The 178,027-nt window shown below is 70.7% G+C and carries 167 protein-coding genes and 2 pseudogenes (1 of these 169 cut by a window edge); 78 read left to right on the forward strand and 91 right to left on the reverse strand.

Going from position 1 to position 178,027, the window contains the following annotated elements:
- From ACIBEJ_RS15915 to ACIBEJ_RS15950, 8 genes are all read left to right on the forward strand, one after another.
- On the forward strand, positions 1–487 hold the 3' end of the coding sequence (locus ACIBEJ_RS15915) for an LCP family protein (protein ID WP_397183456.1). The gene continues 968 nt to the left of window position 1, outside the view; the window shows 487 of its 1,455 coding nt (coding positions 969–1,455); its start codon lies off the left edge, out of view; its stop codon occupies positions 485–487.
- A gap of 28 nt (positions 488–515) precedes the next feature.
- A complete protein-coding gene (locus tag ACIBEJ_RS15920; protein ID WP_397183457.1) occupies positions 516–863 on the forward strand; it encodes an STAS domain-containing protein in 348 nt (115 codons plus the stop codon).
- A gap of 38 nt (positions 864–901) precedes the next feature.
- Positions 902–1,732, forward strand: coding sequence for a GNAT family N-acetyltransferase (locus tag ACIBEJ_RS15925; protein ID WP_397183458.1), 831 nt, complete (start codon positions 902–904; stop codon positions 1,730–1,732).
- Positions 1,729–2,568 (forward strand): LLM class flavin-dependent oxidoreductase, encoded by an 840-nt coding sequence (locus tag ACIBEJ_RS15930; RefSeq protein ID WP_397183459.1) that lies wholly within the window; start codon positions 1,729–1,731, stop codon positions 2,566–2,568. Before ACIBEJ_RS15925 ends, ACIBEJ_RS15930 begins: the two co-directional genes overlap by 4 nt.
- A gap of 76 nt (positions 2,569–2,644) precedes the next feature.
- On the forward strand, positions 2,645–3,364 hold the full coding sequence (locus ACIBEJ_RS15935) for a hypothetical protein (RefSeq protein ID WP_397183460.1): 720 nt from the start codon (positions 2,645–2,647) through the stop codon (positions 3,362–3,364).
- 27 nt (positions 3,365–3,391) lie between these two features.
- Positions 3,392–3,949 (forward strand): TetR/AcrR family transcriptional regulator, encoded by a 558-nt coding sequence (locus ACIBEJ_RS15940; protein ID WP_397183461.1) that lies wholly within the window; start codon positions 3,392–3,394, stop codon positions 3,947–3,949.
- Positions 3,946–4,464: a hypothetical protein gene (locus ACIBEJ_RS15945; protein WP_397183462.1), complete on the forward strand. Its 519-nt coding sequence runs from the start codon at positions 3,946–3,948 to the stop codon at positions 4,462–4,464. Before ACIBEJ_RS15940 ends, ACIBEJ_RS15945 begins: the two co-directional genes overlap by 4 nt.
- 35 nt (positions 4,465–4,499) lie before the next feature.
- Positions 4,500–4,937 carry a nitroreductase/quinone reductase family protein gene (locus ACIBEJ_RS15950; protein WP_397183463.1) on the forward strand — a complete coding sequence of 146 codons (438 nt, stop codon included), beginning with the start codon at positions 4,500–4,502 and terminating at the stop codon, positions 4,935–4,937.
- 4 nt (positions 4,938–4,941) lie between these two features.
- On the opposite strand, the gene thiL is transcribed toward ACIBEJ_RS15950, so the two are convergent.
- Together thiL and ACIBEJ_RS15960 are read right to left on the reverse strand one after the other, a co-directional pair.
- A complete protein-coding gene (gene thiL, locus ACIBEJ_RS15955; protein WP_397183464.1) occupies positions 4,942–6,000 on the reverse strand; it encodes a thiamine-phosphate kinase in 1,059 nt (352 codons plus the stop codon).
- Positions 6,001–6,024: 24 nt separating this feature from the next.
- Positions 6,025–6,699, reverse strand: coding sequence for a hypothetical protein (locus tag ACIBEJ_RS15960; protein WP_397183465.1), 675 nt, complete (start codon positions 6,697–6,699; stop codon positions 6,025–6,027).
- Positions 6,700–6,859: 160 nt separating this feature from the next.
- Here ACIBEJ_RS15960 and ACIBEJ_RS15965 point away from each other — a divergent pair, with 160 nt between their 5' ends.
- The gene (locus ACIBEJ_RS15965; protein ID WP_397183466.1) at positions 6,860–7,627 is read left to right on the forward strand and encodes a hypothetical protein; all 768 of its coding nucleotides are present in this window, start codon (positions 6,860–6,862) and stop codon (positions 7,625–7,627) included.
- The gene (locus ACIBEJ_RS15970; protein ID WP_397183467.1) at positions 7,620–8,240 is read left to right on the forward strand and encodes a class I SAM-dependent methyltransferase; all 621 of its coding nucleotides are present in this window, start codon (positions 7,620–7,622) and stop codon (positions 8,238–8,240) included. The genes ACIBEJ_RS15965 and ACIBEJ_RS15970 overlap by 8 nt, the downstream gene beginning before the upstream one ends.
- A 3-nt stretch (positions 8,241–8,243) precedes the next feature.
- Here the strand turns inward: ACIBEJ_RS15970 and ACIBEJ_RS15975 are convergent, their stop codons facing one another.
- Together ACIBEJ_RS15975 and ACIBEJ_RS15980 are read right to left on the reverse strand one after the other, a co-directional pair.
- Entirely contained in the window at positions 8,244–8,666 is a 423-nt protein-coding gene (locus tag ACIBEJ_RS15975) for an HIT family protein (protein WP_397183468.1), read from the reverse strand.
- A 160-nt stretch (positions 8,667–8,826) separates the two neighbouring features.
- Entirely contained in the window at positions 8,827–9,990 is a 1,164-nt protein-coding gene (locus ACIBEJ_RS15980; RefSeq protein WP_397183469.1) for an acyl-CoA dehydrogenase family protein, read from the reverse strand.
- A 124-nt stretch (positions 9,991–10,114) separates the two neighbouring features.
- On the opposite strand from ACIBEJ_RS15980, the gene ACIBEJ_RS15985 reads away from it, so the two are divergent.
- A complete protein-coding gene (locus tag ACIBEJ_RS15985; protein ID WP_397183470.1) occupies positions 10,115–11,428 on the forward strand; it encodes a UDP-glucose dehydrogenase family protein in 1,314 nt (437 codons plus the stop codon).
- 224 nt (positions 11,429–11,652) lie between these two features.
- On the opposite strand, the gene ACIBEJ_RS15990 is transcribed toward ACIBEJ_RS15985, so the two are convergent.
- Positions 11,653–12,117 carry a ribosomal protein L7/L12 gene (locus ACIBEJ_RS15990; RefSeq protein ID WP_397183471.1) on the reverse strand — a complete coding sequence of 155 codons (465 nt, stop codon included), beginning with the start codon at positions 12,115–12,117 and terminating at the stop codon, positions 11,653–11,655.
- Positions 12,118–12,199: 82 nt separating this feature from the next.
- Here ACIBEJ_RS15990 and ACIBEJ_RS15995 point away from each other — a divergent pair, with 82 nt between their 5' ends.
- Entirely contained in the window at positions 12,200–12,709 is a 510-nt protein-coding gene (locus tag ACIBEJ_RS15995; protein ID WP_397183472.1) for a SecDF P1 head subdomain-containing protein, read from the forward strand.
- A 17-nt stretch (positions 12,710–12,726) separates the two neighbouring features.
- Here ACIBEJ_RS15995 and purE read toward each other — a convergent pair whose 3' ends face one another.
- The 3 genes from purE to ACIBEJ_RS16010 all read right to left on the reverse strand — a co-directional run bounded on the left by purE (position 12,727) and on the right by ACIBEJ_RS16010 (position 15,615).
- A complete protein-coding gene (gene purE, locus ACIBEJ_RS16000; protein WP_397183473.1) occupies positions 12,727–13,221 on the reverse strand; it encodes a 5-(carboxyamino)imidazole ribonucleotide mutase in 495 nt (164 codons plus the stop codon).
- The gene (locus tag ACIBEJ_RS16005; RefSeq protein WP_397183474.1) at positions 13,218–14,372 is read right to left on the reverse strand and encodes a 5-(carboxyamino)imidazole ribonucleotide synthase; all 1,155 of its coding nucleotides are present in this window, start codon (positions 14,370–14,372) and stop codon (positions 13,218–13,220) included. The genes purE and ACIBEJ_RS16005 overlap by 4 nt, the downstream gene beginning before the upstream one ends.
- 226 nt (positions 14,373–14,598) lie before the next feature.
- Complete coding sequence (locus ACIBEJ_RS16010) at positions 14,599–15,615, reverse strand: hypothetical protein (RefSeq protein WP_397183475.1); 1,017 nt, start codon at positions 15,613–15,615, stop codon at positions 14,599–14,601.
- A gap of 231 nt (positions 15,616–15,846) precedes the next feature.
- Between ACIBEJ_RS16010 and ACIBEJ_RS16015 the strand changes: the two genes are divergently transcribed.
- Positions 15,847–16,320, forward strand: coding sequence for a GtrA family protein (locus ACIBEJ_RS16015; RefSeq protein WP_397183476.1), 474 nt, complete (start codon positions 15,847–15,849; stop codon positions 16,318–16,320).
- Between the two features lie 3 nt (positions 16,321–16,323).
- On the opposite strand, the gene ACIBEJ_RS16020 is transcribed toward ACIBEJ_RS16015, so the two are convergent.
- The 9 genes from ACIBEJ_RS16020 to ACIBEJ_RS16060 all read right to left on the reverse strand — a co-directional run bounded on the left by ACIBEJ_RS16020 (position 16,324) and on the right by ACIBEJ_RS16060 (position 23,379).
- Positions 16,324–17,601, reverse strand: coding sequence for an ATP-binding protein (locus ACIBEJ_RS16020; RefSeq protein WP_397183477.1), 1,278 nt, complete (start codon positions 17,599–17,601; stop codon positions 16,324–16,326).
- Between the two features lie 3 nt (positions 17,602–17,604).
- The gene (locus ACIBEJ_RS16025) at positions 17,605–18,273 is read right to left on the reverse strand and encodes a response regulator transcription factor (protein ID WP_012888073.1); all 669 of its coding nucleotides are present in this window, start codon (positions 18,271–18,273) and stop codon (positions 17,605–17,607) included.
- 248 nt (positions 18,274–18,521) lie between these two features.
- Positions 18,522–19,004: a bacterioferritin gene (gene bfr / locus ACIBEJ_RS16030; RefSeq protein WP_397183478.1), complete on the reverse strand. Its 483-nt coding sequence runs from the start codon at positions 19,002–19,004 to the stop codon at positions 18,522–18,524.
- 16 nt (positions 19,005–19,020) lie between these two features.
- The gene (locus ACIBEJ_RS16035; protein ID WP_397183479.1) at positions 19,021–19,197 is read right to left on the reverse strand and encodes a bacterioferritin-associated ferredoxin; all 177 of its coding nucleotides are present in this window, start codon (positions 19,195–19,197) and stop codon (positions 19,021–19,023) included.
- 130 nt (positions 19,198–19,327) lie between these two features.
- Complete coding sequence (locus ACIBEJ_RS16040; RefSeq protein WP_397183480.1) at positions 19,328–19,936, reverse strand: MBL fold metallo-hydrolase; 609 nt, start codon at positions 19,934–19,936, stop codon at positions 19,328–19,330.
- Positions 19,933–21,018: an S-(hydroxymethyl)mycothiol dehydrogenase gene (locus ACIBEJ_RS16045; protein WP_397183481.1), complete on the reverse strand. Its 1,086-nt coding sequence runs from the start codon at positions 21,016–21,018 to the stop codon at positions 19,933–19,935. The genes ACIBEJ_RS16040 and ACIBEJ_RS16045 overlap by 4 nt, the downstream gene beginning before the upstream one ends.
- Positions 21,019–21,034: 16 nt before the next feature.
- A complete protein-coding gene (locus ACIBEJ_RS16050; RefSeq protein WP_397183482.1) occupies positions 21,035–22,009 on the reverse strand; it encodes an adenylate/guanylate cyclase domain-containing protein in 975 nt (324 codons plus the stop codon).
- Positions 22,010–22,018: 9 nt separating this feature from the next.
- Positions 22,019–22,531 (reverse strand): PH domain-containing protein, encoded by a 513-nt coding sequence (locus ACIBEJ_RS16055; RefSeq protein WP_397183483.1) that lies wholly within the window; start codon positions 22,529–22,531, stop codon positions 22,019–22,021.
- A 17-nt stretch (positions 22,532–22,548) separates the two neighbouring features.
- Positions 22,549–23,379, reverse strand: a complete 831-nt coding sequence (locus ACIBEJ_RS16060; protein ID WP_397183484.1) for a biotin--[acetyl-CoA-carboxylase] ligase — start codon at positions 23,377–23,379, stop codon at positions 22,549–22,551.
- 48 nt (positions 23,380–23,427) lie between these two features.
- Between ACIBEJ_RS16060 and ACIBEJ_RS16065 the strand changes: the two genes are divergently transcribed.
- The 5 genes from ACIBEJ_RS16065 (at position 23,428) to ACIBEJ_RS16085 (ending at position 30,506) form a co-directional block, all read left to right on the forward strand.
- Positions 23,428–25,650: an FdhF/YdeP family oxidoreductase gene (locus ACIBEJ_RS16065; protein ID WP_397183485.1), complete on the forward strand. Its 2,223-nt coding sequence runs from the start codon at positions 23,428–23,430 to the stop codon at positions 25,648–25,650.
- A complete protein-coding gene (gene fdhD, locus ACIBEJ_RS16070; protein WP_397183486.1) occupies positions 25,647–26,486 on the forward strand; it encodes a formate dehydrogenase accessory sulfurtransferase FdhD in 840 nt (279 codons plus the stop codon). Before ACIBEJ_RS16065 ends, fdhD begins: the two co-directional genes overlap by 4 nt.
- 76 nt (positions 26,487–26,562) lie before the next feature.
- The gene (locus tag ACIBEJ_RS16075) at positions 26,563–27,651 is read left to right on the forward strand and encodes an epoxide hydrolase family protein (protein WP_397183487.1); all 1,089 of its coding nucleotides are present in this window, start codon (positions 26,563–26,565) and stop codon (positions 27,649–27,651) included.
- A 150-nt stretch (positions 27,652–27,801) separates the two neighbouring features.
- Complete coding sequence (locus tag ACIBEJ_RS16080; RefSeq protein WP_397183488.1) at positions 27,802–29,229, forward strand: MFS transporter; 1,428 nt, start codon at positions 27,802–27,804, stop codon at positions 29,227–29,229.
- 116 nt (positions 29,230–29,345) lie between these two features.
- Positions 29,346–30,506 carry a DUF418 domain-containing protein gene (locus ACIBEJ_RS16085; protein ID WP_397183489.1) on the forward strand — a complete coding sequence of 387 codons (1,161 nt, stop codon included), beginning with the start codon at positions 29,346–29,348 and terminating at the stop codon, positions 30,504–30,506.
- Here the strand turns inward: ACIBEJ_RS16085 and ACIBEJ_RS16090 are convergent.
- From ACIBEJ_RS16090 to ACIBEJ_RS16100, 3 genes and pseudogenes are all read right to left on the reverse strand, one after another.
- On the reverse strand, positions 30,469–33,090 hold the full coding sequence (locus tag ACIBEJ_RS16090) for a phosphoenolpyruvate carboxylase (RefSeq protein WP_397183490.1): 2,622 nt from the start codon (positions 33,088–33,090) through the stop codon (positions 30,469–30,471). The two genes, ACIBEJ_RS16085 and ACIBEJ_RS16090, sit on opposite strands and share 38 nt — an antisense overlap.
- A gap of 68 nt (positions 33,091–33,158) precedes the next feature.
- Positions 33,159–34,724 (reverse strand): hypothetical protein, encoded by a 1,566-nt coding sequence (locus ACIBEJ_RS16095; RefSeq protein WP_397183491.1) that lies wholly within the window; start codon positions 34,722–34,724, stop codon positions 33,159–33,161.
- A 200-nt stretch (positions 34,725–34,924) separates the two neighbouring features.
- A pseudogene (locus ACIBEJ_RS16100) lies at positions 34,925–35,686 on the reverse strand (ABC transporter ATP-binding protein); the annotation flags it as partial.
- 35 nt (positions 35,687–35,721) lie between these two features.
- Here ACIBEJ_RS16100 and ACIBEJ_RS16105 point away from each other — a divergent pair.
- The 3 genes from ACIBEJ_RS16105 (at position 35,722) to ACIBEJ_RS16115 (ending at position 38,660) form a co-directional block, all read left to right on the forward strand.
- A complete protein-coding gene (locus tag ACIBEJ_RS16105; protein ID WP_397183492.1) occupies positions 35,722–37,308 on the forward strand; it encodes an acyl-CoA carboxylase subunit beta in 1,587 nt (528 codons plus the stop codon).
- 100 nt (positions 37,309–37,408) lie between these two features.
- The gene (locus ACIBEJ_RS16110; protein WP_397184315.1) at positions 37,409–37,609 is read left to right on the forward strand and encodes an acyl-CoA carboxylase subunit epsilon; all 201 of its coding nucleotides are present in this window, start codon (positions 37,409–37,411) and stop codon (positions 37,607–37,609) included.
- Between the two features lie 106 nt (positions 37,610–37,715).
- On the forward strand, positions 37,716–38,660 hold the full coding sequence (locus ACIBEJ_RS16115) for an NYN domain-containing protein (protein WP_184957816.1): 945 nt from the start codon (positions 37,716–37,718) through the stop codon (positions 38,658–38,660).
- Here ACIBEJ_RS16115 and ACIBEJ_RS16120 read toward each other — a convergent pair.
- The gene (locus ACIBEJ_RS16120) at positions 38,634–39,611 is read right to left on the reverse strand and encodes a DUF5937 family protein (RefSeq protein ID WP_397183493.1); all 978 of its coding nucleotides are present in this window, start codon (positions 39,609–39,611) and stop codon (positions 38,634–38,636) included. The two genes, ACIBEJ_RS16115 and ACIBEJ_RS16120, sit on opposite strands and share 27 nt — an antisense overlap.
- Positions 39,612–39,672: 61 nt before the next feature.
- On the opposite strand from ACIBEJ_RS16120, the gene ACIBEJ_RS16125 reads away from it, so the two are divergent.
- Positions 39,673–40,887, forward strand: coding sequence for an MFS transporter (locus ACIBEJ_RS16125; protein ID WP_397183494.1), 1,215 nt, complete (start codon positions 39,673–39,675; stop codon positions 40,885–40,887).
- Position 40,888: 1 nt separating this feature from the next.
- Here the strand turns inward: ACIBEJ_RS16125 and ACIBEJ_RS16130 are convergent, their stop codons facing one another.
- Together ACIBEJ_RS16130 and ACIBEJ_RS16135 are read right to left on the reverse strand one after the other, a co-directional pair.
- Positions 40,889–41,785, reverse strand: a complete 897-nt coding sequence (locus ACIBEJ_RS16130) for a cation diffusion facilitator family transporter (RefSeq protein ID WP_397183495.1) — start codon at positions 41,783–41,785, stop codon at positions 40,889–40,891.
- Positions 41,785–42,189 (reverse strand): ArsR/SmtB family transcription factor, encoded by a 405-nt coding sequence (locus ACIBEJ_RS16135; protein ID WP_397183496.1) that lies wholly within the window; start codon positions 42,187–42,189, stop codon positions 41,785–41,787. The genes ACIBEJ_RS16130 and ACIBEJ_RS16135 overlap by 1 nt, the downstream gene beginning before the upstream one ends.
- Before the next feature lie 94 nt (positions 42,190–42,283).
- Between ACIBEJ_RS16135 and ACIBEJ_RS16140 the strand changes: the two genes are divergently transcribed.
- From ACIBEJ_RS16140 to ACIBEJ_RS16150, 3 genes are all read left to right on the forward strand, one after another.
- Positions 42,284–43,666, forward strand: coding sequence for a DNA-3-methyladenine glycosylase 2 family protein (locus ACIBEJ_RS16140; protein WP_397183497.1), 1,383 nt, complete (start codon positions 42,284–42,286; stop codon positions 43,664–43,666).
- The gene (locus tag ACIBEJ_RS16145; RefSeq protein ID WP_397183498.1) at positions 43,663–44,163 is read left to right on the forward strand and encodes a methylated-DNA--[protein]-cysteine S-methyltransferase; all 501 of its coding nucleotides are present in this window, start codon (positions 43,663–43,665) and stop codon (positions 44,161–44,163) included. Before ACIBEJ_RS16140 ends, ACIBEJ_RS16145 begins: the two co-directional genes overlap by 4 nt.
- Positions 44,164–44,233: 70 nt before the next feature.
- Complete coding sequence (locus ACIBEJ_RS16150; protein ID WP_397183499.1) at positions 44,234–45,076, forward strand: hypothetical protein; 843 nt, start codon at positions 44,234–44,236, stop codon at positions 45,074–45,076.
- A 52-nt stretch (positions 45,077–45,128) separates the two neighbouring features.
- Here the strand turns inward: ACIBEJ_RS16150 and ACIBEJ_RS16155 are convergent, their stop codons facing one another.
- Entirely contained in the window at positions 45,129–46,286 is a 1,158-nt protein-coding gene (locus ACIBEJ_RS16155) for an MFS transporter (RefSeq protein WP_397183500.1), read from the reverse strand.
- Positions 46,287–46,374: 88 nt separating this feature from the next.
- Here ACIBEJ_RS16155 and ACIBEJ_RS16160 point away from each other — a divergent pair, with 88 nt between their 5' ends.
- Positions 46,375–46,812, forward strand: coding sequence for a MarR family winged helix-turn-helix transcriptional regulator (locus ACIBEJ_RS16160; RefSeq protein ID WP_397183501.1), 438 nt, complete (start codon positions 46,375–46,377; stop codon positions 46,810–46,812).
- Here ACIBEJ_RS16160 and ACIBEJ_RS16165 read toward each other — a convergent pair.
- The 12 genes from ACIBEJ_RS16165 to ACIBEJ_RS16220 all read right to left on the reverse strand — a co-directional run bounded on the left by ACIBEJ_RS16165 (position 46,809) and on the right by ACIBEJ_RS16220 (position 56,978).
- On the reverse strand, positions 46,809–47,729 hold the full coding sequence (locus ACIBEJ_RS16165) for a hypothetical protein (RefSeq protein ID WP_397183502.1): 921 nt from the start codon (positions 47,727–47,729) through the stop codon (positions 46,809–46,811). The genes ACIBEJ_RS16160 and ACIBEJ_RS16165 overlap by 4 nt on opposite strands.
- Entirely contained in the window at positions 47,726–48,304 is a 579-nt protein-coding gene (locus tag ACIBEJ_RS16170) for a hypothetical protein (protein ID WP_397183503.1), read from the reverse strand. The genes ACIBEJ_RS16165 and ACIBEJ_RS16170 overlap by 4 nt, the downstream gene beginning before the upstream one ends.
- Positions 48,301–51,054: a BTAD domain-containing putative transcriptional regulator gene (locus tag ACIBEJ_RS16175; RefSeq protein ID WP_397183504.1), complete on the reverse strand. Its 2,754-nt coding sequence runs from the start codon at positions 51,052–51,054 to the stop codon at positions 48,301–48,303. Before ACIBEJ_RS16175 ends, ACIBEJ_RS16170 begins: the two co-directional genes overlap by 4 nt.
- Positions 51,055–51,128: 74 nt before the next feature.
- Positions 51,129–51,539, reverse strand: coding sequence for a flp pilus-assembly TadE/G-like family protein (locus ACIBEJ_RS16180; RefSeq protein WP_397183505.1), 411 nt, complete (start codon positions 51,537–51,539; stop codon positions 51,129–51,131).
- Positions 51,536–51,904 (reverse strand): TadE family protein, encoded by a 369-nt coding sequence (locus tag ACIBEJ_RS16185; protein ID WP_397183506.1) that lies wholly within the window; start codon positions 51,902–51,904, stop codon positions 51,536–51,538. Before ACIBEJ_RS16185 ends, ACIBEJ_RS16180 begins: the two co-directional genes overlap by 4 nt.
- A gap of 10 nt (positions 51,905–51,914) precedes the next feature.
- Positions 51,915–52,340, reverse strand: coding sequence for a TadE/TadG family type IV pilus assembly protein (locus ACIBEJ_RS16190; protein WP_397183507.1), 426 nt, complete (start codon positions 52,338–52,340; stop codon positions 51,915–51,917).
- A complete protein-coding gene (locus ACIBEJ_RS16195) occupies positions 52,324–52,557 on the reverse strand; it encodes a hypothetical protein (RefSeq protein WP_397183508.1) in 234 nt (77 codons plus the stop codon). The genes ACIBEJ_RS16190 and ACIBEJ_RS16195 overlap by 17 nt, the downstream gene beginning before the upstream one ends.
- Positions 52,557–53,477 carry a type II secretion system protein gene (locus ACIBEJ_RS16200; protein ID WP_397183509.1) on the reverse strand — a complete coding sequence of 307 codons (921 nt, stop codon included), beginning with the start codon at positions 53,475–53,477 and terminating at the stop codon, positions 52,557–52,559. Before ACIBEJ_RS16200 ends, ACIBEJ_RS16195 begins: the two co-directional genes overlap by 1 nt.
- Complete coding sequence (locus ACIBEJ_RS16205; RefSeq protein ID WP_397183510.1) at positions 53,470–54,342, reverse strand: type II secretion system F family protein; 873 nt, start codon at positions 54,340–54,342, stop codon at positions 53,470–53,472. The genes ACIBEJ_RS16200 and ACIBEJ_RS16205 overlap by 8 nt, the downstream gene beginning before the upstream one ends.
- Positions 54,342–55,610, reverse strand: coding sequence for a CpaF family protein (locus ACIBEJ_RS16210; RefSeq protein ID WP_397183511.1), 1,269 nt, complete (start codon positions 55,608–55,610; stop codon positions 54,342–54,344). Before ACIBEJ_RS16210 ends, ACIBEJ_RS16205 begins: the two co-directional genes overlap by 1 nt.
- Complete coding sequence (locus ACIBEJ_RS16215; RefSeq protein ID WP_397183512.1) at positions 55,607–56,323, reverse strand: hypothetical protein; 717 nt, start codon at positions 56,321–56,323, stop codon at positions 55,607–55,609. Before ACIBEJ_RS16215 ends, ACIBEJ_RS16210 begins: the two co-directional genes overlap by 4 nt.
- A 1-nt stretch (position 56,324) precedes the next feature.
- Positions 56,325–56,978: a hypothetical protein gene (locus tag ACIBEJ_RS16220; protein WP_397183513.1), complete on the reverse strand. Its 654-nt coding sequence runs from the start codon at positions 56,976–56,978 to the stop codon at positions 56,325–56,327.
- Between the two features lie 1,229 nt (positions 56,979–58,207).
- Here ACIBEJ_RS16220 and ACIBEJ_RS16225 point away from each other — a divergent pair.
- The 5 genes from ACIBEJ_RS16225 to eccB all read left to right on the forward strand — a co-directional run bounded on the left by ACIBEJ_RS16225 (position 58,208) and on the right by eccB (position 67,146).
- Complete coding sequence (locus ACIBEJ_RS16225) at positions 58,208–63,367, forward strand: FtsK/SpoIIIE domain-containing protein (RefSeq protein WP_397183514.1); 5,160 nt, start codon at positions 58,208–58,210, stop codon at positions 63,365–63,367.
- 265 nt (positions 63,368–63,632) lie between these two features.
- Positions 63,633–63,911 carry a hypothetical protein gene (locus ACIBEJ_RS16230; RefSeq protein ID WP_397183515.1) on the forward strand — a complete coding sequence of 93 codons (279 nt, stop codon included), beginning with the start codon at positions 63,633–63,635 and terminating at the stop codon, positions 63,909–63,911.
- Positions 63,904–64,890 carry a hypothetical protein gene (locus ACIBEJ_RS16235; protein WP_397183516.1) on the forward strand — a complete coding sequence of 329 codons (987 nt, stop codon included), beginning with the start codon at positions 63,904–63,906 and terminating at the stop codon, positions 64,888–64,890. The genes ACIBEJ_RS16230 and ACIBEJ_RS16235 overlap by 8 nt, the downstream gene beginning before the upstream one ends.
- Positions 64,874–65,290, forward strand: a complete 417-nt coding sequence (locus ACIBEJ_RS16240) for a YbaB/EbfC family nucleoid-associated protein (protein ID WP_397183517.1) — start codon at positions 64,874–64,876, stop codon at positions 65,288–65,290. The genes ACIBEJ_RS16235 and ACIBEJ_RS16240 overlap by 17 nt, the downstream gene beginning before the upstream one ends.
- Positions 65,291–65,727: 437 nt before the next feature.
- A complete protein-coding gene (gene eccB, locus ACIBEJ_RS16245) occupies positions 65,728–67,146 on the forward strand; it encodes a type VII secretion protein EccB (RefSeq protein ID WP_397183518.1) in 1,419 nt (472 codons plus the stop codon).
- A 191-nt stretch (positions 67,147–67,337) separates the two neighbouring features.
- Here the strand turns inward: eccB and ACIBEJ_RS16250 are convergent, their stop codons facing one another.
- Together ACIBEJ_RS16250 and ACIBEJ_RS16255 are read right to left on the reverse strand one after the other, a co-directional pair.
- Positions 67,338–68,156 carry a hypothetical protein gene (locus ACIBEJ_RS16250; protein ID WP_397183519.1) on the reverse strand — a complete coding sequence of 273 codons (819 nt, stop codon included), beginning with the start codon at positions 68,154–68,156 and terminating at the stop codon, positions 67,338–67,340.
- 9 nt (positions 68,157–68,165) lie between these two features.
- Positions 68,166–69,251, reverse strand: a complete 1,086-nt coding sequence (locus ACIBEJ_RS16255) for a hypothetical protein (protein ID WP_397183520.1) — start codon at positions 69,249–69,251, stop codon at positions 68,166–68,168.
- 338 nt (positions 69,252–69,589) lie between these two features.
- Between ACIBEJ_RS16255 and ACIBEJ_RS16260 the strand changes: the two genes are divergently transcribed.
- Genes ACIBEJ_RS16260 through ACIBEJ_RS16285 form a run of 6 tightly spaced genes read left to right on the forward strand, consistent with a single transcriptional unit; the run spans position 69,590 to position 73,890 of the window.
- Positions 69,590–69,925 carry a WXG100 family type VII secretion target gene (locus ACIBEJ_RS16260; RefSeq protein WP_397183521.1) on the forward strand — a complete coding sequence of 112 codons (336 nt, stop codon included), beginning with the start codon at positions 69,590–69,592 and terminating at the stop codon, positions 69,923–69,925.
- Positions 69,926–69,958: 33 nt separating this feature from the next.
- Positions 69,959–70,267, forward strand: coding sequence for a WXG100 family type VII secretion target (locus ACIBEJ_RS16265; RefSeq protein WP_397183522.1), 309 nt, complete (start codon positions 69,959–69,961; stop codon positions 70,265–70,267).
- A gap of 18 nt (positions 70,268–70,285) precedes the next feature.
- Complete coding sequence (locus ACIBEJ_RS16270; RefSeq protein ID WP_397183523.1) at positions 70,286–70,651, forward strand: hypothetical protein; 366 nt, start codon at positions 70,286–70,288, stop codon at positions 70,649–70,651.
- 19 nt (positions 70,652–70,670) lie between these two features.
- The gene (locus tag ACIBEJ_RS16275) at positions 70,671–72,116 is read left to right on the forward strand and encodes a WXG100 family type VII secretion target (RefSeq protein WP_397183524.1); all 1,446 of its coding nucleotides are present in this window, start codon (positions 70,671–70,673) and stop codon (positions 72,114–72,116) included.
- On the forward strand, positions 72,113–72,517 hold the full coding sequence (locus ACIBEJ_RS16280; protein WP_397183525.1) for a hypothetical protein: 405 nt from the start codon (positions 72,113–72,115) through the stop codon (positions 72,515–72,517). Before ACIBEJ_RS16275 ends, ACIBEJ_RS16280 begins: the two co-directional genes overlap by 4 nt.
- Before the next feature lie 8 nt (positions 72,518–72,525).
- Positions 72,526–73,890 (forward strand): hypothetical protein, encoded by a 1,365-nt coding sequence (locus tag ACIBEJ_RS16285; protein ID WP_397183526.1) that lies wholly within the window; start codon positions 72,526–72,528, stop codon positions 73,888–73,890.
- A 3-nt stretch (positions 73,891–73,893) separates the two neighbouring features.
- Here ACIBEJ_RS16285 and ACIBEJ_RS16290 read toward each other — a convergent pair whose 3' ends face one another.
- Genes ACIBEJ_RS16290 through ACIBEJ_RS16300 form a run of 3 tightly spaced genes read right to left on the reverse strand, consistent with a single transcriptional unit; the run spans position 73,894 to position 75,723 of the window.
- Positions 73,894–74,331, reverse strand: a complete 438-nt coding sequence (locus ACIBEJ_RS16290; RefSeq protein WP_397183527.1) for a YbaB/EbfC family nucleoid-associated protein — start codon at positions 74,329–74,331, stop codon at positions 73,894–73,896.
- Positions 74,332–74,380: 49 nt separating this feature from the next.
- Positions 74,381–75,409, reverse strand: a complete 1,029-nt coding sequence (locus ACIBEJ_RS16295; protein WP_397183528.1) for a hypothetical protein — start codon at positions 75,407–75,409, stop codon at positions 74,381–74,383.
- Positions 75,409–75,723, reverse strand: a complete 315-nt coding sequence (locus ACIBEJ_RS16300; protein ID WP_397183529.1) for a hypothetical protein — start codon at positions 75,721–75,723, stop codon at positions 75,409–75,411. The genes ACIBEJ_RS16295 and ACIBEJ_RS16300 overlap by 1 nt, the downstream gene beginning before the upstream one ends.
- Positions 75,724–75,865: 142 nt before the next feature.
- On the opposite strand from ACIBEJ_RS16300, the gene ACIBEJ_RS16305 reads away from it, so the two are divergent.
- The gene (locus tag ACIBEJ_RS16305) at positions 75,866–76,294 is read left to right on the forward strand and encodes a YbaB/EbfC family nucleoid-associated protein (protein WP_397183530.1); all 429 of its coding nucleotides are present in this window, start codon (positions 75,866–75,868) and stop codon (positions 76,292–76,294) included.
- 3 nt (positions 76,295–76,297) lie between these two features.
- On the opposite strand, the gene eccD is transcribed toward ACIBEJ_RS16305, so the two are convergent.
- Entirely contained in the window at positions 76,298–77,740 is a 1,443-nt protein-coding gene (gene eccD / locus ACIBEJ_RS16310; protein WP_397183531.1) for a type VII secretion integral membrane protein EccD, read from the reverse strand.
- 88 nt (positions 77,741–77,828) lie between these two features.
- Between eccD and eccCa the strand changes: the two genes are divergently transcribed.
- Genes eccCa through ACIBEJ_RS16325 form a run of 3 tightly spaced genes read left to right on the forward strand, consistent with a single transcriptional unit; the run spans position 77,829 to position 83,260 of the window.
- Positions 77,829–81,839 (forward strand): type VII secretion protein EccCa, encoded by a 4,011-nt coding sequence (gene eccCa, locus ACIBEJ_RS16315; RefSeq protein WP_397183532.1) that lies wholly within the window; start codon positions 77,829–77,831, stop codon positions 81,837–81,839.
- A 3-nt stretch (positions 81,840–81,842) separates the two neighbouring features.
- Positions 81,843–82,181, forward strand: a complete 339-nt coding sequence (locus ACIBEJ_RS16320) for a hypothetical protein (RefSeq protein WP_397183533.1) — start codon at positions 81,843–81,845, stop codon at positions 82,179–82,181.
- Positions 82,178–83,260: a transglycosylase SLT domain-containing protein gene (locus tag ACIBEJ_RS16325; RefSeq protein WP_397183534.1), complete on the forward strand. Its 1,083-nt coding sequence runs from the start codon at positions 82,178–82,180 to the stop codon at positions 83,258–83,260. Before ACIBEJ_RS16320 ends, ACIBEJ_RS16325 begins: the two co-directional genes overlap by 4 nt.
- A gap of 46 nt (positions 83,261–83,306) precedes the next feature.
- Here the strand turns inward: ACIBEJ_RS16325 and ACIBEJ_RS16330 are convergent, their stop codons facing one another.
- The 3 genes from ACIBEJ_RS16330 to ACIBEJ_RS16340 all read right to left on the reverse strand — a co-directional run bounded on the left by ACIBEJ_RS16330 (position 83,307) and on the right by ACIBEJ_RS16340 (position 87,007).
- Positions 83,307–85,361: a serine/threonine protein kinase gene (locus tag ACIBEJ_RS16330; protein ID WP_397183535.1), complete on the reverse strand. Its 2,055-nt coding sequence runs from the start codon at positions 85,359–85,361 to the stop codon at positions 83,307–83,309.
- A gap of 117 nt (positions 85,362–85,478) precedes the next feature.
- Positions 85,479–86,615: a S8 family serine peptidase gene (locus tag ACIBEJ_RS16335; RefSeq protein WP_397183536.1), complete on the reverse strand. Its 1,137-nt coding sequence runs from the start codon at positions 86,613–86,615 to the stop codon at positions 85,479–85,481.
- A gap of 119 nt (positions 86,616–86,734) precedes the next feature.
- Positions 86,735–87,007 carry a WXG100 family type VII secretion target gene (locus ACIBEJ_RS16340; protein WP_184957858.1) on the reverse strand — a complete coding sequence of 91 codons (273 nt, stop codon included), beginning with the start codon at positions 87,005–87,007 and terminating at the stop codon, positions 86,735–86,737.
- Between the two features lie 130 nt (positions 87,008–87,137).
- Between ACIBEJ_RS16340 and ACIBEJ_RS16345 the strand changes: the two genes are divergently transcribed.
- From ACIBEJ_RS16345 to ACIBEJ_RS16355, 3 genes are all read left to right on the forward strand, one after another.
- Positions 87,138–87,857 (forward strand): SDR family NAD(P)-dependent oxidoreductase, encoded by a 720-nt coding sequence (locus ACIBEJ_RS16345; protein WP_397183537.1) that lies wholly within the window; start codon positions 87,138–87,140, stop codon positions 87,855–87,857.
- Between the two features lie 36 nt (positions 87,858–87,893).
- Complete coding sequence (locus ACIBEJ_RS16350; RefSeq protein WP_397183538.1) at positions 87,894–89,642, forward strand: acetyl/propionyl/methylcrotonyl-CoA carboxylase subunit alpha; 1,749 nt, start codon at positions 87,894–87,896, stop codon at positions 89,640–89,642.
- 94 nt (positions 89,643–89,736) lie between these two features.
- On the forward strand, positions 89,737–91,098 hold the full coding sequence (locus ACIBEJ_RS16355; RefSeq protein WP_397183539.1) for a hypothetical protein: 1,362 nt from the start codon (positions 89,737–89,739) through the stop codon (positions 91,096–91,098).
- 442 nt (positions 91,099–91,540) lie between these two features.
- Here the strand turns inward: ACIBEJ_RS16355 and ACIBEJ_RS16360 are convergent, their stop codons facing one another.
- Positions 91,541–92,935 (reverse strand): NAD(P)H-quinone dehydrogenase, encoded by a 1,395-nt coding sequence (locus ACIBEJ_RS16360; protein WP_397183540.1) that lies wholly within the window; start codon positions 92,933–92,935, stop codon positions 91,541–91,543.
- 72 nt (positions 92,936–93,007) lie between these two features.
- Here ACIBEJ_RS16360 and ACIBEJ_RS16365 point away from each other — a divergent pair, with 72 nt between their 5' ends.
- Positions 93,008–93,439, forward strand: a complete 432-nt coding sequence (locus ACIBEJ_RS16365) for a gamma-glutamylcyclotransferase (protein WP_397183541.1) — start codon at positions 93,008–93,010, stop codon at positions 93,437–93,439.
- A 236-nt stretch (positions 93,440–93,675) separates the two neighbouring features.
- On the opposite strand, the gene ACIBEJ_RS16370 is transcribed toward ACIBEJ_RS16365, so the two are convergent.
- Positions 93,676–94,980, reverse strand: a complete 1,305-nt coding sequence (locus tag ACIBEJ_RS16370; RefSeq protein WP_397183542.1) for an MFS transporter — start codon at positions 94,978–94,980, stop codon at positions 93,676–93,678.
- Positions 94,981–95,091: 111 nt separating this feature from the next.
- Here ACIBEJ_RS16370 and ACIBEJ_RS16375 point away from each other — a divergent pair, with 111 nt between their 5' ends.
- Genes ACIBEJ_RS16375 through ACIBEJ_RS16390 form a run of 4 tightly spaced genes read left to right on the forward strand, consistent with a single transcriptional unit; the run spans position 95,092 to position 99,836 of the window.
- On the forward strand, positions 95,092–96,069 hold the full coding sequence (locus tag ACIBEJ_RS16375; protein ID WP_397183543.1) for an Lrp/AsnC family transcriptional regulator: 978 nt from the start codon (positions 95,092–95,094) through the stop codon (positions 96,067–96,069).
- Positions 96,066–97,370 (forward strand): M20/M25/M40 family metallo-hydrolase, encoded by a 1,305-nt coding sequence (locus ACIBEJ_RS16380; protein WP_397183544.1) that lies wholly within the window; start codon positions 96,066–96,068, stop codon positions 97,368–97,370. The genes ACIBEJ_RS16375 and ACIBEJ_RS16380 overlap by 4 nt, the downstream gene beginning before the upstream one ends.
- Position 97,371: 1 nt before the next feature.
- Entirely contained in the window at positions 97,372–98,175 is an 804-nt protein-coding gene (locus tag ACIBEJ_RS16385) for a purine-nucleoside phosphorylase (protein ID WP_397183545.1), read from the forward strand.
- Positions 98,172–99,836, forward strand: coding sequence for a phospho-sugar mutase (locus ACIBEJ_RS16390; protein ID WP_397183546.1), 1,665 nt, complete (start codon positions 98,172–98,174; stop codon positions 99,834–99,836). The genes ACIBEJ_RS16385 and ACIBEJ_RS16390 overlap by 4 nt, the downstream gene beginning before the upstream one ends.
- Here the strand turns inward: ACIBEJ_RS16390 and ACIBEJ_RS16395 are convergent.
- The 3 genes from ACIBEJ_RS16395 to ACIBEJ_RS16405 are packed head-to-tail and all read right to left on the reverse strand — an operon-like array spanning position 99,820 to position 102,008.
- On the reverse strand, positions 99,820–100,299 hold the full coding sequence (locus ACIBEJ_RS16395; RefSeq protein WP_397183547.1) for a GyrI-like domain-containing protein: 480 nt from the start codon (positions 100,297–100,299) through the stop codon (positions 99,820–99,822). The genes ACIBEJ_RS16390 and ACIBEJ_RS16395 overlap by 17 nt on opposite strands.
- 4 nt (positions 100,300–100,303) lie before the next feature.
- The gene (locus ACIBEJ_RS16400; RefSeq protein ID WP_397183548.1) at positions 100,304–101,197 is read right to left on the reverse strand and encodes an RNA polymerase subunit sigma-70; all 894 of its coding nucleotides are present in this window, start codon (positions 101,195–101,197) and stop codon (positions 100,304–100,306) included.
- A gap of 1 nt (position 101,198) precedes the next feature.
- Positions 101,199–102,008 carry a MerR family transcriptional regulator gene (locus ACIBEJ_RS16405; protein WP_397183549.1) on the reverse strand — a complete coding sequence of 270 codons (810 nt, stop codon included), beginning with the start codon at positions 102,006–102,008 and terminating at the stop codon, positions 101,199–101,201.
- A 453-nt stretch (positions 102,009–102,461) separates the two neighbouring features.
- Here ACIBEJ_RS16405 and ACIBEJ_RS16410 point away from each other — a divergent pair, with 453 nt between their 5' ends.
- From ACIBEJ_RS16410 to ACIBEJ_RS16420, 3 genes are read left to right on the forward strand one after another with little or no spacing between them, the layout of a single operon-like run.
- On the forward strand, positions 102,462–103,133 hold the full coding sequence (locus tag ACIBEJ_RS16410; RefSeq protein ID WP_397183550.1) for a TetR/AcrR family transcriptional regulator: 672 nt from the start codon (positions 102,462–102,464) through the stop codon (positions 103,131–103,133).
- Complete coding sequence (locus tag ACIBEJ_RS16415) at positions 103,090–104,565, forward strand: class I adenylate-forming enzyme family protein (protein WP_397183551.1); 1,476 nt, start codon at positions 103,090–103,092, stop codon at positions 104,563–104,565. Before ACIBEJ_RS16410 ends, ACIBEJ_RS16415 begins: the two co-directional genes overlap by 44 nt.
- A complete protein-coding gene (locus ACIBEJ_RS16420) occupies positions 104,562–105,287 on the forward strand; it encodes an enoyl-CoA hydratase/isomerase family protein (protein WP_397183552.1) in 726 nt (241 codons plus the stop codon). The genes ACIBEJ_RS16415 and ACIBEJ_RS16420 overlap by 4 nt, the downstream gene beginning before the upstream one ends.
- A gap of 4 nt (positions 105,288–105,291) precedes the next feature.
- Here ACIBEJ_RS16420 and ACIBEJ_RS16425 read toward each other — a convergent pair whose 3' ends face one another.
- Together ACIBEJ_RS16425 and ACIBEJ_RS16430 are read right to left on the reverse strand one after the other, a co-directional pair.
- Positions 105,292–105,909 (reverse strand): PH domain-containing protein, encoded by a 618-nt coding sequence (locus ACIBEJ_RS16425; RefSeq protein WP_397183553.1) that lies wholly within the window; start codon positions 105,907–105,909, stop codon positions 105,292–105,294.
- The gene (locus tag ACIBEJ_RS16430) at positions 105,906–106,985 is read right to left on the reverse strand and encodes an adenosine deaminase (protein ID WP_397183554.1); all 1,080 of its coding nucleotides are present in this window, start codon (positions 106,983–106,985) and stop codon (positions 105,906–105,908) included. Before ACIBEJ_RS16430 ends, ACIBEJ_RS16425 begins: the two co-directional genes overlap by 4 nt.
- 22 nt (positions 106,986–107,007) lie before the next feature.
- Here ACIBEJ_RS16430 and ACIBEJ_RS16435 point away from each other — a divergent pair, with 22 nt between their 5' ends.
- Positions 107,008–109,926, forward strand: a complete 2,919-nt coding sequence (locus ACIBEJ_RS16435; RefSeq protein WP_397183555.1) for an ATP-binding protein — start codon at positions 107,008–107,010, stop codon at positions 109,924–109,926.
- A gap of 225 nt (positions 109,927–110,151) precedes the next feature.
- On the opposite strand, the gene ACIBEJ_RS16440 is transcribed toward ACIBEJ_RS16435, so the two are convergent.
- The 4 genes from ACIBEJ_RS16440 to ACIBEJ_RS16455 all read right to left on the reverse strand — a co-directional run bounded on the left by ACIBEJ_RS16440 (position 110,152) and on the right by ACIBEJ_RS16455 (position 113,471).
- On the reverse strand, positions 110,152–110,970 hold the full coding sequence (locus ACIBEJ_RS16440; RefSeq protein ID WP_397183556.1) for an NAD(P)H-binding protein: 819 nt from the start codon (positions 110,968–110,970) through the stop codon (positions 110,152–110,154).
- Between the two features lie 70 nt (positions 110,971–111,040).
- Complete coding sequence (locus ACIBEJ_RS16445) at positions 111,041–111,391, reverse strand: cupin domain-containing protein (RefSeq protein WP_397183557.1); 351 nt, start codon at positions 111,389–111,391, stop codon at positions 111,041–111,043.
- A 5-nt stretch (positions 111,392–111,396) separates the two neighbouring features.
- Positions 111,397–112,005 carry a hypothetical protein gene (locus ACIBEJ_RS16450; RefSeq protein WP_397183558.1) on the reverse strand — a complete coding sequence of 203 codons (609 nt, stop codon included), beginning with the start codon at positions 112,003–112,005 and terminating at the stop codon, positions 111,397–111,399.
- Positions 112,006–112,064: 59 nt separating this feature from the next.
- The gene (locus ACIBEJ_RS16455) at positions 112,065–113,471 is read right to left on the reverse strand and encodes an MFS transporter (protein ID WP_397183559.1); all 1,407 of its coding nucleotides are present in this window, start codon (positions 113,469–113,471) and stop codon (positions 112,065–112,067) included.
- An 87-nt stretch (positions 113,472–113,558) separates the two neighbouring features.
- Here ACIBEJ_RS16455 and ACIBEJ_RS16460 point away from each other — a divergent pair, with 87 nt between their 5' ends.
- A complete protein-coding gene (locus ACIBEJ_RS16460) occupies positions 113,559–113,960 on the forward strand; it encodes a MarR family winged helix-turn-helix transcriptional regulator (RefSeq protein ID WP_397183560.1) in 402 nt (133 codons plus the stop codon).
- Here the strand turns inward: ACIBEJ_RS16460 and ACIBEJ_RS16465 are convergent.
- The 8 genes from ACIBEJ_RS16465 to ACIBEJ_RS16500 form a co-directional block, all read right to left on the reverse strand.
- Entirely contained in the window at positions 113,947–114,105 is a 159-nt protein-coding gene (locus ACIBEJ_RS16465; protein WP_397183561.1) for a hypothetical protein, read from the reverse strand. The genes ACIBEJ_RS16460 and ACIBEJ_RS16465 overlap by 14 nt on opposite strands.
- 65 nt (positions 114,106–114,170) lie before the next feature.
- Positions 114,171–114,449, reverse strand: a complete 279-nt coding sequence (locus ACIBEJ_RS16470) for a hypothetical protein (RefSeq protein WP_397183562.1) — start codon at positions 114,447–114,449, stop codon at positions 114,171–114,173.
- A 99-nt stretch (positions 114,450–114,548) separates the two neighbouring features.
- A complete protein-coding gene (locus ACIBEJ_RS16475) occupies positions 114,549–115,820 on the reverse strand; it encodes a thymidine phosphorylase (RefSeq protein WP_397184316.1) in 1,272 nt (423 codons plus the stop codon).
- Complete coding sequence (locus ACIBEJ_RS16480) at positions 115,820–116,215, reverse strand: cytidine deaminase (RefSeq protein ID WP_397183563.1); 396 nt, start codon at positions 116,213–116,215, stop codon at positions 115,820–115,822. The genes ACIBEJ_RS16475 and ACIBEJ_RS16480 overlap by 1 nt, the downstream gene beginning before the upstream one ends.
- A complete protein-coding gene (locus tag ACIBEJ_RS16485; protein ID WP_397183564.1) occupies positions 116,215–117,495 on the reverse strand; it encodes an ABC transporter permease in 1,281 nt (426 codons plus the stop codon). The genes ACIBEJ_RS16480 and ACIBEJ_RS16485 overlap by 1 nt, the downstream gene beginning before the upstream one ends.
- The gene (locus ACIBEJ_RS16490) at positions 117,492–118,631 is read right to left on the reverse strand and encodes an ABC transporter permease (protein WP_397183565.1); all 1,140 of its coding nucleotides are present in this window, start codon (positions 118,629–118,631) and stop codon (positions 117,492–117,494) included. Before ACIBEJ_RS16490 ends, ACIBEJ_RS16485 begins: the two co-directional genes overlap by 4 nt.
- The gene (locus ACIBEJ_RS16495) at positions 118,631–120,220 is read right to left on the reverse strand and encodes an ABC transporter ATP-binding protein (RefSeq protein ID WP_397183566.1); all 1,590 of its coding nucleotides are present in this window, start codon (positions 120,218–120,220) and stop codon (positions 118,631–118,633) included. The genes ACIBEJ_RS16490 and ACIBEJ_RS16495 overlap by 1 nt, the downstream gene beginning before the upstream one ends.
- 95 nt (positions 120,221–120,315) lie before the next feature.
- On the reverse strand, positions 120,316–121,377 hold the full coding sequence (locus tag ACIBEJ_RS16500) for a BMP family protein (protein ID WP_397183567.1): 1,062 nt from the start codon (positions 121,375–121,377) through the stop codon (positions 120,316–120,318).
- A gap of 269 nt (positions 121,378–121,646) precedes the next feature.
- Between ACIBEJ_RS16500 and ACIBEJ_RS16505 the strand changes: the two genes are divergently transcribed.
- Entirely contained in the window at positions 121,647–123,524 is a 1,878-nt protein-coding gene (locus tag ACIBEJ_RS16505; RefSeq protein WP_397183568.1) for a Xaa-Pro dipeptidyl-peptidase, read from the forward strand.
- 236 nt (positions 123,525–123,760) lie between these two features.
- Here ACIBEJ_RS16505 and ACIBEJ_RS16510 read toward each other — a convergent pair whose 3' ends face one another.
- Positions 123,761–124,984 (reverse strand): M20 family metallopeptidase, encoded by a 1,224-nt coding sequence (locus ACIBEJ_RS16510; protein ID WP_397183569.1) that lies wholly within the window; start codon positions 124,982–124,984, stop codon positions 123,761–123,763.
- A 480-nt stretch (positions 124,985–125,464) separates the two neighbouring features.
- On the opposite strand from ACIBEJ_RS16510, the gene ACIBEJ_RS16515 reads away from it, so the two are divergent.
- Positions 125,465–126,817 carry a peptide ligase PGM1-related protein gene (locus ACIBEJ_RS16515; RefSeq protein WP_397183570.1) on the forward strand — a complete coding sequence of 451 codons (1,353 nt, stop codon included), beginning with the start codon at positions 125,465–125,467 and terminating at the stop codon, positions 126,815–126,817.
- On the opposite strand, the gene ACIBEJ_RS16520 is transcribed toward ACIBEJ_RS16515, so the two are convergent.
- Positions 126,814–127,011: an SCO4848 family membrane protein gene (locus ACIBEJ_RS16520; RefSeq protein WP_397183571.1), complete on the reverse strand. Its 198-nt coding sequence runs from the start codon at positions 127,009–127,011 to the stop codon at positions 126,814–126,816. The genes ACIBEJ_RS16515 and ACIBEJ_RS16520 overlap by 4 nt on opposite strands.
- A gap of 83 nt (positions 127,012–127,094) precedes the next feature.
- On the opposite strand from ACIBEJ_RS16520, the gene ACIBEJ_RS16525 reads away from it, so the two are divergent.
- Positions 127,095–128,216, forward strand: a complete 1,122-nt coding sequence (locus ACIBEJ_RS16525; protein WP_397183572.1) for a D-alanyl-D-alanine carboxypeptidase family protein — start codon at positions 127,095–127,097, stop codon at positions 128,214–128,216.
- On the opposite strand, the gene ACIBEJ_RS16530 is transcribed toward ACIBEJ_RS16525, so the two are convergent.
- From ACIBEJ_RS16530 to ACIBEJ_RS16540, 3 genes are all read right to left on the reverse strand, one after another.
- Positions 128,213–128,818, reverse strand: coding sequence for a TetR/AcrR family transcriptional regulator (locus tag ACIBEJ_RS16530; protein ID WP_397183573.1), 606 nt, complete (start codon positions 128,816–128,818; stop codon positions 128,213–128,215). The two genes, ACIBEJ_RS16525 and ACIBEJ_RS16530, sit on opposite strands and share 4 nt — an antisense overlap.
- 35 nt (positions 128,819–128,853) lie before the next feature.
- The gene (locus tag ACIBEJ_RS16535) at positions 128,854–129,798 is read right to left on the reverse strand and encodes a YihY/virulence factor BrkB family protein (RefSeq protein ID WP_397183574.1); all 945 of its coding nucleotides are present in this window, start codon (positions 129,796–129,798) and stop codon (positions 128,854–128,856) included.
- A gap of 150 nt (positions 129,799–129,948) precedes the next feature.
- Positions 129,949–131,163 carry an amidohydrolase family protein gene (locus ACIBEJ_RS16540; protein WP_397183575.1) on the reverse strand — a complete coding sequence of 405 codons (1,215 nt, stop codon included), beginning with the start codon at positions 131,161–131,163 and terminating at the stop codon, positions 129,949–129,951.
- Positions 131,164–131,225: 62 nt separating this feature from the next.
- Here ACIBEJ_RS16540 and ACIBEJ_RS16545 point away from each other — a divergent pair, with 62 nt between their 5' ends.
- The gene (locus ACIBEJ_RS16545) at positions 131,226–131,732 is read left to right on the forward strand and encodes a MarR family winged helix-turn-helix transcriptional regulator (RefSeq protein ID WP_397183576.1); all 507 of its coding nucleotides are present in this window, start codon (positions 131,226–131,228) and stop codon (positions 131,730–131,732) included.
- Between the two features lie 215 nt (positions 131,733–131,947).
- Here the strand turns inward: ACIBEJ_RS16545 and ACIBEJ_RS16550 are convergent.
- The 3 genes and pseudogenes from ACIBEJ_RS16550 to ACIBEJ_RS16560 form a co-directional block, all read right to left on the reverse strand.
- Positions 131,948–133,012: pseudogene (locus ACIBEJ_RS16550) on the reverse strand (ATP-binding protein); the annotation flags it as partial.
- A 412-nt stretch (positions 133,013–133,424) separates the two neighbouring features.
- Positions 133,425–134,429 carry a tryptophan--tRNA ligase gene (gene trpS / locus ACIBEJ_RS16555; protein WP_397183577.1) on the reverse strand — a complete coding sequence of 335 codons (1,005 nt, stop codon included), beginning with the start codon at positions 134,427–134,429 and terminating at the stop codon, positions 133,425–133,427.
- A gap of 14 nt (positions 134,430–134,443) precedes the next feature.
- On the reverse strand, positions 134,444–135,760 hold the full coding sequence (locus ACIBEJ_RS16560; RefSeq protein ID WP_397183578.1) for a hemolysin family protein: 1,317 nt from the start codon (positions 135,758–135,760) through the stop codon (positions 134,444–134,446).
- Between the two features lie 86 nt (positions 135,761–135,846).
- Here ACIBEJ_RS16560 and galE point away from each other — a divergent pair, with 86 nt between their 5' ends.
- On the forward strand, positions 135,847–136,794 hold the full coding sequence (gene galE, locus ACIBEJ_RS16565) for a UDP-glucose 4-epimerase GalE (RefSeq protein WP_397183579.1): 948 nt from the start codon (positions 135,847–135,849) through the stop codon (positions 136,792–136,794).
- A gap of 436 nt (positions 136,795–137,230) precedes the next feature.
- Here the strand turns inward: galE and ACIBEJ_RS16570 are convergent, their stop codons facing one another.
- The 3 genes from ACIBEJ_RS16570 to ACIBEJ_RS16580 form a co-directional block, all read right to left on the reverse strand.
- Entirely contained in the window at positions 137,231–138,022 is a 792-nt protein-coding gene (locus ACIBEJ_RS16570; RefSeq protein WP_397183580.1) for a hypothetical protein, read from the reverse strand.
- Between the two features lie 124 nt (positions 138,023–138,146).
- Positions 138,147–139,121: a malate dehydrogenase gene (locus tag ACIBEJ_RS16575; protein WP_397183581.1), complete on the reverse strand. Its 975-nt coding sequence runs from the start codon at positions 139,119–139,121 to the stop codon at positions 138,147–138,149.
- 54 nt (positions 139,122–139,175) lie between these two features.
- A complete protein-coding gene (locus tag ACIBEJ_RS16580; protein WP_397183582.1) occupies positions 139,176–141,134 on the reverse strand; it encodes a serine/threonine-protein kinase in 1,959 nt (652 codons plus the stop codon).
- A 123-nt stretch (positions 141,135–141,257) separates the two neighbouring features.
- Between ACIBEJ_RS16580 and ACIBEJ_RS16585 the strand changes: the two genes are divergently transcribed.
- Positions 141,258–142,373, forward strand: a complete 1,116-nt coding sequence (locus tag ACIBEJ_RS16585; protein WP_397183583.1) for a saccharopine dehydrogenase family protein — start codon at positions 141,258–141,260, stop codon at positions 142,371–142,373.
- Here the strand turns inward: ACIBEJ_RS16585 and ACIBEJ_RS16590 are convergent.
- A complete protein-coding gene (locus ACIBEJ_RS16590; protein ID WP_397183584.1) occupies positions 142,370–142,861 on the reverse strand; it encodes a hypothetical protein in 492 nt (163 codons plus the stop codon). The two genes, ACIBEJ_RS16585 and ACIBEJ_RS16590, sit on opposite strands and share 4 nt — an antisense overlap.
- A 44-nt stretch (positions 142,862–142,905) precedes the next feature.
- On the opposite strand from ACIBEJ_RS16590, the gene ACIBEJ_RS16595 reads away from it, so the two are divergent.
- Together ACIBEJ_RS16595 and ACIBEJ_RS16600 are read left to right on the forward strand one after the other, a co-directional pair.
- A complete protein-coding gene (locus ACIBEJ_RS16595; RefSeq protein WP_397183585.1) occupies positions 142,906–144,324 on the forward strand; it encodes a TolB family protein in 1,419 nt (472 codons plus the stop codon).
- Positions 144,321–145,256: a hypothetical protein gene (locus ACIBEJ_RS16600; protein ID WP_397183586.1), complete on the forward strand. Its 936-nt coding sequence runs from the start codon at positions 144,321–144,323 to the stop codon at positions 145,254–145,256. Before ACIBEJ_RS16595 ends, ACIBEJ_RS16600 begins: the two co-directional genes overlap by 4 nt.
- On the opposite strand, the gene ACIBEJ_RS16605 is transcribed toward ACIBEJ_RS16600, so the two are convergent.
- On the reverse strand, positions 145,253–146,278 hold the full coding sequence (locus tag ACIBEJ_RS16605; protein WP_397183587.1) for a polysaccharide deacetylase family protein: 1,026 nt from the start codon (positions 146,276–146,278) through the stop codon (positions 145,253–145,255). The genes ACIBEJ_RS16600 and ACIBEJ_RS16605 overlap by 4 nt on opposite strands.
- A 190-nt stretch (positions 146,279–146,468) precedes the next feature.
- Between ACIBEJ_RS16605 and ACIBEJ_RS16610 the strand changes: the two genes are divergently transcribed.
- The gene (locus ACIBEJ_RS16610; RefSeq protein WP_397183588.1) at positions 146,469–148,676 is read left to right on the forward strand and encodes an NADP-dependent isocitrate dehydrogenase; all 2,208 of its coding nucleotides are present in this window, start codon (positions 146,469–146,471) and stop codon (positions 148,674–148,676) included.
- A 36-nt stretch (positions 148,677–148,712) separates the two neighbouring features.
- Here ACIBEJ_RS16610 and ACIBEJ_RS16615 read toward each other — a convergent pair whose 3' ends face one another.
- Positions 148,713–149,009 (reverse strand): DUF3017 domain-containing protein, encoded by a 297-nt coding sequence (locus ACIBEJ_RS16615; RefSeq protein ID WP_397183589.1) that lies wholly within the window; start codon positions 149,007–149,009, stop codon positions 148,713–148,715.
- On the reverse strand, positions 148,996–150,108 hold the full coding sequence (locus ACIBEJ_RS16620) for a citrate/2-methylcitrate synthase (RefSeq protein WP_397183590.1): 1,113 nt from the start codon (positions 150,106–150,108) through the stop codon (positions 148,996–148,998). Before ACIBEJ_RS16620 ends, ACIBEJ_RS16615 begins: the two co-directional genes overlap by 14 nt.
- Positions 150,109–150,399: 291 nt before the next feature.
- On the opposite strand from ACIBEJ_RS16620, the gene ACIBEJ_RS16625 reads away from it, so the two are divergent.
- A complete protein-coding gene (locus ACIBEJ_RS16625; RefSeq protein WP_397183591.1) occupies positions 150,400–151,044 on the forward strand; it encodes an FHA domain-containing protein in 645 nt (214 codons plus the stop codon).
- On the opposite strand, the gene ACIBEJ_RS16630 is transcribed toward ACIBEJ_RS16625, so the two are convergent.
- Positions 151,039–152,154, reverse strand: coding sequence for an anhydro-N-acetylmuramic acid kinase (locus tag ACIBEJ_RS16630; protein ID WP_397183592.1), 1,116 nt, complete (start codon positions 152,152–152,154; stop codon positions 151,039–151,041). The two genes, ACIBEJ_RS16625 and ACIBEJ_RS16630, sit on opposite strands and share 6 nt — an antisense overlap.
- Positions 152,155–152,162: 8 nt before the next feature.
- Positions 152,163–153,689, reverse strand: coding sequence for a glycoside hydrolase family 10 protein (locus ACIBEJ_RS16635; protein ID WP_397183593.1), 1,527 nt, complete (start codon positions 153,687–153,689; stop codon positions 152,163–152,165).
- A gap of 91 nt (positions 153,690–153,780) precedes the next feature.
- Between ACIBEJ_RS16635 and ACIBEJ_RS16640 the strand changes: the two genes are divergently transcribed.
- On the forward strand, positions 153,781–155,196 hold the full coding sequence (locus ACIBEJ_RS16640) for a glycoside hydrolase family 3 protein (RefSeq protein WP_397183594.1): 1,416 nt from the start codon (positions 153,781–153,783) through the stop codon (positions 155,194–155,196).
- Positions 155,181–156,065: a MurR/RpiR family transcriptional regulator gene (locus tag ACIBEJ_RS16645; protein ID WP_397183596.1), complete on the forward strand. Its 885-nt coding sequence runs from the start codon at positions 155,181–155,183 to the stop codon at positions 156,063–156,065. Before ACIBEJ_RS16640 ends, ACIBEJ_RS16645 begins: the two co-directional genes overlap by 16 nt.
- Here the strand turns inward: ACIBEJ_RS16645 and ACIBEJ_RS16650 are convergent.
- Complete coding sequence (locus tag ACIBEJ_RS16650; protein WP_397183598.1) at positions 156,062–156,511, reverse strand: Lrp/AsnC family transcriptional regulator; 450 nt, start codon at positions 156,509–156,511, stop codon at positions 156,062–156,064. The two genes, ACIBEJ_RS16645 and ACIBEJ_RS16650, sit on opposite strands and share 4 nt — an antisense overlap.
- A gap of 93 nt (positions 156,512–156,604) precedes the next feature.
- Here ACIBEJ_RS16650 and ACIBEJ_RS16655 point away from each other — a divergent pair, with 93 nt between their 5' ends.
- From ACIBEJ_RS16655 to ACIBEJ_RS16675, 5 genes are all read left to right on the forward strand, one after another.
- On the forward strand, positions 156,605–157,447 hold the full coding sequence (locus ACIBEJ_RS16655) for an LLM class flavin-dependent oxidoreductase (protein ID WP_397183599.1): 843 nt from the start codon (positions 156,605–156,607) through the stop codon (positions 157,445–157,447).
- Positions 157,444–157,866, forward strand: a complete 423-nt coding sequence (locus ACIBEJ_RS16660) for a nucleoside deaminase (RefSeq protein WP_397183601.1) — start codon at positions 157,444–157,446, stop codon at positions 157,864–157,866. Before ACIBEJ_RS16655 ends, ACIBEJ_RS16660 begins: the two co-directional genes overlap by 4 nt.
- A 64-nt stretch (positions 157,867–157,930) precedes the next feature.
- Complete coding sequence (locus tag ACIBEJ_RS16665) at positions 157,931–158,305, forward strand: helix-turn-helix transcriptional regulator (protein ID WP_397183602.1); 375 nt, start codon at positions 157,931–157,933, stop codon at positions 158,303–158,305.
- Positions 158,302–159,216: an ATP-binding cassette domain-containing protein gene (locus ACIBEJ_RS16670; RefSeq protein ID WP_397183603.1), complete on the forward strand. Its 915-nt coding sequence runs from the start codon at positions 158,302–158,304 to the stop codon at positions 159,214–159,216. Before ACIBEJ_RS16665 ends, ACIBEJ_RS16670 begins: the two co-directional genes overlap by 4 nt.
- Positions 159,213–159,998 carry an ABC transporter permease gene (locus ACIBEJ_RS16675; protein WP_397183604.1) on the forward strand — a complete coding sequence of 262 codons (786 nt, stop codon included), beginning with the start codon at positions 159,213–159,215 and terminating at the stop codon, positions 159,996–159,998. Before ACIBEJ_RS16670 ends, ACIBEJ_RS16675 begins: the two co-directional genes overlap by 4 nt.
- Here ACIBEJ_RS16675 and ACIBEJ_RS16680 read toward each other — a convergent pair.
- On the reverse strand, positions 159,972–160,826 hold the full coding sequence (locus ACIBEJ_RS16680; protein WP_397183605.1) for a bifunctional methylenetetrahydrofolate dehydrogenase/methenyltetrahydrofolate cyclohydrolase: 855 nt from the start codon (positions 160,824–160,826) through the stop codon (positions 159,972–159,974). The genes ACIBEJ_RS16675 and ACIBEJ_RS16680 overlap by 27 nt on opposite strands.
- 31 nt (positions 160,827–160,857) lie before the next feature.
- Positions 160,858–161,928, reverse strand: a complete 1,071-nt coding sequence (locus tag ACIBEJ_RS16685) for a LacI family DNA-binding transcriptional regulator (protein ID WP_397183606.1) — start codon at positions 161,926–161,928, stop codon at positions 160,858–160,860.
- Positions 161,929–162,021: 93 nt separating this feature from the next.
- Here ACIBEJ_RS16685 and ACIBEJ_RS16690 point away from each other — a divergent pair, with 93 nt between their 5' ends.
- The 3 genes from ACIBEJ_RS16690 to ACIBEJ_RS16700 all read left to right on the forward strand — a co-directional run bounded on the left by ACIBEJ_RS16690 (position 162,022) and on the right by ACIBEJ_RS16700 (position 168,028).
- Complete coding sequence (locus ACIBEJ_RS16690; RefSeq protein ID WP_397183607.1) at positions 162,022–166,206, forward strand: glycoside hydrolase family 38 C-terminal domain-containing protein; 4,185 nt, start codon at positions 162,022–162,024, stop codon at positions 166,204–166,206.
- Between the two features lie 143 nt (positions 166,207–166,349).
- On the forward strand, positions 166,350–167,111 hold the full coding sequence (locus ACIBEJ_RS16695; protein WP_397183608.1) for a hypothetical protein: 762 nt from the start codon (positions 166,350–166,352) through the stop codon (positions 167,109–167,111).
- Positions 167,111–168,028, forward strand: coding sequence for an ROK family protein (locus ACIBEJ_RS16700; RefSeq protein WP_397183609.1), 918 nt, complete (start codon positions 167,111–167,113; stop codon positions 168,026–168,028). Before ACIBEJ_RS16695 ends, ACIBEJ_RS16700 begins: the two co-directional genes overlap by 1 nt.
- Here ACIBEJ_RS16700 and ACIBEJ_RS16705 read toward each other — a convergent pair.
- The 3 genes from ACIBEJ_RS16705 to purN all read right to left on the reverse strand — a co-directional run bounded on the left by ACIBEJ_RS16705 (position 167,988) and on the right by purN (position 170,421).
- The gene (locus tag ACIBEJ_RS16705; protein ID WP_397183610.1) at positions 167,988–168,164 is read right to left on the reverse strand and encodes a hypothetical protein; all 177 of its coding nucleotides are present in this window, start codon (positions 168,162–168,164) and stop codon (positions 167,988–167,990) included. The genes ACIBEJ_RS16700 and ACIBEJ_RS16705 overlap by 41 nt on opposite strands.
- 113 nt (positions 168,165–168,277) lie before the next feature.
- A complete protein-coding gene (gene purH, locus ACIBEJ_RS16710) occupies positions 168,278–169,810 on the reverse strand; it encodes a bifunctional phosphoribosylaminoimidazolecarboxamide formyltransferase/IMP cyclohydrolase (protein WP_397183611.1) in 1,533 nt (510 codons plus the stop codon).
- Complete coding sequence (gene purN / locus ACIBEJ_RS16715) at positions 169,807–170,421, reverse strand: phosphoribosylglycinamide formyltransferase (protein ID WP_397183612.1); 615 nt, start codon at positions 170,419–170,421, stop codon at positions 169,807–169,809. Before purN ends, purH begins: the two co-directional genes overlap by 4 nt.
- A 76-nt stretch (positions 170,422–170,497) precedes the next feature.
- On the opposite strand from purN, the gene ACIBEJ_RS16720 reads away from it, so the two are divergent.
- Positions 170,498–170,917, forward strand: a complete 420-nt coding sequence (locus ACIBEJ_RS16720) for a hypothetical protein (protein ID WP_397183613.1) — start codon at positions 170,498–170,500, stop codon at positions 170,915–170,917.
- On the opposite strand, the gene ACIBEJ_RS16725 is transcribed toward ACIBEJ_RS16720, so the two are convergent.
- Positions 170,914–171,348 carry a MarR family winged helix-turn-helix transcriptional regulator gene (locus ACIBEJ_RS16725; protein WP_397183614.1) on the reverse strand — a complete coding sequence of 145 codons (435 nt, stop codon included), beginning with the start codon at positions 171,346–171,348 and terminating at the stop codon, positions 170,914–170,916. The two genes, ACIBEJ_RS16720 and ACIBEJ_RS16725, sit on opposite strands and share 4 nt — an antisense overlap.
- A gap of 78 nt (positions 171,349–171,426) precedes the next feature.
- On the opposite strand from ACIBEJ_RS16725, the gene ACIBEJ_RS16730 reads away from it, so the two are divergent.
- Positions 171,427–172,053, forward strand: a complete 627-nt coding sequence (locus tag ACIBEJ_RS16730; RefSeq protein ID WP_397183615.1) for a TMEM175 family protein — start codon at positions 171,427–171,429, stop codon at positions 172,051–172,053.
- On the opposite strand, the gene ACIBEJ_RS16735 is transcribed toward ACIBEJ_RS16730, so the two are convergent.
- The 3 genes from ACIBEJ_RS16735 to sucC form a co-directional block, all read right to left on the reverse strand.
- Complete coding sequence (locus ACIBEJ_RS16735) at positions 172,050–173,675, reverse strand: DUF6350 family protein (protein ID WP_397183616.1); 1,626 nt, start codon at positions 173,673–173,675, stop codon at positions 172,050–172,052. The two genes, ACIBEJ_RS16730 and ACIBEJ_RS16735, sit on opposite strands and share 4 nt — an antisense overlap.
- A gap of 153 nt (positions 173,676–173,828) precedes the next feature.
- Complete coding sequence (gene sucD / locus ACIBEJ_RS16740; RefSeq protein ID WP_397183617.1) at positions 173,829–174,704, reverse strand: succinate--CoA ligase subunit alpha; 876 nt, start codon at positions 174,702–174,704, stop codon at positions 173,829–173,831.
- On the reverse strand, positions 174,704–175,885 hold the full coding sequence (gene sucC / locus ACIBEJ_RS16745; protein WP_397183618.1) for an ADP-forming succinate--CoA ligase subunit beta: 1,182 nt from the start codon (positions 175,883–175,885) through the stop codon (positions 174,704–174,706). The genes sucD and sucC overlap by 1 nt, the downstream gene beginning before the upstream one ends.
- 192 nt (positions 175,886–176,077) lie before the next feature.
- Here sucC and ACIBEJ_RS16750 point away from each other — a divergent pair, with 192 nt between their 5' ends.
- Positions 176,078–176,968, forward strand: coding sequence for a hypothetical protein (locus ACIBEJ_RS16750; RefSeq protein ID WP_397183619.1), 891 nt, complete (start codon positions 176,078–176,080; stop codon positions 176,966–176,968).
- Between the two features lie 105 nt (positions 176,969–177,073).
- Positions 177,074–177,940: a hypothetical protein gene (locus tag ACIBEJ_RS16755; RefSeq protein ID WP_397183620.1), complete on the forward strand. Its 867-nt coding sequence runs from the start codon at positions 177,074–177,076 to the stop codon at positions 177,938–177,940.
- Positions 177,941–178,027 lie beyond the last annotated feature (87 nt).

Consider the following 178,027-nt stretch of genomic DNA (forward strand, 5'->3'; position numbering starts at 1 on the left):
GGAGAAGGACGCGGCCAAGGAGCTGTTCCGCCGCATCGCCGCCGACGAGGACCTCGGCAAGCCCACGCCCAAGCCGACGCCGAGCGCGACGCCGTCCGCCTCGAACACGGTCCCGCCGGACCGGATCACGGTCAAGGTGCTCAACGGCACGCTGATCACGGGCCTGGGCGCGCGGACCAAGACCGCGCTGAAGGAGTCGGGCTTCCTGGTGCCGGGCGAGCCGGGCAACACCACGAAGAAGGACCACAAGAAGACGATCATCCGGTACGGGCCCGATCGGGCCGACTCCGCGCGTACGGTGGCCTCGGCCATTCCCGGCGCCGAACTGCGCGAAGCCGACATCCCGGGCATCGAGGTGATCGTCGGCGCGGACCAGCCGAAGATCAAGAAGCTCAAGCCGTCCGGCGAGCCGGCCCCCAAGCCGAGCTCCACCGCGACCCCTACAACGAAGACCGCATCCCAGAACATCTGCCGGAAACAAGCATAAGAGCCGCCAATCCGGGCAGGTGGTGGCCATGGAGGTCAGGTCCTGGCACGAGGAAGGCTGTACGGTCGTTCACGCCCGCGGAGATCTCGACGTCTCCGGGGCGCCCCGGCTCAGCGAGGCTCTCGACACGGTGTGGAGCGACGGAGATCCTCCGAATCTCGTGATCGACCTGACCGAGGTGCCGTTCTGCGACTCCGTCGGGCTCGGCGTGCTCGTGGGCGCGCTCAACCACGTGCGGGAGATGTCGGGACGGCTCGTCCTGGTCCTGGAACCCGGCATGATCACGCACCTGCTCACCATCACCAACCTCGACCGGCACTTCGCCACCAGCCCCACTCTGACGGCGGCGCGCACCACACTGAGCACGGCGGCCTAAGCTCCCACTGACGTTCTTTGTCCGTGGAGGCTTCAGCATTGTTCGATCAGTTCCCCGAGCCCGCGCGCTCCCAGCTCATCGCCGCCTGCGACGAGGGCAGGACCAAGCCCGAGTGGTGCTTCACCGACGGCGACGCGCGCGTGTGCTTCTGGGCCCCCTACCGGGGCGCAGAACCGGTCATCACGTGGCACTTCTCCCCCGGCCCCGATCCGGCCACCGGCGCCGCGCTGCTGCGGCGCGGCCTGGCGGAGACGGGCATCACCAAGATCTTCCATGACATCGCGCTCTCGCCGGGGCTCGTCCCCACCGTGGACCGCCCGGTCGAGCACGACGCGCTGATGGGCGCCGGCTTCACGCTGGAGGTGGAGCGCCTCCGGCTGGAATGGCGCTCGGGCAGCGACCTGCCCGCCGACTCCGGCCGGCTCACCTACCGGCCCGCCCGCAGGCACACCGAGCGCGAGGTGCTCGACCTCCTGGTACGGGTCTCCGAGGGCTCGCTGGACCACGACACCCAGGTCGAGCTGGCCACCGCCGGGCCCGAGCACGAGGCCAGATCCATGTACGACGACCTGGTCAACCGCAAGGGCAAGCCCGACTGGTTCGTCATCGGCTACGCCGACGAACAGCCCGTCGGCCTGGTCGCCCCCGACGACCACTCCATCGCCTACATCGGCGTCGTGCCCGAGCAGCGCGGCAAGGGCTACGTCGCCGACCTGCTCGCCCACGGCACCCGCACGCTCGCCGAAGCCGGGGTGGAGCGCATCGTGGCCGCCACCGACGTGTCCAACACCCCGATGTCCAGCGCGTTCCTGCGGGCCGGATACTCCGAGGTCGGCAGGCTGTTCCGCTACTACTGGAGGGCCCCTTGAGACTCGGCGTGATGTTCGACCGCGACCTGCCGCCCGAGCGGCTCGTCCCCTTCGCCCGCGAGCTCGACGCGACCCGGGTGGACGACCTCTGGGTCGTGGAGGACCTCGGCTGGACCGGCGGCGTCTCCTCCGCCGCGACCGCGCTGGCCGCCACCTCGCGGCTGCGCGTCGGCCTGGGGATCGCGCCCGCGCCGCTGCGCAACCCGGCGCTGCTGGCCATGGAGTTCGGCAACCTGGCGAGGCTGTACCCCGGGCGCCTGGCGGCGGGGGTGGGGCACGGTGTCCAGGCGTGGATGCGGCAGGTGGGCGCGGCCGTACCGTCTCCGCTGGCCTTGCTGGAGGAGACGATCACGAGCGTGCGGGCGCTGCTGCGCGGCGAGAGCGTGGTCCTGGACGGGAAGGCCGTCCACCTCGACGGCGTCGCGCTCGTCCACCCGCCCGCCGAGCCGCCGCCCGTGCTGGCCGGGGTGCTGAGCCCGAAGTCGCTCGCGTTGTCGGGCCGCGTGGCCGACGGGACGATCATCCCCGAGGGCTTCGGGGCGGCGCGGGTGCCGTGGGTGCGCGAGCGGCTCGCCGCGCGGAGCCCGCACGAACTGGTCGCCTTCACCCACCTGTACGTCGGCGACGACGCCGAGCAGGTGGCGCGGCCGATCGTGGCCGAGTACGCCGAGTTCCTGAAGGTGGCGCCGGACGAAGTCGCCATGGCCGTCGGCGACGTCGGGCAGGCCGTGGACCACGTCCGCGCGCTGTGGTCGGCCGGGGTCGACACCGTCGTCCTGCGCCCGGTCGGCTCCTCTCCGCTGCGGCACGTGCACGAGGTGCTCAAGGCCCTGTGAATCTGGCCGTTCGGCCGATGGCGGGTCGGCCGCGCGGCCGATGGCGGCGGGCCGCGGCCGCGCGACGATCGCTGCCATGAGACGAATCGCGGTGATGGCCGCGGGGATCGTGCTCCTCGCGGGCTGCGGCGTGGAACTCGACGCGCCCGAGCAGCACTCGGCACAGACGTTCACCCACACCGGCGGCCCCCTCACGATCAGGTCCTCGCTCGGCGGGCTCAGGATCGAGCAGGGCGCGCCGGGCGTGGTCAAGGTCGATCGGTGGCTCAAGGGCAAGGCGGCGGAGTCCGGCAACTCCTCCTGGTCGCTGAACGGCGGCACGCTGCGGCTCAGCGCCAACTGCAACATGGTCCTCGGCGACTGCGGCGGGCGCTACCGGATCTCGGTCCCGCCCGGCGTCAAGCTGATCGTCCAGGGCAGCGACGGGGTGATCGCCACGGGCCTGACGCAGGACGTCGACGTCTCCGCCATGGACACGATCCGCGTGAGCGACATGTCCGGCGCCCTGCGGCTGCGCACCGAGGGCACGGTCACCGGCGAGCGGCTGCGTTCGGGCCGGGTCCGCGTGCGCACCGACTCGGGCGCGATCAACCTCCGGTTCGCGGTACGGCCGGCCAACGTCGACGTCCTGTCCAGGGAGGGCGGGGTGGTCACCTCGGTGCCCAAGGGCGTGTACAAGGTGTCGGCCAAGAGCCAGGAGGGCTCGGTCACCTCCCAGGTCAAGAACGGCGACAGCCAGGACACGATCACCGCCAGAAGCGGCAGCGGCAACATCCGGATCGCCTACTATGACTGACCAGTCAGTCATGTTAAGGTGGTGGCCATGTCACCCAAACGAGTGGACAAGGCCGCCCGCCGCCAGGAGATCCTGGACGCCGCCGTCCGCGTCTTCGCGCGCAAGGGCTTCGCCGCCTCGCGTATCGACGACGTGGCCGAGGAGGCCGGCATCGGCAAGGGCAGCGTCTACCTCTACTTCGACAGCCGCGACTCGCTGCTCGAAGCCGCCTTCTCCCAGTACACCGCCGACGCCGACGCCGTACTCCGCGAGGCCCTGGAGGGCACGGGCCCGCCCCTGGAGCGCCTGAGCACGCTCGTCCGCGGCATCCTCGACGTGATCGCCGCCGCCCCCGACCTGGCCAGGACCCTGCTCGACCTGTGGGCCACCGACCACATGCGCCCCGCCTACCGGGCCTACCGCGCGGCCATAGCCGAGCTGATCGGCCAGATCCGCCCCGGACTCGGCCTGCCGCACGCCACCGTCATCGTCGGCGCCATCGAGGGCGTGGTGCTGCAGTGGCTGGTCGATCCGGAGGTGCCGATCGCCGACCTGGCCGACCCCGTCCTGGAGGTCCTGGTCGAGGGCCTGAGGGAGCGCGCATGAGCACGCTCGAAGACCGCCTCATCGCCCCCGGCGCCACCCCGCGCGAGCGCACCGTCGTCTACACCAGCGCCGTGGCCGGAACCATCCTGTCCACCGCACTGGCCTACGCCGCGGGCCTGACCGTCCTGCCGCTCGTGCTCGTCGCGATCGTGGCCTTCGACCTGTACGGCGGCGCCGCCGTCAACGCCACCGCCGCCGCCAAGCGGCACTTCCACCGGCCGGGCCGTACGTGGCGGCACCACCTCGGCTTCGTCGCCATCCACGTGCAGCCGTTCCTGCTGGCCCTGGTGGTCCCCGGCTTCACCTGGACCGCCGCCGCCGTCGTCTACGCCCTGGCCCTGACCGGCGCCGTCATCACCGTCACCGTCCCCGCCGACGTACGCCTCCCGGTCGCCTTCTGCTGCACCGCCCTCGCGATCGGGCTGACGCTGCCGCTGGCGATCCCGGCGGCGCTCGGCTGGTTCGCGCCCGTGCTGTTCGTCAAGCTGCTGCTCGCCCACCTCCAACCACTCTGAAGAAAACCCGAAGCCCTTGGACACACCATGACCCCATGACCGAGACGACCGACAGCAGAGACCGATCCGTCGCCGAGCACGTCCGCCGCTACCTGGCCACCGACGGCCGGGACGGCTACATGGAGGGCGGCGTGACGAACCTCGTCCTGACGACGGTGGGCAGGAAGAGCGGGGTGCGGCGCCGTACCGGGTTGTTCTACGGCCAGGAAGGCGACACCTACGTCCTGGTCGCGTCGGGCAGCAGATACGGCGCACCCCTCCCCGACTGGTACCTGAACACGCTGGCCAACCCAGAGGTGGACGTCCAGATCCGCGGAGACCACTTCCGCGCCCACGCCAGAACCACCACCGGCGCCGAACGCGCCAGACTGTGGTCCAAAATGCTCGCCACAGCCCCCCAGTACGGCACCTACGCCGCAAAAGCCCGCCAGGAAATCCCGGTCGTCATCCTGGAACGCCTCCCCCAGCCCTGACCGATCAGGTCGCGTGCCTCCAGCCAACCCCCGGAAGCTCCTCGACCCTGCCATCGGCCCGCCGCAACCGCACCTCCCGCTCCTTCGTCGCGTAGCCGATCTCGAAGAGCTGGAACCCCTCGTCCGCGAACACCTTGGCGAGCTGCGAGACGTCGCCCTCACCGACGGTGAAGACCAGTTGGAAGTCCACGGAGTCGCCCAGCACGGTCGAGGTGACCTCGCCGCCGGTGAGCGCCGCGACCTCGGCGACGACGTCGGCGACCGGCAGTTCCGCCTCCTCGACCACGAACCCCACCTCGCTGGCCTCCGCCAGCGACTGGACACCCGCCTTGAGCCCGTCGGAGGTGTCCTGGCAGCTCGTCACCACACCGCTCCGGCTGAGACAGCGCCCCTGCCCCACCAGCGCCCGCGGCCGCCGCCAGGCGGAGATCAGCAGTTCCTCCTGCTCGGGACGTAGCCCGGCCCGCCTGTCACCACCGAAGTAACGTTGCGCGGATGCCGCGATCCCCGTCGGCCCGGTGACGCAGAGGCGATCGCCGGGCCGGGCGCCGCCCCGCAGGAGGGACCCGCCCTGCTCCACGATCCCCACGGCCGAGGCGGACAGGATGATCCTCTCGGCACTGCCGATGTCGCCGCCCACGTTCAGCGTGCCGACCTCACGGCAGGCGTCCCGGATGCCTTCCATGACCATGGCGAAATCCGCGTCCGACAGCGACCTGGGATATCTGATGACCGAAAGGAGCGCGATCGGAGCGGCGCCCATGGCCGCGACGTCACTGAGATTGGCCATCGCCAGGTAATAGCCGATGTCGTAATTGGACAGATGACCCAGCTCGTAAAGCTGGAATTTCGGCCCGCGCACGTAGTCCGAGCCGAGCACGATTTCCAGCGGGCCGTCGACCCGGAAGACCGCGCAGTCGTCCTGCGCGTCCGCGCCCGCGACGAGCTCCACCCGGGCGCCGCCGGGCAGTTCCTGGGTCCAGCCGGACTGACCGAGGAACATGGGCCCGATGATGTTGGCCAGCCGGGTCGGCTCGTCCGAGGTGGCGCCGGCGTCCTGCATGAGATCACACCCTCGGTAGGCGTTTCACGGCAATGGGACGAACCAGCAGGCCGTCTCTTCCATTGTCGCGCTGAGAAGATGCTTTCTGACGACGACTGCGTAATCCCATTCAGGGTCATCGATGCCGAGTAATCGCCCCGCCACCGAACGGAGATACTGTCGCGGCGTTGCCTGTGCGACACCGTACACCCGATGCGAGTCGGCGTCCCCGCAATAGAAGTACGGCAGGCCCGCCACCCCGAGTCGCCGCAGACCGGTGATCCCGTCAATCCGGGCCGAGGTGAGTCCGTCCCGTTTCATCACCGCGTGGACCTGCGCCAATCGCAGCGGCAGCAGGTGAAGATGGGCATGAGTGATACAGGCGGAGCCGTTCATCCATTTTGTCGAGCCATGCTCCATGATGACGGGTTCACCAAAGCTGGACTTGTACTGCGGGAGAATCTCGCCGAGGGCATCGGTGACCGCGTCCGCGCATTCCGCCACCACCTCCCCGAAACTGACGTAGTGCCTGTTGGAGACGAGCAGCAGGTGCCCATAGGTCAGCGGTGACATGTCGGCCAGCAGGCTGACCGTGGCGCCGTGGCTGACGATCCTTTCCGCGGGCCACCCGCCATAGACGCGGCGAAAGGTCGTGTCCGCGGCCCCGGCAAGCTCCTGACAGAAGTCGGAGCCGACACAGAACCTTTCTGGCACCGGCACTGACCACCCCATCTTCAATCCAGTCGGCACAATTAAGCGACTGTCGGGCGACCGAAAAGCAGATCAAGTGCAACTGACCGTTAGAGAATTGTCCGGTTCATGTATAGTCTTCGCGATACTGTTCGGCAAGTACGCGTCGGCGAGACAGGGTGATTTCCCGATGAAGCTGTCGGCGGCCCGCGCCCTGGACCGGGGAGTTATCCTCGCCGCCACGGTCACGCTCGCCTGCAAACAGTATGGATTTCCGTCCGCCGGCATCTGGAAGAGCCTGGAAAGCGAGTATTCCCACGTCCTGATCGGGCTGATTCTCGTGGCCGGATTCTTCGGCGTGGCGACGCCGTTCGAGTCTTTGTCGCAGCGCCTGCGGATCGAGCGCCGCGTGGTCATGCGCCGGCACGTACTCACCGCGTTCGGGCAGCTTCTGGAGATCTGCAAGGCCATCAACCCGCCCAACTCCGTGAGCGACCTCGGCCTGCACATCTGGCAGAAGAAACGCACGTTGCAGCATCCGCTCAGGGGAGAACTCACCCGCGTCGCCACCTATCGGCTCGGCTCGGCGCCGGCCACCAGGAAGATCCGCCCAACGCCCGGGGTCGGCGTGGTCGGCCTGTGCTGGAAGCACGACCAGGAGACCAGCTTCAACGTCGAGGAACTGGCGCGGAGACTGCCCGACAAAACCGCGTTCGAAGCCTACAGAAGAACGGCGGGAGCCGACGCGGTGATGGGCTTCACCTGGGAGGAGTTCCAGCGCTACAGCCATCGCGGCGCGGTCTTCTCCAGCCCGGTCAGAAACGCGCACGCGAAGTTCACGGGATGCGTGAGCATCGATGTCTCCCACGGATACGATGACGTGGACCTGCAGCGCGTGTGGCACGTGCTGAATTCGCTGGGCTTCGTTCTCGGGCAGGACGGATTCGAAAATGCCTGATCTCCTGCGGAACATCACCCGCGCGACCTGCTCCGCCTATGACGCGAATGCCGAAGCTTATGGGGAGATCTCCGAGGACTACGACCAGTTTCCCGGACTCCGCCAGGAGGTCGTCGACTTCGCGAAGCGGGCGCCCCACGGCCTGCCCGTCCTGGATCTGGGCTGCGGCGGCGGGCGGGACACGCGGTTGCTGGCGGAGCTGGGTCGGCGGGTGGTCGCGGGTGACCACTCCCACGGGATGCTCACCTGGGCACGCAGTCGTTCCGGGACGGCGGGCTTCCTCCGGCTGGACGCGCTCGCGCTCCCGCTGCGCGAGCGCTGCCTCGCGGGCGTGTGGGCCTCGGGGTGTCTCCTGCACCTGCCGCTGGCCCTGATGGGCGCGGCTCTGGCGGAGGTGCACCGGGTGCTCGTCCCGGGCGGGATCGCGGTGATCAGCATGCGCGACGGCGAGGGCGAGGGCTGGCGGAGCGGCGGCTCGCTGGACGGCGAGCGCTGGTTCACGTTCGTCGGGCCGGAGACCTTCGCCGGACGCATGGAGGACGCCGGATTCTCCGAGATCCGCATTCGGTTCTCGGGCCGTTCCGGCTGGTACGTGGCGTCGGGCGGGCGATAGCCGCTATTTCCAGGCGTCCGGGTCGCAGTTGGGGGCCGCCTTGCGGATGCCTCCCCTGGGGTCGTCGACGTCGCCCTGGTGCCGGGGGATCAGGTGGATGTGCAGGTGGTCGATGGTACGGCCGGCGGCCTTCCCGTCGTTGATCCCGATGGTGTACGCCTCGGGGAAGTACTTGTCGTCGAGCAGGTTCTTGGCTTCCCTCATCAGCGCGTACGCGCTGAGCATCTCCCCCTCGTCAAGGTCGAAGAAGGACTCCACATGCCGTTTGGGCACGACCTCGACATGACCCGGATTGGCGGGGTAATTGTCAAAGCGCACATAGAACGAGTCGTTCTCACACAATGTCGTGTTAACCGAAGGATCGTCAGGCTTACAGAAAATACAGTCGATATTCCGGCCATCGCCTGAACTGTCCGCAATGAGCATTCCATCCCCTGTCACCGGAACATGCAGCGCGACAATACATCGTCATTCACGTCATCGGTATTACGAACCGCTCCCTACCGTACTGCGGACGCATACTGCGGGACGTCGATTCGGGGACTTTCGGCGCCCGGCCCCGGAAAGGGCCGGGCGCGTTCCGCCGCTACTTGAGGAGCTGGCGGGCCATGACCATGCGCTGGATCTGGTTGGTGCCCTCGTAGATTTGGGTGATCTTGGCGTCGCGCATCATGCGTTCCACCGGGAACTCGCGCGTGTAGCCGTATCCGCCCAGCAGCTGGACGGCGTCCGTGGTGATCTCCATGGCGGCGTCCGAGGCGGCGCACTTGGCGGCGCTGGACAGGAAGGTGAGGTCCTTCTGCGGGGTGCCGTGCATGGCCAGTTCGGATTTCGCGGCGGCGTGGTAGGTGAGCTGCCTTGCGGCCTCCAGCTTCATCGCCATGTCGGCGAGCATGAACTGGACGCCCTGGAAGTCGGCGATCGGCTTGCCGAACTGCTTGCGGTCCTTCACGTAGCCGACGGCGAAGTCCAGGGCGCCCTGGGCGATGCCCAGGGCCTGGGCGGCGATCGTGACTCGGGTGTGGTCCAGGGTGGCCAACGCGGTTTTGAAGCCGGTGCCGGGTTCGCCGATCATGCGGGAGGCCGGGATGCGGACGTTGTCCAGGATGACCTGGCGGGTCGGTGAGGCCTTGATGCCGAGCTTCTTCTCCTTGGGGCCGAAGGAGACGCCTTCGTCGGACTTCTCCACGACGAAGGCGGAGATGCCGCGGGCGCCTTCGCCGGGTGCGGTGACGGCCATCACCGTGTAGTACTCCGAGACGCCGGCGTTGGTGATCCACATCTTGGCGCCGTTGAGGACGTAGTGGTCGCCGTCCAGGACGGCCTTGGTCTTCATCGCCGCCGCGTCGGAGCCGGCCTCCGCCTCCGACAGGGCGTAGGAGAACATCGCCTCGCCGGACGCCACCGGGGTCAGGTAACGCGACTTGAGGTCCTCCGACGCGGACAGGAGCAGGGGTACGGTCCCCAGCTTGTTCACCGCGGGGATCAGCGACGAGGACGCGCAGGCCCTGGCCACCTCCTCGATGACGATGACCGCGGCCAGGGCGTCGGCGCCGGCGCCGCCGTACTCCTCAGGGACGTGCACGGCGTGCAGGTCGGCGGCGACGAGCGCCTTGTAGACGTCCCAGGGAAACTCCTCGTTCTCGTCGGCCTCCGCCGCACGCGGGGCGATCTTCTCATCGGCCAGGGCGCGGACGGTCTCGCGGAGCATGTCGTGCTCCTCGGCCGGCGCGTAGAGAGGGAAGCTCATGGCACAAATACTAGGACGTCCGAGCAACTTGTTACCAGCGGGTACGGTTCGCTGGTTTGGGCAGGTGGCACAGACGAGGTAGTGAGGGCCGGTAGCATGCCTGGCGATCGAAAGGAGCTCACTCGTGCCATATCGCCTCACGGTGATCGGGACCGGATACCTGGGTGTCACGCATGCCGCGTGCATGGCGGACCTCGGATTCGACGTCCTGGGCCTAGACATCGACGCGGACAAGATCCGCCGCCTGCAGAACGGTGAGCTCCCCATCCACGAGCCCGGCCTGGAACCCGTCCTGCGCCGCGGGCTCGACTCCGGCCGGCTGCGCTTCACGACCTCCTACGAGGAGGCCGGGGAGTTCGGCGACGTGCACTTCCTCGCCCTCGGGACGCCGCAGAAGCAGGGCGAGTACGCGGCCGACACCTCCTACCTCGACGCGGCCGTCGAGTCGCTGGCCCCGTACCTCACGCGGGAGTGCCTGATCGTCGGCAAGTCGACCGTGCCCGTGGGCACCGCCGCCCGGCTGGCCGACAAGCTGGCCAGGCTCGCACCGGCCGGCACCGAGGCCGAGCTGGCCTGGAACCCCGAGTTTCTGCGGGAGGGCCACGCCGTACAGGACACGCTGAACCCCGACCGCATCGTCGTCGGCGTGCGCTCCGAGCGGGCCGAGAAGATCCTGCGCGAGGTCTACGAACCGCTGGGCGAGGTGCCCGTGGTCGTCACCGACTTCGCCACGGCCGAACTGGTCAAGGCCGCCGCGAACTCCTTCCTGGCCACCAAGATCTCCTTCATCAACGCGATGGCCGAGGTCTGCGAGGCGGCCCACGCCGACGTGCAGCAACTGGCGACCGCGCTCTCCTATGACGACCGGATCGGCGGCAAGTTCCTGAACGCCGGGCTCGGGTTCGGCGGCGGCTGCCTGCCCAAGGACATCCGCGCGTTCATGGCCCGCGCGGGCGAGCTGGGGGCCGACCAGGCGCTGACGTTCCTGCGGGAGGTCGACGCGATCAACATGCGCCGCCGGGCGCGGATGGTGGACCTGGCGCGCGAGCTGGCCGGCGGCTCGTTCCGCGGCTGCACGGTCGGCGTGCTGGGCGCCGCGTTCAAGCCGAACTCCGACGACATCCGCGACTCCCCCGCGCTCGACGTGGCGGTCACGATCAGCCAGCAGGGCGGCGACGTCACCGTCTACGACCCGATCGCCCTCGACAACGCCCGCAAGGCCCACCCCGAGCTCAACTACGGCACCTCGGCCGTGGACGCCGTCCGTGGGGCGCATGTCGTCCTGTTGCTGACGGAATGGCAGGAGTTCGTGAACCTCGACCCCGAAGCCCTGGGCACGGTGGTCGCGGAGCGCAAGATCGTCGACGGGCGCAACGCCCTCAACCCCACCGCCTGGCGCGCCGCCTCCTGGCACTACCGCGCCCTCGGCCGCCCCTGACTCTCATCCTCTCCATCAACCCCTTTTTCCATTACGGCCCCGCCCCCGCCCAAGCCACCCGCCGACGTGAGCTGACGCAGGTCGGGGGGATCGCTTCTCACGTCGGACGTGGTCCCCACCGCAACGGCCACCCTTGACCCCCTGGACCGGAAAACCCAAACCCTGGACCAGAACCCGGAACCCTCGGCCGAAGCCCGGAACCCGGCTGCCTCAGTGGTGTGTCGTCAGCTCCTGGACAAGCTGTCCACGAACAGTTCGGCCTCTTCCTGGGCCATTCCGGTCTCGCCGCGTACCAGGTAGACGGCCTGTTCACGGTGGCCTTCTGCGACCAGGTTCCTGACCCGGCCCGCGAGGTCGCCCGTTGCCCGGCCGGGCAGGGAGGGGCGCATGCCGGCGAAAGCCGGGTGGTCGGTGAGGCGGCGACGTCCCGCGGCCACCTCCTCCACCAGGTCCTTGGCCTCCTTCAGGCCGAGACGGGTGCGTTCGCGGACGATCTTGATGGCGTGGATGGTCTTGCCCTGCCGCAGGTAGTGGAGGACCTCCTGCTCGACGTCGGCCGCCGAGCGGGGCGAGGGCGGCGGCAGGCTCCGCTCACCCCTCCGGCGTCCGGCCAGCGCCACCAGGCTCACGACCACGATGGCCGCGACCACGCCGAAGATGAGCAGAATCTCCATCAGCCCGAGTCCCATGCCCGCATGATAGACATCCCTGCCCGCCGGCGATTCGTGATCTCATGGCAAGGGACCCGCTGCCAAGGCGAAGGGCGATGCCGTGAAACCCGGTCCGATTCTCGCGATCGTCGCAGGAGCGCTCGTCAACGCCGGGGTGGTGTTCGTCGTCGGCTACGCGCTGGTGATCGGCAGCATGTCCGCCCGGTTGCCGTGGAAACCGGTCAGCGAGCCCTTCGACCTGAGGCCCGTTCTCGAGGTGCGCTCCGCGCCCTGCGCCGCGGGGTGGGTCGTCGGCCAGGACGGCGACGCCTGCTACCAGCTCGACCAGGCCACCCAGGTCACCGCCCAGGAGGCGACCGCCACGAGCGGGTCCACCGGACAGTGGGTCATCCGGGTCACGCTCGACGAGGCGAGCGGGACGACGTTCACACGGCTGACCGAGAAGGTCCACCAGTTGCCGGAGCCGCGCAACCAGCTCGCGATCGTGGTGGACGGCAAGGTGATCAGCGCGCCCACCGTCCTGGAGCCGATCCCGGGACGGGCGCTGGAGATCACCGGCGGGTTCGACAAGAAGAGCGCCGAGGACCTGGCCAGACGCCTGGGCGGCTGACCGCTCCAAGGAACGACTCAGGACAGCTCCGCTGCCTCCGCGCGGAGCTTCGCGCCCTTCGCGTGGGCCTGCTCCTTCAGTTCCTCCTGGAAGCGCACCATGCGCTGCCGGAGACCCGCGTCAGAGGCCGCGAGGATGCGTACGGCCAGCAGCCCCGCGTTGCGGGCGCCGCCGATCGCCACCGTGGCCACCGGAACCCCGGCCGGCATCTGGACGATCGACAGCAGCGAGTCCATCCCGTCCAGATACTTCAGCGGCACCGGCACCCCGATCACCGGCAGCGGGGTCACCGAGGCCAGCATCCCGGGCAGGTGGGCGGCGCCGCCGGCGCCGGCGATGATGACGCGGACGCCGCGGGCGTCGGCCTGCCTGCCGTACTCGATCATCTCGGTGGGCATGCGGTGCGCGGAGACCACGTCGGCCTCGAACGGGACGCCGAACTCCGCGACCGCCTCGGCGGCCGCCCGCATCACGGGCCAGTCGGAGTCGCTGCCCATGACGATGCCGATCATGTGTACTCCCCGGAGGTGAGGTGGACGGCGGCGTGGCGGGCGCGGGCCCGTACCTCGTCGAGGTCCTTGCCGAGCGCGGTCACGTGCCCGATCTTGCGGCCGGGGCGCACGTCCTTGCCGTAGAAGTGGACCTTGATGGCGGGGTCGTGGGCCATCACGTGTTCGTAGCGTTTGAAGAGGTCGGGGTCGTCGCCGCCGAGCAGGTTGACCATGACCACGTACGGCGCGGTCATGGTCGGGGAGCCGAGCGGCAGGTCGAGCACGGCGCGCAGGTGCTGCTCGAACTGGGAGGTGAGCGCGCCCTCGATGGTCCAGTGGCCGCTGTTGTGGGGGCGCATGGCCAGTTCGTTGACGACCAGGCCGTCGGCGGTCTCGAACATCTCGACGGCCAGCAGGCCGGTCACGCCCAGCTCGTCGGCGATCTTCAGGGCGATGCGCTGGGCCTGGGCGGCGTCCTCGGAGTCGAGCATCGGGGCGGGCGCGATGACCTCGACGCAGATGCCGTCCTCTTGGACCGTCTCCACGACCGGGTAGCTCACCCCCTGCCCGTGCGGCGAACGGGCCACCAGCACGGCCAGCTCCCGCTCGAACGGCACGTAAGCCTCGGCCATGAGCGGAATCCCGCTCTCGAACGCCTCCCTGGCCTGGGCGGCGTCCCGGCACACCCAGACACCGCGCCCGTCGTAGCCGCCCCTGACCGCCTTCAGCACGACCGGCCAGCCGTGCTCGGCGGCGAACCGCTCGACGTCGCCCACCTCGGCCACCCGCGCCCACGCCGGGCACGGCGCGCCGATCTCGGTGAGCCGCTCGCGCATGACCGCCTTGTCCTGCGCGTGCACGAGCGCGTCGGCGCCCGGATGCACGGCGTGCCCGTCGGCGGCCAGCGCCCTGATGTGCTCGGTGGGCACGTGCTCGTGGTCGAACGTGATCGCGTCACAGCCCTTGGCGAACTCGCGCAGCTCGTCCAGGTCGCGGTAGTCGCCGACCCGCGTGTCGACGATCACGCGGGCGGCGCTCTCGTCAAGCGCGTTGGCCAGCACACGCAGCTCGACACCGAGCGCGATCGCGGGCTGCTGCGTCATCCTGGCAAGCTGACCGGCGCCGACCACACCGACGACCGGCCCAATGGCACGATAAGAGGGGCTGCTCACGTGCCCAGAGCATACCGTTCCCCCAGGACACGCCCTTCAGCATCCTCCGCGAGATCCATTCTCGCTCTTCTCGCTCTTGCCGCACGCCGTTCGCCGAGCCGCGCGCTGTTCTTCTCGCCGCACCCCCACCCATCCCTTACGGCGAAGCCACGCCCACCCACCCCCCCGCCGTCCCCCCGCGCCTCCGTCGGTTCCACGCTCCCCGGGCGGTTCGGGCCGGGCGCCGTCACGGCCGCACGTCGGCCAGATCCCTGCGCAACCCCACCGTGCGCACCTTGTTGTCCGGGGTCAGTTCGCTGACCAGGCTCACGATCTCGATCCCCGTCACCCGGTCCAGGGTGTTCTTGCCGGTGAAGGCGCGCAGGTCGGCCTTGCCGTACAGGGGATGGGCGGCGCCGCGCTGCTGGAAGGTCAGCCGCAGCGTGTGGAAGACCAGCATCGGCCCGCCCGCCCCGATCACCCGCGGCGTGTCCAGCAGCTCCACGTCCACGCTCAGCCGGTCCGGACGCGCACGGGCGGGCCTGGCGGCGAGCTCGTCGCGCAGCCTGCGCACCGGGTCCGCGTCGGGAAACCGGACCCCCGACAGCCCGGCCGGGTCGGTGAGGAACGTCAGGTGGCGCTGCGGCACCAACCTGGCCCGCCGCGCGGTAACCGGATCGGGCTCACCGCCCGCGGTGGCGGGTGAGGCCGGCTTGTCGGCCGCGGTGGCGGGTGAGGCCGGCTTGTCGGCCGCGGTCGCGGCGGGATCGGGCTCACCGGCCGTGGTCCCGGGCAGGTCCCCGATCGCCGGGACGGGGCCGAAGCCCAGGCGCCAGGTGTCGTTCACCTGGACGAAGACGAAGTAGCCGGGCTTCGGCTTCATGGCCAGGGCGGCGAACCAGGCGCCCTCCTCCGGCAGGAAGAAGACCGGCTCGGAGTAGGGAGTGCGGGCCGGGGCTGGGCGGCCGTTCCGGGTCGCCGCGCAGGCACGGCCGCCCAGCGTCTTCTCCACCCAGGTCGTCACGGCGACCACGGCGGCGCAGTCGCGCGCGTGCCAGGCCGCGTCGAGGTCGGTGAGCGTGGCGAAAGCCGCTGCCGCCGTGGCCTCGTCGATCCCCTGGGCGGTGGTCGGTGTTCCCGGGGGCGGGCCGGCGGCCGGTGGCGGGGCCGTACGGCCGCAGCCGGCCGTCGCCATGGACAGCGTCGCCATCGACAGCGTCGCCATGGACAGGCCGGCGAGCAGAGTGATCAGTCGACGCGGCAAGGAGGGGTCCCTGAGGTCATGGCCGTCCGGGGTCGCGCCCCGAGCTGAACCGCACACTAGTGCCCCTTAAAAGCAAATACCCGTCATAGGGCGATATTTGTAGACCCCTAATTTGGTGTGCGGTTGATGATTCATGTTGAGGGTAGGGGTCCGCGCCCAGACCAGGGCCGGTACCCTGGGAGCGACGTTGCCGGATTTGCGCAGTGGATCGGAAAGGACCGAGGACGAGACGTGGAGTTTGTGAAGCGCCTCTACCAGCGGTTCGCCACCCTGGTTCACGAGCTGGCCAAGTTCGGCACGATCGGGGCGCTCGCCTTCGTGGTCGACTTCGTGGCCCTCAACCTGTTCCGGCAGGGCTTCGGCCCGCTGACCTCGCTGGTCTTCGCCACGATCATCTCCACCACGTTCGCCTACGTGGGCAACCGCTGGTGGACCTTCCGGCACCGCGAGCAGAGCGGGCTCGGCCGGGAGTACTTCCTGTTCTTCATGTTCAACGGCATCGCCCTGCTGATCAGGCTGCTGATCACCGGCTTCACCTCCTACACGCTCGGCCTGAACGACCTGCTGAGCTACAACGTCGCCAACATCATCGGCGTCGGCCTCGGCACCCTGTTCCGCTTCTGGTCCTACAAGCGCTGGGTGTTCCTGGAGGCCACCGAGCCGATCCCCGCCGAGCTTCCCGAGGTCGAGACCCGGCAGCGCTGAGGCTCAGGCGGGGCCGGTCACGACCCGGCTCGGGCGCTTCTCCTCCGCCGGGCGCAGGAACAGCGAGAATACCGCGGGGCGGCGCCGTACGAGCTCAAGCCTTCCGCCGTCGGCGGCGGCCAGCGCGCGGGCGAGCGTCAGCCCGAGACCGGTGCCACCGCCCCCGCTGACGTTGCGCTCGAACACGCGGCCGGCCAGGTCGTCGGCGATGCCGGGGCCCTCGTCCGCGACCTCGATGACCACGTAGTTGTCGCTGCGGCTGGTCGAGACCGTGACCGTGCCGCCGCCGTGGCGCAGGGAGTTCTCCAGGAGCGAGGCGACGACCTGGCCGAGGCCGCCGGTGGAGCCCAGCGCCTCCAGTCCGCGCTCGCCTTCGAGCAGCAGGTCGCGCCCGCTGCCGCGGAAGACCGGCGCCCACTCGGTGACCTGCTGGACGAGCACGTCGTCCACGGTGATGGGCTCGGCCTGGGAGTGGCGCTGCCTGCGGGCGGCGGCGAGCAGCTCGTCGATCACCGCGGTGAGCCGCTCGGCCTGCACGATCGCGGCGTCGCCCTCCTCGCGCACGACCTCGGGGTGGTCGGCCGCGGCCACGATCTCCTCCAGGCGCATCGTCAGCCCGGTCAGGGGCGTGCGCAACTGGTGGGAGGCGTCGGTGGCGAACTCCCGCTCGCGGGTGAGCAGGTCGGAGATCCGGGTGGCGCTGCGGTCGAGGACCTCCGCCACCCGGTCGAGTTCGGGTATGCCGTACCTGTGCTTGCTGGGCCGGGCGTCACCTGAGCCCAGCCTGTCGGCGATCTTGGCGAGGTCCTGGAGGGGGAGCGTCAGCCTGCGGGACTGGACGATGGCCAGCCCCACGGCGACGGCCAGAGCCGCGACCGCCAGAGCCACGATGAGGAGCAGGCGTGCCCGCACGTCCTGCTCCACCTGATCCTTGTCGCGGCTCACCCGGACGTAGATGCCGCTTTCGGACTGCGCGTCCTCCGTCATCTGGTGACCGGACGGCGGCGGCGCGCCGACGATGGTCGCCTTGGGGGGGTTGCCCCGCTCGTAGATCTGGATATATCGCTCTGGATACTTCTGCTCCAGCTGCTGGGGGTCGAGAGGCGTGTCCTGGATGCGAGCGTATTCGACCTCACCCACCAGCCGCGTCGCCTCCGCCCTGAGCTCCTGGGAAGCCTCGTCGACGATCAGGCGGCTGACCACGAGTCCCAGCGGGACCCCGAGCAGCAGAACCGCGATGACGGCGACGAGCAGGGTGGAGGAGAGCAGGCGGCGGCGCATCGCCTACTCGCGTTCGAAGCGGAAGCCGACTCCCCGGACGGTGGTGATGTATCGGGGCTTGGCGGCGTCGTCGCCCAGCTTGCGGCGCAGCCAGGAGATGTGCATGTCGAGGGTCTTGGTGGAACCCCACCAGTTGGTGTCCCAGACCTCCCGCATGATCTGCTCCCGGGTGACGACCTTTCCGGCGTCACGCACCAGCACGCGCAGCAGGTCGAACTCCTTGGTGGTCAGGTGCAGCTCCTTGTCGCCCATCCAGGCTCGGCGGGAGTCGGCGTCGATGCGGACGCCCTGCACGACCGGGGTCTCCGAGGTGCCGCGGCGCAGCAGCGCCCGCACCCTGGCCAGCAGTTCGGCCAGCCGGAACGGCTTGGTGACGTAGTCGTCGGCGCCGGCGTCGAGGCCGACGACGGTGTCGACCTCGTCGACGCGTGCGGTCAGGATCAGCACCGGCGTGCCGTGGCCTTCGGCCCGGATCCGGCGGGCGACCTCCAAGCCGTCCATTTCCGGAAGGCCGAGATCGAGAACTATGAGATCGATGCCGCCCGACAGGGCCCTCTCCAGGGCCTGCGGGCCGTCGGGGCTCACCTCAACCTGATAGCCCTCGCGACGCAGGGCGCGCGCGAGAGGCTCGGAGATCGAGGTGTCATCCTCGGCGAGAAGTACGCAGGTCATGAAGCGATCGTAGGACCTTAGGCGATCGTTTCCCGGGCACAGCGCGCGGTTTGACTTGTCGTTGACCTATCCATTGACCTGGGCAAACGATGATATACGTTGGTTATTGGCGATTTACCCACCCGGCCAATCGCCCCCACACCCTGCCCCGCCGGATCGGCTCGCCCGCCTTCGGCGTGTCGCGCGGAAACCGGCCCCGGCGCAAAGCGAACGCCCGCCGGAATCCCGGCGGGCGTTCGGTGAATCCTCTAGCTCGCGGACGGCGGCTCCGCGTAGCGGGCGAGGTAAAGCTGCTCACCCAGCGACTGGATCAGAGCCAGCTCCGTCTCCAGGTAGTCGATGTGGTGCTCCTCGTCGGCGAGGATGTCCTCGAAGATGCGCGCGGAGGTCGCGTCACCCTTTTCCCGCATGAGTTGTATCGCCGGCCGTAGTCGCTCCACCACCGACAGTTCGACGTCCAGGTCCGCCTTGAGCTGCTCCTCGACCGTCTGCCCGATGTGAAGGGTGCCCAGCCGCTGGTAGTTGGGCAGGCCCTCCAGGAAGAGGATGCGGTCGGTGAGGCGCTCGGCGTGCCGCATCTCGTCGATCGACTCGGCGCGCGTGTGCTCGGCGAGCTTGGTGTAACCCCAGTTCTCCTGCATCTTCGCGTGCAGGAAGTACTGGTTGATCGCGGTCAGCTCGGCGGTGAGCTGCTCGTTGAGCAGCTCGATGATCTGCTTGTCGCCCTGCATGAACGGGCCCCTCGTACTAAGCGGTCGTCAGTTCTTCAGACCGCTTCAGGATCGCACAGATCTTGCGCACGCAGGACGCACAGTCGCCGCCGGCGCCGGTGGTGTCGCGGATCTGCCGCGCGCTCTTGGCACCGGACGCGATGCAGTCGTGGACCTCGTTCTCGGTCACGGCACGACAGACGCATACGTACATCCGGGGGAAGCCTCTCAGGACATAAGGTTAGGCACGCCTAAGATACCGCACTTTGGTAAGGCTTGCCTATGTTAGGTGTGCCACACGGACACTACCTGCCAGAGAGGGCATTCCCCCTGGGGGGCATGTTTCAGTGACCCCGCGCGATCCACTCCTCCAGATGCGGGGCCTCGGCGCCGATCGAGGTCGAGTCGCCGTGCCCGGTGTGGACGCGGGTCTCGGCCGGCAGCGTCAGCAACCGGTCCTTGATGGACTCGATGATCGTGTCAAAGGAGGAGTGCGACCTGCCGGTCGCGCCCGGCCCGCCCTTGAAGAGCGTGTCGCCGCTGAACAGCGCGGTCAGCTCCGGCGCGTGCAGGCAGACCGCGCCGGGCGAGTGGCCGGGGGTGTGGATCACCCGCAGCTCGATCCCGCCGACCTCGAGCTTGTCGCCGTCACCCAGCGGCTGGTACGTCACGGAGTCGTCGTAGACCTGCTCCCACAGCACCTGGTCGGCCGGGTGCAGCAGGATCGGCGCGCCCAGCTCGGCGGCGGCGTTGATGTGGTCGTTGTGGGCATGCGTGCAGACGACCGCCTTGATCCGCCGCCCGCCCACGCGCTCGGCGATGGCCGAGGCGGAGTGCGCCGCGTCGATGACGATCACCTCACGGGCGTCGCCGACCAGCCACACGTTGTTGTCGACCGCCCAGGTGCCGCCATCCAGCGAGAACGTCCCGGACGTGACCACTTTGTCGATCACAGCACCACGACCGATCGCAGGACCTCGCCCCGGTGCATCTTGGCGAACGCCTCCTCGACCTGGTCCAGCGCGATCTCCTCGGAGACGAACTTGTCCAGCGGCAGCCGGTTCTGCAGGAACAGGTCGATGAGCATGGGGAAGTCGCGGGAGGGCAGGCAATCGCCGTACCAGGAGGACTTGAGCGCGCCGCCGCGGCCGAAGACGTCGAGCAGCGGCAGCTCCAGCGTCATCTCGGGGGTGGGCACGCCGACCAGCACGACGGTCCCGGCCAGGTCGCGGGCGTAGAACGCCTGCTTGTAGGTCTCGGGGCGGCCGACGGCCTCGATCACGACGTCGGCGCCGTTGCCGCCGGTCAGCTCGCGGATCGCCTCGACCGGGTCCTGCGCGGTGGAGTTGACGGTGTGGGTGGCGCCGAAGTCCTTGGCCCACTCCAGCTTGCGGTCGTCCACGTCCACGGCGATGATCGTGCCCGCTCCGGCCAGGGAGGAGCCCAGGACCGCCGCGTCGCCGACGCCGCCGCAGCCGATCACGGCCACGCTGTCGCCCCTGCCGACGCCGCCGGTGTTGATCGCCGCGCCGATCCCGGCCATGACGCCGCAGCCCAGCAGCCCGGCCACCTGCGCCGGCGCCTCGGCCGAGACCTTGGTGCACTGCCCCGCGGCCACCAGCGTCTTCTGCAGGAACGCGCCGATGCCGAGGGCGGGCGAGAGCTCGGTGCCGTCGGCCAGCGTCATCTTCTGCTTGGCGTTGTGGGTGGCGAAGCAGTACCAGGGACGGCCGCGCAGGCAGGCGCGGCACTGGCCGCACACCGCGCGCCAGTTGAGGATCACGAAATCGCCGGGCTCCAGCCCGGTGACGCCCTCGCCGACCGCCTCGACGGTGCCGGCGGCCTCGTGGCCGAGCAGGAACGGGAAGTCGTCGTTGATGCCGCCCTCCCGGTAGTGGAGGTCGGTGTGGCAGACGCCGCACGCCTGCACGTTCACGACCGCCTCGCCGGGACCGGGGTCCGGCACGATCACGGTCTCGACGGAAACTTCCTGGCCCTTGCCTCTGGCGATGACGCCACTGACTTCGTACGGCATGCCAGTCATCTTGCTTTCAAGAGGAAGATCTTCGCAAGACATAGGGTTGCACCACGCCGAGCCCCCGAGCAGGACGCCGGCGGATCCTGCGCACCTCCACCCCCGGCTGCCCGGTGAGCTGCGCGGCCAGGCCCTCGTCCACGACGATCGTGCCGGGGCGGGCGATGGCGGTGAGGCGGGCGGCCAGGTTCACGGTGGTGCCGAAGACGTCGCCCATCATCTGCAGGACCGGTCCGAAGGCCAGGCCGATGCGCAGCTCGTCCGCCTCGACCAGCTCAAGGGCGATCCGCGCGGCCGTCTCGGCGGAGGGCGCGCTGAACAGCACCTCGTCGCCGAGCGTCTTGACCAGCCGGGCGCCGTGGGCGGCCACCACGTCCGCCGCCCGCGCCTCGAAGCCCTCCACCAGCGCCGCGAGCTGCCGCTCCTCAAGGTCGCGGGCGCGCCGGGTGAAGGCGACCAGGTCGGCGAAGCCCACGGCGATGTTGACCTTGGCCAGCTCGTTGTCGTCGCCGAGGTCGGCCAGCGCGAGCATCCTGGTGCCGGCCGCGGCGAGCTGCGCCCGCCAGACGTGCACGAGCACGTGCTCGAAGTCGGGCAGCAGGTTCTGGGCGGTCTCCAGCACCGCGGCCAGCTCGCCGTCGCTGGCCTCGGCGTCCTTGGGCAGCATCGCGCCGACCATGATCTCGGCCTGCCACTGCGCCAGCCTGGCGGTCGTACGGCCGAGCGCGCGCGTCATGCGCAGCACGGTCTGCTCGTCGAGCAGGCCGCTGTCGAGCATGGTCCGCACCCGCCCGAGCGCGGCCACGTCGGCGTCGCTGAAGGCCACCGCGTCGTCGGACAGCGTGGCGAAGCCGAGCGCCCGCCAGATCCGCTCGGCCAGCTCCTGGGAGACCCCGGACCTGGCCGCCACCTCCGAGCGCGTGTAGCGGGCGGGCGTGCCGACCAGCAGCCGCTCGATCTCCTCGGCCGTGGGCCGGCCCGGTGTCTCCACGCCGGCGGGCTACTTGCCGTCGACTTCGCCGTCGGAGACGTCCTCGACCGCGCGGAACAGGTCGGCGCGCACGTCCTGGATCCGCGGGATGTCGCGCAGCGCGAGCTGGCCCTGGTCGCTGGCCGACTCGACGGTCAGCGTGCCGCAGCCCAGGATGCGCTCGGCGAACGACTGATCGGAGCTGACCGAGTTGACCTTGGTCAGCGGGATCTCGTCCGTCGACTTGTTCAGCACGCCGGTGCTGATCGTGAAGCGGTGGGTGGTCAGGACGTAGCCGGTGTTCTTCCACTGCAGGTAGGGGACGAACGACCAGATCGTCAGCAGCAGGATCGCGACGACGCCGATCGCGAGCCTGCCGTATGTGGCGTACTGCCAGTCACCGGGCACGAAGTAGATCGCGACCCCGGAGGCGATGACGATGAGCACCAGCGCGGCGAAGGGCCCGATCAGCCGCTTCCAGTGTGGGTTGAAGGCCCGGATGCGGCGCTCGCCCTGCGTCAGGTGGTGGTCTGGGAGAGTCATGCGGAAATCGTGCCACTCTACGGTGCCGGTCGCACGTGAACCACGTCACCCGCGCTCAACGTGTGACCCTTGCCCTCGGCCTCGACCTGCAGGTGGCCGTTGTGGTCGATGCCGGTGGCCACTCCCTCCAGGACGCGCTCGCCGGGCAGCTCGACCCTGATGGCGCGGCCGAGCGTCGCGCAGGACGCCTGGTAGGCGGCGCGCAGGCCGCAGGCGTCCGCGTCGCCGTCGGCCTCGGTCCAGTCGCGGTAGTGGCTCTCCAGCTCGCGCAGGATGGCCCTGATCAGCGGGTCGCGGTCGACGCAGGCGGCCTGCTCGACGGCCAGCGAGGTGGCGGTCTCGACGGGCAGCTCGGCCGGCTGGAGCGAGACGTTGAGGCCCATCCCGATCACCACCGCGTCGTCCACCCGCTCGGCCAGCACCCCGGCCAGCTTGCGCTCGCCGATCAGCAGGTCGTTGGGCCACTTGAGCCGGACGTCGACCTCGCCCAGCCGCCGCACCGCGGAGGCGGCGGCCACGCCGAACAACAGCGGCAGCCAGCCGTGCCGTACCTGCGGGACCCGCGGGCGCAGCAGGACGGAGAAGGTCAGGCCGGAGCGCGGGGGCGCGTTCCACACCCGGCCCAGGCGGCCGCGGCCGGCGAGCTGGGTCTCGGCGATCAGCACGGCGCCCTGCTCTGCGCCGGCGCGGGCCTCCTGGGTCAGGTCGGCGTTGGTGGAGCCGGTGCTGTCGAGGACCGTGATGCCGGTCCACAGGCCGCCTGGCCGTACCAGAGCGCGGTTGAGGGCGCCCTGGGACAGAGGCGGGCGATCGAGGTCGGAGTAACGCGAGTCAGCCACGTCCACCATCTTCCTACGGCCTGGTCCGCCGCTCCGAACGGAGGGGAGAATGGGGAGATGAGCAAGCTTCTTGACCCGCGCAACTGGGCGTCGTGGCGGCCGTTCGGCATCGGCCTGCGCAAGCCGAACAACTACCTGGAGTTGTGGAAGGCGTTCAGGTCGGTCAAGGGGAACAGGCGCTATGCCTGGCGGATTCTCAACCAGGGCACCTGCGACGGCTGCGCGCTCGGGACCCACGGCATGCGCGACTGGACGATGGACGAGATCCATCTGTGCAACATCCGGCTGCGGCTGCTGCCGCTCAACACGATGCCGGCGCTGAAGTACCGGGCGCTCAAGGACGTCTCCGGGCTTCAGGGGAAGAAGAGCGCGCAACTGCGTGAGCTGGGGCGGCTGCCGTACCCGATGATCAGGAGGGCGGGCGAGGCCGGCTTCACGCGGCTGTCGTGGGACGAGGCGCTGGACGTGGCGGCGCGGCACCTGCGCGAGGCGCGCTTCGGTGTCTACCTGACCAGCCGCGGCGTGCCCAACGAGAACTACTTCGCGGCGCAGAAGGCGGTGCGCGCGATGGGCAGCAACAACGTCGACAACGCCGCGCGCATCTGCCACTCGCCCTCGACGGTGGCGCTCAAGCAGACGATCGGGGCGGCGGCCACGACCTGCTCCTACACCGACTGGATCGGCTCCGACCTGATCGTGTTCATCGGGTCCAACCCGTCCAACAACCAGCCGGTGGCGATGAAGTACCTCTACCACGCCAAGAAGGCCGGCACCCGGATCGCGATGGTCAACGCCTATCGCGAGCCCGGCATGGACAAGTACTGGGTGCCCTCCAACGCGGAGTCGGCGGTGTTCGGCACGAAGATCACCGACGAGTTCTTCGGCGTGAACGTGGGCGGCGACATCGGCTTCCTCAACGGCGTGCTCAAGCACCTGATCGAGAAGGGCTGGGTGGACGAGGAGTTCGTCCGCGCGCGCACGAAGGGCTTCGACGAGGTACGGCAGGCCGTGGCAACCCAGTCCTGGGAGTCGCTGGAGGCGGTCTCCGGCTCCACCAGGGCGGAGATGCTACGGCTGGCGGAGCTGCTCGGCCGGGCCCGCTCGGCGGTGCTGGTGTGGTCGATGGGCATCACGCAGCACGCGTTCGGCGAGGACAACGTGCGGGCGATCGTGAACCTGGCGCTGGCGCGCGGGTTCGTGGGCCGGGACAACTGCGGGCTGATGCCGATCCGGGGCCACAGCGGGGTGCAGGGCGGGGCCGAGATGGGCGCGTACGCGACGGGCCTGCCGGGCGGCCTGCCGATCACCCCCGCCAATGCCGCGAAGTTCACCGACATGTGGGGCTTCGAGGTCCCCAGCTCCCCCGGGCTCACCGCGACCGAGATGATCGACGCGGCCCACGCGGGCGAGCTGGACGTGCTGATCTCCTCCGGCGGCAACTTCCTGGAGGTGCTGCCCGACCCGGACTACTGCCGCGAGGCGCTGTCACGGCTGCGGCTGCGGGTGCACGTGGACATCGTGCTGTCCTCGCAGATGCTGGTGCCGGGCGCGGGCGACGTGCTGCTGCTGCCCGCCCAGACCCGCTACGAGATGGTCGGCGGCGTGACCGAGACCTCCACCGAGCGCCGGATCATCTTCTCGCCCGAGGTCGAGGGTCCGCGGATCGGCGAGGCGTGGCCGGAGTGGAAGATCTTCACCGAGCTGGCCGCCCGCGTCCACCCCGAAATTTCCGGAAAAATCACCTATACCGGCACGCCCGGCATCCGCGAGGACATCGAACGGGCCGTCCCCTTCTACTCCGGCATCGCGGGCCTGCGGCAGTTCGGGGACAACGTCCAGTACGGCGGCCGCCACCTCTTCTCCGACGGCCGCTTCCAGACCGCCGACGGCCTGGCCGCCTTCTCCCCGGTCACGCCGCCCGCGGTGGAGCGTCCCGACGGCTCCTTCATGGTGGCCACGCGCCGCGGCAAGCAGTTCAACAGCATGGTCCACGAGCGCCGCGACGGCTTCAACGGCGCGATGCGCGAGGCCGTGCTCATGAGCGCCTACGACGCCGACCGGCTCGGCCTGCCCGACGGCGCGCCCGTCGAGCTCACCGCGCTCACCGAGGTCGGCGGCCGGCGGCGGACCTACCGCGGCAAGGTGCTGCGGGCCCCGCTCATGCCGGGCAACCTGCAGATCCACTGGCCGGAGGGCAACGTGCTGCTCGACGAGGCCCGCCGCTCCCCCGACGCCAAGATCCCCGACTACAACGCGCTGGTCACGGTGAAGCACCTGTGAGCGAGCGCCCAGGGCCCACCACGCGCGTGCGGATCCGGGAGATCACCGGGTCCGCCGCCCGCGAGCGCCGCGACGACCTGGCCACCGAGGAGCCCCTGGAGATCCGGCTGCGTTCTGGCGGCGAGCGCAGGACCGCCGCGATCACCATGCGCACGCCCGGGCACGACTTCGAGCTGGCGGCCGGGTTCCTGCACGGCGAGGGCATCGCGGGCCCCGGCGACATCGCCTCGATCGGCTACTGCACCGACGAGGACGTGCTGCCCGAGGCCCGCTACAACGTCGTCACGGTCACGCTCCACGGGCCGATCCCCGACCTGCCCGCGCTGGAGCGCCACTTCCTCACCTCCAGCGCGTGCGGGATCTGCGGCTCCGCCAGCCTCGACGCGCTGCGGCACCGGTGCTCGCCGGTCGCGCCGCCCGAGCTGGGGCTGACCCAGGAGGTGCTGTACGGCCTGCCGTACCGGCTGCGCGAGTCGCAGGGCGTCTTCGGCAAGACCGGCGGCCTGCACGCGGCGGGCCTGTTCACGGCGGGCGGCGAGCTGGTGGCGACGCGCGAGGACGTGGGCCGGCACAACGCCGTGGACAAGCTGGTCGGCTGGGCGGGGTTGCGCGGCGAGCTGCCGCTGGCGGCGAACGTCCTGATGGTCAGCGGCCGGGCCAGCTACGAGATCATGCAGAAGGCGCTGGCGGCCGGCGTCCCGGTGGTGTGCGCGGTCTCCGCGCCGTCGTCGCTGGCCGTGGACCTGGCGCGGGAGTTCGGGATGACGCTCGTGGGCTTCCTGCGCGGCGAGCGCTGCAACGTCTACGCGGGGATGGAGCGCATCAAGGTCGCCTAAGGAGTGGAACAAAGCATTCCGTTCTGATAGAGTTCCTATCAGAACGGAACGCTTCGCTTCGTGAAGGAGTCCTCCCATGACCGAGATCCGCCCCTACCGCATCGACGTCCCCCAGGCCGACCTCGACGACCTGAAGGCCCGCCTGGCCAGGACCCGCTACACCGACGAGCTCCCCGACGCCGGCGAGGACTACGGCGTGAGCGCGGGCCGGGTCCGCCGGATGGTCGAGCACCTGCGCGACACGTTCGACTGGCGGGCGCTGGAGGCCAGGCTCAACGCCTACCCGCAGTTCACGACCGAGATCGACGGCCAGAACGTGCACTTCTTCCACATCCGCTCCGCCAGGCAGGACGCGCTGCCGCTGGTGCTGACCCACGGCTGGCCGGGCACGGCCCTGGAGTACCTCGAGGTGATCGAGCCGCTCTCGCGCGACTTCCACCTGGTCATCCCGTCGGTGCCGGGATTCGGGTTCTCCGGCCCGACCACGGAGCGCGGCTGGAACGCCGCCCGCGTCGCGGCCGCCTGGGCGGAGCTGATGAAGCGCCTGGGCTACGACCGCTACGGCGCCCTGGGCAACGACGGGGGCTCGATCGTCACGCCGTACATCGGCAGGCTCGACCCCGAGCACGCCGTCGCGCTGCACGTCACCCAGATCTTCTCCTTCCCCTCCGGCGACCCGGCCGAGTTCGAGGGGCTGAGCGAGGAGGACATGGGCAGGGTCCGATTCCTGCAGAGCTTCTGGGAGACGATGGGCGCCTTCAACACGATGCAGTCCCAGGCCCCGCAGACGCTCGCGCACGCGCTGGCCGACTCCCCCGCCGGCCTGCTCGGCTGGATGGGCCAGCTCATGGGCGAGGAACTCGGCATCGACTGGGCGGTGAGCAACATCGCCGTCCACTGGCTGTACGGCACCGCCGCCTCCTCGGCCCGCTTCTACTACGAGAACGCCAAGATGGAGCAGCCCGCCGAGCCGACGACCGTGCCGATCGGGCTGGCCAACTTCGCCAACGACTTCCAGTCGATCAGGCGCTTCGCCGAGCGCGACCACAAGAACATCGCCCAGTGGAACTTCTACGACGTCGGCGGGCACTACGCGGCGCACGAGGTCCCGGAGGTCTTCGCGCGGGACGTGCGCGATTTCTTCGCCCGCTGGAACGCGGAATAAACCTTTCCGCATAGGGCCGTAGCTTCATGGCTACGGCCCTTTTGCTTGCCCGCCGGACCCCCTCAAAGATCTTGAAAAAGTAGTGGAATGAAGCATTCCGTTCTGCTAATGTTGGAACAGAACAAGCCGTTCCGATCCAGGAGGAACACGATGACCGTCCTCGACACCCGACCAGTGGCCGAAGCCGCCGCTCCCGAGCAGCCCGCGGCCTACAAGTGGCGCTGGCCGGCCCTGGGCGTGATCCTGTCCGGATCCGTCATGGAACTGCTGGACGCAACGGTCACCCACATCGCCGGCCCGACCATGCGGGACGACTTCGGCACCGGCAACGCGTTCATCCAGTGGCTGGGCGCCGCGTACATCCTGGCGATGACGGCGGGCCTGCTCACCGGCGGCCGGCTCGGCGACATCGTGGGACGCAGGCGGATGTTCGTCATCGGGATGATCGGCTTCACCATCGGCTCGCTGCTCTGCGCGGTCTCCGTCTCGCCCGAGATGATCATCGCGGCCCGGGTCGTCCAGGGTCTGTTCGGCGCGGCCATGATCCCCCAGGGCATGGGGCTGATGAAGGAGATGTTCCCGCCCAAGGAGCTGGCCAGCGCCTTCGGGCTGATGGGCCCGGTCATGGGCCTGTCGGCCATCGGCGGGCCGATCCTGGCCGGATGGCTGGTCAGCGCGGACCTGTTCGGCACCGGCTGGAGGATGATCTTCCAGATCAACCTGCCGATCGGCGTGGCGGCGGTCTTCGCGGCGCTGCGGTTCCTGCCCAGCACCCCGCCGCTCGGCGGCGTCAAGCTCGACCTGCCCGGCGCCGTCCTCGCCTCCGCCGCCGTCGTCCTGATGGTCTTCCCGCTGGTCCAGGGCCAGGAGCACGGCTGGCCGGCCTGGTCGTTCGCGCTGATGGCCGCCTCGGTCGCCACCCTCGTCGCCTTCGTCGCCTACGAGAAGCGCAGGGCCGCCCGCGGCGGCGACCCGCTGGTGGCGCCCTCGCTCTTCCGCAAGCCCGCGTTCCTGTCCGGCATGGCCGTCGGCACCGTCTACTTCGCCGCCTTCGGCGGGGTGTTCATGGTCATCGGCCTCTACACCCAGCTCATGCTGCACTACGACCCGCTGAAGGCCGCGCTGACCGGCGTCCCCTCCTCCGCCGGCATGATCGTGGGCATGATCGTCGCCCAGGCCACCCAGCGCTTCGGCCGCAAGGTCCTGCTGGCCGGCGCCGTCGTCATGGCCGTGGCGGTCGTGGCCCTGCTGATCGTGGCCGAGCCGGGCGTCACCCCCTGGCAGCTCGCTCCCGCCCTGGTCTTCGTCGGCCTCGGCAGCGGAATGATCATGGGCCCCTACTTCAACATCGTCCTGGCCGCGGTGGACCCGCAGGAGACCGGCTCGGCCTCCGGCACGCTGACCGCGCTCCAGCAGGTGGGCAACGTGCTCGGCGTGGCGGTGCTCGGAACCGTCTTCTTCGGGACCGGCAGCGCCGAGATCACCTTCGCGGTCGCGGCGGCGATGATCGTGGTCACCTTCCTCGCCGGGCTGATGCTCCCCAAGCAGGCCCGCCAGGACGCGGAGTACGTCCACTAGAGATTTCGGAGAGCAAGGGCCCGGCGTTTTCGCCGGGCCCTTTCCAACTTTGGACGTAGCCGCCCGCGCCCTCGGACGGATGCGGGACAACCCCATCGATCCGTAGCGTCGAGGACATGACGACCACGGCGCCGGTCCTGAGGCGCATCCACGAGATCGACGCCGTCCGGGGCTTCGCGCTCGGCGGCATCCTCGTCGCCAACATCAGCTTCTTCGCCGATCCCGGACTGTCCGTGGCCATCTCCAGCCTGGAGTTCAACCGCGACCCGGTGAGCCTGACGGTCTCGACGCTCGTCCTGACGAAGTTCTACATCATCTTCTCGTTCATGTTCGGCTACTCCTTCACGATGCAGATGCGCTCGTGGGGCGAGAAGGTCAGGCCGAGGATGCTCCGCCGCTGCCTGGGACTGTTCCTGCTCGGCGTGACGCAGGGCATCCTGTTCTGGATCGGGGACATCCTCACGCTCTACGCCGCGCTCGGCCTGATCCTGCTGGCGCTGCGCAACGTCCAGCCGAGAACCGCCGTCAAGATCGGCTGCTGGATCATCGGCGTCATGTCGCTGATCTGGCTCATCCTGGCCGGGCTGACCACGCTCGACCCGACCGGAGCCGCGACGGTGCCGCCCGACCCCGCCGTCATGGCCGCCGCGGAGGCCCAGGTCACCGGCAGCCCGCTCAGCTTCCTGCGCTTCCAGCTCGAGACCTACCCGATGCTCGCCGCCTTCATCTGGATGGGCCAGGGCCCGATGGCTATGGCGCTGTTCCTGTTCGGCATGGCCGCCGGCAAGTCGCGGCTGCTGGAGGACCGCGAGCGCTGGGCGCGCCGCGCGCCGCGCATCCTGTGGATCGGGTACGGCGTGGGCCTGCCCGCGGCCGTCTTCTTCACCTGGACCACCCACCACGAGGGCGCCCTGCAACTCGTCGGCCTGGCGCTCAACAACATCCTGTCGCTGCCCCTGGCCGCCGCCTACGTCGTAACCCTCTTGCTGCTGGTGCGCCGCCTGCCCGCCATAGGCGCCGCGCTGGCGCCCGCGGGCAGGGCCGCCGCCTCCAACTACATCGGGCAGTCCGTCCTGCAGTGCCTCGTCTTCACCGGGTACGGGCTGGCGCTCGGCGGCAAGCTGGCGCCGATCGCGGTGATCGGCGTGGCCGCGGCCATCTACACGGTTCTGCTGCTGCTGAGCGCCTGGTGGATGCGCAACCACCGCTACGGCCCGATCGAATGGGGCTTGCGGAGGTTCACCCAGTATTCTGCAGACCCGCAGCCACTCCGTTGACCGACAGCAGGAGCAGCGTCGAGAGCCGCTCGGCCTCCCGCTCGGAGACCTCGCCCCTGCGCAGCGCGGTCAGCGCCCGGAGCTGAAGGTGTGACAGCGCGTCCACGTAGGGGTCGCGCAGTTGCACCGCCCGCGACAGAACCTTGCGGTTCTCCAGCAGCCGGGTGTGGCCGGTGACCTGCAGCACCAGCTTGCGGGTCAGGTCGTACTCGGCCATCACCTGCCCGGCGAAGTCGTCCCTGCCGCCGAGCGCCAGATAGCGCCCGGCGATCGAGCGGTCGGTCTTGGCCAGCGACATCTCGGCGTTGTCCAGCATGGCGTTGAACAGCGGCCATTCCTCGTAGGCCGCCCGAAGCTCCTCGATGGAGCCGACCGAGGCCAGCCCGGTGCCCAGGCCGTACCAGCCGGGCAGGTTGACCCGGGTCTGCGCCCAGGCGAACACCCACGGGATGGCGCGCAGGTCGTCCAGCGACCGGGGCGCCCCGAGACCGCGCCTGGCCGGGCGCGAGCCGAGCCGCAGCGAGCCGATCTCCTCCAGCGGGCTGACCAGCGCGAACCACTCCGGGAAGCCCGGGGCCTCGGTCAGCGCGCGGTAGGCGCCCTCGGAGGCGGAGGCCACCTGCTCGGCCAGCGTGCGGAAGCGCGCGGCGGCAGCGGCGGTGCGGCTGCCGTTGGTGGGCGAGGAGGCCAGCAGCACGGCGTTGGCCACCTGCTCCATGTGCCGCCTGGCGATCGCCATGTGGCCGTAGCGAGCGAAGATCACCTCGCCCTGCTCGGTCACCTTGAAGCGTCCCGCCACCGAGCCGGGCGCCTGGGCCAGCACCGCCCGGTTGGCCGGGCCGCCGCCTCGGCCGAGCGCGCCGCCACGGCCGTGGAACAGGCGCAGCCGCACGTCGTGCGCGCGGGCCCAGTCGGTGAGGCGTTCCTGGGTCTGGTAGAGCTTGAGCGTGGCCGCGGCGGGGCCGAGCTCCTTGGCCGAGTCGGAGTAGCCGAGCATGATCTCCATGCGCCGGCCGGTGTCGGCCAGCCTGGCCTGGACCTTGGGGATCTCCAGCATGCCGGTCAGCACGTCAGGGGCGTTGTCGAGGTCCTCGCCCGACTCGAACAGCGGCACCACGTCGAGCACCGGCGCCCGCATTCCGAGCGCCGCCTCCGCCAGCTCGTAGACGGCGGCCACGTCGGCGGCCGAACGGGTGAAGGAGACGACATACCTGGAGCAGGCGGTCACGCCGAAGCGCTCCTGGATCCAGGCGATCACCCGGATCGTGGACAGGACCTCCTCGGTGAGCGGCGACAGGGCGCCGCCCGCCCTGACCTCCGCCAGGGCGCTCGCGTGCACCTGCGAGTGCTGGCGGACCTCCAGCTCGGCCAGGTGGAAGCCGAACGTCTCCACCTGCCAGATCAGGTGCTGCAGCTCGCCGTACGCCTGCCTGGCGGCGTGCCTGGACAGCGACTCCTGGGCCAGCCTGAGGTCGGCCAGCAGCTCGGCGGGCGCGCGGTAGGCCAGGTCGAGGTCGCGCTGGTTGGTGGCCGCGATGCGCGCGGCGACGTACAGCAGCCACTGCCGGTGCGGCTCCTGCGGCGAGCGGGTGGCCAGCTCGGAGACCAGGTCGGGGTGGGCGTCCTCGGCGGCGGAGATCGCCGAGCGCAGCTCGCGCGAGGGCGCGGCGTAGTGAGCGTTGGCGGTGAGGGTGCGGGCGATGCGGGTGGTGGCGGTCTCCAGCGCGGTGAGCACGTGCTCGGCCTGGATGAGCACCGCCTCGCGGGTGACCTTGGCGGTCACGTTGGGGTTGCCGTCGCGGTCGCCGCCGATCCAGCTCCCGTAGCGGATGAACGGCCGCGCCAGCGGCGACCTGGTCCCGGTGCCCTCTCCGAGGGCGGCGTCCAGTGACCGGTAGACCTGGGGCACCACCCTGAACAGGGTCTCGTCGAAGGCGGCCATCGCGGTGCGTACCTCGTCGAGCGGGTCGAGCTTGGTGTCGCGGAGCTGGGCGGTGCGCCAGAGCAGGTCGATCTCCTCCAGCAGCCGCCGCAGGCTCTCCTCGCGCTCGGAGGCGCCCCTGCCCGGCGAGTTGTACTCGGTGAGCTGGGTGCTGACGCGCTGGATGGTGGTCACGACCGCACGCCGGCGCGCCTCCGTCGGGTGCGCGGTGAGCACCGGATGCAGCTCCAGGTCCTCGACGAGCTCCTGCACGCGCGCGGTGCCGAGCTCCTGTACGGCATGCGCCAGCGACTCCTTCAGCACCTCGCCCTCGGCGTCGCGGTCCCGGAGCGTCCTGATGCGGTAGTGCTCCTCGGCCAGGTTCGCCAGGTGGAAGTAGCAGGTGAAGGCACGGGCGATGAGCACCGCCCGGTCAATCTCCCACTCGGCGACCATCGCCGCGATCGCGTCGCCCGAGGTCTCGCCCCTCCTGGCGGCGATCACGGCCTTGCGCAGCCGCTCGACATCGGCAAGCAGGTCCTTGCCGCCCTGCTCGGCGATCACGTCGCCGAGCAGTCTGCCGAGCAGTTTCACGTCTCGGCGGAGCTCGTCTGGCATCTCGACGACGGCGGCGCGGCGGCGTTCAACTGCCTGGTCAGTCATGTTTCGAAGGGTACAGAGTGCCCGTGAACACGCGCAGACCGGTCTCACCTAATGGACTAGACCACTGCTCACGTGGGACGGGACACCGCGGCCAGCACCTCGGGCATGCGCGCGTGGCCCACCGTGGCCGCCAGCCTCCGCCCGAAGTACTCCACGGCGAGGCCGTACGGCACGGCCGCCAGGCTCACCCACGGCAGCCCGAGCAGCACGGGCAGCACCAGCGGCAGGCTCAGCCCGCTGATACCGATCATGGCGGCGAACGACCCGGCGAACGCCTGCCCGCCCTGGCCGGGAGCGGCGCCGGTGAAGGCGTTGAGGCGGTCGGGCACGGTGTACGGCAGGATCACGCTGGTCATGGAGGCCACGCCGAGGCCGACGCCGTACACGCCCCATGCGGTCAGGACGGCGGGCAGGATCGACGACGGCGTGCCCGCGAACAGCGAGACGCCCACGGTCATGAGCGCCAGCAGGGGCAGCGCGACGAGCGCGCCGGCCAGGTGGCGTCCGGCCAGGTCGATGCGCAGGCCGCGCTCGTCGCCGAACGCGACCGTGTTCATCCACAGCGAGCGGCCGTCGATGCCGAAGGCGTTGCACGACTGCAGCGCGAGCATCAGCGCGCCGAGGCACGCGGGCCCGATGACCAGCGGCAGGCTGATCTCTCCGCCGGGCTGGCCGGTGATCGAGAAGGCGATGACGCCGGTGACCACGATCGAGGCGAACCAGCCGACGCGGAAGCGCGGGTCGCGGCGGATGTACTTCAGCTCCTTGGTGACGACGGCGGCGAGCGGTCCGTCGGGCAGGAAGCGGTCGACGATCCCGCTGGAGCGGCGCACGCTGGCCGACTGGGTGGAGGCGTCGGCGGTGACGAGCGCATGGGCCAGCGCCTTGATCCAGAGCCAGCCGATCACGACGACGAGCGCCGCGACGACGAGCAGTTCCGCCACTCCGACCAGGCCGCCGTCGGCGATGGCGTGGGCGGCGAGGCCCGGCGGCGTCCACCTGAGGACGGCGGCGGCGCCGGTGATGAGGCCGACCGGGTCGCCGAGCCCTCGGTTGGCGATGAGGTTGGGCAACTGGAACAGCAGGATCGCGAAGATCGCCGCAACGGCCAGGGCGTCCCGGCCGCGGCGCGAGCGCAGCGCGCCCGACAGGGCCGTGGTGATCAGCCTGGAGGTGACCAGGCAGAGCGCGAACTGCAGGAACACCGCCACGACGCCGACCAGCACGCCGCCGATGCCGCCGGCCAGCCCCACCAGCGCGCCGATCGTGATGATCAGGGTGGCGGCGGGCCAGACGCCGGTGGCGGAGGCGGCGAACATGCCGACGGCCAGTTGGCCGGTCCGCAGCGGGAACAGCGAGAGCCTGGCGGGGTCGAGGGTGTCGTCGAGGCCGAACGCCAGCAGGGGGACGATCGCCCAGCCGATCCAGAACATCGTGAACGCCAGCACGGCCAGGTCGGTGGCGATGGCGGGCTCGGCCAGCCGTAGCAGGCTCATCAGCAGGAACCCGAGCGCGGCCACGAACACCGCGGCGAGCAGGGTGAAGACGAAGCCGAGCTTGCGCGCGAGGTCACCGCGCAGGTTTCCGGCGACCAGCCGCAGCTTGAGCCGCGCGAACAGCAGCGCCGTGCTCACCGCTCACCCCCGGGAACTTCCTCCACGCCCGCAGCACCGGCGCCCGCGCCCGCCCCGCCCGCACCTGCACCCGCCGCGCCCGCACCCGCTGCACTGGCGCCCGCAGCGCCCGCACTCGCACCGCCCGCACCCGCCGCGCCTGCGCCCGCGGCCCCCGCACTCCCGCCCGCAGCACTCGCGTTCGCGCCCGCTGCGTTCGCGCTTGCTGCGCCGAGCCAGGTCAGGCCGGTGTCGCCGGTTCGCTTGGGGCCGCCGACGAGGTCGAGGAAGGCCTGGTTGAGCGTACGGTCCCCGCGTACCTGGGCCAGCGGGCCCTGGGCCACGATGTGACCCGAGCTCATCACCGACACCCAGTCGCACAGCCGCTCCACCAGGTCCATGACGTGGCTGGAGAAGATGACGGTCGAGCCGGAGGCGGTGTAGCGCTGGAGCACGTCGGTCAGCGTGTTGGCGCTGACCGGGTCGACGCCCTCGAACGGCTCGTCCAGGAACAGGACCGAGGGGTTGTGCAGCAGCGCGGCGGCCAGGCCGATCTTCTTGCGCATGCCGGTGGAGTAGTCGACGACGAGCTTGTCGGCCGCCTCGCGCAGGTCCATGACGCCCAGGAGTTCCTCGGCGCGCTGCTCGACCTCGGCCATGGGGATGGCGCGCAGCCGTCCGTTGTAATGGAGCAGCTCGCGGCCGGACAGACGCTCGAACAGCCGCAGTCCCTCGGGCAGCACGCCGACCCTGGCCTTGACCTGGACCGGATCGCGCCAGACGTCCAGGCCGTCGATCACCGCCCGGCCGCCGTCCGGACGCAGCAGCCCGGTGATCATGCTGAGTGTGGTGGTCTTGCCCGCGCCGTTGGGACCGACCAGGCCGGCGAAGCTGCCCGCCGGCACGACCAGGTCGACTCCCGCCACCGCGATCTGCTGGCCGTACCGCTTGAAAAGCCCCTGTGTGCGAACCGCCTCCGTCATGGAACCAGCGTAGAAGGAGGGATTAACCTTCTGGCATGAGTGCCGCTGAGGAATTGCCGGAACTGCCGGACATTCACACCACCGCTGGTAAGATCGCCGACCTTGATCGCCGGTTGGACGAGGCCGCGCACGCGGGGTCCGCGGCGGCGGTGGAAAAGCAGCACGCCAGAGGCAAGATGACCGCGCGGGAGCGGGTTCTCGCGCTTTTGGACGAAGATTCGTTCACCGAGTTCGACGAGTTCGCGCGGCACCGTTCGACGATGTTCGGACTGGAGGGCAGGCGGCCCTACTCCGACGGAGTGATCACTGGTCACGGCACGATCGACGGCCGCCGGGTGTGCGTCTTCTCACAGGATGTGACCGTTTTCGGGGGCTCGCTGGGTGAGGTCTACGGCGAGAAGATCGTGAAAATTCTGGATATGGCGATCAAGACCGGTTGCCCGATCATCGGGATCAACGAGGGCGGCGGCGCGCGTATCCAGGAAGGCGTGGTCGCGCTCGGCCTCTACGCCGAGATCTTCAAGCGCAACGTGCACGCCTCGGGCGTGATCCCGCAGATCTCGCTGATCATGGGCGCGGCGGCGGGCGGGCACGTCTACTCCCCCGCGCTGACCGACTTCGTGGTCATGGTCGACCAGACCTCGCACATGTTCATCACCGGGCCGGACGTCATCAAGACAGTCACCGGCGAGGAGGTGACCTTCGAGGAACTGGGCGGCGCCCACACGCACAACACCAGGTCGGGCGTGGCCCACTACCTGGCCTCCGACGAGGACGACGCGCTGGAGTACGTGAAGGCGCTGCTGTCGTACCTACCCTCCAACAACCTGGACGAGGCGCCCGCCTACGAGGCGGCGGACGGCCTGGAGCCCGACCCCGAGCTCGACACGGTCATCCCCGACTCGGCCAACCAGCCCTACGACATGCACGTGGTCATCGAGCACGTGCTGGACGACGGGGAGTTCCTGGAGGTCCACGCGCAGTTCGCGCCCAACATCGTGGTGGGTTACGGGAGGGTGGACGGCCATCCGGTGGGGGTGGTGGCGAACCAGCCGATGCATTTCGCCGGATGCCTCGATATCAACGCATCAGAGAAGGCCGCACGATTTATCCGAACATGCGATGCATTTAATATCCCGATCGTGACTTTTGTTGATGTGCCGGGATTCCTGCCGGGCACCGATCAGGAATGGAACGGCATCATCCGGCGCGGCGCCAAGCTCCTCTACGCATACGCCGAGGCCACCGTCCCGCTCGTCACCGTCATCACCCGCAAGGCGTACGGCGGGGCCTACGACGTCATGGGCTCCAAGCACCTCGGGGCCGACATCAACCTGGCCTGGCCCACGGCCCAGATCGCGGTGATGGGCGCGCAGGGCGCCGTCAACATCCTCTACCGGCGCGAACTGGCCGCCGCCACCGACCCCGATGCCGAGCGTGCCCGGCTCGTCACCGAATACGAAGACACGCTGGCCAATCCGTATATCGCAGCCGAACGCGGATATGTCGACGCCGTCATCCGCCCAGCCGACACCCGCCCGCAAGTGGTGAAGGCCCTTCGCGCCCTGCGTAACAAGCGCGCCTCGCTGCCACCGAAGAAGCATGGGAACATTCCGTTGTGAGCGAGCTAGAACCACACAGTGATGGATCCCGCAGCGGAGTGAGGACATCCATCACAACCGCGAGCGAAGAGAGCAAACCGGCACTGTGAACGGCACTGTGATGGAACCACTCCTGAAAGTCGTCCGGGGCGATGCGACCCCCGAGGAGATCGCGGCTCTGGTCGCCGTTCTGGCCACGCGGCAACCGGAACCCGCACGTACGCCGGGCCGTAACACCGAAACATGGCGAAACCCAGCCCGAGCCATGCGTAGGCCACTCGTGCCAGGGAAGTCGGCTTGGCGGTTGAGCGCCCTACCCTAGATGGATCCCTGGAATCGGGTGTCAACTTCCCCGAGAGTTGGGACTATCTAGAAAAGTAGGCGTATATAGTCAGCCGATCAACTAAGGCCGCGGCCTGGAGGACGACATGCCCATCCCAGACCTCACGCCGCATCCTGTGGCAGCGAAGTACGCCGTCCTGGTGGATGTCGGTTATCTGTATGCCGCCGCAGGTGAAGTGCTGCTTGGCGCGAAGGAACGCAAGGAATATCGGGTTGCGGCGGATGAGCTCATCCAGAGCCTCCAGAAACATGCAATGGAACGTATTTCCGGGGAACTGCTGCGGATCTATTGGTATGACGCCGCACGCGACCGAGTGCCCACCGTCGATCAGCGAGTGATCGCCCAGTTGCCCTGGGTGAAGGTACGGCTGGGCAACCTCAACGCCCGAGGCCAGCAAAAAGGTGTGGACGCCCAGATCAGGAGCGACCTTGAAGCGCTGGCCAGGCATCACGCGGTGACCGACACGATCCTGCTGGCGGGCGATGAGGACATGGTGCCCGCCGTCGAGGCCGCGCAGGCCTACGGAGTGCGGATCCACCTGTGGGGCGTCGAACCCCCTTATGGCACCAACCAGGCCGAGCGCCTCGTGTGGGAGTCCGACACCGTTGAAGTGATTTCTGCTGATTTCCTGAGACCGTTTTTCAGCCGCGCTCCCCAGCCCGTCCCGGTCACCCCACCGGCCGCCGCGCCGTCGCCCGCCACCGTCTTCGCCGGTCGGCCCGCGACCCCGAAGCCGCAGGTCAAGCCCGGCCAGGTGGCCAAGCTCGGCCCGTCCAGGCCGCGGGTGGAGGACGTGGGCGAGCACGTGGCACAGAAGTGGATCCTGACCCGTGGCCGCGACAACATCCGCGACCTGCTGCCGGGGCCGATCCTGCCCACGGTCATCGACACCGAGCTGCTCATCGAGGCGGAGAAGGAGCTCGGGCACTCGCTGCGCCCCTACCCGGAGGCGCGCGTGTGGCTGCGCGACGGGTTCTGGGCCCGGGTCTACCGGGAGTTCGACCTAGGCGTGGGCGTCTCCAGCAAGTAGGGCCTCGGCGACAGCCGTACGGGCATAGAGGACGTAGCGGCCGGTGCGGTGCGCGCTGCACAGACCGGCCCGGCGCAGCGCGGTGAGGTGCTGGCTCGCGCCGGGCTCCGACAGGCCGGTGCGGACGGCCAGCTCGCGGGTCGAGGCGGGCTGGTCGAGCGAGGCCAGCAGGCGGGCGCGGGTGCGGCCGAGCACGGCCGCCAGCGCCTGCGGCGGGTCGTGCTCGCGGTGCTCCCACAGCGTGGCGATGCCGCGCGGCGAGTAGCGCAGCGTCGGCTGGAACGGCGGCACGGTGATGGAGAAGATCCGCGGCCAGGTGAAGACCGACGGCACCAGCAGCAGGCCGCGGCCGTCGAGCGTGCGGGTGCCGTGGCAGAACCGGTGGTCGAGGCGCAGGCGCTCGCCCTGCCAGCGCACGTTCTCGTCGAGGCCGGTCAGCATGCCGCGCACGCCGTCCTGGGCGAGCAGCTTGGCGCGGTAGAGCACGTCACCCTCGCACAGGCTGCGGATGCGCGGCCAATAGGGGGCGATGGCGGCGGCCCAGTACGCCCTGATCTCGTCGGCCAGGCGGGCCAGTCCGGTCGCCGGGTCGTCGTGGAGCGCCTGGACCCTCGGGGTTCGCGGGCCGCCGTAGCGCCAGGCGTCGAGCTGGTCGCGTACCTCGTGCGCGGCGGCGAGCAGTCCGGCCAGCTCCAGCTCCAGGTCCGGCACGGCGCTGGCGGGCGGCGGGCTGATGAAGCAGACCAGGGAGACCGTCGGCACCGGTACGAGGTCGGACAGCAGTTTCCAGTCCACGTCGGCCAGGCGGCGGCGTACCCGCTCGGCCCAGGGACGGTTGAGGCCGGTCGGCTCCTTGAGCACGCGGACGCTGGCCACCACCTCCCAGAGCGGGGAGATCGCGAAGCGGGTGTTGGCCACGTCCTCGGCGGTGAAGGAGAGATCGAGGGTCATTCGATTCGCTGCTCACTTAATCAATCGCGTCGATGGACGGTAGTTCACCATCGTGGGCGGCGTGAAGACAACCTCGTTGCTGCTCGAACCCGGTTTCCGCAACCTGTATCTCGGCTCGGCCGTGAGCGCCTTCGGGGCCCAGGTCGGATATGTCGCCCTGCCGCTGCTGGCCGTGACCACGCTGCGCGCCGGCCCCGGGCAGGTGGGCCTGCTCAGCGCGCTGGCCACGATCTCGGTGCTGGTCGTCGGGCTGCCCGCCGGGGCGTGGATCGACCGGATGCGCAAGAAGCCGTTGATGATCGTGGCGGATTGGGCGCGGGCCGTGCTGCTGGCCTCCGTGCCGGTGGCGGCGTGGCTGGGCGGGCTGACGATGGAGCACCTGTACGCCGTGGCCGCGCTGACCGGCGTCGGCACGCTCTTCTTCGACGTGGCCGCCCAGAGCCTCGTGCCCAGGCTGGTCGGCAGGGAACGGCTGACCGAGGCCAACTCGCTGCTGGTCGGCACCAACGCGGCCATGGACATCTCCGGCCGCAGCTTCGCCGGTGTGCTCGTCGGCGCCGCGGGCGCACCCGCCGCCGTGCTGCTGAACGCGGCCGGGTACCTCTGCTCGGCGCTGTTCCTGCGCGGGGTGCCCGCCGTGGAGACCCCGCCCGCCCGCGGCCCGCGGCCCCGGCTCACCAGGCAGATCGCCGAGGGCGTGCGCTTCGTGCTCGGCCACGCCACGCTGCGTCCGATCGTGCTGCAGGGCGCGATGACGAACCTGGGCTTCCCGCTGTACTCGGTGCTGCTGCCGGTGCTCGTCGTCTCGCAACTCGGCTACCCCGAGTGGGTGCTGGGCCTCTACCTGGCCGTGGGCGGCGTCGGCACGCTGGCCGGTTCCGCCACCGCCCACCACGTCGGCGCCCGCCTCGGCCGCGGCCGTGGCGTGTGGGTCGTCAGCCTGGTCACGACCCCCGCCTCCCTGCTGGTCCCGCTGCTGGACGGCGGCCCGTGGATCTGGGTCTCGGCCGCCGCCTGGTTCGCGCTCACCTACCGCACCGGCCTCAACAACGTGCTGCTCGTGAGCTTCCGCCAGCGTGTGACGCCCGACGAGATGCTCGGGCGCATGAACGCCACCATGCGTCTCGTCCTCATGGGCGCCGTGGGCATCGGCGGTCTGCTCGCGGGCCTGATCGGCGAGCTGTGGGGCGTGCGCGCCGCGCTCTGGGCGGGCGCGCTGTTCATGTCGCTGAGCTGGGTGCCGATCTTCTTCTCGCCGCTGCGCGCCGAACGCTGAGCTACCAGCCGATCTCGTCGCAGCCCTTGTGGTTGGCGGGCTCCACCTGAAGCGTCGCGTGCGCGACCCCGTGCCGGGCGCGCAGCACGTCACGAGCCTGATCCAGTACGGCGTGGCTGCGCGACTCCTCGGCGACCAGGTGCGCGGTCGCCACGTGCATGCCGGAGGTGAGCGTCCACAGGTGCAGGTCGTGCACGTCCTCGACGCCCTCGATGGCGGCCAGGTCGCCCGCCACCTCGTCGGCGCTCATGCCCTCGGGCACGTGCTGGCCGAGCACCGCGAAGACCTGCCTGCCCAGTCCGAGCGCCCGGACGGCGACGAACGCGCCGATGGCCAGCGCCACGATCGTGTCCCAGACGGGGTTGCCGGTGGAGGCGACCAGCCAGCCGGCCACGATGACGCCGACGGAGCCGGCGGTGTCGGCCATGACCTCCAGGTAGGCGCCCTTGACGTTGAGGCTCTCCGAGGCGCCGCTGCGCAGCAGGAACAGCGCGACCAGGTTGATCAGCAGTCCGATGGCGCCGACGATCATCATCGGGCCGGTGGAGATCTCGGCCTGCTCGCCGATGCGGCCGATGGCCTCGGCCACCACGTAGACGGCGACGCCGATCATCAGCACGACGGCCAGCAGCGAGGCGAACACCTCGGCCCGGTAGGAGCCGTAGCTGCGCCGCCCGGTGGTGTCCGGTCTGCTCGCGATCCGCGTGGCCACGAGGGCGGCGCCGAGCGTCACCACGTCCGCGGCCATGTGGCCGGCGTCGGACAGCAGCGACAGCGAGCCGGTGATCAGTCCGAAGACCAGCTCGACGACGAAGAACGAGCCGATCAAGACGAAGGAGACGACCAGCCGCCAGCGGTGCCTGGCGCCCGCGTGGCCGTGCCCGTGACCCGCTCCCATCAGTCGTTCCCCCCACGCTCGGGATGAATGGCCTGCGTGTGGCCAGTATGAGCGATCGCCAGATCAAGCAGCATCCGCACGTGCGCGTCCTCCAATCGGTAGTAGGCCATCCGGCCGGCGCGGCGTACCGCGACGACCCGGTGCGCACGCAGCAGCCGCAGGGCGTGGGAGACGGCAGATTCGCTCTGGCCCGTCACCGCGGCGAGGTCGCACACGCACAGTTCGCCATCCAGGAGGGCCAGCAGCAGCCGCAGCCGGTTGGGGTCGCCGAGGAGCCCGAACACCTCGGCGGTGTCGACGAGGTCCTCCTGCTCCGGCATCCGCGAGCGCACGGATTCCACGCGGGGCGCGTCCACGACCCTTACCGTGCAGCCATCTATCTGCACCTCTGAATAGCTGTTCATATGTTAAGGTTAGCCGAAATGGTCATCTTCCTGTCAATGCATACGTCCGATTTCCGCCAGTCGCCAATCCCTTCCGGCACATACCGTCGATGACATGGCACCTGTAGAGCTCGACTTCGACTCCTGCTACCGGGCGGTCTCCGCACGGGACGCCCGGTTCGACGGGCGCTTCTACACCGCGGTGAAGACGACACGCATCTACTGCCGGCCGATCTGCCCCGCGCGCACGCCGTCCTCGCGCAACGTGCGCTTCTACCGGCACGCCGCCTCCGCCGAGGCCGCCGGATTCCGCCCCTGCAAGCGCTGCCGGCCCGAGCTGTCCCCCGGCGACCCCGGCTGGGACCTGCGCGGCGACCTCATCGGCCGCGCGCTGCGCCTCATCGACGACGGCGCGGCCGACGACACCGGCGTGGCCGGGCTGGCCAAGCGGCTGCACATCACCGAGCGGCACCTGCACCGGCTGTTCGTGACCGAGCTGGGGGTCGGGCCGCTGGCCGTGGCCAGGACCAGGCGGCTGCTGCTGGCCAAGCAGTTGCTGACCGAGACGGGGCTGCCGGTGACGGAGGTGGCGTTCGCCGCGGGGTTCGGCAGCGTGCGGCAGTTCAACGCGACCATGCGGGAGACCTACGGCTTCACGCCCAGCGAACTGCGGGCCACCGCGGGGCCCAAGGCCGAGTCGTCCGCCGCCGGGTTGCGGCTGCGGCTGCACCGGCGGGAGCCGTACGACGTGGAGGGCATCTTCGCCTTTCTGGCCAGCCGGGCGATTCCCGGCCTGGAGAGCGTGGACGGGCTCACCTACACCCGGCTGGTGCCCGGCGGGACGCTGACGCTGTCGCCGGGGCCGGGCGTGTTCCACCTGGACGTCCAACTGGACGACACCCGCCAACTGGCCCGTGTCGTGGCGCGCTGCCGGCGGCTGCTCGACCTGGACGCCGACCCGGACGCGATCGCCGCCGCCCTGGGCGCCACCTCCCTGGAGCCGCTGGTCGCGGCCCGTCCCGGGCTGCGGGTCCCCGGCACGTTCGACGGCTTCGAGCTGGCGGTACGCGCCGTCGTCGGCCAGCAGATCTCGGTGGCGGGAGCGCGTACGCTCCTGGGCCGGATCGTCGCACGGCACGGACCGCTGTTCCCGGACGCCACCGTCCTGGCCGAGGCCGACCTCGACGGCCTGGGCTTCACCACCCGCCGCATGGCCACCATGAAAGACCTCGCCGAACGCGTCGCCGACGGCCGCATCGACCTCGACGGCGGCCAGGAGCCCGCGCACGCGGTGGCCGAGTTGCTGAAGGTGCCAGGTATCGGCCCGTGGACCGCGGCGTACATCGGCCTGCGGGCGCTGCGCGACCCCGACGCCTGGCCCACGGGCGACCTCGTCCTCAACAAGCGCATGGCCGCCCTGGGCATCCCCGCCGACCACATCGACCGCTGGCGACCGTGGCGCGCCTACGCCGCCCTACACCTGTGGAGCTCCTCATGATCGAAGCCCAGGTCCTGCCGACCCCGGCCGGCCCACTGTCCGTGTTGGCCCGCGACGGCGTCCTGGTGGCCGCCGGCTTCACCGCCGACCCCGTGGAGATGTTCACCCGCCTGTCCCCGTCCCTGCGGACGGAGGGCCTGGACGTGGTGGACGACCTGGCCGAGATCACCCGCCGCACGATGGCCTACTTCACCGGCGACCTGACGGCCATAGACACCCTCCCCGTCTCCCAGCCGGGCACCCCCAAGCGCCAGGCTCTACACAAGGCACTACGCGAAGTACCCCCCGGCACCACCGTCACCTACGCCGACCTGGCCGAACGCGCCGGCCTCCCCCGCACCGCCGCCCGCGCCGCCGGCTCCGCCTGCGCCCAGAACCTGATCGCCCCCTTCGTCCCCTGCCACCGCGTACTGCCGGGCAGCGGCGGATATGGCGGCTATTACTACGGCACACCGGTGAAGGAGTGGCTCCTCACCCACGAGTCCCCAAAGATCTGAAACTCTCCGTCATCCGACTTCAACAGTCAGTAATCTTTGCTTCATGCCGTCATTGGCTCACGAGTCCCTCGTGGACTTGTTCAGAAACCACCCCCTCCTCGCTCCCACACTGGCGAGCGCGCACGGCGTGGTCATCCCCTCCTACGACCAGGTCTGCTTGGAGTCGGGCGACTTTCCCGACGTCAAGCCAACCGAGTACCGCGCCGACACCGTCATGGTGCTTCGGCTCAGAAAGAAGGCAGAACTCGCTGTCATCGTCGAGGTCCAGTTGCGCCACGACCCCCGCAAGGAGTGGTCGTGGCCCGTTTACATGACGACACTGCGCGCCCGGATGAAATGCCCGGTCGTCCTCCTGGTCGCCTGCCCCTGCCCCGTAACCACCAAGCGGTACAGGGAGCCGATCCTCCTGGGGCATCCGGGCATGACCTTGGTCCCCATCATGGTGGGGCCGGAGTCGGTGCCCGTGGTTACCGACGTTGCCGAGGCACTCAAACAGCCGGAGCTCACGACGCTGTCGGCCATCATGCACAGCCAGACCTCGAACGCCGCCGTCGCGCTCGAGACGTTCCGGCAGATGCTCTCGTCCATGCCCGCTGATCAGCGGCCCGTCTACTGCGACGCGGCACTCGGCGGACTACCCTATGAAGTATCCATCGCGTTCTGGAGGGAACTCATGTCCGCGGGAACCCAGAAGTTCAAGAGTCCGATCATGCAGGAGTTCCAGGCCGAGTGCGTCGCCAAGGGCATGGCCAAGGGCGAAGCGGAGTCCATCGTCAAGGTCCTGCGCAGCCGCGGCCTCGAGGTCACGGCAGATGCCGAGCACCGCATCCTGAACTGCGATGACGCGGAGCAGCTCGATTCCTGGCTGACCGGTGCCATCACCGTGAGCCATACGGACGAGCTCTTCGACTGAGCGTAGAAAAGATGCGGGCGGCCCCGGGTAGGGGCCCTCCCGCACCTTGGCTTCAGGCGGGTGCCAGGGCTTGGCGGCGGGACTGCAGGCCGGCCGCGGCGGCTACTGACAGGCCGATGAGGCCCAGGAGGGCGGCGGTCCAGGCGAGTGAGGTGTAGCCCAGGCCGGCGTCGATGGTGAGGCCGGCGGTGAAGGAGCCGATGGCGTTGCCCACGTTGAAGGCGCCGATGTTGGCGGCCGAGGCCAAGGTGGGGGCGCCTGCGGCGGCGTCCAGGACCCTGGTCTGGAGGGGTGGGACTGTGGCGAAGGCGGCCACTCCGAACAACGTGATGGCCACCACGAAGGCGATCTGGTTGCCGGCCAGCCAGGCGAGCGCGACGGCGAGCAGGGTCAGGGCGGCCACGGAGCCGTAGATGGCGGGCATCAGGGCACGGTCGGCCAGTTTGCCGCCGACGATGTTGCCCACGACCAGGCCCACGCCGAACAGGGCCATGACCACGGGCACCGCGCCCGGGGAGAAGCCGCCGACGCCGGTCATGATCGGGGCGATGAAGGTGATCACCGCGAAGACCGGTGCGAAGCCGAACACGGTCATGGCCAGGGCGAGCCATACGCCGCCCTTCTTGAACGTCGACAGTTCGGTGCGCAGGCTCACCGGCTGGCGTTCCTGGCGGGGCACCAGGGCGAGGACTCCGGCCAGGCCGACGACGCCGATCACGACGACGACCCAGAAGGTGGCGCGCCAGCCGTACGCCTGCCCGATCCAGGTGCCGAGCGGGACCCCGAGCACGTTCGCGAGCGTCAGGCCGGTGAACATCAGCGCGATCGCGCTGGCCCGTTTCCGCGGCGCGACGAGGTCGGCGGCGACGACGGCGCCGACGCCGAAGTACGCGCCGTGCGAGAAGGCGGCCAGCAGGCGGCCGGCCATGAGCACGCCGTAGTCGGGCGCGAGGGCCGACAGCAGGTTGCCGGCGATGAACAGCACCATCAGCGCGATCAGCATGGTCTTGCGTGACCACCGGCCGCCGAGCATGGTCAGCGGCGGGCCGCCGACGGCGACGCCGAGCGCGTATCCGGAGACGAGCAGGCCGGCGGCGGGGATGGTGACCCCGAAGTCGCGCGCCAACTCGGGGAGCAGGCCGTTGATGATGAACTCGGTGGTTCCGATGCCGAAGGCGCTGATCGCGAGTGCGAACAAGGCGAGAGGCATAAGATATCCCTTGGACGACGTTAGTGGGCGCATGCATTAGTTGCATACGCCGACTATGTGAGCACACAACGAGCTGGGAGGTCAACTCATGGCCATCGCCGACGACGCCGTGGAGGCGCGGGCCCAGGGCTGGCGTACGCTCGCCGCGCTGCACGCCAAAATCGAGGAACGCCTGGAAAGAGCGCTGCAGAAGGAGCACGGGCTGAGCGTGAGCGAGTACACCGTGCTCGACGTGCTCGCCCGGCAGGACGGCTGGCACATGCGCATGCAGCAGCTCGCCAGGGCGGTCGTCCTGAGCCAGAGCGCCACCACCCGCCTGGTCACCCGGCTGGAGAACCGCGACCTGCTGCGCCGGTACCTGTGCGAGGACGACCGGCGCGGCATCTACTCCGAGGTCACGCCCGCCGGCCGCGCGCTGCTCGCCGAGGCCGGTCCGACGCACGACGCCGTGCTGAAGGAGGTCCTCGACGAGGCCGCACGGCTACCCGAGCTCGCCCCGCTGGTCCGGGTGATCGCCGAGCACTAGGGACGGACCGTGCTCTGAACCTCCCCCACCGGCACGTCGCGCTGCGCCTGGACCTCGACGGGCGCGTACTGGAACGGCACCACGTCGTCCGCGACCTCCACCGGCCAGACGGTGGTGACCGTGAGCACGTACACCTCGCGCCGCTGGTCGACGGAGGACTGCAGGTAGCGCACGCCGCAGGTGAACTCCCCGCCCTTCACGTACGGCTTGCCGCTCGTCCCGCACTGCTCGCGCACCTCGGCCCGCCGCTTGTCCTTGGTGCCAGGGTCGATCTTGATGTCCTCCAGCGTCGCGGTCACCGTGGCCGACATGACGCCCGGGATCGAGGCGGTCACCGACCGGGTCGTCTCGCCGACGCCGTCCAGCCACACCCAGGTGGGCAGGTTGACGTAGCTCTTGGCGTCGGGGTTCAGCTTGACGTTGGGCTCCGGTACGGTCAGCGCGGCCCTGGCGATCTCGGCCAGCTCGGCCAGCGTGATGCCCGAGGGCGGGGTGGTGCCCGGCGGAACCCAGACGAACTCATCCAGACCGCCCCAGCACGCGCGTCCCCGCGAGTCCGCCTCGTTGTAGGCGGGCGTCCACCAGCGGCCCGGCTGGCCGATCTTGTCCTTGAACTGCTTGAGGAACTTCTCGAACTCCTCCTCGGTCCCGTTCGGGTTCATGCGGAACCAGTACGCCCGCACGTCCTCCTGGGTCTTCAGCATCTCGTCCGCGCCGGGTCCGGGTTCGTACCAGCAGGGGCGTTTGAGCTGGTAGCCGTCGCTCTTGCCGCCCTTCACCCCGTTGCCGGTGATGACGATCTTGGAGTTCTCCAGCCGGACGCCGGCGGTGCGGCCGTCCTGGAAGCCTTCGCCGCGGGTGCCGCCGGGGTCGAGCAGCAGGAATCCCGCGGCCAGTACCGAGAGCAGGCGGTTCATCGGTCACACCCTTCGCTGCTGTGGCGGAAGTCCTTGACCCGCCAGACGCCGTCGTCGCCGCGGTGCGTGATCGCGGCCTGCAAGTAGGTCTCGCGCGTCCACGAGGGCTGGCGCGTGTAGGCCCGGCCGGTGCTCTTGGAGATCAGGCGCAGGCCGGTCTCGTCCACGCACGCGTTGATCTGCGCGCCCTCGCCCATCCGCGCGCTCACGGTGAGCGCGTAAAGCTTCGCGGTGCCGGTCACCGAGCTTCTGGCGAAGCCCCTCACCCAGTCGTAGGACTCCTTCGCGGCGGGCCCCTCGACCTGCTCCAGGTAGCCCTCCTCGCCGCTGACCACCGCCCGCCACGAGTCGACGTAGTAGTCGGTGAACGTCCTGAGCAGCGGGTCGGGCGCCGCGGGCCACTCGACCCGCACGGTGAGCTTCTCGCCGACCTCGATCGTCTCCGTGACCGGCGTCGGTACGGCTGTCGCCGCCGAACCCGAGGGAGCCGGAGCGGCCCTGGGCGTGTAGACCCGTTCCGGCTGCGCCGCGCACCCGGCGGCCAGCAGGCCCAGCACGATCAGCAGGCGCCTCATGCCGACGACTCCCTCACGATGTGGATCCGCCAGGACGGCAGCAGCTCGTCGATGAGGGCCTCGGTCTCCGGCGCCATCCCGCCGCCGTACGGGTGCGACGACGACCTCCTGGTCAAGCCGTCGACGACGGCGCGCAGCCGTACCTGGTCGCCGGTGGCGTGGGTGGCGCGCAGCAGGTCGCGCCAGAGGCCCTCGTCGTCGGCGGCCAGCAGCAGCCCGGCCCGCGCGGCCGCGACGGCGGCGTCGGGGTCGCCGTGCGCGAGGCGGATCTCGCACAGCCGGTGGGCGGCGTCGGCGACGCCCGCCGCGACGTCGTACTCCAGCTCGTCGGCGGCCAGCCACGCGTACCTGCCGGGCGGGCGGCCGCTCAGCAGCGGCCCTCGGACCAGGCCGAGCGCCCGTTCCAGCAGTACGGCCCGCGCCGTCGTGTCCCCGTGCGAGCGCCTGACCAGCTCGCGGAAGAGCACCCAGTCGGTACGCACGCCCGGACCGAGCCGCAACCGCCCCGCCTCGTCGGTGAACAGGTGCTCCGCGCCCAGCCAGTCGGCCACCCTGGCGATGGTCGCGTCCCTGACCATGGCCTGGACGCCGCGCGGCCACAGCACGCCGCCGAGCACCACCGGATGCACGCCGCCGGGATGGGTGGCCAGGTAGATGAGCAGTTCGACGGCGATCGCCATCCGGCCGGGCTCCAGCGGCTCCGGGCCGATGATCTCGATCGGGCCGAGCAGCCTGATCTCGACGGCCGGCGGCTGCAGTTCCTCCAGCGCCTCCGGGTCGGGGACGGCCTCGCCGTCGAGCTGCTCCGCCGTACGGAAGAGATCGACCAGCGCCTTGTAGTGACGGCGCGGCAGGAGCTGCGCGGCCACCTCGAAACCCAGCTCGGCGATGCGGGCGCGGCCGTCGTCGGTGATCTCCAGCGTCCAGGTGGCGTGCGGCGACTCGCCCGGCACGACGTATCCGGCGGTGTCCTTGCGGGCCAGCAGCGCCAGGCGGCGCGCCTCCTCCTGGGTGGGCGCGACCGCCGACAGCAGGAAGTGGGCGTCGCGCGGGCTGCCGTTGACGCGACCGGTGAGCACCTGCTCGCGGGGCGCGGCGGTGGCCTCCAGCTCGGGCAGCACCTCGGCGAGGCTGCCCACGGCCTTGATCCGGTCGGGGGCGATCGCGGTCAGCTCCTCGCCGAAACCGACCAGCGTGACCCGCATCCGGTCGGACCACCGGTTGGTGGCCAGCTCCACGGCGATCGCGCCGAGCGCCGCGGTCGTCTGCGGGCCGCGGATGTTGATCAGGCCCTGCGCCGCCTCCAGGTCGATCAGCACCCGTCCCGAGTCGTCCGTGCCGAGCGAGACCAGCCCCGGGTACGGCGCGCCGCCCTGCTGGGCGGGTCCCGGGTCGGTCAGCAGGCGGCCCTCGTGCGCGTACAGCCGCCACACCTGGCCGCCGTCCTGGACCGTCCACGGAGCGGGCGGGTCCTTGTCCGGCGGGTGGATCCACAGGTCGAGGTGGCGGGCGGACAGGTGGGCGGCGTAGACGGTGGGCGGCGTGCGGTTCTGGGCGGCCAGCTCCACGCCGAGCAGGCGCAGGCCGAGGTCGAGGATGCGGGCGCCCGGCGCGTCCGCGCCGAACCGCAGCGCCACCTCGGCCTTGGCGGCGTCGTCACGCGGACGCACCACGCGATGGCCGAACGCGCGCCGCCACAGTTGTTCGCGCCTGCGCCTGCCCAGCACCACCAGCAGGCCCGCCGCCGCGAGCGCCGACCCCGCCAGGTAGTCCACCAGGTCGAGCCCGGGGCTCAGCTCCTCCTGGGGCGCTCTCTCTCCCGAAATTTCCGGCTCACCGGAAATTTCCGGCTTTTTCGTGATCTCGGGCTGGGTGGTGGCCGGGGTGTCCTTTTTGCCCAGCGGCGCCTGCTCCCGCGTGTCCGACTTCGCCACCTCGCCGGACTTTCCGGACACCCTGCCGACCGGCTCGGCCCGTCCGGGATGCTCGTGGAGCGTCTCCACTCGCCCCTGCCCGGCGGGCACGACGTGCACGTTGCGCGCGTCGTCCGGCATGTCCAGCACCCAGCCCGGCCTGATCAGGTCGGCCATCCGCAGCCGGGTGCCGTCGGGCTGCTCCTTGTTCTGGTTGAGCCGGTAGATCTCCGGATATCGCCGCCCGTCGCCCAGGCACTTCTCGGCGATCTCCCACAGGCTCTCGTGGTGGCGGCCGTGCGGCGGCTGCACCACGTACACCTTCTTGGCCTTCTTCGTCGTCTCCGCCTCGACGATCGGGGCGGCGAGCGCGACCGTGGCCACCGGGGCCGAGACGGGCGGCGGCGCGCCCAGCCGGGCGATCGGCACGACGGCCGCGGAGGCGGTGAACAGGAGAAGCACAGCGGAGACCAGCTTGTTCGCCAGCATCTGGGTGCCGCCCGACAACGGGACGCGGGCGGGCATGCCGACCCGTCGTACCCCCGCGTAGACCTCGACCACCACGCAGACCAGCAGTTGGAACCAGGCCAGCCACACCAGCAGGACCATCAGCGCGACGATCGTGCTCGGCCCGACGCGGCTGGTCAGCAGGTCGAGGTCGAGCAGTTCCGGGGTGATCGGCGGGCCCGCCAGCACGAGCAGCGCGTACGGCACGCCGCCCACCAGCGCGACCAGCACCACGAGCGCACCGAGCCCGGCGACCACGTCACCCGCGGTCCGCCTGGTCGGGATGCGCACGGGCGCCCGTCTGGACCGCACCGGCTCTCGCGTCGGCATCGCCTCTCCCTTCTCGCTCAAGCGTTGTCATGAACGGCCCGCCCAGGCCAGCGAGTGGCCGGTTTCGGTCTGGATCATCTGGCGTCCGGCGCCGCGGTGGCCTCGCCCTCCATCTCCGATCCGGTGAAGCCGAGCGCGCCCAGGAAGAAGGCGTTCCAGCGGACGGTCACGGTGACGCTCACCTCCGCGCCGGAGACCGTGCACTCCCCGCGCGCGACCTCGTCGGCGTCGTGCGCGGTGACCACCTCCTCGGCCCGCTCGCACACCTCGCTCTCGCCCATCAGCCGCGCCTCGCCGGTGGCGCGCAGGTGCTCGACGTCGACCCGGTCGGCGCCGGCGCGGGCCGCCTGCTCGGCGATGTCGGTGGCGCGCAGCTTGGCGTTGATCGCGGCGCCGCCGTCCACGAGCAGCCCGGCCAGCAGGAACACCACGACGGAGAACAGCACGGTGAACACCGACATCGAGCCCCGGTCGCGGCCGCTCACTCGACCCTCCTGAACTGCTCAAGCGGCACCACGGAGGACCCGGTCAGCCGTTTGGTCCCGCCGAACCCGAGGAAGCCCAGGTCCAGCTCGCAACTGACCTCGGCGCGCACCTGCCCGCCCTCGGTCCACTCCGACCCGGACAGCGACACCTCGTGCGACTGGCAGCGGCCCTTGAGCGCGTGCCCGGCCGAGGACTTCGCGGCGTTCTCGGCGCTGTCCATGGTCCGCTGGACCGACGCGGCGCGGGCGGAGTCTCTGGCCGCGCCGTTCACCTCGCCCTGGGCCTCGACCAGCCGGCCCGCGCCGACCAGGAACATGAGGAAGAGCAGGAACACCGGCGCGAGCATGACCGTCTCGACCGCCATCGACCCCCGGTCACTCCTCATCGCAGTCCTGCCCGCCGTCGTCGGGGCGGAAGCACTCGACCGGCCCGCCCGAGGTCGCGCTCACGGTGAACGCCAGCTCGGGCAGCAGCGGGATCACCTGTACGGCGCTGCCGGTGACGGTCACCCAGCGCTCGTCCGGCTCCCTGGTCGAGGTGGTGGCCTCGGCGTTCGTGAGCAGGCGCGGGCCGATCGCGCCGACCACCGCCTTCGCCTTGGCCATGGCCGGTTCCTCCCAGCCGCCGTTCACCGGCGCGGCCCTGGCGACCCGCGCGCCCTCCCTGGCCGCGGCCTCGGCCACCTGCCTGCCGTGGAACCAGAGCGCGACCTGCACGATGAGCAGAGCGACGGCCAGGATGACCGGCATGAGGAAGGCCAGCTCCACGACCGTGGCGCCGCGCTCATTCCTTGCCGCCACCGCCGCCGCCGTTGCCGAAGCTGTTCTGGATCTCGCTCTGCTTCTGCTCGACCAGCGTCTTGATCAACGTCGCCAGGCCGAGCGCCACTCCGGCGATGATCGCGGTGATGATCACCCATTCGACGGCCGAGGCGCCGCGCGAGGGTGCGGTGCGGGCGCGGTGGATGCGCACCCCGAGGTAGGCGACCAGGTAGACGACCCACGGATGGTTCAGCATCAGGACCCCAACATCTTCATAGCGGCGGGAAAACTGAGAAAGATCACGAATCCGGCGCAGAGCAGCAACTGGGCCACGAGCATCGACTGCGAGCGCTCGCCCGCGCGGCCCTCGATCTCGGCCAGCTCGCGGCGGCGCAGAGTGGCGGCGCGGGCGGTGAGCGAGGCGCGGACCTTCGCGCCGTCGTCGGCGACCAGGCCCAGCGCCGCGGACAGGTCGCGCAGCTCGTCGACGTTGATCTCCTCGCCGAGCTGGCCGAGCGCCTGCCAGGGCGTGATGCCGACGATCCGCGCGCCGCTCAGCGCGTCGCGGATGCGCGACATCGCCCAGTTGGGCTGCTCGCCGCTGACCGACACGGCCATGACCAGCGCCTCGGGTACGCCCCGTCCGCCGGCCAGGTTCATCGACACGAGGTCGAGGAAGGCGCCGACGACATGGCGGAAGTCACGCCTCTTCGCCGCGGCGTCACGCCGTATCTGCAGGTCGGGCAGGAAGAAGAAGACCACGGCCACCACGACGGCGGCCCAGAAGGGGATCGCCAGCGAGGTGCCCCACTCCATGAGCACCAGCCAGCCGAGCAGCACGGGAAAGGCCAGCAGCCCGGCCGCCGCGAGCAGCACCTTCGTCGCCAGGAACCCCTCGAACGAACGCCCGACCAGCGCCAGGTCCGCCCTGATCGAGCGCGCCTCCCAGCCCCGTGCCCGCAACAGGCGGGCCAGCCGGGCGCCGAGCCCGCGGCGGAAGGCGCTGACCTCCTCGTCGGGCAGGACGAGCTGCAGCCGGGGCGCGCCCGCGTCCTCGCGGACCGCGTCCAGCGCCAGCAGCCGCGCCACCAGCCCCGGCCTGGCCGGGAACAGCGCCCGCAGCAGCAGGAACGCGCCCAGCCCGAACGCGCCGCCCGCCAGCACACCCTCAACCATGCTTCACCGCCTGGGGTACGTCGGCGGCGACGACCTGCGGGGCCAGCAGCCGCGTCGGCTTGTCGAACCTGGCCAGGCGGCGCATCCACGCGAACCCGGCGCCGAACAGCCCCGCCACCACGACCAGCACCGCCTGCCCCAGCCACGAGCTGTACTCGCTGACATAGGACGGGTTGAACACCACCAGCAGCCCGGCGAAGACGAGCGCGGTGATCACCACGATCTGCACGCTGCGCCGGGTGGAACGTCGCTCGGCCTCGACCCGGCGGCGCATGTCCAGCTCCTCGCGGGCCGAAACGGCCAGCGCCCCCAGCACGTCGCGCAGGCCGGGCCCGCGCAGCCGCGAGTTGAGGATGAGCGCCGCCACGACCAGGTCGGCGGAGGGGTCGGACAGCTCGTCGGCGAACAGCCGCAGCGCGTCGGGCAGCGCCATCCGCGTGTGGAGCCGGTCGACGAGCGCGCGCAGGTGCGGCCTGAGCATCGGCGCGGCGGCCCTGATCGAGGCCGGGATGGCCTGTTCGAGCCCGGCGGCGCCGGCGATCGTGTCGCGCAGCGACTCGGTCCAGGCGGCCAGACCTTCGAGGCGGCGCATCGCCGCGCGTTCCTCGGAGGCGCCTCCCGACAGCCCGCGCCACGCGAACACCAGCAGCACGGCCCCCACCGCGACCACCGGCCAGCCGGTGACGACCATGATCAGGGCGGCGCTGACGCCGGCGATGGCGGTGCGCGTGGTCAGCATCCTGATGACCTCGCGCTTGGGCCTGCCGGGGTGGGGGCGCAGGCCGTACAGGGAGAGGAAGAGCAGGAACAGGCCGCCGCCGGTGGCGGCGCCCGCGAGCATCGTGAAGGGGTCGAGGTTGATCATCACCAGCTCCCCAGGTCGGCCTGCACGGGAGCATGGGGTACGGCGAGGCCGTCGGGACCCGGCGCGAAGATCTCGCTCGACAGCACGCGGCCGTCGCAGCCGTTGACCTCGCGCACGCTGGAGACGTAGCGGCGCAGGCTGCCGCCCTGGTCGTAGTCGTTGTGCTTCTCGATGAAGACGACGAAGTCGATGGCGCCGGCGATGAGCATGTGCGTGGCGTCGATGGGCAGGCGCTCGTTGGCCTGAAGGGCGTAGGTGGCGATGCGGTTGAAGACCTCCATGCTGGAGTTGGCGTGGATGGTCGACAGGGAGCCGTCGTTGCCCTGAGTCATCGCGTTGAGCATGGTGACGATCTCGTCGCCGAGGACCTCGCCGACGATGACGCGGCTGGGGTTCATGCGCAGGCTCCTGCGAACCAGCTCGGCCATCGTGATCTCGCCCTGGCCCTCGGAGTTGGGCAGGCGCTGCTCGAAGGCGACGACGTTCGGATGGAGCTCGGGGAACTGGTCCAGGCCCAGCTCCAGGGCCCGCTCGACGGTGATGAGGCGCTCGCCGGCCGGGATCTCGTTGGCCAGGGCGCGCAGCAGCGTCGTCTTCCCGGCGTTGGTGGAGCCGGCGATCATGATGTTCTGGCGGGTGCTGACGGCGGCCTGGAGGAACCTGGCGATGTCCGGGGACAGCGTGCCGTTGCCGACCAGGTCCGACAGGAACACCTTGCCCAGGCGGCTGCGGCGGATCGAGACGGCCGGCCGTACCGTGACGTCCATGACGGCGCTCAGCCGGGAACCGTCGGGCAGGCGCAGGTCGAGCTGCGGGTTGGCGGTGTCGAACGGGCGGCTCGACAGGCCCGAGTAGGCGGCCAGGATCTGGATGAGCTCGACGAGTTCGTCGTCGGAGTCGGCGACCGGCTCGTGCATGGATTCGCGGCCGTCGGCGTAGGAGACGAAGACCTTGTCGTGGCCGTTGATGTCGATGTTCTCGACCTCGGTGTCGTCGAGAAGCGGCTGCAGGCGGCCCACGCCGAACAGCGCCGCGTGGATGCCCGCGGCCAGCCCCTCCTCCTCCTCGATCGTCGGCGGGGTGCGGCCCATGCCGATCTCGCCGCGGGCGTGCTCCTCCAGGACCTGGGAGATGAGCGCCCTGGCGAACTGGCGCTCGTCCTCGCCGGACATCGCGGGCAGGCCGTTGGCCTGGTCGATGCGGCGCTGGTGGGCCAGGCGGTCGCCCACCTCCTGGCGGAAGCGCTTGACGAGGGAGTGGTCGATCACCGGTAGCTCACCAGCCGTCCCGCGAGGTCGCGTGCCGTACGGATCAGGAGGGAACGGTCGAGGCGGCCGCCCCACTGGCCGCGCAGCAACTCCGCGCCCTTGGGGTCGTCGGCCAGGCCGTGGACGAACTTGACGTTCTGGGCGACGACGCGGCGTACCTCCTCGATGGAGGCGCGGTAGCGGCGCGGGTTGGCGATCACCACGACGCCGTGGGCTTTGGTGATGGACAGGCGTTCGCGCAGGTGGGCGACGTGGTCGAGGCTGGGCCTGGTCAGCAGGACGGTCGTCGCGGCCTCGTTGATGAGGTCGTTGACCTGGGGATAGGTGCCGAGCCTGCCGCAGTCGGCGATGACGTCCGCGTTGGGCATGCCCGCCAGCGAACGGCCCAGCGGCCCCCACAGCCAGGTCAGCCCGGCGGCCTGCTCACCGTGGGTGAGCCCGGCCAGCACGTCGAGCCCGCCGACGATCTTCTGGGTGTGCTCGTGGATCTGGGCGGGTTCGATCCCCCTGCGGGCGACGGCCCCCAGGCTGAGCAGGCCCTTTCCGGGGTTGAGCACGCCGCCGTCGGCGGCGGGAAGACGGTACGCCAGGTCGCCGCCGGCCGGATCACACTCGGCCAGCAGCACCGGCCGCGGCCACACGGCGGCCAGGGCCGTCGCGGCGGTGGTGACGCCCGGCGCGCCCTTGTCGGCGGCCAGCACGATCAGCGCCACGTCAGCGGGCCCCCGGGAGTTCGGCCACGGCGATCTCCCCGCTGGAGGCGTAGCCGACCACCTCGGCCGAGACGGCCGTGTCGACGATCACGGTGACCAGGCCCTTCTCCCCGACGCCGTGGACCAGCGCGCTGGCCGCCAGCACCCGGGACCGCTCGGCCCCGCTGCGGCCCGGCACGTGGACGACCTGGACGCGGTCACCCTTGATCAGGCCCTCCGGCATCTGCCCGGGTTTCAGCGCCAATCCCACCTTGGCCTTTCCGGGTCCTAGCTCTTGGCTGGCGTTTATCCCCATTTCATTCGTGAGCAAGGTGCCGGGAAGGATGGTCACGGCGGCGAACGATTTGATCACCAGTCCGCGCTGCGACCACGGAACGTAGTCAATGCCGGTGTCGGCGATCTGGACTTCTTCCAGTGCCTGCTCGGTGAATTGCTGGCCTGCCCCGATCTGCTGGGTGATCCGGACCGCGGAAATGCGGTCGCCGCTGCGCATCACCAGGAGGGTGGTGGCGAGTGCGCCGCCCAGGATGAGGAGGACGGCGAGGGCGGCCAGGGCGGGCTTGCGCTCGCGTGGGGGCACGGGGAGCTTGCGCTCGGCGGAGAGCGCGCCACTTGGCCCCGCCGAATTCACGGCGGGTTTCTCACTGGTCCTCATGGGTGGGGGGCTCCCATATGCGAAATTGTGGAATTCACGCCATTATGTGCATCCACGTGCGGGAGTGGGGCGCGAATGCGGTGACCAATGCTCGTTTCGCAGGTGGGGGCCTGTCAACACCAAATCGGTAGACCGGTTGGGTTGGGTTGGTTGATTCAGACCGAAATTTCGTGATACAGAGCGCAGAAATCACAGTGGTCACTGGTGTCACAGTGCGGGGGATCTTGAGGGCTTTTTGGGGATCTTCGGAACGGGGTCGGGTTGTGGGATGCTGCGTGGTATGGGCGGTCGGGTGCGGTTGTTCCTGGGGCGGCCGGGTGTGCGGGCTTTCGTCGGGCGGGCGGCCACCTTGCGGGTGTCGCGGAGGGTGGCTGGGCGGTTGCGGCGGGCGGCCAGCGGGTTGGCCGCGGTCACGTCGGAGGTGGACGCGTACGCCGGCCTCCTGGAAGAAAAGGCCGACGCCCTCCACGCCAAAACCCAACCCCCCAAATCCCCCTAACCCCCCGCTCCTGCCACACACACCCCCACCCCCACGCCACACGCCGCCCCCTCCCCGCACCACACCCCCTCCCCGCACCACACCCCCTCAGCCCGCACACCCCCTCAGCCCGCACACCCCCTCACCAGCAGACCGCCTCAACCTGCGCCCACCCGCACCACCCCACGCCACCTCACCCGCGCCGCGCCTTGGCCGGCCCCGCTCCTCGCCACGCCCCACCCTCGGCCGCGCAGTCCGACGCGCGCCAAACCCCGCCTCACCCTGCGCCACCCCACCCCACGCCGCTTCACCCGCACCACATCCCGCCTCCTTCCGCATCGCCCCACCCACCCTGCGCCCGCCCCCCAACGCGTCTCGCCCCACTCTCGCTCTGGCCGCCGCACTCCACCCTGGGCGTCCCTTTCATCCCCTTTCCGCTTTCCCCTGGGCTCTCGGGATCGACAGATCTGTCACACTCCGTAACCGGTCATCTGCAGCTACCCCGCCCGCAACCCGCAACCGCCCCAATCCCCAAGCTCCCCCTGGCCAAGGCCCTGGTCACAGCGACCGTCCACAGGGTTGTCCACAGGACATGTCCCAAGACTTGGCAAAATCTCCAGATGTTTTCCACAGGCCCCACCCGTTGTCCACAGGCGAGCCCGATCATGCCCGTGCCGTCAATCCGCGGGCCTAACCTCACTTCTGGCGTTACCGTGACGCCGAGGTCCGACCCCCTGCGAGGAGACGGCACATGCGGATCATGCTCACCGTGCTCGGCGAGCACGGCGACCGTGACGTGGTGGTCGAGCTCGACGACGGCGTCACCGTGGCCAGGGTGGCCGAGGCCCTCGACGGTGGGCGGGAGCCGCTGGCCAAGGTGGTCAAGCTGCCCAGGTCCCGGGCTCCCTATGGGATGTCGCCGGCGCCGCCGTACCCGCGCCATCATGAGCGCGCGATCCCGCACGTGCCCGAGCAACGCGAGCCCGGGCGGGGCGACGGGCTGGGGCAGGAGGGGCCGGCGCTGTGGCGCGGCGGGCGGCAGGTCGACTCAAGGGCGCTGGCCAAGGCGGTGCTTCACGACGGCGACCGGATCACGCTCGACCGCCACCTGGCCCGCCAGACCGTCAACGAGGAGCCGCTCGGCGTGGCCGAGGTGCGGGTCGTGGGCGGTCCGGGGGCGGGAGCGGTCCATCGGCTGAGCCTGGGCTCGCATGTGATCGGGTCGGATGCCATGTGCGCGATAGCCGTACCGGATCCTGTGCTGGCGCCTGAGGCGGCGACGCTGCGCATCACGCCCGAGGCGATCACGATCGAGCCCGCGCGCAGGGAGCGGCCGCCGGGCCCGCAGCGGCGGCGGATCAAGGGCCGCTACGCCGAGGAGCTCGCCGAGCTGGCCGAGCGCGACGACCAGCGCGAGGCCGATCGGTGGGAGGCGTCGGAGCGCGCGCGCTACCTCGCCCCGCCCGACGACGAGTTGCGCGCGGTCTGGCCGGGCGGTCCGCCCGAGCTCGACGGCAGACCGCTGACCGAGGCGACCGACTGGCCCGAGCACGCGTTGCTGACGTGCGGGTCGTCGGTGTTCGCGCTGGGCGCGGTGGAGCCGCGTGACGCGCACCTGGCCCCGGCTCCCGACGGCGGCGTGGCCTACAACCGTCCGCCGAGGCTGCGACGCCCCGAGCCGGAGCGCAGGTTCGAGCGGCCCGCCGAGCCGCGCAAGAACGAGGGGATGCGGCTGCAGTTGCTGGCCGCTTTCCTGCCCGCGGTGCTGGGGGTGGTGCTGACGCTGGTGCTGGGTCAGTGGTACTTCCTGCTCATCGCGCTGATGACCCCGCTGATCATGATCGGGCAGTGGTGGAGCGACCGCCGCCACGGCAGGAAGCAGCACCGCCAGGCGATGCGCGAGCATCAGGAACGGCTGGCCGAGTACGAACAGGCCGTCGAGCGGGCCCGCGCCGCCGACGAGGTCGCCCGCCGCTCCGACGCCCCCGACCCCGCCGAGGTGCTGCTGACCGCGACGGGCCCGCGCAGAAGGCTGTGGGAACGCCGCATCCACGACCCCGACGCCCTGCGCCTGCGGGTGGGCCTGGCCGACCTGCCCGCCAACCTGGAGCTGGCCGAGGAGAGCGGCGGCGGCCGGCTGGACCCGCCGCTGTGCGCCAGCGTGCCCGTGGCCCTGGCCCTGCGCAGGCTGGGCGTCGCCGGCGTGACCGGCCCGCGTGACACCTCGACCGCGCTGGCGGGCTGGCTCATCGGTCAGGCCGCGACCCTGCACAGTCCGCGTGACCTGGCCGTGGTGGTGCTGTCCGCGCACGCCGACGGCGAGCGGCGCTGGAGCTGGGTGCGCTGGCTGCCCCACTGCGCCCCGCGCGGCGGCGAGGACTGCCTGGTCCTGATCGGCGCCGACCCCGACTCGGCCGCACGCCGCGTGTCCGAATTGGCCGCCCTGATCGACGAACGCCAGAACACCGCCATCCCCGAACTAGGCAAGATCCCCACAGGCTGGGACGACCTGGGCGGCCCGGAACCACCCGCCTTCTCCACCTACGACGAGCGCCCCTACGACGTCCTGGTCCTCCTCGACGGCGCCCAGGCCCTGCGCGGGCTGCCCGGCATGCCGCAGGTCCTGCGCCACGGGCCGCGCGCCGGCGTCTACACGCTCGCACTCGACGAGGACCAGCGCCTGCTGCCCGAGGAGTGCGCGACGGTCGCCGCCTGCGGCGCCGATGGTCTGGTACGGCTGCGCGGCGGCGGCCTTGACGCCATCGGGCCGGTGCTGGCCGACCAGGTCTCCGCGCAGTGGTGCGACCGGCTGGCCAGGTCGCTGGCGCCGATCCGCGACGTGAGCAGGGACGATCCGTCAGGCAACCTGCCGGAGTCGGTACGCCTGCTTGACCTGCTGGGCCTGCGCACGCCGACCGCCCAGGACGTACTCGCCGGATGGCGGGACACCGGGTCCACCAGGGCGTTGATCGGAATGGGGCCCGACGGCCCGTTCCCGATCGACCTGCGGGCCGACGGTCCCCACGGGCTGGTCGCGGGCACGACGGGCGCGGGCAAGTCGGAGCTGCTGCAGTCGCTGATCTGCTCGCTGGCCGTGGCCAACCGGCCGGACCAACTGGCGTTCGTCCTGATCGACTACAAGGGCGGGGCGGCGTTCAAGGAGTGCGCCCGGCTGCCGCACACGGTGGGCATGGTCAGCGACCTCGACGGCCACCTGACCCGGCGGGCACTGGACTCGCTGGGCGCGGAGATCAGGCGCCGCGAACGCCTGCTGCTGGAGGCCGGTGCCAAGGACATCGACGACTACACCACCCTCCACCGCCCACCACCTGACACCCGCCCACCAAACGACAACTGGCCGCCACGCGGTAGCGGACCACTGCACGCTGACCGGCCATCCCATGGAAACCGCTCACAACCTGGTGGTAGGCCATCCCAGGGCAACTGGCCGCTGCACGGTGATGGGCCGCCTCACGGCAACCGGCCGCTTCACGGCGAGCGGACGTCGAGCGGGAGGCGGTCGCCTCTGGCTGATCGGCTGCCGTTCGGGAGGCCGTACGCGGTTTCCGCTGTGGATGGGCCGGATCCGGGGCTGCCGGAGCCGGACCGGGCGGCGATGCCGCGGCTGGTGCTGATCATCGACGAGTTCGCGGCGCTGGTGGCGGAGCTGCCCGACTTCGTGACCGGGCTGGTCGACATCGCAAGGCGGGGCCGGTCGCTGGGCATCCACCTGATCCTGGCCACCCAGCGCCCCGCCGGGGTCGTGACGGCCGACATCCAGGCCAACACCTCCCTGCGGATCGCGCTGCGCGTGACGGAACCGGTCGAGTCCTCCGACGTGATCGACCTGCCCGACGCCGCCCACATCCCGAAGTCGGCGCCGGGTCGCTGTTACGTGAAGTCGGGGGCTGGGGCGGCGGTAGCCGTACAGACGGGTCGGGTCGGCGGTCGCGCGCCCGGCGCGTCCACGGACGAGGCGGGCAGGCGGCGCGCGGTCCGCGTGGTCGAGCTGGACTGGCGCACGCTGGCCAAATCCCTCCCCCCGGTCCAGGAACCGACGGAGACCTCGGCCGTCACCGACCTCACCCTGCTGGCCGACGCCGTGACCGAGGCCGCCAGGCTGGCAGGCGTACCGCCCCAGCCCAGCCCATGGCTGGACCCGCTGCCCGACCGGTTCGTCCTCTCCTTCGACGCGAACGACCGCACCACACCCCCAGCGGACAAGCCCCGCGAGACGGGACCGAAGTGGGACGAGCCCCGCGAGGCGGGACCGAAGTGGGACGAGCCTCGTGAGGCGGAGCCGCCAATGGGCAAGCCCCTTCAGGGGGAGCCGCCAATGGGCAAGCCCCTTGAGGCGGAGCCGAAGTGGGGCGAGTCGCGTGAGCCCGAGCCGCAGGAGTCTCGTGAGCCGGGTGAGTTCCGTGAGGTGGAGCCGCTGGTGTTCGGCACCACCGACCGCCCGTGGGCGCAGGACCGCCGCCCGCTCACCCTCGACCTGGCCCACGGCGGCCACCTGCTCGTCGCCGGCGCCGCCCGGAGCGGCAGGTCCACGGCGCTGCGCACGATCGCGGGCGCCATAGCGGCCCACACCTCCCCCGCCGACGTACACCTGCACGCGATCGACTGCGGCTCCGGCGCCCTCCTCCCGTTGGTCGCCATGCCGCACTGCGGCGCCGTGGTCACCCGCGACCAGCTCGACCGCGTCGAACGCCTCCTGTCCCGCCTACGCGCCGAGGTGGGCCGCCGCCAGCAGATCCTCGCCGAGGCCGGCCACGCGTCCCTGGCCGAATGCCGCCAGGCGGGACACCGGCTGCCATGGCTGGTGCTCATGCTCGACCGCTGGGAGGGCTACGTGGCCGCCTTCGAGGCGTATGACTACGGCCGCCTGACCGAGGCCATCCTCCAGCTCCTGCGCGAGGGCCCTGCGGTGGGGCTGCGGGCGGTGGTGACCGGCGACCGTTCCAGCCTGCTCGGCCAGGTCTCCACGGTCTTCGACGACCGCCTGATCCTCCGCCTGGCCGACCAGGCCGACTACGCCCTAGCCGGCCTGCCCATCAAAGACCTCCCCGCCGCGATGCCACCCGGCCGAGCCCTGTCCACAGGCGAACAAGGCGTAACCGAAAACCAGATAGCCCTCCTGACCGAGGACCCATCCGGCCAGGCCCAGGTCGCGGCCCTGCAAACACTCTCCAGAGCCGCCACCACGACCGACCTGGACGAGGACCTCCGCCCGCTGAGAGTGGACGCCCTCCCCATGCGCATCACCGCCGAACAGGCACTGGCCCTACGCCCCTCCTTCACCGCCCCATCCCCCCTGTGGGCGCTCATCGGCGCAGGCGGCGACGCCCTGACCCCCATGGGCATCGACCTTCTGGCCCACGGCCCAGGCGCGGTCATCGCCGGCCCACCCCGATCCGGCCGCTCCTCAGCCCTGCTGACCGCCGCCCGATCCCTGATCGCCCAGAACACCCCGGTCATCGCGATAGCCCCCCGCCGCAGCCCACTACGCGACCTGGAAGGCGCGGCGGCAGTCCTGGACGGCAACGGCACCGGCCTCCAGGACCTGGTGGCCCCGCTGACCGGCTACGTGGTGATCGTCGACGACGCCGAACTCATCAACCCCGACGCCCCGCTCGGCATGGCCCTCGACGACATTCTCCGCACAGGCAGAGACGGCGACCACGGCCTGATCATCGCCGGCGCGACAACCGACCTGGCAACGGCCTACCGAGGCTTCGTAGCCGAGGCCCGCAAGTCCCGCACCGGCCTGCTCCTGTCCATCCAGAGCCCCGCCGACGGCGACCTTTTCACGGTACGGCTACCGCGCGGCGCAGTAGGCGGCCCCCCGGGCCGCGGCCTCCTCCTCACCATGGGCACCACCACCCCCATCCAAACCGCCCTCCCCACCTGACCGCTGTCGGGAACGCGTCAATGGGACGTAGGGACGGCGTCAAGATCGTCGAAGTGGTGCGGACGGGGTGGTTGGGTTTGGCGGGAAAGGGGATGCTATGTCGGATATCGGCAGACTGCTCAATCACCACCAACCGCGGCCCAAAGGGATCGGAAGGGACCGAGGGCTAGCTGTACTGACCACAGAGGTTAGGCACGGGGATCGATCGTTTTGGCATGAGGAAGGGCCTCCGGGTTACCGAGAGGCGGGGATGGATCGGGGGCGGGTGCGGCTGCTGGCCGAGGACTTGACGGAACAGGGGCTGCCGCCGCTGGCCCAGGCGCTGGAGAAGATCGTGGGGCTGCGGGCGGTCGAAGCCACGCCCACCGCGTTCACGCTGAGCTTGTTCGCCGCCTGCACCGAGGCTGAGGGGTATCTGGCCCAGCGGGTACGGCGGCGCGTGCAACGGGTCTCGGAAGCCGGTGCCAAGTTGATGGACGGCCGACGGAACTGGAAGCGGGGCGAGGACGCCAGCACGGTGTCGCCGGGGACGTTCGATGCCTGATCCGTGGCAGCGCGTCCCGGAGTCGACTGTCACCGCGCTGGGCTACGGGAAGTACCTGGCACATGCCAACCTCGGCCTCGCCACCGCCGCCTGCGCGGTCGTGTGGGGCGGGTGGCCGTTGCTGGGCAAGCTCTATGTGCATCAGTACGACACCGGTGCGCTGGCGGCGGCGTACCAGGTGCTTGAGGACGCGGCGGGCGACCTCGCGGCGGGACGGACGAACATCGCGGACCTCGTCGCCGGGCTGAGCGCCGAGCAGTGGCCGGGCGAGGATCGCCGGGACTTCGACGCCTGGATGCGTACGCTCGGGAGCGATCTGCTGGCCGAGGAGATGTCGGCACGGCTGCTCGGGATCCTGCTGCTGGCCGCCGCTTCGTTGTTGTTCGCGTTCATCGTCTACACCTCGGCGGTCGTGTTGCGGTTGGTGTGGCTTGCCGTACAGGTGGTACGCGCGTCGTTCGGCGGCGGGGCGGGGTTTCTCGCGGCACAGGTGGCGGCGGGCCGGCCGGCTCGCGTCCTGTACGCGCAGTTCCAGGCACAGGAGGCGCGGCTGTCGGCGGCGCTCAACGGACTCGCGGCGACCATCGCGGCCGGACTCGGGGCCAAGGTCACCAAGGACAGCCTGACCGGCGACCGGCAGGGGCTCCTCGACCTGCGGCAGGCGACGATCAATCAGGGACCGGCGCTGGTGTGGGGGTTCGCCAGCCATGTGGAGCGCAATCTGACGGCGAAGATGATGACTGGCCGTTCGCCGCTGTTCTCGGCCCGCGACGCCCGCGCGGGAACCGGTCCCAAGGGCCAACCCCGCCCAATCCCCACCTCCCCCCACGAACTCACCCCGAACCGGTGGCAACTCGGCGCCGCGGCCAAGGGCGCCATGGACGTGATCAGCGGCCGCATGCCCACCGGCTTCCTTCTGTCCGATCGCTACGAGAGCGGCGCGTACCAGGGATACGAGGACATTGAGCGACGAACTTAGACAGTCCTTCGGCTTCGACCCCGACGAGCTGAACGCATTCACCGCCGACTTCCTGACCGTGCTGAGCCGGACCCAGGAGGAGATGTCAGACCTGGCCGGCAGCGGAAGGTCCGCCGACGGCCAGGTGACGGTGTCGTTCTCGGAGCAAAGAGGCGTCCACGACCTGAAGATCGGCCCCCGCGCGATGCGACTGGGCGCCGAGGTCCTGGCCGAGACGATCATGGAAGCGATCACCACTGCCCGCACCGACCTCCGCGCCAAGGCCACCGCCCTGGTCACCACCGCTCTGGGCGACACCTCCTCCTTGGACGACACGGTGACCACCCTGTCAACCGCCGCAGAGGACGCCTTGGCCCGCAGCCTCCACAACACCACAAACCTCACCAACCACCTCCCCTAGCCACCCCCACCCTCTCGCCAGTCGGGCCTCCCCGACCGCACCAGTCCAACCTCTCCGGCCACCCACCTCCCGACCAGCCCTTCACCGGCCGGGCGGACGGGCAGGCATAGGGCCGCGCGGGCGGACGCAGGCCGGACAGGCAGGCAGAGCCCGGGACGGACGGGCAGGCGCAGGCCGGGACGGGCAGGCAGGCAGGCGCAGGCCGGGACGGGCACACAGGTAGGCGCAGGCCGGGCAGGCAGGCGCAGACCGGAGACGGGTGGGCGGGCGCAAACCGGACAGGCGGGTCGGGATCAGGCGAGTGACTGCCAGGCGGGCGGAGGCCAGGCGGGTGGGGATGTGGAGGGGGTGGTGGGGTGGGAGAAAGGTGGGTGTTGTCCTGGGAAGGGTGGTTCACCACTACTCTGGGGCGCGTCGTGTGATCGGGGAGAGGTGACATGCAGACCAAGAAGGACCTCTACCAGGCGCACCGGCTGATGCAGCAACGCCTGGGCATGGCCCTGCTGCAAGCCGAGCCGGATGTGCCGGAGTCGCCCCTGCGCCGGCAGAACGTCGCGATGTTCGGCGGGATCCTGGTGGCTGTTCTGATCATGGCGGTCTTCGGGATCTGGGGCCTGGTCAGTCCGGGCGGTGCCACCAAGCTCACCGAGCCCGGTCAACTTCTGGTGGAGAAGGAAACGGGCGCCAAATACGTCTACAGCCAGAAGCAGAGCAGGCTGCTACCGGTCGCGAACTATGTCTCGGCACGCCTGATCCTCGACACCCCCGACGTCAAGACGCGCAGCGTGGCCACGGCGTCCCTGGACGAGCTGGCCAGGGGCCCGCTGGTCGGCATCCAGGGGCTGCCGGACTCCCTTCCGCCGCGGGACAAAGTGGTCAAGGCGCCCTGGTCGGTCTGCGTGGTCGACGGACCCGACCCAGCGGGCGGCGTGAAGCAGTACACGACGATGATCGGCGGGATCGACGTCGGCGGGCGGCCGGTCGGCACCGGCGTGATGGTGGTGATCGACGACCACGGCCAGAAGTGGGCGATCTGGAACAACCACCGCATGCGGATCAACGACTCCGGTGTCAGTGCGCTCAACACCAAACCCCGCAAGGTACCCGCCTCCTGGCTCAACGCCGTCAAGGTGGGCGTCGACTTCGCGGGGCCGAAGGTGCCGGAGCGCGGCAAGAAGGTGAGAGGCCCCGACGGCAAGGTGACCGCGGTCGTCGGCCAGGTGTTCAAGGTGCCGTCGGTGACCGGCGGCCCCGCCCGCTGGTACGTCCTGCTCAACGACGGCCTGGCCGCCATCACCGAGACCCAGGCCCTGCTCCTGCTGGAGGACCCGGCCACGAAGAAGGCGTACGGCAACCGCAGCGCCCAGCCGATCCAGATCGACGCCGCCTCCGCCAACGCCTCCCCCTCACGCCAGCAGATCTCCGGCGCCGGACTGCCCGAGACCCTGCCCAAGGCGATGACACTGCCCGCCACCGCACCCCTCTGTTCGGTGTACGGCGGCACGCTGAAGGGTTCCTTCGCCGCCCAGATCACCGCGGGCAGTTCGCTGGCCCTGCCGACCCCGGCGTCAAGTGGCGGCCAGGACCGGGTGGACCAGATCCTCCTGCCCCCGGGCACCGCGGTCGTCGCCGGACAACTACCCGGCGAGGGGCAACTCGGCTCCATCACCACGTACTTCCTGATCAGCGACCAGGGCATCCGTTACCCGCTGCAGTCCGGCGACCAGATCGCCAAGCTCGGCTACGAGGCCGCCGACATCGCCCCGATGCCCAGCAACCTCCTGCAGCAGATCCCCACCGGCCCCACCCTCGACCCCGCCGCCGCCCTCTCCCCCCTGGCCATGGCCCGCAGGTAGGGCCCCGGGACAACCACCTGGTTCCCGGCGTTGGTGACCCGCGGTCTCGGGCCTTGGCGGCAGGCAGGGTCCAGGCGTTGGTGACCCGTGGTCTCGGGTCTTGGCGGCAGGCAGGGTCCAGGCGTTGGTGACCCAGGCTCCCGTCGCTGGTAGCGGAGCCTTGGCAGGGCGGGGTGGTAGGCCTTGGGCTGTTAGAAGCCGATCTCGGGGAGCACGCTTGTGTCCGGGGCCGGCACCTTGGGCATCGGGTCGTCGCCGATCGTCAGTTCCGCGGGGTCCCAGACGGCCTTGGCCTCGATGAGGGAGGGCGGCTTGGGGGTGACCGCCATCATCGACGGCAGGTGCTCGCTGAACTGACCGACGATCGTGGAAGCCAGCGCCACCAGCGCGGTGACCTTCCACATGGCCTTGGTGTGGGAGCCGAACATCTTCCCGAGGGCCTGGCCCATCCTCAGGCAGATCTGCGCGGCGTTCATGTGAGCCTGCGCGGCGACCGGCGGGAAAGCCGAAGAAATGCCCACGTACGTCGCCAGAGCCATCAGCACGTACGTGATCGCTTCGATGAACAGCAAGGCCGCGTGGTAGACCTCCGCCGACACCTTGAGGGCGGAGCCCGTGCCCCGCGTCTGCTGGTCCACCTTCTGCAGGGCCTCGTCGAGCACCTTCGCCTTCGCCGCGAAGGCCTGGTACGACTCACCCACCCAGACCTTGTCCATGCCCACGTTGGCCACCATGTTCATGATGTCGCCGCGCAACTCCATGATGCTGGTGGCCATCGGCGGGTGGAACTCCTTCTGCACCGGCTTGCCGCCAAGCAGGGTGTTGGCCTCGTCCACGAAGGGTTTGCTGATGTCGTGCCACTGATCGGCCGCCTTCACCATCATGGCGGGATCGGAGATCATCAGGCCCATGATCCCCACGATGGGTGTCGCGTAGGGCAGGAGCACGCAGCAGCCGCCGGCCACGATGAAACAGTTGCGGAAGCTTTCAAAGTCCGACTCGTAGGCCATCTGTGTCGGTCACTCCTTGCCGAGTACGGGCGGTGCGATGTCCTCGTCGCCGCCCCACACGCCCTCGTCCTCGGCGAGGTACGTGGTGCGTTCACGATCCTTGTCGCCTTCGCCTCCGGCGCCCGCGCCGCCCATCGGGGCCATCGGCATCATGGGCATGCCGCCGCCGTTGAGCGCCTTGGCGATGCTGCCCATGCCGCCGGCTCCGCCGAGGCCGTTGACTCCGCTGCCCGCTCCCGCTCCGCCCCTGCCGAGGCCCGTGCCGAGGCCGGTGCCGTCACCGGTGGTGAGGCCGTTGCCCGTGGTGGGACCGCCGGGCAGGCGGGCGTCGGGGAGCGCGCGGTTGGCGAGGTTGTCCAGGTCGGGGGCGCCCGGAACCTTCGGGTCCACTCCGGCCAGGTCGGTCTTGGCGTCCTGGAGCTTCTTGTCCAGCCCGCTGGTGTCCAGGCCCGGCGGGTTGCCCGCGTTGTCGAGACCCGGCGGCGGCTTGATGTCCGGAGGCGGCGGCTGCTCGGGGTACTTCGGGATGTCCGGGACGTTTGGTTTGTCCGGTTGCTTGATGTCCTCTAGGTCTTTGCCGGGGTCCTTGATGTCGTTCGGGTCCAGGCCGTCGAGGGGCGGCTTCTTGCCCATGTCGCCAAGGTCCTTGGGGATCTTCATGCCGTCCCCGGGGCCGCCCATCTTGTCCAGGCCGCCGGTGTCGATGCCCGGCCCGCCGGGGGGCTTGATGCCGCCGGGGCCGCCAGGAGGCTTGATCTCGGGACCGCCGGGACCCTTGTCCAGCTTGCTCGCCTTGTGCGCCTGGTCGACGTGGTCGGCCACGTCCTTGAGCGCCTTCTTCCAGGACTCCACGACTTCCTTGCCGTCGGCGAGGGCCTGGGCCGTCCTGTCGACGGTGCCACGGTGGGCGACGTTGATGCCGCCGCCGACCGCTCCAAAGGTGAACGGCGGCATGTCGATCACCTTGGCTCTGTCGCTGAGCGTGATGAAGTCGCCGCCCCTGCCGCCGATCTGGCCGCCGGTCTTCTCGACCTTCTCGGGCTTCATCTCGAAGCCGGGGTCCTTGGTCTTGGGGTCCGGCACGGCGGAGGACATGGAGGTGAGCCCCGCGAAGGGATCAGATGAGCCAGAGTCCGCTGGTTCCGCCACTATGCCCCCAATAGCCGGTCACATCCATCACGTACGTTACGCCCATCCCACGCGTGCCGTACAGGAAACTTCCGGACATGCGGCTGATGGCCGTGGATATGGCCCTAAATGGCACTGAACTGGGACAACGCTAGATCGACGCTGAATTGTTATGGAGAGTTAACCTGATCTTCCCGGCACGCTGCGACGTATGGTGACTAATGTGACCAAAGCGCCGACATTGTCTGACGTTGCATGTCAGCGGGGCGATCAAGGCGCTACCGCGAACCACCCGAAGGAGAGCCGTGGGAGCCGAGCCGCAGACTCAAGTAAGCCAAGCCGACCTGACCGCCGCCATACACCTGATCGAGAAGGCGGCCGAGGACATCCGGAAGATTCAGCTGAATCTCGACATGGCCGGCGCCTCCCTCAAGAGCAACTGGGTCGGCGAGTCGCACGCCGCGTTCAACGCCGTCCACATCAAGTGGCACGAGCGCATGGACGTCATCCTGGGCAGCCTGCGTCGCCTCGCGGCCAGCATCCAGGGAAGCGGCAAGAACTACGCCGAGTTCAACCGCGAGCGGACCGAGGCGCTGAACAGCATCGCCAACCTGATCAACCAGGCACCGGTCACCCGCTGAACCCCGCCCTAACCTCCCACCACTGGAGTTCACGTGTCTGAGGACATCTACGACGTAACAAAGATCAACTATGGGGGCCTGTCCGAGGGCGAGACCGAGTTCGGCACCGCCTTCCGCAACCTGGTCACCACGCTGGAGACCCTCCAGACCGAGCTCGACAAGAAGACCGCGATCTGGCAGGGCGAGTCCAAGGTCGTCTACGAGGGCGTCAAGGTGCTCTGGCAGACCGAGGCCAGGGACCTGGCCCAGTTCGTGGACCTGCTGGCCAAGAACATCAACATCACCAGCATGAACATGCGGCAGGTCGAGAAGGTCAACTCCCAGATCTTCGACGGTCGCTAAGGACGGCAAGGGGGGAACGTGCCGGAATCTGGCGGTGTCGACGTCAGCCGCGCGGCGATCAAGAAAGCGCGGAAGGACCTGGAGGAGGCCCTCGGGCTGCTCGATCCCAGCAACCCGAACGGCACCACGACCCCTGGCATGAAACCGGTCCTGGCCAAGGACGGGTACGTGACGCAGCTCAACGCGAGCCCCGACGCGCTCGCGGGCTTCTGGCCCGCCGCCCTCGGGTTCCGGCAGAGCACCGCCCAGGGAGTCGCGGCGCTCACGGCCCAGTACGCCAGCGTCAACATGCAGGTCGGTCACGCCATCGTGCTGCTCACGCAGGCCTTGAAGAACTTCGACGACTTCGAGACCGGCGGAACGGGGAAGACGGCCCAGGTCTAGGCCTGAGGAAGGGGGGTCCGTGGCCGTAAACGACTCGCCGATCAAATATCCGATCGACGACACGGAGTTCGACGGCGCGACGCTCGACATGCTCCGCGACACGCTGAGCAAGAACAATCCGGAGCTGCTGAAGCACGCGGCCGCGGAACTCTCCTCGGCGAAGAAACGGCTCGACAACCTGATCGACGTCATCGACAGGAACCTCGTCGCGCTCGACAAGAGCTGGACCGAGGGCGAGGACGCCAAGACGGTCAAGGCCCAGTTGCGCAGGCTCAAGGAGTCCGCCGAGAGCATCTCGAAGGCCATCGCGACCGAGGCCGGCGGCCAGCCGCACGGGGTGGCGCCCGCGCTGGTCTCGCAGGCACTGGTGCTGACCGCGATGAGCGGCAAGAGCGTGCCCAAAGACCCCGGCAGCGACATCTCCTTCCTGGAGGCCGCCTTCGAGGGCGGCGCGGCGGGCACCGCGGTGGGCGCGGGCGTCGGCTTCTTCGCCGGAGGCGTCGGCGCGGTGCCCGGTGCGGTGATCGGCGCCGTCACCGGCACGATCGTGGGCGGCATCACCTCGCTGTTCTCCGACACCCCCTTCGCCAACCTCTTCGGCGAGTCCAAGGAGGAGAAAGAGCGCAAGCTGGCGAAGCAGCACATCGACAAGCTGAGCGAGATCACCAAGATCAACAACGAGCTGTTCCCCGTCTCGCTCAGGACGGACACGCCCGAGTTCTCGATCGGCCCCACGGTCCCCGACCTGACGCCCACCAACGCGAAGCTGCCCAACGGCGGCGGCCTGCCCGGCGGCCCGAGCCTCGGCATCGATCCCGACAAGCTCAACGGCATCGACCCGAACCTCAACGGCGACCTGAACGCCGGCAAGCCGGGCGAATTGCCGGGTCACAACCCGTTCGACCCCGCGAGCAAGCTGCCCGGCGACGGCAACCTCAGCGGCTCCGGCCTGCCCGGCGCGAACGGCTTCGACCCCAACGGCTCCTACGGAAGCGGAATCGGAAGCGGGACCGGAAGCGGAACCGGCGACGGCAACGGAACCGGCGGCAAGACCCCGGACGGAAAGATCCCGGGCGCACCGGACCTCGACCCCGGCGCGCTCACCGCCCCCAGCACGCCCGAAACGACCCTGGCCGCGTACAACCCGGAGCTGTCGGCCTACAACAACACCAACGGCAACCCCTCCACGACGTACGGCAACGCCAACGTGGGCACCAACGGCCCGGGAGCGGGAGCCGGAGCCGGAGCCGGGGCGGGAGGCGCCGCGGGCGCGGTCGGGGCCGCACGCGCGTACGGCAGCGCGGGCTCGATGGTGCCGGCGATGCCGATGAGCGCGGCCGGCAACAAGGACGAGCAGGAAGAGCGGGAACGCACCACCTGGCTGTATGAGGACGACGACCTGTTCTCCAGCGAGGAGAGAACCACCATCCCGCTGATCAACGACAAGTCGAAGGGCAGGGCATGAGACCCGCTGACGGCGGCTCGCCACCGCCTTCCCTGGAGCTGGCGCCCAACTGGCCGGGACTGGACGGATACGGCGACCACGACGGCCCGCACATCGACCACGTGCGCGTCAAGCAGATCCTCAAGGTGCTCAGGGAGGACCTGGGCGCCCTGCGGGCCAAGGCAGGCGCGATCAGCGCGGGCGGCGGCACCCCCGCCGACCTCAAGAGCGCGGGCAAGGTCGGCCCCGCGCAGATCGGCACCTGGGAGACCGCCAACTACTTCGGCCAGAACGCCGAGCAGGCGTACGAGGTGCTGAGCGGCAAGTACCTGATGCTCATCGACCACGTCGAGAAGCTGGTCGCGGGCATCGAGAAAGCCGTGCTGAACTACGAAAAAGGCCATCGGGACAGCAGTGCTTAGGATCGCCAATGCCTGAGAACAAGGGCTGGGAGCCCATCCGGATCTACAGCTACCTGGGTGAGGCCGACGGCGGCAAGCTGACCAGGGACGAGATCGACCGGCTGCTCCAGGCGACCGACCCCGACAAGGTCGCCGCCGCGGGTGACGCCTTCATCACCGCGATGGAGCTGGTGGGGCCGCCGGACGGCGCCGGCGGGGACGAGGAGGGCCTCCAGGCCGCGCTGACCCGCGCCGCCACGGAGCTGGCGAAGGTGTGGCGCGACGACGGCGCGACGACCGCGCAGAACACGCTGCGCGCGCTGCACGCCACGGCGGGCGCGATCGGCGACGCCATGATGCGCACCGGGGCGCCGCTGTCCGGCTACGCGCACACGCTGCGCCAGTACCGCAGCACGATGCCCTCGAACGCGACGCCGGAGAAGACCGGCGAGGTCGGCGGCACGACGGGCGACCCGGAGACGAACACGCCTCCCACCCCGGACGAGGCCGCGCGGGCGCATCTGAAGGCGCTCAACGCCGAGATCATCACCTACAACGGGCAGCTCTCCGAGGGGCTGGCCTTCGACTTCCCGGTGATCGAGCCGATCGAGGTGACCACCGACAAGGCGCCCAACATCGACCCGTCCGGCAGCTCCGACGTGCCCACCGGCAGGGACGGAACCTGGCAGGCGGGCAACGACGGCACCGGCTCCCCGACCGGCGGCAACCCGACAGGCGAGCAGAAGCCCGGCGGCACGCCGGGCGACCAGAAACCGGGCGACCAGACCCCCGGAGACGACACGCCGGGCCAGGACAGACCGGGCGAGGACAAGCCGGGCGAGGACCGGCCGGGTGACGACCAGCCAGGTGATGACAAGCCGGGTGATGACAAGCCGGGCGAGGACACCCCCGGAGACGACAGGCCGGGCGAGCAGAAGCCGGAGGACCAGGCGCCGGACAACCCGGGCGACCAGAAGCCCGGCCAGGACCCGGAGAGCGTTCCCCCGGTGATCGGCGCGAACCCGGAGACCGAGCTGTCCGACTTCCAGAACAACCCGACCGGCACCCCGCCCACGACCACCACGCCGACCCCGACGCCCACGCCCACGCCGTCCAACCCGACGACCACGGGCAACCCGTTCACCCCGAACGGCGTGATCACCAACGGTCAGCCGCCCGGCACGGGCTACGGCACCGGCGCGACGGGCGGCGCGGGCGCGTCGCCCGCGGTCCTTCGCGGTGGTACGCCCGGCACCGGCACCGGCTTCATGCCGTTCATGCCTGGGGCGGCGGGCGGCGAGAACGGCAGTGGCGAGCGCGAACGCGACATCTACGACCCGGAGGGCGACGTCTGGTCCGTCCCGCACCCGACGAGCCCCACCAAGATCGGCTGAGGCTCACATCTCCATGCGGTTGCGGATCTTGGTGAGCTCGCCCATCGCGTCGTCGTAGACGCGGTTGTAGGCGGACTCGGCCGAGCGCACGTCGGCCAGCATGCCCTCGGGGTTGTTGACGTACCTCATCGGGTTCTGGTCGCCGAAGGCGGCGTCCATGGCCTCGCTGACCTGGTTCTGGAGGTCGGCCGCCGCCTCGGCCATCACGGCCTTGATCAGATCGGCGAGCTCGCCCGAGCTCAGCCGCATGGCCTTGGGATGGAGCGTGAGTTCGCGCAGCCCGGCACTGGTGTATTCGACGTGGACGAACTTGTCGTCGTCCTGCGCGCGCCCGACGAGCTCGCCCAGGGTCTGCTGGAGCTCTCCCACCCGGGCGAACTGCTGCTCGGCCGACCGCATGACCTTGTCCAGATCCTCGGCCCGGAACTCCTCTTCCTTCATGAAGACCCTCCCAAAGCCCGTCAAACGTCCGCAGCAGCCTACTTCAAGCTCACGGCTTGGTGATCGGCCCCGGCACCCGCTTGGGCTCGAGCCAGTCGAACTGGTCCCACCCGTCCGGCAGCGCGTCCGGCTTGGGCGGCGTCTTGAACGAGGGGTACTTGCTGGTGTCGATGGTGATGCTCTTGAAGTCGATCGCCGCCTCGCCGCCGGGCGCCACGTAGCCGAACTGGTGCCGCTTCTTCGCCACGGTCGCCAGCACGTCGCCGACGGCCTTCAGCGTGGACGACGTCACCATCGCCAGGATCGCGGTGGTGGTGTTCACGCCGTTCGTCACGATCTTCTCCAGCAGCATCCCGGTTACCGTGGTCTGGGGCACCGCCTGCAGCCGCTTGGCGAACATCAGCAGGCCCACGGCGGCGATGGCCAGGGTGATGATCCGCAGCCAGAAGGCGCGGTAGCTGGCCGCGACCTCGTCGATCATGCCGCCGACGTCGCCGATGCTGGAGCGCAGGGCGCCGATCTCGCGGTGGAAGAGCCACAGGATCCGCTCGAACTCCTCGCGGTCGCGGGCGATCCAGCCGTCCTTTGAGGTGTTGAGGAGCTGGGGCAGGAGCTGCTTGATGCCGTCGTCCAGGCGGGCGGCGATGCCGTGCTTCCAGTTGGTGGCGGCTTGGGCCATGCCGGGCTCGTTCGCGATCAGGCCGGCCGAGATGAAGATCGCGGGCGACAGGCGTATCGACAGCTTGCCGACCTTCTTCAGCTGCGTGTGAACCCGCTGACCGAACGAATCCCCCGCGGCGGCCGACGAGGCGGGCGCCGGCCCACCGGCGGGCGGGCCGGCCGTCGAGGCCGCCGAGGGGGTGCCCGCCGAAGCGGACGGAGCGGACGCCGGAGCAGAGGGGGCGCCCGCCGGAGCGGACGGCGTGCCCGCGGGAGCGGACGGGGTGCCCGCCGGAGTGGAGGGAGCGGACGCGGGAGCGGAAGGGGTGCCCGCCGCTGGGGGTGGTGTGGAGCCCGGGGCCGGGTTTCCGGGCGGCGGCGTCCCGGACGCGGGGCCCTGCGGGGGTGGCTGGCTCATCAGAGGTACCTGACCTTGCTGTTCTCCTCGGCGGTACGCCAGTTCCGCCTGGCCAGCTCCAGCCCGGAGGAACAGCGGTCGACGCAGTCCCTGGCCTCGCCGAGCGTGCTGTCGGCCCAGGTACGCAGCCCCTCGTACACACCGCCCAGGATCGGTGTGCCGAACAGCCCGAACCCGATCCCGTCCACCCGGGTGGTGTCCACCAGGTCGCGGACGAAGGTGACCGCCACCTCGAGCTCGTTGTCGACCCGGGAGCGCAGGTGGGAGATGGCCGCGGAGGTCACGTAGACCTCCTGCTGAGCCGGCCCAGCCATCGACGAATTTGTAGCCACAAATCCGGATTCTTGCCGACATTTGGCGTCAGACCTGGTGATAGCGCCGGTTTTCATGATCGGTTCAGCGGGACGTCGGCCAGTGCTCGCCATCGGTTAACCCACCGCCGGTGGCCTTCCCCTCATGGAGTACAGCGAACACGACCTCGACAACCTGATCCGCGCCGGCGAGCGCGAGATGCGCGAACTGCTCCAGGCCATGGAAGGGCTGAAGGAGACCTCGGGCGCCGGCGAGAGCCGTAGCGGCATGATCAGCGCCGCGGTCGGCCACGACGGCAGGATCCGCACGCTCAAGATCGGCCCCCGCGCGATGCGGCTCGAGTCCGCGGAGCTGGCCGAGCAGGTGATCGAGGCCGTCACCGCAGCCCAGGACGACCTCGACCGCGCCACCCGCGCCCTGCTCCCACCCGGCGAGAACGGCGAGAACGGCGAGAACGTCGACCCGGCCGCCATCATGCGGCGGTTCGAGGAGATCCAGGACGACCTCGCCAGGGAGAACGGCGAGCGCATCGGCCGGATCCAGCGCCTGCGCAGCCGCGAGTACGACGAGTAGCCGTCAGCCGGACAGGCCGCGGATCCAGGAGTAGACGTCCAGCACGCCGAGAGCGAGCGGGAAGAGCGCGACGATCAGGATGACGTCCACGATGTCCCCGGCCCGTCCCCAGAACGGCGAGGGCCGTCCGGCCGGCAGCCACAGCCCGAGCCCCAGCGCCAGCAGCGCCGCCCAGAGCAGCCCGAGCGCCAGCCCCGCCGCCGCGACCGTACCCATGCCCGCGCTCATCCCGACGCCGAGGGCGACCAGCCCGGCCACGCCGGTGACGATCAGCCAGACGCGCTGCCCGAGCCCGTGGTAGACCCGCGAGCGCAGCAGCAGCGTCAGGCATAGCACCGCGGCCATCGCCACGGCCGTCCAGGAGTCCTCCATGACGAGGAGCACGAGCGCGCCCGCCGCGGTCAGCGAGAGGCCGATGATCATCCCGGTGGAGTAGCGGCGGGCCTGGCCGGTGCGCTCCAGCACGGCCGCGCTGTCGAGCCGCTGGTTGTCGGCGCGCAGTTCCTCGGCGTTGGTGGGCAGTTCGGGCAGCGGCACCCTGGCCATCTTGAACGACATGCCCGGGACCATCGGGCTGAAGGCGATCAGCAGCGTGACCGTGATCGCGGCCACCCCCGCCGCCGGCACCTCGAAGATCATGACGATGGCCGCGCCTATCGCGCCCACGACCGTGGCGATGGCCGTACCCAGGAATCCCGCGACGCCGTCGGAGGTGAGCGCGGCGCCGAGCGTGGCCACCAGCGCGGTGCAGGCGAGCGCGGCGAGCAGTTGCGGCGCGCCGATCACCCCCGAGCTCAGCGCGAACAACCCACCGAGGAAGGCGTACGGCAGCGCCGTGTAGCCGATCAGCGCCCCGGCGGAGGAGTTGCCCACGGCCCGCGACAGAACGGTGCCGACGACCAGCAGCACCAGCGCGAGCATGCCGGACACGACCGCGAGGCTGACCGCCGAGCCGCCGGCCAGCATGAGCGCGGGCGCCCCGAGCGCGAGCAGCCCGGCGGCCACCCCGACGCCCATGGCCTTGGTGTGGCGTTGCTCCCAGCGCCCGGAACCGTCCTTCACGCCGGTGGCCACCACGTCGGCCACGTCGTCGAAAAGGGCGGCGGGCATGGCCGCCTCACGGGGACGCAGATAGAGGATCTCCCCGTCGAGCACCCCCAAAGCGCCCAGCGACTGCCCGAGGTCGAGCGGCGCGCCGCCGAGGCGCTGCAGCACCCAGCCGGGGTCGGCGGCCGCGTCACCACCGGCCTCGCCGAGCGCGCGCAACAGGCCGGGCATCACGTGCGGCAGCGGGATGTCCGCGGGGAGCGCGAGGTCGGCCCTGCGGCGCGGGGCGACGACGGTCACATGGCAAAGGGGCGTCAGCGGGGCCGGTGCCTGCGGCAACGCACCCTGCTGGATGGGCTGCATCGGCTGCGGGATCGGCTGATGGGCAAGCGAAGTCACGACCGTTCCTCCTCCAAGGGACAGGCCGAACATATCGGGACATTGCATCTGGTATGAAGGTGATCTGCGACAGGAGGTTTCACCGCCAGTGAGCATCGTTGTAGTACGGCGTCCGGAACGCCGGCCCAGTCCGCAGCCCCCTCGCGGGGAGATTCTGCTGGAATCGCCCCCCGAGATCCCCGAGGTCCAGCCCGCGGGACTGATGGGCATGCTCACCTGGGTACCGATGCTCGCCGGCGGCGCGGCCATGGGCCTGATGTTCACGGCGGGCGGCAACTCCAGCCCGCTCATGTACGTCGCCAGCGGCCTGTTCGCCGTCTCGATGCTCGGCATGTCCATCGGCCAGCTCGGCCGCAACGCCGGAGAGCGCAAGAACCGCCTCAACGGCCTGCGCCGCGACTACTTCCGCTACCTGGCCCAGATCCGCCGCAAGGTCCGCAAGGCCGCCGTCCAGCAGCGCGAGGCGCTCGAATGGAGCGGACCGCGGCCGGACTCGCTGTGGTGGGTCGCCATGGGCCCGCGCCTGTGGGAGCGCCGCCCGCGCGACGACGACTTCGGCACGGTACGGCTCGGCACCGGCGTCCAGAAGCTGGCCGTCCAGCTCGTCCCGCCGGACTCCAAGCCCGTCGAGGACCTCGACGCGCTGTCGGCCGGCGCGCTGCGCAGGTTCGTGCGCGCCCACTCCACGGTCTCGGAGCTGCCGGTGGCCGTGGCGCTCAACTCCTTCGCCCGCATCCATCTCAGCGGCGACCCGGTCGCCGTCCGCGAGCTGGTCAGGGCGATGATCGCCCAGCTCGCCGTCTTCCACTCCCCCGACGACATGCGGATCATGGTCTGCGCCGGCCAGGAGTGGATGCCGCACTGGGAATGGGTGAAGTGGATGCCGCACGCCCTCCACCCCGAGGCGCGCGACGGGGCCGGCCAGGTCAGGCTGATCACCGACAACATGGGCGAGCTCGACCAGATGGTGGGCGACGATCTCAAGGAGCGGGCGAGGTTCCGGGCGGGGAGCGCCGCGGACGCGCTGCCGTACCACGTGGTGATCGTGGACGGCGGGATCGTGCCGCACGACTCCCAGCTCGGCACCGACGCCATCCAGGGCGTCACCGTGATCGACCTGTCGGAGTCCACGGGCGTGGTGGAGGAGCGCAGCATGCTCCGCCTGGACGTGCAGGCCGACGGGTTCCACATGGTCAAGATCGACCACGCGGGCAAGCGCTCCACGACGCGGCTCGGCGACCCCGACGCGCTCGACTTCCTGCGGGCCGAGGGCCTGGCCCGCCAGCTCGCGCCGCTGCGCGCCTCCGCCTCCTCCGGCGGCGGCGAGGCCCAGGACGTGCTCGGCGTCAACACCTCGCTCACCGACCTGCTGGGCGTCGGCGACCCGACCAGGCTGCACCCGGCCGTGACCTGGCAGCCACGCGCGGGACGCAACCGGCTGCGGGTGCCGATCGGGCTCGGCGCCGACGGCCGCGTGGTGGAGCTGGACATCAAGGAGTCGGCGCAGGGCGGCATGGGCCCGCACGGCCTGGTCATCGGCGCGACCGGCTCGGGCAAGTCGGAGCTGCTGCGCACGCTGGTGCTCGGCCTCGCGATCACGCACTCCTCGGAGATCCTCAACTTCGTCCTGGTCGACTTCAAGGGCGGCGCGACCTTCCTCGGCCTGGAGACGCTGAAGCACGTCTCGGCGGTCATCACCAACCTTGAGGACGAGCTGCCGCTGGTCGACCGCATGCACGACGCGCTGCACGGCGAGATGGTGCGCCGCCAGGAACTGCTGCGCGCGGCGGGCAACTACGCCTCGCTGCGCGACTACGAGCGGGCCCGCGAGCATGGCGCCGACCTGAAGCCGATGCCGACGCTGTTCGTGGTGCTGGACGAGTTCAGCGAGCTGCTGTCGGCCAAGCCGGAGTTCATCGACCTGTTCGTGATGATCGGGCGGCTCGGCCGTTCGCTCGGGGTCCACCTGCTGCTGGCCTCACAGCGTCTGGAAGAGGGACGGCTGCGCGGCCTGGACACCCACCTGTCCTACCGGATCGGCCTGCGGACCTTCTCGGCCATGGAGAGCCGGGTGGTCCTGGGCGTGGCCGACGCGTACGAACTGCCGTCGGCGCCCGGCAACGGCTACCTGAAGTTCGACACGACCGGCATGACCCGCTTCAAGGCCGCCTACGTCTCCGGCGCCTACACCGCCGACCCCTCGGGCGCGGTGACCTCCGACGGCCGCGCCGCCTCCCACCAGGTCGTCGAGTACGGCACCGCCTTCGTCCCCCTCCCGGAGGAGGACGAGCCCCCGGCGCCCGAGCCCGAGGACGCCGACGAGCAGGAGGAGCCCGCGGCCGGCGGCCAGAACAGCCTCCTGGACGTCGTGGTCGGCCGCCTGGCCGAGCACGGCCCGGTGGCGCACCGCATCTGGCTGCCGCCGCTGGCCGAGCCGGCCACGCTGGCGCACCTGCTGCCGCCGCTGTCGGTCACCCCCGAGCTGGGCCTGTCCACCACCGACTGGCCGGGCCGAGGCAAGCTGCACGCCGTCGTCGGCATCATCGACAAGCCCTTCGAGCAGCGCCGCGACCCGCTCTGGCTGGACCTGTCGGGCGGCAGCGGCCACGTCGGCCTGGCCGGCGGCACCCAGAGCGGCAAGAGCACGGCCCTGCGCACGCTGGTGGCGGGCATGGCGCTCATGCACACGCCGCGCGAGATCCAGTTCTACTGCCTGGACTTCGGCGGTGGCTCGCTGGCCTCGCTGGAGGGCCTGCCGCACGTCGGCGGCGTCGCGACCCGCCTGGACGGCGACCGCGTGCGGCGTACCGTCGCCGAGATCTCCGCCGTCCTGGAGCAGCGCGAGCGCGGCTTCGCCGAGCAGGGCATCGAGTCGATCACCGCCTACCGCCGGATGATGGCCGAGGGCGCGATCGAGGGCGACGGCTGGGGCGACGTCTTCCTGGTCGTGGACGGCTGGCTGACGCTGCGCCAGGACTTCGAGAACCTGGAGCCGACCATCACCGACCTGGCCGCGCGCGGGCTCGGCTACGGCATCCACGTCATCGCCTCGACCAACAAGTGGTCGGAGTTCCGTCCGAGCATCCGCGACCTGTTCGGCACCAGGATCGAGCTCAAGCTGGGCGACTCCTACGAGTCGGAGGTCAACAGGAAGAAGGCCCTGGCGGTGCCCGAGGCCACGCCGGGCCGCGGCCTCACCAAGGACGGCTTCCACTTCCTGTCGGCGTTGCCGCGCATCGACGGCGTGCAGAGCCCCGACGACCTGGCCAACGGCGTGCGCGGGCTGGTGCAGGCGGTCCGCGAGTCGTGGCAGGGCCCGCCGGCCCCGGTGGTACGGCTGCTGCCCGCCGTACTGCCCGCCGCGACGCTGCCGGGACCCGAGCAGACGGCGCCGCACCAGATCCCGATCGGCATCGACGAGGCGACGCTGCAGCCCGCGCTGCTCGACTTCGAGAACGACCCGCACTTCATCGTCCTGGGCGACAACGAGAGCGGGAAGTCGAACCTGCTGCGCCTGGTGGCGGAGAGCCTGGTCGCCAGGCAGACGCCGAGCCAGGCCATGATGATCATGATCGACTACCGGCGGGCGCTGCTCGACGCGGCCGTCGGCGACCACCGCATCGGCTACGCCGCCTCCAGCGCGGCCGCCGCCGAGATCGTCAACGACGCCAAGGGCGCACTGCTCAGCCGCCTGCCCCCGGCCGACCTCACCCCGGACCAGCTCCGTCAGCGGAGCTGGTGGGCCGGCTCCGACCTGTACATCTTCGTCGACGACTACGACCTGGTGGCCACCTCGTCCAACCCGCTGCTGCCGCTGGTGGACCTGCTGCCGCAGGCCCGCGACATCGGCCTGCACGTGATCGTCTCGCGGCAGATGGGCGGCGCGGGCCGGGCCATGTTCGACCCCGTCATCCAGCGGCTGAAGGACATGGCCAGCCCCGCGCTGATCATGTCGGGCAGCAAGGACGAGGGCTACCTGTTCAACAACGTACGGGCGCAGCCGCTGCCGCCCGGACGCGGCACCCTCGTGGACAGGAAGTTCGGGACCCGCCTCATCCAGACCGCCTTCCTCAGCCCACCGGAGACCGGAGAAGAGTAGGAAATGGCGAACCTCGACATCCACTTCAAGGCGCTCGACGAGTGCCGCACGGCCATCAACAAGGCCAGGGGCCAGTACGGCGACGTCAGGTCGGAGAACAATCCCGGCGGCGACCCGCCCTCCTACACCAAGGAGGGCAGGGTCGAGATCCACCGCAAGGGCACCCCCGCGGACGCGTGCGGCGACCTGAAGGACTCCGCCGCCCTGGTCAAGATCGTGGACGAGGTGTGGTCGACGCTGATCAACGAGGGCGACCAGGCGACCAGGAAGCTCAAGGACGTGGAGGCCGGGCTGAACGCCGTCGAGGAGAACATCAGGGCCGCCCACAAGGCGACGTCGTGAGCGCGACGCCGGCCGTACCGGAGCGGATCGCGGCGCTGCAGCGCAAGGTGAGCGGCGACCCCGGCGCGCTGGACGCGGTCGCCAAGTCGTGGCGTGCCATCTCCGACGAGACCGACGACTACGTGGGCGGCCTGGGCCGCGCCGTCAACGTGGTGGACGAGGCGTGGCACGGCCGCTCCGCCGACTCCTTCGTCTCCTACATGCGCGAGTACGGCAAGGCCGGCGAGGGCCTCTACCTGCTGCTGTCCAACGCCGCGGCCTCCCTCGACACCGCGGCCGCCTCCCTGCGCAGCGCCAAGTCCGGCGTGGACGGCATCGCCTCCAAGCTCACCACGGACCTGGCCAACCACCACACGAAGTACTTCGCCGACAACAAGGACGCGACCGAGGCTGGCTGCGAGGCGGGTGCGAAGCCGCTCATCGACCAGGCGGAGATCGACGCCAAGGTGCACGTCGACAAGGCGGAGAAGGACGTGACCGCGGCGAAGAACGCCATCCGCGGCTTCCTGGACAACCGACCCCTCACCTTCGCCGCCATCCCCGAGATCGCCAAGAAGGACTTCACCCCCGAGGCGGGCCGCAAGATCGTCTGGGAGCCGACCGAGGGCTACGGCAAGAACGGCGGCGCGGGCGGCGACGGCTCCGGCACCGGCGGGCGCAACGTCGGCGGCTACGGCCCCAGCGGTCCCCCGCCCCCGGCGGGCGGCGGCCCCGCGCCCACCGGGCAGGTCAAGGCGTGGATCGACGAGGCCATCAAGATCCTTGAGGCGAACGGCGTGCCGGCCGGGAAGATGAACCCCAACGACATCTGGATGATCATCCAGCACGAGTCCGGCGGCAACCCGCACGCGATCAACCTCTGGGACTCCAACGCCGCCGCCGGCCACCCCTCCAAGGGCCTGATGCAGACGATCGACCCGACGTTCAACTCCTACGCGCTGGACGGCCACACCAACATCTACAACCCGGTGGACAACATCATCGCCGGGGTCCGCTACGCCGTCAGCAGGTACGGATCGGTCTCCAACGTGCCCGGCGTGGTCGGCATGAAGACCGGCGCCGGATACAGCGGCTACTGAGCGACGAGAACGCCCCCCGGATCCATCCGGGGGGCGTTTCGTGTGGTTATCCGCAGTTGCCCCAGCCCGCGCTGGTGCTCCCGGAGCCCGCGCTCCCGGAGAACCGCACGCACTTGCCCTTGGCGGGCAGCTTCACCGGGCCGGCGTAGTACTCGAAGTTGCCGCTGTCGGTCCTGGAACCGCCGCCCTGGACCTCCAGGGTGGCGCTGACCGGGGTGGCCTTGCCGACGTTGACGGTCTTCATCGTGACCACGCAGTTCTCACCGGTGCTCTTGTTGTAGAGCTGGTAGGTGGTGCCACCGGCGAACGACTGGCTGCGCTGGACGTAGAACCCGCCACCGCAGGCCGAGGTCGGCGTGTGCGGGTTCGGCTTCTCCGGCGCGGGCTTCGGCGGGTCGGGCTTCTTCGTGGGCGTCGGCTTCTGGGTAGGCGTCGGCTTGGGCTTCTGCGTCGGCGTCGGCTTCTGCGTGGGCGTCGGCTTCTGCGTGGGCGTCGGCTTCTGCGTGGGGGTGGGCTTCGGCTCCTCGGTCGTCGGAGTCGGCTTGGGCTCCTCGGTGGGCTTCTCCGTCGGCTTCTCGGTGGGCTTCTCGGTCGGCTTCTCCGAGGGCTTCTCGGTCGGCCGCTCCGTCTTGGTCACCGTGGCCGTCGGGGTCGGCTTGCCCTTGCGCGGCTTCTCCGTCGTCGGCTGCGGGTTCGGCTGCTGCGTCGGCGGCGTGGTCGGCACCGCGGGCACCGTGGGCGCGGCGGTCGGCGTCGGCGGGGAGGTCAGCTCGGGCACCGACGGCGTGCCGCTGGCCGAGGGCCACTCGGTCGGCAGTACCAGCGGGCCCACGCCATCCTCGTCCAGCGGCGGCGAGGTGACCGCCCACGGGACCGTGATCGTCGGCTGCGGCTGATCGGGCTGCGCCTGGCCGTCCACGGGAACGCCCCCCGTGGGCACGCCGCCCGGCCCCGTGCCCGACTCGCCGGCCACGGACGGGATCTTCACCACGTTGTTGCCCTCGGCCGCCGACTGCGCGACCGGCTGGATCTCCGCGTACCGTCCCGCGCCCCACAAGCCGACGCCGGACAGCAGCGCGATGACGCCCAGCCCGGCCACGAGGGCGACGGGGAAGCGCTTGCGCGGCCGCTCGGGCCCCACGGCGGCGCCGGCGAGCGGCTCCACCCTGATCGGCGGCTGCTGCTGGTTCGGGATCTGCGGCGGCCCCCACGAGGGCCCCTGCTGCTGGTACGGCGGCGCGGGCGAAACCGCCGGCGGCCCCGGCTGCACCGGCACCCCCTGGACCGGCTCCTCCTGGTGGATCAGGGTCTGCGCGTCGGGATGAACGGCGGGCGGCGGGATCATCCCGCTGGCCGGCCCGGTGTCACCGAGCAACTGCAGCAGCGCCGTGTAGGTGGTCGGCCGCTGGTGCACGCCCTTGGCCAGCGCGGCCAGCACGACGCGGCGCAGCGGCTGGGCGTCGAAGGGCAGGTGCGGCTCGGCGTTCAGGACGGCCTGCCCGTCCTGGCCGAACGGCGGCTCGCCGCTGCCGGCGAAGGCGACGACGGCGCCCCAGGCGAACACGTCCGCGTACGGGCCGTACTGCAGGCCGTTGATCTGCTCGGGCGCCTGGTAGCCGACCTCGCCGGCGGGGTCGCCGAGTCCGACGTCGGTGACCCTCGGGCCGTCGGCGCCCATGATGACGTTGTGCGGGGTCAGGCTGCGGTGCGCGATGCCCGCCAGGTGCACGGCCGACAGGGCGGTGAGGATGCCGAGCGCCAGCCGTTCGAGCGCGTCCTCGGCCAGCGGGCCGTCCTCGGCCACGGTCGCGGCCAGGCTGCGGCCCTCGACGTGCTCGCGGACCAGGTACGGCCGGTCCTCGTGCCAGCCCGAGTCGAGCACGCGGGCGATATAGGAACTCGAGACCCGCTTGGCCGCGGTGAACCGAGCGAGAGCCTCCGGTGTGACCTCGGGCTCGGGCGGCAGGAGCTTGATCGCCCTGATGGGGGCGTCGTCCTCCTCCCGGCCGAGGTATATGACCCCACGAGGTCCCTCACCCAGCAACCCGAGCAGGGTGTACTGGCCGATCTGCGGGGGATCCTCCGGCCGCAAAGGCGTCATTGGCCGTCTCTTTCATGAGTAGTCATGATCGAGACACATTGAACCAAAAAAGCCCCATATGTATCAGTAGTTTCGGTTACGATCCGACATTTCACTGTCAAGACGCCGTACTGACACTCAACCGGAGCCGCGCGCCCGCCGCCGGCTCATGGGCACGAACACCCGTGCGGTGACGACGAGAACGGCCAGGAGCGCGGCGAACCCGGCGATGATCCCGGCCTTCGCGATCGCGTCGTGGTCCACGGGCGGCGCCTTGGTCACCGCGTCCCTGCCCAGCGGCACGGGCGGCGGCGGGGCCACCACCGGGGCGTTCACCGGCTCGTACGGCAGGACCATCGTGACCGCCAGCATCGGGTTCACCATGCCCGCGCCGGTGCCCTTGCCGGTGGAGCCCTCGGCGGTGGCGATGACGCGGCGCCGTACCTGGTCCTGGTTGAGGTGGGGGAAACGCGCCCGCACCAGCGCGGCCACGCCCGTCACGTACGGCACCGCGAAGCTCGTGCCGTTCAGGTCGGACTGGTAGGCCTTGCCGGGCCAGGTCGCGGTGATCTCCTGACCGGGGCCGAGCACCGCCACCGGCGTCTTGGAGTTGGAGAAGTCGGAGCGCACGCCCTGCCGGTTGGCGGCGCCGACGGCCAGCACGCCCTCGTAGGCAGCGGGGTAGGCGGCGCTCACCGTCCGGTCCTCTTTGGTGACGTTGCCCGCGGCGGCGACGATGACCGCGTCCTTGGCGAGCGCGTAGTCGACCGCCGCCTTCAGCGCGGTGTGGTGCTCGGTCTGGATCGAGACGTTGATCACCTCGGCGCCGAGGTCGGCCGCGGCCTTGATGGCCTTCACCAGCAGCGCGAGTTCACCCTTGCCGTCGTGCGACTGCTTGAACGACATCAGGCTCACGTTCGGCGCCATCCCGTGGAAGGCGACGCCCTTCATGTCGCGGGCGGCGATGATGCCGGCGACGGCGGTGCCGTGGCCCACGCAGTCGCGGTAGCCCTTGCCGGTCAGGTCCGCCTTGCCCGAGACCGGGATCTGCGGGTGGGTCAGGTCGACGCCGCTGTCGATCACGGCGACTTTGACGCCGTCGCCCCTGGTCAGCGGCCACACCCGCTTGACGTCCATCCGCTGCTGCGCCCACGAGACGCCGGGCTGGAAGTTGCCCTTCTCCGGGTCGCAGTCGTCGCGCGCCACCTGGGCCGCGGCGGGCGCGGCGAGGAGTTGCAGCGCGATCAGGCTGACCAGAAAGGCGCGACCCATCATGGCCGTTTACCCTATCCCGTCCGCATTCGCCCGCTCCGTCCCGCAAGCAACCGGGCCCCGCTCGCTACCCCACCGCGCGGTACGGCTCCGCGGCGCGCACGCCGCGGAGCCGTGGCAGGTCAGCGCGTGGCGGACTCGATGTTGCCCCGGTAGGTGTTGATCACCCGGGCCGCCTCCTGGAGCTCCTCGGCCATCCGCTGGAAGGAGGCCCGGTAGGTCTGCCAGGCGCCGTTGAAGCGGTCGGCGCCGGGGCCGGTCCAGGCCGTGCCGACCTTGGCAGCCTCGCGGTCCAGCGCCGCCATCGTGGCCCGCACCGTCTCCGACTGCTGCGTGAACTGGGTCGCCATCTGCTGCATTTCCGCGGGGTTGCCACCAAGCAGACCCTGACTCATGAATGCCTCCTGCTGTCGCGACGAGAGAGCGCCCTCACCATAGGCACCACAGGGGCCCATCGCCCCCAGTTATGCCGAGCGGTTATGGTCTTCCAGAGGATTGTTCTGACCCCAGAGGAGCTTCGTCCCCATGCGCGAGGTTGTCGTCACCGGTGGCGGCACCGGCATCGGGTACGCGATCGCCGCGGCGTTCATCGCGCTAGGCGACCGCGTCACGATCACCGGCCGCCGCGAGCACGTACTGAAGGCGTCCGCCGAACGGCTCGGCGCCGCCTACGCGGCCTTCGACGCCGCCAGTCCCGCCGCGGTCAAGGAGGCCGCGCCCCACCTGCCAGGACACGTGGACGTGCTGGTCAACAACGCGGGCGGCAACACCAACCTCGACCGCGAGCCGTCCGCCGAGATCCAGGACGTGGCCGAGGGCTGGTGGGCCAACCTCAACGCCAACCTGATCTCGGCCGTCCTGGTCACGACCGCGCTGCTGCCGCGTTTCAGCAAGGGCGGGCGGATCGTCTCGATCGGCTCCATCGCCGCCCGCGGCACCGGCTCCGGCTCGTACGGCGCGGCGAAGGCGGCCGTCGAGTCCTGGACCGCCGACCTGGCCGCCGAACTCGGCCCCCGCGGCGTCACCGCCAACGTCGTCTCCCCCGGCCTGGTCGTCGACACCGAGTTCTTCCGCGGCAGGCTGACCGAGGACGGCATCAGGGCCAGGGTCGACAACACGCGCAACGGCCGACCCGCCACACCTGCCGACGTGGCCGAGACCGTACTCTTTCTGGCCTCGCCCGGTGCCCGACACCTGACGGGGCAGGTGGTCCACGTCAACGGAGGGGCGTACCTCGGTCGATAAACTCCGATTCAGCTCGTCCAGGAAGGAAAGACGCCGGTGCACAAGGTTCTCATCGCCAACCGGGGCGAGATCGCCGTACGGGTGGCCCGCGCGTGCAAGGACGCGGGCATCGCCAGCGTCGCCGTCTACGCCGAGCAGGACCTCGACGCCCTCCACGTCAAGATCGCCGACGAGGCGTACGCCCTCGGCGGTCAGTCGCCCGCGGAGACCTACCTCGACAGCGCCAAGCTGCTGCGGATCGCCGCCGAGTCGGGCGCCGACGCCGTCCACCCCGGCTACGGATTCCTGTCGGAGAACGCCGGCTTCGCCCAGGCCGTCATCGACGCCGGGCTGACCTGGATCGGGCCGCCGCCCGCCGCCATCGCCGCGCTGGGCGACAAGGTGCGGGCCAGGCACATCGCCGCCAAGGTCGGCGCGCCGCTGGTCGCCGGCACCCAGGACCCGGTCTCCGGTGTCGAGGAGGTCGTCGCGTTCGCCGAGCGGCACGGGCTGCCGATCGCCATCAAGGCCGCGTACGGCGGCGGCGGACGCGGCATCAAGGTGGCCCGCACACTCCAGGAGGTCCCCGACCTCTACGAGTCCGCGGTGCGCGAGGCCGTGGCCGCGTTCGGGCGGGGCGAGTGCTTCGTCGAGCGCTACCTCGACCGCCCGCGCCACGTCGAGACCCAGTGCCTGGCCGACGTCCACGGCAACGTGGTCGTGGTCAGCACCCGCGACTGCTCCCTCCAGCGCCGCCACCAGAAGCTCGTGGAGGAGGCGCCCGCCCCGTTCCTGTCCGCCGAGCAGGTCGAGACCCTCTACACCAGTTCCAAGGCCATCCTGCGCGAGGCCGGCTACGTCGGCGCCGGCACCTGCGAGTTCCTCGTCGGCCAGGACGGCACGATCTCCTTCCTGGAGGTCAACACCCGCCTCCAGGTCGAACACCCGGTCACCGAGGAGGTCTCCGGCATCGACCTGGTGCGCGAGATGTTCCGCGTGGCCGACGGCGAGGCGCTCGGCTACGACGACCCGGCGCTGCGCGGGCACTCCTTCGAGTTCCGCGTCAACGCCGAGGATCCGGGGCGCGGCTTCCTGCCCGCGCCGGGGACGCTGACCGTGCTGCGGCCGCCTTCGGGGCCGGGAGTGCGGCTCGACTCCGGGTACGAGGCGGGGATGACGGTGCCCCAGACGTTCGACTCGCTGGTGGCCAAGCTGGTGGTGACGGGGCGCAGCCGTACCGAGGCGCTGGAGCGCGCGCGCCGGGCGCTGGCGGAGTTCGAGATCGACGGCATGCCGACCGTGCTGCCCTTCCACCGGACCGTCGTCGAGGACCCGGCCTTCACCGCCGAGCCGTTCGCGGTCCACACGCGGTGGATCGAGACCGAGTTCGACAACACGATCCCGCCCTACTCGGGCGAGATCGCCTCCGGTGAGAGCCCCGCCAGGGAGACGGTGACCGTCGAGGTGGGGGGCAAGCGCCTGGAGGTGGTCCTGCCCGCCGGTCTGGGTACGGCCGGCAGTACGCCGTCGGCGAACGCCAAGGCCCCCAAGCGTGGGCCGGGCGGCGCCAAGAAGGCGGCGGCCGGCGGCGACGCGCTGGTCAGCCCGATGCAGGGCACGATCGTCAAGGTCGTGGCCGGCGACGGCGACACCGTGGCCGAGGGCGACACGGTCGTGGTGCTGGAGGCCATGAAGATGGAGCAGCCGCTCACCGCGCACAAGTCGGGTGTCATCACCGGTCTGGCGGCGGCCGTCGGCCAGACGGTGACCTCCGGGGCGACGATCTGCGAGATCAAGGACGCCTGAGGCCCCGGCGCGCCCCTCCCTGCGGGTAACGTGCGAGTTGAGGAACTTTCCCGACCGCCCGTTCGTCCTGAAGGGCGAAGGAGGCTAGCTGCCCATGACCCACTCGCTGCGCCGAGCGGGGGCCGCGACCGCGGCTCTGATCGCCGGTCTACTCGCTGTATTCGCGCTGTCCCCCGCTGCTCACGCCGCGGCGCCGCCTGACGCCCAGACCATCCTGTCCCATTGGAAGGACAAGCAGGATCCGCTCTACGTGGAGCCCGGCTCCGCGTTGACGTCCGACCAGCAGTCGGAGATCCGGTCCACCTTGAAGGACTCCAAGAGCGACATCTACGTCGCGGCACTGCCCGACGGCTCGGTCACCGACGTGAAGACGTACCTGACCAACCTGGGCAACGCGACGGCCGCGGCCAAGCAGAACGGCCGTGTGACCGTCGCAGTCCTCGACGGCAAGACCCTGTTCGCCGGATCGAACTTCGGCCGCAACAGCACCGGTCAGATCGCCAACCTGTCGACGCGCAACAACTCCGACATCGTGGCGGGCATGAACGAGTTCGTCGACCGGATCAACCTGCTGGCCGAGGGCAAGAACAGGTCGGCGCTGTCGTCCGGCTCGCCCAGCGGCGGCGGCAGCGGCACCGGCGCGCTCATCGGTCTCGGCGCCATCGCCCTGGTGGGTGGCGGCGGCTACTTCCTCTACTCCAAGAACAAGAAGAAGAAGCTCGCCGAGAAGCAGGCCAAGGAACTCGCGATGGTCAAGACGACCGTCGACGAGGACGTCACCAAGTTCGGTGAGGAGATCACCGCGCTCGACACCGACGTCACCCTCGCGGGCGAGGGCGGCCAGCACATCGACGAGTGGCAGCACGCCCTCGACTCCTACGAGAAGGCCAAGACCCAGCTCGCCACGATCGAGCGGACCGACCAAATCCGCGAGGTCACGCAGACGCTGGAGGACGGCCGCTACTCGCTGGCCGTGGTCAAGGCCAGGGTCAACAACCAGCCGGTGCCCGAGCGCCGCGCGCCCTGTTTCTTCAACCCGCAGCACGGCCCGTCCGTGCGCGACGTGCGCTGGGCTCCGGCCGGCGGCGCGGTGCGCGACGTGCCGGCCTGCGCGATGGACGCCGAGGCGGTCGAGCGCGGCTTCGACCCGCAGATGCGCGAGGTCATGGTCGACGGCCAGCGCCGCCCGTACTACGACGCGGGCCCGGCCTACCAGCCGTACGCCTACGGCTACTACGGCGGCTTCGGCGACATCATGACCGGCATGTTCATCGGCACGATGATGGGCAGCATGCTGGGCGGCTGGGGCATGGGCGGCTACGGCGCCGGCTACGCGGAGGGCTACTCCGACGGTGGCGGCGGCGACTTCGGCGGCGGCGGAGGTGACTTCGGCGGCGGCGACGGCGGCGGCTGGGGCGACTTCGGCGGCGGCGATTTCGGCGGCGGCGATTGGTAGTCCACCAGGGCTAGTTGCGGGCGCGTCCTCGTCAGAGGGCGCGCCCGCCGTTTTCCCATCCGTCAGCGCGCTTCTGTCCGTCAGGGCGCTTCCATCCGTCAGGGCGCTTCCATCCGTTACGGCGCTTCCATCCGTTACGGCAAGCCGTCCCCACGCCACCCGCCGACCCGCGCGGGCGCCGATCGTGGGGGTCGCTTCTCACGTCGGACAAACGCGCCACCGCAACGACCTACGTCAACCGTCGTCCCGGCCCACGCCTGACCGGGTCCCGGCCCACGGTTGGCCGAAGTTTCGGCGCCCTGCTGACCGGGATCTCCGGCACCCTGTTGACCGGAGTGCTGGCACCCTGTTGGCCAGAGTTCGGGCGCTCTGTTGGCCGGGGTTTCGGCCTCTTGTTGGCAGGAGGGGTTCTGGCACCTTGGTTGGGCGGGGCCTTCTGGGGTTAGAGGCCGATTGTGGCTTCTGGTTGCATGAGGCGGCGGGCGGCTTCGGTGATGCTGCCGGACAGGGACGGGTAGACGGCGAAGGTGTGGGCCAGTTGGTCCACCGTCAGGCGTTGCTGGACCGCCACCGAGACCGCGAGGATCAGTTCCGAGGCTCTGGGTGCCACCACCACGCCGCCCAGCACTATGCCGGTGTGGGGGCGGCAGAAGAGCTTGACGAAGCCGTCGTTGAAGCCCGACATCTTGGCCCTGGCGTTGGTGGCCAGGGGGAGCTTGACGACGTTGGCCTCGATCTCACCGGCCTCGATGGACCGCTGTGCCACGCCGACCGCGGCGATCTCCGGGTCGGTGAAGATGTTGGAGGCCACGGTCGCCAGCCGCAGCGGCTGGACGGCCTCGCCCAGCGCGTGCCAGACGGCGATGCGGCCCTGCATGGCGGCCACCGAGGCGAGCATGAGGACGCCGGTGCAGTCGCCCGCGGCGTAGACGCCGGGCGCGGAGGTGCGGGAGACCTTGTCGACCTTGATGAAGCCGTTGCGATCGAGCTGTACGCCCGCCTCGGCCAGGCCGATGCCGGTGGTGTTGGGGACCATGCCGACCGTCATCAGCGCGTGGGAGCCTTCGGCCACGCGGCCGTCCTCCAGCGTGACCAGGACGCCGTCGGCCGTACGCGTGACCGAGGAGGCGCGGGAGCGGCCCATGACGTTCATGCCGCGCCTGCGGTAGACCTCCTCCAGCACCTCGGCGCCGTCGGCGTCCTCGTTGGGCATCATGCGGTCGCGGCTGGAGACGAGCGTGACCTCGCAGCCCAGGGAGCGGTAGGCGCCGGCGAACTCGGCGCCGGTGACGCCGGAGCCGACCACGATCAGGTGCTCGGGCAGCTCGTCGAGGTCGTAGAGCTGGCGCCAGGTGAGGATGCGCTCGCCGTCGGGTTCGGCGCCGGGCAGGATGCGCGGGGTCGCGCCGGTGGCCACGAGGACCACGTCCGCCCTGATCGTGCGCTCGCCCGCCTTGACCACCTGCGGATCCACGAGGCGCCCGTGCGCCTTGATGATCTCGACGCCCTCGGCGGCGACCCTGGTCTCGATGTCCATGGACTGGGCCTGGGCCAGCTCCTTGACCCGCTTGTTGACCAGCGGCAGGTCGACCTGGGCGACGCCGACGTCGCCGTCGAGCCCGCCGGAGAAGGCGACGCCCAGCGAGGGCGCGTCCATGAGCGCCTGCTTGCGCACCGAGGTGGCGATGAGCGTCTTGGACGGCACGCAGTCGGTGAGCACGCACGCGCCGCCTGGACCGTCCTGCTCGACCATCGTGACCTCCGCGCCTAGTTGCGCGGCCACCAGCGCCGCCTCGTAGCCGCCTGGTCCGCCACCGATGATCACGATCCTAGTCACGTGTCCCATTCTTCCGCATGTCCTGAGCAGCAGGCGAACGGGGCGGGGGCCGGGACGCTAGTCTTGGCTGCTGTGCCTGTCTACGCCGCATACGGCAGCAACCTGGACCCCGGGCAGATGGCCTTGCGCGCGCCCCACTCCCCGGTGCGCAGCGCGGGCTGGCTGCAGGGCTGGCGCCTGACGTTCGGCGGTCCCGACGCGGTGGCCACCATCGTCGAGGATCCCGACGAGCACGTCTTCGTGGTGCTGTATGACGTGCCCGAGTTCGACGAGGACTCGCTGGACCAGTGGGAGGGCGCGGCGCGCGGCATCTACCACAAGGTGCGGCTGCGGGTGCAGACGCTGGAGGGCGAGCTGGTCGCCTGGTTCTACGTCCTCGACGCCTACGAGGGCGGCCTGCCCTCGGCCCGCTATCTCGGCTTCCTGGCCGACGCCGCGGAGAAGGCGGGCGCACCGGACGACTACGTGAAGGAACTACGCGGCCGCCCCTGCACTTCCCTGTGAAGACAACTGCGCGTCCCTGCGAAGGAAACTGCGCGTCCCTGCGAAGGAAACCGCGCAGCCGCCCCAGCGCCCCGTGAAGGGAACCGCGCAGCAGCCCCCGCGCCCCGTGAAGGGAACCGCGCAACCGTCCCTGTGAAGGGAGCGCGCAGCCGTCCCCGCGCGCCCCTCCGGCTTCTCTCTGGCCTGGTCCGCGACACGCCCGGGCGTACGACGGTGGAAATCCGAGACGCGGGTGATCAGCGCAGCGGCTGGTCCTTGGTCTCCTTCAGGGCGAAGATGTAGACCAGCGTCGAGACCAGGGCCAGCGCCGACATGTACCAGGGGAAGCCCACCGGGTTCCCCGCGTCGATGAACGCGGTGCCGATGAGCGGGGCCGTACCGCCGAAGAGGGCGACCGTGAGCGAGTACGGGAAGCCCGCGCCCGCGGCCCGCACCCGGGTCGGGAACAGTTCGGAGTTCACCGCGGCCGAGATCGAGGTGAAGCAGCCGAGGAAGACCATGCCGACGCACTGGATGAGCAGCAGGCTGGCGAAGGAGTTGTCCAGCATGCTGAGGAGCGGCACCGGCAGCAGGGTGAAGGCCACGCCGAAGGTGATCAGCAGGGGCTTGCGGCCGATCCGGTCCGACAGCATGCCGAGCAGCGGCTGCAGGAGCATGAAGAAGACGAGCGCGATCGTGCCGACGAGCTGCGCCTCGGTCTTGGAGAAGTTGACGGTGATGTTCGCGTAGGTGGGCAGGAACGTGGTCCACGTGTAGTAGGCCACGGTGCCGGCGATGGTGATGCCGACGATGAGGGCGGCCTGCTTGGGGTAGTTGCGCAGGAAGTCGAAGAGCCTGGGGCGCTCGGCCCTGCCCTCCTGGATCTCCTGGGCGACGTGGGAGGTCTCGTCGGCGCCCTTGCGGATCCACAGGCCCACCAGGCTGAGCAGGGCGCCGATCACGAAGGGGACGCGCCAGCCCCAGCCGTTCATGTCGGCCGCGGCCAGCATGGTTCCCAGCCCGGCGGCCAGGCCAAGTGCGAGGAGCTGGCCGATGGTCGTGCTGACGTACTGGAAGCTTGAGAACAGGCCGCGGCGGCCCGGACCCGCGGACTCCACCAGGAACGTCGTGGCGGCGGCGAACTCACCTCCGACCGACAGGCCCTGGATGAGGCGGGCGAGCGTCAGAATGATCGGGGCGAGGATGCCCGCCGCCTCGTAGGTAGGAGTGATCGCGAGCATGAGGGAGCCGGCGCCCATCAGCACGATGGTGAAGGTCATCGCGGCCTTGCGGCCGAACCGGTCGGCGAAGGAGCCGACGAGCAGGCCGCCGAGGGGGCGCATGAAGAACCCGACCGCGAAGACCCCGTACGTGGCCAGCAGCGGGACCAAGGAGTCACCGGCGCTCTTGGGGAACACCTGGACGGAGAAATATGCGGCCAAGGCGGCGTAGGCGTACCAGTCGTACCACTCGACCACGTTGCCGATGCTGGCGGCCATGAGCTGGCGGACACGGCTTCGCGGGATGCCGAGCGGCGACTCGGTCGCGGGTGAGGTTGCCACCAGGGGCTCCTTTGCTTACAGGTGCGGTGGTGCCCTACTGTGCAAGTGGACGACCGAAATAGTCAAACATCCAGAGATTTATTTACAAACCCGACATGGAAACGGTTCTCAATGGACGTTCTCGACCGGCGCCTGATCGCGGCCCTCCAGGTCAGTCCCCGCGCGTCGTGGGGTGAGATCGCCCGGGTCGTCGGCGAGCACGAGCGCACGGTCGCGCGCAGGCTCCAGCGCGTCATCAACGAGGGCATGGTCCGGGTCACCGCGATCTACGACGACCTGCGCACCGGCCACGGCCGCCCGGTCCACCTGCACGTCCAGGTGCAGCCCGGCGCCTCGGCGAAGGTGGCGGCGGCGCTGAGCGAGCGCGGCGACACCCGTTCGGTCTACTCCCTGACCGGCGAGGCCGACCTCGGCTGCGAGCTGGTCGCCCCGAGCAGGGACATGCTGCACGACATCGTCTCCTCCGAGGTCACCGAGATCAGCGGCGTCCTGCAGACCCGCACCCAGGTCGTCCTGCACACGTTCACGACCGTGGCCGAGTGGCACGCGCCCTTCCTGACCCCCGAGGAGGTCGCCGAGCTGCGTCCCGTCCACAGCTCGGGGCCGCTGCCCGACCAGGACGGGCTCTCCCCGCTGGAGCAGGAGATCGCCGAGCTGCTGGTCGCCGACGGCAGGGCCGCCTTCACCGCGATCGCCGAGCGGCTGGACATCTCGCTGCCGACCGCCCGCCGCCGGGTCGCCTCCCTGCTCGACCGCAGGCTCCTGCTGCTGCGCGCCGAGATCGAGCCGGCGCTGCTCGGGCTGGAGGTCGAGGCGCAGATCTGGCTGAAGGTACGCCCCCACGGGCTGGACCAGGTGGGCCAGACCCTCGCCGCCCACCCGGACGTGCGCTACTGCGCGGCCACCTCGGGAACCCACTCGGTCATCGTCCAGGTGGTCGCCGCGCACGAGGCCGACCTCTACCGTTTCCTCACGAACGTCGTCGGCCCGATCGACGACGTCACCGACGTCAACGTCACGCTGATCACCCGCGCCCACAAGCGCGGGCACCTCCGCAAGTCCGGTCTGCTCACATTGGAGAGAACATGACGCCCGCCGAGAAGGAAGTAGCCGACCTGTGCGTGGAGCTCATCCGCGTCGACAGCAGCAACTACGGTGACGGCACCGGTCCCGGTGAGCGGGCCGCCGCGGAAGTGGTCATGGCCAGGCTGGACGAGGTCGGCATCGAGTCCACCTACATCGAGAGCGAGCCGGGCCGCGGCAACGTGGTGACCCGCGTGGAGGGCAGCGACCCCGGCCTGCCCGCGCTGCTGGTCCACGGGCACCTGGACGTCGTGCCCGCCAACGCCGCCGACTGGTCGGTGGACCCGTTCGCCGGCGAGGTGCGCGACGGCTACATCTGGGGCCGTGGCGCGGTGGACATGAAGGACATGGACGCCATGATGCTGGCCGTGCTGCGGCAGATGAAGCGCGAGGGCAGGAAGCCCAGGCGCGACATCGTCTTCGCGTGGGTCGCCGACGAGGAGGCCGGCGGCGTCTACGGCGCCAAGCACCTGACCGCCCACCACCCCGAGCTGTTCGAGGGCGTCACCGAGTCGATCAGCGAGGTCGGCGGCTACTCGCTCGAAGTGGACCCGTCGCTGCGGCTCTACCTGATCGAGACGGCCCAGAAGGGCCTGGCCTGGATGAAGCTGATCGCCGACGGCACCGCCGGGCACGGCTCCATGCTCAACTCCGACAACGCGGTCACCGAGGTGGCCAAGGCCGTCGCCAGGATCGGCGCCCACGAGTGGCCGATCACGCTGACGCCGACCGTGCGGACGTTCCTCACCGAGGTGGCCGACGCCTTCCAGATCCCGTTCGACCCGGCGGACCCGCGCAACGTGCTCGACAAGATCGGGCCGCTGGTCCGCTTCGTCGGCGCCACGCTGAGCCACACCTCCAACCCGACCCAGCTCGGCGCCGGCTACAAGTCGAACGTGATCCCCGGCCAGGCCACCGCCGTGGTCGACGGGCGCTTCCTGCCCGGCCACGAGGAGGACTTCTTCAAGACCATCGACGCGCTGATCGGCGAGAAGGTACGCCGCGAGTTCGTGCACCACGACATCGCGCTGGAGACCACGTTCGACGGGGCGCTGGTCGAGTCGATGATCGCGGCGCTCAAGGCCGAGGACCCGACGGCGCGGGCGGTGCCGTACTGCATGTCGGGCGGGACCGACAACAAGACCTTCTTCGCCGACCTGAACATCCGGGGCTTCGGGTTCGTGCCGCTGCGGCTGCCGAAGGACATGGACTTCGCGTCGATGTTCCACGGCGTGGACGAGCGGGTGCCGGTCGAGGCCCTGCAGTTCGGTGTGAGGGTGCTCGACAGGCTGCTCCTAAACTACTGAGGTGAGCAACGACGCCTATTCCCTGGCACAGGACGCCGCCGCCGCGCTGAAGGGCGCGGCGGGCGTCGACACCTTCGACGTGGCCCTCGTGATGGGCTCCGGCTGGGTCCCCGCCGCCGACGCGCTCGGACAGACGGTCACCGAGGTCGCCTTCACCGACCTGCCCGGCTTCGCGCCGCCCGCGGTCGCCGGGCACGGCGGCAAGATCCGGGTCGTCCGCACCGGCGCGGGCCGCCACGCGCTCGTCCTGCTGGGGCGCACACACCTGTACGAAGGCCGGCCGGTCGACAAGGTGGTCCACGGCATCCGCACCGTCGCCGCGGCCGGGGTGAGGGCGGTCGTGCTCACCAACGCCGCGGGCGGCCTGCGCCCCGAGACGCAGAACGTCGGCGACCCGGTCCTGATCAGCGACCACATCAACATGACCGGCGCCAACCCGCTGACCGGCACGACCTTCCTCGACCTGACCGAGGTCTACAGCAAGCGGCTGCGGGCGCTGGTCCGCGAGATCGACCCGGCCATCGCCGAGGGCGTCTACGTCGCCTTCCGCGGCCCGACCTACGAGACGCCCGCGGAGATCCGCATGCTGCGCACGCTGGGCGGCGACCTGATCGGCATGTCCACGGTGCTGGAGGCGATCACCGCCCGCGAGGCGGGGCTGGAGGTGCTCGGCGTCTCCCTCGTCACCAACCCGGCCGCGGGCCTGGCCGGCGAGCCGCTCAACCACGAGGAGGTCCTCCAGGTCGGCAGGACCACCGCCGCGCGCATGGGCGGCCTGCTGGCCAAGGTGGTCGACCAGCTATGAGCGAACTGCTGAAGCAGGCCCGCGCCTGGCTGGCCCAGGACCCCGACCCCGACACCCGCGCCGAGCTGTCCGGCCTCATCGAGCGCGCCGACCTCGACACGCTGACCGCCCGCTTCGGCGCCAAACTCGAGTTCGGTACGGCCGGCCTGCGCGGCGAACTGGGCGCGGGACCCAACCGCATGAACCGGGTCACGGTCATGCGCGCGGCGGCCGGACTGGCCGCGGTACTCGGCCCCGGCAAGCACGTGGTCATCGGCTACGACGCCCGCTACAAGTCCGACGTGTTCGCCCGCGACACCGCCGCGGTGCTGACCGGCGCGGGCGTCCACGCCTCGCTGCTGCCCGGCCCGCTGCCGACGCCGGTGCTGGCCTTCGCCGTGCGCCACCTGGGCGCCGACGCCGGGGTCACGGTGACGGCCAGCCACAACCCGCCCAGGGACAACGGCTACAAGGTCTACTGGAACGACGGCTCCCAGATCGTGCCGCCGGTCGACGGGCAGATCTCGGCGGCGATCGACGCGGTGGGCCGGGTGGACGGGCTGCCGCTGGGCCCGCCGTACGCGGAGAGGGGGCTGGACGGGGCGGCGCCCGGGACCTTCACCGAGCTGGGCGAGGATCTGGTCGACGACTACATCGAGGCGGTGACCGCGCTGCCGCTGGGCACGGCGCGGACGCTGAAGGTGGCCTACACGCCGTTGCACGGGGTGGGCGCGGGCACGCTGACCGGCGCTTTCCTGGCGGCTGGGTTCGCCAGCCCGATGGCGGTCGAGGAGCAGCGCAACCCCGATCCGGCCTTCCCGACCGTCGCCTTCCCCAACCCGGAGGAGCCGGGGGCGATGGACCTGGCGCTGGCGCTGGCCGTCAAGATCGGCGCGGACGTCGTGCTGGCCAACGACCCCGACGCCGACCGTTGCGCGGTGGGCGTGCCGGTGGGCGACGGCTCGTGGCGGATGCTGACCGGCGACGAGGTGGGCGGGCTGCTCGGCGAGTACGTGATCGCCAACACCACCGGCGAGCGGCTGGTGGCGACCACGATCGTGTCCTCCACACTGCTGGGCAAGATCGCCGCGGCGCACGGGGTGCGCTACACCGAGACGCTGACCGGCTTCAAGTGGATCATGCGGGCGGGCGAGGGCATGGTCTACGGGTATGAGGAGGCGCTCGGTTACAGCGTCGGGGCCGACAGCGGGTTGCCCGTGCACGACAAGGACGGGATCGGGGCGGCGTTGACCGTGGCCGCGATCGCGGCCGAGGCCAAGCGGGCCGGCCGTACCCTGCAGGACCTGCTGGACGACCAGGCCAGGCGCTACGGCCTGCACGCCACCTCGCAGCTCTCCGTGCGGGTGGAGGACCTGTCGCTGATCTCCGGCGCGATGGCGCGGCTGCGCGCCGAGCCCGCGCGGGAGCTCGGCGGGCGCGTGGTCGAGGGCATCGACGACCTCGCCAAGGGCGAGGGCGGGCTGCCCCCGACCGACGGCCTGCGCTACCGGCTGGCCGGTGACGCGCGGGTGGTCGTGCGGCCCTCCGGCACCGAACCGAAGCTCAAGTGCTACCTGGAGGTGGTGGTGCCGGTGGAGGCCGAGGTGGCGGAGGCCAGGACCAGGGCTGCCGCGGGACTGGCCGCCCTGGCCGCCGACCTCAAGGTCACGCTGGGTCTTTGAGCCTGAACTGCAGCTCGATCTCCCACTTGTTCATGTCCGGCTGCTCGGCCGGGTTGGTGTGGTAGATCTCCAGGCGGGTGCCCCAGTGCTCGCCGTCGGCCTCCTCGGTCATGTCGAAGTCGAGGCCGGGGGTGTTGCGCAGCTTCTCGATGACCGGGAAGAGCTGGTCGGGGTGGCCGATCGTGCGCACGCTGGCGTAACGACCGGCGGGGAGGGTGGCGGCGACGAAGTCACCCTCCACCTCCACCGGCTCGGCCACCGGCACGCCCGCCTCCACGTCCAGGTCGCCCTCCATGTCGATGACGTGGAAGCGGAAGAACGGCGCGCCCTCCATGGCCGCGCCCTTGGCGACCAGCCAGGCGTAGATGTCGGGAATGCGGTCGGCGACCACGCCGAACGTGGTCATGGTGATGGTCTTGCGGACGGCGACGTAGTGCCGCTCGGGGAACTCGATGATGTCCATGCTCTTACTTACGTCCGGGACCGCCGAAACTCATCGGCAGGTCGTACAACGGGAACAAGCTCGGGTCCAGATAGGTGGTCGTACCCCTGATCAGGCCGCCTGACGTCTCCAGGACCACGATCGCGAACGCCTCGCCGTCGAGGTACTGGCCGAACGTGGTCGCCCCCGCCCGGACCAGCTTGCTCCCGCGGCAGCCCGCCCCGCCCGAGGCGACCAGCACCTGGCGCATGGCCTCGCGGCCCGACAGCCACCACGCGAACGGCGGCATCGAGTCCACGGCGTCCTCGTGGGTGATGGCGACCAGCGTGTCCACGTCGAAGCGTTCGAAGGCGTCCACGTAACGGGCCAGCAGGTCCTCGTCCACCTCCAGGCGCGGCTCGTCCGTGGCGGGCAGGGCCGCCCTGGCCCGCTGCAGCGCGCTGTTGACCGAGGCCACGCTGGTCTCCAGCAGGCCGGCGACCTCGGCGGCCGACCAGGCGAGCACGTCGCGCAGGATCAGGACCGCCCGCTGCCTGGGCGGCAGGTGCTGGAGCGCGGCCACGAAGGCCAGGCGCACCGACTCGCGGGAGACCGCCAGCTCGGCCGGGTCCATGAGCTGGTCGGGCATCGGGTAGACCCAGCGGTCGTGGGGGATCGGCACGCCCAGCTCGGCGCCGGGCTCGGCGGCCGGGCCCAGGTCCATGGCGCGGGCCCGGCGCTGGGCGCTGCGGAGCATGTCGATGCAGACGTTGGTGGCGATGCCGTACAGCCAGGGGCGCAGCGCGCCGCGCTCGGGGTCGAACGTCTTCCACGCCCTGGTCAGGGTCTCCTGGACGGCGTCCTCCGCCTCGAAGCCGGAGCCGAGCATGCGGTAGCAGTATCCGGCCAGTTCCTTGCGGTGGCGCTCCAGCTCTACCACGTCAGCGGGTCACCTCGATCTGCAGCTCGGTGACCCATTCGTCGCGGTTGTCCGGGCAGTGGAGCGACACCTCGCGCGACAGGCTCAGGGCGCGGTAGCCGTTGTCCTCGATCCAGTGGGCGAGCGCCTGCATGGTCGGGCCGACGTTCTCCATCGCGCCGTTGTGGATGATCGTGGCGGCGGTCTCGATGCCGGGCAGGTTCAGGAAGTCGACGTCGGCGCCCTCCGACACCCCCACCTGGATCGCGGCGTGGATCATCACGGTGCCGTCGTCCTCGGCGACGTAGTAGGCGCAGCCGGGTCCGGTCACCTTGATGTCCGCCTCGCACAGCCGCTTCATGAGCTCGGCGTAGAGCGGCTGGATGACCGGGCCGATGTCCTTCCCGTCGTAGCTGGCCGCCCGGCCGCTGAGCTCGGCGATCCGCATGGGGGCGACCTTCTTGAGCACGACCTCGTCGGTGCGCATGTGCCCTTCCCTCTCGATCGTGCGGAGTCTCGCCTCCACGCCGCGCAGCCTGGCCAGGTCGGCGTCGATCTGCGCCTCCAACTGTGCGCGACGCAGGCGGACCATGCCGTGCAGTTCCTCCGTGCTCACCTTGTCGTCGAGGATCGCGCCGACCTGCTCCAGCGTGAACCCGAGGTCCTTGATCGCGACGATGCGGTTGAGCCTGGACAGCTGGGCGGCCTGGTAGGAGCGGTAGCCGGTGGCGGGGTCCACGTGCGCGGGCCGTAGCAGCCCGATCGCGTCGTAGTGGCGCAGCATCCGCACCGACACCAGCCCCAGCCTGGCGAAGTCTCCGATGCTGAACATGACGCCCCCAGATGTAGACCCTCACACGGTGTCAGGGTCAACACTACGGTCCCGATCCTGCTGCTCACGGCGTCCGTCACGCAAGGGGACCGGACCGCGCCGATCCCCGCCGGCGCGACGCGAAGCGTGGCGAGCAGCACCGCGGGGAGCGGGGATCAGCGCGAACTCGTGGGCCGCGCGGCCGGGACGGGACGCGGCGAACCGCGGTGCCTCAGATGCCCCGTCCCGGCGTGCGGCAACGGCGTCGCGGGCGCCCTTCGCCCGCGCCACCCTGGTCACGGCTCCGCGGGAGCTGTGGGACGCCCGCGAGGCCGCGTTCGAGGTCACCGCCGGACGGCGATGCCATTGCTTAGGTAAGGCTTACCTAAGCAGAAGTGTGCAGAGAGGTCAAGAATCGCACTGGCTACCGATCGTTCGGTCGGCTACGCTCCTACCAAACGTTCGGTAGGAGACATGGACACAGGACTACGGATCAGGACCGCCGCGATGCGGCTCTTCGCCGACCAGGGCTACGCGGCGACGAGCATCAGGGACCTCGCGCGGGCCGTCGACATGACCAACGCCGGCATCTACCATCACGTGGCCAGCAAGGAGGCCCTGCTCGCCGACCTCATGCGCCTGAGCCAGCTCGGCCTCATCGACGCCACCGACCGCCTGCTGGCGGGCCCGCGCGAACCCGCCGAGCGCCTGGCCGTGCTCATCACCTCGCTCACCGCCGTCCACGCGCTCAACCCGATGACCACCCGCGTCATGGACGGCGAGCTGCGCTCGCTCACCGCGGGCTCCAGCGCCCGCGACGAGATCATCGCCCTGCGCGACCTCTACGAACAGCGCTGGAAGGCCGCGCTGGCCGACGGCGTCCAGCGCGGCGCCTTCCACGTCGCCGACCAGAAGCTGACCCGGCTGGCCCTGATGTCCATGTGCACCGGCACCAGCGAGTGGTACCGCCCCGACGGCGAGTCCTCGCTGGAGCAGGTGTGCGCCGAGTTCGTGGCGATCGGCCTGGCCGCGGTCCGCTCGCCCGCCCAGGTGACCATGCGCCTCGACCTCACCCTGCTGCCCGACTACCCATGGGAGCCCCATGACGATCCCCGCGTTGCTCCGGCAGGCCGCACGACTCCATGAGGACCGCCCGTTCCTGATCTTCCCTGACCGGACGCTCGGGTTCGCCGAGGTCGACGAGCGCACCGACCAGCTCGCCGGCGCGCTGGCCGACCACGGCGTACGGCCCGGCGACCGCGTGGCCGTCATGCTGGACAACGTCCCCGACTGGCCGCTGAGCTGGCTGGCCGTGGCCAAGGCCGGCGCGATCACCGTCCCGGTCAACGCCCGCTACCGTTCGGCCGACCTGGCCCACGTGCTGCGCGACTCCGGCGCCAGGACGGCGCTGACCTCGCCGGAGTACGCCCCCTTCATCCGCGAGGCGGGCGTGCCGGTGCTGCGGGAGCGCTCGGGCAAGGCGCCCGAGGTGTCGATCGACCCCTGGGACATCGCCACCTTCTCCTACACCTCGGGCACCACCGGGTTCCCGAAGGCGTGCATGCTGCCCCACGAGTACTGGACGCGTACCGCGGAGCTCATGGTGGACCTGGTCGGGTTCCGCGAGGACGACGTGGTCATGGTGGCGCAGCCGTTCTCGTACATGGATCCGCAGTGGATGGCGCTCATGTGCCTGGTGGCCGGGGTGCCGCTCGTGGTGCTGCCGCGTTTCTCCGCCTCCGGGTTCTGGCCGGACGCGCGGCGCTTCGGGGCCAGCGTCACGTACGTGCTGGGCACGATGCCGATGCTGCTGTTCAAGCAGCCGCCGCACGAGCACGACCGGGACAACCGCATGCGGCTGGTGATGTGCTCGGGCATCCCGGCCAAGCTGCACGCCGCGCTGGAGGAGCGCTGGGACGCGTCCTGGCGGGAACTGTACGGCTCCACCGAGAGCGGCCCCGACCTGCTCGTCCATCCGGACGACGACCGCACGGTCGGCACCGGCGCGATGGGCTACGCGCCGCCGGGCAAGGAGGTCGCGGTCCTGGCCGAGGACGGCCGGCCGGGCGAGATCGTGGTCCGGGGCCGGCCGATGATGCGCGGCTACTGGAACCACCCCGACGCCACCGCCCACGCCTTCCGCGACGGCTGGTTCCACACCGGTGACCTGGGCGTACGCGACGAGCTCGGCTACATCCACCACGCCGGAAGACTGAAGGACATGGTACGGCGGGGCGGCGAGAACATCTCCTGCGCCGAGGTCGAGACCGTCCTGACCCAGCACCCGGCGGTCCAGGCCGCCGCGCTGGTCCCGGTGCCCGACGACCTGTGGGGCGAACTGCCCAAGGCGTTCATCCAGCTCAACCCCGGCCACTCCCCCGGCGAGGCCACGGCCGCCGAGATCATCGCCCACGCCCGCGAACGGCTGGCCAGGTTCAAGATCCCGGCCTTCGTCGAGTTCGTGGACGGCTTCTCCTACACCCCGTCCCAGCGCATCGAGAAGCGCCACCTGCTCCACCCCGAACGCGACCAGCGCGCCGGGTCCATCGCCATCCAGACCCCGAGGGAGACCGCATGATCGACGTCAGCGCGCGCGGCGAGGTGACGGTGATCACTCTGCGCCGGCCGGACAAACTCAACGCCCTCACCTCCGACATGCGGCTACGGCTGGCCGCGGCGGTGCGCGAGCACGGCCACTCCGGCCGCGGCATCGTGGTGACCGGCGAGGGCAGGGCCTTCTGCGCCGGCGAGGACCTGCACGAGGCGGCGGACAAGTCGCTGCTGGAGGAGGTCGAGACCTTCCACGACCTGACCAGGGCGGTGCTGGAGACCTCGGTGCCGGTCGTGGCCGCGGTCAACGGCCTCGCCGTGGGCGGCGCCGCCGAGTGGACGCTGTGCTTCGACTCCCGCCTCGGCTCCCCCTCGGCCGGCTACTTCCTGCCGGAGAACGGCATCGGCCTGTCGATCTCCAACGCCTCCAGCCTGCTCCTGCACCGCCTCACCGGCGGCCGGGCGCTGCGACTGGTGCTCGACTGCGCCCGGCTGGACGCTCAGGAGTCCCTGGCCGCCGGGCTGCTGGACGAGATCGTGCCGCGGGAGTCGCTGGTCGAGGCCGCCGCCGGGCTGGTGGAGCGCTGGACGGCGCCGGGGACGGCGACAGCCGTACATCTGAGGTTGCTGCGGCCCGCGCTGGAGGACGTCGAGCGCGCCTTCGCGCGGGAGACGGAGGCCGCGCGCGAGGTCGAGGAGTCGGGGATCGCCAAGGAGGGCATGCGGCGCTTCGCCGAGCGCGCCCGCTGAGCGGTCAGGGCACGAGGACGGCGGCCAGCACCAGGGCCAGCGCGACGCCGATCACCACGAGGGAGTCGATCGCCCACGTGGTGGTCACCGGGCCCGCCTCCTCCTTGCGGCGGCGGGCCGCCTCGGCGCGCTCGGTGATCTGGTCGCCCACCCAGTCGGCGTGCGTCTTGCCGGCGAACGCCTCCTGCGCGGCCTGCTCGGCCTTGGTCAGACTCGGCTCGGTCCTGAGCCGGCCGCGCCTGGCCGGCGCCATGCCCCTGCCCTGGGCCTTGGCGCGCTCGCGGGCGGTGGCGGTCGGAGTCCAGAGCCGCACGGACTCCTCCTCGCCGTCCACCGGCGCGACCGTGATCGCGTGGGAGACCGTCACGTCGCCGACCGACGCCCACGGCATCACGGTCGTGCGGAACGGGTTGCGGACGGTCAGCGCCCGCTCCCCCACCACCGTGACCGGGCGCAGCGCGATCAGGTAGATGAGCGCGGTCAGCACGCCCAGCACCGCGCCGGCGACCATCGAGGACTTGCCCGAGTAGCGCACGATCAGGTCGACGGCGTTGGCGACGACGAACGCCACCCACACCCACCCGAGCACGTAGGCGAACCTGGAACGGAAGACCTGTCTCATGACTGCCACTTGAGCTGCGCGAACCCCGGTTTGATCACACCGTTGATGAGCGCCAGCCGCTCGTCGAAGGGGATGAACGCCGACTTCATCGCGTTGACCGTGAACCACTGCAGGTCGTCCCAGCCGTAGCCGAACGCCTCGACCAGCTTGGCGAACTCCTCCGAGACGCTGGTGCGGCTCATGAGCCGGTTGTCGGTGTTGACGGTGACGCGGAAGTGCAGGCGGCGCAGCAGCCCGATCGGGTGCTCGGCGATGGAGGCGGCGGCGCCGGTCTGCAGGTTGGAGGTGGGGCACATCTCCAGCGGGATGCGCTTGTCCCTGACGTACGCGGCCAGTCTGCCCAGCTTGGCCGAGCCGTCGCCCGCGACGGTGATGTCGTCGATGATGCGCACGCCGTGGCCGAGCCGGTCGGCGCCGCACCACTGGATCGCCTGCCAGATCGACGGCAGCCCGAACGCCTCGCCCGCGTGGATGGTGAAGTGCGCGTTCTCCCGCTGCAGGTACTCGAACGCGTCCAGGTGGCGGGTGGGCGGGTAGCCCGCCTCGGCGCCGGCGATGTCGAAGCCGACCACGCCGACGTCGCGGTAGCGCACCGCCAGTTCGGCGATCTCCATCGAGCGGGCCTGGTGGCGCATCGCGGTCAGCAGCGTGCCGACCTTGATGCCGCGGCCCGCCGAGCCCTGCCGGAAGCCCTCCAGCACCGCCTCGACGACCTGGTCGAGGCTGAGCCCCGTCGTGGTGTGCTGCTCAGGGGCGTAGCGCACCTCGGCGTAGACGACGCCGTCGGCGGCCAGGTCCTCGGCGCACTCGGCGGCCACCCGGACCAGCGACTCGCGCGACTGCATGACGCCGACCGTGTGGTCGAACGTCTCCAGGTAGCGCACGAGCGAGCCGGAGTCGGATGCCTCCTGGAACCATTCGCGCAGGTTCGCCGCGTCGTTGGTGGGCAGCCGGTCATAGCCCGACTCGCGGGCCAGGTCGACGATCGTCTCGGCCCGCAGACCGCCGTCGAGATGGTCGTGGAGCAGGACTTTCGGCGCGCGCCTGATCTCGTCTGGGGTCGGCTGCTGGCTCATCTCGCCATCATAATGGGCCTTCATGGCCATCCTCATCGGACGCGAACACCCCGCCGCGGTCCTGCGCGGCGAGGTCGGACGCGTGCTCACCAGCCACGGCTCGCTGGTGCTGGTGACCGGCGAGGCGGGCGTCGGCAAGAGCGCGCTGGTCGCCGAGGCGGCCGGGCACGCGCTCGCCTCCGGCGCCCAGGTGCTGAGCGCCGCCTGCTGGGAGGGCGAGGGCGCGCCGGGCTACTGGCCGTGGATCCAGGTCGTGCGCAGGCTGCGCCCCGACGCCGACGTCTTCGCCGCCGCGCGCACCCCCTTCGAGCTGTACGACGCGGTCACCGCCCTGCTGGTCGCCCTCTCGCGGTCGCAGCCCGTGGTGATCGTGCTGGAGGACCTGCACTGGGCCGACGCCGACTCGCTCAAACTCCTGGAGTTCGTGGTACGGCACGCCTGGTTCGAACGCATCCTCGTCATCGGCACCTACCGGGAGGGCGAGGCCGAGCCGCCACCCGAGCTGAAGGCGACCACGCTGGCGCTGACCGGGCTCGGCCGCGAGGAGGTCGGCGAGCTGGTCGCCCAGACCACCGGACTGCGGCCCGACGACGGTCTGGTGACCGAGATCCACCGGCTGACCGGCGGCAACCCGTTCTTCGTCGAGCAGGCCGCGCGGCTGTGGCAGGGCGGCAGCCCGCTGGACACGATCCCGGCCGGGGTGCGGGCGGCGGTCGAGCGCCGCCTGTCGCGGCTGTCGGGCGAGGTGCGCGAGACGCTGCGGGCGGCGGCGGTGCTGGGACGTGAGTTCACCGACGAGATCCTGGCGGTGTGCGTCGGGCGCGGGGTCGCGGTGCCGCTTGGGCAGGCGGTGGCGGCCAGGCTGGTCATGCCGTCGGGTGAGGGCGGCCACGCGTTCGTGCACGACCTGGTGCGCGAGACGCTCTACGCGGAGCTGGACGAGCCGGGCAGGCGGGCCGGGCACGCGGCGGCGCTGGACGCGCTCCGGTCCGCGGGCGCGCACCCCGCCGCGCTGGCCCACCACGCGTACCTGGCCGAGGTGCCGGAGGCGCCCGAGCTGCTGCTGGCCGCCGCGCAGGACGCCGAGGCGCGGCTGGCCGACGAGGAGGCCGTGGGGCATCTCCGGCGGGCGTTGGAACGGGTGCCGGGGCGGGAGCGGGCCCGCCGTACCGCGATCGAGCTCGATCTCGGGCTGACACTGCAGCGGGTCGGCGCGCACGAGGAGGGGCGGCGCGCGATCGAGGCCGCCATCGCGGCGGCGCGCGAGCTCGACGACCCCGGCCTGCTCGCGCACTCGGCGCTCAAGCTGTACCACCTCGGCTTCCCCGACTTCGTCCGCGAGGCGCACCGGCGCCTGGTCAGGGGCGAGGCCGCGCCGATGGAGGACGTGGGCGAGCAGTTGAGCGGCCTGGCCGCCGACCGGGCCAGGGACGAGGGCGACGACCAGGCGCTGAAGTTCACGCTGCTGGTGCGGTTGTCGGCGATCTGGCGGCCCGGCACGGCCGGGGCGCGGATCGCGCTGGCGGAGGAGCTGGCCGAGGTCGCCGCCGCGGCGGACGACACCCAGCATCTGCTCCACGCCCTGTCCTGGCGGGCCGGTGCGCTGCTCGAACTGGGCGATCCCGCCCACACCACCGCCGACCAGGACTTCCTCCGGCTGGCCGGGCGGTCGGGCCTGCCGCTGTTCGAGCACGAGGCCATGGTGATCAGGACCAGGCACGCCCTGCTCCAGGGCCGCTTCGACGAGGCCAGGGCCCTGTCGGAGGCCACCCGCGAGCTCGGCGAGCAGCCCTACGTCAGCGGCGCCGAACTCCGCTGGACCCAGCTCCTGTCGGCCGCCCTGCTCCAGGGCCGCTTCGAGGAGGCCGACGCGCTGCTGGCCGAGATGCGCGCCGCGGGCAGCGCGAACCTGCCGCTGTTCGCCGGGGTCACGGCCGCCGAGCGCGGCGACGCCGCCGGGGCGCTGAACCACCTGACGCGGCTCATGACCGGCGGCGCGGACCTGCTGAGCTGGATGGCGCCCCTCTGGCTCCGTTTCCAGGCACAGGCCGCCGCGCTGTCCAAGGACCCCGAACTCTGCCAGAACGCCCGCGAGGCCATCGCCCCCTATCTCGGGCAGTGGGCGGTGACCTCGACGATCGTGGTGGACGGGCCGTTCGAGCACTGGGCGGCGGTGCTCGACGCCGCCCAGGGCCGCTGGCGGGCCGCCGCCGACGGCTTCACCGCCGCCCACCGCGCCGCCGACCGGCTCGGCGCCCGGCCGTGGTCGGTCCTGGCCCGCGCGCACCTGGCCGAGGCGCTGCTCGCGCTCGGCGCCGACCCCGGCCCGCTGCTCGCCGACGTCGCCCGCGAGGCCGAAGAGCTCGGGATGCGGGTACGGCTGCCGCAGCCCTCACCCAGCGTCTTCCGCCTCGACGGCGACGTGTGGACCCTGACCTTCGCCGGCCGTACCGCCCACCTGCCCGACGCCAAGGGACTCCGCGACCTGCGGACCCTTCTTGGCAGTCCCGGCACCGACATCTCCGCCGTCGAGCTGCTCAACCCGGCGGGCGGGGCCGAGGTGGTGGCCGCGCGGCGCATGGGCGGCGACGCGGTGCTGGACGACGAGGCCAAGGCCCAGTACCGGCGGCGGCTGGAGCTCCTGGACGACGAGATCGACCGGGCCGCCGTGCGCGGCGACGAGCAGCGGGTGGCCGCCCTGGACGCCGAACGGCAGGCGCTGCTGTCCGAACTCCGCCGGGCGGCCGGGCTGGGCGGGCGTTCGCGCCGGTTGGGCGACGAGGCGGAGCGGGCCCGCAAGGCGGTGACCAACCGCATCCGCAACACGCTCCGCCAGCTCGACGAGCGCCACCCCGAACTCGCCGCCCACCTCCGCGCCACCATCTCCACCGGCGCCACCTGCCGCTACCAACCCCCCGACCCCATCACCTGGACCTGGTAGCCCACGGATTCCAGGGACCCCACGACGGAAACGCTCATCCCCGGGCCGGCCCGCACACCCTGGGTTCCCGGGATCAAGGTCTCCGATCCGGGTCTGGGCGGTGGGGTGGAGGGCTTCAGCCGGAAGGTGGGTCTACGGGGCCGCAGGTCCTGGGGGCGGTGGGTCCGGAGGTCGGGTCCCGGAGGCTAGGGTCCCCCAGGGGGTGGGTCCTGGGGGTTGGGAGGGTCAGGGGCGGAAGGCGGAGGCGTGTTCTTGGGCCCACTGGGCGAAGGTGCGGCCCGGGTGGCCGGTGACCTCCTGGACCGTGGGCAGGATCGTGCGGCCCTCCTCGGGCGGAGTGGTGCCGAGCATGATCGCGAACTCGATCAACGACTCGTCCGCCCCCTCAGCGGCCATGCGCTCCCTGAGCTGCGCCTCGGTCAGCGGTTCGAAGCGGATGTCGTGCCCGCTGGCCTCGGCGAGCAGCCGTACCCGCTCCTCGGGGGTGGTGACCTCGGGACCACTCAGCAGGTAGACGCGCCCCTCGTGCCCGGGCGAGGTCAGGGCGGCGACGGCCACCGCGGCGATGTCGGCCTCGTGCACCACGGCACCGGGCTGGTTGCCGAAGACCCGGACGACGCCCTCGGTGCGCGCCTCCTCCTGCCAGTCGAAGGCGTTCGCCATGAACTCCATGCACCGCAGCAGCGTCCAGGCCATCGTGCTCTCGCGCAGCGCCGCCTCGACGCTGCCCTCCTCCCAGCTACCGAGCACGGAGACGCGTTCGACCCCGGCCTTGGCGGCCAGTTCGACGATCTCCTTGCCGTTGGGCAGCAGTTCGAGGCCCTCGCCGCCCACGGTGATGAGGTGCAGGGCGGTGACGCCGTCGAGCGCGGGCGCCAGCGTCTCGGCGACCAGCAGGTCGCCCGCGGCCACCTCGACCCCGGCGGGGAAGTCGGCGCGGGAGGGGTCGCGGGTGAGGGCGCGCACGCGCTCACCCCGCTCGACCAGTTGGGCGACGATCTGGCGGCCCACGGTGCCGGTGGCGCCGGTCACGAGAATGGTCATGGTGTCCTCCTGGCTGAGCCGTACGGGAAGGTCTCTCACCCAGGAGGCGCTACATCGGATGTAGCGGGCGCTAGTCGCGGTGCGCCGCGTCCGGGGAGAAGGCGGGCAGGCAGACCGCCACGTACTCGGCGCCCTCGGGCCCGCAGCTGTAGCGGATCTTCTCCCCCGCCTCCGTCACGATCGACTGGCCCGCGCGCACCTCGGTGGTGCCCTCGGCGTGCTCGACGAGGACGGTGCCGCGCAACACCACGGTGTACTCGGTGAACTCGGGCGTCTGGGCGGGTTCCTCCCACCCGGCGGGCGCCACCATGTGGGCGATCGAGATCGCCTCGTCACCGCTGTTGACGCGGCCGACGTGCTCGTCGATGACCTTGCCGCCGGGCACCGGAATCCGGGTCGCCCCTTCGATCTTTCTGACCACGGACGTCAGTGTGCCACGTCGATGACCAGCCTGTTCGGCCGGCGCTGCTCGGTGACCTCGAACCCGGCCCGCCGGTCGAGCACGATGCCCACCCCCACGCGCCCCTCGAAGTCGCCGGTCTTGACGACGCTGCTGACGTTGCCGAGGTCGGTCTGGAAGATCGGGCCGCCGGTCCAGGTGGGCTCGCCCTTGGCCGTGTGGGCGTCGGCCGGGGTGAGGATCACCTGGAGGTACGCGCCGCCGTCGACGTCGATCCGCTTGCCGGAGCCGTCCTCCAGAAGCTCCTCCGCCCAGGTGACGGTGTATCCGGGGATCTTCCCCCTGAGGTCGATGACCACCCGGTCGTAGGCGGGGTGGGCGGCGTAGCGGACGCCGGTGACCAGGGCGGGCGCGCCGCCCGAGCGGTCGACGTCGATCTCCGCGGTGCCGGTCGGGGCGGGCTCCTGCGGGGAGGCGGGCGGCGTGCTGGTGGCGGGCGCGCCGGTCGTGGGGCCGGCGGTGGGCGTGCCGGGCGAAGGGCTGGCGGTGGCCGTGGTGCCGCCGGTGCGGGCCGTACCGCATCCACACAGTACGGCGAGGCACAGCAGGGCCGCGAAGCTGCGTGTGTGCCGCATACCCGGTTTATGCCCAGCGAAGGGGCCCCGCACCCGGCGGGGCCCCTTCGGTAACCGGATCAGACGGTCTCGTACACCTTGGCCTCGTCGGCCGCGACCGCGGGCGCCCGGCGCACCCGCAGGCCGGTCAGCGCGATGCCGAGCCCGACCACGCCCAGGACGAGCGAGACCACGATCGCGCCGCGCAGCGCCTCGATGGACAGGGTGCCGCCCGAGGTGAGCACCGCGGTGACGACGGCGAGCACGACCGCGCCGCCGACCTGGCCGGAGGTGTTGAGCAGGCCGGAGGCCAGCCCCTGCTCGTCGTCGTGGACGCCGTTGGTCGCCTGGATGTTGAGCGACGGGAACGACAGCGCGAACGCGATGCCGAGCAGGACCATGCCGGGCAGCACCATCCCGAGCACGCTGGGCGCGGTGGAGATGCCGACCCAGAAGAAGGCGTATCCGGCGGCCAGCGCGGCCGACCCGATCGTGATCAGGCGGGCGGTGCCGAAGCGGTCGGCGAAGTCGCCCATCTTGGTCGAGGTGAGCGCGACCAGGATTCCGGCGGGCAGGAAGGCCAGCGCGGTCTCCATGGCCGACCACTTGAGCAGGTTCTGGAAGTACTGCATGGCGACGAACTGGAAGCCGACGTAGGAGCCGAACAGGATCACCAGTCCGAGGTTGGCCCTGACGATGGGGCCGGAGCGCAGGATGCCGAGCCGTACCAGCGGGTGCTTCATCCGCAGTTCGGCGAAGACGAACAGGCCGAGCAGCAGGACGGCGACGGCGAGCGAGCCGAGCGTGCGCAGCGAGGTCCAGCCGGCCTCGGGCGCCTGCACGACGGTGAAGACGAGCAGCAGCATGGAGGCGGTGATCAGCACGGCGCCGATCAGGTCGTGGCCGCCCTCCGCTCGCTCCTCCTTCACCTTGGGCAGCACCTTCAGCGCGGCAACCAGCGCGATGATCGCGACCGGCACCGGCATCAGGAACGTCCAGCGCCAGCCCAGCTCGGTGAGCACACCGGACAACACGAGTCCCAGCGAGAAGCCGCTGGCCCCGGAGGCGGTGAACACGCTCAGCGCCTTGTTGCGCCGCGGCCCCTCGGGGAACGTCGTCGTGATGATCGACAAGGCGGCGGGCGCGGTGAACGCCGCGCTCACGCCCTTCACAAAACGGGCGGCGATCAGCAGGGCGCCGTCGTCGACGATGCCGCCCAGGAGGGAGGCCACCGCGAAGACGCCCAAGGCGACCAGGAACACCCTGCGCCGCCCAAGCAGGTCAGCCGTCCTGCCGCCAAGAAGCAGAAGACCGCCGTATCCGAGCACGTATCCGCTGACAACCCATTGCAGAGAAGAAGTAGAGAGCCCCAGGTCGTTCTGGATGGCGGGCAGGGCCACGCCGACCATCGACACGTCGAGGGCATCGAGGAAGATCACTGCGCAGAGCACGGTGAGCGCGCCCCAACGGGCAGAGGTAGTGGACATGGGACGGAACACTACATGCATCTGCATTGAATGCAACAGCATTTAATTCCGTTGCATGAGATTTAGCGGGATGGTAACCTCCGCGTCATGGACGAGGAGTTCGTGGTCGGGACCTGGCACTACGTCCTGGCGAAACACGCGAAGGCCATGTGCTCACTGGAGCGCGAGCTCGGCGAGAAGCACGACCTGGGCGCCAGTGAGTTCGAGGTGCTCGACCGCATGATCCGCCACGAGGACAAGCTGCGCGTCCAGCAGCTCTGCGGCGAGGTCCACCTCAGCCAGAGCGCGCTCTCCCGGGTGATCGCCCGCCTGGAGAAGGCGCACCTGGTCACCCGCCACGTCTGCGACGTGGACCGGCGGGGCGTCTTCGTGAAGATCACGGAGGAGGGCCGCAGGCGTCACGCCGAGGCCCTGCCCACGCAGCGCGCCGTGCTCCAGGACATCTTCGCCGACACCCCGGCCCCGGCCGCCCAGCTCAGCGCACGATGAAGCCGCGCCAGACGACCAGCCTGCGGTGCAGCACCGGCCACTCGCCGCTCCTGATGCCCCGCAGGGCCAGGGCCAGCGGGATGAGCGCGACGGCGGCGGCGATGACGACGCCCATGATCAGCATGAACAGGTGCTCGACGGCCATGACTCGACCTTTCTAGTTGAAAGTTTAACTAGAAAGCGTGAACACCCGCGGCCGCCCGCTTATTTCTAGGTGATGACGCAGTTGTCGGCGCCGAGCTGGCTGTTCCACAGGAACGTCCAGCCGCACTTGTAGTCCCCGGCCGCGTAGCCGAAGCGGATGGTGACCGTCGTGCCGCTGTAGCCGTCGCAGCCGCCGGCGTTCACCTTGTAGGTGCCGTTGGCGTTCAGGGTGCGCCCGCCGGAGAAGCACACGGCGTCGCTGGCGGCCGCCTGGGCCGGCACGGCGGACAGCATGGCGGTGAGCGCCGCCGCGCTCAGGGCGGCGGCCAGGCTGGAAGCTTTCATGGTGCTCCTTCCCATCGTGCGCCGAGAGGGTCAGAGCCACGGTAACGAGGGACGGGTGACGCCGCCCATAGGCATCCGTCACCCGTCGATGTGCAAACCTCACACGATCCGGCCGATGATCAGCGGGAGCTGCTCCTCGCCGGAGGGGCCCACCGCGTAGCCGCCCTCCAGCGCCTCCAGGGCGCGGGCGAAGCGGGCCGTCTCGTCGGCGTGCAGCGTCATCAGGGGCTGTCCCGCCCGGACCAGATCGCCCGGCTTGGCGTGCAGCGTGATGCCCGCGCCGAAGGAGACCGGGTCCTCCTGGCGGGCCCTGCCCGCGCCCAGCCGCCAGGCGGCCAGGCCCACCGCGTACGCGTCCAGCCGCGTCAGGACACCGGACTCCGGCGCCTCGACCGTCATCGTCTCGGCGGCCTTCGGCAGGATCGCGTCGGGGTCGCCGCCCTGGGCGGAGATCATGCGGCGCCAGGCGTCCATGGCCGAGCCGTCCTTCAGCGCCTGCTCGGGGTCCTTGCCGGTGATCCCGGCGGCCTCCAGCATCTCGCGGGCCAGCCGTACCGTCAGCTCGACCACGTCGGACGGCCCGCCGCCCGCCAGGACCTCGACCGACTCCTCGACCTCCAGCGCGTTGCCCACCGCCAGGCCCAGCGGGCGGTCCATGGCGGTCAGCAGCGCCACGGTACGCACCCCGGCGTCGGTGCCCAGCGCGACCATGGTCTCGGCCAGTTCCCTGGCACGCTCCACCGTCTTCATGAACGCCCCGGAGCCCACCTTCACGTCCAGGACCAGCGAGCCCGTGCCCTCGGCGATCTTCTTGGACATGATGGACGAGGCGATCAGCGGGATCGACTCGACCGTGCCGGTGACGTCGCGCAGGGCGTACAGCTTCTTGTCGGCGGGCGCGAGGCCGGTGCCGGCGGCGCAGATGACCGCGCCGACGCCGCGCAGGACGGCCAGCATCTCCTCGTTCGACAGCGACGCCCGCCAGCCGGGGATCGACTCCAGCTTGTCGAGCGTGCCGCCGGTGTGGCCGAGGCCCCGTCCCGACAACTGCGGAACGTACGCGCCGCAGGCGGCCACCAGCGGCGCCAGCGGCAGCGTGATCTTGTCACCGACGCCGCCGGTCGAGTGCTTGTCGGCGGTCGGTCGGTCCAGCATCGACCAGTCCATCCGCTCGCCGGAGCGGATCATCGCCTGCGTCCACTCGGCGATCTCGCGGCGGTCCATGCCGTTGAGCAGGATGGCCATGGCCAGCGCCGACATCTGCTCGTGGGCGACCTCGCCCCGGGTGTAGGCGTCGATCACCCAGTCGATCTGCGCGGTGCTCAGCTCGCGGCCGTCGCGCTTGGCGACGATGACCTCGATGGCGTCCATCATGCTCCCTTGGTCAGGTCGTCGGGTCCGAAGGCGTACGGCAGGAGCACCGCCATGCGCCTGGGGCCGTCGGGGGTCTCGACCAGGAGGTCGTCGCCGCCGAACTCGTACAGGAGCTGACGGCAGCGTCCGCACGGCATGAGCAGCTCGCCGTGGCCGTCCACGCAGGTGAAGGCGACCAGCCTGCCGCCGCCCGAGGCGTGCAGCGCCGAGACGAGGCCGCACTCCGCGCACAGGCTGAGACCGTAGGAGGCGTTCTCGACGTTGCAGCCGGTCACGACGCGGCCGTCGGCCACCACGGCGGCGGCGCCCACCGGGAACTTGGAGTAGGGCGCGTAGGCGTTGCGCATCGAGGCCCGCGCCTCGTCGCGCAGGCCGTCCCAGTCGATGTCCATCAGTGCTGTTCCCCCCGGCGGTACCGCACGCCGTCGGCCTTGGGCATGCGCAGGCGCTGCGAGGCGACCAGGAGCACGAGCAGGGTCAGGACGTGCGGGGTGATGTAGACGAACTCGTTCGGCAGCTTGTCGATGACCATCCACAGCCAGATGAGGACCAGGGCGCCGGCTGCCGCGCCCGCCATGATCGTGTAGTCCTTGGTGGTACGGCCGGCCAGCTCGGCCGGCTGCCCGGACCGCGTCATCACCCGGACCTTGTTGCCCAGGTAGATGAGCAGCAGGATCGCGCCGAACAGGAAGAAGGAGGTGATCGCCCCCGAACTGCGCAGTTGCAGACCGTCGGCGTAGCCGAACAGCGAGGCGCCCGCCGCGAGCCCGCCGGGCCGCCAGTTACCGAAGATCATGGCGGCGAGACCGATGAAGCCGCGTCCCTGCGTCTGGCCCTCGACGTACTTGGTGGTGACGAAGACCAGGAAGACGCCGCCCAGCCCGGCGAACGCGCCGGAGATGACCACCGCGACGTACTTGAGCCGGTAGACGTTGACGCCGAGCGACTCGGCCGCCCACGGGTTCTCGCCCACCGAGCGCAGGCGCAGGCCGAAGGCCGTGTGCCAGAGCACGTAGAAGGTCAGCGGGATCATCACCACGGCCAGGATGACCAGGACGCTGACGTCGCGGGTGAGCCCGCCGAGGATGCCGGCCAGGTCGGAGATCAGGAACCAGTGGGTCCGCTCCAGCCAGCCGAACACGTCGGTCTGGTCCGACAGGAACGGCAGGCTCCCCTCCCACGCCTTGCCCGACATGGCGGGCGAGGTGGTGATGCCGGCGCCGGCCTCGGCCGCCGCGGAGCCCTCCTTGTACAGGACCTCCGACAGGAACCGGGTGATGCCGGGACCGAGCAGGTTGATGGCCACGCCGCTGATGATGTGGTCGACGCCGAAGGTGACGGTCGCGATCGCGTGGATCAGCCCGCCCAGAGCCCCGGCGAGGAGACCGGCCACGACGGCGGCCAGCGGCCCCCACTGGTATCCGGCCCAGCCGGCGAACCACGTGCCGAGCACCATCATGCCTTCGAGACCGATGTTGACCACGCCCGCGCGCTCGGCCCACAGGCCGCCGAGCCCGGCCAGCCCGATCGGCACGGCCAGCCCGAGCGCCGCGGCGAACGTGCCGGAGGAGGTGATGTCGTTGTGCCCGGAGATCACCCTGACCAGCGACATCGCCAGGATGAGCAGGGCGACGCCGATCAGCGCGAGGTGGTATTTGCGGACCCTTGTCATGCTGCCACCTCAACGGGCTTGTCGGTGCCGAGCTGGCGGGCGGCCCGCCGTTCCTCAGAGCGCAGCGCCATCCGGTTGGTGACCTCGTTGAAGACGACCACCAGGAGGACGATGACGCCCTGCATGATGACGATCACGCTGGGCGGCACGTTCGCGAACTGCAGCGGCCCCTGCGCGCGGTCGAGGAAGCCGAACAGCAGCGCGGCGACCGCGATGCCCACGGGCTTGTTGCGCCCGAGCAGCGCCACGGCGATGCCGAGGAAGCCCAGTCCGGGGGTGAAGTTCGAGTTGTACGCGTGCGTCGACCCGAGGATCTCCGGCATGCCGATCAGCCCGGCGATCGCCCCGGACAGCACCATGGCCGAGATGACCATCTTCTTGGGGTTGACGCCGGAGGCGAGGGCGGCGGAGGCGTTCAGGCCGCTGGCCTTGACGTCGAAGCCGAACCGGGTGCGCTCCAGCAGCAGCCACAGGCCGACGCCGAGCAGGATCGCCACGACCAGGAAGCCCCACAGGCCGCCGCCGCGGGGGGCGGGCAGGCCGAGCATCTCGAAGACGAAGTTCAGGTTGGGGAACCAGGCCGACTCCGGCAGGGGCGGCGTCGAGATGGTGAGCTGTCCCTCCGGCTTGGGACCGGTGAACGGGCCGCGTACCAGGAAGGCGGCGAGGTTGATCGCGATGTAGTTGAGCATGATCGTGGCGATCACCTCGTTCACCCCGCGGCTGACCTTCATGACCGCCGGGATCAGCGCGTACAGGCCGCCGACGGCCGCCGCCACGATGATGATCACCGGGATCTGGATCCAGGCGGGCGCCACGAACGTGGAGCCGACGAAGGCGGCCACGACCGCCGCGAGCCGGTACTGGCCCTCGACGCCGATGTTGAAGAGGTTCATGCGGAAGCCGACCGCCACCGCGAGGCCCGCGATGAACAACGGCACCGCACGGTTGATCATGGTCGTGATACCGTTGACCACGGCTCGGGGGGTCTCGCCGAAGTCGAAGAACGCGGCGAAGGCGGCGGCGGGGTTCGCGCCGGCCGCGATGATCGCCACGCTGGAGATCGCGATGGCGAGCACGATGGCGATGACCGCGCCCGTCACGGTCAGCAACGCGCGGTAGAGCCCTGCGGGCATCACATCTCCTCGGTGGCGGTGATGGCGCCGGTCATGTAGCCGCCGAGCCGCTCGGGCGTGACGTCGGACGGGTCGAGGCGGGCGACGAGCCGCCCCCGGTAGATCACGCGCAGCGTGTCGGACAGGCCGATGAGCTCGTCGAGGTCCGCGGAGATCAGCAGTACGGCGAGGCCGGCGGCACGGGCGTCGCGAAGGTGGTCCCAGATGGCGGCCTGCGCGCCCACGTCGACGCCCCGGGTGGGGTGGGCGGCGATGAGGAAGACCGGGTCGCCGCTCATCTCGCGCCCGACGATCAGCTTCTGCTGGTTGCCGCCGGACAGCGCGAGCGCGAGGGTGTCGGCGCCCGGGGTGCGGACGTCGTACTCCTTGATGATGCGCTGCGTGTCGGCCCTGGCCGCGCGGCGGTTGATCCAGATGCCGCTCTTGGCGGGCTTCTGCGTCTGGTGGCCGAGCACCCGGTTCTCCCAGAGGGAGGCTTCCAGGAGCAGGCCCTGGCGGTGGCGGTCCTCGGGGATGTAGGCGATGCCGGACTCGCGGCGCTTGAGGGTTGGCCAGGCGCTGATGTCCTGCTCGGCCAGGATGATCTCGCCGTGGGCCTGGCGGATGCCCATGATGGCCTCGATCAGCTCGGACTGGCCGTTGCCCTCCACGCCCGCGATGCCGAGGATCTCGCCCTTGCGGATCTCGAAGGTGATGTCGTCGAGCAGCAGGCGGCCGCCGCCGGCGCGCAGGGCTTCGGGGCCGATGTTGGCGCGGTAGCCGTCGGCGCCCAGCGTGAGCCCGGTGACCTTGAGCTGGACGGTGTCCGTCACCGTGGACTCGCGGGTCTCCGGGGTGGGCAGCTCGCTGCCGACCATGAGCTCGGCGAGCTGGCGGGCGTTGCTGATCTCGGCGCGTGGCAGCGTGGCCACGGTGGTGCCGCGCCTGATCACGGTGATCGCGTCGGCGATGCCGAGCACCTCGTCGAGCTTGTGGGAGATGAAGATGACGGTGAGGCCGTCGGCCTTGAGCTCGCGCAGGTTGTCGAAGAGCTCGTCGACCTCCTGCGGCACGAGCACCGCCGTGGGCTCGTCGAGGATGAGGATGCGGGCGCCGCGGTAGAGGACCTTGAGGATCTCCACGCGCTGGCGGTCGCCGACGCCGAGGTCCTCGACCAGGCGGTCGGGGTCGACGCGCAGGCCGTGGGCCTCCGACAGCTCGGTGATCCGGGCTCGGGCGCGCGCGGTGTCGAGGCGTCCTGCCCGGGTGGGCTCGGCGCCGAGAACGATGTTCTCCAGCACGGTGAGGTTGTCGGCCAGCATGAAGTGCTGGTGGACCATGCCGATGCCGACGTTGATCGCGTCGCTGGGCGAGCGGAAGCTCACGTCTGTGCCGTTCACCCGGATCTGGCCTTCGTCCGGCTTCTGCATGCCGTAAAGGATCTTCATCAGGGTGGACTTGCCCGCGCCGTTCTCACCGCAGATGGCGTGGACGGTGCCGGGCTGGATGGCGATCCGGATGTCGTGGTTGGCGACGACGCCCGGGAAACGCTTGGTGATGCCCTCCAGCTCGACGGCGGGTTGCGCCGGAGCGAGCGTATCGGAGCTCATGCATGTCTCCAACGAGCCATAGGGATAGAACAAAGGCCCGGGGAGTGGACGGTGGGTCCGCTCCCCGGGCCCTCGACGAGATTTACCTACCCAGGTTACGGCTTGGCCGGAACCTGGATTTCGCCGGAGACGATCTTCTCCCTGGCGGCGTCGATGTCGGCCTTGAGGTCGTCGATCTCGCCGCCGGTGGTGGCCAGGCCCACGCCGTCGACCTTCAGGTCGTAGGTGACGTTGCTGCCACCCTTGGCGCCGCCCTGGAAGGCCTTGATGAACTCGAACACGCCGACGTCGACGCGCTTGATCATCGAGGTCATGATGACCGACTGCAGGTCGGCCTCCTTGACCGTGAGGCGCTGGTCGGAGTCGACGCCGATGGCCTTCTTCTTGGCGGCGGCGGCCGCCTGGAAGACGCCGAGACCGGAGTCGCCGGAGGCGTGGTAGACGATCTCCGCGCCGTCCTGGTACATCTTCTCGGCCGCGACCTTGCCCTTGTCGGGGGCCTTGAAGCCGGAGAAGTCACCGTCGGGGGTGAGGTACTTGATGTCGATCTTGGCGTCGCTCTTGACCGACTTCACGCCGGCCACGAAGCCCGCCTCGAACTTCTTGATCAGGTCGTTCTCGACGCCGCCGACGAAGCCGACGTGGCCGCTCTTGGCCTTGGTCGCCGCGGCGACGCCCGCCAGGTAGGAGCCCTGCTCCTCGGCGAACAGCAGGCCGGTCACGTTCGGCGCGTTGGAGGCGGAGTCAACGACCGCGAACTGGATCTCGGGGTACTCCGTGGCGGCCTTCTTGATGTCCTCGCCATAGGCGAAGCCGACCCCGATGATCGGGTTGTAGCCGGCGTCGGCGAGCTGACGGAGCAGGTCACCGCGGTTGGAGCCGTCGCCCGCCGGGCTCAGTTCCTTGATCTCGGCCTTCAGGTCGGTCTTGGCCTTCTCCAGGCCCGCGTAGGCGGCGTCGTTGAAGGACTTGTCGCCGCGACCGCCGACGTCGAACGCGAGGCCGACCTTGAGCGCCGCACCCTCCTGAGGCGCACCGCTGCTCGGAGCGGTGCTGGCAGTGGTCCCCCCGCCGCCGCCACCGCACGCCGCTGCCGCCAGAAGCATGGCGCCGGCCAGCGTGCCGATCGCCGTCTTGCCGAATCGCTTGCTGAGCAAGGCGACTCCCTTCCATTTCCCCGCCGTCAAACTTCATCGCAGGCGCGAAGAAATGCACGGCAACCCTGCTCGGAAGATAGTTGGTTGACCAGCGCATACCAAACCGTACAGCGCTCCGCAACCGCTCCGTTATCGACATCAGTCGCGTCTGTGACCTGGATCGGGGAGATGAACCTTTGCCCAACTTTTGAGGTTGTCAAGATCTTGCCGATACCCGTCAAGTGGCAGAGATTACGGTCGTAGGTCGTCACACTTCTCTGGAGCCACTCATGCTTCGCAGGACGGCGTTAGCCGTATCGCTGCTGCTCAGCGCGTCGCTGACCGCGACGCCAGCAGCGGCGGACACTCCCACGATCAAGATCGAGAACAACGCGACACAACCTGTCTTCTCGCGGGCCGACGCGATCACCCAGACCGTCTTCGTCGAGGTCGCCGGCACCGACAGCGACGCCGACGGCCAGGCCGACCGGGTCGCCGTCGACATCCTGCGGCCCAAGGAGACCGACCAGGGCCTCAAGGTGCCCGTGATCATGGAGGCCAGCCCCTACTACGCCGGCGGCAACGACGTCGCCAACCACCCCGTCGACGTCGACGAGAACGGCAACCCGCTGCCGAGCACGCTGCGCTCGCTGCTGACCGTGAAGAACGCCGGGCCGTTCGACGGCTACTACGACAACTTCTTCCTGCCCCGCGGCTACGCCATCGCGCTCGTCGAGAACATCGGCAGCGGCCGGGCCACCGGCTGCCCCACCACCGGCGACCCGGCCGAGACGGCGGGTCCGAAGGCCGCCATCGACTGGCTGAACGGCCGCGCCCGCGGCTTCGACGCCGCCGGCAACCCGGTCGCGGCCACCTGGTCCACCGGCAACGTCGGCATGATCGGCACCAGCTACAACGGCACCCTGCCCAACGCCGTGGCGACCACCGGCGTCCAGGGACTCAAGACGATCGTGCCGATCGCCGCGATCTCCTCCTGGTACGACTACTACCGCGCCAACGGCGGCGTCCTCGCGCCGGGCGGTTACCAGGGCGAGGACGCCGACGTGCTGGCCCGCTACGTCCTGACCAGGCAGAACGGTCAGGCGGTCTGCGGCGGCCTGATGGACCGCATCGAGGCGGAGCAGGACCGGATCACCGGCGACTACAGCCCGTTCTGGGACGCCCGCAACTACCTCAACGACGTGCGCAAGGTGAAGGCCAGCGTCTTCGTCGCCCACGGCCTCAACGACTGGAACGTCAAGACCAAGCAGGCGGTCCAGTGGTGGAACGCGCTGGCCAAGCAGGGCGTGCCGCGCAAGATCTGGCTGCACCAGGGCACCCACCGCGACCCGTTCAGCCTGCGCGCCAAGGAGTGGCTGCGCCAGCTCCACGGCTGGTTCGACCACTGGCTCTATGACATCGACAGCGGCATCATGCGCGAGCCGCAGGCCGACGTCGAGATCGCGCCCGGCCAGTGGGGCGCTCACGCTTCGTGGCCACTTCCGGGCAGCGCGAACGTCCCGCTGTGGCTGGGCTCGGGCGGCAAGCTCGGGCTGCTGCCCCGGCCGCTGTCCGCGCGCGAGTCGTTCGTGGACCAGAAGTCGCGTACGGCCGAGCAGCTCGTCGACACGGTCCCCGCGGCCGACCCCAACCGCCTGGCCTACCTGACCAAGGAGCTCAGGACCGACGTCCGCATCTCGGGCACGCCCAAGATCTCGCTGCGCGCCTCGTTCACCGGCGGCGCCTCCCCGTACCTGACCGCGCTGCTCGTGGACTTCGGCGCCGACACCCGCCCGACCGGCGCACTCGTGCCGACCGGTGAGACGTGGTGCTACGGGCAGGGGGTGCCCGGCGACACCGGCTGCACCGCGATCCGCACGCACGCCGTGGCCGAGACGCCCTACAAGATCGTCTCCCGGGGCTGGCTGGACGCGCGCAACCGCAACCGCATGGACCGCACCGAACCGCTGCGGCCCGGCGAGGAGTACTCCTTCACCTGGGACTTCCAGCCCCAGGACTACCTGTTCAAGAAGGGCCACAAGCTGGGCGTGGTCATCCTGTCGACCGACTACGACTACACGCTCCGCTATCCGGCGGGGACGAACATCCGGGTCTCGCCGGGACTGAGCTCCCTGCGCCTCCCGGTCGTCTTCGGCTCCCTGAACTGACCGGCCCCTGGTCTTTCTTACGAAAGCCCCGGAAATGACCGTCCGCCCCCTACCGGCCCTGCGCACACCTCACCAGAGCGGGTGCGGCCGTCGCCGGGCCAGGGGGCGGCCGTCACGGCGATCGGCCCGTGCGGCCGACGAGCGTGGAAGTGAGTGCCGCCCGCCGACGTCGGCGGGCGGCGGTTACGTGGGCGGAGCCGTAAAAGAGTTACGTGGGCGGAGCCGTGAGAGATCCGTCAGGCGAGCGAGGAGACGGGACGGATGGGAGCGCCCTCCCACAGGGCGGTGAGGGCGGTGGTGGACATGAAGCGCACGCCGGTGGCGATGGCCGCCTCGTCCACGTCGAAGGTGCCCTGGTGGATGTCGTAGGTGACGCCGTTGTCCGGTGAGCGGGTGCCGAGGCGGGCGAAGGCGCCGGGGATCGACTCCAGGTACCAGGCGAAGTCCTCGCCGCCCAGCGACTGCTGGGTGGGGACGACGCTGGAGCCGCCCAGGGCGCGCTCGGCGGCCTCGGCCAGCATCTCGACGCTGACCTCGTCGTTGACCACGGGCGGGACGCCGCGGTTGTACTCCATCGTGGCCTCGACGCCGTAGGCTCCGGCGACCGACTCCAGCAGGGCCTTGATCAGGTCGGGGGCGGCGTGCCAGGCGTTCTCGTCGAGGCAGCGCACGGTGCCCTCGGCCACGCCGTCGTCGGGGATGGCGTTGGCCGCGGAACCCGCCTCGACCCGGCCCCAGACCAGGCTCAGCGAGGAGCGCGGGTCGACGCGGCGGGAGAGCGCGGCGGGCAGTTCGGTGAGGATCTTGGCCAGCGCGAACACGAGGTCGGCGGTCAGGTGCGGGCGGGCGGTGTGGCCGCCGGGTCCGGAGACGCGGATGAGCAGCCGGTCGCAGGCGCTGGTGATCGGGCCGGACTTCAGCCCGATCTGGCCGACGTCGACGCGCGGGTCGCAGTGCAGGCCGAAGATGCGGTCGACGCCGCTGATGCCGCCGTGGGCCATGACCTCCAGGGCGCCGCCGGGCAGTTCCTCGGCGGGCTGGAAGATGAGGCGGACCCGGCCGGGCAACAGACCGGCCGCGGCCTGCTGGGCCAGGAAGAGCGAGGTGCCGAGCAGGATCGTGGTGTGCACGTCGTGGCCGCAGGCGTGGCAGGCTCCGGGCACGGTCGAGCGGTAGGAGACGTCCTTCTCGTCCTGCAGCGGGAGCGCGTCGATGTCGGCGCGCAGCGCGATCGTCGGACCGTCGCCGCTGCCTACGTCGCAGATCAGGCCGGTGCCACGCGGCAGGACCGAGGGGACCAGGCCGACGGCGCTGAGCCGCTCGGCGATCCGCTGGGTCGTGCGGTATTCGGCGAAGGCGAGTTCAGGATGCATGTGCAGGTCGCGGCGGAACGCCACGAGGTCCTTTTCCGTCCCCGCCAGGAACGCGTCGAGTTCCCCCCGCAGCTCACGTCCCCGCATCGTTCACCGTCCCGTCGAAAAGCGGCATGCGCGCGCCTCTACCCAGCTTCGCACAGCCGATTGCGCTGTTCTTCGTCATTTCTTGCACTGCGGTTGCAGCCGCGTCGCTTGGTGATCAACACCCGATCGGGACGATCATCCGCGGTCTGGGGGTCAGCGGTAGCCGTGCACCCGATGGCGATGCTTCGACTTTATCGCTCCGGGTGGCCTTCTCGTGGACAAGTACACCAAAAGTTGGCCGACGGCATGCCCGTAACCGCAGGTCACCACGCTACGTGACCGGCGGTCCACCCTGGAAATAGTCACAAGGGATCATTAGATGGTGACCCGTTGTCGCTACTTCCAAACTTCTGCGCGCTTTCGAATCCTGTCACCTTCCGGCTTGGTCATGACACTGCCGCGATGGCTGCATTTGCGAGAAATCGGTGTTTCACTCGCAATATGATCACTAATATCCCGTTCGGGGAGAAGCATGCACAGTTGAGCATCTTCGAGCCGAGTGAGGGGACCCTGGTGGTCGTGCCCTCGCTCTCCCTTCCACAGGATGAGCTGCGCCGGATCACCGGCGCGAGGTGCTACGAGGAGCGGCTCCTGTTCCTCCTGCTCACGCTCCGCCGGCCCGGCGTGAAGGTGGTCTACGTCTCCTCCGCCCCGGTGGACCCCGACATCGTCTCCTACTACTTCGGCTTCTTACCCGACCCGGATGACGCCGCCAGGAGACTGACCCTGATCAGCCTCGACGACACCCGCTCCCAGCCGCTGACCAGGACGCTGCTGGCCCGCCCCGAGGCGCTGCGCCGGATACGCGCAGCGATCGACGGCGACGCGTGGATGGTTCCGTTCGTGATGAGCGATCTGGAGGAACGGCTGGCCTCGTCGCTCAACGTGCCCATCTACGGCCCCGCCATGTCCCTGGCCTACTACGGCTCCAAGAGCGGCGCCCGCGAGGTCGGCACGGAGGCCGCGGTGCCCATGGCACGCGGCTTCGGCGACCTGCGCCACCAGGGCGAGATCGAGGACGCGGTCTTCTCCCTGCCCGGCGAGCGCGTGATCGTCAAGCTGAACGACGGCTACTCCGGGCTCGGGAACGCGATCGTCACCAAGAGCGACTGGTCGCGGACGCGCTTCTCCGCCGACGGCGAGACCTGGGAGACCTTCTCCGCCAAGATCTCCGAGCGCGGGGCGGTGGTGGAGGAGTTCATCGAGCACCGGCCGCTGTTCTTCCCCAGCGCGCTGGCCAGGATCACGCCCGGCGGGCACCACGACGTCGTGGCCACCCACGACCAGGTGCTCGGCGGCCCCAACGCCGACGTCTACCAGGGCTGCACGTTCCCGGCCCGCGCCGAGTACCGCCACGAGGTGGGCGAGTCGGCCGCCAGGATCGCCGCGGTCCTGGCCAAGCGCGGCGTGGTGGGACTGTTCGGGATGGACTTCTTCGCGCTGAAGTCCGACTCCGGGTACGCGGCGCTGCTGTGCGAGATCAACCTGCGGATCGGCGGGACCACGCACCCGTTCGGCGCGGCGCTGCTGACCACCGGCGCCACCTACGACCCGGCCACCGGGCTGCTCATGGACGGCTCCCAGCCCAAGTACTACACGGCCACCGACAACTGCTCGGCGGCGTGCCTGCGGGGGCGCACGCCGGGCGAGGTGGTGCGCATGGTGGAGGAGCGCGGGCTCGGGTTCGACGCGGCCCGCCGTACCGGGAACGTGCTGCATCTGCTCGGGGCCATCCCCGAGCACGGCAAGCTGGGGTTCACCTCGATCGGCGACTCACGCCAGGAGGCCGACGAGCTCCACCGCGCCACGCGGCTCGCGCTGTGCGGCGGCTAGCGTGCGCGTCTGAGCCCCTTCCATCCGATGATTCCCACGATCACGGCCAGTACGACGTTCACGGCGATGAGGATGCCGTGCACCACGTAGAAGCTGGTTTTGTGCCCGTCTGCCAGGTTAAACCCAAGGTTGATCCACTCGAAGATCATGAACGCGCCGAGCGCGACCAGGAATCCGGCGATCTTTCGCGACATAACCACTTCTCTAGTATCAGGGGCGGATCATCGGGGGATGTGACCGCACATGGGCAACGACTCGAAGCTACGCTGAGACCGCCATGTGGACGAAACTGGTGCCGGCCACGGCACTCCTCGCGACGGTCACCCTGACCGCATATGCGGGCGCGCCTGCCGGTGCGGCCGTGACTTCCAGCGGCCCGATCGGCGGCGACCGGCTCGGCGGCCGCGGGCTCGTCGTGCCGGACGGCGTCAAGGCGCCGCCCAAGACCAAGGCGACGTCCTTCCTGATCGCCGAGGCGGAGACCGGGCAGGTACTGGCGGCCAAGAACCCCCACGGCCGCTTCCTGCCCGCCAGCACGCTCAAGACGCTGACCGCGCTCACGCTGATCCCCAAGCTGGAGGCGGGCAAGACGGTCAAGCCCAGCGCCAACGCGGTCAACCAGGAGGGTTCCGCGGTGGGCCTGGCGCCCAAGCCGATCTACAAGGTGCACGACCTGTTCCGCGCGCTGATGATGTCCTCGGGCAACGACGCCGCGATGGCGCTGGCCGAGGCCAACGGCGGCCTGGCCAAGACCATGCGGGACATGAACGCCGAGGCCAAGCGCCTGCAGGCCAACGACACCGTCGCCAAGACGCCGAGCGGCCTGGACAAGCCCGGCCAGAGCAGCTCCGCCTACGACCTGGCCCTGATCGCCCGAGCCGGCCTCGCCAACCCCGATTTCAGGCGATATATCAGCACTAAGACCGCCAAATTCCCCGCGCCGAAGAAGTACTACGAGATCAGCAACCACAACAAGCTGCTCTGGCGCTACAAGGGCATGGTCGGCGTCAAGAACGGCTGGACGTCCAAGGCCCTCGGCAGCTTCGTCGGCGCCGCCACCCGCGACGGCCACACGATCATCGTCACGATCATGCGACACGAGGGCTACTTCTGGGAGGAAGTGGAGAAGCTGCTCGACTGGGGCTTCGCCGCCCGCGGCAAGGTCACCCCCGTCGGCCAGCTCGTGGAGCCGCTCCCGGCCCAGCCCGACCCCGTCCAGCAGCAGGCCAGGGCCACCACGCAGCCACCCGCCGCCGCGCCGCTGCTCGACTCGGCCGCCGCCAAGCAGACCGACACGAGCCGGACCGTCGGCCTGGCCGTGATCGGCGGCGGGCTGTTCTTCGGGCTGGTGTGGCTGGGCTTCGGCATCGTCCGCCGGCGCAGCAGGGCCAGGTCCTAGCGCCGGCCCCCGTGCCCGTGCAGGAAGGCGCGCACGCCGGCGACCACGTCCTCCTCGGTCGGCGGGTCGCCCGCCGTCACCAGCAGCATCAGGTGTACGGCGGCGCGTTCCCGGTCACCGTCGCGCAGCAACCCCTGCTCGGCCAGGCGCCCCAGGTGCCCGGCCAGCGTGCGCCGCACCCGGCGCGGCCCGGTCTCCTTCCACGCCTCCACCGCCGCCTCGGGGATGTGCCCGGCCTCGGCGTTGACCTGTCGTACCAGCGCGAAGTGCGCGGCGTGCTCCTCGCCCATCGGCCGGGCGAGGTCCAGGCCGAACTCGACGAGGTCGGCCTCCAGGTCGGTCACCTTGCGCAGGTGCCGGTCGATGATGTCGATCTGCGCCTCGGCCGCCCGCGCCGCGCTCTCCTGGATGACCTCGCGGAAGAGCTCGGCCTTGTCGGTGAAGTGGTTGTAGATGGTACGCGTGGAGACGCCGGCCGCCGCCGCGATCGCGTCGACGCTGGCCCGCGTGTACCCGTCGCGGGCGAACACCGTCAGCGCCCCCGCCAGGATCGCCCGGCGCTTGTCGGCCAGCCCTCCCCGCGGACGCTTCTCCCCCGCCATGCCCGTGCTCCTCACGCCCGATGACAACCAGCGTTTTACCCTAGCGCGTCGCCGTCGCCGTTCGAGGGCAGCGGGGTGGGCGCGGGCGGCGGGGCGAAACCGGTCGTGGAGGTCCAGGCCGCGACATACAGCACCAGCCGGGCGGAGAAGTTGATCCAGATCAGCAGCCCGACCAGCACCGCGAACGTGCCGTAGACCGGGTTGCTCAGCGTGTGGCTCAGCAGCAAAGTGGCCAGTTGCTTGAGCAGCCCGAAGCCGATCGCGCCCAGCAGCGCGCCCTGGGCGATCGCCTTGAACGGCCTGGTCGCCCGCGCCACCCAGCCCAGGATGATCACGAAGAGCAGCCAGTCCGCGGCCACGCTGGCCAGCAACCCGACCAGCCACACCGATCCGGTGGCCACCGGATCGTCCTGCTGCAGTCCCAGCCAGCCGGTGACCTTGCTGGTGGCGGCGGAGGTCAGCACCGCCACCCCGGCCGAGGCCAGCATGGTCACGCCGATCAGCAGCAGCGAGCTCAGGTCGCGCAGCTTGCCGAGGAAGAAGTTCAGCGGCGCGGCCGTGGTCATCGACATCTCCCGCAGCGCCCCGCGCAACGCGTCGACCGCGCCGAGGCCCGCGTACAGCAGACCCAGCAGACCGATGATCCCGGCGGTGGCCTTGGAGCCGGCGATGTCGTCGAGGTTCAGGGCCGGGGCCAGGCCCGGGAGTTGCTCGGCGATCACCTCCTTGAGGGCCGTCTCCAGTTCCGGGCTGGCCGTCAGGACGTAGCCGAACACCGCGTAGGCGAGCGCGATCAGCGGGAAGAACGACAGGAACGCGAAGTAGGTGACCGCGCCCGCCAGCCGGTCGCCGAACTGCAACTGGTAGCGCTGGACCGTCCTGATCAGGTGGTCGGCCGCCGGCCGCCGCACCCGCCAGTGGTCCACGAGCCGCATGGCACGCTCACGCCAGGTCGCGGCCTTCTCGATCAGGTTCGCCATCGTTCGGGAGACTCCAGCGCTCGCAGTGGTCCTCCAAGGCGACTGCCCTGGTGACGGCGGTTGTATCGGCCGCGGACCCGGCGATCAAGTGTCCCACCGCAACGACCAGCTCAGCGGTACGGCCACGCCGCCTCCCTTCCACCCCGGCGATCAGACGGCGACCAGTGCTCCCGCGCGTTTCACCACCCGGCCGGCCACCAGGACGGTCTCGACGGCGCTGGTGTCCGCGTTGAGGACGATCGCGCCGATGGGGTCGCGGGTGCCCGCCATGCCCGGAGTGCCGGTGCGCAGCAGGACGAGGTCGGCCTGCTTGCCCGGCGTCAGCGACCCCACGCTGTCACCCAGCCCGACGGTCTGCGCACCACCCAGCGTCGCCATCCGCAGCACGTCCCGGGTGGTGAAGGCGAGGTTGCCCAGCCCGCGTTCCATCGCGAAGGCCGCCCGCATCAGGCTGAACATGTCACCGGGTCCGCACGTCACCGTGTCGGCACTGAGCGAGACCGGCGCACCCGAGGCGGCCGCCCTGCCGGTGATCGGGTAGCCGATGCCCAACGCCGGTTCGTCGACCGGCGAGACCGAGACGCTGCCGCCGGTGTCGGCGATGAGCTTGAGGTCGTCGCCGGTGTAGTCCACGCCGTGGATGTAGGTGGTGGGCCGCTCCAGCAGGCCGTTCCCTTGCAGGAACTCCAGGGCCCGCCGGGCTCCCTCAGCACCTTGGCTACCCGCGTGAACGGTCACCCGCAGATCCAGGTCACGTGCGAGCCGCCATTCCCACAGGGCGCGTTCCTCACCGGCGATCTCCGGGCCGAGGGCGGCGATCGCCATGCTGAGCCGTCCAGGTGTGCGGAAGTGGGTGTCGCGCACCCGTCGTACCTCCTCGCCTGGATCCTGAGGGTTGTACCCGAGTACAGCTCTGATGCCCGACTCCCGGAGCCCGGCGACCAGGGCGTCGGCGTGGTCCGGGGTGTGCGCCACCTGCGTCCAGTCGAGCAGGGTGGTGATCCCGGCGTCGAGGCATTCGCGGGCTCCGGCCAGGTTGCCCGCGTACACGTCGTCGGGGGTGACCGAGGGCGCCAGCTCACCGAGGACCGTACGGAAATAGTCCTGGATGTCACCATCCGCCACGATCGCGCGGTAAGCGGCCTGCCAGGTGTGCCGATGACTGTCCACGAACCCGGGCAGCACCAGGCGGCCGGTGGCGTCGATGACCTCGACGTCGCCCCCGGCCTCCCAGTCGCCCCCGGCATTCAGGTCCTTGCCGACCGCCACGATGCGCTCGCCGTCGACGAGCACGTCCAGCTCGCCCAGTACGGCCACGGCCGGGTGGGTGTCGATGACGGTCCCGTTGCGAATCAGGATTCTCATGCCAAGAAGCCTATAGAGAAAGCTTTTCGGAAAGCAATATGGTGAGCGGTATCCTCGACCGCGTGGAACATGACGAGGTAGACGCCCTGGCCGCCCGCTGGCAGGCGGCGGGCATGGCGCCCTCCCTCATCGCGGGCCTGGAACTCAGCAAGCGTGCGTCGCGGATCAACGTGCTGTTCGAGCAGGCTCTCAAGGGCGAACTGGCCGCGCTCGGGCTGACCTATGCGGAGTTCGACGTGCTGGCCGCCCTCGCGCGTACGGCGCCGCCGTACCGGATGAAGCCCAGCGAACTGGCCCGATCGCTGATGCTCACGTCCGGCGGAACCAGCAACGTGCTCCAGCGACTGACCACGGCCGGATACGTCGAACGGGCGCCCGACGACGGCGACGGCCGCAGCCGATGGGTACAACTCACCCCGGAAGGCCTGAAACTGGCCACCACAGCCTTGGACACGGCGGCACGCGCCAACACAAACGTGCTCGCCGGAGTCCCCGAGCCCGTGATCCGCCAGGCAGCCGACGCCCTCCGCCAGGTCCTCCTGCAAACCACCCACCGCCGCCTCCGCTAGCCGTTGGGGAGTTGGCCGCTCCCCGGCAAAGGCCCGTGCGCCCGAGCCGTCCAGAGGGCCGAGATGGGCAGGCACGCCATGCCGTCACCGAAGCTGAGCGATTCCTCGCCGCAGTACAGGACGAATCCGGCCCGCATGCGATCCCCCAGCCGCCGCTTGAGCAGCCGCAAACCGCTGAAGTCGTCGCTCCGGACGGTCTCCGCCGCCTTCACCTCGACGCCGACGATCTCTCCGGCGTTGTTCTCGATGACGCCGTCGACCTCGTGCTGATCCCGATCCCGGTAGTGGAACAGTCGCGCCGGGGTCTCCGACCAGGTGAGCTGCTTGCCGATCTCGCTCAACACGAAGTTCTCCATCAGCCCGCCGACGGCCGCGTCGCCCGCGACCCCGCCCATCAGGTACGCGGCCAGGCCGGAGTCCACGAAGGTGACCTTGGGCGTGGCGACCACCCGCCCGGCGGCGCCCGCCGTCCAGGCCGGGATGCGCCGGACCAGGTAGATGGTCTCCAGGATGTCCACATAGTGGCGGACGGTGGGCGCGGAGACGCTGAGTTCGCCGGCCAACCGGTTGTTGCTGAGCAGGCCAGAGGTCTGCGCTGCCAGCAGTGAGAGCAGCTTGCGCATGTCCCCGGCGCGCTCGATGTCGGCCACCTGCTTCACGTCGCGGGAGATGAGGTCCGCGGTGTACCCCTCGAAGAAGCGCGCCCGCCGACGGGCCGCGGGCCTCTTGATCGCTTCCGGGTAGCCGCCTCGGACCGCCCTTTCCACGTAGTCCTTACGCCGCAGTCCGAGCGATTCGACCCGCAGTTCGCTCCCCAGCTCGAACGCGGCATCGACGAACCCGTCCTCGTCGCCGTCGATCTCCCCCTGCGACAGCGGCCAGAGCTCGACCGTCTCCGACCTGCCCGGCAGCGAGTCCGGGAGGCTGCTCAACGCGAGCAACCTGGCGGAACCCGTGAGCAGAAACCGCCCTGGCCGTGGATCCCGGTCGACCACGTGCTTGATCGCGAGCCAGAGATCGGGCACGCGTTGTACCTCGTCGATGAGCATGAGGCCGTCATGGCGGACGAACCGCACGGGGTCGTCGGTGGCCGACGTTCGGGTGACCGGGTCGTCGAGGAAGCGGGCGACGCCGTCGGGCGAGTGCTTCAGTACGCGCTCCGCCAAGGTGCTCTTGCCGACCTGGCGGGCACCGTTGACCACGACCACCCGAGTGTCTTCGAGGGCGTCGTAGACCAGCGACGCTGCCCTCCTGGGCACGTAGTCGACGGCTTCTCGCATGGGGCTACTCTAGCGGCTGACTTTCGATCTGCCGTGCGGGTGACTTTCAATCTGCCGTGGCTCGGGCTTTCGATCTGCCGTGGCTATGGCTTTCGATCTGCCGGATCCTCGGCTTTCGATCTGCCGAGCCGGTCGGTGGCGGTCTGCCGGCTGGCGTTGGATCTGCTGGGCTCGGGCGGCCGTTGATCTGGGTCCGACGCCTGGCTCGCACTGCCTCCTTGGGCCGAATAGCCTGATCCGCTCGTGTTGCCTCGGGGGCGGGCGATCTGGCCTGCTTATCCTTTGTCTGGGGCTCCGGGCGACGTGGCGGCGCGAGCTCCAAGGAGGCGTGCGAGCGGAGCGAGTTCCTTGTTGCCCGGGTAGGGTCCAACCGGGCAACGGGCGGGCCTCAGGAAGAGCGCGTCAGCTCCTTTTATGGGGTGGGGAGGAAGCCTACTTGGTCTCGGACTTGGGTCATGGTTTGCTGGGCTACCTCTCGGGCTCTCGCCGCGCCTATCGCCAGCAGCCTGTCCAGTTCCGCCTCGTCGCCCAGAAGCTTTTCGGTGCGTTCGCGGATCGGGGTGAACGCTTCCACCACCGCCTCGGCTACCTCCTTCTTGAAGGTGCCGTATCCCTGGCCTTCGAAGCGGGCCACCAGGTCCGGGATGGTGGTGGCGGTCAAGGCTGAGTGGATGCGTAGGAGGTTGGAGATGCCGGGCTTGTTGGTTTCGTCGAACGTCACCTCACTGCCCGTGTCCGTCACCGCGCGCATCACCTTCTTGCGCAGCGGGCCCGGCTGCTCCAGCACGTCAAGGATGCCTGCCGGGCTCGAGGAGGACTTCGACATCTTCGACGTCGGCTCCTGGAGGTCGGTGATCTTCTCGACCTCCTTGAGGATGTGCGGGGCCGGGAGGGTGAAGGTGTCGCCGTAGCGGTGGTTGAAGCGCTGGGCCAGGTCGCGCGTCAGCTCCAGGTGCTGCTTCTGGTCGGCGCCCACGGGGACGCTGTTGGCCTGGTAGAGGAGGATGTCGGCGGCCTGCAGGATCGGGTACGTGAACAGGCCCACGCTGGCCGCGCTCTCCCCGAACTTCGCCGACTTGTCCTTGAACTGGGTCATCCGGGCCGCCTCGCCCATCCCGGTCAGGCAGTTGAGCACCCAGGCCAGTTCCGTGTGCTCGCGTACGTGCGACTGCACGAAGACGGTGCTGCGCTCCGGGTCGAGGCCCGCGGCGAACAACTGGGCCGCGGCCACCCGCGTACGGCGGCGCAACGCGGCGGGCTCGGTCGGCACGGTGATGGCGTGCAGATCCACCACGCAGTAGAAGGCGTCGTGGGTCTCCTGCAACGTCACCCACTGGCGGACGGCGCCCAGGTAGTTGCCCAGGTGGAAGGAGTCCGCCGTGGGCTGGATGCCGGAGAGTACACGAGGTCTGGCCATAGCCCGCAATTGTGTCAGGTATCCCCACCCGGCTGCGACTCGATCAGGCCCGGTCGGCGTTTCACCCTGACTCGGGAGATACGCCGGCCGTCCAGGTCCGTCACGGTGAACTCGAACCCGGGGATCTCCACCGTCTCCCCCGTCCCGGGAACGTGGCCGAGCATGGCCATGACGAAGCCCCCGAGCGTCTCGTACGGGCCGTCCGGCAGCCGGATCCCGGTCTGGGCGGCGAAGTCGTTGAGGTTGGTCAGGCCGTCGATCTCGATCTCCCCGGCGGGCAGGATGACCGTGTCGTCCTCGACGTCGTACTCGTCCCTGATGTCGCCGATCAGCTCTTCGACCAGGTCCTCCAGGGTGACGATCCCGGCGGTGCCGCCGTACTCGTCGACGACGATGGCCAGGTGGTGTCCCTCGTCGCGCATCTCCGACAGCGTGCTCAGCACCCGTTTCGAGGCGGGTACGAGCTTGACCGGCCGGATCGGCACCAGTTCGCTGATGGGCTCGATCCGGCCGGTGAGCACGGGGTCGAGCAAGTCGCGTACGTGGACGAAGCCCAAGATCTCATCGTAGGACTCACGGAAGACGGGGAAACGGGAATGTGGCAGCGCCGCCACCAGCACGGCCGCCTCGGCCAGCGGCGTGTCGGCCTCCATGAACTCCACCTCGGTACGCGGCAGCATCACCTCCCGCAACTGCCGCTTGCCCGCGGCGAACACCTCGGCGATCAGGTTGCGCTCGTCGGTGGTCAGGTCGGTGTGGCCGACGACCATGTCCCGGAGTTCCTCGGTGGTCATCTGCTCCCGGTCGGCCTCGGGGTTTCCGCCGAGCAGCTTCATCACGCCGTCGGTCGACCTGGACAGCATCCAGATGATCGGCCGCGACAGGGTGGCGATCCAGTCGAGGAAGGGCGCGACGACGAGCGAGAGCCCCTCGGCCCGCTGTCTGGCCAGCCGTTTGGGCGCGAGCTCGCCGAGCACGAGCGAGACGTAGGAGATCGCCAGCGTCACCAGGACGAGGGCCAGCGCGGGCGCCACCGCCTTGGGCACGCCCCATTCCTCCAGCTTCGGCCACAGGGCCGCGCCGAGCCGGTCGGCGCCGAACGCGGCCGACAGCATCGTGGCCACGGTGACGCCGATCTGGACGGCGGACAGGAAGCGGTTGGGATCGCGCGCGAGCTTGGCCACTCGCTCACCGCGCCGTCCCTTCTCGGAGAGTTTGCGAACCTGGCTCTCGCGCAGGGAGACCATCGCCATCTCGGCGGCGGCGAAGAAGCCGCCCACGAGAATGAAGAGCAGGACCAGGGCGACGTTGGCCGCGACGGTGTCAAACATGGTGGTTGGCAGCGTACTCGGCGGCTTTCCCGCGTATGCTGAACGGCGAGCCGTACAAAATCCAACATATTTCACCAGGAGTACACATGAGGCTGTTGGTCACCGGAGGTGCCGGATATGTCGGCAGCGTCGTGGCGGCGCAGCTCGTCGAGGCGGGCCACGAGGTGACCGTGCTCGACGATCTTTCCACCGGGCATCGGGACGCGGTTCCGGCCCAGGCCCGGTTCGTCCAGGCGGACATCGCCGACGCCCACGACGCGCTGAAGGGCCAGGACGCGGTGCTGCACTTCGCGGCCAAGTCCCTGGTGGGCGAGTCGGTGGAGAAGCCCGAGCTCTACTGGCGCAACAACCTCGGCGGCACGCTCGCCCTCCTGGAGGCCATGCACGCCGGGGGCGTGCGCCGCATCGTGTTCTCCTCCACCGCCGCCACGTACGGCGAGCCGATCCACGACCAGATCCTGGAGACCGACCCGACCCGCCCCGCCAACCCGTACGGCGCGACCAAGCTCGCCGTCGACATGGCCTTGACCGCCTTCTCCGGCCTGCGCGGGCTGGGCGCGGTGAGCCTGCGCTACTTCAACGTGGCGGGCGCCTACGGCACGCTGCGTGAACGGCATGCCCCCGAGACCCACCTGATCCCCAACGTGCTCAAGGTCGCGACCGGCGAGCGCGAGGAGGTGCAGGTGTTCGGCACCGACTACCCGACCCCCGACGGCACCTGCGTGCGCGACTACATCCACGTCGCCGACCTGGCCACGGCGCACCTGCTGGCGCTGGAGGCGGTCACGGAAGGCGAGCACAAGATCTACAATCTGGGAAGCGGCGCCGGATTCTCCGTCAAGGAGGTCATCGACGTCTGCCGCGAGGTGACCGGCCACGCGATTCCGGCGAAGGTCGGGGCGCGGCGTCCCGGCGACCCCGCGGTGCTGGTGGCCTCGTCGGGGAAGATCCGTGCCGAACTGGGCTGGAAGGCGGAGCGGACCGACCTGCCGACCATCGTCGAGGACGCTTGGAGTGCGCTTTCCCGCATATGAGCCATGGCGGCCTGGGATCTGTGCTGTGATACCGAAATGTGAGGATGCTTTCACCTAGAGTGCTCTTCGTGGCACTCGTCGCAGGTGGCTGCACGCTGGCCGCGGCCGGGGTGGTGTTCGCGACGACACCCCCCACCCCGGCGCCCACCCCACCCCCCTGCCACGTCCAGGAAAACCTCACCCCGTGACAGATCCGGCCAACACCACACCCTGACGCGTCCAGACCGCGCCATCTGTACGCGTCCGGACCGCGTCATCCTCACCCGTCCGGACCACGCCATCCGTCCGCGTCCGGACCGCGCCCCCTCACGCGTCCGGACCGCGCCACCCTCACGCGTCCGAAAACCCGCAGCACACGTCCGGGGACCTCAGATCGTGAAATGTCCGGACAACGCCGCGACTTTCCCGGTGACGCCGTAACCGCTCCGGGAGTACCTCACAGCCTGGCCCGGTTGTCGGACGGGTTCCGGTCACCGAGGCGGCCGGAGTACACACCGGCGCGGGCGTCGACCTGACGACCGGCGGCCCGCAGCCTGAGCCGTACCCGGAGCTGCTCGCCGGGACCCAGCGCCCGCAGCCCGCACGCCACATACCCCAGCCGGGCCCGGCACCGAGCCCCGATCGCCGACACCAGCCGGGCGCGCCCCGTCCTGAGGTAGAGGCGAGCGTCCCTGACCATGTGCGGGCCCTGGTTGCGCACCAGCGCCGTCAGAGCGTACCTGCCGCCGCGGGCCGCCCGTCCCGACAGGCTCAGGCCCAGGTCGGCGCCGTCGTCCACGGCGGTCAGCAGGGTGGCGGAGTTGTCGCTGTCGTCGTCGTCGCGCACCTCGGAGGTGAGCGTGGCCACCGCCGTCATGGGTCCCTGCGCGTCCGGGCGGACGATGCCGGTGATCGTGACGCCGCCCCTGCCGCCCGGCCGGATGTCCTTGGGCGAGGTGCACACCACCTCGTTCGCGTTGACGCCCCGGTCGCAGGTGGCCACGTCCACGCTGACCACCCGCACACCCTCGGGCACCGTCACCCTGAGCACGGGCAGCACGGCGTCACCGGGCCCCGCGTTGCGAACCTCGGCCCGGTAGCTGATGGGTTGTCCCGGCTGGGCGACGGACGGCCGGGCGGCCAGCCGTACGGAAAGATCGGCGGCGCCCCACCCCGGACCCGCGTGAGCGAGACCAGGCACGCCCGCCACCACAACCCCCACGAACCCGGCGAGCATCTTGCGCCGCATGACCGACCCCCCGTGCAGTACGCCCTCAATTGAACGTGCAGCACCAGGTGATCATCCGCGCGACACGCGGTAGCGGGAAAAGCGAAAGGCGCGCGCCCGAGCCGGACGCGCGCCCAAGAGAGGATCAGATGAGCCCAAGCCCCTTGACCGCGTCCCGCTCCTCGGCGAGCTCGCGCACGGAGGTGTCGATGCGCTCGCGGGAGAACGCGTCGATCTCCAGCCCCTGGATGATCTCCCACTTGCCACCCGCGGCGCGGACGGGGAAGGAGGAGATGAGCCCCTCGGGCACGCCGTAGGAGCCGTCGGAGACGATCGCGGCGGAGGTCCAGTCGGTGCCGTTGACCCAGTCGTAGACGTGGTCGATCGCGGCGTTGGCCGCGCTCGCGGCGCTGGAGGCGCCACGGGCCTCGATGATCGCGGCGCCGCGCTTGGCGACGGTCGGGATGAAGGTGTCCTTGAGCCAGTCCTGGTCGACCTGCTCGGCCGCGACCTTGCCGCCGACCTCGGCGTGGAAGAGGTCGGGGTACTGCGTGGCCGAGTGGTTGCCCCAGACGGTCATCTTCTTGATGTCGGTGACCGGAACCTGGAGCTTGGCGGCGAGCTGCGACAGCGCGCGGTTGTGGTCGAGGCGGGTCATCGCGGTGAAGCGCTCGGCCGGGACGTCCGGGGCGTTCTGCTGGGCGATGAGCGCGTTGGTGTTGGCCGGGTTGCCCACGACCAGGACCTTGATGTCGTCGGCGGCGTGGTCGTTGATCGCCTTGCCCTGCGGGCCGAAGATGCCGCCGTTGGCCTCCAGCAGGTCACCGCGCTCCATGCCGGCCTTGCGCGGCATGGCGCCGACCAGCAGGGCGACGTTGGCGCCGGAGAAGGCGACGTCGGGGTTGTCGGTGATCTCGATGCCCGACAGCAGCGGGAAGGCGCAGTCGTCGAGTTCCATCGCGGTGCCCTCGGCCGCCTTCACCGCCTGCGGGATCTCCAGCAGGCTCAGCTTCACCGGGACGTCGGCCCCGAGGAGCTGCCCCGACGCGATGCGGAACAGCAGCGCGTAGCCGATCTGACCGGCGGCACCGGTGACGGTTACCTTGACGGGCGTGGCCATGGCCTTCCCCTAACTCGCAGGATGAATCATTGACTTTCGGATGTTACCCGGTCGTCATCCGCAGGGTTCCATCTCGGTCGGGTTCAGCTCGGGTTTGAACTCCACGTTTCCGAAGTGCCTGCTCAGGAGCTTCTTGATGGTGCCGTCGCGCTGCAGGCCGGCGATCACGCCGGAGACGGCCTTGCACGTCCTGGCGTCGCCGCGTTCCATGCCGACGGCGTAGCGCTGGCTGTTGAGCCTGGCTCCCAGTACGGCGAAGCGCATGCTCGCCTCCCGGTTGGCGAACCCGGCCAGCAGCAGATCCTCACCGGGGACGGCGTCGACCTCGCCGCTCTTCAGCATGTCCATGCACTGGGCGTAGTGGTCGGCGCGGACGGGCACGACCTCGACCCGATCCTGCACGCTGCGCACCGACGGGCTGCTGGGCGCGCAGAGCTTCTTGCCCTTGAGGTCGGCCAGCTTCTTGGCGGTGCCCGCGGGGACCAGCACGTCGTGGTGGGCGACGTAGTACGGCCCGGCGAACAGCACCTCCTCGTCGGGGTCGATCGAGTAGGTGGCGACCACGAGGTCCACCCGGCCGTCGGCCAGGGCGTTGGCCCGATCGAAGCGGCCGACCTGCACGTACTTGACGTCCTTGGCCCCGAGCGCCTTCGCCGTCAGCCCGGCCAGGTCCACGTCGAAGCCCTGGAACGATCCGCCGCTGCCCAGGCTGATGCCCGGCAGGTCGCCCTTGACGCCGATGGTGAGCTTCCCGGTCTTGGCGATCTTGTCCATCACCGAGGTGAACGGGCCCGGCTGGGGCGGCTTGTTCCCGCCGTTCACCTGCTGGCCCTGCTGCTGCTCGCCGAAGGCGACCGGCCAGTCGTTGAGCACGGCCAGCACGGCGGCGGCGGCGAGCAGCACGAGCGCCACGGCCACCGCGATCCAGCGGCCGGGCAGGTTGCGCCGCGCGGGCTGCCGCATCGGCGTCTCCGCGGCATTCCCCCGGACCAGCCCGGACAGCGCCGAAGGCTGCGCCGGGACCTGGGTCGGGGGCTGCGTCGGCGGCTGGGTCGGGGGCTGGGTCGGGGGCTGCGTCGGGTGGCCTGGGGCCTGTCGGGCGGGCGCGTCGGCCAGCGTGGTGCGTACCCGGGTGAAGGGGGTGGTGTCGTCGCCGGCCACCTCGGCGCCCCGCGACAGCACCGCGGTGGACGCGCCCGCGGTCTCCGGCTGGCCCAGCAGGCGCAGCAGCAACTGGTCGGCCGTGGGGCGGGCCTGCGGGTCCTTGGCCAGCGCCGAGGCGACCACCCCGCGCAGCGGCTCGGGCATCGCGCTGACGTCGACCTCGTGATTGAGGATGCGGTTGAGCACGACCGCGATCGAGCTGCCCTCGAAGACCGTGACGCCGGTCGCGGCGAAGGCGATCGTCGCGCCCCAGGAGAACACGTCGGTGTAGGGGCCGACGTCGTCGCCGGCGATCTGCTCGGGCGCCATGTAGGCGGGCGTGCCGATGGCCCGGCTGGTGATCGTGCCGGTGGAGTCGATGATGCGGGCGATGCCGAAGTCGACGACCCTCGGGCCGTCGGCGGCGATGAGCACGTTGTCGGGCTTGAAGTCGCGGTGCACGATCGAGGCGTGGTGGATCGCGGTCAGCGCGGTGGCGGTGCCGATGGCCAGCCGGTCGAGCGCGGTGCCGCGCAGCGGGCCGTCGTTGTCGACGACCTCGCGCAACGGCAGGCCGTCGATGTACTCGCTGGCGATGTAGGGCGTGTTGCCGTCGAGGTCGGCTTCCAGGACGCGGGCCGTACAAAAGGAGGCGACCCTCTCGGCCGCCTTAAGCTCGCGCGCGAAGCGGGATCTGGCGATCGTGTCACCGCTGAACTTGATGTGCAGGAGTTTGATCGCCGCCCGCTCGTCCTGCTCGTTGACGCCCAGGTAGACGATGCCCTGGCCGCCCTCGCCGATGCGGCCGGTCAGCCGGAACGAGCCCAGCTGCTCGGGATCGCCGGCGACGAGCGGCGCGATCTGCGGCATTGACCATCCCCACGTGTATACAAACCCCAACGAGGCAAACTGTACGACGCTCATGAAGCTCTCAGGGAACCGTTAACCGTTCGTGACGTCGCGAACCGTTCTCTGGAATGACATTCTGTCGCCATGCACGACATCGTCCTGTTCGGCGCCACGGGTTACACAGGAAAGCTCATCGCCCGCTACCTTGCCGGGGTCGAGGGGCTGAGCTGGGCGGTCGCCGGCCGCGACCGCGAACGGCTGGAGGCGCTCGGGCACGGCGTGCCCGTCCTGGTCGCCGACGTGAACGACGCCGCCTCGGTCGCCGAGGTCGCCCGCCGGGCGCGCGTGGTCGTCACCACCGTCGGCCCCTACCTGCGCTACGGCGAGCCGCTGGTCGCCGCCTGCGCGCAGGCGGGCACCCACTACGTCGACCTGACCGGCGAGCCGGAGTTCGTAAACCTCATGTACCTGCGCCACCACGAGCGCGCCGCCGCCTCGGGGGCGAAGATCGTGCACGCCTGCGGCTTCGACTCCATCCCGTACGACCTCGGCGTCCTTTACACGGTCCTGGAGCTGCCGGAAGGCGTGCCGCTGAAGGTCAGCGCGTTCCTGCGGGGCGGCGGCCGGCCGTCGGGCGGGACGTTCCACTCGGCGGTGACGGCGATGTCGCGGGTGCGGCAGATGGCCGCCACGGCCCTGCGCCGCCGCGCGGCAGAGACCCGTCCCGCCGGGCGTTCGGTGGACGTCCTGCCCGGCCCGCCGAGGTTCGTCGGCGGGTACGCCCTGCCGATGCCCACCATCGACCCGCAGATCGTGGGCCGCTCCGCCTGGGCGCTGGAGCGCTACGGCCCGGACTTCACCTACCGCCAGTACATGACCGTCCGCCGCCTGCCCGAGGCGCTGGCCATGGCCGGGGGCGCGACGGCGCTGGCCGCGCTCGCCCAGCTCCGTCCCACGCGGGAGTGGCTGCTGAACCGGATCACCCCGGGCGAGGGCCCCACCCTGGAGCAGCGGGAGAAGAGCTGGTTCAAGCTGACGTTCCTCGGCGAGGGAGGCGGTACGCGCGTGGTCACCGAGGTGTCCGGCCGCGACCCCGGATACGGCGGCACGGCCAAGATGGTCGCCGAGGCGGCGTTGTGCCTGGCCTTCGACGACACCCCCCAGGTCGCCGGCCAGGTGACGACGGCCGCGGCGATGGGCGAACCGCTCATCGGGCGGCTGCGCCGTACGGAGGCGTTGTCCTTCTCGGTGAGGTCCTAGCAGCCCTGCTGCCTGAAGAGCTGGTTCCACTCGCCGGAGACCGGGGACGTGGTCACCTGCCCGCTGCCCCACCACGCCGACACCTCGAAGACCACCGGGGCCCGCTCCTGCGCCGCCTTCCCGCAGTCGGTGTACTCCACGAGGAGTTCGACCACGACCTCGCCGCCCGCGGGCACGACCTTCGGCAGCGCGGCCCCGGCGATCCTGAACCCCTCGGCCCGCGCCGCCACTCCCGTCAGCGTGATCGGGTAGGGGGACTCGTTGAAGACGCTCCGGGTCACGGTGTCGATGCGGCCGTGCACCCTGCCCAGGTCGTCGGCGACGAGCCGGCCCGAGGTGGTGCCGCCCTCGTAGGACGTGATCCGCGGGATCGACCCCCAGACGAAGACGAGCAGCAGCGCCAGGATCGCGCCGATCAGGGCCGGCCAGCGCGGGCGCACGGCCGCCGCCGACGGATTGAGGCGGTCGAATACGTCACTCGGGATCACGTCGGTATTCTGCTAGCTTTTCCACCTATGACGAAAGACCACCTTTGCTGATACTCGCGGCTATTGGTGCTTTAGCCGTCATTTCTGGTTTAGCGCTCAGCGCGCGCTCCCTTCCACGCGCGAACCTGGATCGTTTCGCCCGGCGCCACCGGCTGACGATCACGCCCTACAACGGCGACGGCACCATCGCCTACCTGCGCGCGGTCCGCTCCTGGCGCGGCGCCGGACTGGCCGCCGGTGGCGCCCTTTCCTTCTTCTTCCTGGGAAATCTGAATTTCCTCTTTCTGCTCTATGGCTGGCTCGCCGGCGTGCTCGTCTCCGAGATCCAGCTCGCCGCCACCCGGCCGAGGTTCTCCGGCGAACGGCTCCGCCTCACGCCCACGGCGCTGACCGTCGCCTGGCGGCTGTCCGCGCTGGCGTGCTGGGGCGTCGTGGCGTGGCTCGTGGTCCGGTCGTTCTCCGGGGAGATGGCGGTGCTCGACCGCGTCTGGGTGGCGATTCCGGCTTTGGTGCTGCTGGCCGTACATCTGGTCCTGTGGGACCTGCACAGGCGCGCGGTGCCCGCCGGGACCAGCGACCTGGTCGGCGCCGAGTTCGCCGCCCGGATCAGCTCCGCCCGCACGCTGATGGCGTTCGGGATCGTCGCCGCGCTCCTGCCCGCGGGCGGTCTCCTGTACGGCCTGCGCACACCACCGCCCGCGCCCCCGGCGAGCTTCCAGGCGTTCGCGGACCCGATCCGGTTCGCCTGGCTCGCGAGCGACCCCACCAGGTGGGAACTCCAGCAGGAGCCCGGCAACATCTCCGCGTACCGCGACGCCGACACCAGCGGCCCCCTGGCCATCAGCGGCGACGGCAACCACCTGGTCTACCTGCAGCTCGGCACAGGCCGGCTGGTCCACCGCGACCTGCGCGGCACCCGCGTGCGCGAGCTCGACGGCACCGGCGAGGTCCTGCTCTCCCACGACGGCGCCTACGCCGCGGTGGGCACCACGCTCGTCCACACGCCCACCGGAGCGGCCACGCCGCTGCCGGGAGTGGCCCGCGTGATCGGCATCGGCGGCGGCAAGGTCGCCGCCACCACCGGCCGCCGCACCCTGCCGGGCGCCCCCGCGACCGAACTCGTCGTCTTCGACGTGCGGGGAAAGGTCCTGTCCCGCGCGCCCTTCGACCCCTCCCTCGACGTACGGCTCTCGCCCGACGGCGGCACGCTCGCCGTCGTCACCCAGGCCGACGTGCTGACCATGGACCCGGAGACCGCCGGGGTGCGCACCCGCGAACCGCTGAAGCTCAACGGCCCGAGCGCCGAGTCCGCCCTGCTCGGCTGGTCGGCGGACGGCCGGCGGCTGGTCCTGCGCGCCGACCAGGACGACGTCCACCTGGTCGACCCGCGGACCGGCACGGCCAGAAAACTGCAGGAGTCGCCGGAACCCGGCCAGACCGTGGTCGCGGGGAGGCTCACATGATCCGCAGAGGGCTGGCCGCGGGCGCGCTCGTGCTCGCGGCCTGGGTCTCGCTCCCCGCGTGGCAGCAGGACGGCAGCCTGCCGATGGTGCGGAGCATGCCGGGCCCCACTGCTCCGCCGTCCCCCGCGACCGAGCTCCGGGGCCCGGCCCCGGCGCCCGTCCGCTACGCCTACCAGCCCCTCTGCCTCACCAGAAGCGACCACTGCATGCGCTGGCGCCTGGTCTCCACGCGCGGCGAGGAGTGGTCGCTGCCCGGCGCCAACGGGGAGGAGACGCTCGCGCTCAGCGCCGACGGCACCCGCGCCGCCTACCCACGCGGCGAGGGCCTCGTCCTGCACGACCTGCCGACCGGAAAGATCACACCCCTGCCCGTGACGGGCGAGCAGCCACTCTTCTCCCCCGACGGCCGCCACCTGGCCGTGGGGCGCCAGGTGGTGAACCTGGCGACGGGCCGCGTACACCGGCTGGACGGCGAGGCGCGTGGCTGGACCTCCAGCGGCGTGGTGACCTCGGCGGTCGAGCCCGACGACCGCACGCCGGGCCGGGTCAGCGTCACGGTCTTCACCGTCAGCTCGCCCCAGGGCGAGAAGCGGCGCTCGTTCACCGTGCCGGGAGACCTGTCGGCCAACGGCGCGCTCTCGCCGGACGGCCGCACGCTCGCCACCCTGGCCAGGGAGGCGCTGCCCGAGTCCGTGACGACCACGGGCATCGTGCTCACCGGCGAGAGCGCCCGCACGGTGACACCGCGCGTGCGGGACGGCTGGACGATCACCACGATCCTGCGCTGGACGGGCGAGAACACCGTCCTGGTCGAGCTGCGCGGCCCGCTGAACGGAGCCGCCTACGAGGTCCTCGACCTGGCCACCGGCCGCCCGCTCCCCGGGCGCGTCGAGGAGCGGGGCCTGGCGACCGTCATCGGCCGCCTGAACTAGTAGGGCAGCGCCCGACCGGTGAAGTTCTTGCGCAGGAACGGCGCCTTGAACTTGGGGAAGGCCACGGTGTTGACGTCGCCGTCGGAGGTGAAGCGCATGTCCGGGTTGTTCTTGAGCCAGTCCAGCCACGCCGTCGAGCAGAACTGGGAGCAGTCGCCCTTCTTGTCCATCGCCTTGATCCGCGGGATCCCGAGCGGGTCGAACGTCTTGGTGTACGGCGCGGGCGCGGGCGTGTACCCGGCCAGGAAGACGCCGCTGTGGTTGTAGGGCCCGTCGCCGCCCTTGCCGCGCAGCGCCCACTCCTTCTTACGCGGCTGGCTCCCGTACGGCAGGGCCAGCGTCACCGGATCCTGGGCGGCCATCGAGTGGACCTGCTGCCGGATGGAGGCGATCTGCTCGGCCACCTCCTTCTGGGAGCGGGTGCCGAGGTTGACGTGGTCGCGCGTGTGGTTGCCGATGTCGAACCCGTTGTCCTTGAGCCAGAGCAGCGTCTGCGCCTGCTCCTCCTTCACGGACTTGCCGAACATGTCACGCGTGACGTAGAAGGTCGCCACGGGACGGAAGCCGGGGTTCTTGGCGGCCACGTCGCGCAGGATGGCGACCGCCGTGTCGGCCCTGGGGACGCCGAGGTCGTCCAGGGCGAGCTGGGAGGGCGAGGAGTCGTCGAAGGTGAGCACGACGGGGTGCTTGCCGGCGGGGATGCCGATCTTCCCGGTGACGTACTCGGCGGCGGTGATCGGCACGTAGCCGTCGCGGACCAGCCGCTCCAGGTCGGCCCGGAACTTCTCCGGCGTCCTGTCGTCGTCGGAGCCGGGGTCCTTCACGATCCGGTGGTACATCAGCACCGGGACCTGGCCCAGTTCGTTGGCCTTCACCTTGGCCGCGGCGGCGGCCTTGGCCTGCTGTGCCTGCTGCACCTGCTTGGCGGCGTCGGCCTTGCTGACCGTCTGCACGGCCGGCTGCGCACCGCATCCGCCGACGATCGCGCCCACCGCGACCAACCCGAGAACACCCAGACGCATCGGGAACCTCCCTCATGACGCGATCGTCAATTACGCCCTGTGACTTCCCCATCGCTGGGCGGAACCACTCCGGAACCCTCCAAAAGAGATCACCAAGCCGGGGACCCGAGGCGGCCACGGCCAGGTCGCGGGCGGAGCGGCCACCGGATATCTTGATGTCAAGCAATCTCAGACGTGGAGCGGACATCCGGTGACTGATTCGACCATCATTTACACGCACACCGACGAGGCCCCAGCGCTGGCCACGTACTCGTTCCTGCCGGTGATCCAGGCGTACGCCGCCAAGGCCGGAGTGCGGGTGGAAAGTCGGGACATCTCGCTGGCCGGGCGGATCATCGCCGGCTTCCCCGAGCGGCTCACCGAGGCCCAGCGCATCGGCGACGCCCTGGCCGAGCTCGGCGAGCTGGCGAAGACCCCCTCGGCGAACATCATCAAGCTGCCCAACATCTCGGCCTCGATCCCGCAGCTCAAGGCGGCCATCGCCGAGCTGCGCCAGCAGGGCTACGACCTGCCCGACTACCCCGAGGACCCGAAGACCGACGAGGAGCGCGACATCCGCGCCCGCTACGACAAGGTCAAGGGCAGCGCCGTGAACCCGGTGCTGCGCGAGGGCAACTCCGACCGCCGTGCCCCCGCCTCGGTGAAGGCCTACGCCAAGGCGCACCCGCACAGGATGGGCGCCTGGTCGCCCGACTCCAAGACCGACGTGGCGCACATGACCGCCGACGACTTCCGCTCCTCGGAGAAGTCCGCGATCCTGGCCGAGGCCACGGAGCTGCGCATCGAGCTGGTCGGCGACGACGGCGTCACGACGGTGCTGCGCGAGTCCGTACCCGTGCTGGCCGGGGAGATCGTCGACAGCTCGGTGATGCGCGTGGCCGCCCTGCGCGAGTTCCTCACCGCGCAGATCGCCCGCGCCAAGGCCGAGAACGTGCTCTTCTCCGTCCACCTCAAGGCCACGATGATGAAGGTCTCCGACCCGATCATCTTCGGCCACGTGGTGCGCGCCTTCTTCCCGAAGACCTTCGCCCGGTACGGCGAGGCCCTCGCGCAGGCCGGTCTCACCCCGAACGACGGCCTGGGCGGCATCCTCAGCGGCGCGAGCGACGAGATCAAGGCGTCGTTCGAGGCCGAGCTGGCCGAGGGCCCGGCGCTGGCCATGGTCGACTCCGACCGCGGCATCACCAACCTGCACGTGCCGAGCGACATCATCGTCGACGCCTCGATGCCGGCGATGATCCGCCAGTCCGGCCACATGTGGGGCCCCGACGGCAACGAGGCCGACACGCTGGCCGTCATCCCCGACAGCAGCTACGCCGGCATCTACCAGGTCGTCATCGACGACTGCCGCGCCCACGGCGCCTTCGACCCGGCGACGATGGGCTCGGTCCCGAACGTCGGCCTCATGGCGCAGAAGGCCGAGGAGTACGGCAGCCACGACAAGACCTTCGAGATCCCGGCCACCGGCACCGTGCGCGTGGTGGACGCCGCCGGCGAGACCGTCCTGGAGCACGCGGTCAGCCAGGGCGACATCTGGCGCATGTGCCAGACCAAGGACATCCCCGTCCAGGACTGGGTGAAGCTGGCGGTCTCCCGCGCCCGCGCCACCGGCGACCCGGCGGTGTTCTGGCTCGACGCGACCCGCGCCCACGACGCCAGCCTCATCGAGAAGGTCAACGCCTACCTGGCCGACCACGACACCAGCGGCCTGCGGATCGAGATCATGGCCCCGGTCGAGGCGATCGGCTTCTCGCTGGAGCGCATCCGCAGGGGCGAGAACACGATCTCGGTCACCGGCAACGTGCTGCGCGACTACCTGACCGACCTGTTCCCGATCCTGGAGCTGGGCACCAGCGCCAAGATGCTGTCGATCGTCCCGCTGCTCAGCGGCGGCGGCCTGTTCGAGACCGGCGCGGGCGGCTCGGCGCCCAAGCACGTGCAGCAGCTCGTCAAGGAGAACTACCTGCGCTGGGACAGCCTGGGCGAGTTCCTGGCGCTGGCGGCCAGCTTCGAGCACCTGGCGCGCACGACCGGCAACGCGCGGGCGCAGATCCTGGCCGACACGCTCGACCGGGCGACGGCGACCTTCCTCAACGAGAACAAGTCGCCGGCCCGCAAGCTGGGCTCGATCGACAACCGCGGCAGCCACTTCTACCTGTCCCTGTACTGGGCCCAGGAACTGGCCACGCAGACCGACGACGCCGAGGTGGCGGCGGCGTTCGACGGTCTGGCCAAGACGCTGGCCGAGCAGGAGAAGACGATCGCGGAGGAGCTGCTGGCCGTACAGGGCTCGCCGGTGGACCTCGGCGGCTACTACCAGCCGGACCCGGCCAAGGCCGCGGCCGTGATGCGGCCCTCGAAGACCTTCAACCAGGCGATCGAGAGCCTCCAGGCATGACCTGAAGGGCGGTGGGCTCCGGCCCACCGCCCTTTCTCATCCTCCGAGCAACTGGAGCACGGCGGGCTTGAGCACGCTGCCGAACTCCAGGAACATGCCGACGGCCACCAGGCCGACGCCGAAGCCACCGTAGATCACCATGTCGGTCCGCTTCGTCCGGACGGCCATGAGCCCGCCGTACCCGGCGAAGCGCAGTGCGGCGGCCACGAGCAGGACGGCGCCCAGCGCGAACGCGCCCCACTCGCCGTCCACGAAGAAGATCGTGAGCATGGCAAGAGCCGCTCCCGCCAGGATCAGCGGAAACGGCCCCCACTTCTGATCATCGTTCGTCAATCGGCTTCCACTTCTGGTCGCGTTCTCCGATGTACTCACTATCGGGCCGGATGAGCCGGTTGTCCGCGTGTTGCTCGATCACGTGGGCGGTCCAGCCCGACATCCGGCTGATGGAGAACACCGGCGTGAACAGATCGGTGGGAATCCCCAGGTAGTGGTAGACCGAGGCGGCGTAGAAGTCGACGTTGGGGTAGAGGCCCTTGGTCTCGAAGACGACCTCTTCCATCTCCTTGGACATCCGGTAGAACTTCGGCTCGTCGCCGGACAGTTCCTCCGACATCCTGCGCAGGTGCGTGGCGCGCGGGTCCTCGGTCTTGTAGACGCGGTGGCCGAAGCCCATGATCTTCTCGCCGGCGGCCAGCTTGTCGCGTACGGCCTGGGCCACGCCGTCGGGCGAGATCGACTCCAGCGTCTTCATGACCTGCTCGTTGGCGCCGCCGTGCAGCGGGCCCTTCAGGGTGCCGATGGCGGCCACGATGGCCGAGTGCATGTCCGACAGCGTCGCGGCGCAGACGCGGGCGGCGAACGTCGAGGCGTTCATCGTGTGGTCGGCGTGCAGCACCAGGCAGGCGTCGAAGATCTCCGCCTCGCGCGCGGAGGGGGTACGGCCGGTCACCTGGAGCAGGAAGTTGCCCGCGATGCTCAGGGCCGGGTCGCTCTCCGGGACGCCCTTGCCGGACCGGGCGGCGTGGTAGCGGGCGACCAGCAGCGGCTGCTGGGCGGTCAGGCGGGCGGCCTTGCGCAGGTCGGCTTCCGCCTCGATGGAGTCACGGTCGGGATCGTCGGCGCTGGCCAGGGAGACCAGCGAGCGCAGCGCCTCCATGGGCTTCTGCTTCTCGGCGATCTCCGCGACGTTGGCAGAGACCAGCGGGCCCAGCTCGCGGCCGGCGACCAGCTCGTCACCGTAGGCCTGGAGCTCCGCGCGGTTGGGGAGCGTACCGCGCTGGAGCAGGTGGGCGGTCTCTTCGAACGTCGCACGGCCGGCCAGATCGTGGATGTCGTATCCCCGATAGAACAGGCGGCCTGCCTTGCCGTCGATGTCGCTGAGCGCTGTGGACGCGGCTACGACGTCGGCCAGGCCTTTGGTGGGCTTGTCCATCGTGCTCCTTGGCTCGCTCCGCTCGCGGTCGTGGCGGACTTTTCCGCTCTTCGCGGCGGATGTCCCGCCACGAGTGTTTCCTCCGCTTATCGTCGCTGGAAGTCTACCCGTGAGCTGGCAAAACCGTCCGCAAAGGTCCAGACCAATTTCATGCCGGATTCTCCTTATGGCAAAGGCGATTCCGCATCCCCTCGGTTGGGTAAGCCGGAGCTGTAGTAATAGTTACGGCGGACTACCCGAGGAGGAACTGCCGCCGTCTCACGCTGCGTCCGCTAACGGAAGGGAACTGCCGTGGAGGGGCCGTTCATACGCATCGAGGACACTGGCGAGGTGGTCCCGTTGCGCCCCGAGATCACGACGGTCGGCAGAGGTCGCGGTGTCGACATCCGACTCACCGATCCCAGCGTCTCTCGGCTCCATGCCGAATTCGTCCGCAGAGGACCCTACCTGTATGTCGTTGACCTGGGCCTGTCCCGCAACGGCACGCGGGTGAACGGCAGGCCGATCGCCCGGAGGGTCCTCGACGACGGCGACGTCGTCTCCTTCGGAGCGGCGCGCGGCCGGATCGGCGGGGTTCCGCGCGAGGACTTCACCCCCGAGGTGGAGCTTCGCAGGGCGGCGGCCCCCGAGCTGACCCGCAGAGAGGTCGACGTGCTGACCTCGCTGTGCCGGCCGGCGCTGTCGGACGAGGCGTTCGTCGCACCGGCGACCGCAAGGGAGATCGCCGACGACCTGGTGGTGACCGAAGCCGCGGTCAAGCAGCACCTGCTGCGGCTGTACCAGAAGTTCAGGATCCCTGAGGGCACCAACCGGCGCACGCGGCTGGCCAACGAGGTCGTCGCGCTGGGTCTGGTCCGCCCCACCCCCGTGGTGCCGCCACAGCGGTCGGGCTCCACTGCCGAGCAACCGTCGGCGGCGGGGCGCAGGGCTTCATAGGAATCGGATCGCTACCGGGGCTTCGGCGAGGGGTTCCGGCAGCACAAGTGGCCCGGAGCCCGGCGTCAACGTGCCCAGGACGCGGGGCCCGGCCGCGCCCGTGCAACTGGGCGCGGTGGCGGGCAGGCCGTGCGCGGTCAGCCAGCCGAACAACGAGAAGGCGACCGCCTCCTTCGCGTCCGAGGGCACGCCCAGCTCGTCGCTGGGCACGAGGCGGGCCGTCGTGCGCGCGCGCAGCATGCCCATGAGCGTGGGGTTGCGCACGCCGCCGCCGGAGACGACGACGGTGTCGAGCCCGTGCCGCCGGATCTCCGCCGCCACGGTCTCGGCGGTGAGCGCGGTCAGCGTGGCCACGAGGTCCCGCTGGGCGATCTCTTCGCGCCCGGCCAGCGCCCGCCGCACGTACCCGGGCGTGAACAGTTCCTTGCCCGTCGTCTTGGGCGCCGCCTTGCGGTAGTACGGCTCGGCGAGCAGCACCTCCAGCAGCTCCGCGTCCACCGTCCCCGCCGCGCCGAGCACCCCGTCCCTGTCGTACGGCGGCGCCGCCGCGTCGATCAGCGCGCCCGCCGGCCCGGTGTCGTAGGCGATGGCCGTCCCGGCCACGGTCAGGTTGGCGATGCCGCCGAGGTTGAGCGCCCCCGAGCGGCCCTCGATCCCGTTGAGCATGAGCAGGTCGAGATAGGACACCAGCGGCGCGCCCTGCCCTCCGGCGGTGACGTCGCGCACGCGCACGTCGGAGACGACCGGCAGCCCGGTTCGCTCGGCGATCCAGGCGGGCTGGCCGAGCTGGAGCGTGCCCAGGACCTGCCCGCCGGAGACCCAGTGGAAGAACGTCTGCCCGTGGGAGCAGACCAGGTCGGCGGGTCCCGCGGCCACGGCGGCCGCGGCGAACTCCTGCCCGATCAGCGTGTCCAGCGCGCAGACCTCGCCCATGCTCACGTCGTTGGGCGGGAGCGCGGCGACGATGCGGGCCCTCAGGCCGTCCGGGTAGGGCCGCTCACCGGTGGCGACGATCGTGCCGGTGAGCAGGCCGTCCTCCATCGACCAGTCAACGATCGCGCTGTCGATCCCGTCATGGGAGGTCCCCGACATCAACCCAAGAACCCGCATAAATCTCCCTAAAAGACCACTCGGAAGGGATTGCTGGGCCGGGACGTCCTGCTCACCCGGTCCACCGCCACCACGTGGTAGTAGTCGCCCCGCTTGCCGTCCGGGTCGGTCCAGCGCACGATCCGGTCGCCCGGCACCACGGCCACCAGGTCGCGGGCGTCCTCGAAGGAGGTGTTCCTGCTCGCGGAGCGGAAGACCGCGAACTGGAACGGCTCCTCCCGCCCGGTCGCCACCATCTTGACCTCGACCCCGTCCTTCACCCTGCGGGCCACGGCGAGCACCGGGCGGCTGGGCGCGCGCCCGCCGGCTAGACGCGGCAGCAGCGGCGCCAGCGCGGGCCGCTGGTGGTGGTCGTTGACCGCGGTGGTGACGGACTTGAGGCGGTCGGCCCGCACGTCGCCCGCGCTGAACCAGATGTCGCCGGTGATCTCCGGATGGGCGCGGTTGAGCGTGAGGTGCCTGGACAGCTCGGCCGGGTCCTGCCACTGCGGCGCCTGGGCGGGGTCGCCCGCCTTGTAGGCGGCCTGGCCGATCCACAACATCGTGCCGGTGCCCTTGGCCACGTCCGACCACCACGGCACCAGCTTGGCGTAGTCGGCCGGGGGCTGGCCGATGTACCAGTAGAGCTGCGGCGCGATGTAGTCGAGCCAGCCCTTCTTCACCCAGCCGCGGGTGTCGGCGTGCAGGCCGTCGTAGGACTGGCCGCCGGCGGTGTCGGAGCCGAGCGGGTCGCTGGCCTTGTTGCGCCAGATGCCCGACGGGCTGATGCCCCAGGAGACCTCCGGCTTGGCCTGCCGTACGCGCTGCTGCATCTCCGAGACCATGAGGTCGACGTTGTGGCGGCGCCAGGCGGCCAGGTCGGGGAAGCCGGCGCCGTACTTCGCGAAGGCGGCGCTGTCGTCGAAGGCGGTGGTGTTGGTCGGGTAGAAGTAGTCGTCGAAGTGCAGGCCGTCGATGTCGTAGCGGGTGATCGCGTCGAGCATCGCGTCCTGGCAGAACTTACGCACCTCGGGCATGCCCGGGTTGTAGTAGAGCTTGCCGCCGAACGGCAGGATCCAGTCGGGGTTCTTGCGGCCCGGGTGGTCGGGGTGGAGCTTGGCCGGGTCGGGCTGCATCGAGACGCGATACGGGTTGAACCAGGCGTGGAAGGCCAGGCCGCGCTTGTGGGTCTCCTCGACCGCGAAGCCGAGCGGGTCGTAGCCCGGGTCCTGCCCCTGGACCCCGGTGATCCACTCCGACCACGGCTCGAACGGCGACGGCCAGAAGGCGTCGGCCGTGGGCCTGATCTGCACGAACACCGAGTTGAGCTTGCGCTCCACGGCCAGGTCGAGCCAGGCGAGGTACTCGGCCTTCTGCTCCTCGACCGACAGCCCCTTCTTGGAAGGCCAGTTGATGTTGACCACGGAGGCGATCCACATGCCGCGCATCTGTCGCAGCGGCGGCACGTAGCCGGTCGCGGCGAAGGCGGGCAGGGGGACGACGGAGGCTGCGGCGGCGAGGGCGAGACCCTTGAAAACGGTCCGTCTGCTGGGCATTGGGGGGGTGGCCTCTCGGGAAGTGGTTGTGTCTGGGGCGACGATGACAGAAAATTACCTTCAGATCAACGATTGTGAAGGAAAATGCCGTATGTCGCCTGACCTCCACCGACTCGCCATGGCCGTGCTCCAGCCTGGCTTCGAGGGGACCTCCGCCCCCGACTGGCTGCGCAGGGCGCTCGGCGAGGGATTGGGGGGCGCCGTACTGTTCGCCCGCAACCTCCCGAGCGAGCATCTCATCCCCCAGATCCGTGCCGAGAACCCCGACACCGTGATCGCCGTCGACGAGGAAGGCGGCGTGGTCACCCGATTCGAGGCCAGGGCGGGCAGTTCCTTCCCCGGCAACCGCGCGCTCGGCGTGGCCGACGACGAGGCGCTCACCGAGCGGGTCGGCAGGCAGATCGGCCGCATGCTGGCCGAGGCCGGCGTCACCCTCGACTACGCGCCCTCCGTCGACGTCAACGCCAACCCCGCCAACCCGGTCATCGGCGTACGCTCCTTCGGCCCCACCCCCGACCTGGTCTCCAGGCACGCCGTCGCCTACATCCGCGGCCTCCAGAGCGCCGGGGTGGCCGCCTGCGCCAAGCACTTCCCCGGCCACGGCGACACCATCACCGACTCCCACTTGGCCCTGCCCACCGTGCACGCCTCCGTGGAGGAGCTGTGGGAGCGCGACCTGCCGCCGTTCCGCGCGGCGATCGCCGCCGGGGTGCGCTCGGTCATGTGCGGCCACCTGCTGGTTCCCGCCCTGGACCCGTCGTCGCCGGCGACGCTGAGCCGTACCGTGCTGACGGGGTTGCTGCGGGAGGAGCTCGGCTTCGACGGCATGCTCGTCACCGACGCGATCGAGATGAAGGCGGTCGCGGCCCAGTACACGCCCGGCGAGATCGCCGTGCGCGCGCTCACCGCGGGCGTGGACGCCATCTGCGTCGGCATCACCGACGAGCGGGGCCTGCACGAGCTGCGCGACGCGATCGCGGCCGCGGTGCGCTCTGGCGAGCTGCCCGAGTCGCGCCTGGCGGAAGCGGCCGCGCGGGTGCGCGCGGTCGCCGAGTGGTACGGCAAGCAGGACCGCTCAGCCACCGAGGACCCCGGCGTGGGCCTGGAGGCCGCCAGGGCGGCGCTCACCGTCACCGGCACGGCGACGCTGGCCGGCCCGCCGCTCGTCGTGGAGGTCAACACGCGGCTCAACCAGGCCGTCGATCCCTCCACGCCGACCGGCCTCACCGCCGCGCTGGCCGCCAGGCTGCCCGGGACCGAGCGGGTGGTGATGGCGGCGGAGGGCGAGCTGCCCGCCTTCGACGAGCGGCCCGTCGTGCTCGTCGTGCACGACTCGGCGCGGCACGCGTGGGTCAGGGAGCGGATCGCGCAGGCCGTCTCCGCGCGCCCGGACGCGGTCGTCGTGGACACCGGCGTTCCCGGCGAACCGGCGGGCGCCGCGTTCGTCGCGACCAACGGGCTCTCCCGTGTCTCGGCGGAGGCGGCCGCGGAATGGCTGACCAGATGATGGCCGAGCATGTGAGCGAGCCGGCCAATCCGGTGGCGGCGGTGCGGGCCGTGCTGCCGTCGCTGACCCCCGCCGCCCAGGCCATCGCCAGGATCATCCTCGACGATCCCGGGCTGGTGGTCAGGAGCACGATCACGGAGTTCAGCGCGGTCTCCGGCACCAGCGAGGCCACGATCGTGCGCACCGCCCGCGCGCTGGGCTTCGCCGGCTACTCGCAGATGCGCTTCGCGCTGGCCGCCGCCGTGGCCAAGGAGCCCGAGCGGCTGGTGCCCGGCGACCTGGGTCCCGACGACCCGCTGACCGACGTGATCGCCAAGGTGGCCCGCGCCGAGTACGAGGCGCTGGCCGACACCGCCGCCCAGCTCGACCCCGGCCAGCTCGACGAGGTCGTGACCGCCATCGTCAAGGCCCGCCGCGTGGACGTCTACGGCGTGTCCGCCTCCGGCCTGGTCGCCACCGACATGTCGCAGAAGCTCCTGCGGATCGGGCTGTCCACCCACCCGTTCTGCGACGCCCACCTGGCGCTGACCAGCGCCGCCCTGCTGCGGGACACCGACGTGGTGGTGGCGATCAGTTGCAGCGGCGAGACCCCGGACGTGATCGCCCCCTCCAAGACCGCCAAGGACGCCGGAGCCACGCTCGTGGCCATCACCAACAACCCGCGCTCGTCGCTGGCCCACCTGGCCGACCACACGCTGGTCTCGGCCGGGCGCGAGACCGCGTTCCGGCCGGGCGCGCTGGCCAGCAGGATCAGCCAGTTGCTCATCGTGGACTGCATCTTCGTCGGCCTGGCCCAGCGCACCTACGAGAGCGCCGACGCCGCCATCCGCGCCACCCGGGAGGCCACCGACCGCTACCAGGGCCGCTAGCGCGTGGGGTGGGGACCCCGGTAGGGCAGCGTCTGGCTGTAGACGAGGTTGGTGTTGGCGCTGCCGAACTCGGCCAGCTCGTTGACGATCTCCTCCAGGTGCGCCATCGAGGAGGCGGCGACCTTCATCACGTAGCAGTCGTCGCCCGTGGTGCGCAGGCACTCCAGGATCTCCGGGCGCCGGTCGAGCAGCCGGTGCAGGGGCTCGTGGCGGCTGCCCGGATACTTCAGCCGGACGATGGCGAGGACCGCGTAACCGACCGCCGTGAGATCGACCGCGGCGGAGTAGCCGGTGATGACTCCGGCCGACTCCAGGCGGCGGACCCGCTCGGTGGTGGCCGAGGCGCTCAGGCTGACCCTGCGCCCCAGCTCGGACAGCGGGACGCGGCCGTCACGCTGCAGCTCGGCCAGGATCGCCCAGTCCGTCGCGTCGAGATTCACGGCCATGGCTCCAAAATACCGGCGGATCTCCGGCGGATCTCCGCCTTTGCCGTTGAGTCGGCCTTCCGGGCCCGCCTGGCCCGTGGATAGCCTGATCACGTGGAACTTGGCGTCAACGTCCCCAACTTCGGGCCCGGCACCGACCCGGCCATTCTGCGGCGATGGGCGCAGACCGTGGAGGGGCTCGGGTACGGGCTGCTCATGGTCTCCGACCACGTGGCCATCACGCCCGACGTGGCCGCGCAGTACCCCGCGCCCTTCTACGAGCCCTTCACCACGCTGTCGTGGCTGGCGGGCGTCACCGAGCGGGTCAGGCTCGGCACCACCGTGCTCATCGTGCCCTACCGGCACCCGCTGCTGGTCGCCCGCATGGCGGCCAACCTCGACCGGCTCAGCGGCGGCCGGTTCGTGCTGGGCGTGGGCGTCGGGTGGGCCAGGCAGGAGTTCGACGCGCTCGGCGTCGCCTACCAGGCCAGAGGAAAGCTGACCGACGAGCACCTGCGCGACATCCGCGCCGCGTGGGCCGACACCGGCGACTACGGCGAGGGCGACATCCCGATCTGGGTGGGCGGCAGCGCCGACGCCGCGCTGCGCCGCGCGGTGCTGCTCGGCGAGGCGTGGCATCCACTGCGTCTCACCCCCGCCGTCCTGCGCGAGCGCCTGTCGCGGTTGCGCGAGCTGGCCGGCGAGCTGGGACGGCCGGCGCCCGCCCTCGCCCCGCGCATCCGCCTTCAGCTGACCGACTCCCCCGTGACCGGCGCCGACCGGCCCGCGGGCGTCGGAAGCATCGGCCAGATCCTCGGCGACCTGGACGAGCTGCGCTCGCTGGGCGCCCAGAGCGTCCTGCTCGACCCGTTCAACGGCGACCCGGACGAGACCCTTCACCCCGAGGTGGCCTGGAAGGACCTGGCCGCCGTCTCCGCACGATGGGAGCACCCGTGACACCCGACGATGAGCGCCTCCTGCGCCGTGCCATCGAGCTGGCGGCCAAGGGCAGGGAGTCGGGCAATCCGCCCTTCGGCTCGCTGCTGGCCGCGGCCGACGGCAGCGTCCTGGTCGAGGACCACAACACCACGATCACCGACCGCGACATCAGCGCGCACCCCGAGCTCAAGCTTGCCCGCTGGGCGGCCCGCGAGCTCGACCCGGCCACTGCGGCGGCCACGACCATGTACACCAGTTGCCAGCCGTGCGGCATGTGCACGGGCGCGATCGAGCGCTCCGGCCTCGGCCGCGTCGTCTACGCGCTGTCCGGCGCCCAGCTCGACGGCCTGAAGTCGGTCGCCACCTCGGCGCACGTCGTCATGGAGGGTCCGGCGCTGTTCGACGAGGCCCGCGTGCCGGTGGAGGGCTACTACTGACCTTCCGCCGAAAACCGCGAAGACCGACATGGGCTTGTCGGCCACCCCTCCTTAGCGTGGAGTCATGCTCACCAGCATCCACGCCCTCGTCCCCCGCGTCGAGCGCCAGCACCGGCTGATCGAGGAGCTCAGGGCCACCGCGCCCCGGGCGCTCACCGCCGGTTCGCTGGCCGCCCGGCTGGGCGTCAGCGCCCGCACGATCGAGCGCGACCTCGCCGACCTGCTAGCCGCCGGGGTGCCCGTCGCCTCCCAGCGCGGCCCCGGCGGCGGGTACGCCATCGACGCGCGACCCGTGCTGCCGCCGCTGACGTTCACACCCGGCGAGGCGTCCGCGCTGCTCGCCTCGCTGGTCGCCGTCGGTCCGCACGCCTCGGCCAGCGCGCAGCGGGCCCTGGCCAAGCTCATCGACGCCCTGTGCGACGAGGAGCGGGCCTCATGATCCGCGTCGAGGACCTCCGCAAGTCCTACCGTGGCACGACCGCGCTGGACGGGCTCGACCTGGAGGTGGCGGAAGGCTCGGTCGCCGCGCTGCTCGGGCCGAACGGCGCGGGGAAGTCAACGCTGATCAGGATCCTGGCCACGCTCCTGCGCCCGGACTCCGGGCGGGCCGAGGTGGGGGGTTTCTCGGTGACGGCGCAGCCGTACCGGGTGCGTGCCCTCATCGGGCTGACCGGGCAGTTCACCGCGGTCGACGACCTGCTCACCGGGCACGAGAACCTCGTGCTCGTCGGCCGCCTCTACCGCCTGTCGCCGGCGAAGGCGCGCGGCCTGGCCGACGACCTCCTGGACGCCTTCGACCTGGGCGAGGCCGCCGGGCGCCGGGCCGGCACCTACTCCGGCGGCATGCGCCGCCGCCTCGACCTGGCCGCCGGCCTGATGACCCGGCCGCGCGTCCTCTTCCTCGACGAGCCCACCACCGGCCTCGACCCGCGCTCGCGCCGCACCATGTGGTCGGCCATCAGGCGGCTGCCCGAGCGGGGCACCACGATCCTGCTCACCACCCAGTACCTGGAGGAGGCCGACCACCTGGCCTCCGCGGTCACCGTCATCGACCGGGGCCGTGCCCTCGCGACCGGCACCCCGGAGCAGCTCAAGGCCCGCGCGGGGGGCGCGCGGGCCGAGGTCGTCCTCGCCGACCCCCGCCAGACCGCCGCTGCCACCGAGATCATGACCAGGTACGGCCCCGCCCCCACCGTGGAGGGCGAGACCGTCACCGTCCCGGTCGCCGAGGGCGTGCTGCCCGACCTGCTGCGCGACCTCGACGCCGCCGGAGTGTCCATCACCGGGCTGGCCCTGCGCCGCCCCACCCTCGACGACGCCTTCCTCGCCCTGACCGGAGGAGACCTGTGAACCAGCTCACCGGACCCCGATGGTGGCTGCACGACGCCTGGCTCATGGGCGGCCGCAACGCCCGGCGCATCGTCCGCGCCCCCGGCCTGCTGCTCATGTACGCGCTGATCCAGCCCGTCGTCTTCATCCTGCTGTTCGCCTACGTCTTCGGCGGCGCGATCACGATGCCGGGCGGCGACTACGTGCAGGCGCTCATCCCGGCCATCTTCGTACAGATGATCCTGTTCAGCTCGATCGGCGCGGTCGCCGTCGGACTGGCCGAGGACATGCAGCGCGGCGTCATGGACCGCTCCCGCTCGCTGCCGATGACCCGCTCGTCGGTGCTGCTCGGCCGCATCGCCTCCGAGGTGCTGCGCAGCGCCGTCACGCTGGCCGTCATGCTCGGGTGCGGGCTGCTGGTCGGCTTCCGCTTCCACGGCTCGCCGGGCATGGTCGCCGCCGGGTTCGGGCTGCTGCTGGCGTTCGGGTTCGCGTTCTCGTGGGTGGCGGCCTGGATCGGGCTGATGGCCAAGGGCGTGGAGGCGGCGCAGGGACTCGGGCTGGTGTGGGTGTTCCCGTTCACCTTCGTCAGCTCGGCGTTCGTCCCCACCGGCACGATGCCCGGCCCGGTACGCGCCTTCGCCGAGCACAGCCCGGTCACCACGATGATCGACACGCTCCGCGCCTGGTTCTCCGGCCGGGACGCGGGCGACGACGCCCTGGTCACCGCGGTCTGGGCGCTGGCCCTGACCGCGGTCTTCATGACCCTGGCCGTGCTACGGCTGCGCCGTACGTCGAGCTGACTCCACCACGTTGGACAGCAGGAGCGCGCGGGTCATCGGGCCCACGCCGCCCGGGTTGGGCGTCAGGTGGCCGGCCACCTCGGCGACGTCGGGCGCCACGTCCCCGGCGATCTTGCCCTCCACCCGGGAGACGCCGACGTCCAGGACCGCCGCGCCCGGCTTCACCATGTCTGCGGTGATCAGTCCGGGCACGCCTGCCGCGGCCACGACGATGTCGGCCCGCCTGACGTGCGCGGCCAGATCCTGGGTGCCGGTGTGGCACAGGGTGACGGTGGCGTTCTCGCTCCTGCGGGTCAGCAGCAGGCCCAGGGAGCGGCCCACGGTGATGCCGCGGCCCACCACGCAGACGTCGGCGCCCTTCAGCGGGATGCCGTACTCCTGGAGCAGCAGCACGATGCCGTGCGGCGTGCAGGGCAGCGGCGCGTCGACCATGTGGACCAGGCGGCCCAGGTTGACCGGGTGCAGGCCGTCGGCGTCCTTCTCCGGGTCCATGCGCTCCAGCAGCGCCATGGTGTCGAGGTGCTTGGGCAGCGGGAGCTGGACGATGTAGCCGGTGCACTCGGGGGCGGCGTTGAGCTCGTCGACGGCCGACTCCACCTCGGCCTGCGTGGCCGTCGCGGGCAGGTCCACGCGGATCGAGGTGATGCCGATCTCCTCGGAGTCGCGGTGCTTGCCCGCGACGTAGATCTGGCTGCCCGGGTCCTCGCCCACCAGGACCGTGCCGAGTCCGGGGGTGATGCCCTTCGCCTTGAGGTCCGCCACCTTGGCCGCGAGGTCCGCCTTGATCTTCGCGGCGGTGGCCTTGCCGTCGAGTTTCACTGCCGTCATGGCTCGCCATCCTGTCACGGCGGGCACGGCCTCAGCGCGGCGGGAACTCCGCCGAGCCCCTGGGGATGAGCGTCACCGGGACGCGTACTTGGCGGGGCTCCGGGTGCGGCGCCGCCAGCAGGTCCATGACGGCGTTGCCGATGGCCTCCGGGTCCTGGGCCACGACGGTCAGTCCCGGCCGCAGCAGCTCGCCGAGTTCGAGGTCGTCGAAGGCCACCAGGGCGGGACGGTCCTGGACCCGGTCCAGTTGCCGCAGCGCCTCCACGGTCAGGCGGTTGTTGGCGGTGATCAGCGCGGTCACCGGGTCGGACGGATCGAGCAGGGTCCGCAGGGCGGCGCCGACCGAGGAGGGGGTGGGGGCGCCGAGCCGTACCTCGTCCTCGTTGACCTGGAGGCCGCGCTCGGCCATCGCGGCGCGGAAGCCGGCGACCCGCTCGCGGGAGGTGAAGACGGCGGGATCGTCGCCGAGGTAGCCGATGCGCCGGTGGCCGTGGCCGGCGAGGTGGTCGACGGCCGCGCGGATGCCGCCGGTGTTGTCCGACAGTACGGCGTCGCAGTCGATCCCCTGGGCCGGCCGGTCGACCGCGCAGACCGGCAGCCCGTCAGCCATCTCGGGCAGAAGGTAGTCCTGCCGCTTGGCGATGGGCGCGATGATGAGCGCGTTGGGCCTGCGGGCGCAGAAGCCGAGGGCGACCTCGCGTTCGCGGGCTGGCTCGTCGTGGCTGGAGCCGATCATGACGACGAGTTCGCCGCTTTCCGCGCGGGTCTCGACGGCGCGGCCGATGGCGGCGAAGAACGGGTCGGCGATGTCGCGCACGACCATGGCGATCGCCTGGGAGCGGCCCTGGCGTAGCTGGCGGGCGCCCTCGTTGCGGCGGTATCCGAGCTCGTGGATGGCCTGCCGGACCCGGTCGAGGGTGTCGGGGGCGACCGTGGACTCGCCGTTGACGACGCGGGAGACGGTCTTCAGGGCGACGCCCGCGGCCTGGGCCACGTCCTTCATGGTCGGACGGCGGTGGAGCGGTGCTGACAACGGGGACCTCGGATCGGACAGCGGTTTCGGGTAAGGGTAGGCGATCTGCCTGGCCAGCAAGAATGACATCGTTGTCATCCAAGATCGGATGACAACGTTGCCATCGGTTCGGGGAGCGCTTAGTGTGACGGCGTCAGCGTCGCCCCCAGCGAGGAGTGCACCTTGCCCGCTCGACTGTTGTCCGCAGAATCCACCGATCTGTTCGTGGGGTCCGAGGCCGCGCCGTACCAGATCCTCAAGGTGAGGGCCGCTCGGGGCGAGCGGGAGCAGGCGTTGGAGGTGCGCGGCGAGGGGGTCGTCCAGGCGCGGCCGGCCGCCGTGGACGCCGGCGACGGCGAGGTCGTCGTGGAGGTGCCGCTGGAGGTCTCGGCGGCGGCGGGCACCGTCGTGTCCATCGTTGTCACGCTGGGCGAGGAGGTGCTGGAGGCCGAGCTCACCGCCGAGGAGCCGGGATGGACGATGTTCCTGATCTCGCACTTCCACTACGACCCGGTCTGGTGGAACACGCAGGCCGCCTACACCAGCCCGTGGGAGTTCCTGTCCGGCGACTCCACGACCAGGCCGCTGTGGGAGCGCAACGCGTTCGCGCTGGTGGAGGCGCACATCGAGCTGGCGCTGCGCGACCCCGACTACAAGTTCGTGCTGGCCGAGGTGGACTACCTCAAGCCGTTCTTCGACACCCACCCCGAGCGCAGGAAGGACCTGCGCGAGCTCATGGCCGCCGGGCGGGTCGAGCTGCTCGGCGGCACCTACAACGAGCCCAACACCAACCTGACCGGCGCCGAGACCACGATCCGCAACATCGTCTACGGCATCGGCTACCAGCGTGACATCCTCGGCGGCGACCCGCGCACCGCCTGGCAGCTCGACGCGTTCGGGCACGACCCGCAGTTCCCCGGCTACCTGGCCGCGGCCGGGCTGACCGGCAGCGCGTGGGCCCGCGGCCCCTTCCACCAGTGGGGCCCGATCAGCAAGAACTTCAAGGAGGCCAAGAACGACGCCACCCTGATGCAGTTCCCGAGCGAGTTCGAGTGGATCTCGCCGTCGGGGCTCGGCGTGCTGACGCACTACATGCCCGCCCACTACTCCGCGGGCTGGTGGATGGACTCCTCGCCCTCGCTGGAGGAGGCCACGCAGGCCGTCTTCGAGCTCTACCGCGCGCTGAAGCCGGTCGCGGCCTCCAAGAACATCCTGCTGCCCGTCGGCACCGACTACACGCCGCCGAACAAATGGGTCACCGACATCCACCGCACCTGGGCCGAGCACTACGTGTGGCCCCGGTTCGTCTGCGGCACGCCCCGCGACTTCCTGGACGCCGTCCGCGCCGAGGTCGCCGCCTTCAGCCCGCAGACCCGCGACATGAACCCCATCTACACCGGCAAGGACGTCTCCTACATCGACACCAAGCAGGCCCAGCGCGCCGCCGAGGTCGCCGCGCTGGACGCCGAGCGGCTGTCGGTCTTCGCGAGCCTGCTCGGCCACGGCGGCTACCCGCACACCGCGCTCGACAAGGTCTGGCGGCAGCTCGCCTACGGCGCCCACCACGACGCGATCACCGGCTCGGAGTCCGACCAGGTCTACATCGACCTGCTCACCGGCTGGCGCGAGGCGCACGACCTGGCCGCCGAGGCCCGCGACCAGGCGCTCGACGCGCTGACCGGCCAGATCTCCGCCGACGGCAGCGCGGTCGTGGTGACCAACACGCTGTCGTTCGCGCGCGCCGGCCTGGTGTCGGTACGGCTCGCGCCCGGCCGCACGGTCGAGGGCGTGCCCTCGGTCACCGAGGACGGCACCACGACTTTCCTGGCTGAGGACGTGCCGTCGCTGGGCTGGCGCACTTACCCCGTTATTTCAGACCCTGTTATTTCAGACCCTGTTATTTCAGGCCCCGTTATTTCAGGCCCCGTTATTTCAGGCCCCGTTATTTCAGGAAATAGCGGGACGTGGGTGGGCGACAGCCGTACCACGATCGAGAACGACCGGTGGCGAATCGCGGCCGACCCCGACCAGGGCGGCACGCTCACCTCCGTCCACGACAAGGCGGCCGGCCGCGAGATCCTCACCGGGCTCGGCAACGAGCTACGCCTGCACGAGGAGTACCCCGCCCACCCCGACATGGGCGAGGGCCCCTGGCACCTCATGCCCAACGGGCGCTCCACCGGGTCGGGCACGACCGCCGCGACCGTCCGTGCCGAGACCAGCCCGCTGGGGCAGCGGCTGGTCGTCACCGGCCGGGTCGGCGAGCTCGCCTACGAGCAGACCGTCACCCTGGTCACCGGCTCCGACCTGATCGACTTCCGCACCCGCGTGCTCGACTACACCGGCGCCGACCGGCTCCTGCGGGTGAGCTTCCCGGCCGGCGTGCCCGGCGCGCTGCCGGTCTCCGACGTCGCCGGAGCCGTCGTCGGCCGCGGGTTCGCGCTGCCCGACGTGGACACCGCCGAGCACCCCTGGACGCTCGACAACCCGGCCAACACCTGGTTCGGCCTGTCCGCGACCGCCCGCGTGGACCTCGGCGCGGCGGGCTCGCGGGCGCTCGGCGTCGCCGAGGTCGTCGTCCCCACGGCGGCGGACGCGCCCGAGGCGCGCGAGCTGGTCGTGGCGCTCGCCCGCGCGGGCGTGACCGCCACCACCTCCACCGCCTCGGGCAGCAGGTACGGCTGGCTGGACGTCGACTCGAACCTGCCCGACTTCCGGGTCATCGTCGGCGGCCCGCAGGACAACCCGCTGGCCGACGAGTTGCTCTCCCGCAGCGACCCCGCCTACCTGGACGCGCTGAAATCCGGCGCCCCGCTGGTCTGGGTGCCCGCGGAGAAGCCGCTGACCGAGGTGTGGCAGCCCAGCGCGGACCTGCGCGACGTGCGCGCCCTGCCCGCCCTCGTCGTGGCCGGGCCGGTGAGCGAGCTGGTGGCCGACCTGGCCGACGCCCGGATCTCGGCCGTCTGCCCCGCCGGCGCCGAGGAGCTGGAGGACCGGACGGTGGCGCTGCTCACCTACGGGCTGCCCGGGTTCGCGGTCGATCCCTCGGGGACGCTGCACCTGTCACTGATGCGCTCGTGCACCGGGTGGCCCTCGGGGATCTGGCTGGACCCGCCCCGCCGTACGACGCCGGACGGGTCGGGCTTCCAGCTCCAGCACTGGACGCACGAGTTCCACTACTCGCTGGTGGCCGGGCAGGGCGACTGGCGGGCGCTGCGCCTGCCGGCGGCCGGGCAGGAGTTCGTCACGCCGATGCTGCCCCGGCTCGTCGAGGCCCAGGAGGGCACGCTCCCGGCCACGCACTCGCTGCTGAGCGTCTCGCCCGCGCGCGAGGTGCTGTTCGGCACCGTCAAGGCCACCGGGAACGCGCACGCCCACGGCACGCTCGACCGCCAGGACGGCGTCACGATCCGGCTGGTGGAGTCGACCGGGCTGGGCGCCACGGCCGCGCTGGAGTCACCGGTGCTCCCCCTCGACGGGCTCGTCCGCTCCGACCTGCTGGAAGCCTCCCGCACGCCCGGCGCCTCCCTGGAGCTGCGGGGCTCGGAGGTGGCGACGTTCGTCGCGCCCGTCGCGCTGGGCGCGGCCGAGTCCGGCGCGGTCGCGGAGATCGCCCAGCCCGTCTACAGCCGCTACTGGCTGCACAACAAGGGTCCCGCCCCGCTCGGCTACCTGCCGCTGTCGATCGCCGTCAGCCCGGGACTGGTCACGCCCGCGGGGCCGTTCGAGATCGAGGTCGTCGTCGCCGGCCGCCACGCGCACGAGGGCGTGGTGGACCTGGAGGCGCCGGACGGCTGGTCCGTCACCCCCGGGCGGCGTCCCTTCCGCCTGGAGGCCGACGGACACGTCCGCTTCACCGCCACCGTCACTCCCGCGCCCGGCCAGGGCCTCCACTACATCAGTGCCCGCACCGAGGCGTACGGCCAGCTCATCGAGGACGTCGCCACCGTGGCGCTCGGCCCGGCCCCCGAACTCCCGGTCGCCGGCACGCCGCCCGAGGACGACTGGGCCGCCGCCCAGGGCACCAAGGCCGCCGAGGGCCGCGCCACCGGCCTGACGGTCACGATGGCCGCCGAGTCACTCTCCCTCCGTCCCGGCGCGCGCGACCGGATCACGGTACGGCTGGCCAACACCACCGCCGGCGAGATCCGCGGCGAGGCCCAGCTCGCGGCGCCCTGGGGCACCTGGGAGATGCTGCCCGAGGTCATCAGGGGCTTCACGGTGCCCGCCGGGCAGAGCGTCGAGGTGGACTTCCCCGTGGAGGTGCCTGAGGACGCGGCGCCCGGCCATGCGTGGGCCCTGGCGAAGGTGATGTGGTTCGGCCGCTGCCAGTACGCTCCGGTCGTGCGACTGGAGGTAACCCGATGAGCCACGGACACGGCCACCTCCGTGGCCACGGACCTGAACACGGCCTGGGACACGGGCATGGCCACGGCCATGTCGCCAGTCAGGCGCCGGTTCGCAGCCGTCCGCCCGCGACCGGAGCGCCGTCGGCGCCCGGGGTGGGGGCGGTGATCGGCTGGGTCGACGGGCGTCCGGTCCCTCGCGGCCTCCTCGACCGGCGCGTCGCGGAGCTGCGCGGTGGGCCGCTCAGGGCCGCCCTCCCGGTGCCGGGCAGCTCCGAGGATCGGCAGCTCGCCCGCTGGCTGACCCAGGTGATCCTGACCGAGGTTCTGTGCGAGGGCGAGGCGGCGCGGCTGGGGCTGGCCCCGGTCGAGGGTCCCGCCCTGGACCGGCTGGCCGCGGTCGAGCTGGGCTCCGTCAATGCCGCCGCCTACAACGCCAGCCCGTGGGTGAAGGCGCTGTTCAGGCACGTGCCCGTGGAGATCCCCTCGGCCTGGCGGTCCAGGGCCGCCGCACCCGCCGAGGAGGTCGCCCTGGTACGCCACCGGCTCTACGCACGGCGGCCCGCCACCTGGTCGGAGGCGGACCTGGAGTCGCTGGGCGAGATCGCGCCGGCCACCCTGCCCGCCGCCATCGCCGGCGCACTGGCCGAGCAGCCCTACGGCACGCTGGTCGGGCCGGTCCAGGACGCTCTGGGCTGGCATGTGGCCATCGCGGTGCCCGGGTCTGGGGGCGTACCGGATGGGGGGCATGTGGCGGTCGCGGTGCCCGGGTCTGGGGGCGTACCCGATGAAGGGCTTGAGGAGGCGGGGCGGCGGCGGGCGTTCGCGCGGTGGCTGGACCGGCTGCGGGCCGACCGGGTGGAGCTCGTGCCCGGCCTGGAACACCCGGGCGACCCCCGCCAGCCCGACAACCACCACAAGCACTGATGGGCAGCGTCCTCGCGATCGACATCGGCGGCACGAAGCTGGCCGCCGCGCTGGTCGACGACCGGGGAACGGTGCTGCGCGACGGCACCGTCCCGACCCCGCGCGACGAGGTGATGGGCGCGCTCGCCGGTCTCGTCCGGCAGGTCACCGAGGGCCGCCCCCGGCCGCTGGCGGTCGGCATCGGCAGCGCGGGTCCGCTCGACGCGGTCGCCGGCACGGTCAGCCCGGTGAACATGCCGAGCTGGCGCGGCTTCCCGCTGCGCGACCGGGTGGGCGAGCTCACCGGCCTGCCCACGGTGCTGGCGGGCGACGCGCAGTGCTTCGCGGTCGGCGAGCACTGGCTGGGCGCGGGACGGGGCAGCGCGTCGCTGCTCGGGATGGTGGTCTCGACCGGCATCGGCGGCGGGCTGGTGATCGACGGCGTCCCGCTGCTCGGCCCCACCGGAAATGCCGGACATGTCGGCCACATGACCGTGGACCCGTACGGCGAGGAGTGCGAGTGCGGCGGCCGGGGCTGCGTCGAGCGCTACGCCAGCGGACCCAACCTCGCCCGCTGGGCCCGCGAGCAGGGCTGGACCGGCGCCGACGCCAAGCAACTGACCGCCGACGCGGAGAACGGCGACGCGATAGCCGTAGCCGCCTTCGAGCGCGGCGCCCGCGCGCTGGCCGCGATGATCGTCTCCATGGCCGCCGCGGTCGAGGTGACCACGGTGGTCATCGGCGGCGGCGTGGCCAACGCGGGCGAGGTCCTGTTCGAGCCGCTGGACCGGGCCATCGGCGAGGTGGCGGGGCTGGCGTTCGTGAAGGCGGTCGAGGTCCGCCCCACCACCCTGGGCGTACGCGCCGCCCTGGCCGGCGCCGCGAAGCTGGCCTGGACTACTCTCGCTCCGCCGCCTGAGCCTCGCGGCGCTCGATGATGCGGCGCGTGAACGGGATGACCTCGACGACCTTCGCGCCCAGGTAGGCGCCCAGGAAGGCGAGCGCGATCAGCACGAACGGGCTGGTCGAGAGGTCCATCATCGCCACGTAGGCGCGCAGGATCGGATCGAGCATGGAGGCACACTCCGGGAGAAGAACCGGCATGGAGCCCTCAGGGTAACCGGATTTTTGCCACCCTTTGACCACAAAATCCACACCCGGGAAACCCAGGTGTGGATTCAGCGTGCTCAGTGGAAGAAGTGCCGGGTCCCGGTGAAGTAGAGGGTGATGCCCGCCTTCTCCGCCGCGGCCACGACCTCCTCGTCGCGTACCGAACCGCCGGGCTCCACGACCGCCTTCACCCCGGCCGCGATGAGCACCTCCAGCCCGTCGGCGAACGGGAAGAACGCGTCGGAGGCCGCCACGGACCCCGCCGCCCGCTCGCCGGCCCGCGTCACCGCGAGGCGGCAGGAGTCGACCCGGTTGACCTGGCCCATGCCGACGCCGACCGTGGCGCGGTCGCCGGCCAGCAGGATCGCGTTCGACTTGACCGAGCGGCTCGCCCGCCACGCGAACTCCAGGTCCGCCAGCACCTCGGGCGAGGCCGCCGCGCCCGCCTTCAGCTCCCACCGGGCCGCCGCGTCACCGGGCGCGTCGATCCGGTCGACCTGCTGCACCAGCAGCCCGCCGTCGATCCGCCGGAACTCCTCCGGGTTCGCCGGGCCCTGCTCGCAGACCAGCAGGCGCAGGTTCTTCTTCTTCGTCAGTACGGCCAGCGCGTCCTCGGCGAACGCCGGCGCCACCACGACCTCGGTGAACACCTCGGCGATCTGCCCGGCCAGCTCCGCCGTGACCTCGCCGTTGACCGCGATGACGCCGCCATAGGCCGAGACCGGGTCGCAGGCGTGCGCCTTGCGGTGCGCCTCGGCCACGTCGGCGCTGATGGCGATGCCGCACGGGTTCTGGTGCTTGATGATCGCCACGCACGGCTCGGCGAAGTCCCAGGCGGCCCGCCAGGCGGCGTCGGCGTCCAGGTAGTTGTTGTAGGACATCTCCTTGCCGTGGAGCTGGCGGGCGTCGGCCAGGCCGCCCTCGCCCTCGGTGTAGAGCTCGGCCCGCTGGTGCGGGTTCTCGCCGTAGCGCAGCACCGCCTTGCGCTCCCAGGTCGCGCCGCGGAAGCCGCCGTCACCGGCGTAGACGTCGGCGAACCAGTTGGCCACGGCCACGTCGTAGGCCGCCGTGTGGGCGTACGCGGCGCCGGCCAGGCTCCTGCGCTGCTCCAGCGTGAAACCGCCCTGCTCCAGGGCCGCGTGGATCGCGGGGTAGCCGGTGGGATCGACGACGACCGCGCAGGTGGCGTGGTTCTTGGCGGCGCCGCGGATCATCGCGGGGCCGCCGATGTCGATCTGCTCGACGCACTCCTCGGGGGAGGCGCCCGAGGCCACCGTCTGCCGGAACGGGTACAGGTTGACCACGACGAGCTGGAACGGGTCGATCTCCAGCTCGTCGAGCTGCGCCACGTGGTGCGGCTTGGTGAGGTCGGCCAGCAGGCCCGCGTGCACGCGCGGGTGCAGGGTCTTGACCCGGCCGTCCAGGCACTCGGGGAAGCCGGTGAGCTGCTCCACCTTGGTCACCGGGATGCCGGCCGCGGCGATGGCGGCAGCCGTACCGCCGGTGGAGACGATCTCGACGCCGGCGGCGTCGAGGGCCCGCGCGAGCTCCTCAAGCCCCGACTTGTCGTAAACCGCGATCAGCGCCCGCCTGATGGCGATGCTTGTCAACTTGCCCCTCCAATGATCACTGTCCGCCCGTTGACGGCCCAGCCTTCTCGGGCCATGCGGCCCACGATGTCGACGAGCAGCTCACGCTCGACGGTCTTGATGCGCTCGTGCAGCGTCGCCTCGTCGTCGCCGTCGAGGACCCTGACGGTCTCCTGGGCGACGATCGGGCCGGTGTCGACGCCCGCGTCGGCCAGCATCACCGTGCAGCCGGTGACCTTGACGCCGTGGGCGAGCGCGTCCCGCACCCCGTGCGCGCCGGGGAACGACGGCAGCAGCGCGGGGTGGGTGTTGAGCACGGGGTACGCCTCCAGCGTGGGGGCGCCGATGATCTTCATGAAGCCGGCCGAGACCACCAGGTCGGGTTCGTGCTCCGCGATGCGCGCCGCGAGCGCCTTGTCCCATGCGCGGCGATCGGGGTGATCACGAAGCTTTTCCACGAACGTCGGGACCTGTGCGCGTTCGGCTCTGGACAGACCCTCGATGCCGTCCCGGTCCGCGCCCACCGCCACCACCCGCGCTCCGTACGCCGCGTCGGCGGAAGCGTCCAGCAGGGCCTGTAGGTTGGTTCCTGAGCCGGAAACGAGGACGACGAGCCGCCCAGCCTTAGACACGCGCACTCCAAATTCGGAAGCCGGGATGGGCTGACAGCGTATCTGCTCACTCGCCCGGCGACGCAGAGGAGGTCAGGTGTCGACACCTGTTCAGGCGCCGGCAGGCCAGCAGCCCGCGGAGTCCGCGGGCCGCCGCGCGATCTGGTTGTCCATCGCAGCGCTGGCCATGACGTTCATGCTGCCCTTGGCCGGGCTGGTGATGGCCGTCTTCGCCCTGATGACGGGCATACGGGCGCTGCCGCTGCTGCGTGCGGCGAAGAAGCCGGCCGGGACCGCCACGGGCGGCATCGCCGTCTCCACGGTGGCCCTGTTGCTGTCCGCGGTCGCGACGGCGTTGCAGCTCTACCTCATGGACGAGTACTCCGCCTACCAGGAGTGCATGAAGGGCGCCGGGACGGTGGCGTCACAGGGCGAGTGCTACACCCAGTTCAGGGACGCCACGGAGAAGAAGCTGCCGCCGGAGGTCCTCCGCATCCTCAACACCGTCCAGCCTTAGGGCCGGCGGTCTCGCTCGGCCGCCAGGATCTCGGCCAGCCGGAGGGTGTCCTCCAGGTAGCGCTCGTAGGGGAAGCCGGCCGCGACGAGCCCGGCGCGCAACTCGTCGTAGAGCGGCTTGCCCGCCGCGTGGAAGGCTTTTCTGCCGTCCTCGGTGAGGCGGACCAGCCGCCGCCGCGCGTGCTCGGGGTCGACGGTGATCCGCACCAGGCCGTCCGCTTCGAGGGGTCGCAGCGCCCGGCTGATCGCCGGATCGGACACCGACATCGCCCGCGCGAGGCCGTGCTGCGTGACCGGCTCGATCTCCTCCAGCGTGCCCAGCAGCCGGATCTGGCCGTAGGTCAGCCCGCCGGCGTCGTCCGTGCGCCGCCTGGCCGCCTCGCCCAGCAGCATGACCACGCGGTGCAGCAGGTCTCCGAGTCCGTCGTCCACCCCGCCACCCTAGCTCCATCGTTACGTGGTTAATATTAACGAGTTAACACTGGACCACCTCAGGAGCGGTTCATCACCATGCCCGCACCCGACGACGAGATCGGCCGGACGCGCGCCGCCGACCGGCTCACCGCCTTCGTCGACGCCGTGATCGCGATCGCGCTCACCCTGCTGGCGCTCGATCTACCCGTGCCCACCGGCGAGACCACCGAGGCGATGCTGGGTTCGGTGTCGGCCCACGCCAACGAGTACATGGCCTTCGCGCTCAGCTTCGTGGTGATCGCCGCCCACTGGCGCGCCCACCACGAGATCTTCCCCTACGTCCGCGCGCTCGGCGGGCGCCTGACCGGCCTCACCCTGACCTGGCTGTTCATGCAGGTCCTGATGCCGTTCGCGACCCGCGTGCTCACCGCGGACGGCGCCTTCCCGCCGCGCTTCAGCCTGTACGCGATCGTGCAGGTCCTGGCCTCCGCCACCTTCGCACTGATCATCCTGGAGATCCGGCGCGCGCACCTGTACCGCACGGACGTGCCGCCGCCCGAGTTCGCCCAGAGCCTGGTGCGCAGCGTCTGCCTGGCCGCGGTCTTCGCGCTGTCCATACCCGTCGCGTTCGTGACCACGGGCACCGGCGCGTACCTGTGCTGGCTCGCCGCGCCGATCGTGCTCGCCGTCGCCCGCCGCGTCCAGCGCGCCCGCGCCGCCTAGTCGCGGTCGCGGTCCCAGGCGTAGGGGTCGACGTAGATGACGTGGCCGCCCCGGTCGTCGGACTCGTCGACGATGTCGCGGCGCGGCGGCCGCTCGGGCGCGTAGCGGACGTGCGGCGCGGTGTCGGGCCCGGCCGCCGACGCGTGCTCGTCCTGCCAGTCGTCGCGGATCACCGGAATCTCCTGTGTATCCGCCTCCGTCGCGTCCATCCAGTGGCCGGGCAGCGGGCGCGCATCGGCCTCCGCCAGTCCGACCTTGCTGGCCGCCCTGGCGAGTACGGCGCCGGCCTTGCGCACCGGAGTCGCCGCCCTGTCCAGCGGCTTGCGGGCCTTCCTGTTCAGCAGCAGCCAGTTGGCGACCCCGGCCGAGATGCCCGCCGCCACGCCCACCTCCAGGCAGACCGACAGCGCCACCTCCCAGGGCGAGGGCCCGACCGCGGCCAGCCGCCCGCCCCGCAGCGGCCCGCCGGACAGCGCCGCCAGCAGCCCCGCCACCAGCCCGGTGCTCACCCCGGAGAAGAACCCCCACAGCGGAGCCACCTCATACGAGGGCGACGGCGCGATCCGCGCCACCATGACCCCCGCCACCGCCCCGGCCGCGAACGGCAGCGCGATCACGGCCATCATCGGCGCCGGCACCGGCCCGCTGTCCGGCAACGCCCCGAGCAGCGGAAGGCTGGGCACCATCCCGAGTTGCACCCCGGTGGGCGCGACGAGCGTGCCCGTGCCGAACGCGAACCCCGGCCCGGCGATGTACGACATCGCCCACACCACGGCGTTGGGCAGGTAAAGCCCCTGGACGAGCATCAGCAGCGCCCCGCCCACGAACCCGGTCGACAACTGCCCGGACAGCGCCCTGACGTCGCCGAAGTTCAGGACGATGGCCACGACCACCAGCACCAGGCCGCCGGCCAGCATGATGGCGGTGGCGACGGCCGTACCGACGGTGACCGCGCGCACCCGCTCGGGCAGCAGCCGCAGCATCGAGCGCCACGGCCCGATCGTCCGCGCGGTCGCCAGCGCCCCCACGACGAAGGCCAGCAGGAAGTGGGACAGCAGCGCCTCGCCGATGTAGGGCTGGGTGATGTCGTTGCGCGTCACCAGCGCGATCAGCCCCGCCAGCAGCGCGTACGGCGCCGCCAGCGACACCCCCGCCTGCCCCACCAGGATCAACTGGGCCCGGCGGCGCGCGTTGGCCTTCTCCTTGGGCGAGTTCTTCGGCAGCCGGGCGGGCAGCCGCAGCCGCAGGTCGGCGTCCCTGGCCATCCACCGCCCCGCCTTGTACAGCAGGAAGGCCGGCAGCACGAGCAGCCCGAGCGGCAGCAGCCCGACCCGGCCGCCGGGAATGGCGAACCCGGCGTGGTGCGCGGCCAGCCAGAGCTGCGCCGCCGTGCGGAACACCCCCGGCAGTCCCGGCCCCAGCGCCCCGCGGGGCGCCGCCATCCAGCCGATCAGGGTGAGGGTGGTGAGGACCGCCAGCCCGACGCCCAAGGTGCAGGCGGCGGCCAGCATGCCGGACACCGGCAGCGGCCGCCTGGACTCGTCGTCGTCGCCAGTGACCCCGGGGATCTTGCCGAGGACGGCGCGGGGAGCCGTCCGTAGCTGGTCGAGTAGCGCCGTCACGGGAACCTATTTTCCTCAACTTTGACGCCTACACCCCCATCGCCGCGCCGTCCCGGCTGGTATTAGTCCCCTTTACGCCGTCCGGCGCCCAGGAAAGCCGAAACCCCCGCGTGCCGGGGGGCGACGCGGGGGTTCGGGCAGAGGCAACGGGGTTCAGCGGGCCTGCATGATCTCCCGCATCAGCCGGGCGGTCTCGGACGGCGTCTTGCCGACCCGGACGCCGACCTTCTCCAGCGCTTCCTTCTTGGCCTGTGCCGTGCCCGCCGACCCGGACACGATGGCGCCGGCGTGGCCCATCGTCTTGCCCTCGGGGGCGGTGAAGCCGGCCACGTAGGCGACGACGGGCTTGGTGACGTGCTGCTCGATGTAGGCCGCGGCCCGCTCCTCGGCGTCGCCGCCGATCTCGCCGATCATCACGACCGCGTCGGTCTCCGGGTCGTCCTGGAACGCCTGGAGCGCGTCGATGTGGGTGGTGCCGATGACCGGGTCGCCGCCGATGCCGACCGCGGTGGAGAAACCGAAGTCGCGCAGCTCGTACATGAGCTGGTAGGTGAGCGTGCCGGACTTCGACACCAGGCCGATGCGGCCCTGGGGCGTGATGTCGGCGGGGATGATGCCGGCGTTGGAGGCGCCGGGCGAGGCGATGCCGGGGCAGTTCGGACCGATGATGCGGGTCTTGTTGCCCTTCTCGACGGCGTAGGCCCAGAACTCGGTGGAGTCGTGGACCGGCACGCCCTCGGTGATGACCACGCAGAGCGGGATCTCGGCGTCGACGGCCTCCTTGACCGCGTCCTTGGTGAAGGCCGGGGGCACGAAGACGACCGACACGTCGGCGCCGGTCTCGGCCATGGCCTCGCGGACGGTGCCGAAGACGGGCAGGTCGAGGTGGGTGGTGCCGGCCTTGCGGGCGTTCACGCCGCCCACGACGCGGGCGCCGGCCGCCAGCATGCGCTTGGCGTGCTTGGTGCCCTCACCGCCGGTCATGCCCTGGACGATGATCTTGCTGTTCTCGGTCAGCCAGATTGCCATTACGCACCTACCGCAGCGAGCTCGGCGGCACGCTTGGCCGCGTCGTCCATCGTGTCAACCAGCTCGACGCGCGGGAGCTTGGCGTCGTGCAGGATCTGCCGTCCGAGGGCGGCGTTGTTGCCGTCGAGGCGGACCACCAGCGGGTGGGTCACGGCCTCGCCGCGCTCCTCCAGCAGCTTGAACGCCGCGACGATGCCGTTGGCCACGGCGTCGCAGGCGGTGATGCCGCCGAAGACGTTCACGAAGATCGACTTCACGGCCGGGTCGGAGAGGATGATCTCCAGGCCGGCGGCCATGACCTCCGCGGAGGCCCCACCGCCGATGTCGAGGAAGTTGGCGGGCGACGGCTTGCCGGGGAAGGCCTCGCCGGCGTAGGCGACCACGTCGAGCGTGGACATGACCAGCCCGGCGCCGTTGCCGATGATGCCGACGTCGCCGTCGAGCTTGACGTAGTTGAGGTCCTTCTCCTTGGCCTTGGCCTCAAGAGGGTCCTCGGCCGCCTTGTCGGCGAACTTCTCGTGGTCCTTCTGGCGGAACTCGGCGTTGTCGTCGAGCGTGACCTTGCCGTCGAGCGCCTTCACCTGGCCGTCGGCCGACAGGATCATCGGGTTGACCTCGACCAGCGTGGCGTCCTCGTCGACGAAGCAGCACCAGAGCTTCTCGATGAGCTCGGCGGCGCCGTCCAGCGACTTCTCCGGCAGGCCGCCGGCGACGGCGATCTCGCGCGCCTTGGCGCGGTCGATGCCCTCGATCGCCGAGACGGGCACCTTGGCGACCTTCTCGGGGGTGCTGTGGGCGACCTCTTCGATGTCCATGCCGCCCGCTGCCGAGCAGATGGCGAGGAACGTACGGTTCGCACGGTCGAGCAGGAAGGAGAAGTAGTACTCCTCCGCGATCGCGCTGGCCTCCTCCACAAGCACCTTGTGGACCGTGTGGCCCTTGATGTCCATGCCCAGGATGGCGGTGGCCTTGTCCACGGCGTCGGCGGCGTCGTCGGCCACCTTCACCCCGCCGGCCTTGCCGCGGCCACCGGTCTTCACCTGGGCCTTGACCACGACACGGCCGGTCAGCTCTTCGGCTGCCGCGCGTGCCTCCTCCACGGTGTGGGCGACGATGCCGCGTGGCACCGGGATGCCGTAGTCCGCGAAGAGCTCCTTCGCCTGATGTTCGAACAGGTCCACGAGGGTCCGTCCTTGCTATTCCGACTGAGTGTTCGACGGCCCGGGCCACCCCGTGCGTGCCGGGCGTTTTCCGCCAACGAAGCCTAGCCCCAAGCTTGACCTGCCCAGGTCATCGGGTCACGCGAATCCCGTGATGTGACGGTGATCTCACCCCGCGATGATGCCCTCGCATATATCGATAAGGGGGCATAAATGAGGCGATTTATCGCCGTTGCCGCGGCGGCCGCCGCGATGATGGTGGCTTCTCCGGCCTTCGCCCAGGTCAAGCCGGTGGACGCGCTCAAGAAGCAGTTCGTCGCCGGTCAGGGCGTCAGGATCAAGGAGACCTCGCGTACCTGGGTGGACAAGCAGGACTACATCGGCGCCGTACGCGAGGGCGTCGCGGCCTTCGGGCCGAAGGGCGTCGTCGCAGCCGAGGGCGAGCGCACGCCGGTGCTGGGCCCGGCGCTCAAGAAGCAGTTCGAGGCCGAGGTGAAGAGGGACCCGAAGGCGGCCGACCTCGTCGCCCTGCTGACCGAGCGGACGTACATGGTCAGCTCGGGCAAGCACTACTACATCCACGGCGGGCTCTTCTCCAGGGCGCTGCCGGACGACAAGTTCTGGCTCCGCGGCGACGGCGACCCGACCTTCGCGATCATGGGCGACCAGCTCGTCAACGTGCTGGAGCCGGCCACGCTCAAGCACCTGCTGGCCACCGGCAAGCACACGGGCCCGCGCTACCGGGGCTCGCTCACCTTCGCCGAGCTTCACAAGCTCTCGCCGTCCTTCCGCGCCCAGATGATCACGAAGCCGTCCGGCAAGATCGGCAAGTCGCGCATCTCGTGGCGGCTCACGCTCGACGCCCGGCAGCTCCCCCAGCGCCTGGCGATCGACTGGACGATGCCGCTGACCAAGAAGGCGACCATCAAGGGCACGACCGAGACCAGGTACTCCGACTGGGGCGCCGAGATCTCCGTCACCACCCCCGCCGCCGAGTCGGTCATCAGCATCGATGACCTGGTCGACCACATCCTGAAGCCGCCGACGCCGATCGACGAGGACTACGTCGCGGTGCCGCCGAGCGACGACGGCACGGTGCAATAGAGGCTCATGGGGCCGGAGCTCTGCATGGTTTATGCATAGAAACTCCCATAACAGATGGGTTTACGGAGACCGTGGCGTGATCTCCGATTGCCAGGCTTCGGTCCCATGAAGCGCATCTTCGCCGGCGTCGCCCTCACCGTGGCCGCCGCAGCCCTCTCCGCCGCCCCCGCTCAGGCGGCAGCGCCCAAGGATCCCGTTGGGGCGCTCAAGAAGCAGTTCGTGGCGGGAACCGGTGTGAAGTTCATCGACCGGACCATCCTCGCCAACCGGGGCCAGCGCGAGATCTTCATGCGCCGCACCGGCACCTTCGCCTTCTCCAAGGCCGGCCTCGCCGCCTCGGACATCACCGGCAAGTTCAACTTCAAGCAGTCCGACCTGCCCGAGGACGCGCCCGACCTGCTCAAGGGCCTGTTCTCGCCGGAGCGGACCATCCGCATCGGCACCACGTCGTACATCTCCGGCGGCATGTTCGGCACGCTGCTGCCCGAGGACAAGAAGTGGATCAAGTTCCCCAAGGGGCCGACCGGCGGCCTCACCGGCCTCTACGGCCAGATCGTCAACGTCACCGAGCCGAACACGCTCAAGACCCTCGTCAAGAGCGGCAAGGCGATCAAGGGTGGCTACGCGGGCGCCATCACGGTCGCGCAGCTCAACAAGGTGTCGGCCTGGTACCGGGCCTCGCTGTTCGAGAAGCCGACCAAGAAGCAGCTCAAGGTCGTCATCAGCTGGAAGCTGCAGCTTGACGGCAAGGGCCTGCCGAACCGCCTGGTCACCACGTACTCGCCGGTCGCGATCGGGCTGGACGCCGAGGGCAAGGAGACGATCAGCGTCGACACGCGGTACAGCGGCTGGGGCTCCAAGGTCACGGTCACGGCGCCGCCCGCCGACGAGGTGACCACCGAGTTCAAGGACGGCACCAGCGAGATCCCCGACGGCCTCACCCTGCCCAACGGGGATGTCGTCGCGAAGTAGCGCTCTGTTTTCCCAGACTCTTCTCTGAGCTACGGCGGGGCGGCATCCACCGGCCCCGCCGTGGCCTTCTCCACGTTGCGACGCTCT

This window comes from Nonomuraea sp. NPDC050790 (genome assembly GCF_044456745.1).
Lineage (GTDB): Bacteria > Actinomycetota > Actinomycetes > Streptosporangiales > Streptosporangiaceae > Nonomuraea.

Coding starts and splice junctions, on each gene's coding strand:
- ACIBEJ_RS16290 (WP_397183527.1), bottom strand. CDS start 74,331: ATGAAGGAAGAGGAGTTCCGGGCCGAGGATCTGGACAAGGTCATGCGG.
- ACIBEJ_RS16630 (WP_397183592.1), bottom strand. CDS start 152,154: ATGCGGGTTCTTGGGTTGATGTCGGGGACCTCCCATGACGGGATCGAC.
- ACIBEJ_RS16395 (WP_397183547.1), bottom strand. CDS start 100,299: ATGGACATCATCGAGTTCCCCGAGCGGCACTACGTCGCCGTCCGCAAG.
- ACIBEJ_RS16470 (WP_397183562.1), bottom strand. CDS start 114,449: ATGAAAGCTTCCAGCCTGGCCGCCGCCCTGAGCGCGGCGGCGCTCACC.
- ACIBEJ_RS15940 (WP_397183461.1), top strand. CDS start 3,392: ATGTCACCCAAACGAGTGGACAAGGCCGCCCGCCGCCAGGAGATCCTG.
- ACIBEJ_RS16670 (WP_397183603.1), top strand. CDS start 158,302: ATGATCCGCGTCGAGGACCTCCGCAAGTCCTACCGTGGCACGACCGCG.
- ACIBEJ_RS15970 (WP_397183467.1), top strand. CDS start 7,620: ATGCCTGATCTCCTGCGGAACATCACCCGCGCGACCTGCTCCGCCTAT.
- ACIBEJ_RS16390 (WP_397183546.1), top strand. CDS start 98,172: ATGAGCGAACTGCTGAAGCAGGCCCGCGCCTGGCTGGCCCAGGACCCC.
- ACIBEJ_RS16060 (WP_397183484.1), bottom strand. CDS start 23,379: ATGGTGGACGTGGCTGACTCGCGTTACTCCGACCTCGATCGCCCGCCT.
- ACIBEJ_RS16455 (WP_397183559.1), bottom strand. CDS start 113,471: ATGTCCACTACCTCTGCCCGTTGGGGCGCGCTCACCGTGCTCTGCGCA.
- ACIBEJ_RS16285 (WP_397183526.1), top strand. CDS start 72,526: ATGCCTGAGAACAAGGGCTGGGAGCCCATCCGGATCTACAGCTACCTG.
- ACIBEJ_RS16075 (WP_397183487.1), top strand. CDS start 26,563: ATGACCGAGATCCGCCCCTACCGCATCGACGTCCCCCAGGCCGACCTC.
- ACIBEJ_RS16380 (WP_397183544.1), top strand. CDS start 96,066: ATGACGCCCGCCGAGAAGGAAGTAGCCGACCTGTGCGTGGAGCTCATC.
- ACIBEJ_RS16175 (WP_397183504.1), bottom strand. CDS start 51,054: ATGCCGACGCGAGAGCCGGTGCGGTCCAGACGGGCGCCCGTGCGCATC.
- ACIBEJ_RS16130 (WP_397183495.1), bottom strand. CDS start 41,785: ATGGGAGCGGGTCACGGGCACGGCCACGCGGGCGCCAGGCACCGCTGG.
- ACIBEJ_RS16120 (WP_397183493.1), bottom strand. CDS start 39,611: ATGACCCTCGATCTCTCCTTCACCGCCGAGGACGTGGCCAACACCCGC.
- ACIBEJ_RS15950 (WP_397183463.1), top strand. CDS start 4,500: ATGACCGAGACGACCGACAGCAGAGACCGATCCGTCGCCGAGCACGTC.
- ACIBEJ_RS16600 (WP_397183586.1), top strand. CDS start 144,321: ATGATCCGCAGAGGGCTGGCCGCGGGCGCGCTCGTGCTCGCGGCCTGG.
- ACIBEJ_RS16560 (WP_397183578.1), bottom strand. CDS start 135,760: ATGTTTGACACCGTCGCGGCCAACGTCGCCCTGGTCCTGCTCTTCATT.
- ACIBEJ_RS16335 (WP_397183536.1), bottom strand. CDS start 86,615: ATGATGGGTCGCGCCTTTCTGGTCAGCCTGATCGCGCTGCAACTCCTC.
- ACIBEJ_RS16045 (WP_397183481.1), bottom strand. CDS start 21,018: ATGCCGTACGAAGTCAGTGGCGTCATCGCCAGAGGCAAGGGCCAGGAA.
- ACIBEJ_RS16460 (WP_397183560.1), top strand. CDS start 113,559: ATGGACGAGGAGTTCGTGGTCGGGACCTGGCACTACGTCCTGGCGAAA.
- ACIBEJ_RS16305 (WP_397183530.1), top strand. CDS start 75,866: ATGGAGTACAGCGAACACGACCTCGACAACCTGATCCGCGCCGGCGAG.
- ACIBEJ_RS16165 (WP_397183502.1), bottom strand. CDS start 47,729: ATGAACCGCCTGCTCTCGGTACTGGCCGCGGGATTCCTGCTGCTCGAC.
- ACIBEJ_RS16505 (WP_397183568.1), top strand. CDS start 121,647: ATGCTTCGCAGGACGGCGTTAGCCGTATCGCTGCTGCTCAGCGCGTCG.
- ACIBEJ_RS16700 (WP_397183609.1), top strand. CDS start 167,111: ATGGGCAGCGTCCTCGCGATCGACATCGGCGGCACGAAGCTGGCCGCC.
- ACIBEJ_RS16730 (WP_397183615.1), top strand. CDS start 171,427: ATGCCCGCACCCGACGACGAGATCGGCCGGACGCGCGCCGCCGACCGG.
- ACIBEJ_RS16540 (WP_397183575.1), bottom strand. CDS start 131,163: ATGAGAATCCTGATTCGCAACGGGACCGTCATCGACACCCACCCGGCC.
- ACIBEJ_RS16080 (WP_397183488.1), top strand. CDS start 27,802: ATGACCGTCCTCGACACCCGACCAGTGGCCGAAGCCGCCGCTCCCGAG.
- ACIBEJ_RS16755 (WP_397183620.1), top strand. CDS start 177,074: ATGAAGCGCATCTTCGCCGGCGTCGCCCTCACCGTGGCCGCCGCAGCC.
- ACIBEJ_RS16665 (WP_397183602.1), top strand. CDS start 157,931: ATGCTCACCAGCATCCACGCCCTCGTCCCCCGCGTCGAGCGCCAGCAC.
- ACIBEJ_RS16530 (WP_397183573.1), bottom strand. CDS start 128,818: ATGGCGGGGGAGAAGCGTCCGCGGGGAGGGCTGGCCGACAAGCGCCGG.
- ACIBEJ_RS16485 (WP_397183564.1), bottom strand. CDS start 117,495: ATGACAAGGGTCCGCAAATACCACCTCGCGCTGATCGGCGTCGCCCTG.
- ACIBEJ_RS16635 (WP_397183593.1), bottom strand. CDS start 153,689: ATGCCCAGCAGACGGACCGTTTTCAAGGGTCTCGCCCTCGCCGCCGCA.
- ACIBEJ_RS16410 (WP_397183550.1), top strand. CDS start 102,462: ATGGACACAGGACTACGGATCAGGACCGCCGCGATGCGGCTCTTCGCC.
- ACIBEJ_RS16110 (WP_397184315.1), top strand. CDS start 37,409: ATGGAACCACTCCTGAAAGTCGTCCGGGGCGATGCGACCCCCGAGGAG.
- ACIBEJ_RS16105 (WP_397183492.1), top strand. CDS start 35,722: ATGAGTGCCGCTGAGGAATTGCCGGAACTGCCGGACATTCACACCACC.
- ACIBEJ_RS16205 (WP_397183510.1), bottom strand. CDS start 54,342: ATGATCAACCTCGACCCCTTCACGATGCTCGCGGGCGCCGCCACCGGC.
- ACIBEJ_RS16025 (WP_012888073.1), bottom strand. CDS start 18,273: ATGACCTGCGTACTTCTCGCCGAGGATGACACCTCGATCTCCGAGCCT.
- ACIBEJ_RS16160 (WP_397183501.1), top strand. CDS start 46,375: ATGGCCATCGCCGACGACGCCGTGGAGGCGCGGGCCCAGGGCTGGCGT.
- ACIBEJ_RS16435 (WP_397183555.1), top strand. CDS start 107,008: ATGGCCATCCTCATCGGACGCGAACACCCCGCCGCGGTCCTGCGCGGC.
- ACIBEJ_RS16605 (WP_397183587.1), bottom strand. CDS start 146,278: ATGCGTCTGGGTGTTCTCGGGTTGGTCGCGGTGGGCGCGATCGTCGGC.
- ACIBEJ_RS16685 (WP_397183606.1), bottom strand. CDS start 161,928: ATGTCATTCTTGCTGGCCAGGCAGATCGCCTACCCTTACCCGAAACCG.
- ACIBEJ_RS16225 (WP_397183514.1), top strand. CDS start 58,208: ATGCGGATCATGCTCACCGTGCTCGGCGAGCACGGCGACCGTGACGTG.
- ACIBEJ_RS16570 (WP_397183580.1), bottom strand. CDS start 138,022: ATGCGGCGCAAGATGCTCGCCGGGTTCGTGGGGGTTGTGGTGGCGGGC.
- ACIBEJ_RS16535 (WP_397183574.1), bottom strand. CDS start 129,798: ATGGCGAACCTGATCGAGAAGGCCGCGACCTGGCGTGAGCGTGCCATG.
- ACIBEJ_RS16035 (WP_397183479.1), bottom strand. CDS start 19,197: ATGTACGTATGCGTCTGTCGTGCCGTGACCGAGAACGAGGTCCACGAC.
- ACIBEJ_RS16345 (WP_397183537.1), top strand. CDS start 87,138: ATGCGCGAGGTTGTCGTCACCGGTGGCGGCACCGGCATCGGGTACGCG.
- sucD (WP_397183617.1), bottom strand. CDS start 174,704: ATGGCAATCTGGCTGACCGAGAACAGCAAGATCATCGTCCAGGGCATG.
- ACIBEJ_RS16140 (WP_397183497.1), top strand. CDS start 42,284: ATGGCACCTGTAGAGCTCGACTTCGACTCCTGCTACCGGGCGGTCTCC.
- ACIBEJ_RS15990 (WP_397183471.1), bottom strand. CDS start 12,117: ATGGGACTCGGGCTGATGGAGATTCTGCTCATCTTCGGCGTGGTCGCG.
- ACIBEJ_RS16300 (WP_397183529.1), bottom strand. CDS start 75,723: ATGGCTGGGCCGGCTCAGCAGGAGGTCTACGTGACCTCCGCGGCCATC.
- ACIBEJ_RS16255 (WP_397183520.1), bottom strand. CDS start 69,251: ATGTCCTCCGCCGTGCCGGACCCCAAGACCAAGGACCCCGGCTTCGAG.
- bfr (WP_397183478.1), bottom strand. CDS start 19,004: ATGCAGGGCGACAAGCAGATCATCGAGCTGCTCAACGAGCAGCTCACC.
- ACIBEJ_RS16680 (WP_397183605.1), bottom strand. CDS start 160,826: ATGACGGCAGTGAAACTCGACGGCAAGGCCACCGCCGCGAAGATCAAG.
- ACIBEJ_RS16490 (WP_397183565.1), bottom strand. CDS start 118,631: ATGCCCGCAGGGCTCTACCGCGCGTTGCTGACCGTGACGGGCGCGGTC.
- ACIBEJ_RS16170 (WP_397183503.1), bottom strand. CDS start 48,304: ATGAGGCGCCTGCTGATCGTGCTGGGCCTGCTGGCCGCCGGGTGCGCG.
- ACIBEJ_RS16250 (WP_397183519.1), bottom strand. CDS start 68,156: ATGGCCTACGAGTCGGACTTTGAAAGCTTCCGCAACTGTTTCATCGTG.
- ACIBEJ_RS15935 (WP_397183460.1), top strand. CDS start 2,645: ATGAGACGAATCGCGGTGATGGCCGCGGGGATCGTGCTCCTCGCGGGC.
- ACIBEJ_RS16440 (WP_397183556.1), bottom strand. CDS start 110,970: ATGACCATTCTCGTGACCGGCGCCACCGGCACCGTGGGCCGCCAGATC.
- ACIBEJ_RS16195 (WP_397183508.1), bottom strand. CDS start 52,557: ATGCTGAACCATCCGTGGGTCGTCTACCTGGTCGCCTACCTCGGGGTG.
- ACIBEJ_RS16155 (WP_397183500.1), bottom strand. CDS start 46,286: ATGCCTCTCGCCTTGTTCGCACTCGCGATCAGCGCCTTCGGCATCGGA.
- ACIBEJ_RS16330 (WP_397183535.1), bottom strand. CDS start 85,361: ATGACGCCTTTGCGGCCGGAGGATCCCCCGCAGATCGGCCAGTACACC.
- ACIBEJ_RS16640 (WP_397183594.1), top strand. CDS start 153,781: ATGTCGCCTGACCTCCACCGACTCGCCATGGCCGTGCTCCAGCCTGGC.
- ACIBEJ_RS16405 (WP_397183549.1), bottom strand. CDS start 102,008: ATGTTCAGCATCGGAGACTTCGCCAGGCTGGGGCTGGTGTCGGTGCGG.
- trpS (WP_397183577.1), bottom strand. CDS start 134,429: ATGGCCAGACCTCGTGTACTCTCCGGCATCCAGCCCACGGCGGACTCC.
- ACIBEJ_RS16355 (WP_397183539.1), top strand. CDS start 89,737: ATGACCCACTCGCTGCGCCGAGCGGGGGCCGCGACCGCGGCTCTGATC.
- ACIBEJ_RS16415 (WP_397183551.1), top strand. CDS start 103,090: ATGACGATCCCCGCGTTGCTCCGGCAGGCCGCACGACTCCATGAGGAC.
- eccB (WP_397183518.1), top strand. CDS start 65,728: ATGCAGACCAAGAAGGACCTCTACCAGGCGCACCGGCTGATGCAGCAA.
- ACIBEJ_RS16090 (WP_397183490.1), bottom strand. CDS start 33,090: ATGACTGACCAGGCAGTTGAACGCCGCCGCGCCGCCGTCGTCGAGATG.
- ACIBEJ_RS16450 (WP_397183558.1), bottom strand. CDS start 112,005: ATGCGGCACACACGCAGCTTCGCGGCCCTGCTGTGCCTCGCCGTACTG.
- ACIBEJ_RS16280 (WP_397183525.1), top strand. CDS start 72,113: ATGAGACCCGCTGACGGCGGCTCGCCACCGCCTTCCCTGGAGCTGGCG.
- ACIBEJ_RS16580 (WP_397183582.1), bottom strand. CDS start 141,134: ATGCCGCAGATCGCGCCGCTCGTCGCCGGCGATCCCGAGCAGCTGGGC.
- ACIBEJ_RS16185 (WP_397183506.1), bottom strand. CDS start 51,904: ATGGCGGTCGAGACGGTCATGCTCGCGCCGGTGTTCCTGCTCTTCCTC.
- ACIBEJ_RS15965 (WP_397183466.1), top strand. CDS start 6,860: ATGAAGCTGTCGGCGGCCCGCGCCCTGGACCGGGGAGTTATCCTCGCC.
- ACIBEJ_RS16585 (WP_397183583.1), top strand. CDS start 141,258: ATGCACGACATCGTCCTGTTCGGCGCCACGGGTTACACAGGAAAGCTC.
- ACIBEJ_RS16085 (WP_397183489.1), top strand. CDS start 29,346: ATGACGACCACGGCGCCGGTCCTGAGGCGCATCCACGAGATCGACGCC.
- ACIBEJ_RS16135 (WP_397183496.1), bottom strand. CDS start 42,189: ATGAACAGCTATTCAGAGGTGCAGATAGATGGCTGCACGGTAAGGGTC.
- ACIBEJ_RS16480 (WP_397183563.1), bottom strand. CDS start 116,215: ATGGACATCGACTGGGACGGCCTGCGCGACGAGGCGCGGGCCTCGATG.
- ACIBEJ_RS16475 (WP_397184316.1), bottom strand. CDS start 115,820: ATGGACGCCATCGAGGTCATCGTCGCCAAGCGCGACGGCCGCGAGCTG.
- ACIBEJ_RS16340 (WP_184957858.1), bottom strand. CDS start 87,007: ATGAGTCAGGGTCTGCTTGGTGGCAACCCCGCGGAAATGCAGCAGATG.
- ACIBEJ_RS16420 (WP_397183552.1), top strand. CDS start 104,562: ATGATCGACGTCAGCGCGCGCGGCGAGGTGACGGTGATCACTCTGCGC.
- ACIBEJ_RS16055 (WP_397183483.1), bottom strand. CDS start 22,531: ATGACTCTCCCAGACCACCACCTGACGCAGGGCGAGCGCCGCATCCGG.
- ACIBEJ_RS16295 (WP_397183528.1), bottom strand. CDS start 75,409: ATGAGCCAGCCACCCCCGCAGGGCCCCGCGTCCGGGACGCCGCCGCCC.
- ACIBEJ_RS16750 (WP_397183619.1), top strand. CDS start 176,078: ATGAGGCGATTTATCGCCGTTGCCGCGGCGGCCGCCGCGATGATGGTG.
- purE (WP_397183473.1), bottom strand. CDS start 13,221: ATGATCGGCATCGTCATGGGCAGCGACTCCGACTGGCCCGTGATGCGG.
- ACIBEJ_RS16375 (WP_397183543.1), top strand. CDS start 95,092: ATGGACGTTCTCGACCGGCGCCTGATCGCGGCCCTCCAGGTCAGTCCC.
- ACIBEJ_RS16430 (WP_397183554.1), bottom strand. CDS start 106,985: ATGAGCCAGCAGCCGACCCCAGACGAGATCAGGCGCGCGCCGAAAGTC.
- ACIBEJ_RS16065 (WP_397183485.1), top strand. CDS start 23,428: ATGAGCAAGCTTCTTGACCCGCGCAACTGGGCGTCGTGGCGGCCGTTC.
- ACIBEJ_RS16645 (WP_397183596.1), top strand. CDS start 155,181: ATGGCTGACCAGATGATGGCCGAGCATGTGAGCGAGCCGGCCAATCCG.
- ACIBEJ_RS16465 (WP_397183561.1), bottom strand. CDS start 114,105: ATGGCCGTCGAGCACCTGTTCATGCTGATCATGGGCGTCGTCATCGCC.
- ACIBEJ_RS16020 (WP_397183477.1), bottom strand. CDS start 17,601: ATGCGCCGCCGCCTGCTCTCCTCCACCCTGCTCGTCGCCGTCATCGCG.
- ACIBEJ_RS16425 (WP_397183553.1), bottom strand. CDS start 105,909: ATGAGACAGGTCTTCCGTTCCAGGTTCGCCTACGTGCTCGGGTGGGTG.
- ACIBEJ_RS15975 (WP_397183468.1), bottom strand. CDS start 8,666: ATGCTCATTGCGGACAGTTCAGGCGATGGCCGGAATATCGACTGTATT.
- ACIBEJ_RS16575 (WP_397183581.1), bottom strand. CDS start 139,121: ATGGCCACGCCCGTCAAGGTAACCGTCACCGGTGCCGCCGGTCAGATC.
- ACIBEJ_RS16220 (WP_397183513.1), bottom strand. CDS start 56,978: ATGAGGACCAGTGAGAAACCCGCCGTGAATTCGGCGGGGCCAAGTGGC.
- ACIBEJ_RS16525 (WP_397183572.1), top strand. CDS start 127,095: ATGTGGACGAAACTGGTGCCGGCCACGGCACTCCTCGCGACGGTCACC.
- ACIBEJ_RS16705 (WP_397183610.1), bottom strand. CDS start 168,164: ATGCTCGATCCGATCCTGCGCGCCTACGTGGCGATGATGGACCTCTCG.
- ACIBEJ_RS16495 (WP_397183566.1), bottom strand. CDS start 120,220: ATGAGCTCCGATACGCTCGCTCCGGCGCAACCCGCCGTCGAGCTGGAG.
- thiL (WP_397183464.1), bottom strand. CDS start 6,000: ATGCAGGACGCCGGCGCCACCTCGGACGAGCCGACCCGGCTGGCCAAC.
- ACIBEJ_RS16320 (WP_397183533.1), top strand. CDS start 81,843: ATGGCGAACCTCGACATCCACTTCAAGGCGCTCGACGAGTGCCGCACG.
- ACIBEJ_RS16200 (WP_397183509.1), bottom strand. CDS start 53,477: ATGGTTGAGGGTGTGCTGGCGGGCGGCGCGTTCGGGCTGGGCGCGTTC.
- ACIBEJ_RS16145 (WP_397183498.1), top strand. CDS start 43,663: ATGATCGAAGCCCAGGTCCTGCCGACCCCGGCCGGCCCACTGTCCGTG.
- ACIBEJ_RS16115 (WP_184957816.1), top strand. CDS start 37,716: ATGCCCATCCCAGACCTCACGCCGCATCCTGTGGCAGCGAAGTACGCC.
- ACIBEJ_RS16620 (WP_397183590.1), bottom strand. CDS start 150,108: ATGGACAAGCCCACCAAAGGCCTGGCCGACGTCGTAGCCGCGTCCACA.
- ACIBEJ_RS16520 (WP_397183571.1), bottom strand. CDS start 127,011: ATGTCGCGAAAGATCGCCGGATTCCTGGTCGCGCTCGGCGCGTTCATG.
- ACIBEJ_RS15920 (WP_397183457.1), top strand. CDS start 516: ATGGAGGTCAGGTCCTGGCACGAGGAAGGCTGTACGGTCGTTCACGCC.
- ACIBEJ_RS15980 (WP_397183469.1), bottom strand. CDS start 9,990: ATGAGCTTCCCTCTCTACGCGCCGGCCGAGGAGCACGACATGCTCCGC.
- galE (WP_397183579.1), top strand. CDS start 135,847: ATGAGGCTGTTGGTCACCGGAGGTGCCGGATATGTCGGCAGCGTCGTG.
- ACIBEJ_RS16510 (WP_397183569.1), bottom strand. CDS start 124,984: ATGCGGGGACGTGAGCTGCGGGGGGAACTCGACGCGTTCCTGGCGGGG.
- ACIBEJ_RS16235 (WP_397183516.1), top strand. CDS start 63,904: ATGCCTGATCCGTGGCAGCGCGTCCCGGAGTCGACTGTCACCGCGCTG.
- ACIBEJ_RS15945 (WP_397183462.1), top strand. CDS start 3,946: ATGAGCACGCTCGAAGACCGCCTCATCGCCCCCGGCGCCACCCCGCGC.
- ACIBEJ_RS16650 (WP_397183598.1), bottom strand. CDS start 156,511: ATGGCCGTGAATCTCGACGCGACGGACTGGGCGATCCTGGCCGAGCTG.